We start from the raw sequence: 230,686 nt of genomic DNA, 5'->3' as shown, positions 1-230,686 counted from the left end.
GGCAGCTAAAGCTGCCTCTTTATCTTTTGTCAATACCCCGAAACGCCGTTTCCTGTATTTTGACTCCTAGCAAAAGCTAGGTGGGTTTCCGCATGCAAGCCTCTGTCTTCCACTGCAAACGGTGGCCTGACATAATCTTACAAATTAGGAATCCCTTATAAATGTTGTAGGTTCAAAATAACAGGAGTGTCGCACATCCCAGGAAATATCTTTTATGTCATTATTATAACCCAGACTTTTATTAATTTCAAGGTTCATTTGCGATAATATTACGAAATGTCCAACTCTTCTACATAATTTTCCAGGCTTTGAAAGGTAAAAACAAATTCTGTACCCTTTCCTTTTTCACTTTTTACCATTATTTCACCATCGTGTTTTAAGGAAATCTGTTTTGCAATGGCCAGACCAAGACCTGATCCCTGTTCGTTTTGCTTTAATTTTGAACGATAAAACTTATCAAAAATATAAGGCAGTTCATCCTCTGCAATTCCAACACCTTCATCACGAACCGATATTAATAGTTTATCCGTTTTGACTATATTTATGTGTATCTTAGAATCATTCATTGAAAATTTTACGGCATTGTCCAAGATTATTAAAAACATTTGTTTTAAACGGTCATAATCTCCCATCATAATACACACCGGATATTCTTTGGTGAATATCATTTCTATCTGTCTGTCCTGGCACCGTGGATGAAAACTTCGAATCAGGTCATCAAAAATCTGCACAACATTGACCGGTTCCTTTTCCACTTCAAAATCCGGGTTTTGCATTTTTGATAAAAGAAGCAGGTCGCCAACCAGTCGTTCCATCCCTTTACATTCTGCCAGGATCTTTGCATGATACTGCATAACTTTCTCTTCATCCGTAACAATTCCATCCACTAACATCTCGGTATATGCCCTGACAACGGTAATCGGCGTTCTAAGCTCATGGGAAACATTGGCAAAGAAATCAGTTCTCATCTGATCTCTGTTTTGCCTTTCTTCTTCGTTCTCTTTTAAGCGGTCTGCCAGAATATCAATGGTGGTAGCCAAGTCCCCTATCTCATCTTTACGCTTTAAATCCAATTTGGTTTCATACTTTCCGTCAGCCAGTAACAAAGCTGCGGATCTCATAGAGGTAATAGGCTTTGTGATACCTCTTGCAAATAGTATGGCTATAATAAAGGAAATGGAAAGGGCAATTCCAACACTGAAAAAAATCAGGTGGGTACTGCTGTTGATGATTTCTTCCTGATTCTTAATCTCTGTAGAAATAAGCACGGCTCCGACTACTTCTCCGTTTATAATTACCGGATATCCCTGAATCGCATTTTTTCCTCCAAGTTCTTCATAATAACCGCTTTTATTAGTATGCTTTCCTTGAAAGGCCTTTTCAACTACTGTTACAAAGTCCTTTGGCAGAGTGACATCTTCCAGGGAAAAATTCTCAAATTGTTTATCCATAGGATTTTTGGCACCCGGATTCGATATTGTCCAGATATCTGTTTCATCATCCATCTCCTGGACATTGTTCTGATAGTCCAGATAGCTGACGATTTCCTTATTGGTAATGGCTTTAGAAAGATTCTTCACGACCACAATTGCTTGTTTTAACATTTTCTCCCGGTAATTTTCCATAGTGGCACTTTCATACAGATTCATGAAAATAAGTCCAACCAGTATGGCAAAAAGAGTAAGTACAAGGGCATAATTAATATAGACCTTAAAAAAAAGCCTGTTAAAAGGCTTGCCCTGCAGTTTCTTATCCATTTATACTTTTACTCCTTTCGTATTAAACATTTACGAAAGGGGTATGAAAATATAATTATATAAATTGTATTTTCATTACCCCGTAAAACTTTTCTTAATCATTATTACTCTTCTATTTCGAATTTATAGCCCACTCCCCAAATAGTTTTTATATTCCAGTCGGGATGTTCTATTGCGTCCAATTTTGCCCTAAGACGCTTTATATGGGAATCAACAGTCCGGCTGTCTCCAAAATAATCAAATCCCCACAGACTGTCCAGCAAATTGTCCCTGGTAAAAACTTTGTTAGGGTTTTTTGCCAAGGTCCACATCGTTTCTATTTCTTTTTTCGTAAGTGACATCTTGTTTCCATTTATATGTAGGGTATATTCATCCAGATTAATTGTCATACCGCATACGGTTATGATATTCCCTGCCTTCACTTCCTTCTCCGTTTTGGTCATTCTTCGGAGCACCGCTCTTACTCTTGCCATAACTTCACTCGGACTAAAAGGTTTTACTATATAATCATCGGCACCAATATCAAGTCCCATTATTTTTTCAAAATCTTCGCCTCTGGCCGTTATCAGCAAAACAGGTACATTGGATATTGCCCTTATCTTTCGGCATACTTCATAACCATCTTCTTTCGGCATCATAACATCTAAAAGCACCGCTGAAGGGCTGAATTTTTCGAATAAACGGAAGGCTTCTTCCCCATCATTTGCAATGACCGGTTCCAATCCTTCTTTTTTGGAATACGCTGACAAGACATCCGTTATATCCTGATTATCATCGGCGATTAGTATATACTGCATTTCTTTTCCTCCAATATCCTCTAAGCTTTTGTCTTCGTAATTCGCTCCATATGCATTTTATTATATCTGGGTTCCTTCTTAAAAACAAGTGGAAAAGTCAGTCTATAAAAAAACGTAATGTCCGTAAGAAAAAATTAATATTTTGCCATGATTCTGACAAATTAATAGTTTATTTTATTTTTGTACATAATAAAGTACACTTATATCTTTCTATGTAGTTCTCCGAATTTCATAGATATTTTGAAAACAGGTCGATTTGTTATCAGGTTATAGAAAGCCACCTTTACTTCCTATACCAAGGCCTGTCCTTAGGAGGATATTGCCATGAAAACGAATTTATGGAAGAAGTGCCTTTTGGCATTTGGCATGTTTTTATTTTTAACTGTGCTATTGCCACCCGTATTCGGTAGTAATGCAGTTGCCAGTGCCTCAACCGTTGACGATGACCAAAACAGCATTAAATTAAATGTTAAGAGTAAGTCCCTTGTAAAAGATTCTACTTTCAATTTAAAGCTTTATAATGTTACAGAAAGCCAGAAAGTATCCTACAAATCAGGCGATTCCTCAATTGCCACGGTGGATGATTCCGGTCTTATTACCGCAGCTGGCTTTGGAACAACTATTGTAACTGTAACTGTAAAGGATGGCACAAAAACAGCTGCCTCCCTGGACTGTGAAGTTACCGTTGGCCCTCCTGCATTAAGTGTAAAGCTCACAAAATCTGAAATAACTCTTGTAATAGGAGATAAAACTTCCTTAACAGCTATTTTGAAACCGAACAACACCGTAGAAGAGGCCAGATTTTGGAGTAATGATTCCTCCATCGCATCTGTTAGCGTAGGCGGACGAGTATCGGCAAAAGCCGCAGGTGTAACCTACATCTTTGCTGCTATCGGAAATGGTAAATATGATTACTGTAAAGTTACCGTATTAGAAAAAGCAGAGGTAACCCCTACAGAATCCGCACAGTAATCTTAAAACTTAAAACAATAATGTAATAAATGCACCTTAAGTTTGGAACTAATCCATGATCCTAAGGTGCATTTTTGTATGTCTTCTTCCTAATGTATAACAGCATTAACTGTATTATTCTTATACCTCTTTATAGTCAGCTGTTACCTCTTCACTTTCTTCCTTATTATCCTTTTTTTCTTCCTTGTTTTCTTCTTTTGATAAGCTCTTCTTAATATTATCCATAAAGTTGATACCGGTTACTGCTTCAATGGCTTCCGGCAGTTGTGTAATGATATCCGTCACATATCCGGACACTTTAGCGGCACCTGAACCTTCTCCGTTACTGCCATTATCAATAATTACAATCTTCTCGGTCTTGGTAAGAGGTTCTGCTATGGAAGCTGCTATCTCCGGTAATTTCTCAATAATCATCTGAGTAATAGCAGCATCGTTATACTGCTTATAAGCTCCTGCCTTCTTTACCATTGTTTCTGCTTCTGCAGCACCTTTTGCAAGGATGGCGGCGGCTTCTGCTTCACCTTTGATCTTTATAGCTTCTGCTTCTGCCTCTGCTTTAATCTTGATTGCCATACTGGAGGCTTCTGCTTCCTTTAATTCAGAGTACTTCTTAGCATCTGCTTCCTTGCTGATACGATAATTCTCAGCATCTGCTTCTTTATTTACCGTAGCAAGCAATTCTTTCTCACGTCTGATAGCTTCTTTATCCTGAATTTCAGCTTCTTTTTCCTTCTTCGTTAACTCTACCAACATGGCAGTTTCGGTAACTTCTTTATCTACCTTATTCTTCTGGATTTCATAGGCAGAGTCTGCCTTTGCCTTTACCGTTTCCTGCTCTTGACGGTATCCCTGGATCTTTAATTCTTTTTCCTTATTCGCTTCCGCAACATGAGTTTCGGCAACGATTCTTGCTTCTTCTCCTAATCTCTCTGCTTCTGCTACCTTAATTTTAGTTTCCCTTAGGGCTTCTGCCTCTGCAATAGCTGCATTCTTTTTTACCTCTGCAATGCGGGGTTTACCAAGGGCCTCCAGATAACCATTCTTATCTGAAATATCTCGAATCGTAAATGCTTTTAATTCTAACCCCATGCTGGCAAGGCCCATCGCTGCTACTTCCTGAACCTGCGAAGCAAACTTTTCTCTATCCTTATAAATCTCTTCTACAGTCATCTTGGAAATTATTTCTCTAAGTTTACCTTCCAGTACATCCTTGCCGGTATCTTTTATAATTTCGATTGTCTGCTGTTCTCTGCCGGTATTAAATTGCTCTACTGCATTTAGAATGCTATCCTTATCGCTCTTTACCTTAATGACAGCAACACCGTCTGCCCGGATATCAACACCCTGTTCTGTTCTGGCTCCTTCTGTGCGGATTTCAATCTTCATATTTTCCAATGAAATCTTATCCGCTCTTTCCAATAACGGTATAACAAAACCACCGCCACCGGATATAACTCTTTTTCTAAGACCGGTTACGACAACCGCCTTATCCTGGGGAACTCTCTTCCAGGTTGTTGTAATTACCAGGGTAACCAATACAACCGCAGCGACTATAATTCCCGCAATCATAATACCTTCATACATTCCCTTAATCCTCCTATTAATACGTACTTCCATTGCCATACATCCTGTAGGCCGTGGTTTCCAAATCTATACCAGATATCCAAGAATTATTCTTTGATATCAGATATTCTCTGTTGATGTAACATAATACACATACCCTTCAATCCAGCAGATAGCTACGTTTACTCCTGCCTTTAACTCCTCTCCGTCAATGGTCTTAGCCGGTGAGGTATAACTGTTCCCATTAATAGTGTATCTTATCTCTCCAAACCCATTTTGGGGTATCGTTTCTGATACGGATGCCGGGAGTCCAATCAGATCATGTGCCTCCGGTGTACTTGTGTTTTGCGCCTTTTTAAGAGGTGTAACAATAAAATGCTGCATGAAATAGCAGATAATAAACCCAGTTACCACTGCAATTATAATGTCTATAAACCACATCAGACCCGGAACATACTCAATTAGCACCCAGCCGATTCCGCCAAAAATTGTTGAAAACAGAACTGCTACAATAGGACTTATGGGCAGTGCCAGGGAACTTCCTCCAAAATCCAGATTAAGTCCGTCAATCCCTGCAATATCAAAAACACTTCCCAGCAGAAGGGATAATATTATTAAAGCAATACCTACAAAAAAACACACCTGGAATAGTAAAAGCACCTTAACACCTCCTGTATGAAACTATCATACTACTCTCTTATTAATACCATATTACACAGAAATTAGAATTAGATTAGAAATATTCTCCATATTATTGTACTAAATGTGTTTCTTTTTGTCAATTTTAACCACTTGTAAGTCTTAAGGAACTACAGGTAAATCTGCGGCATATCATATGTAGGTTTTGGCAAGGTTTTAGTTTTTGGGGGTGGACGATGAGAGGCGACTTGTTATGCAGCTATGCGACTCAAGAACCCCTACTCCACTAAAGCGCCAGGAAACATAGCAGACAGTCAATTCAGTGCCAAACTCGCTGCGCTCAGACAATGGCACTGATTTTCCTTGCTATGTTTTCTGCCACTTAAGTGTCATAAGGGTTCTCTCGATGCATAGCTGCATAACAAGCCGCCTCTCATCTGTTTATCCAATATTTAGAATCCGGTTTTGGTTTTACATATTATGGTTTTACAAATTATGGTCTTGTATTTTATATTGGGTTCTTGCTAAGTTTCATTGTTCTTAAACTTATTTCATTTTACAGATGATTATCAAATGAGATAGATTGTAATTTTTATTATACTTTCATTTTGTTGTATAAAATAAGGATAAGATGGTTGAGTTACTTCTCTTTTTTTATAATTTTTCGATATCGATAATCTTTTCTACCCAATCTTGGTAAAAGGCTTCCTCATGAGACACCAGCAGTACTGTGCCCGAAAATTCTGACAGGGCTGTAATGAGTGATTCTTTTGCCTGTACATCCAGATGGTTTGTGGGTTCATCCATTATCAAAAAATTACAGGGTTTAAGCATAAGCAGGCACATCTTGACCTTGGCCTGTTCGCCGCCGCTTAAGGTCCCTATCTGCTGCATTGCGTGTTCGCTTGATATCCCGCAGCGGGCAAGGTGCTTTCTGATGTCTTTTTGTAAAAAGGACGGATTGGCTTCTGCTACAATCTGAATTGGAGTCTGATTCCCATCTTTCCATACAAAATCCTGCTCATAATATCCAGGAACTACTTGTTCGGAAAAAGAGTACTTTCCCTGCAGTGCTTTTATCTGCCCTAATAGGGTTTTAAGAAGCGTTGTTTTGCCGATTCCGTTAAATCCTGTAATAACGACTTTCTCTCCTCCTTTTATGGAAAAGCAAAGGTCTGATAGCAACGGATAGTCATATCCTACTGTCAGATGCTTTACTGACAATTGTTCCGTTATCGGCAGTGGTAAGCTGTCAAAATGAAATACGGGTTTTATTTCTTTTTGGGCAAGTGCATCCATCTTATCCATTCTCTCAAGCTGCTTCCTCCTGCCTTGTGCCATTTTGGATTTGCGTCCTGCAATGTTTCTTCTTATGAATTCTTCTGTCTTTTTTATTTCTCTTTGCTGGGCAGTGTATTGTCTGATATAGTCCTCCCGTAAAAAGGTCTTTTTTTTCAAGAATTCAGAATAGGAACCATAGTACTTTATTAATTTTTCATTATCGATATCACAGATACGATTTGTGATTTTTTCTAAGAAGCCATGGTCGTGAGATACTACCATATAAGCATTTTCCAGCCCTGTGAGATAACCGCAAAGCCATGTTACATGCTCTTTGTCAAGAAAATTAGTCGGCTCATCCAAGAGTAGAACGTCTGGTTTTTCTAATAATAGTTTGGCTAATATAACTTTTGTACGCTGCCCTCCGCTCATTTCTCCAATAGGGCGTTCCAAACCAAGGGAGAGTAACCCCAGACCTTCCGTTACCCGTTCGATGAATACATCAATGGAATAGAACCCTTTTTGTTCTAATTGTTCCTGAAACTTTGCTGCAAGTTCCAGTCCTTGTGTGTCACCGTCTGAAGCTCTTTTGTAAAGGTCATTCATGGCCTCTTCAATGGTATACAACTTATTAAAGGCTGTTTTCAAAAAATCTCCCATGGTCGTACTTTTATCTATACTGGCATATTGATCCAGGTATCCGACAGTGATTTTAGGCTGCCATAGGATACGTCCGCTATCCGGAATAACTTGTTCCGTACAAATTTTTATTAAGGTACTCTTTCCGGTACCATTCTGTCCTACTATCCCTAAATGCTCACCTTTATTTAATACCAGCTCTGCCTCTTTATAGAGCCGGTTATCTCCGTATGAATGGGTTAATTCTGTTATTTCTAATAAACTCATAATTATATTCTTCCTTTCCGTTATCCCTCTGTTGTCATATCATTAGGGTACCTACCGCCTTATTTCTCAAACAAAAAAGCAGAAAGCAAAGATACCTTAATTGTATCCGCCTTCTGCTGATTGCATTTCTTCTTTCTCTGCATAACAAAAGGCTATGGACAAAACAATGTCCATAGCCTTCCCTCAAAAATCCCAGCAGAAAAAAGAGCAAAAAACAGGTATCTGAAAATTCCTGCTCTATTACTCCTTCTTCCGATGATTGGATTCCTTAGGACCTGTCAAGCTCTGCACAATGTTTCATCGGTTTGAATTGTACAGAGCCAAGTCTTCGTGTTAGTTTATCTGTTATATAAAAGCTCATGGCTTATCTCCTCTAAATACATACTATAGGAACAGAAAGCTATTCCTGAAGCAAATGCACGGCGGATAAATCACCGCTTTTATCAGAAAATTGAAAATAAGTTCTGATAAGTTCTATTATGGCTCCCATAATAGCATGAGATTTTAACTTTGTCAATTAATTACTGGTCTTTTCTCCAGTTGAAGCAGCGCTTCTTTCATTGCAAGACCACCGGCATAGCCAACAAGGCGGCCATTTGTACCAATTACCCGGTGGCAAGGCACAACAATATTAATAGGATTTTTATTATTTGCTAATCCTACCGCCCGGCTTCCTCTTGGACTGCCAATGGCTTCTGCTACCTGTTTGTATGTGCAAACTGTTCCATAGGGAATCTGCAAAAGCGCATCCCATACCTTTTTTTGAAACTCTGTACCTTCCAGCTGATACGGGAAATCAAATATCACTCTCCTTCCCTCCAGATACTCACACACCTGTTTATAAGCATTATCAGAAAGTGCAGAGGGTTCATTTTTCGTATCAATCTTGTCTGCTCTTTTTAAATAAACAACCGATTGTTCCTTATAACCGATTTTTAAAATTCCGTATTTAAAATTATAATAAGCATATTTTATCATAATTGGCACTCCTTTCTGAATGCTGCAGGTGATTGTCCTGTTTCTTTCTTAAAGAAGCGGTAAAATGAAGACATTCCGCCGAAGCCAACAGAATATGCAATATCAACTATATCTTCACCGGTACAAGACAAGAGGTCTTTTGCCTTTTCCAAACGCAGCCTGTCAGTATATTCTGACAATGTGATACCATATTCATTCTTAAATATTTCACCGACCCGATGCTTTGATAAACCAATTTCCTTTAATTCCTGACTAGTTTTACTCCTCTTTGTATAGGAATCCTCCAGCAGTAGTCTCACCTTTTCTGCAATTTCCTTCATGGGCTGATAATCAAAAAGGTCACTTCTACAGCGCTTGCAAGGACGAAAGCCCGCCTCTTTTGCTTGCTCCGCCGTATCAAAATAGCAGATGTTCTCCCGTTTTGGTACTTTAGATTTGCAGGAGGGGCGGCAATATATTCCGGTGGATTTGACGGCATAAAAGAAAATTCCATCATAGGATGGGTCGCTTTCATATACCGCCCTCCACATATCATCTTGCTGATATTTATTTGCTTTTTTTACCTCAACATTATCCTTGTCCGCTTGTCTTACTTTTAATTGCTTAACAACTGATGCATTTGACTTTATTTCCTTTGCCTCTATTTCTTTTACCTTTCTCTGCTTTTCGTCACTAATGCTTTCCTTATGTGCTACAATTTTCTTTGCTGCGGGATCTGCCATATCGGGTAAAGCTCCTCCGGCGATTGCCCAAAGATATAAACTTGCTACTGTTCCATAGGGTGAGTAACGTTTGGCATATTTGGCGAATTCCTTACGGTCAATATTTTTCTTATGATATAGCATCCGCATTCCGCGGTGGATTGCCAAGTCCCCAAAACTCACCACATCCGGGCGCTGCATGGAAAATATCATAAGCATTTCAGCCGTCCAAACACCAATGCCCTTTAATTCCGAAAGTTCTTTGATTATTTCACTGTCTGTCAGCTGATTTAGTTCTTCTATTTTAAATTCATTCTTCTTTACTTTTGTTGCAAAATCTTTGATATATCCTGCTTTTTTATAGGTAATGCCAATGCTTTGCAATTCTGCTTCCGAAAGCCCATCAATCGTTTCTGCATCTACCTTGCCCAGTTTTTCACAGAGCCTCATCCAGATTGTCTCCTGCGCACGAGTAGATATCTGCTGTCCAATAATATGATGTATTATAGAAGAGAACAAGTTCCTATCGACTCTCCTCTGTATCGGACCTATCAGATCAATGGCAGCTCCCAGCCTTTTATCCCGGTTCTTCAGATACTTTACTGCATCTTCGCTATATTCAAAATACAAATTGCCATTTTGCATAATTTAATCCTCTTTGTATTATCATCCTTCTTCGCAGGCGGAAGTACACTGCTCTGCTATTTATTAAAGCAATCTATCTGTAGTTACATGATGTTATTATAGCATACCTATTATTTTATTTCTTCCCAATACAGGACATGTAATTATATCAGAAGCCAAAATTTCCTTCTATTATAACAACTTTTATCCTGTCCTTTATCAGCTGACCCGTTATCAACACAAAGTCATTGCATATTCTTTGCTGATGGCTGCAATCAATGCATTTTCCTAACTTTGTACAAGGTGTGTCCTTTCCCAGCCGTTTAGCATCAAGAGGAGCGGCTATCTGCCGGGTACGTACTATGGCTTCCTCCGCATTCTCTGTTATCTTGTTCGTACCCACAACTACAATTACTTGCCTGGGGCCATAAATCATTGGAGCAACACGGCTTCCGTTTCCATCTATATTAAACAGCTCTCCATCCTCGGTTATAGCATTGGTACCGGTTATAAAAGTATCTGCTTCAAAGTTCTTTAAATAGAGTGCACGCTTATCCTCCGAAGTCAAGTTCTGCTGATGCTTATTATAAAATATATAATCTCCGCTTCGAAGATACTCAAATACTCCTGTCTCCTCTAAAGTAACAGAATCTCCGCATCCTACTGTTTCACCTCTTTTAATCAGTTTGGACAAAAGCAGAAGCAGTTCCTCCCGGTTCTTTACATAATATCCTGACATCTTATTTTTTTCTAGATTCGCAATTGTTTTCGTTATTCGTTCCTTCATATCACTTGCCCCCCGCTATCCTAACCAATTACCTGCCAATAAACAGCCGTGTCTTACATACTGCAGCCAGAATTTTAAGCACTATATTCCTTTACCGCTATCTATACCTCTGCCTTTCATCCACATTCTCCTCTTAGCTCGAAAACTTTATACACAACTATTAGCTTTTACGCTCTTTGCATCTTGTACACAGGTTTTCATATACTCATTCGGTTATAATAATATCATAATTCATATACACTGATGAAAGCAAGTCCAATCAGCTTCAGACTAACTACTAATAGATTACTAACCAATAGTAAGGTCAAAAAATGGCAGTGCCAGCAGCAAAGGATACTCTTCTTTGCTGTCAGAACTGCCAAACTGTATCTTCTATTCTTTTAAAAAGTTATAAATATGGCCTGGATTGTTTGAGTTATCAGGTGCCACTTTCTGCACCTCGTAATCTATTACCTAAGATGATGTTTCGTATACCTTAAGAAATACAGGGTATTAATGTTTAAAGTGTCTCATTCCGGTAAATACCATTGCGATTCCATATTCATTGCATTTTTTAATGGAGTCCTCATCACGAACAGAACCTCCGGGCTGAATAATCGCTGTAATACCACCTTCATGAGCAGCTTCTACGCAGTCATCAAAAGGGAAGAAGGCATCAGAAGCAAGAACTGCGCCGCAGGAAGCTTCTTGCCCAATTAACTCTTTGCTGTGTTCAATGCTCTGCTTCGCAGCCCAGATACGATTTACCTGTCCCGGCCCGATTCCTACAGACTGCTTATCCTTTGCCAAGGCAATACCATTGGACTTCACAAACTTAACAACTTTCATAGCAAAAAGCATGTCTTCCAATTCTTTCTCCGTTGGCTTTCTATCCGTTACTACCTTGATGTCTTCTTGATTCAAAAGTTTGCTGTCTATAGTCTGAACGATAAGTCCGCCATTTACTTTCTTTAAGTCATAAGCATTTTCATCCTGAGGCACTTCGATATCTGCTAACTGCAGCACTCTAACATTTTTCTTACCTTTTAATATAGCAAGCGCCGCTTCTTCAAAGTCGGGAGCTACAATAACCTCCAGGAAGATTTTGCTCATCTCTTCTGCCATGTATGCTGTCACCTTGCGATTTACAACTACGATACCCCCAAAGATAGATACCTTATCTGCCAGATAAGCCTTGTCCCAGGCTTCATCAATAGTAGCCGCACTTCCTACTCCGCAGGGATTTCCATGTTTGCAGGCAACAACCGTAGGTTCACTGAATTCTTTTAATAATTCCAAAGCTCCGTTGGTATCATTGATGTTGTTAAAGGATAATTCCTTACCGTTAAGCTGTCTGGCATCTACAATAGAACCCTTTTTCTTTCCGATTTCACGGTAAAAGGCTGCCCTTTGATGTGGATTTTCACCATATCTCATATCCTGCACCTTTTCATAGGTAAGGGTCAAGGTCTCAGGAAGGCTGGTATCTTTTCTTTCTTTCTTAAGGTAATCCGCAATCATCGTGTCATAATTAGAAGTATGCATGAATACTTTCTGCATTAAATAGAACTTGGTATCAAGGCTGACCTTTCCCTCTTGCTTTAATTCGTTAAGCACCTTATTATAGTCAGCAGGGTCTGTTACCACAGCAACGTCCTGATAATTCTTAGCCGCACTGCGAAGCATAGTAGGTCCGCCGATATCAATATTCTCAACTGCTTCTTCTCTGGTAACATCCTCTTTTAAGATTGTTGCTTTAAAAGGATAAAGATTTACAATAACAAAATCTATAGGCTCGATCTGAAGGTCTTTTAGCTGCTTCATGTGTTCTTCTTTCCCTCTCATGGCAAGAAGTCCTGCATGAATCGCCGGGTGCAGTGTCTTTACCCTTCCGTCCAGGCATTCAGGAAATCCTGTTACTTCTGACACTTCCATTGCCGCAACGCCTTCATCCATCAGCTTTTTATAGGTTCCGCCGGTAGATAAAATCTGAATGCCTAATGCCTCCAACTCTTTTGCAAATTCCACAATCCCTGTTTTGTCTGATACGCTGATTAATGCTCTCATCTTCGTTCTCCTTTTCTTAACTCGCTAAATAAATATAAAGCCACTGTCAGACAGCAAAAAACCGCCCTGGTAACCTGATAATATTCCTATTACCAAAGCTGCCCAGGCGGTCGGCATATCGTATTTTTGTACTCCCTATGGGTAAGCTCCCATTTCCGCCAGTCATACAAAATCTATCTTTAGTTTACAATATTTAAAACCCTATGGCAAGCCCCGGTTACTTATAAATATTATGATATCTGCTTATTATTGACTAAGATAAAGTACCTTAAATTCACTTCTGTAATTTCTTTTTCAGTTTCAGACTGTCATTCAAATGCCCCACCTGGTGTCTAGTGATCGGCATTAAGAGAATTCCGGTGATATTCTTCCTTCCCCAGAAATCAAGGAGCCAGATGGAATCCCCCTGTTTGGTTACCCCGCCTTCTTCCAGAATCCTATCGATGCTTTCCTTCCTGACCTTCCTCTTCAAGTCAGGTAATGTAAGATTATCTATGAGCTCTTTCGTTCGGCTTCCTACAGCATCACGGTAATTTTTTAGTTCATCCATTTTTAAATTTTTGCTTAGTTCCAGAATTTCATCGTCAGTCATAGCATTTCCAGTATCTTTCACCTGTACCCCCAGACGTTTAAGCCAAGACTCATCCAGTACCTGTTCTCTCTCGCCTATCAGGATATTTGCCGTAAGATCTTCAATTCGTGTAATATGCCAGATATTCCAGGCAACTGTTACATCCTTTACTGTAGGCATCGTTACAAAGGCTTTATCCGTTAATCCCTCCCAGACTTCATCCATAAGGGTGCTGCCTGACCCCTGGGTTACAGAGGAGTGAAGCATCGAATGCATTTCCAAACATAGATTTTTTGCCTCTTCAAATCTCTCAGGTTTTGCCAGTAATTCTTTTAATTGTGCCTGCTTGGGATTCCAATCAGTTCCCGGTTGAAACATACTATCCACCATACCCTTTCCATGCTATTATTTTGACTCTCGGTCCATCTATTTATGGAGCAAGAAACTATCTTTCCTTTATAAACTCTGTATCTCTACGACACCAGATACTCTCTCCTTTTCATAGCGACCGGACAGCCTTCGATAAAAGTAAGCTTGCTCCACTCACAAATTGCAAGCAAGCTTGCATATGCTCATTACGCTTATTATATCATAAAAGACGGTAGGCTTGTCTATATACTTTGTTGATTTTTCCAGAAAATAGAATAAGCATTATAAACTATTTGCTTAAATTCATGTATAAAGTTATAATATGTACTTAGAATAAGTATTATGGTAATTTCATACTGCCATGGGATTATTAGGAATATTTCGAAAGGATTATGAATATGAAAAAGATAAAAATTACAGATCTTGGTATCGGTCTTTTATTTACCCTATTCTTTATATCAGCAGGGGTTATACTTGCAGTGAATTTCAGACCGCTTTATTATTATGATATAAAACACCTTAATATAGAAAAGACCTCTGGTGTAGAGGCCTCCGTGATCAGGGAAAATTATGATGCTCTGATTGATTATAATTCTCCTTTTTATAAAGGAGAGCTGGTGTTTCCAACCCTTCCCTCATCCGCTCCAGCCCTGGAACATTTTAAGGAAGTGAAACATATCTTTGTTTCCTTTTATTATATCTGTGCTGTAACTGCCCTGCTCCTGATTATAGCTATCCTCTACAAGAGAAAACGAAAAGATTACAGTTATCTTTTCCCCTCGGGCATAACAGTATTGGTGCTGCCGCTATTAATAGCGATTGCCTGTGCTGTTAATTTTGACCGGCTGTTTATTGTTTTTCATAAGATCTTTTTCCGTAATAATTATTGGCTGTTTGACCCGGCTACCGATCCGATTATTAATCTGCTCCCGGATACCTTCTTTATGCACTGCCTCATACTTATAATAGGTATAATCCTTATAGGAAGTCTATGCTTAATTCTTTTTTCCAGACTCGTAAGGAAGGGCAATAACAAATTCCGTTCCCATTCCTAAAGTGCTGTTAACCTGGATGTTACCTCCGTAAAGCTCTACGATATGCTTTACGATCGATAATCCAAGGCCTGTTCCGCCCTGCTTTCTGGAGCGGCCTCTGTCTACACGGTAAAAACGTTCAAAAATTCGGGGCAGATACTCTTTCTCAATGCCAATTCCCGTGTCTTTTACCCCAAGCACCAGATTACCATCCTCTTCTTTTAAACTAATGGTTATAATGCCTTCTTCCGTGTATTTTATAGCATTATCCAATAAATTGATAAAAAGCTGCTTCATCCTGTCGGGATTACAATAAAAAGGCTTAAGATAGGGTTCGGGCTCAAAGACTATTTTAAGATTCTCTTTTAATTTTGGCTCAAGCAGTTCAATTACTGCTTTTACACACTCGTTGATATCATAGGGAAGCTTTTCAAACTCTCTTTTGGATTCAATTTCCTGTAACAATAAGATATCTTGAATAAGTGTAAAGAGTCTCTCAGCCTCAATATCAATAATATCTAAGAAGCGGTTTGCTACTGCTTCTTCTTTTATGGCTCCATTTTTTAAGGTATCAATAAATCCTCTGATTGAGGTTAGTGGTGTCTTTAATTCATGGGTGACATTGGATACGAAATCTCTTCGCATATTCTCCAGTTTCTTTAACTGGGTGATATCCTCAATAATTAAAAGGACACCAAAGGACTTCTCTCCATCCAGCCCCAGGGGGGTACCGGTAACTCTAATATAACGCAAAGATGGACCTGATACGGTTCCCTCTTTCATAACACTTGTTTTCGTTTCTTTTACTTCATCCACCGCATCAAATATTGCAGCATTTCTAAAAATAGAATATAAAGACTGCCCTACTGCTATGGATTTCTTTGCATGATTTATCTTTTCGAAGGATTTATTAAAAAAGAGCACATCACTGCTGTCATCAATGGCAACAACGCCTGCTTCCATACTGCTTAACATAGCCTCCAGCTCTGCATTTCTGTGTGTCAGGCTGGCTATTGTAGTTTTTAAATTTCCTGCCATAGTATTGAAGGAAGCCGCAAGTTTACCTACGACTGATTTGTCTCTTGTATATATCTTAATATTATAGTCACCATTGGATATTCTCTCTGCTGCCTTTGCCACCTCATTTATAGGCTTGGTTAAAAATCCTGTAAATACAGCGGCTGCAACCATAGCTAACAACAGACATAAAAACACCGTAAGCTCAAGTGTTCCCTCTAACTTGTCAGTAAGGCTTTTTATTGATGAAAATGGCAGAGATATTCGGATGACACCACTAAAATCGGCGGTATTTACAGGCACTGCACTATAGGAATATTCCTGCTTCATGGTGTTGGAATATCTAGTTACAGATGCACTCTTACCATTTAAGGCACTTTTCACTTCTTCTCTGGATTTATGATTTTCCAATTTTTCGTCTGTGGTAGAATCTGCAATAACATTACCATCTTTATCTATAATGGTAATTCTGCAATTGTATTTATTTCCGTATTTATCAACGAAAGTTTCATAATCCTGGTCCGATTGAAAGCCAGTCATAGTAAAAATGTCTGCCACCATCTGTGCCTGAACCAGATAACGATCTTCACTATTCTTATATAAATAATCCGAGGTCTCACTCCAGATTAAGACTCCTGCTATTCCAAGCGCCAGAATAATTGTCGCAAGGTAACTAATATAAAGCTTTTTCTGCATATTAACCTCCATATTATGGGCGTACGCATATTGAAATCACACCCTGCTTTAAGCAAACTTGTAACCTATTCCTCTTACTGTTTTGATGTAGATAGGATGACTTTCATCTTTTTCTATCTTCTTTCTTAAATTGCTTACGTGAACATCCACAGTCCTGGTCTCACCGATATAATCATATCCCCAGACCTTTTCTAAGAGGTTATCTCTGGTAAATACAATCCCTCTGTTTTTCGCAAGAAGATATAAGAGCTCAAATTCCTTAAAGGATAATTCTATTGGAATCCCATCAAGGGTTACAGTTCTTCTGGAACGATTAATTTCCATATGGTCAATGACAAGTTTTTCTTCCCTATCATCCTTTTCATCAGTGTTTTTCGTGATTCCTTCTGTCCTTCTAAGTACTGCTTTGATACGAGCAGATAGCTCATGGATTCCAAAAGGTTTCACCAGATAATCATCGGAACCAACCTCAAGACCCACTACCTTACTGATTTCATCCCCTTTTGCAGTCAGAAATATAACAGGAATACTGCGGTAATTCTTATCTGATCGAATTCTACGCAGTACTTCAATTCCGTCTATTCCTGGAAGCATCCAGTCCAACAGTACAATATCAACTTTTTCGGCGGCCAGTATTTCAAGGGCATGTTCACCGGATTCAGCCTTTAGAACTCTATAACCATCTCTTTCCAAATTATAAGCCAGTAATTCCAAGATATGTTCTTCATCGTCTACTGCTAATATTGTTTTCATGAAAATCCCCCCTTACGTGAACTTTAACCAACCGTTAGATTTCCAGTAACAATATAGGTTATCCATTCCGCTATATTGGTAGCATGATCCGCCATTCTCTCCAGATATTTAATCATCATCAAATAGCAGATACACTGGGGTACTAACTCAGGTTTGTTCTGCATGGTAAAGGACAGCTCATCTGTAATTTTTTCAAAATCACCGTCTACTTCATCGTCTGCCTCAATAACAGACTTTGCTTTTTCCACATCTCCTTCAACAAAGCTGTCAATGGTGTTAATAACCATTTTTTTCATTGCTTCAATCATTGACTCCAAGGATTTCGGTGCTTCCATCTGGGGATATTTATTCAGTTTAATTACATACTCTGAAATATCGGCACATTGATCTGCAATACGTTCAATATCCGTTATTATCTTCATAATGGAAGTTATCTTTCTTAAATCAGATGCCAACGGCTGCTGCTTCGCAATGATATTGATGCACTCTTTTTCAATCTGCTGTTCCAGCAAATCAATCTCATCATCACGGTCAATAATCTTCTTTGCCTTTTCAACATCCTTGTCATGAATAACACCAATCATTTCATTCATTGACAGTTCCAATATACTTCCCATCTTTATTACATCATTATTTAGCTCCTCCAACTGTGCAAGAAAAGTCTGCCTCATTCTATTTCAGCTCCTATCCGCCCATAGGGCAATTTAATTATCAATATCATAGCATTTTTGTATATATTTGCAAGTCTTTTAAGAACACTTTACTTAGATTCTATTAATCTTAAGTGATATAAAGGTTTTACTTAAAATTAAAGTCCCGAAAGTCCTATTTAATTCCTGGAAATTATTGCTTTTGTAAATTATCTCATGGAATTATTCCAGTTAATTAAGGCTTCTGTAAATTCCTCTTGATTATACGCTATAATATTTCCTGTAAATTATAGTTTCTGTAAAATTTATTTAAATTATTTCTATCAAAATCCTTAAAATCCATACTTTTGTATTCTCTTCGGACGGCTTCTGTTTGACGATTCATGGAATCAGCCAAATCTTCCTGTTATATAATCTTCTGTCTTTTTATTTACCGGTTTGTTAAATATCTGCTCCGTATCACCGTATTCTATCACCTCTCCTGTCAGGAAAAAGGCTGTTTTATCCGATATACGTCCTGCTTGCTGCATATTATGTGTTACTATAATGATAGTATAGTTCTTCTTTAATTCTGAAGCAAGATCTTCAATCTTAATAGTTGAGATAGGGTCAAGTGCTGAAGTCGGTTCATCCATTAAAATAACTTCCGGTTCAATTGCAAGTGTTCTGGCAATACAGATTCTCTGCTGCTGTCCGCCGGACACTGCCAAAGCACTTTTCTTTAACTTATCTTTCACTTCGTCCCAAATAGCTGCCTGTCTTAAAGACTTCTCTACTATTTCATCCAAAGCGCTCTTTTTCTTAACTCCATGTATTCTCGGACCATAGGCTACATTATCATAAATACTCATTGGGAATGGATTGGGCTGCTGAAATACCATACCAACTCTGGATCTTAACATGATAGCATCAAAATCCTTATAGATATCCACACCATCAAGAGTTACTTCTCCATTAATCTTAACTCCCTCAACCAAGTCATTCATTCTGTTTAATGTTTTTAAAAAGGTAGATTTTCCACAGCCTGACGGTCCTATAAAAGCTGTAATCTTGCCCTGTTCTATGTTCATATTTATGTTCTTAAGGGCCTGAAAGTTTCCATAGAATAAATCCAGGTCTCTGACTGTAAATTTCACTTTTTCGCTCAAAATAACCTCTTTTCTGAATATTCAATCATCAATTGAACACTCTTTTATTTATAGTCAAAATTCTAATTTATTAGGCATTTCCGGTTTTCTTTAAAAATGACTTTGTTATCATCTTTGAAGCGATATTTAAAAGAATGATAAGAATCAGTAATACTACAGCGATTGAACTTGCAGAGCTTAAATCACCTGTTTCCTTAATAAGCCAGTACATCTTGGTGGTTAAGGTTGCAGCCGATGACTTTCCACCGACCAGGCCTTCCGGTATTTGTGCAATCGTACCTGCTGTAAAAATAAGTGCTGCTGATTCTCCGACAATTCTGCCGATACTTAAAATAACTGCAACCAGAATTCCGGGTAATGCACCGGGCAGAATAATTTTTGCGATTGTCTGCAACTTCGTTGCTCCCAGTCCATAGGAACCTTCTCTGTAAGACCTGGGTATTTCTTTTAATGCTTCTTCTGTGGTTGAAATAATCGTTGGAAGAAGTAAAATGCTCAAAGTAAGGGAGCCTGCTAAGATAGAATACTGCATTTTTAAGGTCTGCACAAATAAGAGCATACCAAAAAGTCCATATATAATAGAAGGTATTCCTGCCAGGTTTTGAATCGCAAAACGGATGCTGTTTAATATTCTGCCGGGTTTTGCATATTCATTCAGATAGATTGCCGCACTGATACCAACGGGTCCTGCAATTGCAAGTGATAACAAAATAATATAGATAGTAGAAACAAACATTGGTACTATACCACCGCCGGGCCTAACAACTTTCAATCGCAGCGTTCCGCCACTTTCCTTCAACAGCTTTAAGGCATCTGCGTAGGACATATCTGCTGTGTTATCACTGCCTATTTTACTGATAATGTCTTCCTTTTTCAGCCCATACGCCTCATTTTTTAAATTTGCTGCATTATGAACTGCGGATTTCTTATCAATCTTTGTGATAATCAGATTCTTCTCCCCTTCTTTTACGGTAATACCGAGAGAAGCAATGTAATCCTGGTTGTCTGTTCCGGCTTTTGAAGCATCTGCTTTTACGTTAACAAAAGTAGTTTTATCCTCCCAGTTTCTTGTCAGGAAATTAACATTGATTCCTGGTAAACCCTTATAAAGGACAAAACCGATAATAATAAATAAGATACTTATTGTTACTCCGGTGGACAGATAAATTAAACTTCTTAGCAGACCATCTTTCATTTTTCTATTGTTCCAGTTTTTATTATTCATTTGACCAAACCTCTCCCTGAATATCCAACTAATAATTGGACTCCTTAATCGCTGGTTGAAAACTAAAATTATTTTTCAACCTACCCTTCATACCTTTTAAACACCCCAGTTTACACCGGGGATTACCCAGGCGTAATAAGTACTTATCTTAAAGGGCCTTCATTTCCAAGCCTTTTTGTCAGCCGGATTAATGTAAAATTAATGACCATAATGAAAGTGAAAAGGATTACTCCGGTCGCAAAAAGCATATCCTGATGCCTTCCGGAAGCATAACTCATTTCCATGGCAATGTTTGTGGTCAAAGGTCTTACTTTCGAGAAAATACTGGTAGGCAGACCGCCGATATTATTTCCTGCAATCATCATTACTGCCATGGTTTCTCCGATAGCCCTGCCAATACCAAGGACGGTAGCGGTTAATATTCCGGAACGGGCTGCCGGTACAACCGCCTGAAAGATTGTCTGTATCTTAGAAGCGCCCAGACCATAGGATGCTTCTCTGTATGATTTTGGTACTGCACGAATGCTGCTCTCACTTAAGGATATAATTGTAGGCAGTACCATGATTGTCAGAACACAGATAACAGCCAGTAATGACTGTCCCTGTCCTGTAGGGGATATTTTATTAATTAAGGGTACGATAACACCAAGGCCAAAGGCTCCGTATATAACGGACGGAATGCCGGCTAATAATTCTATTCCCGGCTTAATAACTGAAACTAACTTTTTAGGTGCCAACTCGGCGATAAATACAGCTGTCAATAAACCGATTGGAACCCCGAGCACTATTGCGCCCAGGGTTGCAAACAAGGATCCTACTATCATATAGAGTATTCCGAAGAGATTTTTGTTCGGATCCCATTTTAATCCGGTTATAAACTGGAGAAAGCTGTAAGCATCTTTTCCGAAGAAAGGCTTTAAACCTTTTGCGAATACGAAGACGATAATTGCAACAACGCTCAGAACACTGACTAACGCACTTAGGAGAAAAATCACTCGAAATAGTACTTCTGTATATTCTACTGCTTTGCCCGCCTTGTTTTGATTGCTTACTTTCTTGCTCATCATTTATCTAATTTTATTCCTCCGTGTTTCTCTACAAATGCCTGACCATCATCGCTTAATGCGAATTCTACAAAGGCCTTTGCAGCAGCTGATGCTTTTGCGTCATTGTATACGAATAAGAATGGTCTTGAGAGTACATACTCACCGGATTTCGCATTTTCAGGAGTTCCTTCAACACCATTTACAGTAAGCGCCTTTACCGTGTTATCAATAAAGGAGAAGGATACGTATCCGATAGCATTTTCATTTCCGGCTACTGCCGTCTGAACATTACCATTTCCTTCAGCAACTGTAGCATCCTCGGTTAATCCGCCGGCATCTTCTAATTTTACAAGTTCTTCAAATGCACTTCTGGTTCCGGAAGCACCTTCTCTGGATACGACAACGATCTTAGCATCATTTCCGCCAACATCTTTCCAGTTAGTAATCTGGCCTGAGAATATCTTAGCAAGATTTTCTGTAGAAATGTCTGTTACGGGGTTTGCAGGGTTAACTGCGATTGCAATACCGTCATAAGCAAATATTGTTTCTTTTAAACCAGCTGACTTCTCGTCATCTTTTAAATTTCTGGAAGAAGCACCGATATCATTTGCTCCTGAAATGGAATCTGCAATACCGGCAGAAGAACCGGTTCCTGTATAATTAATAGTTACGTCAGGATTATTTGCTGTAAATTCATCAATCATATCATTTAAAATCTTATCAACTGATGTGGAACCTGTTATGGTTACTGTACCGGATAAATTTTCGGTAGAAGGTGTATCTGTTGCTGCAGGTGTATCGGTTGCTGTATCTGTAGCTTCCTTTGTAGGAGTTGTTGCATTGGAATCTGATGTATTATTTGTCTTAGCGCATCCTCCAAGAATACCTACAAGTGCAATTGTTAAAAGAACTGCCAAAGCCTTATTTTTTAGCTTCATTATTTTTTCCTCCTTGATTGGGAATCCCCCTGTTATGTTTCTTAGTTGTCTTACTTACAGGTTACATTCTACTATGCCTATGTAATCGGTATATTTTTTGAATGTAAAGTTTTTGTAAAGTCATAAAAGCCGCATAAAATGGGCAAAATGTGAACTTCTAGTACTATTTTTACAAATAAATCACTGAAATAACCGGACTCCCCTTCATTTTTTTACCCTTTATTTCGCCATATTTTTTCTTCCTTTACACATTACGTTTCATTGCATGAAACGTAATAATAAGAAGAAGAAGAAAACCATAGCTCTATAATCATCTCTATGCTCTCCTTCATGATATCTTATAAACCAATCCTACAAAATTATATGAATATAAACAGATGGCCAGGGGAGATATTTCTAAGTTTTTCCTCGAGGGGCTCCTTATGACACTTAAGGCTTAGAAAACATAACTAGATAAACCAGTGCCACTGTCTGAGCGGCTATAAACTTCCACAGCCACATCAACACAGCGAGTTTGGCACTGATTTATCTGTCAGTTATATTTTCTAAACCTTTAGTGGAATATGGGTTCCCGAGGGAAAAACTTAAAAATATCTCCCCTGGCCATCGTCCGCCCCCATAGACCTATCTTAGTTAAATACCTACATTTTAATTTTACATTGCCTCCCCCCTATGTTAAAATAACTCTATAACTGATGAGCGTCACAGGAGGATAAGGGAATGAAAAAGCAAGACTATATAACTTGGGATGAATATTTTATGGGCATTGCGATTTTTTCTGCTGAACGAAGCAAAGATCCCAGCACCAGCGTAGGTGCCTGTATTGTAAGTGAAGATAACAAAATACTTTCTGTTGGTTATAACGGTATGCCAATTGGCTGTTCTGACGATGAATTCTCCTGGGAACGGGAAGGAAACCCTCTTGACACTAAATACTTTTATGTGTGCCATGCTGAAATGAATGCAATTCTTAATTACACCGGTCCATATATGAAGGGTGCAAAGCTTTATGTCACCTTATTTCCCTGCAATGAGTGTACAAAAGCAATTATTCAAAAGGGAATTTCAGAGATTATCTACTTATCGGACAAGTATGCCAATACCGATGCTACAAGAGCTGCGAAAAAGATGCTAGATGCGACCGGAACCACTTACCGAAAGTATCAGCCGATCAACCGCGAAATTACCATCTCTCTCTAAAATCTATTGTATTTTCTTGTGAGTAATGAAAATAAAAAATGAAAATGCTATATATACTAAATTAACACTAGAAAGTTAAAGGAATTCTGACTTATGACTGCCAAGGAGAAACGCCGCAGGAAAAGGCATCGGAATAGGCTGCTCCGCATCACTGTAGTTACCAGCCTAGGTATGATAATGACAGCTATTGTTGCTGTAATGCTGATTTCTGTAATCAAACACCAAAGAGGAGATTTCTATGGTTTCGCTTATTACACGATAGATCCTCCACCCATAACAGCAGACCTGCTTACACCAAACGATTATTCAAGATGCCAGGAACCACTGAAAAAGGTACGGGGAATTGTAATTCACTATACTGCTAATCCCGGGACTTCCGCAGAAGCAAACAGGAATTATTTTGAGAATTTAAAGTCTCAGACTAAAATCTCTGCCAGCAGTCATTTCGTAATCGGATTGGAAGGCGAGATTATACAATGTATTCCTTTAGATGAAATATCCTTTGCATCCAATGATAGGAATAATGACACCATTTCCATTGAATGCTGCCACCCGGATGCAACCGGTAAGTTCAACCAGAAGACCTATGATTCCCTGCTGGCGCTTTCAGCCTGGCTCTGCAGTAAATTTAGACTGGATAGAGAAGATATATTAAGACACTATGATATAACCGGAAAACTATGTCCTTTATATTATGTAAAACATGAGGATGCCTGGGAGACCTTGAAAGATAATATTATTGCTTATTTAAAAGAAAAAGAAGCCACAGCCAAATTAGGCTGAGGCTTCTTTTTCTATATTAATCATTATGATTGTTTAACTCCCTTTGTGGTACGCATTAGGGTTTTCACATTATTCTTCTACGCTGTAGTTAGGAGCTTCCTTTGTGATATGAATATCATGAGGATGGCTTTCCTTCAGAGAAGCTGCAGAAATTTTTACAAATCTTCCATTCTGCTTTAAGTCTTCAATTGTCTTAGTTCCGCAATATCCCATACCGGATCTAAGTCCTCCGATTAATTGGAATACAGTATCTTCTACCGTACCCTTGTAAGCCACTCTTCCTTCAACACCTTCCGGTACTAACTTCTTAGCGTTACTCTGGAAATATCTATCCTTGCTTCCGTTTTCCATCGCTGCAATAGAACCCATGCCGCGGTAAACCTTATATTTTCTTCCCTGGAATAATTCGAATTCACCGGGACTTTCATCACAGCCAGCGAAAATACTTCCCATCATACAGAGATTAGCTCCGGCTGCAATTGCCTTCGTGATATCTCCTGAATACTTAATGCCGCCATCTGCAATTACCGGGATGCCATATTTCTTAGCAGCTTCATAGGAATCCATAATAGCGGTTACCTGAGGAACGCCGATACCCGCAACTACTCTTGTAGTACAGATTGAACCAGGTCCGATACCCACTTTAACGGCATTAACACCAGCTTTAATCAGATCCTCTGTAGCTTCTTTGGTTGCAATGTTACCGGCAATAATCTGAAGATCCGGGTAAGTATCTCTAACCATACGTACTACTTTTAATACATTAGCGGAATGACCGTGAGCTGTATCAATAACGATAGCATCTACTTTCGATTTTACCAGTGCCTCTACTCTCTCTAAGATATTTGCAGTAATACCTACTGCCGCAGCGCAGAGAAGTCTTCCCTGAGCATCCTTTGCAGAGTAAGGATATTTTATCTGCTTCTCGATATCTTTAATGGTAATAAGGCCGGATAAATTACCGTCTTTATCAACTATAGGAAGTTTCTCTTTTCTGGCGGAAGCAAGTATTTTCTTTGCTTCATCCAATGTAATTCCTACAGGTGCGGTTATAAGGCCTTCTGAGGTCATACTCTCTTTAATTTTCTTAGAATAATCTGTTTCAAACTTAAGGTCTCGGTTTGTAATAATACCCACCAAACGTTTACCTTCTGTAATAGGAACACCGGAGATACGATACTTTGCCATTAGTTCATTGGCATCCTCCAAAGTATGCTCCGGAGATAAATAAAAGGGATCTGTAATAACACCGTTCTCGGATCTTTTTACCTTGTCCACCTCTTCTGCCTGTTTTTCAATGGACATGTTTTTATGAATTACACCGATTCCGCCCTGTCTGGCCATTGCTATAGCCATTCTGTGTTCTGTTACCGTATCCATTCCTGCACTCATCATAGGAATGTTAAGTTTAATTGTCTTTGTCAGATAAGTTGATACATCTACTTCATTAGGTATCACTTCTGAAAAGGCAGGTACCAGCAAGACGTCATCAAAGGTAATGCCATCACCGATAATAGTTCCCATCTTATTTTCCTCACTTTCTTTTCTGATAATTTATTCGGTTTTTTGTTAATTTTTAAAAGTATAACCAATTAGATACCGCTTGTCAACTAGTAAAATCAGTTTTTGTCCCTCAACAGCATACAGAATTCAAAAGATGTCTTTCCAGAATAAACATACGTCTTTCATTATAATACAATGTTATTTTTTGTATTAAAAAAAGGATTATCTGAAGCGGTCCCGCTTACAGATAATCCCCTTATACTTTATTCTAATCTTTAATATTGAACGAGCTTTCTGGGATGTTTCATCTTTATACAACTTAACATCTTCTCATTTGGCTCAAATAAAATCCTAAGACTTTTTTCACCCTGACGATATATTATTACATAGGGCTTTGCATTTTTATCTCTTGAGGTATAATCCTTTACTGCATATTTTCCATTATTGAAACTATCCAATGCATGAGAACCGACAGGGGCCATTACCTCAACCTGCTCGAAATCTATCTTTAAATCGGTCTTTCTCTTTGCTTTTCCCATTATCTTATCAAAGTCCAACTGTCCGTCACAGAATACATATTCATATTCCAGACTAAGCCTTGGGAAAAAATAAAAAATTGCAACGATTACGATTGCTGCTATGAACAGTAGAATTTGGCTGCGCATAGAAAAGAAAAATAATACAATTGCTGCAAATATTAATAAAAATCTTAAAGCATATGTTCCGGCAGTATCCTTCCGTTTCACTCCTGCCTCTGCATATAACTCATTCATTTTTTTGCCTCCTGACCTGATTTTATGCCAATTTATTTAAGTGTATTATTTTGTCCCGGCAGTTTGATCTGTAAGCTAATACACAACATAAGAATAGCTAACTTTAGACAGCCGTCTGACAATTCTCTGAATTGGCATATTTATAAGAGTATTATACTAAAAAAACCAGGAAAGGAAAAGCCTTATTCCCAAAATAATTCTTATATCTTTATAAAAATCTTATGAAAAAAGGGAATCTGCAAATGCAGACTCCCTTTTAGGAATTAGCTCATTTCAAAATTACATCATGCCCATTCCGCCGGCACCTGCAGGCATAGCAGGTTCATTGGACTTAATATTAGCAACCACTGACTCAGTTGTTAATAATGTGGATGCTACGCTGGTAGCATTCTGAAGAGCACTTCTTGTAACCTTAGCGGGATCTAAGATTCCTGCAGCTACCATGTCTACATACTCTTCTTTTAAAGCATCGAAACCAACTCCGGGATCTTTCTCTTTTACCTTGCTGGTTACTACGGAACCTTCTAATCCTGCATTGGATACGATGCAGTAAAGAGGAGCTTCCAGAGCTTTTAAGATAATGTTAGCACCGGTTTTCTCATCACCTTCTAAAGTAGCTGCTAACTTAGCAACTTCCTTGGATGCGTGGATGTATGCGGAACCGCCGCCTGCTACGATACCTTCTTCTACAGCTGCTCTTGTTGCTGCAAGAGCATCTTCCATACGAAGTTTTTTCTCTTTCATTTCTGTTTCAGTTGCAGCACCTACACGGATAACAGCAACGCCGCCTGCTAACTTCGCAAGTCTTTCCTGTAATTTTTCTCTATCAAAATCAGATGTTGTTTCTTCTATCTGTGCTCTTATTTGTGCGATTCTGGCATCAATATTTCTCTTCTCACCCTCACCGTCAACTATGATTGTATTCTCTTTCTGAACTTTAACAGATTTTGCGCGTCCTAACTGATCCAGTGTAGTTTCTTTTAAGTCAAGACCTAAATCATCAGAAATAACAGTACCGCCTGTTAAAACAGCGATATCCTGAAGCATTTCTTTTCTTCTGTCACCATAGCCGGGAGCCTTAACAGCAACTACGCTGAAAGTTCCTCTTAATTTATTTACGATTAAAGTTGTTAAAGCTTCGCCTTCCACATCCTCAGCAATAATTAAAAGTCTTGCACCGGATTGAACGATCTGCTCTAATACAGGGAGAATATCCTGAATGTTGGATATCTTCTTATCTGTGATTAAGATATATGGATTGTCTAAATTAGCCTCCATTTTGTCCATGTCAGTAGCCATGTAAGCGGAGATGTAACCCCTGTCAAACTGCATACCTTCAACCAGGTCTAACTCTGTCTTCATTGTTTTGGATTCTTCAATTGTGATAACTCCATCATTGGAAACTTTCTCCATAGCGTCAGCTACCATCTCACCAACTGCATCATCACCGGCAGAAATTGCAGCTACTCTTGCAATCTGTGCCTTGCCGTTAAGCTTGGAGCTCATCTTTAAGATAGCATCTACTGCACTGTCAGTTGCCTTTTGCATACCTTTTCTTAAGATGATAGGGTTTGCGCCGGCAGCCAGATTCTTAATACCTTCATTAATCATAGCCTGTGCAAGAACAGTAGCGGTTGTTGTACCATCACCAGCTACATCATTTGTCTTTGTAGCAACTTCTTTTACTAATTGAGCGCCCATATTTTCGAAAGCATCTTCTAATTCAATTTCTTTTGCAATCGTAACACCGTCGTTTGTAATCAAAGGTGCGCCGTAGGATTTATCTAATACAACATTTCTTCCTTTGGGTCCTAAAGTAACTTTTACTGTATTTGCTAATAAATTAACGCCATTTTCCAGAGCTGCTCTGGCTTCTGCACCATGTTTAATTTCTTTTGCCATTTTTATAACCTCCTGATTTAAATTAATGTTCCGTAAACTGCTATGTCTTTTCCTCCCGCGAATCATTGGGTCTAGACTCTCAGACACAGTTATGATCTATACTTCTCGATAATTCAAACTAATCTTCAACAACAGCAACGATATCGTTCTGCTTTACAACAATATATTCTACTTCTTCTAATTTCACTTCAGTACCGGAATATTTGGAGAATATAACCTTATCTCCAACTTTAACCTGCATGGTTACTTCTTTTCCATCTACAACACCGCCAGGACCTACTGCTACAACTTCAGCCTGCTGGGGTTTCTCTTTTGCCTGACCAGGTAATACGATACCTGACTTTGTTGTCTCTTCAGCTACAAGCTGCTTTAAAACCACTTTGTCTCCTAATGGTACTAACTTCATTTTTATTTCCTCCTTATGATATCAATATTTCATTTAAAAAGGCATTTTTTGAATTTTATTAGCACTCACTCGAATTGAGTGCTAACCGATAAAGATATATTAGTAAATTTGCCTTTATTATGCAACCATACTTTTCTTTAAAATACGCTTTATTTTCGATAATATTTAACTTTAGCTCCATTTTATTCTTAATATCTCATTTTTTCTCACTTTTTTATAGTTACAATATAACAAATACTTTAAAACTATATATTTACTCTGCAGAAGTTCACCTTACTTAATATGGGAATATTTACTCTTTGTTATACCTGGGGGAATGAATAATTCATTGTACAATTAACTGGGCCATGCTATACTTATTGCAATAGGAACTATGAATACCAGAAAGGATTATCAGGTATATAAAATGAAAGAAAAATTGTACACCATACCGGTCAATGATGCTTTTGACAGTGACTGCGAATGCCCGATATGTTTTATGAAAAAAACACTTGAAAACAATGCGGTGGAATTCACCATGGGTCCCAGCTACATGGAAGATGATGTAAGAGCTGAAACGGATAAAATCGGATTCTGCAATTATCATCTGGGTAAGCTTTATGAGAATAAGAACCGTCTTGGGCTGGCCCTTATGCTAAAGACCCACATGGATAAGACGATTAAGGACTTAGAGGGCCTTTCCGCTAAGAAAGGTAAAGGGCCTTCTCTTTTTAAAAAGAATACGGAGACTACTCCTGTAAAAGAATATACAGATAATATAGTAAGCTCCTGCTACGTCTGCAATAAGATTGATAACATGTTCAATCTTTACATTACAACCGTATTCTACCTCTTTGAACATGACAGTGCCTTTATTGATAAATTAAAAGCTTCCAAAGGCTTTTGTACCGAGCATTATGGCCTCTTATTCCAGGAAGCGGACAAGCACCTTAGCGGAGAGAAAGCGGAGAGTTTTCGTAAGGATTTAAACAAGATATATTTTGACAATATGAAGCGGGTACGGGATGATCTGGAATGGTTTATTGATAAATTCGATTACCGTTATGTAAATGAACCCTGGAAAAATTCAAAAGATGCTCTTCCAAGAGCTATGACAAAGACTAACAGCGTCTATGAAAAAGGAAATTAATCTTCTATAAATACATTAAGGCAGCCATAAGATTAATATCACCCTTCTTATAGCTGCCTATTATGAATTATTCTTTTCAATTATTCATACTATCAACATGCTCTTTTCCAACGCGCCTCAAGAATGCGCCGAGGATTTCGCAGGCGCATTCTTGTGTATGAATTATGTCCTTTATAATTCATACTATTCCTGTTTTAATAAATCCTTTAACTCTCTAGCCTTTGCTTTAATACGCTCATTGGCATCCCTTGAGATTAATACTCTGGAAATCCATCTGCTGGACTCATCAATCTTGCCACTTCTTCTGGCAAGGTCTGCGATTAAATACATCATAGTATTTTCATCCATACCGCACATAGGGAAGGATTCCTTCGAAAATGCCTCCATAAAGCCTTCACAGGCATTCTTTATGAATTCAAATTCCTCCTCTTGAAGGTTCTTACGTTCTTTTCTGATTTCATCGGTTTCTTCCTGCTCTGCCAAAGCTTCTGCTTTTCCACGAAGGAGCCAGGCTGTCTTAAGGCATGTATAAGCTCTCTCACTTATCTTTCCCTTTTTCACTATAGCATTAACAAGGGCCAGCTTGTGACGGGAAATAGCCTCATCATATGTTAAGACCTCCCCTTCCGGAGCCATTCCTTTAAAGGAAGCTGTGATATTTTCTTTTATTAATTTCGCCTGCTGGGAGGTCATATAGTTAAAAAATCGGTTTAAGGCAGCATATCCGCAGTGAGGGCATGCTATTACATCATATTTTAGTGAATCCATATGCTGGTATTTCGGTCTTAAGTCCGTATCAGCGGATATCAGTTTCACCTTACCGGTCTTTACTGTTTTCGTCTTAAATCCCTTATCACAAACCGGACAGGTATAGGTTTTATCAAAAATAAAATCTGACTCAACTACCTGTGCTTTTTCTTCTGTTCCTGACTGTTCTGTTTTTTTCCCCTTATCATCAGTTGCGTATACATCCATATTGGACATTTTTCCAAGTCCGAATTCTTCAAGTCCTGAAAATATATTGGCCATTTTATCCCTCCATGTGGCGCCGAGCGCCTTCAAATAAAAATCATTCACATAATGTATTAATCAGGCTTATATGAGCTTTTAAGCGAAACTATTCTGTTAAATACCAGATGGTCTTTGGCAGAATCTTTCGAATCCACACAAAAATAGCCGTGTCTTAAAAATTGAAAACTGTCATAGGCTTTTGCATCTTCTACACTATGTTCGATGCGGCAGTCCTTTAGTACTGTGATGGAGTTGGGATTCAGATTAAGACTGCCGTCTTCATTGTATACGCCCTTTTCTTCATCAACAATATTTTCATATAATCTAACTTCTGCCTTAACAGATGTTCTTGCATCTACCCAGTGAATGGTTCCCTTAACCTTTCTTTCGTTAAAACCGGACCCGCTTCTGGTCTTAGGATCATAGGTGGCATGTATCTCTGTTACAACTCCATTTTCATCTGCTATATAATCGGTACAGGTTACAAAATAAGCATTCATAAGTCTTACTTCATTTCCCGGGAATAATCTGAAATATTTCTTGGGAGGCTCGGCCTTAAAATCTTCTCTGTCTATGTATAGTTCTCTGCTAAAAGGTACTACCCTATTACCCATCTCTTCATTTTCCTGATTATTAGGAACTTCCATAAATTCAGTAATATCTTCCGGATAATTGGTAATTACCAGCTTGACCGGATCTAAAACTGCCATAGCACGGGGTCTTTTCAGCTTCAAGTCTTCTCTGATACAATATTCTAACATGGAATAATCCACTGAACTCTGGCTCTTTGACACTCCGCACAATTCCATAAACATCTTAATGGATTCCGGAGTAAAGCCTCTTCTTCTTAAGGCACTAATGGAAACAAGTCTTGGATCATCCCAGCCATCTACAATGCCCTCTTCTACCAGCTTCTTAATATAACGCTTACCGGTTATTACATTGGTCAGGTACATCTTGGCAAATTCTATCTGTTTCGGAGGATTCTCATATTCCAGTTCTGTAACAACCCAGTCATAAAGAGGTCTGTGATCTTCGAATTCCAAGGTACAGATAGAATGTGTAATTCCTTCAATAGCGTCCTCTATTGGATGAGCGAAATCATACATAGGATAAATACACCATTTATCACCGGTATTATGGTGGGTCATCCTTGCTATACGATAGATAATGGGGTCTCTCATATTAATATTGGGTGATGCCATATCTATCTTTGCCCGAAGGACCTTAGAACCGTCTTCGTACTTGCCTTCTTTCATCTCTACGAACAGCTTTAAGTTCTCTTCTATGCTTCGATTTCTGTAAGGACTCTCCTTACCGGGCTCTGTTAAAGTCCCTCTATATTCTCTGATTTCATCAGGACTTAAATCACAGACATAGGCTTTTCCTTTTTTTATTAGCTTTAATGCCCCTTCATACATCTGGTCAAAATAATCGGATGCAAAGAACAGCCTGTCTTCAAACTCTCCGCCAATCCACTTAACATCGGCAATAATGGATTCAACGAATTCTGTCTTTTCCTTGGTAGGATTCGTATCGTCAAATCTAAGATTGAATCTGCCGCCATATTCTCTGGCAAGTCCGTTATTTAACAGAATGGATTTGGCATGTCCTATATGAAGATAACCATTGGGTTCTGGCGGAAAACGTGTTACTACTGTTGTACAACGTCCTTCCTTTATATCTTTCTCTATGATCTGTTCAATAAAATTCTTTGAAATGATCTCATTATCAGCCGGATTATTATCACTGCCATTCTCTGCAGCTATTTTGCCTGTCTCCATATCCATGGCTGGGTCCTCCTTTAATAATCAAATTAATGTATATCATAACACAATTACAAGCAATAGTCAAAATAGAGGTTTATATAGCCTCTGTAATGGCAGCAAGGAAAACTTCCATTTCTCTATCGGTTCCAATGGTTATTCTCAAATAATTATCGATTCTTGGTTTCTTAAAATGGCGGATATATATTTTCTTCGCTCTTAGTTCTTCGTAGATTTTTTCTGCCGGTACTTCCTCATGGGAGACAAAGAGAAAGTTGGCAGAGGAGGGTATAACCTTAAATCCGAGGTTCTTCAGACTTTCTGCCACCCAGGTTCTTGTCTTCATTATTTTTTCAAGGGTTTCTTTATGGTACTTCGTATCCTTTACCGCCTCTGTTCCATAATATAGGGAAGGCTGATTCATGGTATAGGAATTATAAGAATACTTCACATCATTCATCGCTTTGATTAGAGAAGGGGCACCAAAGGCATAGCCTATCCGTATTCCAGCCATAGAGTAGGATTTCGAAAAGGTCTGTACAATCAAAAGATTTTCATAATCCTTTAATAAGGGCAGCGAGCTCTCACCGCCAAAATCCACATAGGCCTCATCAATGATAACAACAGACTCCTTATTATGCTCTAAAATATCCTTTATGGCATCAATTCCTAAACTAAGAGAAGTTGGAGCATTGGGATTTGCTATCACAATACCGCCGTTCTTTCTATAATAATCCTCTCTTTTTATTGTGAAATCTTCCATTAAGGAAGGAGTCACATAAGGAATATGATAAAGCTGTGCCCAGACTTCATAAAAGGAATAGCTGATATCCGGGAAAAGAATCGGCTCTGTCCCATTAAAGAAAGTCAAAAAAGCGGTTGCCAGAACATCATCTGATCCGACCCCTACAAAAATCTGATCTTTGTTTAACCCATAAGTTTCTCCAAGAGCTTCCACTAATATTGTAGAAGAAATATCCGGATATAACCTTAATTTGTCCATGTCAAATTCATCCATAGCCTTTTTCACATTGGGTGAAGGCGGATATGGATTTTCATTGGTATTTAGCTTTATCATCCCAGGCTGGTTCGGCTGCTCTCCGGGGACATATGGAACAACTTTCCTGAAATTCTCTTCCCACTGCTTCATAATAACCTCTTTTCTGTCTTAACAAATAACTCTGATTATTTGGCTTCTGCTTCCTTATATTCTTCGTATAGCTTCTTAAAATGGGGTAATGCCCCTTCTATGGTTTTCTTGCTTACACAATAAGCAATACGGCAGTATCCGGGACAGCCAAAGGCAGAACCTGGCACTATAAGGATATTATGCTTTTTTGCCTTTTCGCAAAAAGCTTTATCGTCTTCTTCCAAAGTCTTTACAAAGAGATAAAAAGCTCCTTCCGGTTTGGCACAGGAATAACCATATTCTTTCAGGCTGCCATAAAGCAGTTCTCTGTTCTCATTATATACTGATACATCTACTTCTGAATCCAGGCATCTTGCGACTACTCTCTGTATAAGGGAAGGTGCATTTACATATCCCAGAATTCTGGTGGCAACACTTGCAGCTGCAAAAATCTCTTCATAATCATCCACTTCCGTAGGTATTACAAGATAACCAATACGTTCACCGGGTAATGAAAGAGATTTACTGTAGGAATAACCGACAATGGTATTTCTATAATATTTTGTGATATAAGGAACGAAGACATCCCCATAAACCAGTTCTCTGTAGGGTTCATCGGAAATCAGGTAGATGTTTGTTCCAAACTCCTGCTGCTTCTTTTCCAGTACTTTTGAAAGTTCTATAATAGTCTCCTCCGAATATACTACACCGGTAGGATTATTAGGTGTATTGACAATAATTGCTTTTGTGGCTTTCGTAAGCTTTTCTTCCAATTCTTTTAAGTTCGGCAGGAAGGTTTCCTTATCAGGACTGATTACTACAAGCTTGGCATCATAATTATCGGCATAATTTTTATACTCACCAAAAAAAGGTGCAAAGGTAACCACTTCATCACCGGGATTGATTAACGTCTTTAGGATTACATTCAGTCCGCCGGCAGCACCCACTGTCATTATAATATTATTGGTATGGAAGGAGGTACCATGTACTTGGTTCAGCTTTGTTGCTATCTTCTCTCTTACATCCTCATATCCTGAATTGTTCATATATCCATGAACAAAAGTAGTGTCTTCATTTGAAATTATATCAATTAGAGCTTCTTTTACGGAAACTGGCGGCTGTACGCTAGGGTTGCCAAGGCTAAAATCATATACATTTTCCTTGCCGTAAATTGCTGCAAGACGTTTACCTTCTTCAAACATAGCCCTGGTTATTGAACTGTTTTTTACCATAACACTCATCTTTTCAGAAATCATACTTAGCACCCTTTGAATCGCAGTCTGACCTGCAATACTGCCACTTATGTGGCGTCCTTTCAAGTATTATATTGTCTTTCAATCCAGCTTTCTTCGTTCCAATGAGGTATTTTTCATTGAAACAATCTCTTTCTCATATCTTAATTTTTATTTTTATCAGTATAGCATAATGCCATCTTTCATTACAAGTCATGCCTACGTACTAATTCATTTTTTTTCATAAAAATTCATGTAAATATAAAAAGAGCAGCCTGCTCCCCTCATACACCAAAATGTATTAGTGTACTCCGGAAAGTCAGTCTGCTCCTTCCATATTATTTTCCAAATCGAATATCCAGATAATCTTTTACAATCCTTACACATTTATCAAAGCCTAAGCGCTTACTATTTAAACATAGATCATAATTTCCGGCATTCTCCCAGTCCCTGCCTGTGTAATACCGATAATAAGCGGCTCTCCTTTTGTCTGTTTCCAGAATCTTCTTTTCCAACTCTTTCGGTGACTGACTGGACATGCCTTCCAGCCTCTTTACACAATCCTCTAAAGATGCGTGAACATATACCTTTACCACATTATCCAGATCTCTTAATATATAATCCGCACATCTTCCAACAATGACACAGGATTCTTCCTCTGCCAGTTTTCTGATTACTTTGGCTTGATAAGTGAATAAATTATCATTGGAAACAAAATCTTCTCTGTCTGGCGGAATCAATTCACCACTATATTCTTTTCTGGCAATGCGATAGAGCAGGCTCTGTTTCAGCTGTTCGTCCGCCTTCCCAAAAAGCTCCTCATTAATACCGCTTTCATCGGATGCCAGCCGCATCAGCTCTCTGTCATAGTAGTGGACTCCCAGTTCCTCCGCTAACATCTGCCCCATGGTCCTGCCACCACTGCCATAGCCCCTGGCTATCGTAATAACAATATTCTCCATATAAATTCCTCCTTCACCTTTTATGTTGCCGGCGCATTTAAAACACGAGCGAACATGCTTCTCAGTGTGTGGGAATATACTTTTCTCCCAGCTTACTCGCCTAAATATGCTTTCTTTACAGAATCATCATTTAAAAGCTCATTTGCCTTTCCTTCCAGCACTATTTTACCTGTCTCTAAAACATATGCTCTGGTAGCAATGGATAATGCTTTTTTTGCATTCTGTTCAACCAAAAGGACTGTTGTGCCGCTCTCACTGATTTCTCTTATAATATCAAATATTTCAGACACAAACAAGGGGGATAACCCCATAGAGGGTTCATCCATTAGAATAATTCTGGGCTGCGACATTAATGCTCTTCCCATAGCCAACATCTGTTGCTCACCACCGCTTAAGGTACCTGCAATCTGATTTCTGCGCTCTTTAAGCCTCGGGAATCTGTTATAAACCTTCTCAAGGGTACTTTCAATTTCCCCTTTGTCTTTTCTGGTATAGGCTCCCATCTTAAGATTCTCATAAACGGTCAATTCCTGGAATACTCTTCTGCCTTCCGGAACATGAGCCATTCCCATTGTTACAATTTTATGAGCCGGAGTTTTCGTAAGTTCCTTACCCTCAAAAAGGATATGTCCAGACTTTGCTCCGATTAACCCTGTAATTGTATGAAGAATTGTTGTCTTGCCGGCACCGTTTGCTCCGATTAAGGCAATTACTTCCCCTTCTTCCACTTCAAAGGATACTCCCTTTAACGCCTGAATAACTCCATAATATACATTCAGGTCTTCTATTTTTAACATTGCCATGGTGCCTCTCCTTTACTCTCCAAGATATGCGGTTATAACTTCCGGATTATTTAAGACCTCATCCGGTGTTCCTGCTGCCAATTCTGTTCCGAAATTCAGCACCAGTATCTTTTCGCAAATTCCTGACACAAGCTTCATATCGTGTTCAATTAATAATATGGTAATTCCATAGCGTTCCCTGACAATCTGTATGGTATCCATAAGCTCTGCTGTTTCATTCGGGTTCATACCGGCTGCCGGTTCATCTAACAGTAAAAGCTTCGGATTGGTGGCAAGACCTCTGGCGATTTCTAACTTACGCTGCTTACCATAGGGAAGATTGCCGGCCATGTAGTCAGCTTCTTTGTCCAAATCGAATACCTTAAGAATTTCAAGTACCTTTTCATCCATACTTTGTTCCTTCTTAAAATAAGAACCCAGATGAAAAAGACTTTCTGCCAGTGTGTAATGGCATTGGTTATGAAGGGCTGTCTTTACATTATCCAAAACCGTCATTTTCTTAAATAAACGTATATTCTGAAAAGTTCTAGCAATACCTGCCTTGCAGATTTCGGAAGGCATCTTACCTACTAAGTCCACACCATCCAGTTTGATGGCTCCATCTGTAGGTCTATATACACCGGTTAGCAGATTAAATATCGTTGTTTTTCCGGCACCGTTTGGTCCTATTAATCCATAGAGCTGCCCCTTTTCAATGGAAAGGTTCACATTGTCTACCGCTCTTAAGCCTCCAAAGGAGATTCCTAAATTCTTTACCTCTAATAAACTCAAAGTTATCCTCTCCTTCCTATTTCACTCTTGCTTTTAACTTCGGTAATCTGGGAAGCTTCCCGGAATCCTCAAGCCTCTGACGAATCTCAGAAGAATTAAACAGCATTATGATGATAAGTGCCAATGCATAAAGGAGCATTCTGTAATTGCTGGCTCCTCTTAAGAACTCGGGTAGCAGAGTAAGTACAATTGCAGCGATAACGGAACCTTTAATGCTTCCCATACCGCCAAGAACTACGATAACTAATATCTCAATAGATTTATTATAATCAAAATTACCAGGCTTTAGTATACTTAAGTTAGACCCGAAAAGAACACCTGCCACTCCGGCGAAGAAAGCTGCTATAACGAAGGCCATTATCTTATAATTACTTACCTTGATACCAATGGACTCCGATGCAATAGCATTATCTCTGATAGAACTGATAACCCTGCCATGACGGGATTTTACAAAATTGGATAAAAGAATGATTGTAATGATGACCAATGCATAAGTCCACTTATAATTGGTGTATCTGGGAATACCATTTAAACCTTTGGCTCCCCCTGTAACCCCTAAGAAATTAATAATGGCACGGACAATTTCGCCAAATGCCAGTGTAACAATAGCCAGATAATCACCTTTTAGACGTAAAACCGGGATTCCGATGACTACGCCGAATACCGCAGCCATAATACCTCCGATTATAATACCTAAGAGGAAAGCAAGTGGTGCCGGAAGTCCTGTGTGGTTCTCGGCAAAGATCGTAAATAATGCTCCGGAATATGCGCCGATAGCCATAAAACCGGCATGTCCCAAGGAGAGTTCACCCAAGAAACCGGTGGTGATATTTAATGAAACCGCTAAAATAATATTAATACCGATGGGTACAAGAAGGGATTTAAAATGTCTGGTGGCAAAATCCCCTTCCATAACCGCCATAATAACAAGATAGATTGCTATAATGACCAATAATTTTATTAAATTACTCAATGTAAAAATGCTTTGCGCTTTTCTACTCATATTTTTTCCCATATAAATAACCATGTCCTTTCCAATGCACCTCATGTTTGCACCGAAGATTTCCAAAGTACAAGCATGTGTGTGAAAATTATTTTCTTAATTTTCCCACTACTTCTTTCCTACACTTTCTCTATACGGTTCTTTCCAAGAAGTCCGGATGGCTTAACCAGGAGAACAATAACCAATACACCGAATACGATGGCATCAGATAGTTCTGTTGAAAGATACGCTTTTGATAAGCTTTCGATGACACCCAGAAGCACTCCTCCAAGCATAGCACCCGGAACGCTTCCGATACCGCCAAGAACTGCTGCAACAAAGGCTTTAATACCCGGTAAAGCTCCAAGGGTAGGTTTTATAGATTGAAACTGACATATGAACATAATTCCCGCTACGGCTGCTAAAGCAGAACCGATAGCAAAGGTAACTGAAATCGTACGATTTACGTTAATACCCATCAACTGAGCTGCTGCTTTATCCTCTGAAACTGCTCTCATAGCACTTCCCATTTTGGTCTTATTAATAAAAAGTGTAAGTGCTATCATACAAACAGACGTTACAACCAGCGTTACAATGGTAATACCAGGAATAGTAATGCCCCCGATATGAACAGCTTCCAGATTGATAATTGATTTAAAGGTTATGGAATTTGCTGTGAAGATTAATTGCGCCACACTCTGCAGTAAATAACTTACACCTATGGCAGTTATTAATACCGCTAAGGGCGGAGCCTTTCTTAAAGGTTTATAAGCAACTTTTTCAATAAAAATACCTAACAGGGCACATATAGCTATAGTAAATATAACCGCTGCTATAACCGGCATTTTAAAATCTGTTATGCTCACATAAAGAACATAAGCACCTACCATGATAATATCTCCATGGGCAAAATTTATCATCTTGGCTATACCATAAACCATTGTATAACCAAGGGCTATTAAAGCATATATACTTCCCGACCGCAGGCCGTTTATAAACTGTTCAATAATACTTTCCATGCTAACTCCTTTCGTGAATATCAAATCATAAATTCGATATTCCCCCAACCAGCCTTTTTCCTTAATATCTTCATAAGCTAATTCGCTTTCTCCGGAATCTTCTCCTTTACTTCCGAAAAAAGCGAATAAGTTCAGTCTGATTTTGTATTTCTTATAGAAAGAATTTGGACCAAAGTCATAAAAATAACCTCAGTCCAAATCTTTCACATTAATATAACCTCATTATAAGTGAAAAATAATACTTTTATTCTACTGTCTTAGAAGTGTACTCACCATTCTTGATTTCTACAAACTTAGCACCTTTATTGGGTTCACCGCTTGCATCAAAGGTAACTGTTCCGGTAAGGCCTTTCACTTCAATCTCTGTCATCGCTTTAATTAAATCCTTACTGTCTGTCTTTCCTGCTTTTTCAAGAGCTGCCTTGATAACATATACGGTATCATAGCCATCTGCTGCGAACTGGTCAGGTGTAGCATCGTATTTTTCTTTGTATTTTGTTACAAAGGACTGTACTGCTGTATCCGGATCGGTTGCAAGGAAAGGACTTAAGAATACAGCGCCTTCCAATACTTTCTTATCAACTACCTTATCAAGTACTCCGTCCCATCCGTCAGAACCGATGAAAGGAAGTGTCATACCAAGCTCTGAAGCCTGTGTTGTAATATAAGCTGCATCCTGATAGTATACAGGAGCAAAGATAATCTGAGCGTCGGTTCCTTTAATGGAAGTAAGCTGTGTGTTAAAATCTACGGCATCTGTTACGAAGGCTTCCTTTGCAACAACTTCACCGCCCAGTTCTTTTACTTTACTTTCGAAAGCTTCAGCAACACCGGTACTGTAATCATCTGAATTGTTATACAGTAAAGCAACTTTTTTAAGTCCTAAGGTTTCTACCGCATATTTTGCCATTGTCTCACCCTGAAGAGGATCTGTAAAGCAAAGACGGAATGCATTGGGGTTCTTGGTCAGGTCTTTTGCAGAACCGGAAGGGGTAATCTGCAGGATTCCATCCGCATTGGTCTGGTCAGCAATTGCAAGTCCTGCACCGCTGGTTACTGTTCCAAGCAGAGCCTGGATACCTTTATCCATTAAGGTATTATAAGCAGCTGAAGCGGTATCGCCGTCTGCTTCATCATCTTCAAACTGAAGTTTTAACTGTAAGGAAGTATCTCCTACCTTAGCGCCTCCGGCAGCATTGATTTCATCAATTGCAACTTCGGCTCCCTGCTTAACGGATATGCCGTAGGATGCAGCTGCTCCGGTTAAGGGTCCTAATCCACCGATTAAGAAAGTTCCGTCCCCTGCACCTGTATTCTTTGTTCCGCATCCTGCTAATGATGCAACCGTCAAGGCTCCTAATAACCCAAGACTGACAACTTTTTTTAATGTTTTTTTCATAAATACCCTCCTTCTAATATATTAGCATCCAATAATTCTTTGCTATAAACCGCTGGCCTGTTAATGTATTAAAGTGCCATAGTAAAAACAGAAGCTTATCGGATAACTATAAGCTAGTGTGTAACGTGCATATATACTACATTTTCTTATAAAAAAATAAGCAAAAAAGCGTCCAAAATACACGTATACCTTGAACGCCTTTGTTCTGCATCTATCTTACTATTGTCAATTCTATTTGTCAACAAAAATTATAGAATACTAATAATTCTCATAACTTCCAAGTTCTCCACCGCATTTATCACAAAAATCCAATCCTACAAGGGTAATCCCCCCGCAATCAGGGCATATCATCTTCTCCGGCAAGATTTCTTTCTCTACAATCTCATACTCCTCCTGCCCGGATAGAGTTTCATTCTCCTTACTTTTAACGGCATCTTTCTTAACCGTTACTTCCCTGTAACTTTTATTTTCCTTGCCGTTATCTTCATTTCCCTTAAAAAGCTTTCTAAAAAACAAAGTAAGACGCCTCCTTATATAATGGAATCTTCATCCCGGTACTTATTCATCAGCTTCTTAAATATCTCACCGTTTGTTGGTGGTGTATAAGTAATCGCATTGGCCCCGGCTTCTATGGTCTTAATAATACTCTCTTCCGTAGGTCCGCCTGTTGCGATAATCGGCAGATAAGGGAATTCTTCTCTGATTTGCTTTACGATTGATATGGTATTCCCGGCACCGGATATATTAAGGATATCCGCCCCGGCCTCCACTCTTGCCTTAATATCGGTCTTTTCTGATACGACGGTAATAACAATCGGGATATCAATTCTTTCTTTTAAGTACTGAATGGTTTCGTTTGGTGTAGGTGCATTGAGAACCACACCAACAGCTCCCTGGAATTCAGCATCTTCTGCAAGATTTAAAACCCTTGCTCCTTTTGTGGTACCGCCGCCTACTCCGCAAAATACCGGTACATCGGAACAACTGATTATAGCATGGGTTATAATAGGCTGGGGCGTGAATGGATAGACAGCAATCACTGCATTGGCATTGCAGTTTCTTATGATAGCTACATCCGTTGTGAAAACCAATGACTTAATCAGCTTCCCAAATATCCGGATGCCGCTTGCCTGTTCAATTGCTTTTGGTACCCGTACCATATGTTTGCGTAAGTTCCCATCAATTTCAGGTTGATATTTTTCCTCCATTTTATCACATCCCCGCCTTCATTTTTTTATATTAATTATTACCTTCTAATAGGAAATTACTGTAGTGGCTGCCTCTCATCTCAATCTGAGGCACACCCTTTTTCTCAATATAATCTCTGGTAATCGTAACTTTACCGATATTAATATCCTTGGGAATCTCATACATAATATCCAGCATAAAGTCTTCAATAATAGCACGAAGAGCTCTGGCTCCGGTCTTTTTCTCCATAGCCTTTTCTGCAATTGCTTCCAGAGCCGCATCATCAAATTCCAGACATACTTCATCTAATGCAAGCAGCTTCTGATATTGCTTTAATATGGCATTTCTCGGCTCTTTTAATATCTTTATGAGCATGTCCCTCGTTAAGCCTTCCAGTGAGAACATAATCGGTAAACGCCCCAGGAATTCCGGAATCATACCAAACTCCCTCAGATCTTCAACCGTAACCTTCAAGAGCAGATTGGGATCACTGTCATACTTGTCCTTTAAATCAGCACTAAAACCGATTGAGGACTGTTTATTCAATCTTGATTTAATTATCGTATCCAGGTCCGGAAAAGCACCACCGCAGATAAATAAGATATTTTTCGTATTCACTGTAGTCAAAGGCACCATGGCATTTTTACTGGTGGCTCCAACCGGCACCTCCACCTCACTGCCTTCCAGGAGCTTAAGGAGTCCCTGCTGAACACTTTCTCCGCTTACATCCCTGTTATTGGTATTCTTTTTCTTGGCTATTTTATCAATCTCATCTATAAAAATAATTCCGTTTTCTGCCTTTTCCACATCATTATCAGCCGCTGCCAGGAGTTTTGATACAACACTCTCCACGTCGTCTCCGATATATCCGGCTTCCGTTAACGAAGTAGCATCTGTTATTGCTAAAGGTACATCCAGAAGCTTCGCAAGGGTTTTTACAAGAAAAGTTTTTCCGCTTCCGGTTGGTCCAATCATAAGAACATTGGATTTTTCTATCTCGATATCATCCATGGTATCCGTTGCAACTCTTTTATAATGGTTATATACAGCAACCGAAAGTATCTTCTTGGCCTGTTCCTGTCCTACAACAAAATCATCTAATTTCCCCTTTATTACATGGGGGGAGGGAATATTCTTGATATCGAAGGTCTTAGGTGCTTCCGCTCTTTCTTCTTCTGTTTTCTTTTTCTTTAATTTTTGATTCTTGGGAACATCTTTTTGAATGTTGTTCAGATTCATCATATTAGGATTTAAACCCATAAGATCCATATAGGGCATACCATTACTGTTTATGGTGTCAAAGGTTTTCTGCATACAGTCAGAGCATATACAGATATTATTGGGTATGCGAAGCATCTTGCCTACCTTGCTCTCCGGTCTTCTGCAGATATAACATACTTCCTCATAACTGTCTTTCTCTTTGTTCTCTTTCTCTGATTTTTCTTTATCTATATCTTCCAGGATATTATCCTTTTCTTTATAATCATCGCTCATATTGTTATCTCCTTCTCCCTAAAGTAACTTTAAGGCCTTTGCTTATTGCAATTAAGTAAGCTGCTAAACTTAATTTTAAGTTTATATCCAATTATATCGTAGGGGGGTATGGGTTACAATAGCATAATATTGAAATTTTTCTAAAATTATTATTACGAAAATGAGTAAAAAAAGCTGCTGCAGATGAGCTAATATCCTATCAGCCCTTCCGCAGCAGCTTTTTTGTTGCATGGTTTATTTATTTGTACCGGGAGTAGTATTAGAGTTTGTATTGGATTCCGGATTTGCTGTCAGTGTAACATTGAAGGTTTTTTCTGTGAATTTGCCATTCTCATTACGTTTTACAGTTACTGTAATCTTTGTTCCTGCACGATAGGAATTCACCTTTTCCCTTAACTGTGTGCTTGCGGTAATCTCTGTGTCATTAATCTTCGTAATGATATCACCTGCTACAATACCTGCTTTATCAGCACTTCCGCCTGTTATTACCTGTTTTACAAAGACACCTACCGGCCAGTTGTACATGGTCGCGATATCTTCCGTTACATCTTCCGGATATACCCCTAAGTATCCTTTCTCTTTTTCGGTCAGAACTTCTCTGCTCATAAGCTCATCAATAATTGGTGTGGCTCTTGAGATCGGAATAGCAAAGCCCATTCCTTCCACTTCATCGGATGCGTATTTTACAGTGTTAATTCCGATTACTTCTCCTTTTAGGTTCAAAAGAGCTCCGCCGCTGTTACCGGGGTTTATAGCTGCATCGGTCTGAAGCAATACCATAGTTTTGTCGTCTACCTTTACTTCACGGTCTTTAGCACTGATATATCCGACTGTTGTAGACTGTCCGTAACCCAAAGCATTACCGATAGCGACTGCCATCTCTCCTACCTTTACGGAATTTGAATCTCCAAGCTTTGCAATAGAGATTTTATTTAGAGTATCGGCTTTAATCTTGGTTATATCAATGGAAACTACGGCAAGGTCTGCTACAGAATCTGTACCTTTTATAATAGCTTCTGCTTCTGTTCCGTCGATAAACTTAACCTTAATGGGATCTGCTCCCTCCACTACATGGTTATTGGTGGCAATCAGCAGCTCTTTATCATTCTTTCCGACAATAATACCGGAACCGCCGCCTTCGCTCTGTTGATTGTATTCCTGACCAAACCAGTCATTGTATGTCTGGTTATAGGTGGTAGTAATCTGAACGATAGAGGGCATCGTTTTATCAATCACATCTGTTAAATCCGTTTTTTGAGTAATATTACCATCTGTAACAGCTGTGGAAGATAAAAGCTTATAGGAACCATCTCCAAGACTGAACTTAACTGGTGCCGCATCCGGATTAATCTTATAATAAGCTTGATTGAATCCGGTAAAAACCAATCCTGCTACCAATCCAAATATAACCGCTGCTCCTACCAGCTTTCCTGCCTTCTTAAAGAATCCGTCCTTTTTCTTTTCCTTTCCGGCAAGTCTTGCTTCTTCTGCTTTCTGATAATAAGAGGCCGCAGATGTATCAACTCCTCTGCTTTCCTTGAATTGATTGTAATCCTCATAAGTTTGTCCCATTCTGGGTCCGGACACCTGTTCTGCCCAAAAGCTATAGGAACTTCCATTTTCTTCGTTTGCAGATGGTTTGCTTAATCGGTAAATACTGTTTTGACCATCTCCATTATTTGCTGTTGCTTCAGAACCGGATGTAAATCCTTGTGTCGAATTTGCCTCTTCCGATTTGTGATTTTCTGTATCTGCTCCGGCAAAGTGTTCATCATCTCTTGGGATACTCTCTTGCCCGCTCAGATTTTCACTTACAGGTGTTCCGCTAATTGCATCCTTCATACGGCTGTCTATATCAGCAGCTTCTTTTTGATCGTTTTCTCTTCCAAAGAATTCATCTGACATTATAAATTCACCTTCCCTTATACGTTCCTCTTTCTATAGTAGTATATCATTTACATCCTAATTTTTCATTACTTCATTATTGTAACAGTATTTTGTGTAGAGTTTGTGAAAATTTACAGAATTAATTTTGAAGGTATCTTAAGAAATTCTGTTAAATATTAAGAAAATTTTGTATTGTGGAAATTCTTTCAATCATGTATTATAGAATTGTCATTTAAGGACAAAATTAATGTAAAGAAATCAGTAAAGATGCCGTTTGGCAATGGGGTTTTCGATGATAAAAGACAATGAAAAGACACTTAACCGTATTCATGTTGTAGCAGATGGAATTCTGCTGGTACTTTCCTATATTCTATCTTATTTTTTACGTTTTTACTCGCCCCTGCGTTATCTTATACACTTCGATCCCAATGCAGGCCGTTATGATCTGATAACTTATTCCGGGATACTCTATCTGTTAGTCCCCGGTTATCTGATAATCTATTATTACTGCGGTCTATACGGGCTGGGTCCGGTACGTTTTAAGAGACTGCTTATATGGAATTTAATAAAGGCCAACCTATTTGGTACTCTTTATTTTACCTTTATACTATACGCAACCAACGAAAGTAATTATTCCCGTTATCTTATTTTTATCTTCTTTATTATAAATGTTATTTTAGAATTGATTTTCCGTCTTATTGTAAGAAGTATTCAAAGAACTGCAAGAAAGAAAGGCTACAACAGAAAACCCGTACTACTGGTAGGTTACAGCCGTACAGCCCAATCCTACATAGACAGACTCCTTGCTAATCCGCACTGGGGCTATGCGATTGCCGGTGTTCTAGATGACAATGTTGACATTGATACTGCCTATAAGGGAATAAAAGTCATTGGCTCTATTGAGGAGCTGCCTGATTACCTGCAGTCCAATGAATTTGAAGAAATAGGTATTACCTTAAGCATCGATGAGTATTCAAAGCTTTCAAGGATAGTGAATTTATGCGAAAAGTCCGGAGTACATACCAAATTCATTCCGGATTATCAAGACCTTCTGCCTACCATTCCCTATACGGAAGATTTGGACGGGCTCCCTGTAATAAATATTCGTAATGTACCTCTTACCAACTTCGTTAACCGTATGGTGAAAAGAGCTGTTGATATCTTTGGCGCTACGGTGGCCCTGATACTTTTTTCCATTCCTATGATTGTTGTTGCTATCATCATTAAAACCACCTCCAAAGGACCTATTATCTTTAAGCAGGTTCGTATCGGGAAGCATAACAAGGAATTTCAGATGTATAAGTTCCGTTCCATGGAAATACAGCAGGAATCAAAAGAAAAGAAAGCCTGGACAACCTTTAATGATCCCAGAGTAACAAAGATAGGTAAATTCATTCGTAAAACCAGTATTGATGAACTTCCTCAGATTTTTAACGTACTGCGAGGAGATATGAGTCTTATTGGTCCCAGACCGGAACGTCCTTTCTTTGTAGAGAAGTTCAAAGAAGAAATACCCCGATATATGATAAAGCATCAGGTACTTCCCGGTATGACAGGCTGGGCACAGGTGAATGGTTATCGAGGCGATACTTCTATCCGAAAAAGAATTGATTATGATTTATATTATATCGAGAACTGGAGCCTTAGTCTGGACTTTAAGATATTGTTTTTAACCTTCTTCAGGGGGTTTGTTAATAAGAACGCATATTAAATTAGATATGGTTAAGTAATAGATTTCTAAATGATAAAGCAGTTTTAAACAATGTTTCACTATAGAAATTGCCGAAGAATCAAAGGCAATTTTCCAACTATGTATTCTTTAAAGGAGTTAAAATGGCTACAAAAAGTAAAAAAAGACGTTTTAAAACAAAGGTTGTACTGATATTTGACTTAATACTTATTATTCTGGCATTGGGCATCGGATATTATTTTGTAATGGCATCCAAAATGCAGGTAGATAAATCTGCTGATTCTTCCATTGTTACAAATGTCCTGGATGATAAGGACATGAAGGGTTACAGAAATATTGGTATCTTTGGAGTAGATTCCAGGGATAATGCTTTAAAGTCGGATACCCATTCCGATACGATTGTAATTGTCAGTATTAACCGAAAGACGAAGGATGTTAAGCTTGCATCGATTTACCGTGATACTTACTCCTTGATTCCAAATGATGATAATGCATTTAATAAAATTAATGCTGCATACTTTAAAGGTGGCTATTCCCTGGCCCTCAGTACAATTAATACGAACTTTGACCTGGATGTGAAAGATTTTGTCACCGTGAATTTTGATGCCGTATGTAAAGTAATAGATTTACTTGGGGGTGTCAGCCTGGACATCACACCGGAAGAATTAAAGTATGTAAATGGCTATACCAAGGAATTAAACAAGATAAACGGAACAAAGGTAGGCAAATTAAAACATGCCGGCACCCAGGTTGTTAATGGAACCCATGCTACTGCTTATGCCAGAATCCGCTATACCAAAGGCGATGATTTTAAGAGAGCGGAAAGACAGCGTATCGTTATTCAGAAAATCTTTGAAAAAGCCAAAAAAGCAGATATTAAAACCCTTAACTCTATCTTAAATGAGATACTTCCTAAGATTTATACCAATATCGATTCGGTAGAAATGCTATCTCTTGCAAAAGATATACTTTCCTATAATATTACGGATCAGACTGGTTTTCCTTATGAGAAAAGAGCTTTTACCTATCACAGGGTATCCTATGTATTTCCGGTGGACCTGACCGCAAATGTTACAAAGCTGCATCAATTCCTATATGGAACAACGGACTACGCTCCGACAGAAAAAGTGAAGGAAATCAGTGCTAAGCTAAAGGAAATAACGGATAATAATTAAACTGATTAGAATTGTATTTACGATCTATAAATTGATAGTAACAAGGAGCCTGGACACTCTTATATACGAGTTATCCAGGCTCCTTGTTTGTTATATATCTAAATGCCTATGCTTGACGTTCTGCAATCTAATTCTGCAATCTAAGTTTTAATCTAAAGATACTCATTAAATTCTTATTCCCTAATTCTCAGCGTGTTCTAATAACTTCAATTATCTTATCTGCCACTGTCCTTGAAGCCTGCCCTTTCTCATATAGAACCAATCCTTCAAAGAATTCCTTTACAGATGCTTCATAGGAGGTTTTGTTAAAATCTTTAATGCCAGCTATTAATTCCTCCATATTGCCTGCCTTATAATACGGTAATGAAGCGTAATCAAAATAAAATCCTCTGTCCGTATCATATTCCTTCCTGTCAGCCGCATATAAGAAAACCGGCTTATAGTGAAAAGAAAATTCAAACATAATATTAGAGTAATCTGTAATCAACACATCACTGACGGACATCAGCTCATAAATATCCCTGTAATGAGTCATATTAATCACTCGCTTGCTAAAACCCATAGCATCGCTTTGTGCTGATACCAGAGGATGTAACCTGACTGCCACTATCCATTCACCGCCGAACTTCTTAGACAATTCCTGTAAAAGCTTCTCATAATCCAAGTTATATACTTGTGTATTCCCCTTTCCCTCCCTGTAGGTGGGAGCATAAAGAGCAATTTTCATATCTTCATTAATACCAAGTGCTTTTCTTACCTGTTCGTTAATTTCTTTTTTAGGCTGTATCAGGATATCATTCCTTGGGCTTCCGCACTCTAAGATCTCACCTTTATACCAGAAACTTTTCTTATACATTCTGGTACAAAAATCACTATTTGAGATATAAAGGTCTGTCATGGCAGAATCCCTTTTCGCATTCTTAACATAAGCTCTGCCAAGGTGTTCCCCGTAATCTTTCTCAATCTTCTTTAAAGCAATTCCGCCATGCCAGGTCTGGATATAATACTGACCTTTTCTTTTTCGTATATAGCTTTCTTTCCTGTTGTTATCCACCCATACTCTGGCAGTAGCAAGGGCATAGACAGCCTTTATGGTGTTGCTTTTATATAGTTTTACACCTTTTACCTCTCCGGCTGCTTCCGGATGATTGGTTATAAATATTATTTCTAATTGTTTTAGATTTCTCCTTGTCAGTTCTTCCGTCACATATTTGGCATTGTCTCCGAAACCCCATACGTTGCATAATACAACTCTAAAGGGTTTAATAGAGGCTATCCGAAATATCTGGAAAAGGAATGTTATTAGGATAAATCTTAACCTTTGGTATAGTTTTAATGCCCAGCTAGGAGCTAAGCGTTTTAACCGTTCTCTCATAATGTAGTCTCGTTTTTAGCTGCATGGCTGATAATGTCATCAAACTGCTTTGCGGTCTTTGCCCAGCTTAGGGTACCCAGATATTCTCTGGCGGTTTCATCCCTCTTCTTAAGTATATCAGGATTCTGAATGGACATTTTCATCTTCCGGTATAAGTCCTCATAATCCAGAGAAGTAAGTATGGCGCTGCCTTCCGGGAAGAAATAAGGAAAGGTTCCGTCTTCAAACTCTATTAATGGCAATCCCGTTGCTAACATCTCATAGGGTACAAGTGAGACATTACTCATAGATGCTACCATTCCAAAATCAGCCTTTCGGTAAAGAGAAAGCAGCTCTTTTTTTGATAACATTCCTAAGTTTTCACCTGCTTCTGTCTGAAAGCTTTTATCTTCTCCGTAATAAAGAATACGAAGCTTAATACCATCCTGCAGGAATCTGGCCTTTAACTGTTTTAACATATATTGTGTAATATTGGGCAGCCTTTTCCCGTAATATTTCAGATAAACTGCCATAATAAACTCTGTTTTAGCACTATAGCTGTCAAAATTCCTCTTATGGTATGGGTATTCCCGGCTCTCATAAGGAAAGTCCACTGCATCCACCGGTGATACCGGCTGACAGTTCTTTTCTATCATTTCTTTGTTCCAGGCACCAAGGCTGACCATATGAAGGCCCTGCTCATATGTCTTTTTTGCCATTAAGAACAATTCACCAAAGCTAAAGAAGTATGGTTCATAATCCTGGATAAAGTACATCTTATACCCAGGTATATTCTTTGCAAAACCAACCGTATCCCAAGAGGAGGCAATTACAATGTCCGCTTTCAGTCCGGGAAGCTGTTTATTGGTGTACATCTTTCCAAGATAGCCGGATAAGTTCGAAGAAGCGCACTCCTCCATATCGGACTGTGTCTGCGGCTTATATACTGTATACCCCACATCATGACCAAGCTTGGCCAGTTCAGTGCCAAGGCGCAAAAGAGACGTCTGCCCGCCGCTGTACTTTGCCATTCTCTCAACAACAAAAAGTATTTTTTTTGTTTTCTCTGGTTTCTCATTCTGAATGACGGACACATCATAATTGGAAATCCGGTAGTTAACTGATTTTTTTTCAGCCTTAGCCTGAATGTTATGAAGAGTTCCTTTCACCTTGACCTTAAGGATACTTTTCCATTTATTAATCATAAGAAGCTGTTACCTTTCTCCTGCTGTTATTTTTTCAATTACTTCTACTACCTTAGCAGAAGCTTTTCCATCATCAGCATGGTTGTATTTCTGGTAAAATGCCTTATACTTTTCTTCATATTCTTTTTCGCTATAGGTCTTTATTGAATCCACCAGCTCTCTGGTGGTACTTACTATAGGTCCTGGGGCTTCCTCGATAAAATCGAAATAAAAGCCTCTCAGATTATCCCTGTAATCCTCTAAATCATAGGTAAAGAAAAACATAGGCCTCTTTAACAGGGAATAGTCAAACATAACGGAGGAGTAATCCGTAATCAGCATATCTGCCACAAGATAAAGGGCAGAGATATCCTCACACATATTGAATTCATAAACAAAGCCGCCGTATGTAGACCAGTCAATGTTGTCTTTCACCAAGTAATGATATTTCACTATACAGATAAAGTCATCGCCAAACTGCTCTTTCAGAAGTGAAAAATCCATAGCTTGATTAAATTTATAAGCCCCTTTGTCATAATACTCGTTATCTCTCCAGGTAGGAGCATATAGAAGTATCTTCTTATCAAGAGGAAGTCCCATTTCTTTTTTCAGCTTATGAATATATTCTGGTGTATTCCCTTTAAACAGTATATCATTTCTGGGATAACCAATCTCAAGCATTGTTTTATCAAAGGCAAAAGCCCTTTTAAAGATTTCGCTGGAATAATTGTTTTGAGAAATCAGGTAATCCCAGGTTCTTGTATTCAAAAAGAAGCTTCTTTTGTATTTCTCAATATTTGTTTCTCCTGCCATGTTGACAGAATCCATATCCAGCGCCAGCTTTTTAAGAGGTGTGCCATGCCAGGTCTGAATATAGTGTACACCTTTACGTTTCTTAATATAGTTTGGCATTCTGGAGTCGCTTACCCAGATACCTGCAATACCCAACAGAAAGAAATAACGTATTCTGGTTCTTCTTATCTTTATCGCGCTGCCCGGTATGGAGGTTGCCACATTATCGAACATAAAATAACAACGGTACTTTTTATCCAATCCCTGTGCTACCATTTCTTCATAAATCGCTTTGGGATTACCGGTATAATTCCTTCCCATGTTACTTTCAAATACGATTACCCGCTTATTAATAGGAACAATCCTTGTCTCTATCCGGTATAAAAGCATGACAATCTTTTTACCGACTTTTTTTATCTTTTTTTTCCATTTACGCAATGATTTTTTTAATTGGGGCATATGTGCAACTCCGTTATTTTATTTTTTTACCCCTAAATTCAGGTCATTCTTAATCTTAGTAGTGGAGATTCCTTCAGTTCTTGGAAGATATACTACTTCGCAGTAATCTTTTAGAAAATCAAACTGGCCTTCCCAGTCATCACCCATAACAAAAACATCTATCTGGTTGTCCACTACATCCTTAATCTTTTGTTCCCAGGTATATTCAGGAATAACCTCATCAACGTAACGTATTGCTTCCAATATTGTTTTTCTGTCTTCATAGCAATGATAAGCAGTCTTATGCTTAATGGTATTAAATTCATCTGAAGACAAAACAACCACCAGATAGTCCCCTTGCTCCTTTGCTCTTCTTAACAGATTGATGTGTCCAACATGCAATAAATCATACGTTCCATAAGTAATTACCTTTTTCACTTTTGCACCACTCACCGCGGATAAGCATTTTATTATTATCAGCGGCATCCTTTCTATGATTAATTTATATTAATTTTTAGTTCTTTCAACTTTACAAACAGTAAAACACGGTATTTTAAAGCTAAAGCATCTTCTTTATTAATGTTTATTAATGCAAGAACAGAGGACACATACAAGCAGAATTTCTGATTGTGCTGTATCCTCTATTTAAACCTAACATATCTTTTTCTATTATAGTATTAAAATTCACTTAAACTTTCTTATGATTTCTTTAACCTGTTCAAGCCGCTGAAGATTGCCCTGATAGAGGCTCTCGTAATATTAGAGCTGATACCAACACCGAATATGGTATTAGCCGTATCTTTATCCAGTAAATGTATATATGCCGCAGCTTGTGCACCGGAACCTTCACCAAGAGCATGCTCACTATAGTCAAGAATCTTAATATTAATACCAAGTTCTCTTTCAAGTCCTCTAAGAACAGCATCAATTGGTCCGTTACCGGTTGCTTCAAAGGATTTTTCATTTCCCTGATCCGTATAAACAACTTTTGCTATCGTATCAAAGGTATTATCCGTATCATTCAAATCTTCAAAACGGCTTCTTCTAAAATGCAAAGGTTCCTTCTGCTCTAAATAATTTTCCTTAAATACCTTCATGATCTGTTCAGGAGCGACTTCACCCTGTTTTTCGGATATCTTCTGGATGATATCGGCAAATTCCTTATGCATACCCTTCGGCAGCTTAAATCCAAAATAGCTTTCCATAATAAAGGCTACGCCACCTTTACCGGATTGACTGTTAATACGTACGATAGGTTCGTATTTTCTTCCGATATCGGCAGGATCTATGGGCAGATATGGAACCTCCCAAATCTCCTTCTTTCTTTCCATCATGGCTCTTACACCCTTATTAATGGCATCCTGATGAGAACCGGAAAATGCAGTAAATACCAGCTTTCCGCCATATGGATGTCGTACATGAACAGGTATCTTACAAAGCCGTTCATATACTTCTATAATTTCATTGATATCTTCAAGCTCTAACTCAGGGTCTATTCCCTGAGAAAACATGTTATAAGCTATGGTAAGAATGTCAACATTTCCTGTTCTCTCACCATTGCCAAATAAAGTTCCCTCCACACGTTCAGCTCCCGCAAGCAAAGCCAGTTCACTGGCAGCTACGCCGCAGCCTCGGTCATTATGGGGATGTATGCTTAAAATGATAGAATCTCTGTTTTTAAAATGGGTATGCATCCACTCAATCTGGTCTGCATAAACATTAGGAGTAGTCATCTCAACAGTACTTGGCAGATTAAAAATAATCTTATTATCCGGGGTCGGTTCCCAGACATCCTGTACTGCTGTACAAATATCCAGTGCAAAATCAAGTTCTGTTCCAGTAAAGCTCTCAGGAGAATATTCCAGTACTATTTTTCCCGGAAAATTCAAGGTATATTCCTTCACCAGCTTGGCACCGGTAACAGCGATTTCTTTGATAGCCTCTTTCTCCATGCCAAAGACCACATCTCTTTGCAGCGTGGAGGTAGAATTGTAGATATGGACGATTGCCTGCTTAACACCTTGTAACGCTTCAAATGTGCGCGCGATTAAGTGTTCCCTGCATTGTACAAGTACCTGAACCACAACATCATCCGGTATCAGCTTACGGTCTACTAACTGTCTCAGGAAATCAAATTCAATCTGAGAGGCAGAAGGAAATCCAACTTCAATTTCCTTAAAGCCTAATTTTATCAGCAGCTGAAAGAATTCAATCTTCTCTTCAACTACCATAGGCTCAATCAAGGCCTGATTGCCATCTCTTAAATCCACACTGCACCAGGCAGGTGCCTTCAAAATCTGCTTTCCCGGCCAGGTTCTATCCTTAAATTCCACAACAGGTGCACTTTTATATCGCTTATAATTTAACATAATCCGTCCTCCTAATATTCACATGTTATTGTCATAATAGCTACTCCACTGCAACCAATCTTGTCACAATGCTTTCTGAATAGTTTTAAACTTTATACCATGCTACGGAGTCGGTAAATCACACTGTATTTTTTTATGATAAATAATTTGGTGTTGTCTACTCTAGTCCCATCCCTATCATTCCTTTTCTCGTTATTTGCCTATAATTTTGTTTTACATTATAGCAAACCTTCCAAAGGATTACAAGTTTAATTTAAAACATTCCGCCGAATATTTATGCAGGCGATATTAGGTCAGATTTCATCTCCAAGGCCGCCTTCCACGGCTTTGATTATGACAGCAAGTGCTTTCTCTTCGTCTTCACCTTCACAAATGATTTCAATTTCATCCCCTGTTTTTATACAGGCACCTAACACACTAAGTACACTCTTTCCGTTAACCCTTGTATTTTCTATGGCAATCGTAATCTTAGAACGGAATTCTATTGCGATCTTACAAAATAATCCCGCCGGTCTCAGATGTAATCCATTTGGATTTTTAACTACTATCTTGCTGCTTACCATTTTCAACCTCTTTTCCGAATATCCACTTTTAGTGAATATTTTATCTGTTCCTTTATGTAGGAATACTTATGTTAACCTCCGGTATGTTTCAGGGTTACCACCACACTGGGGTTAACCAGTGTGACGCCATTCGGTGAATTAAACTCTATAGACATAGTATTCGTACCAACCTTTGCTTTCTTTAAATCAATATAGGGTCTTAAATTATATTTATTCACACTGTTTAATACTTCAGTACTTCCATACAATACTACATTAAAAATATTGGAATTCAAAGTAGCCATTGCACCCTTGGGAACATTCCTAAACTCGATATCACTGGCATCATAACTTAAATCTTTTGTATCGAGTTTTTCTATCTTTACATTAATAACCGCTGTTTGATTATCATCAATTAATATAACATCATTTTTTATAAAGTCCGCTATGTTAACCTGATCTTCGATATCCTCTTTTTGGTTGTCAATATTATATTCACCCATAATATATTGAACCTTGTCAAGTTCGTCCTTTTCTCCTGCAATAACTACCTGTTTGGGTTCATATTCAAAATCTACATATTTATAACCGGAATAGGGTGTTCCGGTAACTTCTATGAAAAGATTCACGGTCTTAGTCTGCAATAAATTAACCGTCACATCCACTGTATCGTAATTAAATGTCAGCTTATCGGAATCCATCAGGCTTCCATTTTTATCATATACTTTTGGAACCGCACTGGTTACAAAGGATTGACGCTGGTTCGTTACCGCAACTTCCACATCAACTTCCTTGATGCGGTTTATAACCGTTTCCGCACCGCTGACCTGTATGATATTAGGACTTGTAGTTTTATCCTTGATATAATAACCGGACGCTACCTCCCCCTGAGTTACAACATTAATGCGAAACTGCTCCGTTTTTTGATTTTCCAGGCTGACCTTCATAGTGGAAGTATCCTGCGTAATCTCCATAATGTCTCTTTCATGTCCGGGTACGCTTACATTAATTTGAACAGCATTTACAAGGGACAGTTCCGATAGGTCTGCTACTGCTTTGATGTCCGTGGTTTTTAATGCTTCTATTACAGAACGTTTCGCCTTTATAGTAACATCTACCGTATCACCGGATACTACCTCATAGACTTTATCTTTCTGAGCGATGACGTTTTCATTTATTTTAGTTACCTGTATATGATAATAGGATTTCTGAATTACAGGATTGGCTATATTCAAGATTATCAACCAGATAAAAATAGCCATAAACAGGGACAGTATCTTAAGTCCAAGATTTCTAGTCAGTTTCTCTCTCATTCTTAGACCTCCCCTTCCATAATTTAATTTTCTTGTTATCAGGTGCCTTACTCTGAAGACTGAGAATCTTATTCTTTAAATAATCCCCGTCTACATTACGTATCAGGCTGCCGCCCATAGCAAGAGATACCTTTCCGGTTTCTTCTGATACGATAACAGTAAGACAATCCGTAATCTCACTGACTCCGATACCTGCTCTGTGTCTTGTACCAAGTTCCTTGCTTAGGTGCATGTTATCTGACAAAGGCAGATAGCAGGTTGCCGCTGCGACTCTATTTCCTTTAATGATAACCGCTCCATCATGAAGAGGAGTATTATGCTCAAAAATATTAATCAGCAGCTGACTGCTTACCAGTGAATCTATAGCAATTCCCGTCTTTTCAAATTCCATTAAAGAAAGTTCTTTTTCTATCACAATCAGTGCCCCTGTTTTTGCCTTGGCAAGCTCAAAAGTGGCTTTTACAATATCTGCGACCGTCTTTTCTGAAAATCGGTCTCCTTTATCTTTGGAGTCATTAAAATTAAACAAAGGTGTAACAAGATGATTTTGCCCCAGCTGTTCCAAAGCTTTTCTGAATTCTGGCTGAAATACTATAATGACTGCGATAATCCCTACATTAAGACATTTATAGAATATCCAGAGTATTACGCTTAAATTCAAAATGGAGGCAAAAAGCCAGAGAATGAGCAACACAATAAGTCCCTTGACCAGTATCCAGGCTCTTGTCTGTTTTACCCATACAATCACGTTGTAGATAACAAAAGTCAGAATCAGAATTTCAATGAAGTCTGTAAGCCTGATCTTAGGAAGTGAATTCCAGCTTATATAGTCTTTAAAAAACCTTATGATTGTCTCCATAAAAGCTCACCCGCTTTACTGTAATTTAGCGTACTTTTAATTATCTTCATCCTCATAGTCTTCCTCATCAGGGAAGGAATCATCCGGAAATTGTTCACCGGGAATCTGTGTCTTTTGTGTATTAAACCTCTTAACATTTACTTGAGGAGTCGTAACATTGATCTTAGGTACTGCTTTTACATAATAGTAATAATCATCATCTTCAAACTGTACATGTTCTGCTGCAGAATAATCTAATGACAGATAAAAGAATTGTATTACAACGACCACAAGACCTGAAATGATAGTTCCGATTATCATCGTACCAATCTTTTCTGATGTATCAAATTTCAGACTTGCTATTAAAAACCCGAATACTGTAGTAAAGCATCCAGCCGCAACAGCAATTTCATGGGCGTAGTCAAACTTCATCTTCCATACCAGCCAGGTAATTAAGATAGTGATTGAAAATACTATCATGGCAGTTAACAGCTGGCTATTGTCTTTAATTCCATTCACCACATAGGTATATATCGTCATAGTATCTTCCAGGTTTAAGTTCACCTGTATCGCTGCTGCCTGCTCTATAATATACACAAGATAGTATACCATTACTCCGAGACAGGTAGGTATAATAGCAACCGGTGTTGAAAACACTCCCAGTAATAAAGGAATGGTATAAGGTATCTTTAAATAAAACAAAATAGGAACCGCAAGAACCACTAAGCCAAGTCTGGGTGTGAACCTAAGAAATAAACAATACATTATAATAAATAGTATTAAAATAATAGCGGATAATATGACTGATACCGAGTAAATATGCAAAAAGGTTACCAAAGCTGAAAGCAGCAGCAAAACAGCGGATGGTGTAAATGCACTTAGCAGTGAAAGAGCAAGAACAATAGGCATTTGCTTTAAGCGGGAATCGTAACCCAAGTTCATATTAATGGTTTCAAATACAATAAGTGCTATAATAAACTTAAATATAGGTTTAAGATATATCTCATGCTTTTGGTATAGGCTCTGCAGCCTGGTTCGAAGTACTAACAAAGTCATCATTTTTATTTCAATGCCTCCCCTTTTTCATCCCCATCGTTTTCCTGATAAACTCTGTTCAGTCTTTTAAGAAGTTTATAGTATCTTGACAGATTCTTTTTGGAATGATCGTATTTTATGGAATACCCTATGAATGCCCCTGTAATATAGATAGCCATTAAGATAATATAAAAGCCAAGCAGATATTGGCCAATCCGTACAAAGTTCAAGGTTACTATCTTGCTGATGATATATTCCGCATGGTACATGCCGAATAAAAGCAGCACCAGTAAATAACCCAGGGTAATGCTTACCGCAGTCTTAATTACCTGGTATCTGACATAATCAGTCTTATAGTACTTGCTGATCTTAATATCTTCCTTGCCCTTTCCATCTTCAAAAGCAGCCAGCTTTGTCATTAATTTTATTTTTTTATTATCTAACATCTTGTTCCTCGCTTTCACTATCAAAACTGATTCTGGTGCAAAAGCTGCTTATAAAAACACCAGATAGTTACTGTTATTATATCATATAGCTTGGATGTTTTCGAGCCTTATTTTACAAGTTTTCTGGTTTTCCCTGTATTTTATTCCATTAACCAAATCAACATCTTTATTTTCAAAATAAAAGAACCAAAGGATTAACCTGGTTCTTTAAATAATGCTCCTATTTATTCAGTTTTATAACTTCTATATCCCATTCCTCCAAAAAGATTAAATACTTTACGCCAAGATCTTTCTGTCTGATTTCAGGTATAGAATTTCTCTCTTTGGTATAGCAAGTACAGGAGGATAAAGAGAGAGCTTGCGATAGATTTCCTTGGGCATCTCCCAACGAACCAATCCGTGCCCATCTTCCAACGAGACCATTAATATCATACTGAATACAGCTTCTGTAATCTGTTCAACTGTATAGCGTGCAAAAACAGCACTATTCTTATCCTCAACCATAAATTCCGGAAGGATTTGATTTGCCCTTATACCAAGAAAACAAGAATCTTCAAATTTCTCCCGGAACTTAAATTTTAATCCCAGGTCAGGAACAAAGACCGCTGATTTCTCATGTATAATCGGGAAAATATTTTTACACCCCGTCAACAGCGCATCCACATAAGTCTGCGGATTCTGGTAAAGCATTTGTTTTGTACAGACAGGCTCATTACTCCCATGTTCAATTACCACTACCTTGTCACTGATGCGATATACTTCATCTCTGTCATGGGATACAAACAGCACCGTCTTCCCAAATTCACGAATAACCGACATAATTTCACGCTCCAGCTGCCATCTTAGATAGCTGTCTAACGCTGAAAAGGGTTCATCAAGCATAATTATCTGCGGTTCAGACACGATGATTCTGGCAAGGGCACATCTTTGCTTTTGTCCGCCTGACAGCTGAGCGGGATAGAGATGCTCCAGTCCAGCCAGATGAAACCTCTCTATCACACCGTCGACCATCTCCTTTTTTTCCTTTGGCATTACGACCATAATATTCTTCTTAACAGTCATATTGGGTATCAGTGCAAAATCCTGAAAAAGATACCCTGCCCTGCGTTTCTGCGGAGCCAGGTCGATGCCCCTTTCAGAATCATACACCGTCTGGCCGTTTAGGATGATCCGTCCGCTATCCGGTTTCTCAATTCCCGCGATGCAGCGCAGGGTCATACTTTTTCCACAGCCGGAAGCTCCCATAAGTGCTACGGTTTCATTTTCAGCTTGAAAATCAATATTCAGGTTGAACTTTCCCATCTTCTTTTTTATTCTGCAGCAAATAGACATCTCTATTTCCCCTTTCCAAAGGAAATTCGTTTTTCAAAAATGTTAACACAGAGCATTACCGTAAAAGAAATTGCCAGATTAATTATGACCCACTGCATGGCCTTTTCGTCCTGATTGGTCTGCCAGAAATAAGCTACTGTTGTTGATATGGTAGCCGTACGGCCCGAAATATAGCCGGCCACCATACTTGTCGCACCGTATTCCCCAAGTCCTCTGGCAAAGGCCAACACCACGCCGGCAAGAATTCCCTCTTTACAATTGGGAAGCAGTACTTTCCAGAAAATATAAGCATTGGATAAGCAAAGGGTCTTGCTGGCTGCAATGATATTCTGATCAAAGGCCTCAAAGGAACTTCTTGCTGTCCGGTACATTAACGGAAAGGTAACCACCACCACGGCAACAATCGCAGCCTGCCATTTCATGGTAAGGGTCGCATTAAAATATTCTTTCACCAGTATTCCGAGATTGCTTCTTGGAGAAATCGCCTTTAATATCAAAAAGCCTACTACTGTCGGAGGCAGCACCATCGGAATTGTAAGAACAGCATCCAGTACCCCTTTTAGGAAGCTAGGGAGTTTTGCCACATAATTCGCAATGAAAATTCCAAGAAAAAATGTGATTACCGATGCAATAAGGGAAATTCTCAGTGAATTCCATAGAGGGAACAATTCCACCTGACCACCTCCTTTTTCATGATTTTAAGCTATGATCTTACTTCCCCGGAACAATCAATACAACCTTGTTTTCCAAAAGGTCAATCTTTGTATCGTCCGCGATATAGCCTTCTCCGCTGAGTGCCGTCATCTGTTTTGCTGCCGCTGAGAAAAAGATATCTGCCTCGGCTCCGGATTCAATCTGGGTCTGAAGCGTACCGCTTGAATCAAAATTAAACACCAGTTTGATAGCAGGATATTTTGCTTCAAAGGCTGTCTGTATCGCAGAAAGCGATTCCGTTAGACTTGCAGCCGCAAATACATTCAAGGTACATGCTTTCCCCGTATATTCTGTTTCTGCTGCCGGAGTGGCAATCGCCACACTAAAACCAACTTTTTTAAACTCTGAAAGCGCAGTATCCGCCGCGATATAATTCAGAAATACCTTCCCGGCATCCGGATTTTTCGATCCGGAAAGCATTGCCACCGGATATACCACAGGTGTTTTTAAAGAACCTTCCGGTGCTTCACAAATAACCTTAACTCCTGTAGCAGTTGCCGCATCTGTTGCGTATACAACACCGCAGTCCACAGAAGCTTCTTCTACTTGTGACAATACCTCCTTTACATTGGTGCCAAAGGAAATCTTGCTCTGGATATTCTCCCAAAAGCCAAGGCTTTCAAAAATCTCCTGGGAATACTGCCCCACCGGTACATCCGAATTCCCCAGGGCTATCAACTTCACTTTATCGGTACCAATATCTTCAAAGCTTGTAATTCCCTCTTCTGCTTTTGTATCCCCCGCCGTATCTGTCACAGTTGCTTCCGGGGTTGGGGTCACAGTTTCTGTCACACTGTTTGTAGCAGTTACTTCAGCGTCCGGATTTTCTGTCTGCCGAGAGTCTGACTTACTACACGCTACAGTAAATAACATCATTCCCACAAGAATTATTGCCAGTGCTCGTTTCATAACATTTTTTTTCATATTTAGCTCCCTTCTGCATGCTTAGTCCTTTGAGTTCTTAGTAGCACCTTGGTGCTTATTAGTACCTAAAGGTGCTGCTGTACGCGTACCAGGGGAGAGTAAAAGATTTATCTTTCACTCTTATCCTCCTTTTCAAATCCAAAACAACATGGCTTATTTTATCTTTATAGTTTTTATGTTTACTGGTTTCTAATATTTTGTTTCTTATGTACTGTTTTATTTATTATCATACTGTTTTATTTATTATTGTTTTATGTTGTAACCAACTGTTGTTTTGTATTATGATTCATAGGATATATAATTAATTGACTATTGTCAATATTATTCTTTATTTTCAGCATTATCAACATTATAGATTATATTTTAATACTTTTTTATACGATTTCGTTCAGTAATAATTATGTTTTGTTTCTTTTTATTTTGTATTAATATGTTTAGTTATTTTTTATTTAGTTTTGTCTCCACATGATATAGACTTATCCTTTTGTTTCTGTTATAATTTATGTAATAATTTGAGCGTCAAAAGAAAACAGGTGATGAAAATGAATGAAAAACTTTATACACCGCTGGAAGCGGCAGAGATTTTAAAAATAAAAAAGAATACCGTTTACGAAATGATTAAACGCGGTACTCTAAAGGCCACAAAGATGGGTAAACAGCTTCGTATTACAGAAAGTGATCTGAATCAGCTTATCACCTCCGGCAATAACCAAACAGAGGAGAATGATTATATCATATCCTCCGGCTATCCACTGGACCGCCCTGAGGATATTATTGTCTGCGGCCAGGATATCGTCCTGGATATGCTATGCTCTTCAGCACATTCCCTCTGTAAATCTTCCCGTTATATCCGTTCCTATGAAGGAAGCTATAATGGGCTGCTCTCCTTATACAAGGACGAGGTATCTGTTGCATCGGCACATATTTGGGACTATAAGACGGGTTCCTACAACCTTCCCTATATCAGTTATCTGATTCCCGGAGAAAAGGTCCAAGTCTACCATGTACTGAACAGACCCATTGGATTTTATGTTGCCAAAGGCAACCCAAAAAACATTCATTCCATTGAAGACTTTGCCCGGGATGACATTCATATCGCAAACCGCGAAAAAGGAAGCGGCATCCGGATTTTAACAGATTCCCTCCTAGTGTCCCAGGGTATCTCTCCCTCCTCTGTAAAGGGTTATGACAAGGCAGTAAGCTCTCATCTGGCTGCGGCGGCAATTGTTGCAAAAGGCGGCGCTGACTGTGCCCTCGGCAACAAGAGCACCGCACTTCAGATGCCCAGTATTGATTTTCTGTATCTGCGTGATGAGCAGTATGATCTTGTTATCAAGGAAGCCGATATCGGCCGTCCTGAAATCAACGCTTTGATTAAAGTACTCCGTTCCAGAGAATTTGCCGATGAAATCAACGCCATCGGTCTTTATAATATAACCGATATGGGAAAGCGGCTGCTTTAAGAGCAGCTTTTTGCTTCTATTTCATCGTTGTGTTCCGCTCCCCGCAAAGAAAACAGGACCCACAGTCTGAAGGAGTGCAGCCCATCTGTCCGGAATCTGCCTTTCCCACAACAAATCTGGTTCCTTGAATAGGATAGGTAGCTTCCTGTTCTGAAATTAGCGTCACTGTATCCTGCTCCCAGTCGAAACTGATTTTCATCGCCTCAGAGGTCATTACGTCGTCATGTAAAGGATGGGGCTTTAATACCGGTTTCCATATCTCTGTTGAGTAGAATTTGTCTTGACTTCCCTTATCCGATTGAATTATTATCCGGTTTTCCTCTGTTTTAATGGATAAGAGCTTTCCTTCCGCACTGAATTTTAATGAATTTTCATCTGCATGAACTCCAAGGGCATTGGAATCATATGCTGACAAGTATCCGATTGGTGTTGCTATCCTTACGGGAGCTGCCGGTTCCACCGACTCCAATTCCCCCGATTCATACAAAGAAAAACCGATAGCAGTTTCCATCTCCCCAGCCGGAGTGTTAATCAATACCCTTTCTCCGGGGTACAGAGTAATACTCCGAACAGCACCGCTTTGGTAAAAATTAATGGCAGAAAGATATGCCGTAAAAGATGTAAAATCAAATTCAAAGGTCAATGGAATATTATGATTTTTTTCTTCTTCCTCGGTCCAGAAGCCGCTTATTTTTCCGTCTGTAATAAACACACGGTGTACCTCTCCGCTCGGATAAAAGGTTATCTTCTCAGCCGGAATCTCTCCAATCGGTGTCACTACCTCCGACTGCTCCTCCAGCATAACGGCTTTCATCATTCCATTCTTATAAAATTCAACGGAAGGGGTATTCTTTCTCCTTGGCGTCTCTGTATATGCCGGAATAAGCTCCCCCGCATGGGTTACGACCATGTTTTTTCCTTCCAGCTTAAGGCTCTCAAGTTCTCCTGACGGATAAGTCTGAAAGGAAGTTACCTCCCCGAATATCCCGTTTGCAATCTGAATATGACTGTCATCCACTACCATATAGTTTACCATGTAATCAACCTCCTTCACACTGCCTGTGGGTAATCACCGCTATTTGACCTGCTGCCGTCTTTTCTGTTCTGACAAGGAACCTTTTATCCTTCTCCAGCCAGGGTGGTATATGTGTACAAATGACCTTAAGTTCCACAAAGGGTGTGGACTCAAAGAAAGGAAACAGTGCCTTTTTGGAGCTCAATTCCGGATTTTTTTTCTGTGCCCTGATTAAGTCAAAATGGTAGACTCCATCTACACCGGTTTCTTCCGGAACCGCCTTTACCTGTGAAGCCTTGTTTTGCTCCTCCTGAAACTGTCTCAATTCTTCCAATAATCCTTCTATGCTCTCTCTGTTATTATCCGCCAGCAAAAAAATACAAAAGCCCGCCATATCAAAGACAGAATAGGGAATCCCGGAAATACTGCCAAAGGCTGCCGTTTTACAATCTCCAAGTCCCTCAATCAGCTCCTTTACCTTTGCTCGAACAACCGCCGGTGAGGAGGGTTCTATTGGCTTAAAAACAATCTCTTCTGTTATTATTAATTTTTCCTGTTCCTTTTCATAAATCGTGTACCCACAGCACTGATAGAAATCAGCCATTTTCTTTTCCTGATTGTAGAAAACTACAGCTTTATCCATTTATGCAACCACACCCTTTCCAAAGCGCGCATTTTTCACACTACCTCCACAACATTCCCATGAATCAATTTTGCCAGAAATTCAGCCACCTCATACTCTGCCTCTTCATCCTCCATACCGTACTTTTCAGCCACAGCCTCCAGCAGCCAGTTGACATCTGCCCCTTTCTCAATTTGACTCCAGAGAAAGACACATGCCTCATTCACTGAGGGCAGCCCCAGTAAAGAGCCATTGTCACTGTCTTCTGCATGGAAGATACAGAATTCCCCGCCCAGTTCTCTTAATATAAAGCCTTCCTTCAGCTTGACATAACGAATATTCATTTATGCTCTCCTATATGAAATTTTCAAAGTTAGGCTTTAGCATACTTTTCAGCTGCTCCATACAAACCAGAATCTTCTTTTTATCTATACCGGTCTGAAACCCGGATTCGCAAGCATGCACAAAGTGATACATATTGCAGTTCCCGGCACGTTCACCGATTCCATATAAGGTACAATCTATGAAATCCGCTCCCCTATTTGCCATTTCCAAAGAATTAGCAACTGCCATACCAAAATCATTATGTTCATGTGCTTCAATTGCCATCCCGCAATGTGACCTTATCTCAGTTACAAGATTACCGGCCCTGACCGGTGTAAAAATCCCAACCGTATCCGCCAGGCGAATGGTTTTTACCCCAAGTTTCTCTGCCAATGCAGCAAGTTTTAACATAAATCCAATGTCCGCTCTGGAAGCATCTTCAAACCCCAGTGTTACATCTACATGAAAGTTGTTGGCAATCTCCATGCATTCTGAAAGCTGCTTTTCGACCCAGGCTTTGTTCTTATTCAGTTTGGAATAAATCTGCACATAGCTGACCGGCGCTGCAATATGGATAATATCCGGTTTCTGATGGCAGGCTTCCATGACATCCTTGGGATTTAGCCTGGACCAGATTGATATTTTGGCCTGGGTTTTCTTAGCCATAATCTGAGACAGATACTCCCGTCCTTCAGTCCTTCGGTCGTAAATTCCTACCTCAATCTCATATACGCCAATCTGGTCGAGCAGCAGGGCAAGTTTAATTTTTTCCTCCGGAAGAAAGATGACCCCAGAACATTGTTCCCCATCCCGTAATGTGGTGTCTACGATTTTAAGAGTGTTTTTCATTCCGTTCATACCTCTCAATCATTTTTATGAAATCATCTTCTGAAACGGCTTCTCCGGTTATTCTGCTAAGCCCCTTCACTTCTTCCAGAAGTTCATCAATCTGTTCCAGGGCAGGACTTCCCGGTCGTAGCTCTTCGATCTTATAACGGATGGAATTTCTTCCGGAGTGCTTTCCAAGGGTTACTTCTCTTTGAAGGCCTACCAATTCTGGTTCATAGGGCTCATAATTCGTAGGTTTTTTTAATATCCCATCCACATGCACACCGGATTCTACATAGAAAATTCGTCTTCCCAATACCGGTGTTATGGGCGATACGGTCCCTCCCAGCACATTTTCCATCCATCCCCGTAAATCCAGGAAACTCCGAAAGCTCCTGCTGACCATGTATCTGTCCATTACATGCAAGGACAATAATAGTTGTTCTGTTGCCGCATATTCTCCTACCCCCATCATACTTGAGACTACCGCATAACCCTTATATTGCAGGAACAAAGAAGCGATAGCGGTTGCACAATGATAGGTATTCTCCGGACAAAGTATCAACCGTTCAAGGCAGAATTTCTTCTTTAACACCTCCATTCCCACTGTGCAGCCGCCTAGGATAAGGTTATCAAGACCGGTCACCTTCATCAGCTTACTCTTATCCGGCAAATCATATCCGGTATTATCCTCCAGGCTATTGACCTGATAAGAAGGGACTTCCTTATCATTCTTATATTGTTTTGGAGTAAAATACAGTTTGATTTTGTCATCCTTCTCCGGATAAAAACCCTTCATGTAGGCAGCTGTATCCACCTCGAGATAATAATGAAAACCCTCCGGAAGCTCTCCCTCCATTGTATAGTAAACATTGACGGAAAGCTGGATATCCTTGATACCGATTTCTCCCATGAGTTCAATGAAACAGTATATCTCATCCCGGGTCAAATTATAGTCATCCAGCCGGCTTAGTGTCCCATCTATAATTCTTATCATAGACATACCTCCCTGTTCTTCTCATGACTCTTACGACCAGACCATCAGATCTTCCTGAAGCTTACAATCAGATCATCAGATCTTTCACCGGCTTCCCACCTTCAAAATGCTCATCAAATATCCGCTCTACATCTTCCTTCTTAACATTTTTATACCAGACTCCTTCCGGGTAAACCACCACCACCGGACCTTTTTCGCAGATACCAAAGCACCCGGTATTATTCAGGACAACCTCACCAGAGAGCTCCCGTTCTTCAATCTCCTGCATGAATGCCTGAACAAGATCAACACTGCCCTGTTGAAAGCAGTACCCTTTTTGCTGTCCGTTAATCCTACAGCTTGTGCAGATAAATACATGATATTTGGGCTGAACCATAATCCTTCCTCCTTCTATACTTGCTTTGCAGCATTTATAATTGCACTCTCAATTCTATCAAAAGCAGACCAGGAAAGTATCCCCTTATCCTCCATCCTGCGTTTGGGAGAGTCGCCGATTCTCATAGCAATGACACCGTTACAGTCACTGAGTGTACCAAGTATCTTTGCAAATTTATCCTCCTGTTCACCACAATAGGCATTACCGGAACAATACTTCTCTACATCACGTTTCTCAAGGTAACGAATGTCACCGTCCGAATATTCATATATATAAAATTCCTTTGCATGCCCAAAGTGCAGATCCACATTAATTCCGCTTTTAGAGGCCACCGCAAACAGCAGATATTTTTTTATCTTCTTCTTTTCCTTTTCCCTTTTCTCTTCCACGGTAAATCCAGCCAGGTCAAGGGAGAGGTCATTATCAAGGGTCCCGATGGCATCCGCCCGGCACTGCCTGCAATGGAGCATCTGCTTCATGATGGTTCCGCACTCTGTTCTTAACTTCCCGATCTCCAGGTTACTCACCAAGGGAAGATTTTCAAAAGCGCTTCCTTTAACCGGAACCATTTGCATAATGTTTGTGATATACACACCCATTTCCTTGCAGGTCCGTACCACCTCCGGAATATGCTGTTCATTAATTCCCTTCAGTGTTACAATATTCACCTTGCAAATTATTCCTTCCGCCAGCAGCAGACGTAATCCAGACAGCTGATTCGATACCATAATAGCCCCGGCAGCATCCCCTTCATAAATTCCGCCCATATACTTAACATACTGATATATCTTTCCGCTGATTTTCGGGTCAACCGCGCTCATTGTCACAGTAATATGGGTGACTCCAAGGCTGACCAGCTCCTTTGCATAGAAGGGAAGCATCAGCCCGTTGGTGGATAAGCAAAAGGTCACGTCCTTATCGTATTCCCGAATTAATTCAAGGGTCCGCTTCACCTGAGGATAATTATCCGCCAGGGAATCTCCCGGTCCTGCAATTCCCACCACCGTAAGATTCGGCAGCTTCGCTTTTACTATTTTATACCTCTCCAATGCCTCCTCCGGAGTCAAGATAGAGCTGGTAACCCCCGGACGACTCTCATTGGGACAGTCAAACTTTCTCACACAGTAATTGCACTGAACATTACAGGCAGGCGCCACCGGCAGATGTATTCTTGCATTTTTATGGCCCGCACAATTGTAGCAGGGATGCTCCATTGTCTTTTTCAGCATATCCTCCGATATACCCATATCCTCCGGTATATTATTTTCCTCTACCACTGTCTTCTTTTTATCAAGACTGCTGTCTTTATAATATTCATCATAAACCACTTCACGAAAGGTAGTCTCTGTAACCTTCAGCAGAGCATTGGTGATATCATCCAGAAAGGTCAGACTTCCTTCAAACCCAAGCATGCGAAGTCTCTGTCCGCCTACCCGGTCATGAATCGGAAATGCCCTGCGGACCAGGGGAATCCCAAGGCTTTCCTCCATCCTGCGTCCATCCGAATTACCTATCATAAGATTGGCCCCATATTTTAGTGCTGCTTCCTCTATTTCCTTAAAATCCGCATCCTCCATAATGGCATAACCATCTACAAAATATCGTGACCCAAGCTCTTTTACAGCTGCTTCCACATAATCCTTTAAGGAAGGGAAAGCACTTCCGGTTGCTACGACCACCGGCATTATTCCATTCTCCGTACATATTCGAACCGCAGAGATAACAAATTCCGGTTCTCCAAATATCACCGCTCTTCCCCCACTGTTGTACTTGTGGGAATCAATCATGCCATCCAGATAACGTCCCCTCTCCTCTTTCAGATATCCCGGTACCTCAAGGCCTGATACTTCTGAAAGCAGCTTATAAAACAAATCCGTAGCCTTTAGACCCACGGGGGATGGTATCTGCCGGCAAGGCACCCCGTATTTCTCAAAAAGTGTCTTCCCAGGGGATTGGGTGGTGGTATCATCACTAATCTCTATGGTCAGCTTCGCTCCCGCCATTCTTCTTAAATCGCCAATGGGGGTGCCTTTCTCAGGAAGCCTTGTATAATCCGGTTCATATCCTCTATCAAGATTTCCGGAGATATCCGGCAGAAATATTGCATCTATTCCAAATTGTAAGAATGCACTCTTTATAAAACGGATATCCGCTGGGCTATGAGGGGGTAGTATTACATTGACCTTATTATTTTTCTCTGCATTCATCTCAAGCTTCTCTGCAATTGCATTGAGTGCCGCCATATAGCCCTCATACTGGGTTCCGCCATATCCGGGTGAAGCAACCGGAATGATTGTCAGTTCTTTATAGGCTGGGTTTTCCTCCCGAAACGTCTCAATAATACCCGCAACATCCTCACCAATCGTTTCGGCAAGACAGGTCGTCATAACTCCGATTACCTCTGGGTTATACAGGCTGATCAAGTTGGCAAGGCCGGTTTTTAGGTTTTTCTCCCCCCCATAAACTGTCCCCTGCTCTGTGAGAGAGGAGGAAGCGATATCCACCGGCTCATTATAATGTGTAGCCATATGTCTTCTGATATAAGTAGCGCATCCTTGAGAACCATGAAGGATAGTCATACATTTACTGATTCCGTAAAAGGCCGTAGCGGCTCCCATAGGCATACACATCTTGCAGGGGTTTACATTCAGATTAACCAGAGGATTTATTTTTGTTTTCATAGGCCGCACTCCTTCATAATATCCCATACCGGGCTGTTGATACTCTCATTAATCTCCCTGGTAAAATTGATAATTCCCTCAAACCCCGCCAGTGCATGCTTTCTCTCATGATTGTGGTCGCAAAAAGCAATTCCTAATTTATACGCCAGCGGACGTTCCTTCACACCTCCTACCAGAATATCCGCTCCTTTTTCTTTCATAAAGGACTCCAGCTCCGCAGGATTTGCATCATCCAGAATGACGGTATCCTCCTCTACCAGACTCTCGATTATTTCATAATCCTCTCTTTTCCCGGTCTGGGTTCCTACGACAACGGTTTTCATTCCAAGAAAAGCAAACTGGCGGATCAACGAAATTGCTTTAAAGCCTCCACCCACATAGATAGCTGCCTTTTTTCCCTCGAGATTCCTTTTGTACCTGCTAAGGAAGCCTTGCATTTTCTCTGTCTCTTCTTCGCAGAACCGGATAGCCTTCTCTCTTGCGTCCTCATTTCCCAGTGCTTCCGCAATTCTTATAAGGGAAGCCGTCGTATCCTCAATCCCAAAAAAGCTTACTTTGATAGAAGGAATACCAAACTCCGCTTCCATCCGGTTGGCAAGATAAGTACTCGAACCGGCGCACTGAACCACATTCAGAGAAGCAGACGGAGCCTTTATCATCTCATCATAGCATGCATCTCCGGTAAAGGAAGCCACCACAGGAATACCGATTCTGGCCATATAATTCTTAATAATCCACATTTCTCCCGCCAAATTGTAATCACCTAGTATATTGATTCCCTCTCTTCGCTTTTCTGCCTTATGAGGACCTATAACCTGCATGATTGCATCACAGGCCATCCGGTAACCGGTGGATTTATTTCCCGAAAACCCGGGTGATTTCACAGGTATCACCGGGATGGAGTATTTTTCAGACATATTCTTGCAGACAGCATCCACATCATCGCCGATAACCCCTACAATACAAGTGGAGTAAATAAAGATTAACTTGGGATGGTTTTTCGATATCAATTCTTCTATGGCAGCCTCAAGCTTTACAGCTCCGCCGAAGATAATATCCGTTTCTCTCAGATCCGTACAGAAACTGTTTCGATAGATATCTTCCCCGCTGGTAAGACTTCCGCGGATATCCCAGGTATAGCTTGAACATCCAATGGGTCCGTGGATGATATGATAGGCATCTGTAATAGGATTTAACACAACTCTTGCACCACAGTACACACAGGCTCTCTGGCTTACCGAACCCGATACGGAATCCGTATCACATTTCATCCCCGTACCGGAACAGACTCCCGCCTGTTTGGTCAGAATGGATTTTTCCCTTTCTCCTAAGACATTTCTTTGCTGTATTTCAGCCATAAGAATCACTCCTTTCGTCAATCATCACTTCCTGCACGGAGTATATCAAAATGTAGCTCTAAGAGGTATGACCTGCCCCATGCACGGTTGACCCTTATCCCTAAAGGACTTGTTTGTCTAACCCTGCATGCTCACAGGTCATACCCCTTAAAATTTACCTTTCATACCAGACTCAATGATAGCAAGTTTTACATTACTACATCAAAATCCTCATCTTTTGCCTCTGCATCCACTTTATCCATCAATGCATTTACGATTTTCTCTACATAACGTATAGCCCCTGCATATCCAACCGACGCCTGGATCGTATTACCATAGCGGTCAAGTACTGGAAATCCCATTCTGACAATCGGTATATCCTCTGCTTTTGCAATCTGTTTTCCATAAGAACTGCCAATTAAAACATCAACAGGTTCGTTCTTTATCAGCTGATGAAGATAGAACAAATCTGTGTCTGCTTTGATAATACATTTGCCCGGGTCCATGCCGTAATCCTGAAAGAGCTGCTTTACCTGTCTTGTGAATTCTTCCTTTGGCGTCCCTGTTATCACATATTTTGGAACCATCCCCATTTCGAGGCAAAGAGCAGTAAAACTATAGACAATATCAGGGTCTCCATAGATGGCGGCTGTTTTATTAAAAGTATAAGCATGGGAATCCAGCATCAGATCCACCAGCCTTCCCCTTTCGTCCTCCAGTTCCTGAGGCACCTCCTGACGGGAGATTTCCCGGAGTGCCATTAGATATTTATCCGTAAGCTTTACACCGATAGGCATTGGAATCAGGGTAAAGGGAACCTTGAATTGTTTGTCAAGAAATTCAGCGGGTTCAAGGCTTGTAAACATACCCATGGCAATAAGTTTTTTGGCTGCCCCAAGTGCTTTGATATCTGCCGAAGGGGTACCCACTCCTTTGGGAAAATACTTGTATTTACCCGTCATGGGTGTTTCCAGAATTCCCTCATGATCCGGAAAGTAGATATAATCCACTCCCATCACCTTTGCAATCCGCTTAAGCTCCCTGTCATCCCCGGGATTGACCCAACCGGGAAAGATAGCGGCACGGTCACTTTTCACTGTGGCCTTTTGTGTCATATACTTCATAAAACCTATCATCATATTGGAAAAGCCTTGAATATGAGAGCCTTCATAGGAGGGTGTGCTTGCATAAAGAACTGTCTTATCCTCCGGGACCTCCAGATCCATAATATAATTTCCCACATCATCACCGATGGTCTCTGAAAGACAGGTAGTATGAACTGCTATAATTTCAGGATCATAAATGTCAAATATATTCTTAACCGCTGTTGTTAGATTGCTTCTGCCTCCGAATACGGAAGCTCCTTCCGTAAAGGAACTGGAGGTAGCCATTGCAGGCTCTTTAAAATGCCTGGATAATACAGTCCTGTGATAAGAGCAGCATCCCTGGGAACCATGGCTGTGAGGCATGCAATTCTCTACCCCAAGAGCACAAAACATTGCTCCTACCGGTTCGCAAGTCTTACAGGGATTAATGGTGATATGTCTGTTCTCCATAATTTCTTTCGGTGTCAATTCAAGCATTCATTTCACCTCCGATTCTTCCTCCGAGTAATGCGGCTGTCTTCCAGGGAGGAGTGGTAAGCACCCAGGCTTTGGTATAAATACTCATTGTAACATCGCGGCCAAATATGACAGCACCGTTAAAGCCTGCATAAGGTCCGGAATAATCATAGGAATGAAGCTGTCTGGATACTACACCCTGCTTCTGGATAGAGTATTTATCCTTAATTCCGGAGAAGAAGATATCAGGCTTCATGGAATGTATCAGCTCATCCGTTTCAAACATATTGTAGTCATCCACTACCATATAGCCCTTTTTCATATCCGGGAACATTCCGTCATAGGTATCAATCTCGATTCCCTTTTCCTTCAGTTCTTCCAATTCTTTTTCACTATAACGCTCTTTATAGAAAGCTTCATCCGGGGAAACGGTAATCTCTTCGATGTTCTTGCTGTCGGCATCGGGCTTTATCTCTGCAATAATATCCCGCCCTTCATAGTCATCCCTATGGGCAAATTCATATCCGGCAATGATAGTTTCCACTCCCAAGTCTCTGAGCAGGCTCTGATAGTGATGGGAACGGGAACCTCCCGTAAAGATGCCAGCAGTCTTGCCTTTTAACATAGAGCGGTAATATTCCATATCATCGGAAACAGCCTCCAGCTCCTCTGCAATTACCTCTTCCGTTCTGGCAAGGAGTTCCGGATCTTTAAAATATTCTGCAATCATCCGAAGAGTCTTACAAGTCGAGCCAATACCGATGAAATTAACCTTCAGCCAGTCTATGCCGTATTTCGTTTTCATCATCTCTGCCACATAATTAATGGAGCGATGGCACATGACCAGATTCAAATCTGCAAGATGGGCATTCTTCATGGTTTCATAGCTTCCATCTCCGGTGAATACGGATACAATTTCATATCCGATTTTTTTCAGTATTCTCTCTTCTTCCCAGCCGTCACCGCCGATATTGTATTCCCCCAATATGTTCAGTGAATATTTACCCATGGGCTTTTTGTCACCGGTACCAATAATCTGCCTCATCAGCCCGTTATTGGCTATATGATGTCCTGAGGACTGTGAAACCCCCTTGTATCCCTCACAGGAGAAGCCGACTGCCTTGATCCCGTATTTTTTCTCCACTCTTCTTGCAACAGCCTGAACATCGTCTCCGATTAATCCGATAGGGCAGGTGGAACAGATAAAGATACACTTCGGATTAAAAAGTGTCATAATCTCATCAATTCCCTCTTCCAGCTTCTTCTCTCCTCCAAATACGATATCTGTCGGTCTCATATCCGTACAGAAGGAATAAGGAACAAAGTTCTGTCCGCCTTCTTCCGTCCTTGCCTTGTTTCTTCTGGTTCCCCAGCTGTAAAAGGCACAGCCTATAGGTCCGTGGGTAATGGTGACGGCATCCTTCATAGGTCCCACAACAACACCCTTACACCCTGCATAACAGCAGCCTCTTGCCGTTGCAATACCGGGAATTGCTCTGGTATTCGCTGTGATGGTATCTGCCTCGTCACTCATTTCAAGCTGGGAGATATGACTTTTTCTATTTTTAAAGACTCGGGAGGAGTACTTTTCCAGCAGCAAATCTCTTTCATTCATCTATACACACCTCCTAATATGCATCGGTAGTTGCGGCACCGTCTCTGACCCTGTAGGAATCCAGGACGGGAACAACAAAGATCTTTCCGTCTCCGGGATGCCCTGTCTGATTCGTCTTAATAAATACCTCCACCGCATCCTTTACCTTATCATCATCCACAACTACAATAAAAAGCCGTTTCGGAATCAACCTTACCGCTTCCGTAAGGGTCTCGCCCTGGGAATCCATCGGCAGCTCACCGGTAGCCATTACCAGCTTTAAAAGTTCAGGATCAATCATTTTCTTGCCTCTGCCCATACATTTACGGCAGCTGTAAGCCGGAAACCCGCTTTCTGCCAGCGCCTGCTTGGTTGCATTTACTTTATTGGGGCGAATAAAAGCCATAATTTCTTTCATCTTAGTACCGCCTTTCGTCTAAAGTCCCGGTTTCCCGGTACTAACCGTATATGCTTCCTCCACCGCTGATACGAAGATACGCCCGTCTCCGTAATTACCGTTACCGGTTCTTGCTGTCCGCAGAATAATCTTAACAATAGTATCCTTGTCTTCCTCTGTACAGACAATCAGCAGCATCTCTTTCGGAATCTCATCATAGCAGTATTCATCCACCATGATTCCCTTTTGCTTCCCTCTTCCAAAGACATCCATCTTCGTAACCGCGGCAAATCCTGCCTCTGCTAACTCTGCCATTACCTGCCCTGCCTTTTCCGGCCTTACAATTGCACGAACCATCAACATATGAATTCTCCTCCTTAATCCATTATTCCGTATTCCATCAGGATTTCTTCCAGGTCATCAATCGACATGGGCTTTGGAACAACAAACATATCATTTCCTTCGATTTTTCTTGCAAGCTCCCGGTACTCATCTGCCTGAGGTTCCTCGGGGCTGAAATCAATTACTGTTTTTTTATGGATTTCGGCTCTTTGCACCGCATTATCACGAGGGACAAAATGAATCATCTGTGTGCCAAGTTTTTTTGCCACCGCCTGAACCAGCTCCGCCTCTCTGTCAACCTTACGGGAATTACAGATCAGGCCGCCAAGACGAACCGTTCCGGTTTTGCCGTATTTGGCGATACCTTTTGAGATATTGTTGGCTGCGTAAAGTGCCATCATTTCCCCAGAACATACAATATAGATTTCCTGGGCCTTACCTTCACGGATGGGCATTGCAAAGCCGCCGCATACAACATCCCCCAGTACATCGTAGAATACGTAATCCAGGTCCTCCGTATAGGCACCAAGCTGTTCCAGAAGGTTAATGGATGTAATGATACCACGGCCTGCACAGCCGACACCGGGTTCCGGACCGCCGGACTCAACACCCTTAATTCCCTTGAATCCCATCTTCATAACGGCATCCAGTTCGATATCATCCCCCTCGTCCCTCAGGGTATCAAGGACCGTCTTCTGTGCAAGACCTCCCAGCACCAGTCTCGTGGAGTCTGCTTTCGGGTCACAGCCCACTATCATAATTTTCTTTCCAAGGTCAGCCAGACCTGCCGTCAGATTCTGTGTTGTAGTTGATTTTCCGATTCCGCCTTTTCCGTAAATAGCAACCTGCCTCATATTAATCCCTCCGTTTCTTTGAACGAAAAATGGCTTTTTAATCCGCTTAATAGCGCCGATTAAAAAGCCACCTCTTTGTGAATATGCCACTTGAACTTCTGCAACATCATTGTAAAATGTTAGGATTATATTAATAGAAAAAACCTTTTGATACAATACGTAGAATTGTATAATTAATCTTTGTTTTTTATTCATCTTTTGTGATAATTATTGTATGTGGGTAATTTATTACTGAAATATAGTTATGATTATTCGTATATCCGTGTTATTTTGCATCAATATAATAAAACAAGAGGAATGTATGGCAGCAAATACACCGTAGTCCATAGAACATGATGAAGATGTGCCTTAAATGTGTCTTCCCCCTCTTTACGTGAAGTTCTATGAAAATCAATACACAATTGTCTGTATGCATCCAAGTAAAGTTACCATAAGTATTTTAATCATAAAAATAGTTCATTTATGAAGCAAACCGCTCCCAAGTTAACCATAACTTTGAAGCGGTTTATAATGTAATAATATTTAGTTAAATCCAACTAGCTTTTGTGATATCTTATATGCTGCCACCGATAACTTCCGTCCGGTTCTTCCCGGCAGATTCATTGTCATTCCCAGTATTCCTTTACGCAGTCTGTAATATAGTCTTTTATCTCTGTCCTTGATATATTGCCACAATTCCTGTTTCTTCTGAAGGTTATCCTCTGTTCCTGAGCGTATTAACAAAATGGAGGATATTGTTGTGATGATTTCCAGGTAATTAAACATATAGTTGCGTCTATTCAGATTCGTTACTTTTTCCAGATTCACCAGTTCCAGCATTAGTTTATTCACTTTTATCTGCTGGTCAATCCGGCTGATCATCACCTTCTCGTTGACGGACTGATCCGCACGGCCTATGTAATACCGGTAAAAATTCACATCCAGATAATACATTGTATTAACATAGGGAAGCGGGATATAGACAAATAAATTGTCAACATAAAAGGTATGCTCCGGTAATTCCATTCTGCACTCATGAAGCAGTTCCGTCCTGTAAATGACGGAGTGCATCAGGATATACTGACCTTTATGAAAATGTCCAATATCATTCCATGTTAAAATATGTCCCTCGGGAAATACATTTTCATAATGCATCACCGACATCCGGTGTGACCCTTCTTTTTCATAGACAAAATTACTTATCAGCATATCAATCGGAGTATTCTCCACTTTCAGCATTCCCAGTGTATCTAAGATTCTTAAGTATGCACTCCGATCGACCCAGTCATCACTGTCCACAACTTTAAAATATATCCCCGTGGCATTACGTAATCCTGTGTTAACTGCTTCCCCATGCCCTCCGTTCTTCTGATGGATTGCTTTTACTATCGTGGGATATGCTGTTGCATACTCCTCTGCAATCTCAGCTGTTTTATCCATTGAACCATCATTAATAATTAGTATCTCGACCTTTTCCCCTCCGGGCAACAGAGACTCTATGCAATGCCGCATATATTCCTGCGAATTAAAACATGGAATTGCAATAGATAATAGTTTCATATCAACTTTCCTTTACTTTTCCTGTTGATTCATTTTTGAATATCAGTTTAAAAATGGGGAAGAACACCCAGAATGAAATTGCACAGTTAATCAACATAGTAATTACATCTGCCAGAGTCTCACCTGCCGAACCCATACCCCATGTATTCATGAACAGATGATAGATAGGCGCCTTATAGAGTCCCTGAAGTGCAGCTGCACCAATTGATATCAAAATATAGGCAGCTACATACCAGAAAGCCGCTTTCCATATATTACTGTTGGACTTAAATGTTATATTTCTCTGTGCAAAGAAATTAATAATCTGTGCAATTCCAAGTGTAATCTGCACTGCCAGGAAATAGGCAAGTCCTCCGCCCCCGCCGGATACAATGGAGCCCGCTGCATAATTGAATACATAATAACTGCTTCCGTCCAAGTTGTGTCCAAACTGGAGAATCTGAAAATTCGTATTCACCAGAGACGTATGATCAAACGCCTCCTTCAGTAAAGGCATCAACAGCATCTGTAGAACTGTTATCCCATTACTCAGAATAAAGAATACCAGAAACTGCGATATATTCGGATGTGTATCCTTAAACCGCATCCAGAAGCTGCCGATTTTACCGAACCTCTGATTAGCTTTACTCATTATTTCACTCCTTCATCCCATAATCTTATACTTGTTTCTTTGCATACTTTATCATTTTAATCTCTTTCCTGAATATCCAATCTCTGATTGGATATTGTTAATCGGTAGTTGAAAAAACTGCCTTTTGTTTTTTCAATCTAATCCCTTTCGTGAGTATCAAATCTTCGATTTGATACTCCTGAATCCGTAGTTGAAAAAACTGCCTTTTGTTTTTTCAATCTAATCCTTTTCGTGAGTATCAAATCTTCGATTTGATACTCCTGAATCCGTAGTTGAAAAAACTGCCTTTTGTTTTTTCAACCTATTTTTTTCCCTTAGCAAATGGCGTACTCCCTTAAAGAATTGACCATTTACAATAAGCAGGATTCCATCCAGCATCGGCATATTCACTACACCACCCGTCATTCTTGCTATTCCCCGGAAGGGCATATGATAAATGGACATGGGGATGATGTTAGCAGTACTTCGTTTCCCTATTTTTCTAAGGAACCAGTATGCAAAATTAATTGCATGGAAAGCAAATCTGGCAACCCATCCTTTTGCATACTGACACTGGGAAATCGTATCATTATAATCCAGCGGCTTGCTTCTATCCCATTTGGAACCTGGAATATCATGGCCCAGAAGATTCGTGAATTCCAGGTCAGTTACCCTTGACACTTTCCCGGTATAATAAGAGGGAAGGCTGTTCCTATCATAGGGAAGCGGTGCCTTTGAACCCTTTAGATCGATGGAGCCTGTCAGTCTGATATCCGCACTTGATGCGCCAATCATAATGTCGTATTCTGCTTCTTCTATTTCCCATTGATTTGTCTTTACATTAAAATACCGGAATGTCTTATCATCAAAAGGGATTGTAATTGTTTTTGTTTCATTTGGAGTCAGCGTTACTTTAGCAAAACCCTTCAGTTCCTTTTTCGGTCGGAATATCGCATCTGACTTGCATCCGACATAGAGCTGGGTTACCTCTGCTCCCGGCATGTTCCCGGTATTACGGACCTTAAATGTAACATTGTCAGCAGTAACCTGAATATCGGAGTATGCAAAGGTGGTATAGCTCAGGCCATATCCGAAGGGAAACAGTACACTAATATCCGCTGTATCATAATAACGATACCCGATAAAAATGCTCTCCCTGTATTCCACGCTGACTTCCTTACCGGGAAAATGATGGTAGGAGGGTGTGCCTTCATAATCAATTGAATATGTTTCCGCCAGTTTACCCGAAGGATTTACCCTGCCGGTTAAGACGGATACCATAGCTCCTGCTCCCGCCTGACCACCCAGATAACCATGCAGCACTGCTTTTGCCTTATTAATCCATGGCATCTCTATAGCCGAACCGCATGAGAGTATAACCACAATATTGGGACTTACATCATACAAGGCATTTAATAAATCAGTCTGGTTTTTCGGCAGCTTCATATTCTGTCTGTCAAGTCCTTCCGCTTCTGTAACTTCATCCAGTCCCAGATACAGGAGGATAACATCGGCTTTCTCAGCCAGGCTGCATGCCTTTAGTATTTGGGCTCTGTTGGTTTTTCCGTATCGGTCATAACCAGGCTCAAATCCGATATTTTCAATTCCTGAGGCCTCCAGGCAGTCAAGTGCATTTTCCAGGATTGTAGGATTTACAATCGAGGAACCTGCTCCCTGATACCTGGCTTTTCGCGCAAAATCACCAATCACTGCAACTTTATCGCACTGTTCCAGAGGAAGTATATTGTTCTCGTTTTTAAGGAGAACTATGGACTCCTCTGCTGCCTTCCGGGCTATCATGTGATGTTCCTCCTCATCCAGTACACTTTTATGAGGCCTCCGATATACTTCACCGGTAACAAAGATCAGATCAAGCAGACGATCCACGCATTCATCCAGCTCCTCTTCCTTTATCCTGCCGGCTTTCACAGCTTGAATAATTTCCTGGTTCGTCTCTCCTGCTGTGGTTGGCATTTCCAGTTCATTACCGGCACATAAACCTGCTACTCGGTCGTTACTGCCACCCCAGTCGGTGATGACACACCCGTCAAAGCCCCATTCATCCCGTAGAATATCCCTCATGAGATGAATATTCTCATTGGTATAATAACCGTTTAATTTATTATAGGAAGACATGACAGATCTGGTCTTTCCTTCCTTAACGGCAATCTCAAAGGCAGTCAGATAGATTTCTCTCAGAGTCCTCTCATCAACAATCGTATCGATCGACATACGCCTTTCTTCCTGATTATTTGCACAGAAATGCTTTACACATGCTGCTACTCCCTGGGACTGGATCCCTCTGATATAGGCAGCTCCAAGCTTTCCGGCCAGATATGGATCTTCGCTGAAATATTCAAAGTTTCTTCCACACAACGGGTTTCTCTTCATATTAACGCCAGGTCCCAGTAGTACATTGACTTTCTGTGCTACAGCCTCTTCTCCAAGAGTTTTTCCGATTAATTCTCCCAATTCTTCATTCCAGGAATTGGCAACTGTTGCAGCAGTCGGAAAACAGGTAGCAGGGATACTGGGATTGAGTCCAAGGTGATCCGCTGCTGCTGCCTGTTTTCTTAACCCAGTCGGTCCATCTGCAAGAAACATACTATCTATGCCAAGACGGTCAATGTTCTGAGTCTGCCAGAAATCTTTACCTGACATAAGGGATGCTTTTTCATCCAGTGTCATTTTACTAATAATATCTTTATATTTCATCTGATCTTCCTTTTAATTTTTATACACAGAAGGATATTATGAAAAACACATTCGTGCTGTATGATTATTCCTTATCAACTATAATCACCGTTTTGCTCTTTCTTCTTTTTAGAAGAAGAGCGATCATCAATGCTTCAATTGCTACAAAGATAATGCCGGCGCCTATATTAATATTTCTGAATAACTTATCCATCTTGTTTTCTGTAGGAATTGGGCTGCCTTCCGAATAATATCCGCTGTTTACAATCGTGTAAAGAATGTTCTTACAAGCCCGCCTCATTGCAATTACAACAGTTGCACTCTCGGAATTCAGTTTATTGGAATCAAAACTGCCATAACCAAGCATTAAATCCCCACCATTGCGTATTGCATTATCTGTAATCATGTATCCATAGGAGCCATCATAGTCAGTCTCAACCATACCCTGGAATCCCCACTCATCACGAAGTACTGAGTTTAAGAGATTACTGTTTGCGTAACAAGGCTTATCACCAATCCATACATAGGAGGACATTACTGCCAGGTTTTTTCCCTGGTATTCCTTTACCACCTTCTCAAAAGGTTTCAGATAAATCTCACGGATGGCCTGCTCAGATGCATACTCCAGAAGAATTGCACATCTGTTTGTCTCTTGATCGTTCAGTGCGAAATGCTTGATATAGGGGTATACACCAAACTGTGCAGCTCCCTGTGTTTCACCTGCAGCTATATATGCGGAAAGCAAAGGATCCTCGGAATAATATTCGAAGTTTCTTCCTGCAAATGCAGAACGATGAATATTCATAGCCGGTCCATACCAGCCATAATTTTTGGCTGCTGCGAACTCTGAACCCATGGAGGTACCAATTTCAACTGCAATATCCTTACTCCAGGTCTGGGCCATCAGAACTTCTGAAGGATAAGTAGTTCCATTAGCACCTGTAATATAATTAGATAGGCCGGCAGGGCCATCACAGTCACTGGTTGCTATCTTACCGATGGAATCTACCGCTGCTGTCTGCCATCCACCTACATTGATCAGATCATTCATCTCCTTTATTGACATTTCATCCAGAAGTTTATCCCAATTCTTATCCTCATAGGAGGCCCCTGCCATGTCAGAAAGCTTAAGTCCATTATCTGCATTCGTAACCGGCATTTTATCCGAGTCCTTGTCATATGCAGAACTATCGTAATCACTTACAGTAATCGCCTTGACTGCAGCCTTTGTATCATCCTTCATTTCATATGCGGAATCCTTAGGTGCTGCAATTGCTTCATTATAGTTTGCAAATCCATCTGCACGGGAAAGCTGTGTGAAATCACCTCTGGAGTAATCCTGGAAATGATTTGTTGCAGGCACCTTATCCGTAGACTTTGAAGTCTCGTTGTAGGAAATATCATTTTTTACAGTGAATTTCTTCTCATCAATACTTGTATGAGAATCACTTCGGATGGAGATTGCATATTCACCGGCTTCCAGAATATACCCACCACCTTTCACCTTGATTCCATCAGAATCGTAGGATGCAAGATCTTCATTATTGATGGTAAATTCAACTTCTTCTGATGCTCCCGGCTCCAACATTTTTGTTTTACCAAAATCAATCAGGTTAACAGAAGCCTTTTCAATGCCGCCATTTGTATATGGCGGAGTGAAGTAAACTTCCACAGCATCCTTACCAGCTACTTTACCTGTATTCGTTACTTTCACCTTAAAAGATACGGAGTCCTTGCTGGCTTTAAAATCTTCTATAGATTGATCAAAAGTTGTATAGGAGAGTCCGTAGCCGAAAGGATACTGTACTGCGTCCTCATAATTAATCAAACCTTCCTCTGCGGCTGTCTCATAGAAACGATAACCCACGTAGATGCCTTCTACGTAATGAAGGAATGCCATCGTTCCCTGATATGCTCCGTCATCTTTAGCCAGTGACTTCGTCATCATATTGACATTTTTATAGTTGAAGTTGCCGATATTGTTAATATAAGGTGTCTTCAAAAGATCCTTTGCAAATGTATCCGCTGTTCTTCCGGAAGGATTCACAGTACCTTTTAGTATCTCACCAAGAGCTTTAAAGCCATTAGCCCCGGGAGCCGGCGCAAGGAGGACGGCACTGATCTGTTTATATTTATCAACCCAGTTAAGTTCCATTGTGTTAGTACTATTAATTACAACAATTACCTTTTTAAAGTTGGAGCAGACGAGATCTACAAGCTTTTCCTCTGTATTGGAAAGCTGCAAATAATGATCGCCTTTATCAAAATCATCGTAATCACCATTGTTGGTATAAGAGGCATTTAAGTAATTGTAATTATCAGGTGCACTGGAAACATCCTTTGCAACATTGTAGGTACCGTGAATTACAGAGTACATATCGGTCGGAAGATCATAGTTTTCTCCACCGGGACGTCCGATAACGATAACTGCTGTATCTGAAAAGTTCTTAGCATTATTAATAATGTCATCTGTATAATAATCCATAGTAGGTTCCGGTAGTGTCAGATCCTGCTTTTGCATGTCAAGTACAGGACGATCCTTACGATAGTTTTTATACATCTGTGTAAGATCATTATTCGTTTCGTAGCCGGCATCCTTTAAGGAGGTCAGAATATCCGTAGCGGCGGCTGCGTTAGAAGAGCTTGAACCTGTTCCACCAAGCAGCGGATTAACGGAATCCCAGCCAAAGACATTCAATTTGGCTTTATCTGACCCAAGAGGCAGCGTACCATCATTTTTTAAAAGTACCATACCCTCTTCTGCAATTTTCTTAACCGTATCCAAACTCTGTGATACTGTATCATCCGCCAGCACGACCTTGGAAGCATTCAGAAAACCTGAAACGTTATTGTATAAAGGACCATAGCAGATGGCGTTGACAGAAACGACAATAACAAGTAAAAAAGCAAGAACAGCCTGAATGCGTACAAAGGCTTTCCAACCTTTTTTGATAAAGTGAGCTGTAATAAGAACAGCAATCATCACAACAAGGGCGATTACAATCAAGTAAATGTATCCTTTGACTGCGGTCAAGTAACTGTGAAGATCTGCTGAACTGACACCCATCGGTTTAAGAAAAGGTGCTAATATTTTTTCCAGTAGAGATATCATTCTTTTTTCCTCCGTCCCTTTACTAATTCAAATACTATAAAATTGATTCTTACTCTAATTAAAGATTATCAGAAATAAACCGTCGAATTTATCCATCGCACCAACTGTGCTATTTTGTACCCCAACTGTTTACTACCCTTTCATAAATCCAATTTAAGCTGCTATACATATGCTAACGGCTTCTTAAGAAAAACTACGCCACAGTATATGGCACCATGGCGTAGTAAATATTTAAAAATGTACTATTCGCCTTTCTTACTTCGCATAAGAGAAGGAAATTGTTTCAGGTGTTGTCAGAGGTGCTGCGTTATACTTCGTCGTACGATCATCAGAAATAACTCCGGACCAGTTCATACCAAATGTAAAATCATATTTGTTTCCTTCGGAATCTACATAGCATTCAGTATCACGCGGTACATCTTCTTTCTGTGCTTCTACAGCCTTCATGCTTGCAGGCTGCTGCATCGTAAGGAGACCTGTAGGTTCAACCTGGCCTGTCAGTACCTTTGTTACTGCCTCTTCTTGCTGAGCCAATTCTGTCATACTTCCTGAGTAATATATAACAATTGCATCTGCAAGAGGCTCAACCTCGGACCATACCATATCAGCACTACTGCTAATCTTCATAGCAACTACTACTTTGCAATTTTTAGGAACTGTTTTGGATACATACTGAAGAGTTTCCAAATCAGCATAATTTGTAGCCTTCGCTGCCGTATTACCCTTATAAGAACGATTCTCCTCTACCGTTTCCGTCTTGGCTCCATAATATCCATCTTTTACTTCCTTTGTAATTTTTCCATTTGCAAGTGCAGTTTCTTTTGCTGTATCAGCAGTATAAGCTGCATATTGAAGTGAATTCGGAAGGTAATTTCCATCTTTATCGGTTGTACTATTTGTATACGGATTGTTCATCTTAACAATTGCATAATCACATTTTGCTAATTGTTTCGCACTTGCTCTAATAACATCCTTCTCGGTATAAGCGCCTTTCTTGCCGCTAGGATCGCCCAAGGTGTCCGTTACTATGTTGTAATACTTGCTATATTCATCAACATTAACCGCAGGTTCCCATTTATAATCATGTTTTCCGTCTAACTGAGAGAAGAAATCAGCTTTATCCTTAAAGACAAGAGGGATATATGCCGTGGGTTTTTTCTGTGAAGCATCTGATTTATGAATGGCATTATCTTTATTCTTAATCATTACAATACCTTTTTCCTGAGTTTCCGCACCATATGCTTTTGTTTTATCAGTCCATGCTGCATTTACGGCTTCATCAGTTGTAAGATATGAATTCTCGAAAAGCCCTGTTTCCATCTGTGTTACAAAGAATGATGCTGCTGCGTCGCGAAGTCTTGCAATAGCCTTATCTTCTCCCCAGTCTTCTACGAGAAGATCATATCCTTCTTGTGCTGCTTTCAAGTCAGAAGTACCGCCAACCTGGTCTACACCATTTTCGTAAAGTTTACAGAAACGCTCGCCAACTTTCAGATCTTCTACACCATAATCACGAGCATCATCATCTGTAACCTGCCAATCTGTCAGAATAAATCCATCATAACCGTTGTCTTTCAGAAGTTTCACCTTATATTCTGAATATGCACCACCAACTTCATCACCAAGAGATCCATCCTCTGAATAGGAAACTGCATAATTTGGCATTAAACCGCCTGCTGCGCCTGTTTTTCCTTCCAGCTTAAAAGCTCCATCAAAGAATGGAATCAGGTGTGCTGCAAAGTTGTTTCCAGGGAATACTGTGTATTCACCCGTTTTAAAGTGATCGTTTCTTCCACCTTCGGAAGCACCGGCACCGGCATAGTGTTTAACGATAGCCACTACGCTGTCTTTTCCCCATCCCAGATCATTACCATTTTCGTCATATGTAGATTGAAGTCCGTCAATATATGCCTTAGCCATATCTCTGTTTAAGGCAGGATCTTCACTATATGTACCACTGGCACGGCACCACTGAGGATTGCTTGCAATGTCGACCTGCGGTCCAAGAAGCATGGTAATGCCAACCGCTCTATATTCTTTTGCTGCTTCTTTTGCATCATTCTTAGCAAGGTCAGTATCCATGGAAGCTCCCAATCCATTCTGATCAAGCAGACCCGATATATTACTGGGATCTACACTTACTGTTGCAGGTATTCCCCATTTACCTGTACTCTCACAGGTCTTCTGCAGCATATTGGACCACTTTACAGCCAACTTTGTATTACCCTCTGTAGCTGCAGAACGTGTAACACCGGCACGTGCGCCACCATCAATATATGCCTTATCATCATCTCCAAGCTTTTCGTCAAAGGATGTCCATCCACCATGTGTAAACAGAGGTGTCATCTCCTCAGCAGTCATCTGTGCCGCCAGATCCTTTGCACGCTTCTCGTTATCAAGCCTCCAGTCTTCATAACCATCCAGCTTACCATCTCTGTCAAGATCCTTGAACGCATATCCATCAACCTGTATCAGAGAAATACCGGAATCCTTCGTATAACCAAGTGTAGCGCCGCCATCATTCGTAACCTTCATCCAACTATCAGCGGTCTCTTCTTCTGACCACTTTTTATTACCAGAGCCAAGTTCCTCAGGTGTGATAGGTGATACAATATCCGAAACTGTAGCTTCTGGTGTTCCTGTTGCTGACGTTTCTGCTGTTGGCGTTACTCCTCCTGCTGCCTTTTCTGCAGTGTTGGGTGCTACAGCATTCTTTGATGAAGAACTGCTGCAGCCAGTCATCATTCCTGCTGTCATCATCACTGCGATTGCTAATGAAATAGCCTGATTCATAAACTTTCTTTTAAACATTTTTTCCTTCCTCCATTTAAATTATAGAATAGTTGTTATCAGAAAGACGTTTATATCGTAGCATAGAAATTTATTATATAAATCCATATGCCCCAACTGTTGTTTTTTCTGCCCCAACTGTTGTCTTTTCTGTACCAACTGTTGTCTTTTTCTGCACCCGCTGCAGGAATCATATAATATGCTTTATCCCTCTAATTCTGCTTGGGAAACAGCATTCTAACCTCAAACCAGTTACCCTTCAATTCAATTGTGTATGTCCCACTATATTTTTCCACTGATCGCTTAATACTTTTAAGACCAAATCCATGATTTGCCTTGTCAGGCTTAGTTGTTCCAGGGAACTTGTTATCCGAGATGTCAATTTTCGCCTCACAGTAATTTGAAATGCCTACATAGATAAACTGCTTCTGAGAAGAAACCGACACATGTATCATTCTTTTTTCTGGATCCTGCAGGAAAATAACGCTTTCTAATGCATTATCAAGTGCATTACCGAATATGGAGCAAATATCTGTAACATGCATGAAATTTAACAACTTGCCGTCAGCAACACAGGTTATACGAATGTCATTTCTTTTTGCCTGATGAATCTTTACTCCAAGAATTACATCCAGTGTTTCATTTCCTGTACGTGAAGCAAGTGCGTTAGAATCCAGTTCCCGTTCTATTGTATCCAACCATTCTTTTCTCTTTTCTGCATCTGTTTCTGCACGCAGGCCTGCTATCTGGTGCTTCAGATCATGATACTGGATATGAATCATTTCCATACTGTCCTGATAGTGCCTGTATTGTTCATACTGTCTCTGCAGCATGGTATGTATAGCCGCATTTTCTTTTTCAATAACGAACTCATTAATTCTGCTTTGATATGCATATAGAATAAAAATTCCTGCCGAATCAACTAATGTACGGATCAAATAAATATCCGGAAGATACCCACTGCTGAACCTTGAAGCTTTTAGTAAGAAACTTAAATTGCTGATAGCAAAAGTAAGCACCACCATTATTCCTGCTGTCATGATCTCTTTGGATGTAAGCTGTTGTAACGGTTGTCGTATTATCACTTTTCTTTCAGCATAATAAGCCAATACAAAGATAACGCCATAGAAAATTATCATAAAAATATATATAAATATATTGTCATGTCCCATCATTGCCGGTGCCGCATATGTTTGAACCAGCCATTCCAGTGATGCAGTAAATTCAGCTAATAAAAATGCCTTTTCCCAGCAATAAACGTTAATTACGACTCTCTCTTTTGAACTTAAAACGATATATACAAGCATTATTAAAGATGCACAAATCATATAGAAGATCCATAAAGCACCTTTTGCATTGCCTGTACTTATAAGAAAGACAATCGACGCGACCACAACTATGATTGAAATTAATGCATTGTAAATAATCCCTTTTCTCTTCTGCAGCATGCATAGATAAACCATACATGCTCCGCATTCTGCAATAGCAGTAAACAGTCTGGGGATATTAGGAAAATCTGTATTCATTTAATCACCCTACCCATATAATTGACCAATGCTTCCATAAAAGGCTTCTGTTTCGAACGGCTTATTACTAGCTGCTCCCGCCCAATAATGCAGCAGCCATTTTTTATGCCTTCTACATACTTTAGATTCACAAGATACCCTTTGTTACTTCGATAGAAAAAATATGGTGCCAACATTTTCTCAAGTTCAGTCATTGTTCCATGAGAGTTTATGCAATTTCCTTTATAGTGATAAATCAAGACATGGCGCTGACTTTCCACATAAGTTATATTCTCAATTCCCATTTTTTGCATTCCATCTTCTACCGGTACGGCCATATAATGAAGATTTCTATTATTTAACCTTCCTATTGCCTTATTGAGTTTTTGTGAGAATGAAAAATATTCTATGGGTTTAACCATATAGTCCAGTGCATCCACTTGATAGCCACGGATTGCAAAATGTGCCATATTAGTAGTGAACATAATAATCACTTCGCTGTCCAATTTACGGATTACTTCGGCAGCTGACATTCCATCCATGAATTTCATTTGTATGTCCATGAGAATAATTTCATAATTGCCATTATAGCCATTTACTATCTGATCGCCGTCACGAAAAGTTGCAATGCCAAATTCCTCTCCCGCCTCTTTTTCATATCTTTCTATATATCCTGTCAACTGATCAATATAGTTCTGCTCGTCTTCTACAATTGCAATGCGAATCATAATCCTTGCCTCCTTTATCCCTCGCAATTTCTCATATACATCGTTGTAATGGTTCCACTCCCTATCCATCTTAACCAGCTTTATTAAATAACATCGTCCGCATTTCTAAATCCGTTATTCCTCCAAAGTAAGTTCTAAGATATTGTCTATAATAAATGTATACAAAAAACCATTCAATACCGACTGGATATTCGTCAAAATGCAGAGTAATACATCTTATATATTTAGATGAATTACATAATAAAACAACAAACTGCCATTCGTCCAAGGACAAACAGCAGCTATATTTGTATATAAAAAAACTCACCTGTTTTACAGGTGAGTCAGTATATGAATCCATTAATAAACCTTGCAGCCTTGTTAATAAAAACAGCTTTGCTTATAGTAGTTTTTATGATACCCTTAGTTTCCAAGCATTGAAATAAATTTGCTTTTCACCTCTCCCATCTTACTACGACCAATTGGAAGAGTAATGCCATCCTGCAGTATCAGATGATTCGTTTGGATCCGCTGGATATATAGATAGTTGACCAGATATCCTTTGTGAATCCTTATAAAACCATGTGGCTCCGTAAGATATTCTAATTTTTCCATAGTCATTTTAATCTCCATAGGCTCCTGCTGTCCGGTCAGAAAAATCTTCTGATAGTTTCTGCTCCCTTCAATATAACGGATCTGATTACTTTTTAATGTTAAAATACTGTTACGGGTGGAAAACTTGATATATTCAACATTCTGGTCTTGCATACAGTTTTTGATGTATAACTGTACTACAGCGGCAATATCGTTGAGGAAATTGCTCTTTCTTACAAAGCCTAAGGGCTGGACTGCAAAAGATTCAAAAACACGGTTCTCACATTCCGAGACATAAATAATACAGGTGTTATTATTACCCTCTCTGATTCGCTTACCCACTTCAATTCCATCTAATCCAGGCATATCAATGTCCAGTAGTACGATCTGAAAGTGCGTATGTTCCATGGCTTTAAGTAGCTCTTCTCCATTCAGAAAACATTGTAATTCCGTGTGGATTCTCTGTGCACGAAAAGTGGATTCTGCCGCTCCGGCAATAATCGGCAGCGCTTTTTTATCATCATCACATAAGGCTATTTTTATCACAAATTTCCCTCCTCGTTCATCAGATCCAGCAGAACTTTCGCTATAAATTGTCCATCTTTCAAGCTATACTCTGCACAACCATTGTATTTTTCAGCAAGCCTGACCACAATTCTGGTGCCAAAGCCATGGAGCAGCTCATCCTTTTTCGTTGTCCTTAAACCGCTTCGCCAGTGATTCAGTTGTTTCCTGCTTGTGGTATTGCGGCACATGATGTATAGATAACTCTTTTGCGGGTAAATCTCTATTCGTATTCCGGTGTTTTCATTTCCCTCCAAACGCAAACGCCGACACTCTTCAATGGCATTATCCATCAGATTGGTAATAATCGCACACAAATCATCCTCACTGAATGGCAGCACCGGTGGCACCAACAGCTGATGCTCCACAGGTATCAGCTCTTTATTTGCTTTTACTAACTCTATATTCAGGATGGTGTTAATGATTTGATTACCACAGTCGATGTAACTTAGTTGAAACGGCAGGTTTTCTGCAACCTGCTGAAAATAATGCTGCAACTCCTCATACCGCGTTTCTTTTAATAGTATCTGCATATAAGCATATTGATTTTTCAAGTCATGGCGAATACAGCGCAGATCCTCCAGATTTGATTCCGTCATAATTGCCAGCTCCCGTTCACTTAAAAGTCGTTGCTTTTCTGCCTGAAGTGCAATTGTATCCGCCTTTTCTTTACACATTGCATACATAGCATAAATCGCCACGACGACTATAATGAAAATGCAGAAGTAGGAAGCAAGAAGACATATTTCAATTCGATAATCTATACCAAACCATATGGTTTCTACGGAGGATAAAACCAGGATACTAAAATCACTCAAAAGGATCAGTGCCAGACCGCTGTTGGGCATGTCCTCATACTCATCAAAATTGAATGCCCTTAGATAAAAGGCTACGGGTATTATAAAAAGGTAAATAATACAGCGAATAACTCCCTCTGCCAAACCTTTCGATAGGAATTCTCCTGTTAAAAAACTGATTTGCCCGGCAATGGCACTCAGACATATTATACTGGCGTACATAGAACACCACATTACGATTTTGGCCTTGCTATTAAACTTGGAACAAATACGTAAATAGATAGCTGATACGATTCCATGGACAACATTCCAAATAATAATGAAAGCATGTCTGGGCATAAAAAATCCCACATTACACCCCATCAGCACAGCCAACAGAATCAGAAACTCCAGACAAACTCTGAACCTGATCTCTTTTTTCCACACGCCGCCATTGCAAAGGAATACCCAGGACAGTGCTAGCACTACAAGCTGTATAACCCAAGCCGCATCAAAAAATTTGTTATAAAAATATTGTAACGACTCTTCCACAACTCCACTACCTTCCCGTAAAATACACCTGTAACAACTAAACTCTATCTTGTATAGCTTTAATGGATTTAAAAGCTACTATTTTCATTCCGTCATTTTAAATTTCTAGTGCAATTATAATATATTTTAGCTTTAATAGCTAGTTTATTAGTGAGTATGTATAAAATTCATATATTTATTTGAATGTTGCCTGGAAAAAGATTTTCTTTCAAATAAAACGATTCCAATCCTATAGAGCTTTCAATTGATAGATGTTCACTTATTTACCTTAATCTTAATCCTCTAAATTCAGATGGAGATATCATTTCATATTTTTTAAAAATTGAGCAAAAATAACTGCAGTCATTATATCCAACACGATGAGCGATATCATTGATAGATAAATCACTATCTGATAATAATATTTTAGCGTGCTGTATTCTTTTTACTGCTATATATTGAAAGGGGCGTACATTCAAATATCTTTTGAAAATTCTACATAAATATTGAGGCGTTGCATGTATCTGGTCTGAAAGCTCTTCCAATGTTATAGTCTCATTGTAATGAAGATCAATATAATCTTTCATTATGGTAATAGCTCTGTTTCCTTCTGAATTTTCATATTCCATTGTTTTATGTAGGAAAGTATAAAATTCCACCAACATTGTATACAAAATACCAGAAGAAATAACTCTTCCTTGATTATCACTGGCTTTTAGAGAGATCATAATTTTTTTATAATAAGACTCCATTTTATCAATGCTGCTAAGCTTAATAACTTTCGTGCAGTCTAGATTTAATTCTTTTAGTATCGGACCCAGATTATTTCCGTTAAAGGTAATCCATTCAACTTCCCATCTATCCGTGATTCCGTAATATTCATGAGGTATATTCGGGGCTAAATAGAACATAGTTCCTTTTTCTATCTTATATTCTATTTCGTTAACCTTTAAAATTCCCGTCCCGCTTATGCAAAGAAATATATGAGGTAATGGAAACCCTTCTTTTCTCATGACATGGGGTTGATTATCCTCGTAACCTATTCCTGAAACATAAACCGGTAAATCACAGTTGGGAGGCTTTATTGGATAAATCGAATAACTCATATTGCTTTCCTCCTGTTTCATATATTTATATCTAATAATATCATATGATTGACTATGGCTCAATTCCAAATTTATAATAGTCATGTCCGAAGTTAATATATTTATAAGAGACATTTGTAAACTTCGTGCATTAATGATTATTCTCATATTTTTAATAATTAAAGGAGGTCAAGAATTGAAACAACATATTTTATTTCATGAAAATCCCCAAAAATTACATATTAACACTGAGCCTAACCGAAATTATTTTATACCATTTTCACCAAATGCAGATCCCTTCAAAGCTAGAGAAGAATCGGATCGTTTTCAACTTTTAAATGGCACTTGGAATTTTCGGTACTATAATAGTTTTTTTGAGATAGAAGATGATTTTCTGGATACAAGCTTTTCAGATTCTATCCTAGTTCCATCAAACTGGCAGCTACATGGTTATGATAAACCAATGTATCTGAATATTAAGTATCCGATACCTTATAATCCCCCTTATGTTCCGGATGAAAATCCTGTTGGGCTTTATAACAGAAAATTTAATGTGGATTTGTCAGGTGGCTTTGAGCATTTTTTAAATTTTGAAGGAGTAGACAGTTGTTTTTATTTATATATTAATCACAAATTTGTAGGCTATAGTCAAGTTTCTCATATGACAAGTGAATTTAATGTAACGGATTATCTTGTTGATGGTGAAAATGTGATTACTGTTATGGTGCTAAAGTGGTGTGACGGTACTTATCTAGAATGTCAGGATAAATGGAGATTATCCGGGATTTTCAGGGATGTTTACCTTTTAGCAAGACCTACGATAAGAATCAGTAATTATAGGGTAGTTACTAACTATGATACTGAAAGTGATAAAGTAAACATCGAACTTTCAATAAAAGCTAACACCGCTGTTATTGCGAAACTATATGATGCAAAAGAAAACCTGTTATCGGAAACCTTGGTGAAGGCAGATAAAGCAAGCTTTCTATTAGAATCACCTCAGCTTTGGAATGCAGAGACTCCCTATTTATATAAGCTTATTCTGCTTACTGAGCAGGAGACTATCGGTGAGAAAATCGGAGTACGGCAAATTAAAGTAGAGAATGGATGTATCTTAATCAACGGAGTAGCTGTTAAATTCAAAGGAGTAAATCGACATGACAGTAATCCTGTAACCGGGGCATATGTTTCGAAAGAAAATATGTTGAAGGATTTGTACTTAATGAAGCAGCATAATATTAATGCCATCCGAAACTCCCATTATCCAAATGCTCCGGTATTTCTCCAGCTATGCGATGAGCTTGGCTTTTATTTAATTGATGAGGCTGATTTTGAGGCACATGGCAGTGTTGAAGCTTCTCATACCCCGGACAACAATGGTGATTATTCGGGTATTGCATTAATTGCAAACTTAAAAGAATTTGAGAAGGCAATCCTTGACCGGGCAGACTTAATGGTTTCAAGAGATATCAATCGTCCTTCTGTAATATTATGGTCTTTGGGTAATGAAGCCGGGTATAGTAAAGCATTGGAAAGAGTTGCAAGATATATTAAGTCAGTTGATTCTACCAGACTTGTTCATTATCAAAGTATGCATGAATTAGAAGGCGCTGAAAAAGCGATAAACAATGAAGAAACGTTGGATGTGGTCTCCATGATGTATCCCGGTACTGATTGGATTACAAAGAATTTTTTGACAAACCAAAACGAAAAAAGGCCATTAGTTCTTTGTGAATACTGTCATTCTATGGGCAACGGACCAGGGGATTTAGAAGATTATTGGAAATCCCTGTATACCAGTAACAGATTATCCGGAGCCTTTGTTTGGGAATGGTGCGATCATAGTGTGGTGATGAGTAAAGCAGAGAATGGTAAAACCATGTACGCATATGGCGGAGACCATAACGAGCCAATACATGATTCAAATTTTTGCATTGATGGACTGGTTTATCCAGACCGTACTCCTCACACTGGTTTAAAGGAGGTTAAAAATGTATATCGTCCCATACGAATTAATCCAATCGCGATTGACAAAGGTGTATATGAGTTTGTAAATACTTATGGTTTTATGGAACTGTCAGAAGCTCTTAATTGCCGATATGAGGTAACGGAATGCGGTAATTTAATACTATCTGAGGATATTGAGATCTATTTACCTGCTAATTCAAAAAAGATAATAACAATACCAGCATTAGCAGGGATATCCGGTAAAAGCTTATATGTCAGATTTATATTTACCCAAAAGTACGATAGTAAATGGGCTGAAGGCGGATTTGAAATAGGCTTCGAACAATTTACTATAAGCGAAACCATCAGGGAATTAATCCCCATTGAGTCTAAAAGCCAGATTGATTTTAGTGAAAGCAAGCATCTGATAGAAATAAAGGGTAAGGATTTTACTTATCATCTTGATAAGCATACGGGATTATTTCGTAAGTTGGAATTCAATCAGAAAGACCTGATTGAAAAGCCTATGGAGTTTAATGCATTTAGAGCACCCACGGACAACGATTGTGCTGTCAAAGGTGATTGGTATAAGTTCCATCTAAATGAATTGATTACAAAAGTATATTCTATAAATGCAACAAAAAATGAGGATTGCATCACAATAACCAGCCATATGGCTTTGGGTTGGTATGCTTACCATAATACCTTTGAATTAAAAAGTACTATCCAGGTATACAGCAGCGGCCAGATTCGGTTACAAAGTAATATAAAGGTAGTGGATAAGCGTCCATATCTCCCTCGTTTTGGACTTAGGCTATTTATGAACAATGAATTTTCTGATGTAGAATATTATGGATATGGTAGTTATGAAAGCTATAGTGATAAACACAGAGCTTCCTATAAGGGAATTTTTACACAAAAAATATGGGAAATGCATGAAGACTATATTAAACCTCAGGAAAATTCCTCCCATTTCGGCTGTGAATATGTAAAAATCGGAACGAAGGATCTGTGTATTAAAATTGAATCTGAAAAGGATTTTTCATTCAATGCATCCGAATATTCTCAAGAAGAACTGTCAAATAAAGCACATAACTATGAATTAGAGAAATCCGGATACTCTATTCTATGTGTTGATTATAAACAATCGGGCATCGGTTCTGCCAGCTGTGGGCCGTATTTATTAGAGGAGTATCAATTCAATGAAAAAGAGTTTGACTTAAGTTTTTTCATCACACCGGAAGTTAGCAAGTTTTAGGGTTATTTATTGAGTGTCGTACAATCACTTGATGCTTTTAATAAAAGGATAAGAGACTCCCATCAGACATAAGTTATAAGTTACAACATCACGGGCTCAGTATGCTGAAAACGAACAAAAATAGTTGTCTTCAGCATACTGAGCCCCTCTGCTGTCATTACGAGGAGGAATAAGAAAGCCGTTTTGTTTTCCATGCTCTTTTTCTATGATGATAATAAACCTGATTTCTTTTAAAAGCTACAAAAATGGTACAACTCGAATAAACGGATACATGCGATACAAAATCCAGTTAAACTTTATTCTTTATTCTTACTCAATAAAGCTTACAATTGCATTAGTAACTACATCCGGACATTCTTGCTGGGGGAAATGTCCTGCCCCCTTTACGATTTGCAATTTTGCATCAGGAAAGGCTTCATTTAAACCTTTTAAAGAGTCTATAGGTTGAAGCGGGTCACTCTCAGCCTGCAATAATAGAACCGGCATTGTCATCTTCGCAAAATTTTCCTTTTTATTTTGGATAATTTCATCAATATTCTCTTCACTGATATCAAGCCCAATATAGTACTGTTGAACTGCTCCAGCAGTTCCTTTCCTGCTGAATTCACCAATGGCATGATCAATAGCTTCCTTGGGTACTTCCTGTACTGTTAGCTTGCTATATGCTTTTTGAACTAAAAGCCGTGCTTTACTTAATAATTTCACCCCTTCCTTCGGATCTCTAAGTTTAACCAATTGCTTGGTTCTACCTAAATCCACTTCTAATCCGGCACCCTCAATGCGAACATATTTTAGCACTTTCTCTGTGTTTGTGGCTGCAATTACATCGGTTATTGCAGTTCCCCAATCATGACCGACTAGGTAATATGATTTAATACCAATCACGTCAAACAGTTTTGCTGTTTGTTGTGCTATCTCTGCTTCTGTATTCATTCCATCTATTTTTTTATCTGATTGTCCAAACCCTTTCATATCTATTGCTATAACATGATAATCATCCGCCAGAGCCAAAATTTGATTTAGCCAACCATACCATGAATCGGGTACGCCATGAACAAAGACAATCGTTTCTTTTGTAGAATCACCCGCTTCTATATAATGCCATTTTAATCCTGCTGCCTCGGCAAAATGATGAGTTATAGTAATATCATTTATTTTTTCTGTTTCTCCTTCAACATTTTCCTTATTCGGCTTACCTTTTGCCCACATGCTAAACCCAATATAACTTAAACTGCCTACAAGGGCGATAGAAATAACTAGAATTATCAATATTCTCTTCAACCTTTCCTCCCCCTTATTAATTATTAATTTTTTGATAGGAACTCCCTAAATCATCATTAATTACAAAGGCCTTACCATTCGCCTTCAAAATCGAATCCTCTTTTAAAATTCTGGCGCTATACTTCCACCCTTCAGGTAATTTAAGCCTTGATCCAAGAGTTTCAAGATCATCAATTGTTAGTGTTGGATCTATCTGCTGTGAATAAGACTGCATTCTATATACAGATCCATCCGGAGCTGTTAGCTCATAGACCATGTTGCCTTTCCAGTATTCATATGTTGTCGATCGGTTTACAACATTTTCTTTATATGTCTTACCACCGACTGTACCGCTGAATATATTCGAATGCAGAACAGCACGTTGAGTCATCTCGATTCCTCCGAAATCAGCCACTTTCCCTTCAGCAGTTTGACCCGCACCAACGATTTCATTTAACACCCAATATCTCGGACCATTTAATATTACTTTCTTTGCACCATATGTTTTTGCCATTTCATCAGCATCCAGCTTATCCCACAGTTCCTGAGGCAACTCATTAGAGCCCATGGTATTATAGACTTCTACATACAGCTTTGCACCTTTACAAAAAACCGGAATTATTTCTCCATAGCGTAAATCTCTTTTGTCTTTAACATCATCCATATATTGGGATTTCTTTACTTCCGGAATGCGATTTGCGAACTCATTCATATTGCCGCCAAACAGATATAGTAGCACGCCTGCAGCAATTAAAACTATAATAACTAAACCAATTAAAACTTTCTTCGTTAAGATATTTTTCATAATAACCTCTTTCCTGAATATCCAATTTTCGATTGGATATTCATTAATCTGTAGTTGAAAAAACATCTCATTATTTTTTCAACCTATCATCCTTTTTAGTTAAATGATACATTGTATCATTTGTACATGTATTATATAATGGACTTAATGATTAATCAATCCGATATCATTAACTGATACGAACGCGAGGAATATGCATCATGAAAAGAATAAAACAAATAAACGAATCAAAGGAACTGATCTTTGAGGCGTATATGCAATTATTAAAAGAAAAGAAAGAGGAAGATATTACTTTAACTGAGATAGCTGAAACTGCCGGAGTTGGCCGAATGACAATCTACCGGCACTTTAAAGAAAAAGAAGATATCCTTCTCTACAAAGTTCAGCAGTATTATGAAGTTGCAAGACTCCAACTTCAAGATAAAAAGCTCTCTCTGCTTGCGCTCATGGAATTCAGATATGAGCTAATTTATAAATCACCAAATATCGAACACTTTTATAAAACAAATAAGTTACAAGCATTGTTTGATGCTTTTCGAACTATTTATTCTTCCGATATAATGACCGTGCTTCCTTCATCAATTGATGCCTATACAGCTGCCTTTATCATCTCAGGCATGGATGCCATTACCAATTTATGGATTCAAAACGGCAGAGTGGAACCTCCAAAGCAAATGGCACAGCTAACAGCTCAAAATATTGAAAAGCATCTGTCAAAATAGATATGGTATTAAATACAATATACCAGTTTATGTACAACTAATTCTTTGATTAACAATACAACTTACCCATATCAGGGATGAATTTTCTTGCCATTCCCTCATACTCTCCCGGAATACGAAACTGCTCTAAGTATGCTTCAAAAATATCTGTATTAACCAGCACCTTATTTCCCATCTTATAGGTAGCTCCTGCTGACTTTGCATGTTCCATTACTCTTGTAATTCCCATGCTGTAAAGTTCTGCTGCTTCCTTATAGGTAATAAATCTCTTTTTTACTGCCGGATCTGCCAAGTTCACTTTCTTTTCAGCCATAGTATTTTTCTCCCTTCTACAGATTAGAAAACCTACCGGTTCTTTTATAATGTATTTGGGTTGAAAAAATTCTGATTGCTAAATTCAAATTATAAAAATTATATATGCACCCTAAAAAGAAATTATAATTCTAAATATGTAGATCTAATAAATAGCCTTTATTATTGTCATCATTTTATTAAATGTTGTTTCACAACTTTTTGGACAATGCTCTAATGATGCAGAAAAAAGTTTTATGATTCTCACGTATTTATTCATCAATATTAAGCGAGATTCTAATTTCTCCCTCTGTATTATTGCCTGTAACATATACAAACAAAACATATAACAAATCACATAATTTTTCATAAATTCCTTTAGATGTGATTTCCAATTTCAAGAAAGAATATATCTTCGTATTGTTATCAGACATCCTCTCAAGATACTTATATAGTTCCTGCATTTTCGGATTATTTAATGATAGGTACTTGTCTGTTATCATTGAATCATTCAAATTACGCAATCTCATAATTCCAAGAATGAATTCCAAACAATACTTTACGTTTTCCATATCTTCCTTTAATACTCTCTCTCCTCTTGAACGATACAATGCACCACCTATGCAATCGACAGCTTTAGGGAAGTAGTTATTTAACAATAAATCCAAATCAACATTATAAACAAACTGCTCGTTATCTCGTTCTGGGGAACGTGATTTAAACAGCTGCCTCCGCAAGTAGTTACTATAGCCGTTGATCCATCGGCTAATGAAGTAGCGTTTCCGAAAGTACCGAAGTCCGTACCGCTACTGCACACCTTCTTTGCTGATCACATCAGTCTGATAAACGTACTGATGTTCTGGTATTAATATACCATCATAAAAAGATTTTTGCAATAGAAACCGAACATATGTACGCATTTCTAATTCCAACTTTCTGTTTATAGTAAATGTCACTTTAAAAATGACAGGATAAAAGTAAAAGCCAGAACAAATCAAAGTTAAATACTAAATTACTTAACTTTAATTTGCCCTGGCTAAGTGGTGGCTTAAATGCCCCTGTGCTCAAGTAGCATCAATATTAACTTGCAAACTTCTTTGCAGAAGCTTTGTATGCAGTCTTGTTGTCAAAATCCCATAAGACTATTCTTTTGCAAACACTGCAACCACTAGACTGCATTCCCGTAGTTCCATAAATGTATGCTTTCCCCTTTCCACAATACGGACATTCAATAATGCCTGTGGATTCGAGATCGTTTAAATTAACGCTAAAATCTGTCTGCATTTCATAGCCTCCTTATAACACTCCTATAGCCTAACTTGTATAGAGAATTGAGCTTGTCTCTTAAAAAATTCCAACGTCCTAATCCACGCAATATGAAAAACAATTTTCAAAGCATGCGCTCCTTTTATGCCCTCTTGTTCAAGACAACTCTTGTAAAGGCGCTGAAGATTATGTTTACGATCATCTGTCATCGAGAGATTAAGATCTGTTCTAAGGGCTGTATCATAACGCATATCTAACATTTTTTTCATAAGTGCACGGTACTCCGTTACCAATACAATTTGAGCAACTTCTCCCACCTCAAGCAGGTATCTTCGCTTCATTTCTTCTGCATTTTCATCGAATTTCTTTTCAAATTCGCTTTTGATTTCATCTCTGTTCAATTCATCGGCGATAGCATCTTTAATTTTAAATGAAGGATATAATACATCAAAACCCAGATTATTCCAACATAATTCTTCAATTGCCTTCTGGAGCGTATTCCATCTCATTTTGCTATATGCCATTGGTATCATATAAGGAATGCTATTAAGATATTGCTGATATACATTTCCTGCAACATTATTGCTCTGGATAATATCCATAAAATCAACATCATCGTAAAGACAATTACTCACACCAATATTCAATCTTTCGTTTATGACTTGTTCCAAAACAGCTGGACAAGCATACTCTTTTGCAAATTCATACTCTTCTGCAAGCTTATTTGTCTTATCACATATAATATAATTTTTACCGATAATAGAATTCAATGTAACACTATCTGACTCGACATATATCTGTCTTGTTTCATCAATAAAATCACTGAAAGACTCTTCTGTTACATCTCCCTTCTCTATATAATTATCAGAAAGATATGTGGCAAGAACTTCATCCAACCTACCTGCAACAATATATGTAGAGTGACCATAACCTTGTGCGTTAAGCTTTTTAACAACATCGAGCATATAGTCATCCTTGTTATTGAGTTTTGTATGATACATAATAATATCAGGTTTTCTAGTTTGAACTGATCCTTGAACTCTGTTAAACACAACTTCATTAATTCTTGCTGCATCTTTTTGTCCTTGGTTAATACCTACACTGTCTGAAAGAATAATTTCCCTGTCATATGCCATTTTGGTAGTCTTTAAGTAAAACTCTGCATTCTTTACAAGCGGTTCAATCATGTAAAAGTCACCTTTTCTCTGTTTACTCTTATTTCCGAAAACATGACTTAGATACAAAAGCGTTTCTTCTCTTTCCGATTGTCCGCAATAACTAATATACTCTCCAACAACCGAATTTTGAGAATACTGCTCGTTATATTTATGCAAATCCAACATTAGTTCATTATATATCTTTTGAACAATCTCAGCATTATCATAATTACTAATCATTGAATTTATCTCATCACTGCTGATATCAAACTGTTCATCACCATAATCACGAATAAGCTGCTTTATTATAAAATCACTATCATCCCTTGACATCTTATCAATCGATTTGCTACTTCCATAAAAGTCCATCAAAGCATTTTTTGTCAAGGTCTCAATAGCGGCAGCTAATTCATTGTTAATTATTCTCGTTCCCAACCCAAAGGTTTTATCATAGTTCATTTCCAATCTCTTTTCTACAGCATTTCTGCATTTCGAACATAGCTCCTTTAGGTCTACTATTTCTTTACAGTTTTCCTTGATTGTAACAATATACTCTTCAACAGCCTCCACGATTAGTGCTTTTATGCTGTAAATTACTTCTTCTTCATCTTTAAGCTTTGTTACAACCTTAAAATCACATCCATCATCTATTTCTACCGATAATGAATTAAAATGATAGACAATTGAACAAGCTGTAGTTTCCCTTAGACTTGTCAAAGCAGGAACAAAATTCTTTAATGCCTGCTTAGAGAGCACTGCACACAAGATAAATCTGGTTTTTCCCGAACCAGTACAACCAACATTAAGAATTTCCAGAGGATTTTCTTCAATCTTGATTTGGTTAAATTCCTCACTGTTAATAAACTTATTGTACTCATCCGGAAACAACATTTTAACAACTATCTCAATTGATGTATTCTGATACTTTAAAACCGAGCCATGATAGCCGCATCGTTCTGCATCAGTATTTATGGCATACATCTTTTCAAGATTTGCGATACTCATATCAGAATTTAGTAAGTCTTCTACCTCTGTGCAAATCTTTCTAGCTGCCATAACGGTAGTATTTTTCTCATTACCAATTGTAACCTTATTCTGCTTCCCATCCTTGGTATATGAGATTTTATATGACCCTCCATCAAGAATCATATTCAGTTTATATTCCGTCACTCTTCAATCCTCCGCTTCTTTTTTTAATATTCAAGAATTTTTCTGATGTTTTATTCTTATATTAGTTTATCATACGCAAATGTTCCCGTCAAGTGTTCAAGAATTATTTATTCTTTTTATTCCTGTTTTTTTCTATCTCATTGTAACGTCACGTCTAATTAGGAATTATTTTAAATAAGCATTCTTTCTCGTCGCCACATTATGCTTTGTTTGGCAACCACCTCTTCTTTTCATAACATTAAAAATGCACCCACAAAAACTGTAAGTGCATTCCCGTACTTCCATATTTCAATATCCACTACTCCGTCTTCAAATACATCTGAATACCACCATACACAACCGCCAAGTTAATATTCTCCACTTCCTCCGGTGTTACATAAACAGTAAAGGATGTTTCGATTTCTTTTGGCTCTCCAACTTTCTTTCCAGCATTATCATATACTTCTGCCACATACACATTCTCTGCCATAAGTGTCAGTAATTCTGTTGCAGGATCAAGGGCATAAACATTTACTATATCGCCACGTCTTAAGCTGCCATTTACACCACCATCAAAGGACTCTGCTGCAAAGGAAGTCACTTCATAACCACCCTTATACTTATCCATAACTTCATCCTGCTTTGCAATGTCATCCTTTAATACCATCTGGGATTTTCCCATAGTATTTTCCACATAGAATCCTTCCTTTGGAAGATCTTTAAGAGAGCGATAAGCTGATTCAGGAACAGCAGTTAATTAAGTACCCCTTCCGCTGCTTTCTTTGTATGTTCCTTTGCAGTAGTAACACCTTTCCCATTTTCTTTGAGGTACTTACAAACATCATCTCTTGGCATGCTACCACTAGCCAAATAGAAATAGATCATCCAATACGTGCTCAGACTGTCGAAGATTTTCACATCCATTTTTTCATCTCCCTTCTGATTGAATCTTCTACATTGTATTTGGGTTGAAATAATACTGATTGCTAAAAACAAGCAAAAAAAAGACTCCGAAGCACCTAACCTGCTTCAAAGCCTTTATTTATGCGCCTTCCGACCAATCCGTCCATACAGACGGAATATCCGACCAGCCTTTTATTCACTTTACAATTTATCTACCTATTAACATTATTCAGAAACATATAATCCGACTATTGAAAATCCAGTAAAATCAATACCTGCAGCACATCCGTCCTAAAGCCGACCAATCCGATACCTAGAGATAAAAAAGGATAACGGGATACGCCTAAAGTTGCATAAACTTTACTCCAGAATTCCGTACTCCTATGTCGTCCGCGTTAGGGATACCCTAACGATTTATCTACTTTCTAAAAACTCTTTTGATATAGCATCAATCTTATTAATTATTTCTTTTGCTCCTTCTAGACTGTCATATGCATGATTTTCTCGTATATAACTCATAAAATCGGCAGTTTCATTATATTCATATTTTCTTAATCGTTGCTCTAAATTAGGTCCATAAAAACTTTTATAAAAAGATATAAATGTACTCGGTTGCTTCACCATTTTAATTAACATAACGATTGTATCCATTTCCTTTAGTGAATAATTAGCTTCCACTAATAACTTTTGACTTTCATATTCTCCTAATCCACCACCGATATAATGATATTTTTCATCGCATATCTTAACAAAATTTTCATTTTGCATATCAAAACAAAATTTAGTTAATACATCCCCATACATATAGCATTTAGCAATATTATCTTCATTTACAAATGATAAAAATTTTTCATCATCCTCTGCTATTGTAACCTCACCTGCAATATATTGAATATACACAGGCTCTGCACTTCTACCACTTTGAGATTGACTAAACTTCCAATATGTATGTTCATTCTTCGCTAATTCCCCTAATGTTGTTGCAATCGTCTCATGCTTTTCTTCATTTCTTTGTTCTTCACCTTTAAAAGTTCTAGTGCTTGTGCTTGTTTTCCTTTTTATCCAATCAAATAGTCTCATCATTGCCTCTTTCATCTTAATATGCATTTTACCAGTTTTACTTTCATGTTAGTCTGTTAGATATATAATATTACATTTCAAAAAATAATTCAAAAAGTTGCTTCTGGTCCAGTGGACCAAAAGTCAATCTTCTCTATATGTTGACAGCATGAACCCACAGCTATGCTGATAGACATAAAGAAAGGCTCTGATTCCCACCTAAATAGAGACCAGAGCCTTCCGCTCTTGGGATAGCTTAGCACAGCTGTCCCTACTGTAAACATATTAATCAAAGCCACTGAGTGTAATTTCTACACCCAATGGCTTTATCTATTGATATTACTAAATTTACCGTCATTCTTTTTTACCATAGTAAATGGTAGATAGTAAGTATTACGACTAAATCAGCCACAAAGTTTCTCCTAGCTCAATCTATTATTGTTTCAATTTGAAGTTCAATTAAAACAAGCTCATTTGGCCATTCATTATTTTATAGTATATATGTTCAATACGCTCATTTCCTTCATGAGTCATAATCGCATGATTAGAAAGATTCTGATCTTTAATTACCAACTTAATCACATTATTATAGCAATAATAACATCGCTCTTATTGATATCCGATAAACATATAAGCTGTACGTTAAAATGCTTTGTAAAAATTATTAATATCGCCTCTCATGATGATATTCACATTGAAACATCATAAAACCAATAATCCTGTCAACCAGTCATAAATACTTTTAACATATTGGTACTCTGTTGCTGGTACACTATATTTGTTAAAACTCAATTTATTCTGTATTGTGTTGATTTTTGAAATCCATGCAGTTTTTGCTTCTTTACCTCCTATAATGCTCTGCTCTTCTGGTCTTACAAAAATAAATTCAAAGATTGTAGACCAAAGTTTACCACTTATAATTATTTGCTTACAATCATCCAATGTAACGAAACTCCATGGTGAGATCTCATCCCCCTCTTCATTATTGGTTATGCTCTCATAGATTTTTTCATCAGCAATTGTTTTTGCCTTGGTATATACTGACTTAGGCAGACCTTTTACTAACCAATTTGTTCCATAAAAATCCTCAAGTTTTTCTGAAATTAAAACTTTTGTTCTTCTCTCTATCTCAAAAATCATTTCCTTTGTATCATCATTATATATTTGCGTTTCATTTATCCAAAATTCTTCAAGACCTTCAGGCGTAAAACCGGGACGCGCATCTGCAATAGCTTTTTGATATGCTCTCCAAAATCTAGTATCTGCACCACCTCCGAAATATCCTCGTAAATCCTTCCTTTGTTCTGAAGTAAGATTATTAATGTATTCTGTCAATGGTGATAAGTAGTATCTGATAATATCAAACATTTCTTCTACGGATTGTGTCTTAGGATTGATTTCTCTTTTAGAAACAAGCATACTAACCACATCATTTATAACTCTAATTATTGCTTGAATTCCTCGATTCATAGTGAGCATCCCACTATCTCTGTCACCTTTTTCCCATTCCTCCGTACAAGCATCTCTGATATAAAGAAGACAATATTCTATAAATGGATAAAACAAATCACATGTTTCTTGATTACTTCCATAATCAAATGTACCCTCTTTCACAATCTCATTTTTCTTTCCAAACATAGTGAAGAAGCTACTTTTTTTTAAAGCCACTTGAATTGCTTCCACAGTTATGCACTTAGTTGGAGAAGATTCATTTTCACCAATTACAATTCTCGAATATAGCGGTGAAGTAGGCTCATCTCCTAGCATCTGGGCTATTTTAGATCTCAACGCCTGCCTTTGCTCATTATAGTCAGGTGATTCCCATAGCATATCAGCATTAAGTGTTACACGTAATGTTTTCGGAACAGCTTTCTGGTTCTCATTGATATCCATGAACATTTTGATTTGTTCACTTCTCTCAAGATCCACAAAAGCTACAACAGGTATAGAGTTTGTATTTGCATATTTAGAATTAGAATATCCATATAATCTGTGTTGCCCATCAATTATATAAGCGGATCTATACTTTTTAGGAATATGTAGAATACCAATCTTAGATATAGAATTATCCAATTTAGGTTGAGCCGAATCAAATTGCAGTACTTTACCCCCTGTATCAATACTAATAATAATAGAATTTGGAAAATAACCGCCTTCATTTATATATTCACGAACCTCTTGCAATCTTTTCTTTTTAATCAGGCGTTGATACGTCGGCATCATACTTTGATTGGCTTCATTTCTATGAAGTACATAACCGATTTTTAATAGTTTCTCTGGTTCAATTGAAAATGAATAATATATATACCCACCCATTCTACCTTGAATTGCCGGAATTCTATTATCCATGTTTTTTATCTCTTGATTAGCAAACAAACTTCCGAGCAACTGATATCGCGCTGATGTTCCAATATGTTTTATTAGTTCTACATAGTAATCAACAGTCGAATTATTAAAAAAGATAATTCCAGCTTTTTCTAATGCCATTAAATCTTTTCTATTCATTATATAATTATATGAAGCCCATATAAACTTAACTTTTCTTCCTGGATACTGTTTTACTGCTTCCCTTCGCAGACCTTCTAGTTTATTACTTAACTCCTGTATTTGTTCATCAAAGTTTGCTTCCTGTAACTCTTCAGATGCTTTACATTCTACCAATAAAATCGTCTCATCATCTACGGCAAATACATCAATATGTCGCATCTTATTGGGATCATGAAAGTCGTACGACATTTCAAACTCCCTACTCCCATTCATTTCAAGAAAACCCATATTTGCAAGCATTACCCATATACGATCTTCAAATTGCTCTTCTATATTCTTATTTTTCTTTAACCCTACATACTTATTGTTCTCATATTCTCTAACCTTTTCCCAGCCCTCATCAACCAATAGAGGTAATAACTCTGACTTTTCCTTTTTTAATACAAAAGTCTTATTTCTAAGATTTCTTTTCTTAATCAGTTCTTGTCCTATTATTATATCTTCCCATTTAGTATTTGCCATAATTCAATCCTCTACTTAATGTTTGTAAAAATATATTCCTGAACTTTTCCTCTTGCAGCACTTTTCCCACCGATCAAACTATTGCGTTCCACCGGAATAAGCGTTGCCCCTTCTTTGAAAATCTCCTTTATAGTTTCATGTGCAGCATTTGTTAAAATATAATGAGCCCCTTTTTTGTTAATGTAATCAATGGTTTTTTTTAATCGAATCTGATCATCTAGCGAAAACAGTTGTTGATTATATTTTATGAATCCGTTTTGATTATGCGAAACTGTATATGGTGGATCCAAAAACACCAAATCACCTTTCTTTATTGTATACTTTCGATCAGCAAAATCACCTTGAAATATTTTAACTTTCTTTAATGCTTTACTTGCCTCTTGTATACGCTCATAATCATATTCACAAGTCCTATAACCATATGGTACATTGTACTTTCCATTATTGTTCACTCTATATAAACCATTGTATGAAGTGTGATTTAGATATATAAATCTGGCAGCTTGCTCTACTTTTGTATTGAGTTCTAATGCTCGTATTCGATAATAGTCATCTTCTGTATTATTATATGTACTCATTATCTCTATGACATCATCCGGAACATCTCTGACTTGTATATACGCGTTCACTAATTCATCATTTAAATCCGATAAATACACATGCTTCGGAAGTTCCAGGGCAAAGAAAATAGCGGCGCCACCCAAAAATGGTTCATAATAATTATTTATTTCAATTCCTTCGATCATATTCTTAACATACTCTGTGAGCCAAGATTTTCCTCCTGCCCACCTTAAAAAAGGTGTAAATTGTGGCACTATTCTGTCCTCCAAACAAATTCTAATAAATAATACTTTGCTCTCGTATATGCAATATAATTCACATTGTCATTTGTTGTCTCATCATGAATATAAATAATCATATCAGCCTCTAAACCTTTAAATTCTTCTACTGAAACAACCCTGATACAACCATCCATATATTCTGTACTTCTATTAAACTTCCATTTTGCAATGCCATCCGTATACGAATTCATAAAGTCATTAGTATTATCAGAAATAATCACTATTGATTCAAATTTCAATTCTTCATCATCGAAATACTCCTTAAAGAGCGTTTCAAGTCGATGTGTAAGAGCATTCTTGTCTCGTATGTACTCTGTTATAGGAGTAGGTCCTTCTACAGGATTTGCAATCACATCGGTACCTAAATTGGTATGAGATGATGCCCATGAATATATATTGGCTGTGTTGCGTATATTCTCTCTCAAAAGATATGGTTCTGCTTCGATTCCAAACCCCTCTCCAAAGCTATATTCTCGAAGAATTTGAATATCGTCATAAAATACCCCCAACCGCCCCTCGTCTTGGTTCTTTAGCAGTTTTCGAATAATTTTAGCCCACTCCTCCGTAAAATCTTGTGCTTCATCAACAAATATTGCGTCATATCTACTAAATGATGTCTTAAGATTTCTTATTACTCCTTCATAAAGAGGTGCTTCAAATATTTCAAAGTCTTCTATTATACTCGAAAACATTGTTTCTATATCCAATACATCAACTACATCCCCAATTTGTTTTTTTACCATTGAAGAAAGATATTTCGATGCGCAAATGTACAAAACACTTTTTATGCCTACAGCAGCTTCATATTTTGCCATCTTCATAGAAATCCACGTTTTTCCAGTGCCTGCTCCTCCACACATATAAAACTGTTTTATATTCTTGATAAAATAGATGTAATTATCTTGAACTCTGTTAATTACATCTAATTGTTGCTCTTTATACTTAATCAATGCACCAGCAGCTGCAGAAATTGCAATTCTTTTTCTCAATAGTTCTAAAAAAGCTTTGTGTTGGCTTTCTCTATACACTTTAAAACCATATGATGCGCCACCCCAGATTTTAAACATTCTTTTTATAAAAGAATATATATTATTTATGTCATTGCTGTCTATAGTACATTCTTTGTTTCGATTGCTAAATGTCTCTTTTTCTTCAACAGTGTAAAAAGGGAAAATCACTCCGGCTCCAAATATTCCTTGATAATTGCTATGGTATGTATTGGAAAAGAAATCTTTAAAGTAATACATGCTCTTTTCTGCTTGTTCGTAAGGCGTACAATTCAAACGTCTTTCACCATGTTTATTGTCTTTTACATACCAAACATTGTTTTCAATTCGAATTCCATTTCCGCCTTTTACTTCAAGACATAGATATCCATATTCTGGGCTAGTAATAATAAAATCGGATTCTGATTTAACTAACTTCCCATTTTTATATGTAGACCATTCCACTGAGTAGAATACAGAAAAAGAATCAGGTAATTGATTTTTTAATTCTTGATATACAATCCTTTCCGATTCGGTTGGCATATATTCAGCTATACTTTTTGGATACATAATGGCCATTCTTATATCTCCCAAAATCCAACAGAACTGAAATTTTCATTCTCAATATTGTATAAATATTTTCTTCCCAGTTCTGAGTTAAAATGATTACAAGAAACTTCAGGTAATATTAAGCAAGCCAGACAAGCTGTATCTTTTTCAGTACAAATCGGATCAAAAATACAATTCCTTGAATCGTCATAGACTTTCTTTAAAAACTTTGCATAACTTGTTTCTACTAAACCTGAAAGTGCACCCAAAGGAATCCCTTGACTTGTTTGCGCATATATAAAAATACTTGCTGATTCTACAATTATTATTTCAGTTAAGGATGTCTCAGACAATCCACTCATTTCACCTGCTGTTTTTATAAACGCATGTGCCATAGAATGTAACAATGCAAAGACATTCTTTGTTATTAGCTCTCCTTGATCAACTTCTCCAAAAATGGAAATCATATCGCTGTGCACATACTCTGCAAACCACTGTTTCACTGCAAATTCATCTTCAAGATCTGGTAACTGTTCTTCTCTGATGACTTTATTACTGAACAGCCACTCTATTATTTTTCTCTGACTAATTTCAAACAAGATTCCCTCTGTATTAAGCTTTGCTCCATAAACCAGATTGGCATTACTATTTTTTGCTTTATCAAATGCACAGAGTTTCAGCCTACAGTTTTTATTCTGATTATTTTTAGGGTCAGAAACCCTTCTTGTATATCCATAAGTGCAATTAATAATTTGGATATCACAAGACACCTGCATATTAATAATTCCAAGTTTTTTGTTAATCTCAAAAACTTCTTCGGGCAAATCAATAAACTCCATTTCTATTTGCCTTTTTATTGAGTCTTCTAATGTGATGATCCTCTTTGCATATTTTATTGTATTATACTGCATAAGTTTAAATGAATAATGTCTGATCCATTCTTCATACTTATAAACGTCTTTATTTTTTTTCTTTGAGAAAATGGAATCACAAGTTGAAACATAATTTTCAACCGACACCTTGTTTGCATCATTAGACAGCATACTATTTACTGCAGTTTCAAAGTCTTCTTCTTTAACCAAACCTATTTCAATTAATGCCCTAACATATTCTTCTTTTTCTTTACGCTGAGCATCATTTCGCATACTTTGACTGAAAACAAGCTCAACATTATCTAAAATATATTCATAGTTTTCTTGTGTCAATTTACCAAACCATTTCACTACAATAATCTTTTGAGCCTCTATACCTTTCTCAAAAAAAGTCCCACTCTTATCATCCACTAAATTAATAATACGAAGTGTAAAAGGTTTATAGTTTTTCCCAGAAATTGCATTATCCGGGACAAGCCTTGTACTACATGTTGGACAAATCTGTACAAACTCAGCTGGTTTTGTCATGTTTCCACTTTTATAAAACATTTTGTAAGCTGTTTCATTAGGTCTATAGTAAAAATCGCTAATACCTTTTACATACGGAATTTTTATTGGCTGTGCATACCCACATGCACAGGTATATGCCATTTGAAGTTGTTTGACAGTCATCTTTCCACATTTTTTACATTTCCAAGTATACTTATCAACTTGGTTAGCATTAAGTAATTCAAAACTACTTTGGCAGGAACTACAATAAAATACCAATGGAGATAGTTGTCCCACAATATCTGGAAATCCCTCATTGCACACTGGCTCTACTATACAAAAAGATTGAATATTGTCGTCAAGGCAATATAAACTTGTATCTCCGCCACGATATGCAAATAACCGGATTTGACGCTTTATTTCACTCTCAACAAAACTTTCATAAACACCTTCCATCTTTTGATAATTCCAGTTTGTAATTTTCGCAGTTACCGTACGGCCACCATCAGATTCAGATTTTTCAGATACCCACATTTCCGGAAGGAATTTATATACTGCTTGATTTTTACTTCTTTTCATATAATCCCCCTAAATTTTAATTTCTATCTGTTCTTCAGTATCTCTTAAGCTAGTCATAGGCTTTTTTCGCCCATGCGAATATTTAGCTATTGAATCGGCTATCCTATCAGTTTTCATGAAGTTACCATTTTTAATACCTGCAAGTATATTTGAAACTTCCTCGTAAATAATTTCTGCATATGCGATTGACATTTTTTCATGATTATTACATCCATATGCTTGAACTATCTTCTCTGTTGCATCATATACTTCAATTTTGTTATTAAGAAGTAGCTTTTTGACATTTATCGTATGATAGAGGTTTTCTTCATTAGTGATTAACGTGTAATACTGATAAATAAGCGCTGCCAATATTCCTGGAAGAGTACTATAAATAGCATTTTTTGCCCACCGGTTTATAGGAACGGATTCAACTAACTCATCTTTGTTCTGATGAAATACTACAAAATTTTTGAGATATGATCTATCTCTAACTCTCATAAGTCTAATAATGTCTATAACGATTCCTGTATACTTTCTTCCGGTTCTTGAGTATGCCTGAATATATTCTGCATTATTATTTGGCATTCCAAAGAAATACATTACATTGAACGAATCCTCATCTACGCCATGAGAGATTGTACTTGTAGCTAATATAGTATTAGTACTTTCTACATTCTTTCTATTTGCTTGAATATCAAATAACGTCTTTCGAACAGTTTGAAAATCGACATCACTTGTCATTTGCTCAATTACAAACTTCGGGATTTGTTGTGCTTCTGCTTTGTTATTCCCCTGGTTTTGGAGAGCATTTTCTAACTCAAGTGCATCTTGCTTTCGATTGTTATAAACCAGCTCAATCCAATAGTCAAAAAGCATGTTCTCATATTCTTCTTTACTTGCCGTGAATCCAATTTTACATAATACTTTATAATGTAAATCTGAATCGTGCATCATTGAAAATACCACCTGTCTCATAACATAAATCGATTCCCACATTCCGTCTGTCAATGATCGGCCATATGGAGCATATCCACAAATAATTCTAGTAATATCTGTTTCATCCGTATAGGAATAAAAATCTTCCCCAATCTTTGATGATGGATATTCGCAAGGAAAGCGTCTTGCTTCCATATGATATAGATGGTTAATATGCTCTTTATACTGAGATATAGTAGCAGTTGCACCGATGAATCTGATCTGCTTTTTTTGCTCGTCTGGCACAAGTTTTTTTGCATAGTAATCGATAAAAGATTCATAATGAGCATCAAACGTACCAAGACTTTCTTTAACCAAGTGTAATTCGTCTTGTATAAAAAGCGTCGGGATAGGATCTTTTAGCAATGGAATTGTTTTAACCGTACCAATGCACTTATCGCACATGCATTTAGACTTATTTGAAAAACCATGAATATTACATTGTGATTTTACTTGACCAAATAACATCTTAAATTCATTGCTTATTCCTACCATAGCCATTTTATCGATGGTACATACAATAATTGAGGGTAAATATCGATATATTTCGCTATCAACTATCAGTATTGGCAACACATTCATTGAGCATTTTAAGTTATCACATACATGTTCTAACATCCAACGCTCTGTATTAAACTTAACGTTTACATGTTTCTCACCACAAACCGGACATGTATCAATAAAGCGATAGTATTCATTTAATGTATTAGTATCACTATCCAATATCAACCCACTATTCTTTACCCTAGAGCCTCTATCGCTTAAGTGCTCTTGTACATCTATCTTATTTGGTGTATTGGTGCTACCTACATAAAAACCAGTTTCAAAGTCTTTTAAACTTTTTAACTCATCGCTATTATGCAATACTATGTTAGCCTTCACAGTTATCGTCAAAATTCTATCCAACTGTTGAACTGCCAATAGTCTCAAAGGGTATTTCAGTACAGCAGTAACACCTTCCGTTTTTCCTCGTAATCTATCGAAGAACATAGAGAAAACTGTAACCCCTAGAAACGCCTCTGTCTTACCTCCACCTGTTGGAAAATATAACAGATTAGCTGCCTCAATATCCGCTTTACGTATTGTCATATCGTCTTTGTACTCGCTTCTAATAACCTCGCATATCATTGAAACAATGAATACTATCTGAAATAATCTCCACCCCTTTATATTTCGTTGTTCATTTAATGGAACTCTGAATGTCTCATTCATGTAAGAGAATGCTCTCTTAACCAGATCCTTGTACTTAATTTGTTCAATTCCTGTGGCAAATCTGTCAATTTCTCTACGGTAATCGTCTAACGAGTCTTTGAATTTGATTCTTGCGATTTCAGATAGCTCAAATGATTGCTCATACTCCTGCTGACAAGCAATATAATCATCTTCCATTTTGCTTAAAATAATTGAAAGGTTACTTATAGGGTTCTCGATTAATTTATCAAATGTAACGTATTCCGTTAAGTCATCCTTTGTTTTTAATCTCTTTTGAAAATATAGAGGAACATTTTCTGTTTTTATCTCGTTTAATTTTGAGTTATAATCAACTGAAATATTTTCCGCAACAGCATATACCGGTTTATGCTCCTTATAGTTATTCAGAAATGATTTCATTTTTATATCTATAAATTTGGTTTCATTATTTCCTACAACCTTCATTCCTGCATTGAATATAACAGGCATATAACCTACATTTTTTCTATCTGTGGTCATTGTTTTGTTTACCATTTGCATAATAAACCTAATATTATTGTTTTCAATGAAGGTTTTACATAAAATATCAATATCCCAACGAGGGCATGCTTTTTCTTCTTTAATAGTCACAGCAATTTTGAAACGCTCTTCATTTACTAAATCACCAAAGCATACATAAGTATCATTTATTATACAGATTTCATCCATTATCTGATCTGATAAAACTGACAATTTTTCAGTAATCTGGTGCTCTAAATGAAACCTTTTCTCAATCTTGCTAATGTCTATATCTATTCCGTTACCCATTACAGATTCGAGATTAATTTTTTTGTATGTCATTGGAACTGGAATTCGTTCAGTTGGATATAACGCGCATAATTCGCTAATACTTGTATAAATGGTCCTATCCTTTTCTGAATATTTTCGTAAAATATAATCTACACATGCGCTATACACGGGCCTAATTGTATAGAAAAACATACCAGTAGGGATAACGTTAATCACACAGTTATCTCTTTTTTCAATGACAAATGATATGCTGATTGAAGGTACACTTTCAAATCGTGTTGAATTATTTTCAACATATCCCCCATCAAAAGTTGTACTCACGCGGTTTTCTGCAAGCATCCCTACCATTACACGCCTATCTGGAGCTTCATCACTTGTAAAAGATTCGAATATATCATTTCCCGATATTCTATCTACATACTGTGATACAATGTGCTTAGCCATAATGTTATATTCATTCGCCATTGTCAACTCTCCTCTATACTTTTAATATTTCTTCTAATGGAGTCTCTGTTTCTAAATCACTAATAACATACAAAATATCTCTTGCCCTTGAGCATGCCGTATATACCTTTCGCATGTGTATTTGAACTTTTTCTTGCTGATCTGGGCTTAATTTGCTAATAGTATTCCAGGAGCTAATTTTCTTTTTAGTTAGTTTGTCATCGAAAACATAATTATATGGATAAAGCCCTGCCACAATAACCGCCTTAAAATCCAACCCCAACGATGAATCTATTGTGGATAATACAACACCGTTTGTATCACTATATTTCTTTTTTGTAACTATACCATCGTTGATTATCATGGAATAGGGTATTCCTTTATCATCAAGTGCTTGTTGTACCCAATATAAAAAATAGTATTTTAACAATTTGTATTGTCTATAAGGGAATAGAATTGCTATATCTGAATAGCTAATTTTATGTTTTTGCGTTATTTCTACTATAGCTTCAACAACTTTATTTGTTATTACAAATCTATCTACTCCTGTTTCAATTTTTAGCGCGAGAGTCTGTTTGTCTCCCACCGTAAAAGTATCATAATCATATTCTTTGAGAACAATCATATCCAACATATCCATACGCTTATTCATATGGCACAACATTCTATTAAGGTATTCACCAATTCGTTTACTATTTCTATAGTTTTTCTTTATGTATCTAACTCTTCCTGTAAAGTCCAAACTAACTGTATTTATTTTTTTCCATGGGGCGTCTCCACGTCTACTCTGTGATCGAACTGTCTGGTTCAAATCACCTGCCATTAAGAATACACCATCTTCAGACTTATTTAAAAGTAAATAACACAATTCTAAATAAAGAGGATCAAAGATCTGAACTTCGTCTATAAAAATCGCTTTAAAACTTAGTTTTATAACTCCTTGCCTTATACACTCGATGCAATATCTTATTTCTTCCTCCGTTGCTATATGAGATTCACAGCGAGAATGTAAACATTCTTCATATATCTTTTTTACCAGCTTATGGAATGTCATTATATGCAAGTTATTGTTAAATCCAAAATCCGCACAACTTCTTTTGAAAATATAAGAATCAGATAGATTATCATTGAAGCATGTCAGTAAAACATTAGCGTCTTTATATAAACTGGCATACTTAAATGCCTTTGAGAGAAGTAAAACACTCTTTCCCGAACCTGGATTTGCAAGTAATACTCTATGTCCTTTTCCCATATCGTTGACAAGAGCAACTTGAAATTCATCTAAAAAGAAAGTCTTATATTCCATTTCTTTTCCGGTGATTTTTAAATCATCCTCAGATATTTGAGCCTTAGTCTCTTTAATTGTCACCTTCTCTATTTCGTTCATAACCACAGTATATTCAGGAGCAAGTCTTTCAAATATTGCCCGTTCTTCCATATCTGTAAGCTCATTAAAACTGCAGTCGAAATCCTTTTCTATACCTTTAAATATGTTAAGGTCTGAAATGTATTTCACTTTTCCGTATGATGTTAGTGGGGTAAAAAATTTTCCCGTTACTTTTGTTCCTATTATATCAATTTGCTCTTCTGTAAGCTTAATTGAACTCAATTCTTGGTCATAGAACATGAATATATGCTTATAAGGGAATTTTAAAATTTTATAGTTACTATTTTTTACAATCAAAGACTTAGAATCTAATAGTCTTTGATATATGCGAGTCTCAACTATACTTACCCCAGCGGCATAAGCATCAACGTTTTTTGTTTCAATAGAACCATTGAGAATAGTAAATGTCACTAATCCTTCTTTAGGTGAAATATACATTCCCATCCGTGCAGAGTCACTACTCATACCTACTGGATCTATTCCGACTACTATATGTCCTTCATTAAAATTTTTAGCTGCGTTACGTAACAAAGCTTTCTCTTCTTTTGAAATATGTTCTTTTTTTTCATAATCGGAAGGCCATAATCTGATAGGCATAGTTATCCTCCTATATTAGTATACATTCTTATGCATTAGCCGACATAGTTATCTCATATATCGTATTCTGGTATTTTTCTATGATATAAGCAAAATCCTCATACTGTTTTTCAGCCATATCATCACCTACACTTCTAATATTAGACCCGTTATATCAGCTAAATGTTTATTTTTATTATATCTTTATTCATGATTATCATAATAGGTATAACAATAAGTTACTTTTGTGTTTTCCATCCATATTTCCCGAAGAACTCCGGTACGGAATGTATCACTTAATACTTATTTATTTCTCTATTTTTTGAAAGCAAGCCAATGTAGATCCACATATTAAAAAAATCGCTTATAAATTACTTTGAGTTGTTACTCCTAATTTTGTAATGTTATCAATAATAAGACATTGTGAATTTAGCAGGAATTTTAAACTTCTATTTATTTATATCGCCTGAACTTCCTCATAATTTATTATGTTTAAATTTGTGTAATAATATAGAGCCTGACAGATATATTTTACCATATTTCGTCAGTATAACAAGTTATATTTGGAATTAATACGGCTTTCATAACTTTTACTATTGCGATTTCTTACATTGAAAAATATTTAAGCTCACAAATCAATTTGACTGTTACTCAACCTCTCCTGATAAAATACATTAACTGTAACTCTTTATATCTATATGGGTAAAAGGAACAGGGACTACCATTACAGTAACCCCATTCATAATTCTCTCTTTATCTGCTTTTCTCATTATATTTCATTCTGTAAGATTCATTTCGTTCTGCAACAATACTATCTGGCAATCTTATGAGAAAGCATAATAGTATTTTTGAAACATAAAAAAGCCCCCAATGAAGAGGGCGATTGTCGTATGTTGATCTTAAGTATTGTAATAAAGTTTCTGCAAGTTTTGATTTTACTGGTTTTTTAATTCAAACTCTTCGTTGTCAGTACGGCTTCAGGTAGCTTGGTTGTATTATTACATTATGCTTTACTTCACATAAGCATATTGTTCTCTGTGCCAAAAGAATGCCCATCTGATTACTTCCAAAATTTGCGTCGTTTCAATTTTTTGCTTTGAATTATTTATCTGTCATTGAATCATAATCCACGCAATGGACACCTGCAGCTGTACTGACCGTCATCTTATGAATATTAACGACATCTTTTTATCGTCGGTCTTAATTTTTAACTCGATGAATTTTCTTTTCATATCATAGTACACCTTATAATCGATTTGCTCTCACTCTGAACTTCAAAAACAACTATTTTATATGCTTATTAAATACCCCTTTCATGATTGTCAAAAATAAGACCATAGAATAACTCTATGGTCTTAAAGTCAGTCAAATTTCTGAATTTTTTTACTTGGGCGTACATATAAGCAATCCCAATTTTATTGCCCTCTTCTTACTCCCTACTCTTCATCGTCGGGAACAACAACACATCCCTAATAGCCGCAGAATCCGTAAGTAGCATTACAAGTCGGTCAATGCCGATACCAATACCACCAGTCGGCGGCATACCGTATTCCAGTGCATTTAAGAAATCTTCGTCCATAGAGTTTGCTTCTTCGTCTCCGGCAGCTTTTAACGCTTCCTGAGCCTCAAAACGTCCTCTCTGATCAATAGGATCATTTAACTCGGAGAAAGCATTTGCCATCTCTCTCTTTGTAATAAACAACTCAAATCTCTCCGTAAAATCAGGTGCCTCCGGCTTTCTCTTAGCAAGAGGAGATATCTCAACCGGATGATCCATAATAAAGGTAGGCTGCACCAGGTTCTCTTCCACGAATTCTTCAAAGAAAAGATTGATGATATCACCTTTCTTATGTCTGTCTTCAAAGGCAATATGATGTTCCTTAGCAATTGCCTTGGCTTCTTCTTCCGTATTAATCTGTGTAAAATCGACGCCGGAATATTTTTTAACAGCCTCTAACATGGTGAGTCTTTCGAAAGGCTTGCTTAAATCTATTTCAACACCGTCATAGGATATGGTTGTGGTTCCCAGTACATTTTGTGCTACTGTACGGAAAAGCTCTTCTGCCAGATCCATCATGCCGTAATAATCGGTATAAGCCTGGTAGAGTTCCAGTAATGTAAACTCAGGATTATGTCTGACAGAAAGACCTTCGTTACGGAATACACGTCCGATTTCATAAACTCTCTCTAAACCGCCAACAATCAGTCTCTTTAAATAAAGCTCCAGTGAAATTCTCAGATGAAGATCCTCATCCAGTGCATTGTGATGGGTATTAAAGGGCTTTGCTGCAGCACCGCCGGCATTGGGAACAAGAACAGGTGTCTCAACCTCAATGAAATTCTTGCCGTCCAGATATTTACGTATCTCTCTTATGATAAGGGAGCGTTTTACAAAAGTATCCTTTACCTCAGGGTTTACGATAAGGTCCACATATCTCTGGCGATATCTTACATCAGTGTCCTTAAGTCCGTGGTATTTCTCGGGCAGTATCTGAAGGCTCTTTGATAAAAGAACAATGCTCGTAACTTTAATAGAGATTTCTTCTGTATGAGTCTTAAATACTTCACCGGTCAATCCTACCAGATCACCGATATCGTATTTTTTAAACTCTGCATAAAGCTCATCTCCTATGGCATCTCTCTTCACATAAGCCTGTATATCACCTTTAATATCGCGAAGATTCATAAAGGAAGCTTTACCCATAACACGTTTGGACATAATACGTCCTGCAACGGATATTTCTTTTCCCTCCAGAGCTTCAAAGCTCTCTTCTACTTCCTTCGAGTGATGTGTAACCTGATATTTCATAACCTGAAAAGGATCTTTACCATTCTCTTTCAGCTCAGCTAACTTAGTTCTTCTTACTTTTAATAGTTCGTTAAGCTCCTGCTCTGTCTGTACCTTTTCCTGCGCCTGCATCTTTTCCTCAGCCACTTTTCTTCATCCTTTCTTACGAAATCAATTGGACTTTTGTATTTCCAGTATTTTGTACTGTAATACACCGGAATGAGTCTCAACATTAACAATATCCCCAACTCTTGCACCAATCAATGCTTTTCCGACCGGTGATTCATTGGAGATCTTTCCTTTAAGACTATTTGCTTCCGTAGATCCTACGATTTTATATTCCATCTCTTCTTCGAATTCAATGTCAAGTATTCTTACTCTGCAGCCGATGTTAATGACGTCAACTTCAACTTCATCTTCTACAACTACTTCTGCATTTTTTAGGATTTTATCTATTTCTTCGATTCTAGCCTCGATTTCTCTTTGTTCATCTTTGGCTGCATCGTATTCTGCATTTTCAGATAAATCTCCTTGCTCTCTGGCTTCCTTTATCTTCTGTGCTACATCCTTACGTCTATTGACTTTCAAATCCTGTAATTCTTCTTCCAGAATTCTCAGTCCCTCATAGGTCAAAATGTTTTTCTTATCTGCCATATTTAAACACCCTTCCTCCGTTTCAAATCGTATTAACGATACATTCAAAGTATTATAACTTATCGCCCGTTTGTTGTCAATAATTTTGCCGTGGCCGCTGAAGCTACTTTATATTTCATCAATATATTATCAAGATTCCCTCAAAAATATTCCGTCTGTTTCAGAAACTTTTCGGGACGATTTATTTCATATTTTTATGCTTTTGCCTAATTTTCTTTGTTACAAATACTTACAAACACTGCTTAATTTTATATATTATCCCCTGTTTTTAAGAGTAGATTCAGCCTTCTGCTGCCAGCTATTACTTGTTTCTTACAGGTTAAAATCATTTATTAATTTTTTGAATAAGTGCTAATTAACTCTTTACACTTCTGTCGAATAGTGTTATTCTCTACTATAGGTATTTTGTTATGCTTTCTAATAATAAATATTATTAGAAACTGTCATTTACCAAATACAGCTAGTTACATAATTAACAATGTTCAGTAATTGAGGCGCACGGTGAGGTGACTCATTCTTTTTGTGTTCATTTCTTTTTCTCGATTGCTGACTATCAAGGAGGATATTATAACATGGCTAGAAAAATGAAAACCATGGATGGAAATAATGCTGCGGCACATGTCTCCTATGCATTTACCGATGTTGCGGCCATCTATCCAATCACACCATCTTCAGTTATGGCTGAAGTTACTGACGCATGGTCTGCGCAGGGAAGAAAGAACATATTCGGACATGAAGTACAGGTTACCGAAATGCAATCCGAAGCAGGCGCTGCTGGTACCGTTCACGGTTCCTTACAGGCAGGTGCTTTAACAACTACTTATACCGCTTCACAGGGCTTACTTTTAATGATTCCTAACATGTACAAAATCGCAGGTGAATTACTTCCCTGTGTTATTGACGTTTCTGCCCGTGCTTTAGCAAGCCACGCACTGTCAATCTTCGGTGACCATTCCGACGTATATGCTTGCCGTCAGACAGGCTTTGCAATGCTTTGCTCCGGTAATGTACAGGAAGTTATGGACTTAGGCGCTGTTGCTCATCTTTCCACAATTAAGGGACGTGTTCCTTTCCTTCACTTCTTCGACGGTTTCAGAACTTCTCACGAAATTCAGAAAATCGAAACATGGGATTATGAAGACTTAAAAGAAATGACTGATATGGATGCTGTAGCTGCTTTCCGTAAACGTGCTTTAAATCCTGAGCACCCTGTAACCCGCGGTACTGCACAGAACCCTGATATCTTCTTCCAGGCTAGAGAAGCTTGTAATCCTTACTACGATGCTATTCCTGGTATTGTAGAAGATTATATGAATAAAGTTAACGAAAAGATCGGAACAGATTATAAGCTGTTCAACTACTATGGTGCTGCTGATGCAACTCATGTAATCATTGCTATGGGTTCCGTATGCGATACCATTGAAGAGACAATTGATTACTTAACAGCTAAGGGTGAAAAGATTGGTTTAATCAAGGTTAGACTTTTCAGACCTTTCTCTGTAAAGCATTTATTAGATGTTATTCCTGATTCTGTTACTCAGATCAGCGTACTTGATAGAACAAAAGAGCCCGGCGCTCTTGGCGAGCCTTTATGGTTAGACGTTGTTGCTGCCTTAAAGGAAACGAAATTCAAAGATATCCCTGTATTCTCCGGCCGTTATGGTTTAGGTTCCAAGGATACAACACCTGCTCAGATTGCTACTGTTTACAAAAACGCTGAGAAGAAGAAATTCACAATCGGTATTGTAGATGATGTAACACACCTTTCCCTCGATGTGAAAGAAAAAATCAACACAACTCCTGAAGCAACTATCAGCTGCAAATTCTGGGGACTTGGTGCTGATGGTACCGTAGGTGCTAACAAGAACTCCATCAAGATTATCGGTGACCATACAGACATGTATGCTCAGGCATATTTTGATTATGACTCCAAGAAATCCGGTGGTATCACTACTTCCCACTTACGTTTCGGTAAAGCTCCTATTAAGTCTACATACCTTGTAAGCCAGGCTAACTTCGTTGCCTGCCACAATCCATCCTATGTTAGAAAGTACAACATGGTTCAGGATTTAAAGGATGGCGGATCATTCTTACTTAACTGCGGATGGACCATGGAAGAAATCGAAGCTCATTTACCCGGACAGGTTAAGCGTTATATCGCTGAACATAACATTAAGTTCTATACCATCGACGGTATCAGCATCGGTAAAGAAATCGGTCTTGGCGGACGTATCAACACCGTATTACAGGCAGCTTTCTTTAAATTAGCTAACATCATTCCTGTAGATGATGCTGTTAAATACATGAAAGCAGCTGCTACCGCTTCTTACAGCAAGAAGGGTGAAGCTGTTGTTAAGATGAACCATGATGCTATCGATCGTGGTATCACTGATGTAAAAGAAGTACAGGTTCCTGCTTCCTGGGCTAACGCAGAAGATGAAAGTATCGTAAGCGTTGCTACAGGTTCCAGAAAAGAAATCGTAGATTATGTAAATAACATTCAGAACGTAGTAAACTCCCAGAATGGTTACAGCCTTCCCGTTTCAACTTTCGTTGAAGCAGCTGATGGTACCTTCCCTCTTGGCTCTGCTGCATTTGAAAAACGTGGTATTGCTGTAGATGTTCCTAGCTGGCATCCGGAAAACTGTATCCAGTGTAACTTCTGCTCTTATGTTTGCCCTCATGCTTCCATTCGTCCTGTTGCTATGACAGAAGAGCAGGCTGCTAATGCTCCTGAAGGTTCTGTTAATGTTGATTTAACAGGTATGCCCGGATTCAAATTCGCTATCTCCGTATCTGCACTGGATTGCCAGGGCTGCGGTTCTTGCGTAAATGTATGTCCTGGTAAGAAGGGTGAAAAAGCTCTTACAATGGAAAGCTTAGACAGCCAGTTAGAATCACAGAAATTATTTGATTATGGTGTTGAAATTGGATATCCTGACGAAGTTGTTACTAAGTTTAAGGAAACAACCGTTAAGGGAAGCCAGTTCAAGAAACCTTTACTTGAGTTCTCCGGCGCTTGCGCAGGCTGTGGTGAAACACCTTATGCAAAACTTGCTACTCAGTTATTCGGAGACAGAATGTACATCTCCAATGCTACCGGATGCTCTTCAATCTGGGGCGGCAGTGCACCTTCCACTCCTTATACCGTAAATAAAGAAGGCAAAGGACCCGCTTGGGCTAACTCCTTATTCGAAGACAATGCAGAGTACGGCTATGGTATGGCTCTTGCACAGAAAGCTCTCAGAAAACGTCTTATCTCTTCTGTAGAAGCACTTTCTGCTGTTGTTGAAAAAGAAGATATCAAAGCTGCTTGCGAGCAGTACCTTGCTACAAAAGATACCGGAGCTTTAAACGGAGCTGCTTCCACAGAATTAATCGCTGCTCTTGAGAGCTGCAGCTGTGATAACGAAGACAGAGCTAATATCTTAGCAAACAAAGATTTCTTATCCAAGAAATCCCAGTGGATCTTCGGTGGTGACGGATGGGCTTATGATATCGGCTTCGGCGGATTAGACCATGTAATTGCCAGCGGTGAAGATGTTAACATCTTAGTATTCGATACAGAAGTTTACTCCAATACAGGCGGACAGTCCTCCAAGTCTACACCTACCGGCGCTATCGCTCAGTTCGCTGCTGCTGGTAAAGAAGTTAAGAAGAAGGACTTAGCTGCTATCGCAATGAGCTATGGTTATGTATACGTAGCACAGATCGCTCAGGGTGCTGATTACAACCAGTGTGTAAAAGCATTCGTAGAAGCTGAAAGCTATAACGGACCTTCCATTATTATCGCTTATGCTCCTTGTATCAACCATGGTATCAAAGGTGGTATGAAGGGCGCTCAGACAGAAGAGAAACGTGCAGTTGCTTGCGGATACTGGCACTTATTCCGTTTCGATCCTCGTCTTGAAGCTCAGGGCAAGAATCCATTCCAGTTAGACTCCAAAGAGCCTACTGCTGATTATCAGGAATTCCTTGCAAGCGAAGTAAGATACAGCTCTCTTGCACGTTCCAATCCGGATAGAGCAAAAGAATTGTTTGAAAGATCTGAAGCCAGTGCAAAAGCTAAGTACAAGAAACTTGTACGTCTTGCTTCCTGGGAAGATTAATTCTTAATTAATATAAAACGGCCGATATAAAGCATGCAAATAGGCTGTACACTATCGATTAGCGATGGTGTACAGCCTATTATTATTAAGTAGTTTTATTATGGAATGCTTTTCTTTTGAACGGTTTTCTTATGAATGCTTTTCTATTATGAAATTAATAACCTTTTAATTTTTTATAAAACTCTATTTAATATTGGTATCCTTCTGAATATATAATTGGTACAGAGGAAACTTACAGGAACCCCAAGAATACAAGCCATCAGAAATTTGATTACCGGATCTGCTGGTAGAGCTGTTAGAGCAAACGTAATCGGTATAATAATTAACGGATGAAACATATAAACTGCAAAAGAGTTATCCGAGAGTGTTTTTACCAATCTTGATTGTCTATTGTACTTTTCCCGAAATACAGCAAGAAGCCCAATTGACATTGCCACTGCCGTGAAGGATTCCCATAATGCATACACCGCACTCTGCCAGTACCAGCCTCCATTCAATAAATCTTGTTTCCCATCTAAAGCTCCACCAGCAATCATCATGATACCCCAGCATACAATTCCAGGAACTAATGCTGCAAAAAGCCATTTACGTCCGTCACGATATGTAAGTTTTGAAAACCATCTATATTTCCCTGCTGTTATTCCTGCAATGAATAATATAATATATTGAGCAAAATAGCATAGCTGCATATTTAGAATACTAGTGCCCACCGGTTGTATCAACCTTATTAGAAATGTACAGACTGCAATCAAAAAAATAACTTGAACAGCCGCGTTTCTGCCCGGCAGCTCCTTCTCTCTTTTTTCCTGTAACTTTATTCCTTTACGCAGACAGGCATAAACAGTATTAAAAATAAATAATGCAAAAGCAAACCAAAGCGGCCCGCTTGAACCGATAAACTGAAAGCCTGTTATATAATGAATATAGGCTTTTAGAATGCCCTCTCCTTCCCCCCGATAACCTAAATAAACAATCATTATAAATGGATTGATAAGAAGCATATAGATCAGAGTGGGTATTCCCAACCGTACAAATCGTTCATAAATAAACTGCCCAAAGCCTTTCTTATCATAAGAGTTCTTAACAAAATAACCAGATATTAAAAATAAGAATCCCATAAAATAAGCTTGAGTAAAGGATTGATAAAGTCCAAAAAATGCAGTCTGGAATGCGCCCAGCTCTTTTGATTCTATCACGTACCAACCGCCCATTCCGCTATAAGTAACCGCCAAATGCATTATTACGACAAAAACAATCATTAATAATCTTAGATTATCGATGTATACATATCTCTCTTTCTTGGTGCCTTCTTCCATAATTCTTTTACCCCACGAATTTCTATTTATTCAATTATGGATTATAACATAGTATACATTTGTTGAACAGTTGAAAACCGCACCTATAAAGAAAAATAAAAAAACAGAGTAGAAAAATTCTACTCTGCAAAAATTTAAATTATCGGAATGACACAAATCTTCGAATGGATTCTTAATCAGTACATCTGCTAATTTATTTTATTCAATCAGATCTTATGCTACTCTAACATTAGAAGCTTTGATCTTGTTGTTTTTAGGGTCTTTTTCAATATCAAAGGTTACTCTCTGACCTTCATCAAGACTTTTAAAACCATTGGATTCAATTGCTGAAAAGTGTACGAATACATCATCTCCGCCATTATCGTTTGTTATAAAGCCATAACCTTTTTGTGAATTAAACCATTTTACTATACCATTGTTCATGATTAGTACCTCCATTTTCTTATTCGTATCAATATAAAAAAAATTGACTTGTCTCCAAATCATTTAAATAATGACTTGTAATACAGGTCAACATAATAATTTATTTGATTACTTTACAACTATAGCACGATAAGCGGTAAGTGTCAACCTAATTTTTACAAATCCTAAAAAACTATTTTAATATGAAACCTGCAATCAACATTATGATAGGAATTGTAACAATCGCTGCCAGGGTACTCACTGAATAGAGCTCAGAGGCGTATAGATGGTTCTTATTATAGCGAAGGGCAAACAGTGTGCCTGTGGCAGCTACAGGGCAGCCTGAGGCTAATACGGCCGTTGTAATAACCTTATGGTCAAAAGGCAGTCTAAAATACATCAAAAGTAAAACCAAGGGTATAGCAAACTGTTTGATAAAAATAATCAGATATATCCTTCCTTTTCGGAATATTTTCTTAATTTCAGACTGTGCCAGAGTTACTCCTGCAATTAACATAGCAAGAGGCGTATTCATTGATGCGACATAATCCATAGAGTGAAATAGTATTCCCGGAGTCCTGATGGTAAGAAGGAAAAAAATCAGCCCTGCAATACTGGCAATAAACGTCGGCGAAATCAATGTCTTAACCAAAGCTTTCAGATTCCTGTGCCCGGTCATAAGAATGACGCCATGAGTCCAAACCAAAAGATTAAATACAGTCATATAGGCTGTCAGATAAAAAACACCTTCACTTCCATACAGACTGTTAACTAAAGGAATTCCCATGAAACCACAGTTGGAATAAATACAAGAAAACCGCTCCAAGGGAATATCTTGTTTATTCTTTCCTCTCACTAACAGCCATGCTCCACCAATAGCAACTATATGGCTGATAATTGCCAATGCAAAGGATATGGCTAATCCATTAAGCAATTCTTTATTAAAATCTCTTTGATAGGAATTAAAGATTAAAAGAGGATTTACAATCAGAAGCAGAAAGTCAGAAAGCTTTTTATTGGTCTCTTGATTTATTATCTTTATCTTATAGCAAAAGAAACCCAAAACCATAATTAGAAACATAATTAATATTTGATTCAATGCAATTACTGCTAGTGACATAAGTAACCTCTTCAGTGGAGTTTATGTAAATTATATGCTCATACCTGGATATCATAGCAAAATAACTGTACTCTGTCAATTCATTCACTTGGGATATAAGTGGCATAGGTAACAGTTAAGGTTTACTTTAAATTTATTTATTGGGGACGGACGAGGATTTCTGATTCCATTCAGGCATTTTCTGGCTCAGGGTTGCGAATTCCACTAAAATGCCAGCAGTTATTCCTGGAAGGTCAAATTACACCAAACTCGCTTCTGACTTATTGAATATGTAACTCTGAGTGCTCAGACACTGGTGTAATTTTACCTAGTCATAACTGCTGCCATTTAAGTGTCATACGCAGCCCTTCTATATAAAATGCCTGAATGGAATCAGTAATCCCCTGTACTTGGCTATAAATATTATTGGCAAAATTAAAGTAAACTGGAATCGGCAAGAACCTGAAGCCATCTATTGCCTAATTTTTATCTATATAGCTCTATTAAAAATGCAGAAGCTAATTATCAAGAAACCCTTCTATTACAGTTTCTATCAACCTCTTCTGCATCCGTTATTTCTTCAATTACACTTATACTGCCGATATTCGCTGGCAAAACTTTTGTATCTAAATTCTTTTCTTGCTTCCCTCAACGTGGCTCAAATATATTGCAAAGGGTTTCGCTGGCAGGAACTTGTTAATAAAGCTTCATTTTGTGCCCTAATTATATCTAAGGGTTTCGCTGGTAAAAACTTATATATAAAGTTTCTTTCCATGTTCCCCAACGCGCCTCCAATTTGTAACGAGTTTTTCCACTGCCAAGAAATCATATATAGTATTTCTTTCCTCGCCCCCCCAACGCATAGGAAAAATGCCTCTCAATTTTTCCTACTAGGCGCTAGCTCTTTCTTTTACATTTTCCTTGCTTATCAGCAATTCCTTGGAGTTATCACAGGATTTTTTGCAGTAGACAATTACTGGTGTGACTTTCTGAACCATATATCCTGGTATTCTTTCATATAGACTGCTATCTGCAACTGCTGCAATTTTCTTAACGGCAGCGGTTTCTGCCTTGAAGGCACCTGCTCCTGCTAACAGGAATATAAACAAGGGGAGAGTCTGGAGCCACATAAGTGTAATGTCTGTGAGACCATGAACAAGGGCTGCTCCCATTACTCCCAGTATAAGGGAAGTAATCTTTGTATTTCTTTGGTAGTAGCATCTCTTTAATATACTCATAAGGTATTTTCCTACGGCTGCGGCTAAAACAGCGCTTCCAAGGAATCCGTAATTCAACAGAGATTCTAGTACAATACTGTGGGAATGCGCAACAATCTTTCCTGTCTGAAGGGTACTGTACGCATAGGTTAAAACTCCTTTGCCGAATAAAGGTGCTTCTTTGATGTACGCAATAGCGTTCTGCCATATCTGAAAACGCATGCTGAGTGTCAGATTGGCCTGAGATACTCTTGGTATAATGTCCGGATTCACAAACAAAATAGCCGCAATACCAAGAACTGCAACACCTACAAAGGATGCCAGCAAACGGTAATAACGAAGCACCAGCAGCATTACTGAAACACCTGCTAATACTTCCACCCATCCAAACATACTCTGGCTCAAATAGATGTTAATCAGATTCATCACGATTGCAATATAAAATATATATGGATTTCCTTGTTTTGTAAGTAATTTATAAGCACAGATTAATACAATGGTAGCTGATATCGTTGCAAAATAATTCGGATAAAAGAATAAGCTGCATACTCGTTCATAATGAAGCTCATGATTATTTATCAATACCTGTTCAACCAATGCATAGACTGTTGAAAAGCAGCTGAATACACACATGATGTTTAAACACTTCTCATAGAGTTTTGCAGTCATAACATGGTACTGAAAGATTCCAAGTATCGCTGCCAGTGTAAAGGCAAAGCCCCCTAAAACACCCATCCAGTTACCATAAATCAGAGATATCACCTGAAAGAATAACTGAAAGCCTAAGACAGCTCTAAATTCTTTATGCTCCAGGCATACTTCTCGTGTCTGTTTATTTATGGCTATATAAATAGCTATTGAAACCAATATGATTCCGGATATCATATAAGGCAGAAATATAGATGCTGCCGCAGCCATAATTAAATTACTGTCTGTTAAAACAGCTTCAATTGATTTCGTTTTAATATTAAATTGTATATGTTCTACATTTCTGATAATTGCTTTATCCTTTATGACAACCCGCCTCTTTTCCTTTTAGGTGAGAAGACTGAAGAAAAGTCTCATTTCTGTCTATCACAAAGAGGGATTTTATCATATATAAAGTTAATTATCAATTCGCTATATCCTTAAACTTCTTTATAATTTTCTTAACATTTTCCTAATAATTATGAAGACGTCTTAAGAATTAATCAATTACCGGAAATACTAATTAATATTCAATCCCTTTTCTGGCAATTATATTTTTATCATAAGGATGCTTTATTTTGCGAATTTCTGATACATAATCCGCATATTCCACGAATAATGGAGCCGGGTCCCGTCCTGTCAATACCAGCTCAAGGGCTTCTTTTTTATTTTGAATTAAGTTTTCCACTAAAGCCCTGTCTAACAGGTTATGGTTATAAGCGGCACAGGCTTCGTCTAAAACAAGCAGATCACATTGTCCTTTATCTACCAAAGCAAGAGCCTGCTTTAGATTATTGTTATGAAGCTCTGTTATAGCCTCCTTCTCTTCCTCTGTCATCCGGTTAAAGAATCCGTAATCTTCTTCATTTCGAATTACAGTCATATTATCTATATTTCTTAAGATTTCAATTTCACCGGATTCCATTGCCTTTAAAAACTGCAAAAATACAACTTTCATACCACATCCGGCTGCCCGTATACTAAGACCTGCTGCTGCTGTTGTTTTCCCTTTTCCTTCACCACAATATAAATGAATTAGTCCCTTTTTCATCCTAACCACCAAGCCTTTCCTAACAAATGAAATATCTGTTATTATTTTTTGATAATATATTAATGCCCTTTCCAACACACATCATGTTCAGGCCGAAGATCTCACAGGCAAATTTAAGCCTACACGATTGTAAGGAGATGCACCCCATATCCGAAAGAAACTATGTGGTGCCTTTACACTTATCTCCATCAAAGGTGCAGGCTTAATATGCATATTATTATGTTTTATTATGATTCATTATGAAAATCTGTCAAGGTAAATCTTGATATTCCGTCTAATTTTATGCCGAATATCTGGTATTTCTCTCCGTTCTCAACACATAATTCTTAGCATCTTCTATTCTGCTAAGCGTTAAGTGATATCCCCCTTCCAGGATTCCTCTGGTCGTAAAATAGACTTTCATTCGCTCACTTAAGTCTTTTACCAGCTCATTAACGGAATTATACTCAGAAAGGCTTATTTCTTCCAGTAGACTGAGTGTCTGTTTGATACCCTCAAGCTGCTTTTCATAAATTGTCAGGTTTCCATGGTAGGTAAAATTCTTAATTACTCTCTCGCTATGTTCCTTGTGAGAGATATCAATATGTTCATTGATTTCGTTTATTAGGTCATTCAATTCTATTCGCAAAATATCTACATATTTATTTAATTTTCGTACCATATTTTGACTCCTTTCATAGGATGGAATACCATTAAATATATACTGGTAAGGTTAGTGTATATCACTTTAATCTTAGCATAATTAAACAGCTGTTACAATGTTTATATCATTAGTTTATAATTATTTAACAAATTTTAGCACAGCAATACATAATTTGTTTTAAATTATTTATAAATAATTCTTGGAATCTTTATGATATAAGTAAATATATCCAAACTTTTAAATTACAAAAATCCCCATGAGCTTTCTGTTAATACTACCAGTAAACTCATGGGGTTAAAAGTAAGTTGCTTTTCTGTTATATCTTTATATCTGGCTTAAGAAATCATAGTCATTTTTAATGCTGTCCCAAATAGGTTTGTCATATTCCTCATGTTCCAGTACAAAGTGAGTTGCATATTCTGCTGTGTCTTTGATTGCTTTCATATCAATGCAGCCTTCAGACATATCAACATTTTCTTTTGCTTCGTTAATCTGCTTCATATGAATCAGCTCGATTTTCTTGCCTAACCTTTTAATGTAAGTAAGGGGATCTACTCCTGCATAGGCGGCCCAGAATACATCCAGTTCCAATATAACATCATCGTTAGTGTACTCTGCTAATAGATCTAAAGCATACTTTCCATCAAGTACTTCAAACTCATGGGCATGATTATGGTAGCCTACCTTAATGCCGCTGCCTGCTGCCTGCTTTGCCGCATTATTTAATACTTCTGCCAATTCCTTGACCTCTTCAACACTCTTTAAAGGGGCATAAGGGCATATAATGTATTTTGAACCAATGGTCTTGTGATATTCCAGTTCCTCTAAGAAGCTGTCTCGAATCCTTTCAGCACCAACATGTGCTCCCACGGAATAGAGATTATTCTCTTTTAAGAAAGCTGCCATCTCATCAGCTGACAATCCGCCATAACCTGCAAATTCCACGCCCTGAAAACCAACCTCTGCCACTTTAGCTACTGCTGTTTTATAGTCCTTTTCTGTCTCTGTATGAACAGAATAAAGCTGTATTGCAATATCCATAGATACACTCCATCCTTTCTGTAAATTATATTAGTAAATCCTAGCTTATAGCTGTTTTCTTTCCGGTAGCTTGTGATCCATAAGCTGCTTCCATCATCTTTGTAAGAGTAATGGATGACTCGATACCGAAATCCTCCATACCCTCTGTCTGGCCTTTTGCCCACATAACTAACGGAGAAGGAAGTGTTTCAGGTAATTGCTCGGGAGTAACCCATTTGCCTTCTGTCTCTGTTGTGGCATAACGGATATTTTCTCCAATGATAAGAGTTCCTTTTGTACCACTGATTTCTAAGATAGCAGGAGTGTAACGGGATACAAAACCTGTCTCTGAGACACCAATAGCCCCATCTGCGAATTCTATTAAGGAAACTGCATTATCCTCCACACCATGTCCTGTCAGTTCCGTAAAGAGTGACTGAACGCTTACCGGGGTTCCAAGAATCCATGCTAATAGATACATAGGATGAGCACCTAAATCAATCATGGCACCTCCGCCGCACTGTTCCCTGTTATAAAAATGCTCCGGCAGCCAATCGCCAATGCTTCCGTCATGAACATTTCTCATTCTGGCATAGGTAATACGTCCAAGGCTTCCCTTTTCAACCAGTTCTTTGGCAAATCGGAAGCTGCTATCACACTTTTTAACTAAAGAAAGTGTGATGTCACTGCCCTGACTGTCAAGTGCTTCTTTTATTTCCAAACAGTCTGCGGTGGTAAGAGCAAGAACTTTCTCACTGAATACTTTCTTTCCCGCTTTTACAGCTTTTATGATAAGTTCTTTATGCATGGAGGTTGGAGCGGTAATTACTACACCGTCAATCTCTTTATTTGCCAGAAGCTCATCATAGTTCTTATAGAAAGCTGCCTGGAACTTTTCGGCATAGCTCTTTCCTCTTTCCTCTTCTTCATCCCAGACAGCTACAACCTTACTGTCAGTCTTTTCAATTATTTCTTTGGTATAGCCTTCTGCATGAACGTGCCAGTAACTAATTATTGCTATATTCATTTTAACAACCTCTCTCCTCATATCGGATTTAGTAACAGAACCTTCTATATATAATATAAGAAGGTTCTGATCACAGTATCTTATTCATCCCGCTAGCAGTATACGCTACACTTCAATTAATCCTTAATCAAAGTATACCGGCTGACCAGTCTTAGCGGAGGTATAGATAGCTTCCAGAATTTCAGAAACTACACAAGCCTGCTCGGGTTTTACAACTACTTCTGTATCATTCTTAACAGCATCAATCCAACGTCTTGCTTCTACTTCAGCAGGATTATCGGAGATACCTTCATAGAAAGCTACGCCACCGCTGGATAAATCCGGCTTAATCTCAACTAATCTGTTAAACTCACCTTTATTAATGGTAACGCCGCCTTTAATCTGTGCTCCTGCATCTGTACCGCAAAGAACGGTACTACCTTCCGGAATAGGCTCAATGGTATTCAATGCCCAGCTGGATTCCAGGATGATAGTTGCTCCGTTTTTCATTACGATAAAGCCGAAAGCGGAATCTTCCATGGTGTTTTCTCCTTCTTTCCAGCCGCCCCAAGGATTGCCGCATTCCGGATTGTTTACTTTCTTATACTTTGTTCCTACAACCATTTTAGGCTCATAGTTATTCATAAGATATAAAGTTACATCCAGGGAGTGGGTTCCGATATCAATTAAAGGTCCGCCGCCCTGCTCATATTCATTTAAGAATACACCCCAATTAGGTGTTCCTCTTCTTCTTACGGCATAGGCTTTCGCAAGATAAATCTCTCCTAAATCTCCTCTTTCGATAACACTCTTTAAGTAGATTGATTCCGGTTTATGTCTGTGCTGATATCCAATGGTTAATTTCTTGCCTGTTTCTTTTGCTGCTGCAACCATTTTTCTTGCATCTTCTGCAGTTTTTGCCATAGGCTTCTCGCACATTACATGCTTACCTGCATGAAGGGAATCGATAGATATCGGTGCATGGGAACGGTTAGGGGTGCAAACATGAACTACTTCGATTTCCGTATCCTTTAACAGTTCCTGATAATCCGTATAAACCTTAGCGTCAGGTGTGCCGTATTTCTCCTTTGCCTTAATTGCTTTTTCCTCTACAAGGTCACAAAAAGCAACCATTTCTACATCGGCCAATTTGCTTAAGGAAGGCATATGTTTTCCATTTGCGATGCCGCCGCAGCCAATAATTCCAACTTTAACTTTTCTCTCCATCTTAGTTCTCCTTTATTTAAATTATATTTGTTGATTTTACTTAAATATAGCATAACTTCATTATCCATGATATAATAAATACACAAAAAAATATCAAAAATTTGTCCTAATTAATTTAACCATAAAAAAAGGAGTGCAGTTTTGGAACAAGCTTATTATATAGAAAAACGTAATCCCAATGCCGAGCTTCCTCTGCAGTTCAGCGTACATACCCAGGAAAAAATCGGCTCCGGTGTGATGGTCAATGCCCATATACATAATTATATCGAAATACTTTATGCACAAGCCGGCCAGTTTCATATTCTTTTAAACAGCAGGGATTATCCTTTTGCTGCCGGTGATATGGTGCTTATCAACTCCAATGAGATACACAATGTCTTTGCCTTGGATGAAGGGTTGAATCAATATATCTGTATTAAATTTGAACCTGAGATGCTCTATACTTCTCAATCTCTGCTGGAGATAAAGTATCTGATGCCATTTATACTAAACGAGTCCACCCACCAGAAGATCTTTACGGAAGAAGAAATCAAAGCAACTATCCTCCCTTCCATTCTACACAATATCAATACGGAATATACAGAAGCCCGTTACGGCTTCGAGCTTGCCATAAGGGCAGATATCCTGAACTTATTCCTATATATTTTAAGAAACTGGCATGCTCATAATATCGACCTTAATATTGATGTGCCCATTAACAAGGAGATGGAAAAGCAGTTAAAAAAGGTCTTTGATTATATGGAAGAAAATTATCAGGAAGATATTACAGCAAGAGAAATGGCTAAGTACTGCAATATGAGCTATAGTTATTTTTCCAGAATGTTTAAGAAGATTATGAAGAAAAGCTTTAAGGAATATCTGACCTATGTACGTATCTCCAAGGCTGAAAAGTTACTAATCAGCACCAATAGCTCCATTACCGAGATTGCTTTAGAGACCGGCTTTACAACTTCCAGTTATTTCATCAGCCAGTTTAAGAATTTAAAGAGTATCAGTCCGAAGCAATACCGGATGAACTATAAGAAAGATTAGAAAGGGACTCTTGCAAAATAGCTAATTTACTCTTTTGAAAGGACTGGGTGTATACTAATACATTTGGCTGCATTTCCCTCGCTCGTTCAAAACGCTCCGCTTCACAAGAAGAGCTCGGCCAGTCTACGCGAAATGTATTAGTATACACCCAGTCCTGTTATAAAGTTTATTATGGCTATTTTGCACAGCCCTTTACTCTTAATCTTTAGTACTCCACATGTTTCTCCAGCAGCCGAAATACCTGTTCTGTGGTATCTCTCAGGTTCTCTGTCGCATTAACAGGATCCATAGCTTCTTCCAGAGTAGTAACGCCTCTTACAACAGGGAAAAATGCATCGATTCCCAAGAAATTGCATATTGCTGCTTCTTTGGTAACACTACCGGCGAAGGCGATAACCTTCTTATGATACTTCTTTGCTAAGGCGGCCACTCCCACTGGAGCCTTTCCCATGCCAGACTGTCCGTCAAGGCGTCCTTCACCGGTTATTACATAGTCTGCTTCTTTTATTTCCTCTTCCAGATTCACCGCTTTCATAACCATCTCTATTCCAGGCATCAGCTGTCCTTTTAAATAAGCCAGGAAACAGAAGCCTAACCCTCCGGCTGCCCCCGCTCCCGGATGCTCTGAATAATCCTTACCCGTATATTCCTTTGTAAGAGCCGCATAATTTCTCATTCCTGCCTCCAGCTCCTTTAAGTTATCCTCGGTGGCTCCCTTTTGAGGACCATAGATATAAGTTGCACCAAGAGGGCCGCATAAAGGATTATTTACATCACAGGCTATATGAAAATGACATTCTGCTATTTGAGGTAGTACCTTCTCACCGGATATTCTGGCGATCTTTATTAAACTGCCTCCGCCTTCTCCTGCCAATTCGCCATTTTCTTGAAAGAATTCATACCCTAAGGCCTTTAACAGTCCGATACCGCCATCATTGGTAGCACTGCCGCCAATTCCTATCAAAAACTCTACGCATCCCTTTTTCATGGCATCTATAATCATTTCTCCAACACCAAAGGTCGAAGCTGCCAGTGGGTTCTTATCCTTGCACAAAGTAATGCCTGCAGCCTGTGCCATCTCCATAACCGCTGTTTTACCATCCGGAAGAATTCCGTACATTGCTTCTATGGGATTTCCCATGGGACCGGTTACTTTTACACGAATTTGTTTTCCCTTTAATTCATTGATCAGCGCCTCTGCTGTTCCTTCACCGCCGTCCCCCAGGGGTTTTACAACCACATCGGCATTCTCACGGACTTTTCTTATTCCTTCCCGTACCGCCTCTCCGGCTTGCAGGGAAGTCAGACTTCCTTTAAAGGAATCCATTGCAACTACAACCTTCATACTCTATCTCCTGTTTAATACTTTTATAAAAACAAATCTTAGTATTCCTGAATCCATAGTTAAAATACTTTCTGTTTCCAACCCGTGCATGTTACTTTATTTTATAGAATATCGTCCCTGCCAGACATGAGGGGTATTCAATCCCATACTTAAGAACATTATAACAGCTTTTTTATCACATGCAAATTCTCTCCACATTTCTGCCTGAATTCTTCTCCTATTAGTGGCCTGAATCTTTGCAGCTATGGTTTTCTCCCACAGCCCTCCTTAAGAACTACCCTTTTCTCTATAAGACATACACTTTTAGCAGCTAATCAAAAAAAGGCCTCCCGATATGGGAGGTCAATTCTGAAATTTCTATTCTAACAAATCCTTGGAAGTCCTTCTCCATACAACACATCAATCACACGATTTCCTCCAAAGGGTGTTGCCATTATAACCTTGGTGCCGTTCTCTATCTTACCGATGATAGCAGCATTTTCACCATACTTAGAAGCTTTCATTACTTGCAGGGCTTTATCGGCATCCGCCTTTGGAACCACGGCAATCAACTTTCCTTCATTTGCCATATAAAGAGGGTCAAGACCAAGTATATCACAAAAGCCTTCTACCTGAGGGCTGACAGGAAGTGCCTTCTCCTCTATTACTACTTTACAAGCAGAAGAAGAGGAAACTTCATTTAAAACAGTAGCAAGACCTCCTCTGGTTACATCCCTCATGCAGTGAATGTCGATTCCAGCTGCTATCAAGTTCAAAACAATTTCTTTTAAGGGTGCGCAGTCACTCTTAATGTCGTTCTCTATTTCCATACGGTGTGACATAATAGCCGCATGATGTTCTCCCAGATTACCGGATAGAAGAATAACATCCCCTTCCTTGCAGGAGGAAATACTGATGCCTTCTTTTTCTATTTCACCAATGCCCGAGGTATTAATGTAGATACCTCCTTTTCCTTCAATCACCTTGGTATCTCCCGCTACGATCTGCACGCCTGCTTCCTTAGCTGTCATGGCCATAGAAGCAGCTATCCGCTCCAACTCATTAAGGTCCGCCCCTTCTTCTATAATAAAGCCGGTTGTTAAGTATTTAGGATTGGCTCCCATCATTAAAAGATCGTTAACCGTCCCGCAGACTGCAACCTTTCCGATATCTCCGCCTTTAAAAAACATCGGGGTTACTACAAAGGAATCCGTGGTAAAGGCAATCTTTTCTTTTACCGTAAGGACTGCGCTATCCTCCATCTTTTCCAAAGTCGGATTGGAAAAATGCTTTACGAAAACTTCATTTATGAGACTAGTGGTCTGTTTGCCACCGCTTCCATAGGACATATCAATATGCATTTTAACCCCTTTCAAAGCCGTAGTTGAAAAACAGCTTTTTCTTCTCTATATGAATTAACGGTTTTTATACCAAATACCGCAGGCTCCTTCTGAAGATACCATACAAGGACCCAAGGCATCCATCGGTGTACATCTCTTACCAAAAGCCGGGCATTCTATCGGCTGGATTCTTCCCAATATAACATCTGTACAACTGCAGCCCTTCGGTAAAGTTTCTTCTACAAAAGCTTCTTCACTTCCTGCGTCGTACTTCTGGAACTCTTCCTTGAGCCTAAGCCCGGAACCCGGTATTGTACCAATTCCTCTCCAATAAGCATCACAGGGTTCAAAATATTTCATTACAGCACCAAAAGCTTTTTCATTTCCTTCTTCCTTTACAGCACTGGTGTATAGGTTCTTCATTTTGAAATCCCCGGTAGTTATCTGAGTCATGATCTCATAAACAGAAGCCAGGATATGCTCTCCCTCAAAGCCGGTTACAACAAAAGGTTTCCCATATTTTTCTGCCAGAGGTTCATACACCTTACTGCCAATAATAACACTCACATGCCCAGGGCATAGAAAGCCATCAATTTCCTCCTGCTCACAAAGATAGGAAAGAGCAGGAATTATTGTTTTGACTGCGATAAGAAGCTTTAAATTCTGTATATTTTCTTTTTCCATTTCCTCTAGGAGGATGGTGTAAAGAGGTGCCGTTGTCTCGAATCCGACTGCCGCAAAAATATAATTTATCTGTGGGTTTTCTTTTGCCAGGGCAAGAGACTGCAGAGGGGAGTAGAGATAATTTATCTTCCCGCCTAACGCTTTTGCCTGTGTAAGAGAGTATTTACTCCCACGTACCTTCATCATATCCCCAAAGGTAAGCACCTGATAATTTTCTTTTAAAGAGTAGTCTACCAGCTTATCAATATAAGCCGAGGGAGTTACGCATACAGGGCAGCCAGGACCGGATATCAGCCTGATTTCCTCCGGCAGTATGGAACGGATTCCCGCTTTGAAAATACTTGCGGTATGAGTTCCGCATACCTCCATTATCTTGATTGTTCTTCCTTTATAACCTTTAAGTTCTTTCGTTACCTGTTCCAGCGTCATCTCTCATAACCTCTTCTAATTCTGCAAAGATATCTATCATTTCCTGTGCTGCTTCTGTCTGAACCACTTCAATGGCAAAGCCTGCATGGATAAGAATATAATCGCCTAATTTGGCATCCACAAGACTGATATTTGCCTCAAATACATTACCCATAATATCTGCTTTGGCAGTATCACCATGTATCTCAATTATTTTTCCCGGTATTGCTACGCACATAATTACCTCCGATTCTGCGCTTATTGCCGTATATAAACACTTATAGGTGCACAATATCTACAAGCCTGTTTGCTATATATTAAGTTTCTGCTGCTGGTTAAACAGGTACAACCTCTGCGTTAAGTTATGAAAGCTGACCCTTGGCAGCCCTTTCTAACCCTATAAAGGTCTGTCCCAGGCTGATACAGCCGTCTCCAGGCGGAACAGCCTCGTTGCGATAGACACTAAAACCCTCTTCTTCCAATAGCATCGTAACCTTTTCTAAGAGAAGCGTATTTCCAAATACCCCTCCGCTTAATGCTATGTCATTTATATTTTCTTTTCTCTTTACTTCTTTACATAGAGTAAGAATCGCTTCTGCAACGGCATAATGAAAGCCCAGAGCCAGTGCTTCTTTCTTTTCATACTCCTTTAGCCGCACCAGTTCTTTGAGAACAGGTGCCGGATCCAGCAGGTACATTTCTTCATCCTTCGTTACTGCAAATTGCAGGCAGGCAGGCTCAATCCCATTGATAAGAGCCTTTCTTGCTTCCTGTTCCAGCATTATAGCGGCTTCAGCCTCATACCGGTTCTCCTTGCAGATTCCAAGAAGCGCTGATACTCCATCAAACAATCTTCCCATACTGGATGTGAGATAGGTATTCGTTCCTGACTTTAGCGCTGCTCTTATAACCGCTGTTCGCTCATCGGGCAGAGAAGTCTCAAGACCTTCCTGTAACAGATAGCACAGGGCAAGCTTCTTAGCATCCTTTAAGGAGGCATCCCCTCCTATCAGAGAAGTATAGCGCAGATGTCCTATCCTTGTAAAGTCTCCGCCTTCACAAACCAGAAACTCACCGCCCCATACATTTCCATCCGGACCATAGCCGGTGCCGTCAAAAGCAATTCCTAATACTTTACCCTTTAAGCGGTGTTCAGCCATAACCGATGCTATATGAGCATGATGGTGCTGCACCTGTAACAGGGGAAGCTTTAACCTCCTGGCAAATTCAGAAGAGAAATAACCCGGGTGCAGATCACAAACCGCCAGCATTGGAGCTATACCAAGAAGTTCTTTTAAATCCACGAAGGAGTTCTCATATTCCTTCAGAATATCATACTCTTCTAAATCCCCGAAGTACTGTGAAACCACCGCTCTGCCTTCTTTGTAAAAACAAAAAGCTGCTTTTAAATCACCACCAGCGCAAAAAATATCAGGCCCCTGTCCTTCCATCAAAATAGGAAAAGGCACGTATCCCCTGCTCCTTCTAATTATCTGAGGTTTTCCCATAGTTACTTTTACTACAGAATCATCCACAGAGCGAAGTATCTTCCTGTCATGATATAAAATACCGTCCAAATATTCACTTCCAACTTCAAATATCTCTTTCTCCTCTTTTATGATAGGTTTGCCGGAATCATTGGCACTGGTCATTATAAGGGGTCCAAGCATTCTAGTTAAAAGCAGTTGAATAGGGGTATAGGGAAGAAAAGTCCCCAGGTAAATACTTTCACCGCTGACCTCGTCCGCTATTTTACGCTTCTTTTCATAAAGGAGTACAATAGGTTTTGCTTTACTAAGTAGGAGTCGCTCTTCTTCTTGGGTAACTTCTGCATATTCTTTCACCATATTTATATCCGGAAAGCACAGGGCAAAAGGTTTCTTTTCCCTGCCTTTTAGCAGTCTGAGTCTTTTTACTGTCTCAGGTAAGAAGGGTGAGCAGACATAATGGTATCCGCCGATTCCTTTTACTGCAACAATACCGCCGTCTCTCAACACAGCCACTGCATTCTGAAAAGCATTTTCCTCTTTCCCACTCTCTATGCTGCCGCACAAGTTCTTGCTCTTTGCAGCTTTCCAGAAGAGCTGAGGGCCACAGGCCTTACAGGAAATAGTTTCAGCATGAAAACGTCTTTCCCCCGGTGAAGTATATTCTTCCCCACATTCTTCACACATGGGAAATTCCTGCATTACCGTAGTCTGCCTGTCATAAGGTGTTTGTTTCAATATGGTATATCTGGGTCCGCAAGCTGCGCAGCTAATGAAGGGATGCCGATATCTTCTGTTCTTCTCATCCAGCACTTCTTTCGCACACTTATCGCAAAGTCCGATATCCGGTGTCAGAGAAAAGGTATGAAGGCTACTGGCACTTGCTTTAATAACAAATCCCTCATTCAGATTCTCTTTCGAAAGCTCCTCTTCTTTGAGCTCCTCTTCTTCCACTCCATGAATTTCATAATCTTTATCCTTATCATTTTTAAGTTCTAACAGGAATCGACTAAGAACCTCTTCCGGTGCTTTCGCAATAATCTCAACAATTCCACCTAGATTGCAGACATTTCCTTCCACTCCCAGCCGAACTGCCAATGAATGTACAAAAGGGCGGAATCCCACCCCTTGTACCAGACCATATACTAAAAAACGCTTTATAAGTTTTCCTTCTTTTCCTTTATCCACTTCACAACTTCCTCATAACCTTCTCCGGTCTTTGCAGATACCTTAACAACAGGAGCGGTCTTATTCTGGGCACGAACGCCTTTTAAGAAGAATTCTTCATCAAAATCCACATAAGGTATTAAATCACACTTATTTAACAGGATAATATCTGCTTTTTCAAAAGCCAGAGGATATTTATAGGGCTTATCACTGCCTTCTGTCACAGTGGAAATTAACAGTTTGACATGCTCTCCAATCTGGAATTCCGCAGGGCACACAAGATTACCAATATTCTCGATAAATAATACTCCGGATTCCAAAGGTAATTCCCCGGCTGCCTTCTCAATAAGGGGAGAATCCAGATGGCAGGCTCCTCCGGTATTGATCTGAATTGCTTCCACACCAAGAGACTGCAGAAGTTTTGTGTCAAAATCAGCTTCAATATCTCCTTCGATTACATAAGAAGTAATTCCGGACAGGCCCTTTATAATCTGAACCAGTGAAGAAGTCTTACCAACACCCGGTGCTCCCATCACATTCACCGCAAAGATACCTTTCTTCGTGAAGTTTTCCTTGGTCTGAGCAGCTACTTCATCGTTTTTATCATAAACTGCTTCCATAATTTCAATTTCTTTTGTTTCTACCATCACAACCTCCAAACTGCTAAGTAAGAAAAATGCTTTCTATTTTTCTTATTAATCTCCATGCTCATGTAAACACAATCGGTGCTGCAGGTATTCTGCCTGCCGGGAATACCCCAACAGACAGTAAGCCCGCCGCACCTCCTTGATTGCTTTTCAATTTAGAATAATTAAGTATTTCACTTAGTTAACTACTTAACTTATCTCTATGGATTTTAAGTAGAATTCCTTTCCTATCTCCGTAGGTTCTCCTTCACCCTTGCAATTGGGACATTCAAAAGAAAAAGGCTTTCTCTCAAAATATTCCCCACAGGAAGCGCACTTTAATTTCGGTTTTACTCTTTCGATATTAAGTACTGCCTTCTCACAAAGGGTGCCTTCTGCAATAATCTCAAAGTACAGGTTAATGGAATCCCCTACATAACCGGAATAATCACCTACTACCAGATTAATGACCTCAACCTGGCTTGCACCATGTTCTTTTGCATATTTTTCAGCCATTTCAATAATGTGCTGTGTAATGGGATACTCATGCATTGCTGAACTTATCCTTTGATTCGCCATAGGACGGCACTGTGTAATTATTATTCATATCCAGGCATTTCTTAGGGCATACCTCTGTGCAATAGCCGCATTGTATACACTTTAACCTGTCAATCCCCCAGGCGGTCGAAGCTTTATCAACCTGGATAGCTCCTGTTGGGCAGCGTCTTTGGCACATACCGCAATAAATACACTGCGGCATATCAATATCTATCTTTCCCCTGGTGCGCTCAAACTTCTCTTTTGTCTTTATTGGATATAAAGTCGTATAAGGACCATGGAACAAGCTCTTAAACAGGGTTTTTGACATATTAAGTATGGCCATATAATTCACTCCATTCTGTTTTGATTCCTAATCATTCGTTCACTTGCATAAAGCACAATCTGTCTGTGAATTATGTCTTTCAATAAGTCACTCTAATAACTATGCACTTTTCAATACACCGCAAGTTTGTGCCGAGGATTTCCCAGGCACATACTTGCCTGTGAAAATTGTACTTTAATTTTCACATTATCTCTCTGTACAGCTTATGCAAGGATCTATTGTAAGGACAAGGATAGGCACATCTGCAAGAGCACATCCTTTTAAGGTTTCCAAAAGTGCCGGTACATTTGCAAAAGTCGGTGTTCTGACCCTTACTCTGTCAAGGAATTTTGTACCGTTTGCTTTTGCATAATAAATTACCTCTCCTCTTGGTTGTTCTATTCTTGTAAAGTACTCTCCATTGGGATTTCCTACTACTTTTGTCTTAACATCCCCGTCCGGTATCAGGCTGATTGCCTGTCTTATCAAATCGATAGACTGGAATACCTCCTTGATACGCACTGTGGTTCTTCCATAGGAATCACCATCTGTATCAATAATAGGCTGAAAATTCAAATACTTATAAGCTGCGTAGCCCTGAGTTCTCATATCGATAGAAACACCGCTGGCTTTTGCCATAGGTCCTACCGCTCCAAGGTCGTAAGCTAACTGCTTGGAAAGCACGCCTACACCCTTTGTACGATATTGTACGGAAGAATCCTTAAAGAATACTGTCACCAGTTCTGTAAGTTCCTTCTCGATTATATACATGGTTTCATTTATCTTCTTTAATGTCTCATTACTGATGTCTTTTCTGACACCGCCGATATCACATACGGAAAAAATAACTCTTCCGCCGGTGGTTTCTTCAAATATATCAAGCACACGTTCCCTCAAGCGCCAGGAATGCATGAAAAGACTCTCAAAGCCAAAAGCATCTGCTAACAGTCCGAGCCATAAAAGATGACTGTGCATTCTGGAAAGTTCTGCCCAGATAGTTCTTAAATATTCTGCTCTGTCAGGAATCTTAACGTCCATTATACTCTCGATAGACATGCAATATCCCATTCCATGCATAAAAGAACAGATACCGCAGATTCTTTCAGCAACATAGGTGTATTGCTGAAAATCCTTCTTCTCTACCAGTTTCTCAAGACCTCTATGGATATATCCGATCTGCGGAATTGCTTCTACAACAGTCTCATCCTCCAACACCAGATCCAGGTGAATCGGCTCCGGTAATACCGGATGCTGAGGCCCAAAGGGGATTATCGTACGTTCACTCATGCCTTCTCCTCCTTCTTCGCAAATGGTGTTTCAACCGCTATCCTATAAAACTGATTGTTAAAATCAATGGACATATTTCTGAACTTTACACCAAATAATTCTTTAATTTCATTTTCATAGATAAAAGCATAGGAATATAGAGAGCCGATACTATCCATTTCAGTTTCGTTATTAATCTCTAATCTGAGATTAATAAAATCATATTCTTTATCAAAGGAATAGGTAAGTTCTATGCCTTCTGCTTTTACGGTAGAAGAAATCGCAACCAGGCGGTATCCTTCATGCTTTAACTGTACAGCATGGGAGAGGAGATCTCCGGTCTGTATCGCTTTTATATTCTGTTCCATTTTTTACCTCATTTCTTTGCTGTAACCTTTTTCTCATTCAGAGCTTTCTGCTTCTCTTCCAAAACTGCCAGGGCTTTTACTACTCCGTCAATAATGGATTCAGGACGAGCTGCGCAACCAGGTACATATACATCAACAGGCAATACCTTGTTTACACCGCCAACAATATTATAACAGTCAGCAAAAATCCCTCCGGAGGTAGCACAGATACCAACTGCTACTACAACCTTAGGCTCAGGCATCTGCTCATAAAGCTGCTTAACAATAGGTATATTCTGCTCATTAACACTTCCTGTTATTAAGAGTATATCTGCATGTTTGGGATTACCGGTATTTATAATACCGAATCTCTCCACATCATACAGAGGGGTAAGACAGGCAAGCACTTCAATATCACAGCCGTTACAGCTGGAGCCGTCATAATGTAATATCCACGGTGATTTCTTAACAAAATTCATAAGAACCTCTCTTTTCATTCGTGCAGCGTTTTATACGTTTCAAGATAAATGAAATGCTGCACTAACAATATTCTATCTGTTATTTAAAATAAGACAGTATGATTAAATTCAGGGAACCTAAAATGGCAGTAACCAGCCATGCTGATTTTAATGCAATGTTCCATTTTACTCTGGCAAATCCGTTGTCGATTAAAATCTCCAGGAAGTATATCAGTAAGCAGGCAACGATGCCGACTACAATACTGATAGGATTTTTGGTAGCAAAGAACAAGTATACAAATGCAAGGGCTACGATTTCTTCATACCAGTGTGTTACTTCAATCACAGCCAGGTCCCTGCCGGAATATTCCGTTGTAATACCCTGTACAATCTCCTGGTGCCCGTGATGAGACATACTAAAATCAAAAGGAGATTTTCTTAATTTGAAGGTCAGAATAAATACAAAACCAATAAACATACCGGGCAGATATAAAATTGCCGGATTATCACTCTTTACAATGTCAGATACAAAGAAACTTTTATCTGCAAGATAAAAACCAATACCAGTTAAAAGCACCATAGGTTCGTATGCCATTACCTGTAACAGTTCTCTTTCAGAACCCACCAGACTGTAAGGTGAGTTAGATGCATAACCGCCAAGGATAAAAAGAACGGACCCAAGCGTTAATGCAAATACTGCAAGCAGGATATCTCCTCCTACCAAGAGAATAACAGTAGTCAATATGACAAATATCAATGACAGGTATACATAGAATCTATGCATAAGATTAACTTCAATCGCTTCCTTCTGTAAAAGCTTTAATACATCATAGAAGGGTTGAAGAACCGGCGGGCCTTGTCTGCCTTGCATTCTTGCAGTTATTACCCGGTCAATACCGGTGAGCAATCCACCTACAAGAGGTGCTAATATTATTATGGCTAAAATTTTAATTATTAACATTATTTTGCAAACCCTCCGATTAGAAGTATTAAACCAAATACAAGGACAAGAACAGCTATGATATTTCCATAAAACAGCATCTTCTTACTGTCAAAATACTCGGTAAGATACCAGTTGCGCAATTCAACCTTACGATTTTGTCCCAGACTGCCATGGAAGGTTTCATTGTCTCCGGTATTTTCGCCTGCCATATAGATAGGTACGATACGCCTCTTATCTTTTTTATAGAGGGGAATGAAACTAATCGGTATGATAATTAACATAGCAAGCATTATCATCATGAGGTTTATGTCGCTGGTACCAATGGGTATCGTTGCATTTTTCCCAAAGAGGTCTGTAAGATAAGGAACTAATGCATAATCTGATATAAATGGAAATGCAAAACAGGATACTACTACTAATAATGCATGAATTGTTATCGGAAGTTCCTCATGCAAGGAAATCTTATGATCTTTCTGATGCTTCTTATTGGATCCGGAAACCAGTTTTCCCATCCACTTTGTCCAGTAGAATAAGGTAACAGCACTTCCGTAAGCAATTACTACAACGGATAATATATGTTTGGAATCGATAAATGCTTTCATAGCAACCCATTTGGAGATTAACATACCAAAAGGAGCTAAGAACATACCGGCTATTCCTACAAACATAAACAAATTTAATTTTCTGGATACTTCTGCCAAAGTGCCCATATCTTCTACATTACGGCTTCCTATCTGATGTTCGATGGAGCCAACACAGAGGAACATAAGGGACTTTGAGGATGCATGGAATATGATAAGCAGAATAGCTGCCCATAAAGCTTCCTGGCTGCCGATACTGGCACAGATAACAATAAGTCCTAAGTTTGCTACTGTTGAGTAAGCAAGTATCTTCTTACCGTCGCTCTGGGTTACGGCTGCTAAGGAACTAAGCAGGAATGTTACACATCCAATGCCTGTAACAGCTATTCCAACGGGTGAATCTCCAAGTAAAGGAGCTAATCGGATAATCAGATAAACACCGGCCTTAACCATGGTTGCTGAGTGAAGCAAAGCAGAGGAAGGGGTTGGCGCTACCATGGCTCCAAGAAGCCAGGAGGAAAAAGGAAATTGTGCGGACTTTGTAAGAGCTGCCAGCGCAAGTAAAAATACCGGTATCATAACCGCAGCTTCCGGCTGCATGGATGTTAATACGGATAATTCTGTTGTCTGATAGTGAATTCCTACAAATACAATTGCGATAGCAAAAGCAACTCCACCGCCTAAGTTTATGGTAAGTGCACGGTATGAATTGTTTTTTGCTTCTTCTGTTCTCGTATATCCGATCAGCAAGAAGGAGCAAAGAGATGTAATCTCCCAGCAAAAATACAGCCAGGTCATGTTATTGCTTATTACTAGGCCAAACATAGCTCCTAAAAATAAGAATAACACGGATAAAAAGAAAGATTTTCTTTCCTTAAATTCCGTATGATGATGGTGGTAATCCTTCATGTAGCCAACTGCATAGATACAAATAAGACTACCAATGATTCCTACAATAAGCACCATGATTCCGGTCAGCTTATCGTAAACCATATCGTTTGCAACCTCTATTGCATGTCCTTTGGTAAGCTCGAACCACAAAGTAAGAGGTGTCTGGATAATAGAGAATACCGTTACAAGGTATTTCTTATCTCTGATACTTATTGTGATAACATATACCGCTATCAGAACTTCTAAAAGCATTATGAGGTATGAAATTGCCTCTTCTCCCTTATAAGAGAAGGTAATTCCGTTCTGGAAATATTTTACCGTAACCAGTACGGATAACAGGGCGACACAGACTGCCCCGAGTGTAACAATAGCACCTCTTACTTTTTCGTTTCTAATAAGAAAGGTTAAAACAGCTATTGCTAATGGAAATAAAATGAGTGTGGTAATTAAGTTCATATTTGTCACCTTGTCGTCATTTTTTGGGCCTGTCATAATAAACAGAGTTATAACGCACCTCTTACTATAACTTCCCTTTTTGCATCACTTTATACGTGATTATGTCTAATTATACACCTATTCACTTTACAATGCAAAGATATTGTTTACTTTTTGCATAAAATTTTAAGATTTTATATGAAATTTTTAGTCTAATTGTTTAATTTTTAACAAATTAAAATGAATTATTGTGTATACACTTTTTATCTTTTTGCAGATTAATTATTATTTTATATCGGAGCAGTATTAATACCACCTCAATTGAAGCTGCTCCTATCTTCTCCAATATAAATATAAAATAAAATATTAACAATATTATTTCCAATCAGCTAAGTGAAAAAACTCCGAATTGAACATTTTACATCTCAATTCGGAGCTTTTATATTTATTTCTGATTGATATCTGCTTCATATATTAAATACTTTCTTTCGCTGCTGCAACTTCTTTCATACTTATATCTGAAGTAGAACTACTGCTATCCTCTTCCTCAAAAATCCTTGGATAATCTTCCCCTACTGATTTATCCATTTCTTCCAGTACCTTATCCTGCTTGGTTATCGCATAAAGGCAGCGCATCTGGTTGTAAATCTCTTTTGCCTCTTCATAATGTTCCTTTTTATAAAGTAATTTAAATTTCATAAAATACAATCCTGGTAAAAATCGAAGACTATTTTCCCGTATGGAAAAATTAATACCTTTTTCAATCAATTGTTCCGCTTTTTCAAATTTTTCTTCATTAAAAAGCTGATAGCTTATGTTGTAAAGCGTGTTCTGATACACCTTCTTTGAAAACTGTGAGGCCTGATACATAGGATACGGTGATGCCAGAACATAGTTTTCCACCACATACAACAAATCAAATAATATCTTGCTTCCAATATCTTCTCTGCCCAGCGAAATATAATCCAATCCCATACAGTTCAAAATGGCTAATCCAACATTAGAATAGGTACTCTTAGTTATGGTATCCAATGAAAACACAGGGTCCTCTACCATAATTCCCTTCAGGCAATGATTTAATGAAGTAGTATAATCCTGTTCATAAGCAGCCTCAAGAGATTTTGCATAACAGATACGCTGAAAATTTTCACCTGAACTAAAATCCTTATGCTTTTCATACTTTTCAATAAGTCGTTTTAATAGATTAATATCCATTGCTTCTATTGCTTTGTTAAATTCTTCTCTACCCTCAAACCCAATAATTGTTTTTACTGAAAAATACGTTTTAAAATATTCATTAAGATCCATATTAAACTTTATTGATAATTGGTTCAACAAATAAAGAGACGGCTCAAAATCCCCTTTCTCAATCCGGTAAATCTGCTTCGGAGTACAAATATCCTTCGCCAGCTGTTCTCTCGTCAAACCTCTGGATTCTCTTAATTCTCTTAAAAATACACCAAAATGTTCATAACTCATACGTCTCACCTCAAGAAATGAGGACATAAATGTCCATTTATTTCTACACTACAAAGTGTTATAATTTCACTAAGTTAAAGATACTTCTTATAAATTTCCATTTTAAATAAGTATCACTTATAATATATTTATAATAAGGCATAAAATCGTACTATTTTTATAACCCCTCTATAAATATAATTCCATTTTATGCCTTATTACTAATATATACTACTGTAATAGTAATGTCATGTCAAGTAAAATCCAGCATTTACCATCTGAAAGCTTTATTCATCTTTTTGAGAAGAATGGATTTAGGAACAGGCATTTCGTACGATTGCTGGTTGGATGAAAGAAGTTACCCGACAGTACCAATATCAATCAATTATCTCGTATACATTTCAGTAATTCTGATTTTATGGAAAAGCTGATTCATCTTTCGTAAAAGTATCTAGTACCTCCTACGTACATAGAACTTGAAATTACAGAGCCCGCATTCTTTGACTACAAGGAAGATTTACAGACTAAACTGTATGCCTTGAAGAATAAAGGTTTCAATCTTTCCATTAATAAAATATTTAAGAGACCGGAAACCATCTAAAAATAAAGGTTTTCGGTCTCTTAATTTTTCTTACTGTTCTATGCCTATGGTATATAGAAGCGCCTGTACCTCCGCTGCAGAGTCTGCATAACTCTTAATATTTTTGCCAAGAAGTTTCGAAGCATCTTCTTTGGTTATCTTGTTTATTACCATATTTTCCTGTTTATTATCTACTACCGTGTATTTCCAACTTACTTCACTTAGATTATCAATTAAGGCCAGCATGCACATGGCATATTTTTTCATAGTATCATCAAAGTCAGCCTGATGTTCTTTCTTGATAGCATCCTCAAATAGTAATGTGTAGCCATAGGGTTCAGACTTTGTTTGTAATTCATTCTTAAAGTTTCCCAGAACCCATGCTACTCTAAGATCTATTAAGATCTTTCCATCAGAAGAGATATCCCCTACATAGGGATTCTTATGTTTAAATAGCGTATTCGCTAATAAACCGGGTTCTGTATTTCCCCATGGCTGATAGGTCTTTACCCAGGTCTCCGCCTCTGTATTTGCAGCAGTCAGTTCTTTATTGCTGCTCCAGATTAAGGTCTTTTTAGCCTGCCCATCATCATACCCGGTAAGTCCTTCATACAGATATATATTCTTAATGCCGCTCATCTTGGTATCGAATTCCCATCGACTGTAATTGTTCGTACTTTCTGTAAAGTCACCTTCCACCGTTTTCTGCTTAAGCTGCAGCTTGTTTGTTTTCAGGGTGATGTAGATGTTACCCTTATACTCAAACCAGTCTACTCCCTTTGCATTAATTTCCTCGGAGACTTTCAAGGTAAAATATACATTAGAGTTTGACAACTGGCTTAGGTTCCCAACTGTTATCTCCTCGTATTTCACTGCTCTGGTGGTAAAAGAATAACAAAGCACAGCTATTCCCAATATACCAATCATCGCCATAATGAATATTCCTGAGAATAAAGCTTTGGTCTTTGATTTTTTCCAGCGGGAAGATATCTTTTTTATTACTTCTTCTTCCTGTCTTTCCACTGCTGATATCTCTCGCTGATAATCCTCCAGTTCCCTCTTACAGTCCTCGCAGGTCTTAATATGCTCCTCCACCGCTTTTTTACTATCCTCACTGCATACGCCATCTATATAAAGAGGCAGCAGGTCTTTTATAATCTCACAGGTCTTTTCCATCTTCAGGCTCCTCCAATAATGTTCTAATCATCTTTTTGCTGCGATAAAAAGTGACTCTGGCCCAGCTCTCTGTCTTATCGAATAAATTTGCTATCTGTAAAAAAGATAATTCACCAAATACCCTTAAGGTAAAAACTTCCTTATATGGTTCTTCCATTCCATGAAGATGTTTATGAATTGCAAATACCATCTCCTTGTCTTCCAGCTTAATAATGAAGTCTTTACTATCCGGGATCTGTTCCAAGTCCTCAAAGGGTTCAAATCTTTCTTTTTTACAGTAAGTAAAGTAACTGTTCTTAGCAATCTGGCATAACCAGGTACTGATTCTGGATTCTCCCCGAAACCGGTCTATATTTTTTAATGCCTTATAAAAGGTCTCCTGGGTTATTTCTTCCGAAATAGACTGGCTGCCGCACATACCAAGAATATAGGCATATACGGTCTTAAAATACTCCTTATAGATCCGGTCGAAATCCAAATTCTCCACTTTTTATCACCTCTTTTCTTCCTGTTACATAGATTAGACCATTAAAGCCCCCATTCGTTACAAACTTTTTTAATTTTTTTACAGATAAAAAAGCTCCACATGGATAACTACCACATTGGGGAGCTTTTCTACAGCTAATCTCTACGATTTTGGTGCTAATCACCGGCTCTTTGATTTTCTCCCATCCAAAAACTCATTAAAGTCTGCGATTACTTGCTTATCATTTGGATAAACCATTATCTTACCAAGATATTCAAAAATAGACAGGCTGTTCTCAATTACATAATCATTTTGAATTCCTTTTCCCATGTTCGCTTCTCCTTCAGCCGGCAGGACATAATTTTCCAGCAAGTATATATATAATTTATTTAGTACTCCATATAAGTCTTCATTCTCCTTATAAGAGGTTATAAAGAACACCTCCATGGCATCTTTTAGATTGTATAACATTTGATAGAAGCCTTGTATTTTTTGTTCTCTGCTTACATTACTGCAATTAAGATTTATTCCTTCCATGGTATCTGAAATAGCTTTAAAATAGATAATATCCGCTTTTTTCTGTTGGCTTTTACTTTCTGATTTAACTTCCAGTAATTGAATATTGGTAATTACGAGCAGTAGTATTAAGACCGGTACCCCTAATTTCTTAACTATCCTCTTATTCATTCTCCCCATTTTCCCTCCTTTTTCCACCCTATTCTCCTTTTTCTTTCTTTTCTCCTTTTTTCCTTCCTTTTCTTCTCTTTTTTTGCTTTTCTCCTCTTTCTTTTGCTTCTCCTCTTTCTTTTGCTTCTTTCCTCTTTCTTTTGCTCCTCCTCTTTCTTTTACTTCTCTCCTCTTTCTCTTGCTTCTCCTCTTTCTCTTCCTTACATTATATAATTTCTTTTTTATCCGTTGATGAACTTGCTAACCTTTTTGGGATTCGCATTCGGATTTAGTTTATTGATCCATTGAGATATTTTATTATAGGCATCCTCAGGCTTTATTACCAATGCTGCATTTATCACTTCTTCTCCAAAGAAATCTTCCGTCAGACAAAAAACTGTGGAAGACCAGCCATACTCTTCCCCGGCTCTTGATACTTTTCTGGCTCTTCCGCACATAGTAATATAGAACTTCATCTGAAGCTCCGTCATAGCCGCGTCAAACTTTCCCTTATCCTCTCCTCCAAAACCTCCATACTGTTTTATCAAATGAAGAGGCAGTTCTTTATACTCTCCAAGCAGACAATATATCTTTTTGGCATAGAGACTGATATTTCCTGCTTCATACTCTTCTGTCAGCTGTCTGTCTCCTCTCCTGATAGCATAAAAATAGGGATACCACTCCTTCGTAATATATCCACTCTTCTTAAAAAAGAACTTACCATAGGCTATATCACTCTCTTCGTTCAATACCCGCATTCTCCATTCCCAAGGGTCTGTCTCTTTCTTCTCTGTGTGCCATATGATGGTGTCCCCATAGTAATCACAAAGGGAAAATACACCTTCATTATTTGCTCCACCTACACTCATTCCAGCTATAGCAAGATTTGTTACAAAATCTTTATAATTATTAATTGTTGTTATCATAGTCTTTCCTCCCCTTTCTCCTATAAATAAAGTCTTTCAGTCAGATGTACTTATTTTAAGCCCAAAAACAGGAAATTACAAGCAATAAGGCCCAAAGCACATTTTCATGCCTTGAGCCTTTCAACTTTTTTGGTAAGGTATCGATTATTCCAGCAGCATCTCTGCCAGTACCTTTGGTATAGCTTGCAGCGCTGTCTGCCTTTCTACTGCTCCAAGGTCATAGGCAACCTTGGGCATTCCATAAACAACAGAAGTCCTTTCGTCCTGCCCGATAGTCCTGGCACCTTTTCTTCTCATAGATAAGAGACCTCTGGCCCCATCATACCCCATGCCGGTTAAGATAATTCCCACTGCTTTTCTATCCGCTTCTCTAGCCACAGAATCAAAAAGTACATCTACGGAAGGGCAATGACCATTCACCTTTTCAGCTTCAAATACTTCAGTAATATAGTCTTTTCCTGATTTTCGAATTCTCATATGACGGTCACCCGGTGCCAGCAGAACACTGCCTTTTCTGATAACATCGCCGGAAGCTGCCTCCTTCACCTCAAGACCAGTCTGTGCATTCAAACGCTTTGCAAACATGGCAGAAAATACGGGCGGTATATGCTGTGTGATAACAATTCCAGGTATACCGGCCGGTAACAGCTTTAGAATCTGATAAATGGCTTCTGTTCCTCCGGTCGATGCTCCCATCGCTATTATCCTGCCTTCCGGGAATATCATATCCGGGGGAAGTTCTGCTCCCGTTAATTCCTTTTGTTCGACCACTTTTGCTCCTACGGTCATTTTTATCTTCAGAAGCAATTCCTCAATGAAATGTTTCATGGCAAGGGCAGTCTTCTCCTCAGGTTTCGGAATAAAATCCACTGCACCTGCATCCAATGCTTCAAAGACAGCATTGCTTCTGCCACTCACTACAATTACCGGCAGCGGATACTGAGGCAGCAGCCGCCTGATGAACTCAATCCCATTCATCCTCGGCATTTCCACATCACAGATCATGACATCCGGTTCATACTTAAGAATTTTATCTCTGGCTATAAAGGGGTCTTCTGCTCCGGCTACTACTTCTATCTGTCTGTCCTGACTAATTCCTCGCATAATTGCTTCTCGGAACACGATACTGTCGTCTACAACCAATACTTTAATTCTACTTCCCACCATAAACCCTCTATTCTGTTTTCCGGTATACCGAAGGCATAACATATCGGAAACCACTTTTATCTTTATTAATTGCCTCAGAATGCCCAAGGAATAAATAACCGCCATTTGCCAAATTACTATAAATCTTCTGCAGCAGTCTGTTTTTATCCTCCTGATCAAAGTATATCATTACATTTCTGCAGAAGATGGCATGAAATTTCTTCTTAAAGGGATATACCTCCTCCATGAGGTTGAATCTGCGAAAAATGATTTCTTTTTTTATGATATCCTTTGCTTCCCACAACTCGTCTTCCCTTAATTGAAAATAATCCTGTTTCCATTTCGCCGGCAAAGGGGTTATCCTCTCTGTTGTATATACACCTGCTTTGGCTGCCTCCAAGGAGCTTAGGGAAATATCCGTGGCCAGTATCTTGGTGTCCCACCACAATTTCTCTTTCCCCATAAATTCACTATTAAGAATTGCAAGAGTATAAGCTTCCTCACCGGTGGAACAGGCGGCGCACCAGATTCGAAGATCTCTGTCTTTTATTGAACTCTTCAGTTCCGGAAGTACTTGAGTTTGGTAAAACCGAAAATGATCAGCTTCTCTCATAAAAAAGGTATGGTTTGTTGTGAGCTTGTCTATCATTTCAATTATACTGTTATCTGTGTTGTTGTTTTGAGTCAGGTATGTAAAATATTCTGTAAAGCTTTGCATATTCAACTTACACAGAATATTCTGCAGCCTGCCATTTACCAAGGTCATCTTTTCCTGCTTTAGATTAATTCCATAGTTGCTATGGATATATTTTGCAAGCTGTATAAATTCCTTCTCTGTTATTTCGACCATAAGAAATCACTCTCAGTACTTTCCGAATTCTTCATCGCTTAGCATAATCTTTTTTATCTTATTTGGATTACGGGTTCCATCTGCTTTTCTCGAACTATTCAGGTTATTGGATTTACTATCATAAGCAAACACTTCTTTCTGAACTCCATGTTCTTTCTGGTCCTTTAGCTTGAACCGTTGTACCTGATCTTCTAATAATATTGCCTGACTGGCTAGTTCCTCACTGGCTGCCGCACTTTCCTCAGAAGTAGCGGAGTTTGTTTGTATAACGGCTGATACCTGCACTATTCCTTGATTAATCTGTTCGATTCCAATGGATTGTTCATTGGAAGCTATGGATATATTGTTTATCAGGGTTGATGCATTTTCAACTTCTCCTACAATTTTCTTTAGAGCAGCTGCTGTGTCATTGGCAATTCTGGTACCGCTCTCTGCCTTTTTAATGGCCCCTTCAATCATTGCAGTAGTCTCCTTGGCTGCATCAGCTGACCTGGCTGCCAGATTACGAACTTCCTCCGCAACGACTGCAAAGCCCTTCCCGTGCTGTCCGGCCCTTGCTGCTTCCACCGCTGCATTTAAGGCAAGAATATTGGTCTGAAAGGCTATATCATCAATTACTTTAATAATCTTTGAGATATTCATGGAAGCATTGTTGATATCCTCCATTGCCCGAAGCATTTCCTGCATTTGGGTATCTCCTTCTGCTGCACTGACCTTTGTCTGATTCGTGATGGAATTTGCTTTATCTGCATTTTCTGCATTTGTTTTAATCTGAGCTGAAATTTCCTCCACCGAAGCTGATAATTCTTCAATGGTACTAGCCTGCTCAGTCGCTCCCTGAGAAAGTACGATACTTGAATCAGAAAGCTGGGAAGAACCAACAGATACCTGCTGGGCAGCAGTACGGATGCTTGTCATGACTTCATTCAAGGTACCAATCATTTTACGCAGAGCCTGAGAAAGTACCCCGATCTCATCTTTGCCTTGATACTCTACTTCAACATCCAGATCTCCTTCTGCAACTCTTTCAGCAACCCTTACCATTCTGATAACAGGCTTGCTGATGATACGGGACAGCAAGATTCCCAGAAGAACCGCAATGATAACACCTACTACCACAATACCAACTACTATCATTATCGTATTCTGTGATTCCTTGCTATATTGCTTCGCCAGTTCGTTACCACCATCATTCTTAAGCGTGAAAAGCTCATTAATATTTTCCATAATATCGGCAACAAGCTTAGCGGAAGTATCTGCTCTTGTTAAACTGAGAGCCTCTGTACTCTTACCCGCCAGCGCAAGTTGAGTAATCTCTTCCTGGAGGGGCTTGTAATTATTTAAATCTGCCTTCAGATCTGCAAACACTTCCTTCCCCTGTTCTGTCTGCAGTGAATTTTCAAATATGGAAAGAGATTTATCCATTTCTTCCTGAAGGGTATTTATTTTTTTTACATATTCCTGCTGTTTTGTATGATCCACTTCCAGTAATATATCACGGAGATTAACACGAATCTGCTGGTAAGCCACAGAGACATCCGCAATATCACCTAAAGGAGTTCCATAATTATCATATAGCTCTTTATATTGATGATTCGTCTTATAAAGGTTATATACTCCGATTCCCCCTACAACGCCTGCTATTACTGCTACTAATATAAATCCCAGAATTAGTTTTGTTCCTATTTTAAAATTTTTAAATTTCATCCCTTACGTACCAATACCCTTAAGACGGTGCCTTAAGTATCGCCACAAAATATAGTTCGGAAGATGTACCGTGGCATCCTTTCCCTCTTCATTTCATCCGGACTGTGCTTTCTTATAGATTCGTTAAATCATCCTGCTCCTGTTCACTTAGTAAATGTTCGCAATCCAATATCAGCTTAATCTCATTCCCAGCCTTACCGATACCCTTCATATACCGGTTTCCCCCATTTTTCACCTCAGGCGGAGCTACAATATCCCCTTCGGGAATTGCTAATACTTCTGCCACTCCATCTACAATCAGACCTATGGACAAGCTATTCATTTCTACTACGATTACGCAGGTTCTGTCATTATATTCTTTGGGCTCCTTCTTAAACCGCAGCCTGATATCCATCACAGGAATGATTTTTCCTCTTAAATTAATTATTCCTTTTATGTAGTCAGGAAGCTCCGGGATTTCTGTGATTGGTTGTATTCCGATTATTTCTGTTACGTATTTTATTTCGATTCCATATACTTCATTGCCAATCAAAAATGTCAAATACCTATCCTTTTGCGTATCTTCCTCTTCTTCCAAAAATCTGTCCATATCCTCCATATAAGCCTCTCCTTCCTGTTTATGACACAGAGGTAAATCCGAATTCCTCTAATACCTTCGCCATTTTATGGATGTCAAGAGGCTTAGCCGCATAGGCATCACAACCGGTATTCATTGCGTTCTGAACGATACCAGCATCAGCAAGAGCTGTTGTCATAATAATTTTTGCTCTTTTTTCCGGCTCCAGTTTTTTTTGTGCCTCCAATTCTCTGATTGATTTCAAGGTCTTGACACCATCTAATTTTGGCATCATGATATCCAGACAAATCAGATCATAGGGCCTGTCTTCTCTCACCGCCATTAAAAACGCTTCCACTGCCTCCAAACCATCCACTACCAAATCGCAATCCCCATATCTGCCCATAAACTTATATAAGAACTTTCTACTTACCAAATCATCCTCTGCAATTAATATTCTCATATTAACCTCTTTCCTGAATATCCAATCTAAGATTGGATATTCGTTAATCAGTAGTTGAAAAAACTCTTTTGTTTTTTCAACCTAACCTCCATATGATGCGCTTCAGCGCATACTCAAATAAAAAGTGAAAATTTTAATTTTCACACTGACCTCTTTCCTGAATATCCAATCTTTGATTGGATATTCGTTAATCAGTAGTTGAAAAAACTCTTTTGTTTTTCAACCTAACCTCCATGTGATGCGCTTCAGCGCATACTCAAATAAAAAGTGAAAATTTTAATTTTCACACGAACCTTTGTTTTATATAATAGTATTCCTCCTTCATTTCCAAAAAGTATTTCTTGACTGTATCCATCTCTTCCTTCCTGGCAGACAGTTCAAGTTTAAAACAGAAATCTTTTAAGTTTATAAAATCAGCTTCGATAGCCTGCTCTTTTATTTGATGTGCTATTCTCTCTATCCTATTAAAATTCCGTTCTTCCATTGCATGATCAAGCTCAATTATCATTAAGGGTATCTTTTTTAGCAGTTCTTCCGTTTTATGGGATACCTCATTCCTATCACTATAGGTACAATACCTTACTTCTCCGTTGCTATCCAAACGGGCACCTCTCGGATAACAGCTTTTTTCTATCGCCTCATAAAGCCCTCTCATGTTAATGGGTTTTGACAGATATCCATCCATCCCTGCTTGCAGGAAATTTTCTTCATCCCCCTTCAAAGCATAGGCTGTTAGTGCTATTATTGGAATATGACTTCCGGATTGTTCCTTTGTCCTGATGTTTTTAACCGCTTCTACTCCATTCATTTCCGGCATCTGGATATCCATCAGGATGATATCGTATTTTTTCATCTGAAACAAATCGACTGCTTCTTTTCCATTGTATGCAAATTCAACCCTGTGTCCCCGCTCCTTTAGCATTTTACTGATTACTTTACGGTTAACCTCATCATCTTCTACCAGTAATATCATGAGTGGATTATCTGTCTTCTTCGTTTCAAGTGCCTTTCTTTCCGTAGAAACCGCCAAATTTCCTTCTTTAAATTTTAGAAAGAAGTAGAAAGAGCTGCCATTTCCCTTGCTGCTCTCTACCCCTATACTGCCTCCCATTATCTCCACCAGTCTCTTTGCAATAGCAAGACCAAGGCCTGTACCTCCGTATTTCTTGGTGAAGCTGCTCTCGACCTGGTGAAAACTCGTAAATAAAGATGAAATATTATCCTCTGAGATACCAATCCCGGTATCCGATATTCGAAACAATAATTCAACTATTCCGTCGGCTTCACTGGTCTTACTTATTTCAAAATTGATGAAGCCTTGATTCGTAAACTTAACGGCATTTCCCATCAGATTATCGATAATCTGACGTAAACGCCCCGGATCCCCCACAAGATACCTGGGTATATTATCCGGAACCGTGTACTTTAAGAACAGTCCTTTTTCTTTCACACGCAGGGTATAAGGTTTTAGCAATTCTTCCGTCAGCTCTTTCAGATCAAAGTTTTTTTCATCAATAGATAGCTTACCGGCTTCCATTTTAGAGAAATCTAAAACATCGTTAATAATATTAAGCAGAGAGTCTGCACATGCTTTTGCTGTAATCAGATTCTCTCTCTGCTCTTTGGTAAGATCAGTCAACAGCGTTAGGTCTATCATACCGGTCATTCCGTTAATAGGAGTCCTGATTTCATGGCTCATACTTGCTAAGAATTGGCTCTTTGCACGATTGGCGGCCTCTGCTCGTTCTCTGCTTACATGCAATTCTTCCTCGGCCCGCTTTCGCTCTGTAATATCTCTTATAATACTAAACAGTATCTGCTTCTCTCCAATATTAATTAACTGCGTACTGACTTCACTCACAAAGATGCTCCCATTCTTACGTCTATGAACTGCTTCCAAAAAAATCTGCTTTTGTACGCTCTTTTTAATCTGTTCTCTTATAGCAGTGCTGTTTAGCCAAATCTTGTTTATATCCATACCTATCAACTCATCTTTTAAATACCCATAAGTCTCAATTGCGGATTTATTTGCCTCCAGAATTCTCCCGTTTAAATCCATCATTATAACAATATCCCTTGCATTGTCAAAAATCATCCGGTAACGTTCCCGATTCTCCTCGGCTTCCTTTTGCTCCTGTATATTAAGGATGGAAGCCAGATAACCTTCAAATTCTCCATTAAGATTATAGTACGGTGCATGTGCTACAATGCACCAGTAATATGCCCCGTCTTTTCCTCGAATACGGATTTCCGGCTGAAAGTATTCCTGGTTTTTCATTGCTTTGTCTCGTAGTTCGTTGTATCGAGGCAGATCATCCGGATGTATGGATTCATACCAGCCGAACTCCAATGCCTCCTCCAGACTTTTCCCATAAAAATCAAGCCAGGTCTTATTGGCATAGGTACACGCAAATTTAGTATCTGTCCTCCAAATGAGGGAGGGAAGCTGATCCAGAATATTCTTACAGGTATCCCTTGCAACTGTTATTTCTTTTTCCTTGTTCTTATTCTCAGTAATATCAATCATAGTAACAAGACAGTATTTTGAGGAGTTGATTCGTAACGGTGCTGTGCTGATGCGAAACCAGTGTTCCTCATTTAATCCGTTCCAAACCACGGCTTTTCTCTGTTCGATACTGCCGGTTTCTATCCCCTCCTCAATGGCTCTTCGAACTGCTCTGCGGAATTCACAGTATTCACACTGAGTTTCTTTACCGCACTGATAATTATTTATGCCGCTGACACAGGGAAACTTTCTGCCGAAAAAACTTCCTACAATTTTCTCCCTGCTCTGCTCCAAGTACGCAAGAGCTGTATCATTTATCTGTGTTATAATGTAATCCCGGTCTAAAACCACCATACCAACAGCCGCATAATCAAAGATTTCCTTGAGGTTATTCTTTTCATTCAGATTCTCAATTTCTAAATTTTTCAGTCTGGTAATATCTCTGATTGTGACAACTGCCCCTTTTACAAGTGATTTCTGATCCACTATAGGGGAAAAGGTTGCCGATATGTATTTCTCATGACTATTATCTGTTCTTATTACAGTATTATTTTTAAGCCCTTTTATTTTTTCACCATTCAGTACATCCTTTAAAGGACTTTCTATCTTTATATTACTCTGTGCATTCCACAGTCTGACAATTTGGTCAAAATCCTTCCCCGTAGCCTGATTCGCATCTATTTCCAAAATACTCTCTGCTGCTTCATTCATATAGATAATCTTTTGATCCATATTTGTTGAAACAACGCCCTCCCCGATGGAGGATAAGGTAGATTGGGCAAGAGCAAGAGCTTCATCGTACATCATATTTCTATATATGATAATCACCTCAATTTAATTGATTCTTCGTATTCTGCCAGCCCTGCTATATCAAGTATGAGGCTAATGCTTCCGTCTCCAAGTAAGGTACAACCCGCCAAACCCTTTACCTTTTTTATTTTCTGTATATAAGCTGGCAGGGATTTTACTACTACCTGCTGCTGCCCCATCAGTGCATCTGCAAAGATGCAAAAATTACGGTTATCCTGCTTTACAATTACGATGATACCTTTTGTAAATTCTGTTATACCATTTTCAACAGAATAGTAATTGTGCAGCCTCAAGATAGGATAACATTGCCCTCTTATCAACAGCATTTCTCTGCCTTCGGGGTCAATCACGATATCTTTGCTCTGAGGTCTTAAGGATTCTATAATCGAAATGGTTGGTATCGTATAATAGGAATTCCCGACTCTAAGATTCATGCCGTCAATAATAGCCAATGTTAAAGGTATGCTTAAAGTAATGGTTGTTCCTGCTCCCGGCTTACCGTCTATGCTGACTGTTCCGCCTACACCACGGATGTTCTGCATTACCACATCCATCCCAACTCCTCGGCCTGAATACTCGGAAATGGAGTCTTTTGTTGAAAACCCCGGCAGGAAAAGCAGATTGAATATTTCCTTTTCCTCCATATCTGCTGGATTTTTAAACAATAGATTCTGATTCTGTGCTTTTTTTAAGATATCTTCCGTACTTAAGCCTTTTCCGTCATCTTTAATAATAATATGAACATTACCACCGGCATTTTTAGCTTCCAGAGTGATTACACCGGTTGAATCCTTACTCTTTAAAATCCGCTCCTCCGGGTCTTCTATTCCATGGTCCGCAGCATTTCTTACAAGATGCATCAGGGGATCTGAAATATGCTCAATAATGTTCTTATCAACCTCGGTATCTTCACCGATTATTCTAAGAGTTATTTTTTTATTTAATTGTCTGCTCATATCCCTGACAATTCTCTGCATTTTCAGGAAAACCGGACCTAACGGGACCATACGAATGGACATAACCGTATCCTGGAGTTCATCTGTTATCTTTTTTAGCTGACGGGCTGCTTTTTGAAAGTTTCCAAGCTCCAGTCCCCTCAAATCCGTATTCTGGGTCACCATAGCCTCTGCTATTACCATTTCACCGACTAAATCCATTAATTTATCCAGCTTAGTAACATTTACGCTGATCATTCCCGGGCCTGCTGTCATACGGCTTTCCTTCAAAGGAGTTTTCGCGGCTTCAGAAACAGCCTCTGTTATCTTCGCCAATTCTTTACCGTAGGAGATTTCCTTCTCTTCCAATTCGGTCAGTTCCAGTTTTTTCAGAAAAAGGGTACTTTCTAAAAGTTCCTTTATCTGCTCATAGGATTCATTAGACTGAAAAAACACCTGAAAACCATCCTTTTGTATCTTATCAATACATTCTTTGGAATCTTCCAAATTATCCGGTTCATGATATATTTCACCTGCTGCTTCCTTTAGTTCATGGAGCACAGTAAAGGCTCGGATATTTTCCAGCTCACAGTCATCTTCAAAAAAAATCACTGCCTTATAGGCATACTGATACATTAAAGTGTTTGTTCTATCCTGACTTATGTAATATTTCTTAGGTTGTTCCTCTCTTGGTGTAGTTTCCTGAAGTGTCTTCTGCCCTCCATTGGCAGCTTTTAACTCCGATAGAATGGATTTTATGGTTTCTACAATCTCATTGGAATTTCCATCCGCTCCGTCACCGTTTTTTATCTTCTCTATTTCTACCTTTATGAAGTCTATACTCTGGAAAATCGAATCACAAATCAAAGAGCTATCCGTATTTAGCGGCTTTTCTTCTCTCAAAAAGTAAAATAAGTCTTCTGCTGTATGTGCGAGAACCGATATATTCTGAAACATCATCATAGCAGAAGACCCTTTTATTGTGTGCATTATTCGAAAGATTTCATTTATACTGGAGAAGGAAAAACCTCTCTCTTTTTCACATTCCAGTATTATTTGCTCAAGCTGCCCAAGGAACTGTGATGTCTCATAAATATACACATCAAGCATAGGTTCATTTGTAAATCTCTCCTGCATTCCTTCTCCTCCAAATGGCACTTATAATGCCAGCAGCTTTTTTATTGTTTTTGTAATCTGCTCCTCCTTAAAGGGTTTTATAATAAAGGTTTTTGCGCCTGCTATAATAGCTTCCCGCACCATGGTTTCCTGTCCCATAGCAGATATCATCATAACCACAGCATTCTTATCATAATCAATTATCTGTTTTAAAGCTTCAATGCCTGTCATGTCCGGCATTGTAATATCCATAGTAACCAGATCCGGTCTGTGTTTGATATATTCCTGAACGGCTTCTCTGCCGTTAGCCGCTTCGAAGAACTCGAATTCTTCGTCTTTCAGAATGTTCTTAATGGATAACCTCATAAAAACCGCATCATCAACTATCAATATCTTCTTCATTTGTTCCCTCCATCTATTAATGCATTTATGTTCATATACATACGGCAGTTATCACTTTTTTCAGTTCTGTCAAGCTCTGTATGTATAGGAATTTCTTACTATTTTCCTAACTATTATTATAGTAGTTTTGGCTAGTTTGTCAATTATTTATTGAAGAATTATGTCTATTTTTAATAATTGCTGTCACATATTGTCAGTTGTATTAATCAACTGAATAATTTTTACTCAATTTTCTTTTATTTTCTGCACAAAAAAGGAGTTGCTCTAAAACGAAAATACAACTTCGTTTAAAACAGCTCCTTCTTTGTGTATATTATTTCACAATCTTTCTGTGTGTTTTAAGGAATCATCCTTAAGAATCTCTGATTTCCGGCAAAATGATCAATTGTGATAACCACATCATTGGATGCAGTTTCAATCATTCCCGGTGCATAGGCGGCACTTCCGTTTGTCCAGATCGTAGTTAATCCTCCCCAGGATTCAAAGGTTGTTAAGGTTCTGATGTATTTGATGTGAGTCCTTCTCTTTGTCACATCCAGATTGGACATATCGGGAGTCCCTCCAAAGTCTTCATCAGTACAGAATATAACACCTACCGGCCCTCCCCCTATACGGATTGCTACAGGGCAGTAAGCATTATATCTTCTGCCGCTGGCTGAATCTATAAAAGATTGGTATACAATTTTCCTTCCGGAGTAATCCCATGTATTTCCGCCGTCAAAGGACTGAATTGCCCTTACTACATTTGAGTATACGCCGCCGCTTGCACTGTCCTCAATTCCTTCCGTAACCAGCATAATCCTGTTGTTTCCCAAGTCAACGACAGATGCCATACCGTCACGGACAAATTTACCGGCATTATTATCTCTGGATGCTGCTTTTACTCCGTATTTATTCCAGTCACCGGCTAGTCCGCTTCTGCCCTGCATAGCAATCCACTGGGAACCGGAACTTCCATTCTGTGAAGCTAAAGGCTCTGAGTCATAATAGCACTGCATATCCCCGTTATTTGCCAGAAAGAGCCACGGAGCCCCTACAAAGCTTGTCTGTCCGGATATAACCATACTGTCATAGGTCCAATCTTTACCGCTGTTGGTACTTTTACAGATTACAATAGAATACTGCTTAGCCTGATTATATTCCCGAAAAGCACAATAAACCGTATTGGTACCAGGAACACTAAGAAACATTACATCACCAAAATCAATGGCTGAATTATTCGCTACAGTTCCTCTTCCGGCCCAGGTCTTTCCTTTATCGGTACTGCCCAATACTTCAATCTCATGGCCGGAACTTCTGCCTCCTACAAGGCTTCCATCCAGGCATTTTGCGATGCTTCTGATGGCTCCGGCGCCATAAGAGAGCTCGGTGAGACTGAATGCCCTGGCACTGTCAGAACTTGAAAATATTGTTACAATGGCAAGTAATACTGCCAATAGACCTTTAAATTTCTTCCCCATATATACAATCTCCTTTACTTTTATGTTTACCCCATAAATATCATTTTTTATTATATTCTTACTTTACGAATCCTCTTTTTATCAATATACCTCCCGTGGGATAATTTGTACTTGTGGCTGCAATCAGATAATCATCATAGCTTAACAAGCTGTTCCAGTTACTGCAATAGCCGTCCGGGGTATCAAAAGGTATAGAACAAGGAAGAAATTCTGATCCTGCCACATCTGTAGATATCATAACTTTCATCCTGGAATAATCGTCGCCGGTCTGCGCAGCATCCTCATCAGTCTGAAAAGACACTGCCAGCCTTCCGTCTTTTAGCTTAACAATATAGGGTGCACCGGCTTTTTTCTCAAATTTTCCGGGGACATAGATATTTTTAAGGTCGCTGCTCCAGTCATAGCCATCGGGAGAAATCTTCATTTGAATAATAAATGGATAAGTGGGAGATAGCGCAGTTGATTCAATTACCATTGCATAAGAACCGTCTTCCAATTGACACCAAACCGGCATACCATCTCTTGAAAAGGTCTTTGTACCATCAGATGCAATTCTTTTATTGCCCCAGCCATCTTCTTTCCAAAGCTTAAATTCAATGTTTTGCTGTCTGTTATTTCTGACAACATTCAGACTGTCATTGGCATAGAATACAGCAATCGAATTACCTATGTAACCAAACTGGGGTTCATACAGGCCCCCTTCCCCCTGTTCTTTTGCAACGGTGGAATGGCGTTCCCAGGTCTTTCCGCCATCCTTACTCACACTTACCCGTATGGAAGAATAATAAATATCCTCCTTCATTATATTTGCACGATAAGCTGCCCAGATATCTCCATTCTCCAGCTCAATAAAATTGGCATTGGCGCAGTCGTACTCCGGATAATCTGTTACCTGAACTGCCGTTCTACTCCAAGTCAGCCCTCCGTCATCACTGGTGATAAGTTTAATGACAGACCTGTTCCCATCTTCATTGGTGTCAAAGCCGCATAAAATCCTATTATTTTTTAACCGGTATATTCTAGGGTACCAGACCCCGCCTTCTTTCGGCTTGTAGGCTAAAATATCTTTTTCTGCCCATTCTATTCCACTGTTCATCGCTGTCTCACTTTCTTCATTTGTTATGTTCTCTTTAGAAGATATCCCTGTAGAAGGGGTACTTTGCGGCTGCTTTTCCTGCTGCAATTCCTGCTGTTTAGAATCCTCCGGTTCTTTTACTACCTGTCCCGTTTCTTTCCTATTATCATTTATCTTACAGCCAGTCAGGAGAAGGGTTATTACGCAAAGCATTGAAATACCAATCTTAATCTTCTGTTTTATCATATTCACCGCCTCTTTCTATTGCTCAACCTATTAAGAATAGGTCACTTCATATTTCTAACCAAATTGGAACAATCAATTGCCCATCATTTTTCTCATTCGCATTGCCCTCATAATGATAAAAATATGGAGTCTCACTTTTGGTATGGTCATGTAAGCAACGATAACAAATAGAAAGACTCCATATCTTATGTGTTCTAAAAATCCGGCGTAACTTACCGTAAATCTGGACGATTACTTTATTCCGGAATGTGCCATGGTATTCATGACCTTACTCTGAAGCAGGATAAATAATAAAATGTTTGGCAGGAACATGATAAGGGCACCTGCTGCCGCTATTCCCTGACCGACTACCGTGTTATTGGTATTTACCAGGGTACTCATATAAAAGGCCAGAGTTTTCATATTTTCTTTCGTTGTAAACATGTTAGAGGTCTCAAGGTTACCCCACACCTGTTGAAAAGAAAGAATGCAGACAGTTGCCACCGCCGGTTTAATTAAGGGCAGTATCACTTTCCTGTATACACGGAAGGTACTTGCTCCGTCAACATAGGCAGCCTCCAGAAGTTCATCCGGTACCTGATCTATAAACTGTTTCAGTAAAAACAACCCAACAGGCATAGCAAGCAGCGGCAGGATATGAGCAAAATAGGTATCCATAATCCCCATCTTATCAATAATTAAATATCTTGGTATTAATACCGCTGCCGGTACAAACATCATCGAAAGCGTATTGGCTTCAAATATCATATTCTTGCCTTTAAAAGACAGCTTTGACAAGGCAAAACCTGCCATAGAGCCAATAATTACCGCAAGAAATACCACTAAAAGCGTGACTAACAGGGTATTAAACAGATATCTGCTTAATGCTACGGATGAAGTTTGTGCCGTTTGAGATAATTTCGTAAAATTATCCAGGGTAGGATGAACTGCAAAGAATTTCGGCGGGAAAGCAAACAATTCTCCTAAGGGTTTAAACGCATGATTTATGATATAAACAATGGGAAGTGCCATAAATAATGCTAAGGGCACTAAAACAATATAGAATTTCAACTGATCCTTACTAAAACCTTTTGGATTAATTGTTATACTCTTCATAAAAATAACCATGTCCTTTCCAACGCTCTCATGTTTGGGCCGAGAATTTCCCGGGTCAATCTTGCTTGAAAATAATCTGCTTCCCCTGCTACCTCGGTTTAGCTTGTATTACCTTACTGCGGAAGGTTGGCCAGCCATTCATCCTTGATCTCATTTGCTTTCTTGGTCAAGGTATCAGCCATTTCAGCAGGTGTTACTTCTCTGTTATCAAGCTGAGTCCATATTCCGTTATCATTAGCCCAGGTATCGAACTGAGTCCAGCCGGGGGCAACAGAACCAACTGTAGGAACAACATTGGTAAGTCTCTTATATACTTCTTTGATATCTTCTCTGTCTGTAAAGTTCGTTACAGCATCCCATACCTTCTCATTCTGTATAACCGGCATACGGCTTACAACACTTACTCCTGCCTGCTTATAGCCTTCCAGACGGTTTAAGCAAGCCTCTTCACCCCAGGAAGTCCATTTCTGAAGTTCCCATGCTTCTCTCGGATGCTGAGTAGTAGCAGAGATTACACCATAGTCAACAACTGCCATCTGTTTTCCGGAAGGTCCGGCAGGCTGAGGATAGTATAAGAAATCACAGCCGGATTGCTGTTTAACCGCATCTTCAAAGTATGCAATTGTCCAGGTCCAATCAAAATGCATTGCACTTCTGCCAAAGCCGGGAGGCCATGCTCCTTCATCTCCAAGCCATTTCTTCTTATCTTCTGCAGAGGCCCACTCACAGATGCCCTTGTCGATAAAGTCATACTTTAAGTTCATACCATCAATCCAAGCCTGGTCAAAATGATAACTGCTGCCATCCCAGCCTCTCATAGATTCATTCTCTGTGTACTGAGCAGGGAAGTAATCTGCATAATTGGGATTGGAGGTTCCAAAGTTGAAGTCTTCCGGATGTGATATTCTGGTTGCGATATCTTTAAAATCATCCATGGTCCAGTCATAGGAAGGCAGGGGCTCATTGTATTTCTCAAATAAAGTCTTATTCAAGAACACCAGATAAGGGAACATAACAATAGGCATACTGTAGAGTTTGCCGTTAATCTTCGCATTGTTTATCATAGCCGGATAGATTTCTTTTGTATCAGGGTCTTTTTCATAATAGTCTGTTACATCAAGTGCCCATTGATTAGCAATTACATCTGTAACAGAGAATGTCCAGAATACATCGGGAAGCGTTCCTGTTGCGGCTAGTGTAGTAAGACCATCATTCCAGGCAGCCTGGTCAATTGTTACGAATTCTACCTTGATGTTCGGATATGCTTTCATAAATGCTTCAATCTGCTTATCCTTTGCCTCTGTTTCACCTTTTTCGCCAAGACCCCAGCTGGCATATGTAAGTGTGATTTCATCGGTTGTCATAGGTCCAAGCAGGGAATCTGCCTGTGCTTCTGCATCTGCGGATGCACCATCTGTTGCAGCTGCATCGTTGGTGTTGCTGTCTTCATTCGCAGTTGTTGCTGCCGGTGCATTGTTGCTGCCAGTGGTTTTATTTCCCGAGCAGGCAGTGAGACTTGACAGTACTAATACAATAATCATTAATACTGACACTAGTTTTTTTGCTTTCATTCAAAATCCTCCTCTTAAATAAATAATTTCTTTCCTATTTAAGCTTAAGCGGCAAACTTGCCACTTAAGTAAATGGCATATTAAAAGATTTATCCTTCCCTCTCTATTCCCCGGTAATACCGGTTCTGTCAATTCCTTCTACGAAATATTTCTGCAATACAAAATACATTAATAGAAGGGGGGATATGGTAATAACTGTAGCAGCCATCTTAATAGCCTCATTGGCAACCGAATCTCCCATAACGGAAGCACCCCATCCGGCTACCGTCTGTACATGCTGTTTATAACTAATGTCAAAGTTCTGCAATTCTAAAAGCATTGTTCTTACCACTTTGGTATCTGTCGCACTGGTCAAACCCATATACAGTGCCGTAAAATAGGTATCGTTCCAATACCACACGAAAGAGAACAAAAAGCATATGATAAAGGCCGGAACCGCTAAAGGTACGGCAATCCCAAAGAATATACGAAACTCTGAGGCTCCGTCCACTCTGGCCGCTTCATCTAAAGAAATAGGTGTCTGTCTGAAAAACTGCATAAATATCAGAACAAATATGGCACTCTTGGTTCCCTGCCCTAAAAGAGCGGGATAGATCAAAGTCTTTAAAGTGCCAATCATATGATAGTCTGAAAACATGGTGTACTTTGGTACCATTAGAACATAAGGCGGTAAGATAAAGGTAAGGAGTATCAGCCCTACAATCAACTTCTTTAAAGGCACTTCATACCTGGCAAGTCCATAGCCCGTTAATGCACATACTGCTGTCTGGGCAAGGGCCGGAACCAATGCGCTTATAACGGTATTCATAACCGTCTTATCTACCTTCATTACCTCAAAGGCTTCTTTATAATTACTTAAAGTAACCGAAGTCGGTATCCACTTAACAGATGCATCCAATAAGTCCCCTAAGGACATAAAGCTTTTCACTATCATTTCAAGGATAGGGTAAAGGTATACAAAACCCATAGCAACCAATATGACGTAAACCCCGGCCATATAGAGAACTCCCCGCTTACCCGTTCGCCCTATGAGCCTGGACTTGGCCTTTAAAAACAGGGTGTAGTTTTTATTATTCATTCTCAATCTCCTATTGTCGACATGCTACAAATTTGAGCATTTGCTGAAAATTCCAACTATTTTCTTCGGATGATTTCCGTCCGTACTATCTTGTTTTTCGGTTCCCGCCCGAACAGCAGATAGCAGATCAGGAGCAAAAGGGTAATTCCCAAAGAATATATCCAGGCTGCCGCGGAAGCTACTCCGAACCCTCGCTTAGAGGCATCTAACATACTATCTCTGATCCATATGATTACGGAATTAATCTCTGAGGTTGCCAGGAATACAATGATATAGATAGCATTAATCAATATCATTCCCCTGATGGAAGGCAGTACAATCTTCCAGAAGGATACCCAGGAAGAAGCTCCGTCTATGGAGGAGGCTTCATATAGTGCATGGTCAATCTTTTGCAGTCCCGACACAAATATAAGAATGGGAACGCCGGAGTACCAGAGTATCAGAATCAACTGGCTGAACAGTGTTGTTACCGGATCCCTTAGAAAATACGGTAACTTATTATTAATAAAATCATAAATGCCATATTGCTCAATTAAAGGTATAGTTGAAGCTCCCTGATTTAAGAGCATGTTCATGACCGGCCCGCTTACTACTACAATTGGCAGAAAGAACAAGGTTCGAAACATTCCTTTTAGTTTAATTTTCTCATTCAGCAGCAGTGCAAGGACCAGTGAAAACACAAGGATGAGCGGCAGCTGCATAATGATACTCTTAAAGAATTCTGCCAGACTCTGTAAAAAGTAAGGATCCTTGGAAATAAAGTATTTGAAGTTCTGCATTCCTACGAATTTGACTGACCTTCCCTTTGCCGTAAAAGACACTTTGCTGAAACTAAATATAACGGATTGGATAAGCGGATACAGGAAAAAGACTAAAAACCCTATTATCCAAGGAGTCACAAACAATAGCCCCGTCATTTTCTGCCTGAATGCAGTGGTAAATATCCTTTTTCGCTTTTTCATATTCTGGTTACCTCTTTCCTGCGTTAGAACCTATAACCTGATAGGACATCGCACCTACCATAATCTCTCCGTTCTTGAAATCAGAATCAGAGTAGTTAATGATTATGTTCACTCCATTGTCATAAAGGACGGATACTACCTTGTCATTTAAATAGGTATGAGACTTAATCCCGCTGCCCTCTACCTGTCTTAATACGGAGCCAATGCTATTGTAGTAGTTCTCAATAGTTGGCTTTAACACCTCATATTCAGAAGTATATATATAGGAAGAATTCGTATTTCTTAGCTTGTTTGGCGATTCCTTTGTCAGAAGGAAATTCGGATATGCACCGTATTCCAGCATCTTCAGGAAATACTCTGTTTCATTTGCCACAAAGTTACTATACCCGGCCCAGTAAGGCAGGTAACCCCTTAGTACGATTGGAAGAAAGGGCACTTCTTTACTGATATAGCTGTAATTTGAAGTAGAAAGCGGCATATCGTAAAACTTACCGGTATATTTCCATAAGTACTCATTGGGATTCTCCAGGGAAACATTATAATCCTGCAGTCCTTTTAAAGCTTCTTCATACATTCCCGCTGTATCACCTCTGGTATAGATCTTCCCTCCTGAGTAATAAGAGAAAAGAGTATCCGGCAGGGATGAGAGGGCTATGTTACTGATTGCGGTATCATCATATCTGTCTTTCCATTTATTCACCAGACTCAAGGTCTTTGAAGGAGTCATATAATACATAGTGGGAAATACATAGGCATTGGTCGGCTTTTCTACCAGCACCTGATTAATTCCCTTAACTATATCCTTTGCCGTATTGTAGAACCGCTTCGGGTTGGCAAGAAGAAAATCCTGCTTTAACACAAGGCTGATATCCTTTTGCTTTAATTCCTTTGCAAGGTCATAAAGCTCACTCTGACTGCCTAGCTTTCGTTCTACCTTGAATTTCCCGCTGCCATAGTTTAAAGAGGCTCCTTTTTGCTGCCAGCCCGTATAAACAGGCATAAGGTCTTTTACACCGCTTTGCACCATATTATCTATGATATCTTTCATATCCTTAACCGTAGTCATAGGGACTACCTGATTAAAGATAAACCACTTCTTAGTATCTGCACCGAAAAAATCCACCTTAATCTGGAACTTATCTTCCTGCTTTTGCAAATCGCCTTTCTGTAACAGATACTGCTGATATACCTTAGCTAATCCGGTATAATCTGCCTGATCTCCATTTACCATTTTATAGCTTATAGAGATATCCCTCATATAAGGCTTCTTTTCAAAGGTCGGTACACCGGAAGCTGCCGCCGTCTGCATGGTATAGATTTCACGGTAGTTAAATCTGGCAGTAACCCAGTTATAATCCGTCATAACACCATTGGGATAGGCCAATATTTCCCCATTGTACTGTCCATCTTCAGCAATCCCTAAAAATCCCTGCTTACTCTTCGTATATACCATTCCAAATACCGGTGCCGTAATTTTCTCCGGCTCTACTACCGCAGGCTCATCGTAATGACTTTCTCCAAAGGCTTCTATTCCCGCATTGGAACCATATATTTTTTTCGCATAAGGTGTTTTATATTTTCCCTGATTATCCGTCAGATTGATAAGGGCTCCCGCTCCTTCCGGAATCAGTATATATCCTTCTTTTTCAGCACCTTTGGTGGCACCGAACAGGGGATAAAGATACACTGCCGACAATTTGTAATCTTCTCCTTCTGTAATACTGTCCTGCTTAACAGAAGCAGAAAAACCGTCTTCCTTTAGGCGTACTTCCAGACCTATCTGAAAATCATAGGACGGAAATTCTATGGCTGCATCAAAGCCATCCTTATAATAGGTAAAGGTTTTCTTTGCATTCCCTTTTATCAGATCTACACGTTCCGGCATGGCTGCCTTACTGGTGCACAACTCTACAGAGATTCCGGAGCTTAAGAACCCTTTCCAGGATTGATTGGAGTTCTTATCATCTACAACGGATTCATATACATAACCGGTTTTCTTGTCCTTTAGAGAGATTCCCAAGGTAGCTTCATCCAGATTCATAATATAATTGTCATTCTCAAAGGTATTTGTTTTACTTATACTGCCGCTTAGGGCAGTTACCTTATCGGAAGTATGAAGGAGAGGAATGTTATTATCCGCTGCTGTTATGGTTATGCCTTCCATCGCCAGAACTGCACTCAACAATAAGCACAGTAATCCTTTTTTACCTGCCACGATAATAGCCCTCCTTTACGAGTGATACTACAAAATCAATAACCTGATTAATCAATGCCATTAAGATAAACCCTGCCGCCAGTACAAGAAGCATTGTAAAGACAGTCAGTAAAATGCATTTAAAGGTCTTTTTATAGCTATAAGCCTGTATCTCCTTAATCATAACGGTGATTAATATCGCCATACCGGCAAAGATAAAGAAATTCAAAAACTTAATAATAAAACCTTCGTTAAAGGTAAGCATGTGACTCAGAATAATACATACCGGCTTTAAGAAGATATAGGGAGCCAGGCAATAGGCATAGGCATTGTATATATTCTGAAAGGAACCCTCTCCGTCCTGTATGGAACAGATCATATTGCAGCAAACCATACTTAAGAGAAAGAAGCCAAATACGGTAAGAAAGTCCGTGCCAAGTTCATAATAACCATCTATAACGTTCTTGAATAAAAATCCGCTGTAATACTTGTTTATCACATAAATCACAAAGAATAATATGTATATAATCGTAGAGGACCAGATACTGACTTTTCTCTCGAATTTTATTCCATAAAAGGCGTCTGCCGGGTTCTTCGGGATATATTTTAGGTAAGCCATCTGTTTTAAAAATTTTCTGTTTTTAAGATTTTCAATACCTTCTGAAAACTTCTGAAGGAATAGAACTTTATTCTTTGTCTTTTTATAGAGCTTACGAAGCACATAAAGCACCAGAAGAATTTCCAATATCATAACAACATTGTTGCGAATCCAGTTATTGCGCAGCTCCCAGAAAGCATCGGAATATCCGTTATAATCCCCGCCAAGTCTTGCAGCACTAAGGGCCTTTCCGTAATCTTCCAAGCGGTAATAAGCTTTTCCGATTCCTTTCTGTGCATAGTCAAAAAGACTGTTTTTACTTAAGACCTTTTCCCAAGGCTGCTGACTTTCGGTATAATACCCTTCCTGATAAAGATTAAGAGCCTCATGTACGGTCTTAGCGTACTCTGTCTGCATAAATACTGTAATATTCGCCTGTTCAGAATCCAGTACATATAGTCTTCCCTGGCTGTCAGTATCTATGGCAGAAGGAGCGGTAAATAAACCGGTCCGGTTATTTCCGTCATCCTTGCCGCCAAATAAGAATAATAAAGCCTGGTCTCTGGTATATTCCGCTATATATCCGTCCTTGGATACCGTATACATATTTTCAATGTTCCCAACGGCAATGTCTGTAACCAGCTGGTCAAAATAACCGCCGTTTAACATGTTCTTACCGGCCATATTGAACTTCTTGATACCATCCTTATCTGTTCCCTGGGTTACCGTATATAATAAGCCGTTGTTATCAATCTCAATATTGCTGGCCGCTGCGGGCACATTCTGCTGGAGGCTCTTCTTCATCTCCTCCGTAAAGGCAAAGCGTTTCAGTATCTGTGTAAAGCTGGTATAGGTATAGTTGGCGCCAAAATATCCATAGAAGTCTCCTTCCGCACTAAAGGAAAGGATTCCGTTTCCGTTTCCCTCGGACAGTGCATAGATACCTCCCGCTGCATTTACTGCCAATTTTACAGGTGCATACCGGTTGTCTTTTCCAAAGAGTGGACTAACCGGCTTTTCATAGGCTTTTACAAATTCCCCTGCCTTATCGTATACCATAACCTTTTGTAATTTCGGATCCGCTACATACAGGTTCTCCTTCTGGTCTACAAAAAGCCCTGTAGGAGACTTAAGCTCCCCTTTGACAGTACTAATAAGATTTCCTGCCATATCACAGATTAAGACTCTGGCATTGCCGGTGTCTGCAATATATAATTTACTGTCATTCCAGATATATAAATCCGAAGGATTCTTTAACTGTTCCTCACCGAATTTGTCATATACCACAGAAGGCACATAGCCGTCCTGTGTATTGATAAACCAGCCATTTTTATCAATTGTCAGGGTTGTATATGGGCTTTCCCCTTTTACTGTCAGCGGATGCAGAAGGAGAAGAATAACTGCCAGCATACAAGGTAAACATTTTCTTAAATTTATTAGACGTCTCACAAGTTTCTCCTTTTCGTCAGTCATCCTGAAAGATTCTGCGGGCAAATCTGGATATGCTGTAAATTACTAAGAGCAATACCAGTGATACGCAGGAAGCATAGCCCATCTCATAACGGATAAAGCCGTAATCCTCAATATGGTTTACAATTAACTGTCCCGAATACAGAGGAGTAGGGTTGGCCCCGCTTAACTGTACGCCGATGGCTCCTACCGAGAAGGTATTTACCACCGCCATAACCGCTGCAAAAAGCATCTGAGGCTTCATCATAGGTATGGTGATGTAAAACATTTCTTGAAAACGGTTGCGGAGTCCGTCAATGGAAGCCGCCTCGTAAACTTGTGTATCAATGTTTAAGATACCGGCGAGAATTGCTAAAAATCCAACCCCCATACTGCTCCATAAGGATACAATAATCATAATGGTCAGCAGGTATTTTGCATCGGTAAGAAAGAGAATCGGTTCATTGGTAATTCCCCAATCCATTAGCAGGTAATTAATGTACCCCATCTGGTCTCCGGCAAAGATAATCTTCCATACCACCGCCATGGCAATACCTGAGGTCATGGAAGGAGAATAAATCAACAGTGCCAGTATAGTTCTTGGTACTTTACTGACCTGGGCTAACATCCAGGCTAATAAAAAGGAAAGTGCATAACCTACAGGACCTACGATAAAGGCAAAAATACAAGTGTTTGGCAAAACCTTCTGCATAAAGATATCATCCTGGGTCAGAAGGTTAATGTAATTTAACAAGCCTACAAAGTTCGGTCTTTCCACTGCATTATAATTGGTGAAACTTAAAACAATGGCTGCTATAATGGGTACAATGATAAAAATTACAAACAGCAGTAAATAGGGAAGTAAAAAGTAATATGCGATATTTATTCTGGATTTTTTCTTCATTTTAACCATTCCTCTACCATTTGGACGTCAGGGACAATAAGGTCTTTGATTTTATTCCCATTCTTATCCACATAGCCAAACTCCTCCAATTTTCTCGCAAGCTCCCGATTTATCTTCTTCTGTGCGCTGTCCACAGCGCTTCGAAGATTTGCATTCTGTGTTACTACCTGCACTAAGACATTTCCTAACTCTCTTTCGATAATATAACCTCCCGGTACTCTTGGCGCCTCATAGGTCCAGGATATCTGATTTACAATGGTATCTTTGAATTTAGAATTCCAGGGTGACGCTTTAATAGCCTCCAAATTAGCGGAATTCCAAAGATATTCATTACCAAGAGTGGATTGCAGGGTAAAGGCAAATTCCGTCTGTACTTCTGTAGAAGTCCACCAATCAATGAACTTCCAGGCTGCCTCATTGCTGTCATTTTTCTTAAAAACCACACAGCTTTCCGCTGCTCCTGAAGTATAGCGCAGTACATTGCCGTCTTCATCCTTCACTCCCGGATAAGGTGCTATGTCCCAGGAATCAGAAAGCTCCGGAGCTGCATTGGTAAGCAGGTTAAAGGTTGCGTAATCAGAGGTACCAATGGGCATTCTGCCATCACGAAATGCCTGGTAGAAGCTTAATACTTCGTATTTCATATCATAAATAGTAAAATTCTCTGTTAATTCCTTCAGGCCTTTCAGTACCCCTGGAGTCTCCAGGTCAATCTGAGTACTGCCGGACTCCATCAGCTTTCCGCCGTTCTGAAAGATAAAAGGTGTCGTTGTGTTATAACCCTTTACCAGGTTATTCGCCACATGGGTGTTAAATCCAAGCCCCATGCGTTCCAGCTGGGGAAGCATCTTTCTTACTTCCTCCATGGTATCCGGCACTTTAAGTCCTAAGGAATCCATAATATCTGTCCGGTAGAACAATACATAGAAGTTAAAGGTCTCCGGAACCGCATAGACTCCATTATCACATACTCCCGGTATCAGCATACCAGGTGCAAATCTTTTGCCCACTTCCTTAAAATTGTCATACTGGCGCATATTCTCCAAGGCTCCTCTTAATGCCAGGTCGTAGACATAACCGGAGCTGATTCCTACGGCAGCATCCGGTGCTTTACCGGAAGCGTTAGCCAGTATTAATTTCTGCTGGTCCGGAACGATGGAAAGATTTACATTAATTCCGTACTTCTTTGTAAACTCCGTATCCGCCATTCTTTGCATGATTTCAAGGTACTGTCTCGGCCTAGCTACCCAGATATTTAAGGTGTCATTCTCCTTCTTATAAGATGGTGCATAATCCTGGGTGGTGAAGGAAGCAAAAAGTCTTCTGACAGTAAGGGATAGCTTTTGAAAAATACCAGGCTTTTTAGGGAACTTCGCATCCTCCTGGTATAAGAAAATCTTATCCAGTCCTAATTGCCCCACACTTAATTTTTCAATAACATTATTTACATTCTGCCTTGTAGAACTGTTACCATAAGAAAACAGGTTCAATTTTTTGGGAAGGTCATTGGGCTTTTTGGCCAGCTTCCTTAAGTTAGAGGAAGCCACCGTTAACTGAGATATCTCAGCAATGTTGTTTTCTTCTGGGTTTAGGGCTGAAAGTTTCTCATGGACCTTATCCAAGGTGTCTGCCCAGTTGAGTAACTTGTTTTTTATATCAAAACCATAGGGCTCTAAGTCAAAATCCCTGTATTTATCAGAGTTTCCACCTGTTATTTTGTTAATCTCAAGAGCCAGATTATTCATTTCCTTGGCAACGATATTTAATATCTTGATTGCATATCTTACCTTATCAAGGGATACTAAAAGGGTAATGGTATGTTTGCCCTTGTTTAGAAAAACAGCATTTCCCTCTGTATTACCGGTCAGAAGCCTTGTAAACTTCTTAGAATAAGGAAAGGCAGCATTTTCATAGGAAGCAGAGGGAATCTTTCCATCTATGTATATATTGCGATAGGAGCTAAAACCCGACTTCGTACTTTGACGATAGTCAAAAGCCAGGTTATAATAACCGTCTTTCTTCACTTCTACTTCATATGTGATACTGGTTCCGCCGGTCTTAAAAGACTCTTCCGCTACTTGATTTAGTACTTTCAGTTTTGGGTTATACGGTGTCACATCCGTATTAAACTCTGCAGTACTTCTGATATTCGGAGAGTTCTTACTGGTCATATCCTCTGCTTCTTTGGTTAAGAGTTCCTCTCCATCGGCTTTTTTTCCGGAATCCTCTGGGATCTTTTCTTTTTCTTCCAGATAGAGATTGCCAAGTTCTATAGACCCTTCGTTTGCCTTAAAGGTCAGGTTGTTCTCTCCTGCTTTCAGGTATAAAAGCATGGGTTCACTGTAAAGATAAGCAGTGTCATGTATATAGGCTTTTTTCCATTCCTTTATCTTTGTGGGCATAGGAAGACATTCGTTTCCATATCTGTCGTACTCTATGGTACCGGGTATCCAGGTATCTCCGAGAAATATACGTTTTAGCTCGTCATAAGGATACTCACCATTGACCTCCAGTGAGATATTAGTAGATAACAGGTTATCTCCCAATGTCTGATAATCAAAACTAAGGACATAAAGGGCAGTCTGCTTAACATTAACCTTAACCTGTACTTCACTGCTTTCACCTACTATCTTGTTATCCATTTGCATATCATCGGCGGTATAGGTAATATCTTCTCCCTGATAAAGCTCACCCTGGTATTTATCTAGATACCTTTCATAATCCGTATCAGCTATATCCCCCATGGACAGATAAGTCTCCCGCAGACCTTTACCCTCCTCTTTTCCATCCGCCTTTGTTGCCTTTACAGTCTGTACCGAGCTTGTGCCGGTACCGGTGAATATAATTGCAACTATTAATAGAATAGCTATTATATGTTTTCTTTTTCCCATATGTTTTCTCCTTTTATAAGGATAAATCCCTGCGGATTCTATATTCTTCAAAGGCAAACCCTTCTCCTGTGGCTTCCAGGCCGGCTTTTCCGTACAGATAACCGGCTGTGTCGGTAAAGGTTAAGATTACTCTATCCTCTAATACAATAGCAAGGGTTGTTCCTTCTGCTCTGACTGAGAGTGCCAGAGTTCCGGGGCTTTTGCAAGGTAGCCTGTAAAAGCCAAGCTGTTCCTCTCCATAACAGCAGCGGTACAGGTATATCCCTTCCTGTTTCACACTTATCCGATAGCCAAAGAGGGAGGAGGTTACCTGGTCCGGGAACCAGGATTCCTTAGAAGCTCTTATATAGATGGAGGCATCTCCTGTAGGTGCATTATTTCTATAAATTACAGTGCTTATGGTATAATCATTAAAACCTTCTTCTCCCACAAAGGCTCTCCCAAAATTCTCAGCGCAGGTGAAACCGGAATATTTGGTAATCATACTCTTTAACTGCTTATGACCGAATATCTTAATATCCTCTGTTACCAGCTGACCTTTTTTAACCACATCTATGTCCATGACCTCTGCTGCCTTCCTAAACAGAAAATAGTCAATGAGCATTTCTTCCTCGCTTGAGACAGCAATATCCTTTATTCCTCTGGTAAGCCACAAAACACCGGCCTTTATCTTCTCAAAGCCATTCTCATCCGATATGCCGGTAAGGTGAAAACGTAATGGCTCTGCCATATTCTCACTGGATATTACCAGGCAGTGGTCTTTCTTCCCGGCAGAGGCTCTTACTATTACCTGGTAGTAACCGTCTTCTTTTATATTCACGTGATACAGAACCTTTTTACCTTTTTCAAAAGCTGCTGCCTTTACGAGAAATCCGCTTTCCTTCAGTGGATACCCCAAAAAGCCTCCTGTCCCGTGTATTGCATCCATTCTGCCTGGAATCGCTTTGGCAGCAATCTTATCTCCATTTCCGTCTATGGTGCGGGATATTCCAAAGAACCCTACTTCCCCTTTAGCTTCCGCGGCAATGCCTAGTTTCCCCTCTCCTGTAACCGTTACGAAACTGGCAAGGAGCATATTATTTAGATAAATTTCCAGCAAGCTATCAGAGGTTCTGGCAAGTCTGACCGTCATATAGTTTAAGAAACTGACTGTATTATTTATCCGCCCCTCACTCACAGTCAGGTCACCTTCAATAATCTTATAACTTCGATCACAGCAAAGCTCTATCTCCCCCCAGGTATTCTCCCCATAACCGTATAATAGTGTTAGATTTCCGCCTTTTGTATTCACACTGAGCTCTGCCGTATAAGCCTTTGAGGTAGCTGCTTTGGATATCAGATATTTCTTATCTTTTATATCCGCCTGTTGAAAATTACCCTCTCCCCAGCCATAGCAGTCCGGCATGGCCGGCACTTCCTGCTCCCACCAGATGGGATTACAGTACATCCTGGCCCCATTAAAGAAAAGTCTGTCAATGTTCATGCTTCTTTTTCTGGGTTTCATATTCAGATCAATATTGTGATACGCTATGCAATAACTATCCAGATCCGGTGCCAGAAAGCTGGAACTATGACCAAGAGCATGAAATTCCTCTCCTGTCTCCAGTAGAAGTGTATTGTCACTCAGGTTTACATATCCGCTGTCCGGGCCTTTCTCCGAGATGCTATAGGCCACCCGGTAGCCTTTACTTAAGAGATGGTTTCCGGTATAGGTCAGATAATAAAGACCTTTTCTTTTTATTATCATGGGTCCTTCCGTCCAGTAATTCAAATAGCTTTCCGGTATTATTTTTCCATTCACCTCGATGGTATCTGCCTGAGGCATATCATGAATTACAATTCCCTTATGTCCGGCCCTTAACAGATACCGCTTACCGTCATCATCGGTAAAGAAACTTCCGTCAATCATCAAGCCATAATTTTTACTGATCAGATGAAAAGGCCCTTCCGGTCTGTCACCCTCCAGCAGATAATGTCCGCTTCCTACCGGTGATGTTACCATATAAAACTTGCCATTACAGTAAGAGACCTCCGGCGCATAGGCTCCGTCAATTTCCGGTGCGTCACAGACGCTCCCCAGATAATCAAAATCAACCAGATTCTCTGATTTCCATGCCTTTATATGGTTTCCGGCACTGGAACAATACAGGTAATAATATCCGTTAAATCTCATTATAAAAGGGTCCCCGCATTCATTTTCGGACCATTGGTGTTCCAACAGAAATGGATTTTTATAGGTTCTCATATTCAGCTCCCAGCTTCGTGTGTTTGAAATTATCTTCGATTTATTTCACTGATCTTTTCTATATTCACTTTCGGTTCACGCTTCATCGTATAAAGCCCGTTAATTTCCTGCTGCACGTCAGTTAACTGGGTGTAACAGAAACCGCAGATATAGTCCAGGGATTTGATAGCGGATGTAATTCCATCGAATCTGGAAAGCAGCGCGTCTTCGGACTTCACTTGTTCGCCGTATCCCCAGCCCTTTTCGTTGGTCAGAGCAATACCACCATACTCACTGATGATAACCGGCTGACCTTTGTAGCTATAGCCTTTTGCAAAAGCATATCGAACTAGATTAAAAGGTATCTCATTTCCAAGAATCTTATCCTTGTCACGATATCTTGAAAGGAACTCTTCTCCCCCCTCCACATAGTCATGAAGCGTAATAATGTCAGATACCGTATGCTCCCATCCGTCATTTACAATAACCGGCCTCATTCCGTCAAGGGATTTGGTAAGGTGGTAAATGCTTTCGGTAAACTGCTGCTGGGCTGTGTCAACCGCTATGTATTCTATACCCCAGCTTTCATTAAAAGGTGTCCAGGTAATAATGGAAGGATGGTTATAATTTTGTTCTACAATCTCCATCCATTCCTTCGTAAAGAGCTGTATACTGCTGTCATTGAAGATATACTGGGAAGCCATTTCAGACCAAACCAACAGTCCCTTCCGATCACACCAGTAAAGGAAACGTGCATCCTCTACTTTCTGATGCTTTCTCAATCCGTTGTATCCGGCTTTTAATATTAATTCGATATCTTCTATCATTGCTTCTTCCGAAGGCGGTGTCAGGTGAGATTCTTCCCAATAGCCCTGGTCCAGAATCAACCTTTGATAAAGGGGCAGGTTATTCAGCAGTATCTTATCTCCTTCTATGGATATCTTTCTCATTCCGAAATAAGAGTCTACCTCATCTGTTATTTCTTCGCCTGCCAACAGGCTAAATTTAACATCATAGAGTTTTGGTGATTCAGGAGACCAAAGAGCAAGGGTCCAAGGCTCCTCTTCTCCAATGAGATTAACCGGAATATGAAGGTGACCGTTTAAAACCTGTGCCTGTTTTTTGCAGATTTTCTTTCCTTCCAGGGATATTTCCACCTGAAGCCAGGTGTTTTCTTCTCTCTTAGTGCCGGAGAACTTAGCTGTTATATCTATGATTCCTTTATCAATATCCGGAGTCATCTTCACTTTCTCCAAATAGAACTCCGGTACTTCCTCTAACCATACTGTTTTCCAGATTCCTGTGGTCTGTATGTACCAGCAGCCGAAGTTATCCTGTTTCCAGCGCTGTTTTCCTCTTGGCTGTTCGCAGCTCAAACTATCTTCCACGCGAAGGGCAATATTATTATCACCTTCCTTTAACATCCTTGTAACATCAATCTGAAAGGCAGCATATCCGCCTTTATGGCTTCCGGCAAAGATACCATTTACCCACACCTTCGTTTCAAAGTCCACTCCTTCAAAATGCAAGAGCATTCGTTTCTTATCTTTCATGTCTGCTGTAAAGGTATTTTGATACCAGAGTACCTTGTGATGGCTCTGGTCATTAATCCCGCTAAGTGCAGTCTCATAGGAATAAGGAACAAGAATCTTCTGACTATCCGGAAAGGACTTATACCATTCTTCCTCTTCTCCCTTGTTATCATCGTCAAACAGGAAGTTCCATTCTCCGTTTAGATTCGTCCAATTCTGTCTTTGAAATTGGGGCCTTGGGTATTGTGTCAACATAATCATAACTCCTCATTCTTGATTTATTTTCTTATTTATACATTTTGTATGTAGTAATATCAATTGTTATTTATATATTTTTTATGTACTTATTTATTCTTTTTCCCAATTGATTTAAACAAATCATACTACTATATCAATTTTATGTCAATATATTTGTTTATATTTCTTGTATAAATAATTTTAACAACATTTTCTATGTACAAAAGATTTTTAGAATTTTAATCTTTGTACATATATAATGTATAAATATGTTGCATTTTTTTCCTTTTCATGGTAGGATAAAATTATCGCAGATATGTTACTTCTGTAATTTAGAAAGATGAGGGTAAATTCTATCTATGAAAGAAAGTTTGAAGCTAAATCTTGAAAAGAAGGAGGAACTTGTGAATATCGGAAAGGCTTTTTCCTCCTCTACACGTATTGATATTCTCGAGTTCCTTTCGAATAAGCCAGCCATTATTACCGATGTGGCCTCCCATTTTAATATTCCCCTCTCCAGCGCAGCACTTCATATTAAAACATTGGAAAGTGCCGGACTGATTTCTGTTCAACCCATTCCCGGCTCAAAAGGAGCTCAAAAGCTCTGCGGTGCACTGGTATCCAATGTTAATGTGGATGTATGTCTTGATCTGGGCTTAAATTCTAAGTACCTGTTCCGGGAGGATATGCCTATCGGCTGCTATTTCGATTATAATGTATCTCCGCCCTGTGGTATCGTATCAGAAGTTTCCGATCTTGGTGCAGAAGACAGCATCAGCGGTTTCTTTAGTACAGAGCGCTATAAAGCCCAGTTAATCTGGCTGACTTACGGACATTTGGAATACCGTTTTTCCAATACCATCTTAAAATCCAATTCCGCTAATAAGATTCAGTTCACTTTTGAAATCTGTTCAGAAGCCTTAGGATACAATCCTAACTGGCGCTCCGATGTCAGCATCTGGATGAACAATACCGAGATAGGCATCCTGGAATGCCCCGGAGACTATGGCGGAAGAAGAGGTAAGTTAAATCCCTACTGGTGGAACGATGCTTCTACCCAATACGGAGATTTGAGAAAGATCTGGATTACGGAAAAGGGCTGTTTTATCGATGAGCAGAAGGTTTCAAACCATACCATTTCCTCTCTTGGTTTGAATAAGAACAGCTTTATTTCCTTTAAGATCGGCGTGAAGCCCAATGCGAAATACGTCGGCGGAATGAATTTATTCGGAGAAAAGTTCGGAGATTACCCCCAGAACATTGTAATGGAGGTATTTCATGAAGAGAATTAAGACCCGTAACGCTATGCTAATATGCTTACTTGCAGTCATTACTCTATGCACCCTTGTTATCGGCTGCAGCAAGGAATCAGCACCGAAAGCATCGCCAAATGACGGGCCGAATTCCATAAAAGACGGCGGAATCTATAAAATTATAAATAAAGCTACCAAAAGGCCTCTGAATATGCAGCTAAGCGGCATGGTTGACGGGGCACAGGTATGGCAGTATGGAGATACGGGCGGCTTTGATGAGCTCTGGCGAGTGAAAAAACAAGGGGATTATTACACTCTCCAATCCCTTCTTACCCCCAGAAACATATCTATCCGTAAAGATTCCAAAGACACCGGCGCAATAATAGAGGTCCGGAAACCGGACGAGAAGCAGAGTTCTTCTCAGCTTTGGACTTTGAAAGAGTATAACGGCTCTATACAAATCATATCCTCCCTCTCAGACTATACTCTTGGATTGACAGAGAACTCTAAGAAATCCTCCATCCTTCCCCAGATGTTAACCTTCACGAAGGACGAATGGCAGTTATGGGATTTCAAGGAAGTATCCTTAACGAAGGATTTGCCTTATCTGCTGCCGGTAGAAGGAAGCCTCTTCCACTCCTCCTGCCCCCAAATCATAAAATATGGTGACACCTATTACATGTTTATCATGGCCCCTCATATCAGTATCAAGACCTCAAAAGACCTGATAAATTGGACAATTGCAGGAACAGTGTTTGGCGACAAAGACCCTTCCTGGATGAACAGCGAGGTTCCGGGCTATGGTATATGGGCACCAAGTGTCTATAAGATAAAAGAGAAATACTACCTGTATTACTGCATTTCGACTTCAGGCAGTCAGAATTCTGCCATCGGTATGGCTGTGAATAGTACCTTGGATATGAATTCTCCTGATTATCACTGGGAGGATAAAGGAGTGGTGATCCGCTCCCATACAGGGGATGATTATAATTGCATTGATCCGAATATCTCCATAGATGAGAACGGAGGTGTATTCTTAACTTTTGGTTCCTATTGGAACGGTATCTACCAGCGCAGTATTGACCCGGATACAGGTCTGCTGCTAAAAGATAATTCCAGACTTTATCACATTGCCAGACGTTATGCCAATAATGGTGCCATTGAGGCTCCTTATATCATCAAGCGCGGGGAATATTATTATCTTTTTACTGCCTTTAATCCTATGAACAATACTTATCACAACCGTGTTGGACGTTCCAAAAGCATTCATGGCCCTTATCTCGACAGAGAAGGGAAGTCCATGCTAGAAGGCGGCGGAACTCCTGCGACTCAGGGGCTCTCAGAGCTTCTTATGCCGGGACATGCTTCTGTTTTCCAGGATAAAGACGGAAAGTATTATTTTGTAAGTGAGTATTTTAGAAAAGCCAGCGCAAGTATTCTCCTAATCGGTACAATTCACTGGGATAAGGAAGGCTGGCCTGTTACCGCATTGACTCCTGACGCTGTAAAACTATTGGCAAAGTAAATTATTATGATAATACTAAATAGTGAAGATTCTATAGTTTGAATACCTACAATCAAAATGAAACCGGTTGGCATTAACAAAGGGGTTACTCCTTTCGTCAATGCCAGCCGGTTTCATTTATATATTTCATATAATAATCCGCTTACTTACACCTTTATTTTAGTCCATTTAATTCCTGGTATAGATTTTTTGCATAAGAATCTGTCATTCCGCTTATATAATCTGTAACCAGCAGGAATCTTAAATACAAATTTTCAGCCTCGTTTTCCGTTCTTGCACATTTGTAATCTTCCTTATAATTCGCCGAAATTATGCTTATTAACTTTTTATCTGCTTTTGAAAGACTGTATTCATCCGCCTCCAGGGAACTATCAGCATCCCAGTGCAACACCGCATAAATAAAATCGTCCATTAATGCGCTGATAATCTTCTTCGCGGATAATTCCAACTTTATTATTTCAATATTGTCGTATACGAACTCCTTCATTGCACCTTTTAATATCTTTATGGATTCCTGATGATTGGTTTCATAGAACATATCCTCTTTAAAGGTTCCGTTCATAATCTCCGTATAACTTTTTGAAAATCGGTAGGATACGATATACATCAGCCATTTTCTTACGTGCTCCATCCATTTCTGAAATGCAATCAGGTCTCCTTCGATGCTTCTGTCATTTTCATTTATACGTTTTCGCAAATCTGCTATTAATTCCTGGGTATATTTCTTGTAGGAGGAATTGGAGATATCATTTACCTTTCTGTCAAAATACTCTATGAACTGATTCAGTGAAAACAAACCTTTTTTCAGGGCATCTTCCAAATCTGCAGTAGCATAAGCTATATCATCCGCGGCTTCCATCAAATATACAAGAGGATGTCTTATATATTCCTTTTCCTTCTTGGTTCCGGTAATCGTGCAGATATATTCCATGGTATTTCTTTCCGCATAGAAGTAACCAAGCTTATGTTTTTTGATATCTTCACTCTCACCATCAAAATCCAAGGAATTCGTAGGATATTTTATAAGTGTATTTAAAACACCATAGGTTAAGTTTACATCATAACCCTGCTGGTTGTTTTTTACTTTGGAAAGAATTCTTAAAGCCTGTGCATTACCTTCAAAATTCTCCAGATCCTTTTTCATTTGCTCCTGCAGCACTTTCGCTACCGGTTTCCCTTTGTATCTGAAGTTTGGATTCTTAAATTCCTTTTTGAACCATTCTCCGATAACTACCTCTCCAAAATGACCAAAGGGAGGATTTCCAATATCATGGAGGAGTCCGGCACAGGATAGTACAACCGGGATTTCTTCCGCAAATTTACTGTTATTTTTAAAGTCTTCCTGCAAATATTGGGTTGTATTTCTGGTAATCATGATACCTAACTGCCTGGCTATTGTAGAAACCTCAATGGAATGTGTTAACCTGGTTCTTACAAAATCACTCTTATCCAAAGGAAATACCTGTGTCTTGTCTTGCAATCTTCGAAAGGCCGCACTTGATATTATGGATTTATAATCTTTCTCCAAATCACTGATCGGATATTTTTCAAAATCCCTTGGTTCTTCTTCTCTTTCCACCTGCATATTAAATGCTAATAGCTTATCCCATTCCATCATAATAACCATGCCTTTCTTACTGCAAACTTACGTCACAGGTATTATCCTGTGTGTGAAATTTATCTCTATTCTTTTAAAGTCTCTCTGTCTTCCAGGAAACACTTTCTCTGCCTGTTTCCACATTTACCGAATGCTTCGTCTTTATATCTATTATATCTCCGGCACATCGTTATATCAACAATTATCCAAAGAATAGCATGTTTTCCTCAAATTAACCGTTTCCGTATCAAATCCCGCCAGACTACTGCCAGAAGCAGCAGCATAAGTCCTCCTGTCAAAAGGTAATACTTTTCGGTAAAACTTCCATACTGCATGGAAAATAAAAAGAAATTCCCCATGTACTTTTTCCCTGACCCAAAGTTGAGTAAAAAGTATAATATGGATGCCATATACCCTAAAACCGGCTGATTGGATAAGGAAAAGACAAATGCCCCTATTCCCCCCAGAAAAATGCTGTTTGCCAGAAAGCAGAAAAACATTTTGAAAAAAGAAAACTGACAAGCACCGATTTTCATCCAGGAAAGAAATAGAATTCCTACTGCTGCAAGGACAAAAGCGGCACACAGAATACGAAGAGTGTGAATTACAGTCATTGGTTCTTTTTTTGAAGCAATCATATCTCTAATATCTCTGTCTATATCCGGAGAGAACACTGTCATTAGGAGTATAAGTCCTGTAAGGCTTAAGAATACCTCGACTACCTTTGCAGTCTGCAATGAATCAAGATTCTCAAGTCCCATGGCTAAAGGTGAAAACAGGCATAGAGCCACTACAAGAAGAACAGGCAGCAGCAGATTATGCTTTAGATTTACGCAGATAAACTTTTGATACTTTTCCATTTTTCTGTAAAATTCCTTTCCTCTTAGTGTCATACAAATAAATTAGCGCTGCCAGAAGCACCAACGCTACCACGGTGTAAACTGAACGATTAATAATCAGCTGCCCTAAGCTTTTATGAAAATTACCATATTCCCCAAGGGTATTAAACCTTGGAATAAGATTCAGTCCAAAGCCGCCTTCCATCCGGCTCATCCCAGCTAAAAGAGAAATAAACCACCAGATCACCTGTATAAGAATGGAGAAAACTCCTTCTGTCAGTTCACTTATGAAATACCCCAATACCGCCACCACCAGAATACTCGGCAGAAGCCAACCGGTGCAGTACTTTAGAAATGCAAAATAATCTGCGGTAACACCTGCATTCTTAGCAGCATAAGCCGCTTGGGATAAAGGCAGAAGGGATACCAGCAATACCGGCAGAAACAGCATACAGCAGATAGATGCCAGACGGGCGGTTACAATAACCGACGAGGAGGCACTCTTTCCATATAATACTTCATTTGCATGGGCATGCTTATCCTTAAGTACCCTGGAGGTCACAAAAAATACTGGTATTATACCTAATAGGATACCAAAATAGTCGCAATAAAGTCTGGCATAAGCCCCGGAAAAACGGTCCTTTTCTTTTATCTGGTTATAATCCTGCAGCGCTTCTTCATAGGTAAGAGGTACTCTTGCGTTACTGCTTAGATATGCCTTGCTGTACATACTTCCTTTACCGATTATTTGATCTGCCTGCTTCATTATGCTAAGAAATTCGTTGTAGGGGATATTCTCCAGAACTTTTAGCTTCATGGGCGGTGCTTCCGTCACTACCATATTCCCATCCTCTGCTTGCTTAAGCATCCCATCCTTAAACTCTTGTATCGCCTTTTTGAATTCATCAGAATCCACACCGATAAGCTTTAATAACAGAGCTTCTATTTTTTTTGTTTTTACCTCATCCAGATGGACTGCCTTATAGAAGCCAATGGGATAGGTAATATAGGTACCGTAGCTATATTCACGGAGGAGACTATCGGTAGCTGACTTCATAATCACCTGCTCATTTGTACTGTAGTGATAACCATAGCTTTTTTGTCCGGGTTTTGGCTCCCCAGGTATATCTTCTCCCCCCATCTGAGTCAGGTAGAAGAATAGGATAACTGCCAGGTACCCGAAAAATAAAATACTCTTACACCACATCTTACATTCTTTTCGAAATAGTGTCAGCCACATTTTACCTGCCTCCCTTCCTTCCCATAAGATAAAGATAAGCATCCTCTGCATTCGGTTCTATCAGCATTGCTTTTTCAAAAGGCGTGCCTGTCTCTGAGAGAAAACGCACTTCTGCCATGCTTCCCTTTGATAGAATAGCAGTAACAATATGGGTTGCTTTTAGCTCCTCCAGTTCCATCCTGGAGATTTCTGCGGTATAAACCTTTCCTTCCGCCATCTCAATCAGCTCTCTTACCGTTCCTCGAAAAATGAGCTTTCCGCTGTCAAGTACTGCAATATCCTCACAGGTAGCTTCAATATCTCCGACAATATGGGTGGAAAGTATAACAATTCTATCCTGTGCTATCTCACATAACAGATTTCGAAATCGTACCCTCTCCTCCGGGTCAAGCCCTGCTGTAGGCTCATCTACAATGAGAACCTGGGGATTATGAAGTATTGCCTGAGCGATGCCAAGCCTTCTACGCATTCCACCGGACATTGCCTTAACCTTGGTTCTGTGGTTAGCTGACAGATTCACCTTTTCCAAAAGTTCCGGTATACGCTCTTTTCTCTCCTCCTTCTTCATACCGGAGAGAGTTCCCAGATAATCCATGGCCTCATATGCTGTCATGCTCCCATACATAGAAAAATCCTGAGGCAGATAGCCTGTCATACTTCGTATTTTCCTGGTTTCTTTGATATCAATTCCATTCACTGTAACTTCTCCTGCCGTAGGATTATGTAAGGTGGCAAGAATTTTCATCAGCGTTGTTTTTCCTGCTCCGTTTCTTCCCAAAAGCCCAAACATACCCTCACTGATATTCAGACTGACTCCATCAACAGCCTTCTTATTTCCATAGGCTTTGCTTACGTTCTTTAGAATAATTTCCCGGCTCATACTTTTCTCTCCATTTCTTCCGATAATCACTAGGCTCTGTTATCCATATATATCTCCAATATAAATAAATCACCCCTTATCGGGATGATTTTATTCTAAAATGGAATTATCTATCTTTTCACTACATCACGAAAAAACTTGCACAAACAATACCGCCTCCATGAATTCCGTTGGTTATCTCAAGCATTCCTCCATGTTTTTCACATAAGAGCCTGCAGATTGTAAGCCCCAGTCCATAATGCCCCTTTTCTGTCGTAAAGTAGGGAGTTTTTGCATTTGACAGGGCTTTCTTATCAAAACCTTTACCATCATCCTTGACATAGAGATACAACTTTCCGTTTTCCAGTTGAAGCTGTATCTGAATCTTTTCCTTTGCATAGCGAAGGGCATTTCCCATTAGATTCTCCGCCACCTCCAGGACCACCCTGCTATCAAGAACCATTTCCGACTCTTCATGGTCTGCTTCCATAATAAAATCCACCTTGGGTATAGCCCCAGCCATTACAGAAAGAAGTTCTTTTATCTCAGATATCAGTTTGCCACCTGTTGTCTGCCTTCTTACTAGCTCCAGTTCTTCAAATGTATTGATTTCTTTCATGGTGTTAGCAAACTGCTCCAGCCTGTCCACCTGATTCTCGATAAGAGTAAGGGTTTCCATAAGTTTTTCTTCCGATATCTGTCCACCCGACTGGAATTTACGTAGAATCTGCGTATATCCTTTCATAACCGTCAAAGGAGTTCTGATATCATGAGCAAAAGCAGCATTTAACTCTCTTTGGTCATTTACCAGTTTCCAGGTATTTCTGCGGTTATCTATTAATTGAAGCCTCATTTGATTAAAAGCCTCACAGATATCTCCCATTTCGTCTCCGCTTAAATAACGGCAGTCCATACTAAGATCGTCCCTGCTTACCGCTTCCATTTCTTTTTTCAGGATATCCAGTGGTTCCTTTAGTTTATTTTTATAATACATATGACTGACCATAACAATAGCAATGCTTGCATAGAAAAATACGGAAAATGCTTCTGCCTGGTCAAGAAGTCTTAGTATGTCGTTAATTTTCTTTGGCAGCTCCTCTGTATTCACCGTATAACCTTGAGTATCTTTATAGATTACGGTATAATTCTTTACCCCTTCTCCAGACATAATAACATTTTTCCAGCCTTCACAAAAAAGGTAAGTGGCAAAGTAACTTGCTCCGCAGAGAAGAATCGCAATTATAATATATAATCCCAATGCTTTTTTCAAACTGGAATTATTCAAAAAAACCTTTAAGCGATTAATCTGATATTCTAAATTATCCATCGGTAACCAACTCCCCAAACTGTTTCGATCACATCCCTCTGATAATATCCGCCAATCTTAGTCCGGATCCTTCGGATATGCTCGGTTATGATATTACTGCTGCCCTCCTTATCATACCCCCAGAGCTTCTCATAAATTGCTTCCTTATCAAAAATCTGGCCCTTATGAAGGCTTAGAATCTCTACAATATCAAATTCTGTTCTGGTCAGGCTAATCTCTTCCTCGCCCCAATACACTTTTCTGGCATCATATTCAATTAGAAGATCTCCTGCTATCCTTATCTTTTTGGTTCCTTTTTGCCTCTCCTCCCGGCGCAGATGTGCTGTCACTCTGGCATGTAATTCCTCGAAGCTAAAGGGTTTTGTGATATAATCATCACCTCCAAGCATGAGCCCATTGATTCTATCCTGCTCCTCCACCTTAGCTGTCAGAAATACGATGGGGACATTTACATGATTACGTATCTTTTTACATACGGAAAGCCCGTCCATATCCGGCATATTAATGTCAAGGAGTATGATATCCGGGTTAACGGATATTTTCTCGATAGCAGACATTCCGCTGTCTGCGGTATATACAGCATAACCGGATAGCTCGAAATAATCTTTTAGCATTCTTAATATATCTTCTTCATCATCAACGATAAGTATTTTATAGGCCATGATAACTTCCTTTACTTTCTTTATGAAAAACTAAAATAGCTCCTAGTCTACAGATTACTTCTTAAATATCTACAAATTATCTATTCTGAGCTGGTAATTTAGTATAAGTATTCCTTAAGTATAATAACAGCTTATTACTTTTCCTGCTTCTTCCTCTAATTGTAACACTAACGGTCCAGTGAATTCCGTACATTTTTCATCATCTTGGAATACAATCTCAGCAAAATGGGTACATAACAGTAACTTACCATATTTAATCATATTCATAGGATCATACCCTGTAATGATTCCCTTTCTGTTTATTTTCTTTCTTCTTGACTTAAAGAAGCTACATAGCTGATGCTTACAATTTTGTAATTTTTCCTGCAAATAACTTTCGATTTCCATACTAGGTTCAATATCCAGTTCTTTTATCTCGTCTAACTCTTTTATTTCTTTTATTTCCAAATAATCCGCCCCAAGTTCCCATACTGTTTTTTTCTCTACTCCAATAATATGAAAAATATCAATCCCAGCATTAATAAATAACAGCATTATAACCGCACCTGTTACATAGGATATTCTTCTAATATCAATTTGCATGGAATTTGCTTTTATTAGCAGGTTTTTATAATCCTCTATCCTCTTCTCATAAAACTGAAGGTTGAACATCTTTAGTGCTATCAGTGCAGCATATTCTGCCATTCCTTCTAAAACTTCAGTTCTATATTCTTCCCAAATAAACTCCCTCACTAATAATTCTCTTCTCTTGCGATATGAATTGACATATCTTAATAATTTCAACACCTCTATTCTATCCTGTTCTACTATCGCCCTTGCAAGTATTTGATTCTCTTTATACTTTAAGGACAAATTTTTATTATCATTTGGATAGCAAAGTAGTTTAAAGTCATCTGGAAATCTTTCTTCACCCATTTCCTGCTGAAATGCATGAAACATTTCATGAACGATTTCCGCTGCTAATACTTCCACATTATATTTCTCCTCGTCTTCAACCCGCCAAATAGCCATATAACTACCATCCCATAAAATACTGGTATTTCCTCGAAAACTAGTATTATAAGGAATCTCTTTATTTGATAGGAATACCAATTTTTTGTTGTAAAGAGCAAAGGGATATGGATGAAATCCCCTCCATATTCTGTCATAATCCAATTGATAAATTAATGTATATATTTTATTGTATAATGTTCTCATAGATAATCTCCTATGGTATTTTCCATTAGTTTAAAATAACTTAATGGAGTTTTCCATTGGAAAAATCATTGGTTTTTCATATTGAATTCTGGGTTAACTTCTGCTTCCTGAAAGTATTTAGTAATTTAGTTATATCTATTACGTCTTCGGGTAATCCAGTAACAACAAATTTAGCAATTTTAGTCTTCTTATTAAAATTATAGTAAAATTGCATTCCTCGATAATTATTCGCATTAATTTTTTCCAGAAGTTCGTCACACAATTTCTGGGAATTATCATTATTTATTTTCAACTTATATACAGAACAAAGAGAGTCGTCTATTTCTTTCCAATCACTTAGAAAATGTTCCACAAGGATAGCTGCTTTGCCCTCAAGTCCTTGTTTTACAAACTTTTCATCAAAGAAAGCTTCTAAACTCGCTTTTGAAAAACGCCATACACCTTTTATAAGATTGCCTTGTAGGAGACCTCTCTTTATATAATTTCTGATTGTACGATCTGTAAGTCCTGTCATTTGAGATATGTTTAAGATTGTTACTGTTCCCTCTATTTTCCACGCCCTAATCATTGGTGTCCTGTTCTCTCCCAGATATCCCAGAACTTCAACCTTCTCAAACCCGGCTTCTTCCATCGTTTTTATTTCATGTTCCAGAGTAAGCGGTATGTCAAAATGAACAAAAATATTATCCGGAATCCCATCCCGTTTTCTTCTGCGCTTACATTCCGAAAGCAAGAGTTCTTCCTCTTCAATAGAACCTGCTATGTAATCACACTCTATATAACAGCCGCCCGGCTTTATGCTTTTGTAGAGCTTTTGAAATACCTCTCTCTTTTTATCTGCCGTAAAATGGTGAAGGGTTTCAAAGGAGATTGCTGCATCGTAACATTCCTCTCCAAAGTTGGCAGTAAAATAATCTTCGCATATGAGATGCAGATTTCTATTCTCATGCTTTTCATTTAACTGCCTTAACATGACCTCAGATAAATCAATCGCAGTCACCTGCATTTTAGGAAACCTTCCGAATACAGCGTCTAACTCAAGCCCTGTACCGCAGCCAATATCAAGTATTTCCTTTGCATTCTCCGGAAGCTCTTTTGCCATCCATGAATAATATTTCTTCCAGGGAGCCATATGCTCTTCGTATTCCTCTACTCTTGCGCCAAAAAATTCACTCATTTCTTCTAACTTTACATCTTTTGTTTCTTCCAGCCAATCCTTTAACTCCTGAGGCACCATTTCCTGCTTCTTATCCAAACGAATCACCATACCTTTCACCGGAACTACTCCATTTAAACCAAGGCTTACACTATCCCTTAACGGCACATTTTGTCCATTTCCTCAATCTCACGCATGAGACAATATGGGAAAGCGCAGACCTTTCTGCTTAAATTCCTCCCAACCTTCTCCAAGAACAAAGAGAGTGGTATCCTCTTCTTTTAAAATACTTTTCTCAAAACTGCCGGGATTTTGAGGAACAAACCCCAATACAACCTTTTTAATACCAGCACCGAAGGCTTTTATCACTTTATCAAGTTCCACTTCCTCTTCTGAAATAACCTGGTGCAGGAAGAGGATTCCTTCCCTTTCCTCCGCTATTGCATAGGTATTCAAAGACCTGATGTAATAAAGGGAGTTCTTCATAAAATAAGTAAGGTAAAACAGAATAAGTCCGCTATTCTCCATCTCAAAAAGACTGCTTTTTACCGCTTTTTTTATAATTATCTCTATTTTTTCATAGTCTTCCTTCTTCCCCAAAGGGTATATCATTGCTTCTCTGCTGCCGGTATTCTTTAATTCCTTACTGTATTGATACTCCACAGCCTTTTGAAATCCAAACTTTGGATAATAGTCCAGCACACGATCATTGGCCAAAAGATAAATTCCATCACAGGTACTTTTATATTCCTTCAATATTATTTCTATCAGCTGCCGATTCAGACCTTGCCCACGGTAATCAACGTCCGTCATAACAGTCCCCAGCTGTATAAAGAACTTCCTCTGCCCGCACAAAGTAAATGGCATTTTATTAACCGAAACATTGGAGATGATGCTACTGCCATCCATGAAAGAATAAGGCCGAAAGGCATCCCCCCAATATCCACGCTGATACCATTCTTCAAAATCTATTCCAAAAGTTCTTTTGGCCAATGCCTCAAAGCTGGTTCTAAGTTCCTTATTCTCTTTATAATCTGAAATAAATGTATACTGTTTCATCGCTTCTTCCTCCTATTGATTATTTTATCGAATAGGAAGCATAAAGGCTACCTCAAAATTAATTAAAAACTTTATTTATACTTTAACTGCCCTTTAAGCAACTGGTTAAAATGGAGAACATGACTGATTACAGATTCCATTTATTCAAATTTTGATAGACATTTATCTGAATCCTTAGTAAGATAAACTAGTGTATTTACATAATATGATTCATAGAATCGGAGGCTTACATGAAATTTGGTTTAAAAGATAAAAAGAGAATATTGTATGTATTATTAGCGGTTTTTATGATGGGGTTCTCCCTATCCTTTCTAATACGGGTAAATTTCGGAACAGACCCCTGTTCAGCCATGAATCTGGGTATAGCAAGACATTTGCACTTATCCTTTGGTAATTGGCAGGTGCTACTCAACTTAATCTTATTTCTTATCGTTATTGCCTTTGACCGTTCACAGATTGGTTGGGGAACTCTTGCAAATATGATATTAATTGGATATACGGTTGACTTTTTTAGATGGCTGTTCGATTTATTTTTACCGGATAATGCTTTTAGTTCTCTCTCCGTGCGAATTCTGGTTTTAATTCCTGCCCTTTTTCTATTCATTGTGGCAGCTGCGGTCTATATGGCTGTGGAACTTGGAACTGCTCCTTATGATGCCATTGTATTTATCATTTCCAACAAGTTTAAAAAAATCCCTTTTCGTCTTATAAGAATCACCTGGGATATGACTGCCTGCCTTATCGGTTTTTTACTCGGAAGTACCATCGGTGTTGTCACTCTAATGATGGCCTTCTTACTGGGTCCGGTGATTGCCTGGGTGAAAGAAAAAATAAACATTTTGTTGATTTAAAAATTATTTTGGTAATTATTGACATATCTAATAAAAAAGAGTAAGATTTGAATACAGGGGCTTGCCTTATTTTTACATTTTGTAAAATACAGGTTTACATCTAAAACTAATTATGAAAGGGGTTTTCATATGGTTTCCAGAATGTATAAGTTTAGAAAAGTACTATGTTTCGCATTTATAGCCGTTCTAATGCTTCAAGTTTTAACTCTTACTGCTTTTGCAGATGACAGAACAAAAACCGTAACAGTTGACCAGTCCTACACCTATATTATCACACCAGCTCAATTTCCAAGCTACATGGGTTCACCTTCCTCTTATGTACCAGCTACCTATAACTATAATGACGGTACCTATAAAGGTACCTTAAGCTTATCCTATGCAGCCTGCTCCGCTCCTATCTCTGTGGGAAGTAATCTGCAGGTTACAATATATACAAAATATACCGGTACAGTTACTGCACCTGCCGAGAGCAAGACAATTACTTATAGCACCTCTTACAGCTTTACTATCACTCCTGCACAATTTCCGAACTACATGTCTTCTCCGGCTTCCTATGTTCCTTCCACCTATAATTACAACGACGGTTCCTATCATGGCACACTGAATCTCACACGGGCAGCCTGCTCTGCACCCACTGCTGTGGGTAATTATTTACAGGTTACAATCTTTACCGACTATTCCGGCACTGTTTATTACAAATAAATTGCTTTAATTCCTATAGTAGTAAATCTGTAAGGTACCGTTCCTGTACATAGAATATCAAAAAGCCTCCCTGTGAAAGTCTGATTAACAGATCACAGGAAGGCTTTATTATTCTTCTTATATTGTGGATTATCCCTTACAGGCTTCAAAGAGAAATGCCATTTCCCAAGCCACCTTTTTTTCATTCAGCCTATACTTTTCCGGTAATACAGGGCCGCAGCTGTTGGAGCCGACGCCGCTTTGCCTGTAATCCAGGCACAGTGTCACATAATCTGCTTCCTCCAATTCAAAATTGTGTCGCTTAGCTTTTAATTCCTCTATCGTATAAAGGGAAGCTGAGAAGCTTAACGGTACGTTCCCATATACGGATATTCTGCTGCTTCCATCGGATAGCTGTACATCCTTACAATAATAATGGCTTCCGTTTTCCTGGGGCTTTATATAATCTTCGTGGAGCTCCTTCACCGTTGTCTCAAAACGATCAATATAGCTGCTCCTGTGCTTGTCAGGGTAGCTCTCATTAGGACCGTAACCGAAGTAGCTGACCTTCTGGTAAGCCTTGGGAAGCTTCAGAAGTAATCCAAGCCTTGGAAGATAAGGAAAGCTTCTATCAAACTCTCCTTCGAATCCAAATTTAATATATCCGTTTCCGGCGATTGTCCATTTTACTTCAAAGGTCATAAAGTTCTGAAGGTATATTGACCCCATTGCCATCCTGCAGGTTATGATACAACTATCCTTTTCACGGGTGTATTCGCATTGGTAGACTCTTGTTACCATCCTGTCATAACCAGCATTTTTCCATTCAAGAACAATATTCTTATCATTATCCGTGGGAGCACGAAATACATTGTATTCCATGGGGGCTTTTAACATCTCCTCCAGCCCTCTTCTTAGACTTATAAAGGTTCCCTTTACCTTAGAGAATTCATATACAAATCCTTCACCGGTGATAGTGTATTTCCGCCCTTCTTCCTCTATACGAAGCAGGCTATCTTCCAGGTGAAGGCCCGTGGAACACTCCTTTTCTGTACCGGAGAGTTCAAACCTTTCTGACAGACAGATTTGATCAAAACCGCACAATCTTCCGGTCTGGGTTAGCGAGTCATCTTTCCTTTGGATATATTCCAGCTTCAGATAACAGTTTCCCTCCCCCTCCCGGTATTTTTCCTTCAGAATCTCCAGATAAAAGCATTTGCTTTCATGGGGTAATATATCTGCCTCTTCTAATATTCCTTCCGCCAAGAGTTTACCATTCCTCTTTATCTCATAACGAATTGTAATGTAATCCCTTAGATTTATAAAGTCCAGTTTATTCTCAATACGGATAATCCCCTCTTCCAGCCTGACTTCTCCAACCCTTGCCGGACGGATTACATTCTTGTATTCAGCCAGCCCTGTATGGATTCTCCTGTCAGGGTATACCAGACCGTCCATACAGAAGTTACTGTCATTGGGAAATTCACCGAAGTCTCCTCCGTAATAGAATTTATCCCTGCCGTCTTCCGCCTTACCCATGTAAACACCATGGTCACACCATTCCCAGACAAAACCGCCGCAGTAATTATCGTACCGGTAAATCTGTTCAAAATACTCTTCCAGGTCTCCCGGTCCGTTTCCCATGGCATGGCAGAACTCACACTGAATAAACGGCTTTTTGTTATCCTTATTTTCGCAGTATTCCTGTATCCATTCCGTCGGTGCGTACATGCGGCTGACCATATCAAGCATGGACATATCCTGCTTTTGCCACTCCTGCCAGGTGCAGCCTTCATAGTGAAGAAGTCTGGTAGGATCATATTCCTTTACCCAGCAGCCGGCTTCAATGAAGTTCTCACCATAACCGCTCTCATTGCCAAGAGACCAGATAAGGATACAAGTCCGGTTCTTATCCCGTATAACATTTCTTTGTATCCGGTCCAGAATTGCTTCCTTAAAACGCTTATCCTTTGCTATCTGCGATACATAATCCAGGTCTTCCGTTGCATATACTTCTCCGCAGCCATGGGATTCCATATCGGCTTCCCCGATAACATAAAAACCAAATTCATCACACATCTGGGTAAACCAGGGAGAATTGGGATAGTGGCTCGTTCTGATTGCATTAATATTATGTTCCTTCATAAGCCTTAAGTCTGCAAGTGCATGCTCCCGGCTTACGGCAGCTCCCGTATAAGGACTGCTGTCATGACGGTTGACTCCTTTGAACTTAACTGCCTGCCCATTTACCAGTACAACACTGTCTTTCACCATAATACTTCTGATTCCGAATTTTTCCCCGATGATTTCTTCTTCCGTTATTAATTCCATCCGGTATAAGGATGGTTCTTCCGCATTCCAGAGAACCGGATTATCAATCTGAAAGCTGGTATGGGAAGCTTTTACTGCCTCATGACAGATAATAGTATCCTCGGTATCCTTTATGACCCATTGGAGCTTTGGATTCCCGATAACTTCCACATCCAGGGTAATCAAAGCCCTGTCCATTGTTTCATTTAAAAGGGTGCGTATTGTATAATCCCTGATAAATTCTTTGGGTCTCATCAGGATATAAACATCTCTGAATATACCCGACTGCCGGAACTTATCCTGGTCTTCCAGATAGCTTCCGTCACACCACTTGAGCACCAGGACATGGATAAGGTTCTCTCCTTCTTTAACCAGTTCTGTAATGTCAAATTCACTGGTTGAATGGGATACCTGGCTATATCCGGCAAAGGTTTTATTGATCCAGAGATAGAAGCAGGAATCCACTCCCTCAAAATTCAGATACAGCTTTCTTTGCAGTTCCTCTGCCGTAAAGGTTACGGCCTTGGTGTAAAGCCCGCAGGGATTGTCTGCCGGAACATAAGGCGGATCATAGGGAAATGGATAGTAAATATTCACATACTGATTTTTATCATATCCTAACAGCTGCCAGCTGGATGGCACCTCTATTTCTTTCATCGTATCCGGTACCGATTCTTCCCTTAAAAAATCCCTCACTTCGTCTGGATTCGAGTAGAATTCCAATTGCCATTTACCATTTAACATTACTCTCATTTCCCTGCCTTCTGTGTCATAAGGAATATAAAAGCTTCTGTTTTTCTGGGTTCCGACATGCAATATCGCAGGATTTTCATAATAATTGTCAAGTTTCACAAAAGTTTCCTTCCTTCTTTACAGTTTGCAAGGGTTTTATCTTAATTAAAAAAGTGGTATAGAGCAGGCAGAATAGCAGGATACTGGCAGGAAGGATATAAAAGGCTTCCCGTAGTCCGACCATGTCGGTAAGCTTTCCAAATGCTGCGTTAAATCCAATATCACAGACTGTCGCCAGGCTTATGATAGCCCCGGTTGCAGTTGCTATCCCTTCCTCTTTAAAATAGTTTCTTATCATAAGTACCAGTGTTGGATAAACAATAGAGATACTAAGCCCGGATATACTAAGAAGGGCAATCCACTGTCCTCCTGAGAGGATACCTGCAATATAAAAGAAAGCTCCTATACCTCCAAAAATACCGATACTTTTGGAAACTCCAAGCCTATGGACAGCAGGGGCAAGAATAAGTCGTCCCAGGGTAATCCCCCCAAAAAACACAGACAAATATCCAGCCGATGCTTTTGTTGACCTTTGAAGCTCCTTGGTACCATATATCAGAAACCAGTTTAGTATCCCATGCTCCGCAATGAAGTAAAAGCCAAACAGCAGTACAAAAAACACAAAAGCCGGAGTTCTCATAATATCCTTATAGGATACCGCTTTCTTTTTCTCCCCTTTCACATCCGGAATGTCCTGAAAAAGGAGAAACAAAAGACCTGCTAATGCAAGGACTACAAGTCCCATATTGACATACTTCCAGGTGGAAAAGCTGGCAGGAAGCCTTCCTATTCCATTCTGGCTTGAACTGGTACCGATTCCCTGAACAAAATAAAGGATATTTACGATTAATCCGGGTGATGCGGTAAATATTACCGGTACCAGAATATTAATCGTAGTATTAATCAGCGTGGAGGCCCCAACACACAGGAACATCCCTGCTAACAGCACCAAATAATTATCCGTTAGGATAAATAAGGCTATGCCGCTCATCCATATAAGCAGCATACTGATAAATACCTGCTTTTTCCGAAAACGGTCAATAAGAGCTCCTCCCAGAAATAAAAACACCAGATTCCCAAGGTAACTTACTGTAATAATTGTGGATATTTGAGTGGTGTTTAAGCTGAAATGCTCTTTAAATACGATGGAAAAAATACCACGAAGACTGTCATTTGCCCCCATGGCTATCATTATGAGCATAAAGCTGATAAATAGGAGGGCATTCCTGCTGCTTCCCTTTCTTCTTAGATTCATCTGCCGCATCCTTTATACGATTTTATTTTAATGATTGTATTATAACAATTTAATCTTCAAACTGCTCAATGGTAACCAGATTATCCATGAATCGGTAACGGAAACGAACCACGGTGTTATCCTTTTCCACCTTAAAATAACCTTTATTGCTGGAGCCGCTTCTGGGGTATGTATCATAACAATAGGTGGCTGAAAGTGTTCCATAGGTGGACACAGCATAGTCATATTCACCTGCAAAGGGAATAACCACAGATAAGGTGTAGGTATTGTCCCCGATATAATACATTCTGGTAACTTCACTGTTGGAATCGTTCTTTACCGCTCCCACATAAGGCTGGAAGCTTCCGTACAACACAATTTTTTCCGGCAGCTTCATCCCGGTTGCTTCATCGTAGGTGTTTTTAGCACCATAGTCTAAAAGTCCGGGAGGGTTTCCTGCTTTTTCCCTAAGAGAATCTCCCATATCCCAAAGATGCTTCACGGTATCCTCTTGGCTAAATCCCATGGGGCAGGCAGGGCTTTTTTTATTAATCTGATAATAGTCCTGATAATCCATCTCACCATTATCAGCCCTTTTCATAGATACCGCAGCTTCTCCAAGGGTTCTTCGAAAGGGTATCTCAAAGTATGCATTCACATTGTTAATAGCCGTCCATTTATAGGTATATTCTAAAAACTGTTTCTGACCTTCCTCATCCTGATTGGCAAACCATCCGATCTGATCATATCCCCACCAGTCGAACCAGGCTCTTTCTTCATAGGAGTACTGTTCAAAGTCCTCCACTACCTTGCCTCCCCAGTTATCATATTCCATCAGATAGGGCATAGTCTCTGCACTCCAGCCGTTAGGATTTTCTCCTCCCTCACTAAAGCCCTCTCTTACAAGTACCAGTTTTTCTCCCTTTCTGTCCAATACCGGATATCTGGTAAAGGGCATGGCATGGTAATCAAGAAGTAATTTTCCCCTGATGCTGATACCATGGCTGTGGGCATCTAAGAGAACCTTATGCCGTCTGGCATGTACTTTGGCATAATCTCTTATCATTTGTACCAGCTCAGACATTTTTTCCATTCCTCGGTCATTAGCGGTATAAAGATGGATCTGGCCCATATGAAGTGCTTCATAACCGGCATCGATATATCTGGTAGCACGGTAATAAAACCACAATCTGGTCTCTAATTCATTGATGTCTGGGAGTGCTCCATCCTCTCCCCAGATAAACCCCTGGGGCTTTTGAGGAAAGCGCATCTTCTCAAACCGGAAGCCTCTCTCCTCTACCGGAAGACCGAAGGCTTCCAATACATAAGCCGGTACTTTAAAGTTCTCTATATGCCGGTATACTGCTTCGAAAATACATGCCTGTAAAATAATATCCTCGTCTACCTCATGGACTCTGTCTGCCAGGTATTTTGATTTTCTGAAATGCTCTTTGTCATCCAAATCCGGTTCCCATATTCCGGAAGCCCTTCCGATAAACTTCACTCCAAGATTTTTAATAGCCCTCAGGTCATCTTCCAGAGTTTTCGTATGAATGAAAAAAGCTGCGGTTACCGATCTTTTTAAATAATTTTCCAATACTTCCTTTTCAATTGTGGTATCAAAATAATAATTCTTCATGCTTATTCTAAGCCTTTCTAATTGTTGTATAGCTGCATCACAAACAGGGCAAATAAGGAATTAGCCCAAGCAAACCATTCTCTGGTGAATTTGGAGGGATCGTCGCAATGAAAGCCTTCATGCATTAACTGGCAGCCTGCATCTGAACGAAGTATTACCTGAAGAAGCTCTTCCTGCTCTTTTCTGGTTTCAGCGGTAAGCCCCTGCATAGTAAGGGCAATATGCCAGATATACTGCTGTGGTGTATGAGGACTGCCAATGCCTTTCGCACAGCTTCCCTCATAATAATAAGGATTCATTTTACTTAAAATAAATCTTCTGGTATTCTGATATATTCTGTCACTTTTCTCGCTGTAGCCCAACCAGGGAATAGACATAAGACTCGGTACATTGGCATCGTCCATCAGGTTGTAATTACCGAGCCCATCGGTTTCATATGCATAGATTTCTCCGAATCCTTCCTGGCTTACAATACCGAATTTCTTTATTCCGTCCTCTATTTCACCTCTTAATTTGTCAATCCCTTCTGAAAGGGCACTATCTTTATAGAATGTCTCTGTTATTTCTTTCATAAAGCCCAATATGGTAACCGCGAACATGTTGGAAGGAACCAGATAGCCATATTGGCAGGCATCATCGCTAGGCCGGAAGCCCGACCAGGTCATTCCCGTATACCCGCAGGGTTCTCCCTGTCCATCCCGTGTTAAAGTATCTGAAGGCGGGCAGTTTAAGCGGACAAAGGAATAATCGGAGTCACTGCTATGGTTCTGTTCCTTTTTCCACTGGTCAATAATCTTTATGAACACTTCCTTCACTGCTTCGGTAAATACCGAGGTATCTCCGGTTACTTCCCAATACTCGTGTAGGAGCCATATAGGATAGCAGAGGGAATCTACCTCATATTTGCGTTCCCAGTCCCAGGGATTTGAAGCTGTCAGATCCACCTCCCAGCATCTGCCGTTCGCTTCTTCATTAAAAGCATTTGCATAAGAATCGATTGCTATATATCTCATCTGCCGTTTTATCAAGCCTTTGATAAATTCACCTATTATAGGATATTTCTTAGCAAAAGGAAGATAATGCACTACCTGGGCGGAAGAATCCCTTAACCACATAGCCTCGATATCACCGGTAAATACGAAAACCTCACCGTCCTCTAAAAATCTGGAGGTTGTTTTCGCTGTACTTGCATAACAGTTTAAAAAGGTCTTGTAGAGCTTTTCATCCTGTGAGAAATTTTTTCCGATTTCTTCTGCAATTTCCGTTACTGCCCTGTTCAATTCCAGTTGCTTTTCATCTGGTTTCATATATACACCCATAGCATTACAGGCTAGCCTGCGATACTGCCACAAATAAAAGGAGTGAAAGAATCTGTTTGTGGCATCCTTTCAAATCATATTTTCTTTCACTCTTTGTTCCTATACCTGCTGTATTAAAAAGGCTGCCACCGAAGCCGCCAGAACACCGGAGGCCCCTTTTACCTGCTTCCTGTCAGCACTTCTGTTTACGGAGGTTCCGACGATATCCAGATGAATCCAAGCTGTGCCCTCTTCTATAAATTCTTCCAGAAAGCAAGCCGCAACACTTGCTCCTCCATCACCTTCCGGCGCATAATTGATAAGGTCTGCTGTTTGGGTACGGTATAAAAGGCGGTGATAGCTCTGGTCTAGAGGAAGCCTCCATACTTTTTCACCCTGGTGTTTGGCCTCAGCCAAAAAAGCCTCGCCTGTCGTTTCGTCGTTGTAAAAGATACCGGAGATTTCATCCCCCAATGCCTTCCGGCAGGAATTGGTCAAGGTCGCCAGGTCAAGAACTCTCCCGGCTCCTCTTTTTTGCGCATAGGTCAGCGCATCACACAGAATCAGTCTGCCTTCTGCATCCGTATTATATACCTCCACAGTCTTGCCGGACATGGTAGTAATAACATCTCCCATTCGAAGAGCATCCGGTCCGATTAAATTCTCAACGGCTGGGATAAGTAACAAAAGATTTATTTTACTCTTTTGCCGGAGGACAATTTCAAAGGCTGCCGCCAGATTTGCAGCTCCGCACATATCATATTTCATTCCCTCCATGGAAGAAAGGGATTTTAAATGATACCCGCCGCTGTCAAACATAACTCCTTTTCCCACAAGAGCAGTTATCGGAGCACCTTTTTCGCCCTCATAGTAAAGAGAAATCAATACAGCCTCCTCTTTGCTGCCGCTGTTTACTCCAAGGATTCCTCCGCAGTGCAGTGTACTTAATTCTTTCTTCCCTAATGCCTCAAATTCAATACCGTAATCCTTCGCCAGCTCTTTAAGATATCCGGTAAACTCACTGGTATGAAGGTAGTTTGAAGGAATATCTCCTAACATCCTGGCATAATTGATGCATTCGCCATAGTCCGCTGCCTTTTTTATACTGCTCTTTAAGTCAGCGCCAGAAATAAGTGTAACCCTGCAGGATTCCTTTTCATCCTTTAATTCCTCCCTTAGCGAATATACCCCTTTTACGGTGATTTCCTGTAATCTTTCCTTCCGAAAGGAATAAGCACCATAATACATTGCTCTTACAAGAATCTCTGTAATAGTCTCCAGGGGAAGCTCTCTTAAAGAAAATCCCTCCAGCAGAATACCGCAGTTACCGGTCAGCTCTCGGCCCAGGCTGCGAAAGGTATCATTTAAACACTCCTGCCAGGAGTTTCTTCCCTTTCTTAGTTTCAGAAAGCGCACCGGAACAATCCCGTTTGTCCCATTCTGCACTCCTATCAACTGCTCTGTACCGCCTGCTGCCCCTGACTGCATATTCTGAAAGCAGAAGTTAAGCTTCTTCCAGAACTCTACATCCGCTGCTGCCTGAAACTCTGTATATTTCTCATGAATCTTCTCCGACTGAATTTCCTTAGCCTTAACTTCCGACAGGTTTTTCAATCTTTGGATGAGCTCCTCCTCTGTTACATAGGGAATTACAAGAAGCTCGTTTGAACCTGTAGATTGATACCGGTTATTTATTATAAATATCATATATGTTTAGCTATCACCTGTAACTGCGATACCTCTCTTCCTCCCTTTCCTTTTATGTTCTATGACTTTTAAAATATGCCTGTTTCGCTCTATCGTCTAATAACATTCAAATTATACTACAAATTGCTGGGTAAATCTTCTATTTTTGTTCTTATATTAGAATCTAAACAGCAGGGTCTTTATTTCATAAGGCTTTACTTCAACGCGTACAGGGCCGGTCTGATACTCGCCCTCTGCCTCTTCCATCAAATTACTTTCACACCATGCCTTTACCGGAACACTGCAGTCCACGGTTATTGTTTTTCTGGCACCGGTAAATTCATGGAAGCGAATAACCATCTCCTTTGTATCCTCCGCCTGCTTCATACAATCAACGGAGATATTCTCTTCACTAAAACGTAAGAAACTATCAATACTAAAGACAGCTCTTCCGGGAATTGCAGTTATAGGGTTATTCAAATCAAAGGCTTCTTTTTCCAAATCACTCTCATACCACTCATTCCTGTGAGGATAGATGGCATATGTAAATTCATGAAAGCCCTGATCTGCACTGTAATCGGGGTCAATGGCAGATTTAATCAATGTTAGGCGAAGCATATCCTCCGTAATATCATGACCGTACTTACAGTCATTTAACAGTGCCACGCCATATCCCGTTTCGCTGATATCCGCCCACTTATGTGCAACCACCTCGAACTTTGCCGCTTCCCAGCTTGTGTTTCTGGTAATCGGCCTTCGGATATTTCCAAATTGAATATCAAATCTTGCATCAACTGCTCTGATATTTACAGGGAAAGCTGCTTTTAGAAGTTTTTGCTGTTCGTGCCAATCTACTTCTGTCTGAAAGTCAAGCCTTGCTTTTTCATGGTACAGACACATACGTTGGGTTATTGCTGACTTATTATATGTCCAATGGAAGGTCACAAAGATACCAAGTGAAGTTTCTTCCACCGTTACCTTTCTTAAATCCTCCACATTTTCCTGCTTATCGTGATGAGTTGCTTCCAGCTCCCAGGCATCAAAGCATCTGGGTTTATCTTCAAACACCTGGAGAACATTTCCCCATTCTCCTGCTTTTAAGATTTCTCTGCCGGCACACTTGTCATAGATACTGGTAAGCCACCCCTTTGAATTCCAGGACACTCTGTAAAAAGCATTGGAGACTTCATTTATATCTCCTTCTGTCCTGACATTCCTTAAGGCGGAGGTCTTTTCTGGCTTCTGTTTTAATATGGTAAAGGAAAAAGGCTCCATATTCTTAACGAAAACAAGAACTCCCTCAGCTACCGGCATACTCTCCAGCTCTTCACCCTTCTCATTGACAAATACTGCTTCCCTTTCCCCTTCTGTTACCAGGACATAGGAGTCTCGCCGCCAGTTGGAATTATTAAATACCGTATAAGTACCCTCTTCTGGAATAAACAGGCTCTTATTTACTTTCTCTCTGACGTCCTCTAGAAGTTTTTCCGCCTTCTCGTAATTCACTTTACTGTCTTCATAGACCTCTCGTATGGAGGAACCGGGCAGAATATCATGAAACTGATGACAGAGCACAATTTTCCATGCCTCTTTAAGCTCACTATAAGGATACGAAAGTTGTGTCAGCTCAGCCGCCAGGACTGATAACATCTCGGTACTGCGAAGGGAATATTCCATTTTCCGGTTCATCCTCTTATTATAAGCCTGAGAGGTGTAGGTACCCCGGTGGAATTCCAGATACAGCTCACCATCCCATACCGGAAGATAGCCTTCCATTTCATTATTCCTAAGGTTCTCCTGGAGCCTGTGAAAATAATCTGTTGCACTTTCCGTCTTGATATGAGGTATTCCGGGAAGCTTATTCAGATGCTTTATTGTCTCCAGCATATCCCGGTTTGGTCCTCCTCCGCCGTCACCGTAACCATAAGCTATCAAAAGGTCCTTATTTATATCCTTATTGCTGTAATTATCCCATATTCCCTTAACTGCATATGGTCTGGTATCTCCGTTATAGGTATAGGAAGTAGAATCGGTATCCGGTGTTGTTATAAAATGAGACAGGATTTCCGTGCCGTCCATTCCCTTCCAGAGAAATGTATCATAAGGAAGCTTATTGCTGTCATTCCAGCTTATCTTTGTTGTCATAAAGGTATGAATTCCGGATTTTTTCAGTATTTGAGGGAGGGCCCAGGAATATCCGAATACGTCCGGCAGCCATAGAAAATCATTCTGATAACCGAACTCTTTTTCAAAAAAACGCTTTCCAAGCAGTATCTGCCTTACTAAGGATTCTCCGCTTACCAGATTGCAGTCGCATTCCACCCACATGGAGCCGGAGGGTTCCCATTTTCCCTCTTTTACCCTTGTCTTGATATTCTGATAGATATCCGGGTAATTCTCTCTGATAAAATCATAAAGCTGTGCCTGGGTCTGCAGGAATTGGTAGTAAGGATATCGTTCCATCATACGGTTTACAGTAGAAAAGGAACGGGCGGCTTTCTCTCTTGTATGTTTAAGCTGCCAGAGCCAGGCAACATCTATATGAGTATGTCCCAGGAGACTAACATTGATATCCGGTTTTCCTCTTCCGTCCAGCTTCTCGTCAAGATACAGTAATGCCTTTTCTATACTTTCATAAAACTCATCATGGCCCTTCTTTGCATAATCCACTATTTGAAAGGCTTTTACCAGTATATTGAGAAGCCATTCCTTATACTCATTGTTTTTATCCAGAAGGTCGTAGGTTTCCAATGCATTTTTTGCAAGGTAATAGAATTCATCCGCCTTTTTATCCAATACTCCAAATTGCGCTCGTTCGATTTCCATGGGCATCTCCTTTGGAACTCCGCCGCCGCTAAGTCCGGACCATACCCGGAATTTTAAGTCCAGTACCAGTCCGTTTTCTGCTACATCAAAGAATACTTCCTTGTGATTTCCATCAACTCCCTGATGAGGAACACCGTTTAAGTACAGAAGGCTTTCGAAATGGCTGTTATTTCCGGTGCCTTCCGGTACTCCAAAATCAAAAAGTCCTACTACCTCTTCCTCTTTCAGAACTTCCGGAACCACAATCTGAGTACATAGCCAGTTATATTGGTCCCAGCCTTTCCAGCGAAAACCGATTCCTACTTCCTCTGCCTCTCCCATTGGTATTCTGTTCCCATTACTGCCGTCATCCCGGTACCAGTGAAAGCTCTTAATCTCCGTAAGTTTCTTATATCGCTGTTCTTTTAACTCTGTTATAAGATTCTCTATTCTGTCTCTATTGTGAAAGTCAAAAGGCATCTTTTTCTCCTTTCAGACTAAAATATGCCATAGGCATCGTCATAGCGTTCTACTAATGTTTTGGCAAGGGAATAGGAATTAATAAGGGGATGTAATGTTAAAGCCTGGATGGCAGTCTCTTTGGACTTATGCATAATTGCTTCCACCGTAAGCTTTTCGTACATTTTAATCAGCCTCATCAGAAGATAAGCATGCTCCGGTACCTCACCGATAGGTACCGGGCAGATTCCCTTTTTGGACACCTTACAGGTAACCTCAATCACATCCTCGTCTAGTAAGCCCTGAATACAACCCTGATTTTCTACGGATAATACCAGGCTGTAACCTTCCTCGCTTTGGAGTCCTTCTATACAGTCCAGCATGACACCAGCATAGCCCATTCCATCCGGGACTTCCAGCTTTCCTCTTTTAATTTCTTCCCTTTTACCGCTTCCGGTTTCGATACTCATATAGGAGCTTTCTCTCAATGCCATATAATAGAGGAATATCTGCAGTGCACCTTCCGGGTCCGCGTCCATATCCATGGCTTTTAATTCCTCCATCATATGGAGATTAACAGCTTCTATAGTCTTTCCTCTGGTCTCTCCGGATTTTTGGATATTCTTAAGGGCCTTTTCCCTGTGGTAATAATAATAAAGGTATTCATTGGGTAAATAACCGATAGAGCGTAAAAGCTCCGGGTCAAACATAGAAAATTCCTGGACACTGTTTAAGAAATCATCATCTGCCAGTAAGTCACCCAATATCTCCTTCCCGTTCTTCTTAACACTTCTGATCCAGGACAAATGGTTAAGGCCAAAGAATTCTACATATAAGTCTTTTTCCTCTACTCCAAGCCTATTAGCCATACGGAATTTGGTACTGCTGGGTGCATCGCAGATTCCGATAATCTTGTCATAACCAGCGCTTCTTAGTGCCTGAGTTACCAGCCCGGAGGGATTTGTAAAGTTAAATATCCATGCATTCGGTGCATGTTCTTGTATCAGTTTGCAATATTCAAGAAGTACCGGTATGGTGCGGACAGCCATAGAGAAGCCGCCTACTCCTGTGGTTTCCTGGCCGATTACTCCTTCTGTAAGAGCAATTGTTTCATCCACCACTCTGGAGTGATCCCCGCCGACTCTTAAAGTCGTTACAATATAGTCGGCCCCTGTAATCGCTTCAATGGGACTTTTTGCAATTCCCACCTTTAATTCTTCCTTCTTTCTCTTTATTACATGGGCACAGAGCTTACCGATTATCTCCTGCTTCTCACTGTCAATATCATACAATACCACTTCATCTATGTTTAACTTCTTATACCGTGCCAATAAGCCATTAATAAATATTACTGTTCTGACACCTGCTCCTCCGATTACTGCTATCTTCATATTTATAACCTCTCTTTCTGTTCTTTCATAAATTCATACAGTCTGTCTTCGTCCGGAAATGCCGTATTTCCACCGCAGGCTGTCACCGATAAGGCGCCGCAGGCATTTCCGATGGCCAGACATTCCTCAAGGCCTTTCCCTTTTAAGTACCCATAAATAAAGCCTGCATTAAAGGAATCACCTGCCCCGGTAGTATCCACGGCTTTTACCTGGTAGGATGCTGCCTGATGGAATTCGCTGCCTGAGTAAGCGATAGAACCTTTTTTTCCAAGCTTTGCAACTGCAATTTTCGTATATGCTGCAAAATCTTTCATTGCCTCCCTGGCATCTGTCTTTCTGCCATAGTGAATTGCTTCAGTTTCATTCATAAATAGAACATCAATAAAAGGAAACAGCTCATAAATACCTTCATACCATTCGCCAGAGGAATCCCAGCCTACATCAAAGCTGACACTGACATTATCCAGTTGTTTTATATCTGTCAGAAGTTTTTGATACTCCCTGTGATTCTTCTGTCCCTCATAACCGGTTATATGTATGTGCCTTGCCTGCCCAACCTTGTCAAGGTCAACCTCTCCTATGTTAATCTCCGAATTGGTCCCCCGATATGTCAGAAAGGAGCGGTCCTTTTCATTGGTGAAGCTTAAGGAAATGCCGGTTTTATTCTGATTACTGTAAGTTAGCAGGGAAAGGTCCACATTACTCTTCTGAAATTCTTCCAGAATAAATTTTCCATAACAATCATTTCCCACAGAGCCTTGGAACACCGGCCTTAATCCCAGCTTGCCAAGTCCCAATGTAAAAAGAGCAGCTCCGCCTCCTACAAAAGTATCCATAACATCGGTTATATCCTCTTGACCTGGTTCCGGAAATTTCTCAATTCCCGGAATAACAATATCTATGTTCACATCGCCGTATATGAATACGTCCCATTTTTTATGATTCATTTTAACTCCTTTCGTGAGTATCAATTCTTCGATTTGATACTCCTGAATAAGTAATTGAAAAACTGCTTTTTGTTTTTTCAACTTATTCTTCTATCTATGTGATATATCTATAAAAAAAATTCTTTACCCCCGCACTCTCCATCATTCATTCCGTACCTTCCGATTACTCGGAATGGGTATTTACCTGATAATATGATTTACACGTTGGTAAAGAATCCTGTGTTCTATTCTATCATTTTATTCTTTTACCGCACCTATCATAGCTCCCTTGGCGAAATACTTCTGAATAAAGGGGTATACACAAAGGATAGGTACTGTTGTCACAACAACGGCAGCCATTTTCAGGGAATCCGAGGTAACGGTATTGGAATTCTGAGCTATCGCCTGGGAAACTGTCGTAACTTCCCTGGCCGCCATCGCCTTGGATAGCATCTGCTGCAATACAGTCTGAACCGGCCATAAAGCACTGGAGCGCATGTAAAATGCTCCGGAGAACCAGTCATTCCAATGGTTTACCGCCGTATATAGGCCAACAACCGCCATAACGGGTTTGCTTAGGGGAATTATAATCGTGGAGAATATCTTAAAATATCCGCAGCCATCCAATTTCGCTGATTCTTCCAGGCTATCCGGAATTGTTTCAAAAAAGGTTCTCATCATTAATAGGTATGTAACACTGACGAGACTGGGAACTACATATACCCAGAAACTGTTGAGAAGGCCCAGTTTATTGTACTGGATGTAGGTTGGAATCATACCGCCGCTAAAAAGCATTGTAAAGGTAATTAAAATCGTAATAAGCTTTCTTCCCGGCAACTCTTTTTCCTTCAAAGAATATGCCGCAAAAGAGGTAACTATAAGGCTTCCCAAGGTCCCGATAACCGTACGGGATATGGTAATAAAGTATGCCTTTGTTATTGAACCATCCTGAAATACCTCTTTGTAATTGGCCAAAGTGAACTTTCTGGTCCAGAAATATATCCCGCCTCTGGCAGCGTCTTTACCGTCATTAAAGGATAAAGCAACGATATTAATACAGGGAAGGATAATCATAAGACAAATTCCTATTAGGATACAATAGATGACCACCTGTAATACCTGTTCGGATAAACTGGCTTTAATCCTGTTATTTTTCATATAAGCTGCACCTTATCCTTTCATTTTCAGCACTTGCGTAATGCTTTTATCTTTTTAGGCATACCGCAGCTAACTTGCCGCCTCTGGGCTACATTGCCTGGCAAGTTGTCTGCAATCTGGCAAGTTGTCTGCAACCTGGCAGGTTGTCTGCAACCTGCTAGACTGCCTGCACTCGGCAAGCAGTCCTGCGGTATGCAATAGAATTATTTTGTATAGAAATCGATAGTATTCTTATCTTCCTGATATAATTTACTGATGTATTCGATGAAGGTGTCATCTCCGGCCTGCTTTAATTGCTGACGGAAGGATTCTACTATCTGTTTTACTTCATCATCGGAATTCGCATAGATTGCCTGAACCAGCATATCTTTATAGTTTAACAGGGACATCTGTGCTTTTACATCTGCAAGTGAATCTGCTGAAAGATAAGCAGTTGCATCAAGACCGGGAACAAGTTTTAAAGTTCTTGGATAGTCCTTTGCAATTTGAATAGATCTTTTGAAGGTTGAACTGGAAGCAGCACCAGGACGGCTTTCTCCAAAGTTGCCTAAATTATCGATATTAGTTAACATATAAGAGAAAAATACACAGCCATTGTTTCCGAAGCCGGCACCAATCTTATCTACCAGGTAATCCTTATCTCCATCATTAAGCTTCTGTAATGCCTCATCCGTTAAAACAGGCTTACCGTCAACCATATTATAAGACTGGCCTTCCACACCATATTGGCATAAAAGCTGTCCTTCCGGAGTTGAAAGATAATCAAAGAATTTCAGGATTTCTTCCGGATTCTTAGCACCGGCTGAAATTGCCCAGGCTCCATAATTACTCTTGCCATGTACAATGGTAGAATTACTTCCGGTGAAATCATTTAAAGGTCCTAATGGTAACCATTCATCTTTTGTATAAACAATATCCTGATAATTGTGAACATCTGCAATAATTGCGGAGTTATGGGATCTTGATACTTCTTCTGCACGGGTGGAATCCATCGTAAAGAACTCAGGATTCATTAAGCCCTCTGCTAAAAGTTTTCTTACATAGTTAATCTTTTTATAAACATAATCAGTATCTGCTTCATGCTTAATGGTGCCATCATCTGTAATATTATAACCGTCACTTACACCCCAGTCATATCCGGCTACAATGTACTTAAGTGAATCAGGAGATCCACCCCAATATTTCGGTCCTAAAGGATATACTGCATTTCCGTTATCGTCTTTGAAGTTGCCCTCTTTGATTTTTACTAATAAATCATAGAATTGATCCTGGGTTTTGATTGTTTTCGGATCAATGCCAAGAGCATCGACGATGGATTTCTGGATGTACATACCGCCTACATAAGCATTTTCAGGATTATACTCCATAGATCTGTCTTCTGAATCAACTGCAAGCGGAAGGATATAAGCAGCACCCTTGAATTCGTCACGGAAAGTTATATTCTTTTGTGCATCATTGGGAAGATAATCTTTCTCCAGATAGCGATTGTAAACCTTCATATCCTTTAAGTAACCGGAGACATCGGCAAACATCTCCTCACGAGCTGCCTTTAAAAGTATAGGAAACTCAGGTCTGGTAGAGTTATCCAAATAGGATACTATTACATCCGGAATCGTACCGGAAGCCAGCTGGGCTGCCATTACACTGGAATCACTGTCGCCAGGGGTATATTGGATATCCAGCTTTATACCTGTGCGCTTTGTAATCTCCTTCATAACTGCAGTATCATTTAAATTCTTTGGCAGGCTGTTTCCGATATCATCAACATAAGCCTGCACGGTAATAGTTCTGTCTGCAATCCAGGTGTCCGGCTTGTTCGCATTATCCTCACCGGATGTTTCGGTTGAATTGTTATTTGATGCTTTTTCCCCAGATTTTGAACAGGCGGTTGTTCCTGTAACCACCATTGCAGCAACGAGACCTACTGCAAAGAAACGTTTCAAAATACTTCTTCTCATAAATTACCTCCATTCCTGCGCATAGTATGCGCCTCTTTCGCCTATTCCAAAAGCAAAATACTTCCGGAATAAAACATTTTATATGCTTAAATATTTAGAACCAGTTGCCATAATCCCATTCTAAATAGTGCATTATATTGTTACCAAAGACCGACTTCCGTAAGTTTCTTTGAAAGCTTATTGCATCCAACTACTAAAATCAAACCAACGACTCCCTGTACAAGTCCTACTGCTGTGGCATAACCAAACTGTCCATTCATAAGACCAATACGTACCACGAAGGTATCCAGGGTATCTGCTACCGACATATTTCCAGGGGTTCTTAACAGGAATATCTGTTCAAAACCGGAAGAAAGCAAGCCGCCGACACCTATAATGAACAAGAGTCCGATAGTACCTCTGATTCCTGGCAGTGTAATGTGCCACATTTTCTTGAGCTTGGAACATCCATCAATACTTGCAGCTTCATAAAGAGCCAGATCAACACCGCTGATAGCAGCCAGGTATATAATGGAATCCCATCCGATATTTCTCCATAAATCCATGGAAAACAACAGCTGGAAAAAGTATTTGGATTCCATTAAGAAGAAAGTACTGGAATCTCCGCCAAGCTTTCCAATCAACTGGTTTAATACACCGGTATTAGGAGCCAGGATTCTCTGCATAATGGTTACAATAATTACTGTCGACAGAAAGTGGGGCAGGTAAGTAATCGTCTGACTTATCTTTTTAAACTTCATACTGCGGACTTCATTTAACAGCAGCGCCAGGATAATGGCAAAAGGAAATTCAAGAATACATTTGATTAATCCCACTGTTAAAGTATTACGAAGTAAGCGTACAAAATCAAAACTGCTAAAGAAAGTTCTAAAATACCGAAAGCCTACCCAGGGACTTCCCCAAATCCCCTTTCGAAAGGAATAGTCCTTGAATGCCAGAACAATACCTCCCATCGGAATATAACAAATCAGTATGTAATAAATGATACAGGGTAGCAGCATTAAATATAAGGGCCAAAATTTTATCAGCCTTTTTATAATGGGCTTCTTGGCATATATTTGCTCTGCTTTTTTAACTGTTCCGGCTGCCATGCCATTCCTCCTCGCTTTTGTTTCTGTCTTTATTATAAAAAAACTGCTTTCATCCCACAATGGACGAAACTTTTGATTTCAGTGTAAATTTCTACACTGCCGGTTGGTGCGAATAATTAAGAAGCATCCTTCACCCATGTGCCTGGGAGTCCCAGTCGCCAATCTATAGGTATAACGGAATGGAGATATCTATTAGCGGCTTAAAAAAACAGTGGATTTGACCATGCCTTTTTACCGTTTATGTCTGTAATTTCAATTCTTACATATTGTGTACCGGATGGAACTGCGAATTCTGCTTCTCTTACATCCATCCCGCTCCTGTCATAAACATTCCTTCCGTGCTCCGGCCAGGTTATAAAGGCTATGGACTTTACAGGGCTTGTACAAACCCGCAGTGTGTTATCTTCTAACTCAATACTAAGAAACTCAGGTCCGTTTGAAGCATAAAAATCTCCGGTTTTTAAACTGCTTACAATATCTTTTTGAGCTAATCCTGCTGCTGAAACACAGATCCAGCCGCCAAAGAATTCTTTTACATTACAATGAAGATCTTTTGCATGGGCATCATCAGAAGCAAAACCATAGACCTTCTTCCCTTTTCTCAGTAAATAATCCCAGTAATCCGTAGCATAGCCGGTAAGACTTTCTCTGTCACAGTTATGGTTATAAACTTCTATGCCTAAATATCCCTCCGGTTCCAATAACTCTTCATATTCGAATTTTGTCCATCTGGGATGGTTAATAATACAGATATTCCCTTTATTCCTGTACTCATTGATTGTTTCTTGGGGAGATTGGTCTGTAACCGGCCAAATGCTCTCAGCCTCATATCTTTCCTTTACATTCACATTATAGTCAGCGATAGCATGAATATGGTAACAGCTGTCTCCCACTTCCCCTTCCATACCATCCAATATGATAAACTCTTCATTATCCTTTATGCTGCTGATATAATATCTACGGTGATCGGAAATACACAGGAATTGATAACCTTTTTCTTTATAAGCCTTTATAACTGTTTCCAAATCATAGGCTCCATCTGAACGTGTCGTATGGGAATGCAGATTACCTTTGTAGGTATTTTCAAATCTTGGGAAAATTCTTTTTTTCATTTTTCATTGTCCTTTCTGTTTCTTTCTCTTTTTATTATTCTTTTATCTATATTAATCTTATGGAACTTAACTGCCGTCTTCAATGGATAAATCTCTGCAGAACAGTGGATATTTCTATATTTTTACTTTACTGTCTTGCATAGGATATTTTATCGTAGTATATTGAAGCTGACAGCTTAAATTACCTAAGCATTAATAACTATAACACGTCACCCGGTGACGGATTGGAGGTTGATATGAAAACCATCTACACAGCAGGAGGTATCTTAAATAAAGGTTTTGTCGGTCAGATATCCTATACCGTCTGCCTGGACAGGGAATATTCTGAAATGGATATTTTCTTTACCTTTGACAAACAGCATTATACAGAAATAACAAAAGAAATTAGGGAGGATTTTATTGCTGCCTGCAAAGGGAAGTATGACTCTGAAATCGAAACAGAGGAACAGATACTAAATGCCATTCAGGGGATGAAAACTGAAATTCACACGATAGCCACTATGGATGATACCTTCATTGGCGGCATACATAAGCAGCTGACTAAAAGGCATATGCACTACTCCCCCGATTATACCAGCGAAGGCTGCCTTCCTCAGGAAAGTCTTCATGGTGTTATCCGCCTTACCTTGGTAGTATTTAATGTCATACAAGATGATACCCACTATGAAATAACCTTATCGGTAAATGAAGATAGGGAAGGAGGTTCTAATGTATAAGCGTTTGGAATTACATAACCATACCACCGAATCAGACGGAAGCCTTACCCCTGCCGAACTGATTGATTTCCTGCAAAAAGACAAGGTAGATGCTTTTGCTATTACAGACCATAACACAATTTCAGGTCATAGTAAGATCAAAGAACTTCTTGCCGGAAATACTGAAATCTCCTGCATCTATGGCATGGAGTACACCACTTACTACGGCCATATTCTCTGTTTTCAGCTATCCGAATATGTCCCTTGGGAAAATATTAATCTTCATAAACCGGAGCTTTTGTTTACCGCTGCCAGAGAAAAAGGCGCTCTTGTAGGTATAGCCCATCCTTTCTCCTACGGCAATCCCTTTGCCAGAGGCTGCCGCTTCGATATGGAAATTCACGACTTTCACTCCTTTGACTTTATAGAAATTTTTAACAACCTGGAGCCCCTTCATGAGGTAAATGAGCGTGGATTACTCTGGTGGGAAGAGCTGGTATTAAAGGGATATCCTCTGGCTTTTACCTGTGGCATGGACCTTCACGGCAGTTGGAATATGAGCAATCATTACGCAACCTATATCGAAGGCACGGAAGAAGGAGATGTCGAGGCAGAACTGAGGTCAGCCATAAAACATCAGAAGACCTGGATATCCAGAGGCCCTCTTCTTATAGCAAAAACAGACCGTGAGCAGGAGCTTATTACTTTTAGCATTACAGAGACCGGCAAACCAGGTTATATTCACCAAGACTCTGACCCTTATTATCTTACAATAAAAACAAAAAAAGGAATTCTCACAAAAGAAATCTCTGTAAGAACTCCTACGGCTGTTACTTTTCAAGAATTAGAGCAGGAATCTGCTCTGTTGCCGAAATTATACCATAAAGATACTTGTATCGAGAATCTAATTTGCGTAGCGCCCACTATCCTCTTGTAATCTATCACTGTTTTCTGTGAGTCCTACGATATTCAAGCGGTGTCAGACCGGTTGCTTTTTTAAAGACACGAAAGAAGTACTGACTGTCTTCATAGCCGACTTCTTTGGAAATATCTGCAATGCTCTTATCTGAGTTTACCAGGTATTCACATGCCTTCTTAATTCGAAGTTCTTTGATAAAGTTCACTGTAGTCTGACCCGTTTCTTTTTTAAATATAGTCGAGAAATAATTGGGACTGATAGCAAATTTCTCAGCCAGCTCATTTATTGCAATATCCCTGTTGTAATTGTCTTTAATATATTTTATCCCCAGCTTTATCTTATTTCTTGCATTCACATCAATATCTGCACTTACTTGTATGCAGTCTAAAACTAGCATATACAGAAAATTACGCAGTTCATCCATCGTCTGAAAGGTATCAAAGATTTCAAAGTTTAAAACCAGTTTCTCCATATTCTTGGCTTCACTTGTAAACAGTGGATTAGCTACATTTAACAAGATATTCATAATTCGTGCCCAGAGTATTCGAATATATGCGGCATTATATTTCTTAATATTCTCATCGGAAAAGATATCATTGATTAGAAATTCAATATTTCCTGCATCCCGGCGCTCAATATATTGGTGCAGCATATGAAGCTCAGAGGAAGGGAACTGCTCCGCTGTAAGTATCTTAATATCCTCATAAAAATACAAATTATTCTTTCCATGGATAAGACGCTGGAGAAGAGCTTCCTGGGCTTCTTTCTGACATTTAGAAGTAATTTGCCTGAGTGTAGAACTAAAGCCAAAGGTAAGGGATATCTTGAGCTTTCTTCTCATCTGATTAGATAGACTGGTAAAGAGTTTTTCAGCTTCCCCCCGAAGTTTGGCCTGATTACTATGAGCAATCAGTGCAAAAAGCTGGTTCATATTCGCCAGATTACTTACGATAATCTTATCACATTGGGATTCCAGTTCATTAAATACATTCTTAATTGAGAATTTAACCAGTTCAATATCTTTGTATGCAAAGCTGCCCTGCTCATAGCTCTCCACATCAATATTAAGTATCACCAGCATAATCCATTTATCTTTGAGGGGAAATTCCTGATATACCGCATTGGAATATTCATCATCCCAAAGGTCGGCATCCGCTCTTAATAGATTATTGACACTCCTGTCAAAGAGCAGCCGCTTCTTTTCTTCAATGGAACGATTGCCTTCACTGACTGTCCTTCTGTAACTTTCCAGTTCCTCCAGCTTAAAGACTGCCTCTTCTACTGCTTTTTTCAAAGAATCATTGGATATCGGTTTTAATAGATATGCCTTAACCCCCAGTTGAATTGCCTGCTCCGCATACTCGAATTCGGCATATCCACTGAGAATAATAAATTGGATATCAGGGTACAGGGGCTTTACCTGCTTTATAAATTCAATGCCGTTCATTTCAGCCATCCGGATATCCGTTATTACAATATCCACTTCATGCTCCTTTAGGATATCCATTGCTTTTTCCGCATTTTCCGCCTCATATAATTCCCTTGGCAATAGCTCCAGATACTCTAATCTGGCTTTGATACCTTCCCGAATCAGTTGCTCATCGTCTGCAATTAAAATGCTCCGTTCCATACGATGCTCCTCCCTACTGTATTAATGGCAATGTTATCGTAAAACAGCTGCCTATATTTTCAGAACTATCAATTGTTATACCATATTCATTTCCGCATGCCAGCTTTATTCTCTGATTCACATTACGGATACCAATACTATGCCTTTTCTTATCCTCAATATTACCGTCATTGATGTATTTGCTGATCTCCTCTACCCTTTCAGCGCTCATACCTACTCCGTCATCTTCAATCTTTATTACCAGCTGTTCCTCTTTTCTGCTGATGGAAATCTCAAGGGTTCCTTGTCCGACTATCTTGCTTAATCCGTGAACAATTGCATTCTCTACAATTGGCTGCAAGATAAAGCGCAGAATACGATAATTTTCAGCTTCCTTATCCACATTATAAAATACTTCGAACTTATTGCCAAACCTGGTCTGCTGGATATATACATAGTTCTTAGTATGTGACAGTTCCTGCATTACCGTTACAAATTCTCCGTAATTCTTGCCCAGACTGTACCTGAAATTTTCACCCAGCTTTTCACATAGGTCACAGATGATAAATACCTTATTTACCGCTGCAATCGAACTGATTGTCTCAAGAGTATTATAAAGAAAATGCGGGTTAATCTGTAACTGCAAATTTCGGAATTCACTCTCTTTCTTCTCCAACTGCTGAACATAATTTTTCTTGATAAGCCTGTCCAGCTTAATCAGCATATGGCTGAACTGTCTGTCCAGTATGGTTATCTCGTCATTTCCCTCAATTTCTTCTGTAAGTGTCAGATCTCCTGTTTCAGCAAGCTTAAATTTATCAATTAACCTTGCCACTCTTGTTGAAAAACCTCTTGTAAAGATAAAGGCTGTAATGATAATTACTACCAGAACTATAACAAAGATAGGCAAGGTGCTTCTTTCTATTTCAGACTTTTTATTAGCCAGCTGCTTATTATTGAACAGAAATATCAACTTCAGCCCGTAATTATTCTCATACCCCGTACAAACCATAGCATCTTCATAGTAATTGATACGATTTTTGCTTAATTCCTTATAAGATATCTTTTTCGTGATTGCTGTGTATTTCGGATTGGAGGAGTATACTGTCCGATTACTGCTATCTAATACAATTACATCATAGGAATAATTCTCTTCTTTTTTGTTTACAGTAGGCGAGAATAACTTATCCATATATAGATCAAGCTTAATAAATCCTATATATTTTGACTTGTAATTTGTAACATCCAGATAAATAATCTTCTGTATCAGCGAAAGAATTGTCTTCTTACCTACGGAAGAATAGATAAAGTAGTCCTGCGTCAATGCTTTATGATTAATGTACCAAATTTCCTTACTTGCGCCTTCCATCATAGTCACTCTGTTACCATAGATTTTATTGTCAGCTATATCCGAATATACCATACAATTACGAAGCTCTGCACTGTCCAGATGAAGTGATTTGTTAATCTCGATACTAACGTTTGTTCCCATAGCATAAGGATTTTTGTAATCTGTCTTACCAAGAAGCGTATCCATAACAATTGTATTGTTTGCAATTTGCTTTAAACTGTCCTTATATTGATAGAAGCTATTTTCAAGATTAGATGTATATTGTGCAGCCAACTGATAATGAGAGCTCACAAGCTCCTCTGTAACCATTCTGCTGATTTTTCCAAACAATACTACTCCTACAAATATTATTGGAATAAAGCTGATGATAACCGTAAATAGTACCAGCTGAGTAAATATTGTGCCGGAATGCAGTATGCTCCTGTGAATTTTTCTTGCTCTTTTCATCTTCCTGTCCCTCTCCAAGTGTATAGCCAAATCTATTTCATAATTTATGGCATGTATTTACATATTATTCAGACTATGGTACTTACATGGTTTATCTATGATAGCATTGTACTATGAACTCTTAGAAGATTCTACTTAAAAATAATTTAGTTTTAGAGATACTTTTTCAAATAACAAAATGGGATTGTTGCAAAATAGCCAGTAAATTAGCTATTTTGAACAGCCCCATTGGATTAAACAGATAATGTTTTCCGATTTCCTACATTACCTTATCGTATTTAGAGCGGTAGTAAATTGCATATCCCTGTACAAATAGATATGCAAAAACCAAGAGTAATACTTCTCTCATTTCCACACCCATTATTGCAAAGGAAATCATCAATGCGCCAAACACAAAGGTCATCATATCATATGCTTTCGCCTTTGCACAATTTGCTATTGCCACATTACGCTCATCCTTTACATTTATTTCTAACTGCCTTTTTATTTCCGGACTATTGTTTAGCACTTTATTCGAAATAATATTTCCCATCCCATGGCCAAAAATACCACAGCCTATTCCAATAAATACATATGGTAATGCGAATAGAGCACCCTGAGGCTCTATACTGGATTTCGTTAAGTATAGCCCCACTCCTAATAAAATAACACCAATAACGGAAATAACATAACCTTTTTTTGTTTCTTTCATAGTTTTCTCCATTCCGCCGCCAAGCGGCGGCACAAACAAGATATTAAAAGTTGCAAACCACCACTCTATGATTTAAAATTCTTTATGAAACAGCAATACACTACAGAGCACGGTTGGAGGTGTGGTGAATTTATTTCAACCCCGTATAGTTATATGTGCCGTCATCCTTTCAAGCACAAACAAGTGGGACATTGAGCCCGGACTCTTATCATTGGTAATAAACCATGTTTATTTAGCCGCAGGATGGCAGTCAATGTTGCTGTTTCTTTAATTCTTATAGGTGGTGATACTTATGATGAGGCTTGTTTACCCCATCTGTTGTGGGCTTGATGTCCACAAAAATGTTATCGTTGCAACCATCGTTACTACTGATAAAAATGGAATATCTGAGTACAATCAGAAATCCTTCTCAACCATCAATTCTGATATTCAGAAATTTCATGATTGGTTAATTAAAAATGACTGTTTTTATGTCTGTATGGAATCCACGGGGAAGTACTGGATTCCTATTTTTAATTACCTTGAAAATGACATCAATGTATGCCTTACTCATCCCAAATATGTCAAAGCTATCAAAGGTAAAAAAACAGACAAAAAAGATTCCAGATGGATTGCAGATCTTTATAAATTCGATCTGGTCAGATGTTCTTTTATCCCTCCGAAGAATTTCCGGCAGCTTCGAGAGCTTGCACGCTACCGTTTCAAGCTGGTTTGTATGAAGTCCTCAGAGAAAAACCGTATACAGAACTGTATGACCGTTTCCAACATCGGCATTGCCAGTATTCTGTCTGATCCATTTGGTAAAACGGCAACTGAAATCATGACCTATCTGCTTTCTAATACTACGGATACCATTAATGACAAAGCTGTTCGCAAACTCATCAAAAAAAATGCTAAGGTTAAGTCTGATGATATTATTGAAGCAATCAAAGGTTATAACATCGAAACCGACCAGGCAAAAAAACTGGAGCTTGCCAGAGGGCATCTTGATTATCTGGATGATATGATTACGCAAACTGAGGTTGAGCTTTATATAAGAATCAAACCTTATTATGAATTTGTGGAATACATATCCTCACTTCCTGGTATAACGGAAATCAGTGCAACCATTATCCTTGCCGAGATTGGTATCGATATGAGCATCTTTGATGACGCCAAACATCTTTGCTCCTGGTGCGGACTTTCTCCATCCAACAATGAATCCGCAGGAAAAAAGAAATCTGTTCGTATTGCGAAAGCTGGCGCTTATCTAAAACCAATGATGGTTCAGTGTGCACTTGCTGCGATCAAGAGTAAAAAACAACCTTATTTTGCAATTAAATATGGTCGAATCAAGAAACGACGTGGTCATAAAAAAGCAATTATTGCAATAGCCAGAATGATGATGGTTTGTATCTATCACATGATATCTGAAAAACAGCCTTTCAACCCGACTGATTATGAGGAATTGATGGATCCTCATTACTCAACTTCTATGGTTACTCTAAATGATGAAAATGTATTTGCTTACCTTGAAGCGAAGGGTTATGATCTTTCCTTATTAGTAAAATGCAACGATAACTAATAATAATCTTTAATACATAAAACGCTGGGGTTTCTGAGAACCCTTAGTTAAGGTCGCCTTAAAATACACATTATTTTTCACTCTTAAACCTCCTCATAAATAAAAATCTCTTCAATCGACATTTCAAAATAACGGGCTATTTTAAAAGCTAATAAAATGGATGGGTTATATCTCCCATTTTCCAAGGACCCAATTGTCTGTCTTGATACTTCTAACGCATTTGCCAGATCTTCCTGCTTTATTCCCCGCTGCTTTCGTATTTCTTCCAAACGATTTTTCATTACTACCCCCTTTAATGTAAAGTGTGCTTTCCATGAGATTATATTACCACCAAGCATATATAATGTCAAGTATACTTTCCATAAATAAAATCATATCTGCAAATAGGATTTATTCTATATTATTCCGCAAAAAAAAATCCTCTGAAAATCAGAGGATTTAAGCTGGGCTACAAGGATTCGAACCTTGAGATGCTGGAGTCAGAGTCCAGTGCCTTACCGTTTGGCGATAGCCCAATATTCTTTATTTTTGTGTTATCTGACAAGCTCTTTGTCAGCCACGAATGATATTATAACTCAATTAATTTTAAAATGCAAGCATTTTTTTAATATTTTTTGCATTCTTTTTACCCAAATTTTCATTTTATAACTTCTTAACTTTACAGAATTAAAAAAAGGTACGAAAAGCCCCAAACCTAGCTTTCCATACCTTTTAACGTCCTTCTCCCCAAAAGAACGTTACTTTATCCTTGTATACTCTCCCTCATCGCTGTACACAATGTCAATAAAAACACATAAAAAAAGCTTCCTTCGGTAACTGGCTGCCAACTAAATCATCTTTTAGTAAGGCCCTCTAGCTTTGCGTCCCTGCCTTTGGACAGGTTTGCCTTTATCGGTGAAACCACCGTAATTACATCTGTTTACTTTTTTTATCCACTGTCTATTTTATCATATCTGTATATAGATGTAAACAAAAAAATAATTTCCATTTCTTAAGAAACAAAGTAAGGGCAGAGTCTCCTCTGCCACTTTTAATCCGGTTCTCCTCTTAAACTGATAAAGGTATTATAGATATCAATAATTCCATATCCCCACTCAGTATTCGGATATGTATTGTTAGGATCCCTTCTGGCCCCCCTAATAAGCAGGTTCTTTATTTCTACACTGTCAAGCTGTGAGTAATAACCTGATTGTATCCCCCATTGCAGCAGCATAGCAGTAATCCCTGCCGTATGGGCAGCTGCCAGACTTGTTCCTGTACGCTTTCCGTATGTTCCTCCCGGCTCAGGGCCGGTCAGATTGACTCCCGGTGCTGCAAGACTTGGTGTTATGGCACCTACTCTTGAAAAACCTCTTCCTGCCTGTAAATACAGACTATTATTTGTATAATCATAAGCGGTAACAACAATCGGAATAATAGAATTACCTGGAGATGTTACCGTAACATTTGGTGTTGGCTGAACAAAAGCTGTATCTGGCCCAATGAAATCTGTAATTGGTAGCCATATATGAAATTCGGAATTCAAATCTCCGCTGGAATAGACTTTAAATCTCCATATTCCTTCCGTTGGGTTATCAAAATTAATCAAAATTAACTGATCTCCCGTCTGGGTTTCAAGGAGAAAATAATCTACACGTATTACTGTTTCCTCAAAAATAAATCTTATTTCTCTGGATTCACCAATTCGTGCAGGTATTCTTGGAATATATTCTCCTGTTGGAGAGAGAATATCAATAGAGAAGGTTCCCGGTGCATTTCCCCAAAGCTGCATGGAAAAGCCTATTACATTCGGCCCAACCTTAAGTTCAACCATGTTGGACTGTTCACCTCCCCTGCTGATAAGGCCTTGAAAATGATGACCTGCATTCCCCTCATTTCCAGCAGCAACAGAGATAGCAATTCCTGGCTGGTCAGCAAGAATTGACATAAAATTCGTCAATGGCCCTCTGCCATCATGAGATCCTTGAGAAGAACCCAATCCAAAGCATATTGCTATTGGCCTTGATAATCTTCTAGCAGTATCAACAAGATATCGCACTCCAAACATAATATCATTTTCCTGATAAGCAACTGCATTGGCTGGTACCCGAAAAACTCTTCTGATATTTTGTTTTGCCTGCTTTAGTTTGACGACAACAATATTTGAATTTGGAACAATTCCTGAGAAGCTATTTTGAACATTTGGAGTTCCAGCTGCAATTCCTGCCAAAAATGTACCATGTCCTAATTCGTCTGTGGTTGGAACGACTGAATGAGGGTCCTGGCTTCTTAGTGCTTCATTTATCTGATCTCTGCTGTACTCTGTCCCATAGTAGTAAGTAGCCGGGTAAGGTCCTGTATGAATCGTCTGATCCCATATAGCCTCTATTCTGGTAGTCCCATCTGCATTTCGAAATGCCTCATGGGTATAATCGATACCGGTATCCACTATACCGATTAAAACACCTTCCCCTAATAATGCAAGATTTGGAACATTTCTTACCCGGGTTACGCCAGAGGCTTCCAGACTTCCAACATCCATTAAACCATATAAGTTGGGAAAGATTCCGTATCCATAGGTATGCAGTACGTCTTCCACGGAAACATTCGCCGTGGGGGTATATACTACCGCATAGTTATCATCTACCGTATTATAACAGATATTAGGGGCAGCATTTAAAGCAGTAAGATCTTTTCTATATTCAACAATAAAATCGCTGTAATCTTCTCCAATTATCCAATCCCTGCAAATTTGGTCCAATGTCTTAATCCTTCTAACTAAACTTATTTAAATATATGTTTTGCAGCGGTGTTTATTCTTTTTTAAGCAAAACCATATAGAATAACCCCTTGATAAAGCAGTTATAAATATATGTAAAATTATTTTATGCAGGATTGTCGGTAATGCTTCTGAATGTTATAATAGTTTCATTCGATATGTTCAAGCTTTAGGAGGCAAACTATGCTGATATACTTAATAATAATTCTGCTATTACTCACTCTGCTGTATTTTGCTGCAATTATGCCCCGGGTATTTAACAGAAAAGATTTTTCAAAATTTAATGGTAGATATTATGCTCATAGGGGACTGCACAGCAATCCGGATAAAATACCGGAAAACTCTATGGCAGCCTTTAAGCTTGCTGTAGAGAATAACTATGGCATTGAGATGGATATACAGCTTTCAAAAGATAAGGTGCCGGTTATCTTTCATGATTTTACATTAAAAAGAGTGTGCAGGTTAAATAAAAAAGTTCGCGAACTAACCTACGATGAGCTGCAAAAATTGTGCTTAAACCAGTCCAAAGAGAAAATACCTACCCTTAAGGAAGTATTGGAACTAGTAGGAGGAAAAGTACCACTAATTCTAGAATTTAAGGTAGAATACACGGACACTTCTGTATGTGATATAACCGCCCCCATGCTTGAGAATTACAAAGGTACTTATTGTATAGAATCCTTTAACCCCCTCGTCTTACTCTGGTATAGAAGAAAACGTCCTCATATTATTCGGGGACAATTGGCAAGTAATCTGGTAAAGGATAAAGAAGTAGGAAGCCGTACTTTATTCTTCGTGCTCCAGAATCTTCTGCTTAATTTCTTAACAAAGCCTGATTTTATATCTTTTAATTATAAATATCAGAAGATGCTCTCCTTCTCTCTTTGCAAACACTTTTTTCACACACCATCTTTTGCCTGGACTATTAAGAACCAGGAAAGTCTTAATGAGAGTATGAAAAACTTTGATTACTTTATATTTGACCATTTTATTCCCGAGAAAATTCTTACTAAGAATAATGTCCTCCGGTAATCAGACCAGAATACAAATATACCTTACCATTTACACAGTTTTAGCAGTTTCCTGCTCAACGAATAAATGAAATAAGCAAACAGGCCCTAAGAGCTGTATCTTAGAGCCTGTTTGCTTATTGTCTGATAAAAGATTCTATTCTAATTCTCTCATTTTCCAGTTGATTCAATATTTCCAGACACTTAAAATTTAAGTTTTATCCAGGGTCAGAAAATGAATTCTAAACGCTTAAAGTACATTTCCTGTTTCTTTCTGTATTCATTCCTATTAATTTAAACTGATTTTGAGTAAGTGATCAATAGGTTCTTTCCAGACTTAGTTGATTTAATAAAAATATTAATTTAATGTCCTTTGCTTTTAGTGTTTCCTCTGATTTTAAAACAACTTAAAGGCCGGAATACTTGCAGCTATTATATTTCCTGTTATACTATTTGCCGCCTTTGCCAAAAAGCCGAACAACTGAATTTATGTTTTTATGGAGTAAGCGATGCTAATACGTCTTCGGCTCTTGTTTGAGTATTAATATAGTGCATAATGTGATCTGGTCGTAGTAGCTCCCTTAGATGTTTTATTTTACAATATCCCCATATTTATCAATTAATTCCAAATAATGAACAACTACATATTTATTATTTAAATCTAATTCATCTAATCCACGTAATATACAAATTATATCTGCTAATTTTTGACTACCAGTTACAGAAATAAGATCTGTTCCAACCTCAAAATCTACTTTAATTAATGTTTCCTTTTTCCCTAACAAAGTATTAGCTAAAATAGGTAATTGAGCTTTTAGGCTTTTAATTTCTTGAATCTGAAGTTCGTATAACTCTCTACCCGGGCCAATATTTTCTATAGTTAATGATACTTTATCTAAATCAGTGGTGTGATTCTCAATAATTGTATATTTAGTTTTAATATATTCCATTATTTCATAAATAGTTTTTTTATTTGGCTTTAACAAATGAATTTTTTCCTCATATAATAAACTTATTTTTTTTGTTACTTCATCTTCATCAACATAACAATTGCTAAGGGTATTTATATAACCTATTGATTTTATTTCTTTATTCATTAAATTTAATTCTCCTTATTGTATTATGGCACCTAATTTAAACTTATTTTTTCTAAATAATTTGAATATAAAAAATAAAACAATTATATATGTAAATAATACAGAATATATATATAATATATTAAAATTTTTAGGGGCATAATTATTGAGTACAGGTGTTACATTTGCATATGAAAATATACCTGGTTTATAACACCATGTTCCTTTAATCCAAAAAGGGAATTGTTTAATTATTAATTCTCTTGAAATAGTTGTCGGCATATAAGACAAAATTGTTAATAGTCCATTTTGGGGTAAAACGTATAATTCTGATAGTTGCAAGCTACATATTAAGAATATTGATATAAACTTTTTTCCAATAATTGAATTAATTAGAAATCCAAATATAGTCCAAAAAGTTATATAAATAAAAAAAGCAATATGCATTTTAAATGATTCGAAAATAATATTAAAGCTAATTACCGAAGTATTAATTTTATTAAATAGCAAGAAGCAAATGAAAGTAATGATAGAACTATTTACAATACAATCGCCAGAATATGAAGTACACTGCCTTTACTACAAAACCTTGAATTCAAAAACATTCAGTAAACCAGCGGGAGATTAAGGATTTGCCTATACAGGACAAATAAGTGATTCTACTGATTAACACATGAAAGATGTTCTGCACAAATCCTTTTGCCGAATCACTTGGTAAAAGAACAAAACGGCCGGTATCCGAA

The 230,686-nt window shown here is 39.0% G+C and carries 182 protein-coding genes, 1 tRNA gene, 1 other RNA gene, 1 pseudogene and 2 riboswitches; of the genes and pseudogenes, 20 read left to right on the top strand and 165 right to left on the bottom strand.

Annotated elements, in window-relative coordinates; translation table 11 throughout:
- Nucleotides 1–30 precede the first annotated feature (30 nt).
- The 3 genes from ssrS to bsdcttw_RS03725 form a co-directional block, all read right to left on the bottom strand.
- Nucleotides 31–208: non-coding RNA, 6S RNA (gene ssrS / locus bsdcttw_RS03735), on the bottom strand.
- A gap of 61 nt (nt 209–269) precedes the next feature.
- On the bottom strand, nt 270–1,757 hold the full coding sequence (locus tag bsdcttw_RS03730; protein WP_185258074.1) for a sensor histidine kinase: 1,488 nt from the start codon (nt 1,755–1,757) through the stop codon (nt 270–272).
- 104 nt (nt 1,758–1,861) lie between these two features.
- Complete coding sequence (locus bsdcttw_RS03725; RefSeq protein WP_185258073.1) at nt 1,862–2,554, bottom strand: response regulator transcription factor; 693 nt, start codon at nt 2,552–2,554, stop codon at nt 1,862–1,864.
- A 324-nt stretch (nt 2,555–2,878) separates the two neighbouring features.
- On the opposite strand from bsdcttw_RS03725, the gene bsdcttw_RS03720 reads away from it, so the two are divergent.
- Nucleotides 2,879–3,526: an Ig-like domain-containing protein gene (locus bsdcttw_RS03720; protein ID WP_185258072.1), complete on the top strand. Its 648-nt coding sequence runs from the start codon at nt 2,879–2,881 to the stop codon at nt 3,524–3,526.
- Nucleotides 3,527–3,646: 120 nt separating this feature from the next.
- Here bsdcttw_RS03720 and bsdcttw_RS03715 read toward each other — a convergent pair whose 3' ends face one another.
- The 9 genes from bsdcttw_RS03715 to bsdcttw_RS03670 all read right to left on the bottom strand — a co-directional run bounded on the left by bsdcttw_RS03715 (nt 3,647) and on the right by bsdcttw_RS03670 (nt 14,000).
- The gene (locus tag bsdcttw_RS03715) at nt 3,647–5,110 is read right to left on the bottom strand and encodes a flotillin family protein (RefSeq protein ID WP_185258071.1); all 1,464 of its coding nucleotides are present in this window, start codon (nt 5,108–5,110) and stop codon (nt 3,647–3,649) included.
- Between the two features lie 99 nt (nt 5,111–5,209).
- Entirely contained in the window at nt 5,210–5,749 is a 540-nt protein-coding gene (locus bsdcttw_RS03710) for a hypothetical protein (protein ID WP_185258070.1), read from the bottom strand.
- 633 nt (nt 5,750–6,382) lie between these two features.
- On the bottom strand, nt 6,383–7,915 hold the full coding sequence (locus tag bsdcttw_RS03705) for an ABC-F family ATP-binding cassette domain-containing protein (RefSeq protein WP_185258069.1): 1,533 nt from the start codon (nt 7,913–7,915) through the stop codon (nt 6,383–6,385).
- 513 nt (nt 7,916–8,428) lie between these two features.
- Nucleotides 8,429–8,893, bottom strand: a complete 465-nt coding sequence (locus tag bsdcttw_RS03700; protein ID WP_185258068.1) for a methylated-DNA--[protein]-cysteine S-methyltransferase — start codon at nt 8,891–8,893, stop codon at nt 8,429–8,431.
- On the bottom strand, nt 8,890–10,239 hold the full coding sequence (locus bsdcttw_RS25290) for an Ada metal-binding domain-containing protein (RefSeq protein ID WP_330602362.1): 1,350 nt from the start codon (nt 10,237–10,239) through the stop codon (nt 8,890–8,892). The genes bsdcttw_RS03700 and bsdcttw_RS25290 overlap by 4 nt, the downstream gene beginning before the upstream one ends.
- A 148-nt stretch (nt 10,240–10,387) precedes the next feature.
- Nucleotides 10,388–11,005, bottom strand: coding sequence for a lactate utilization protein (locus tag bsdcttw_RS03685; RefSeq protein WP_185258067.1), 618 nt, complete (start codon nt 11,003–11,005; stop codon nt 10,388–10,390).
- A 224-nt stretch (nt 11,006–11,229) separates the two neighbouring features.
- On the bottom strand, nt 11,230–11,367 hold the full coding sequence (locus bsdcttw_RS03680; protein WP_185258066.1) for a hypothetical protein: 138 nt from the start codon (nt 11,365–11,367) through the stop codon (nt 11,230–11,232).
- A gap of 130 nt (nt 11,368–11,497) precedes the next feature.
- Complete coding sequence (gene purH, locus bsdcttw_RS03675; RefSeq protein WP_185258065.1) at nt 11,498–13,051, bottom strand: bifunctional phosphoribosylaminoimidazolecarboxamide formyltransferase/IMP cyclohydrolase; 1,554 nt, start codon at nt 13,049–13,051, stop codon at nt 11,498–11,500.
- A gap of 93 nt (nt 13,052–13,144) precedes the next feature.
- Nucleotides 13,145–13,227: riboswitch (ZMP/ZTP riboswitch) on the bottom strand.
- 98 nt (nt 13,228–13,325) lie between these two features.
- Nucleotides 13,326–14,000, bottom strand: coding sequence for a DinB family protein (locus bsdcttw_RS03670; RefSeq protein WP_185258064.1), 675 nt, complete (start codon nt 13,998–14,000; stop codon nt 13,326–13,328).
- 389 nt (nt 14,001–14,389) lie between these two features.
- On the opposite strand from bsdcttw_RS03670, the gene bsdcttw_RS03665 reads away from it, so the two are divergent.
- Nucleotides 14,390–15,046, top strand: coding sequence for a TIGR01906 family membrane protein (locus bsdcttw_RS03665; RefSeq protein ID WP_185258063.1), 657 nt, complete (start codon nt 14,390–14,392; stop codon nt 15,044–15,046).
- Here the strand turns inward: bsdcttw_RS03665 and bsdcttw_RS03660 are convergent.
- From bsdcttw_RS03660 to bsdcttw_RS03630, 7 genes are all read right to left on the bottom strand, one after another.
- Nucleotides 14,987–16,738: an ATP-binding protein gene (locus bsdcttw_RS03660; protein WP_185258062.1), complete on the bottom strand. Its 1,752-nt coding sequence runs from the start codon at nt 16,736–16,738 to the stop codon at nt 14,987–14,989. The genes bsdcttw_RS03665 and bsdcttw_RS03660 overlap by 60 nt on opposite strands.
- Nucleotides 16,739–16,786: 48 nt before the next feature.
- Nucleotides 16,787–17,491: a response regulator transcription factor gene (locus bsdcttw_RS03655; protein WP_185258061.1), complete on the bottom strand. Its 705-nt coding sequence runs from the start codon at nt 17,489–17,491 to the stop codon at nt 16,787–16,789.
- 23 nt (nt 17,492–17,514) lie between these two features.
- A complete protein-coding gene (gene phoU / locus bsdcttw_RS03650) occupies nt 17,515–18,162 on the bottom strand; it encodes a phosphate signaling complex protein PhoU (protein ID WP_185258060.1) in 648 nt (215 codons plus the stop codon).
- A gap of 368 nt (nt 18,163–18,530) precedes the next feature.
- Nucleotides 18,531–19,289, bottom strand: a complete 759-nt coding sequence (gene pstB, locus bsdcttw_RS03645) for a phosphate ABC transporter ATP-binding protein PstB (RefSeq protein ID WP_197979822.1) — start codon at nt 19,287–19,289, stop codon at nt 18,531–18,533.
- A 70-nt stretch (nt 19,290–19,359) separates the two neighbouring features.
- Complete coding sequence (pstA, locus tag bsdcttw_RS03640) at nt 19,360–20,514, bottom strand: phosphate ABC transporter permease PstA (RefSeq protein ID WP_225903782.1); 1,155 nt, start codon at nt 20,512–20,514, stop codon at nt 19,360–19,362.
- 143 nt (nt 20,515–20,657) lie between these two features.
- Nucleotides 20,658–21,581 (bottom strand): phosphate ABC transporter permease subunit PstC, encoded by a 924-nt coding sequence (gene pstC / locus bsdcttw_RS03635; RefSeq protein WP_185258059.1) that lies wholly within the window; start codon nt 21,579–21,581, stop codon nt 20,658–20,660.
- A complete protein-coding gene (locus bsdcttw_RS03630) occupies nt 21,578–22,498 on the bottom strand; it encodes a phosphate ABC transporter substrate-binding protein (protein WP_185258058.1) in 921 nt (306 codons plus the stop codon). The genes pstC and bsdcttw_RS03630 overlap by 4 nt, the downstream gene beginning before the upstream one ends.
- Before the next feature lie 720 nt (nt 22,499–23,218).
- Between bsdcttw_RS03630 and bsdcttw_RS03625 the strand changes: the two genes are divergently transcribed.
- A complete protein-coding gene (locus bsdcttw_RS03625; protein WP_185258057.1) occupies nt 23,219–23,698 on the top strand; it encodes a deoxycytidylate deaminase in 480 nt (159 codons plus the stop codon).
- A 93-nt stretch (nt 23,699–23,791) separates the two neighbouring features.
- Nucleotides 23,792–24,481, top strand: coding sequence for a peptidoglycan recognition protein family protein (locus tag bsdcttw_RS03620; RefSeq protein WP_185258056.1), 690 nt, complete (start codon nt 23,792–23,794; stop codon nt 24,479–24,481).
- A 69-nt stretch (nt 24,482–24,550) separates the two neighbouring features.
- On the opposite strand, the gene guaB is transcribed toward bsdcttw_RS03620, so the two are convergent.
- From guaB to bsdcttw_RS03600, 4 genes are all read right to left on the bottom strand, one after another.
- The gene (gene guaB / locus bsdcttw_RS03615) at nt 24,551–26,005 is read right to left on the bottom strand and encodes an IMP dehydrogenase (RefSeq protein WP_185258055.1); all 1,455 of its coding nucleotides are present in this window, start codon (nt 26,003–26,005) and stop codon (nt 24,551–24,553) included.
- 254 nt (nt 26,006–26,259) lie between these two features.
- Nucleotides 26,260–26,757, bottom strand: coding sequence for a DUF6106 family protein (locus bsdcttw_RS03610; protein WP_185258054.1), 498 nt, complete (start codon nt 26,755–26,757; stop codon nt 26,260–26,262).
- Nucleotides 26,758–27,036: 279 nt separating this feature from the next.
- Entirely contained in the window at nt 27,037–28,659 is a 1,623-nt protein-coding gene (gene groL, locus bsdcttw_RS03605; protein ID WP_185258053.1) for a chaperonin GroEL, read from the bottom strand.
- A 118-nt stretch (nt 28,660–28,777) separates the two neighbouring features.
- Nucleotides 28,778–29,065, bottom strand: a complete 288-nt coding sequence (locus bsdcttw_RS03600; protein ID WP_185258052.1) for a co-chaperone GroES — start codon at nt 29,063–29,065, stop codon at nt 28,778–28,780.
- Between the two features lie 406 nt (nt 29,066–29,471).
- Between bsdcttw_RS03600 and bsdcttw_RS03595 the strand changes: the two genes are divergently transcribed.
- On the top strand, nt 29,472–30,194 hold the full coding sequence (locus bsdcttw_RS03595) for a DUF6062 family protein (RefSeq protein ID WP_185258051.1): 723 nt from the start codon (nt 29,472–29,474) through the stop codon (nt 30,192–30,194).
- 183 nt (nt 30,195–30,377) lie between these two features.
- Here bsdcttw_RS03595 and bsdcttw_RS03590 read toward each other — a convergent pair whose 3' ends face one another.
- The 14 genes from bsdcttw_RS03590 to bsdcttw_RS03525 form a co-directional block, all read right to left on the bottom strand.
- Complete coding sequence (locus tag bsdcttw_RS03590; protein ID WP_185258050.1) at nt 30,378–31,223, bottom strand: DUF2225 domain-containing protein; 846 nt, start codon at nt 31,221–31,223, stop codon at nt 30,378–30,380.
- 56 nt (nt 31,224–31,279) lie between these two features.
- Complete coding sequence (locus bsdcttw_RS03585) at nt 31,280–32,989, bottom strand: glutamine--tRNA ligase/YqeY domain fusion protein (RefSeq protein ID WP_185259683.1); 1,710 nt, start codon at nt 32,987–32,989, stop codon at nt 31,280–31,282.
- A gap of 79 nt (nt 32,990–33,068) precedes the next feature.
- Entirely contained in the window at nt 33,069–34,121 is a 1,053-nt protein-coding gene (gene hisC / locus bsdcttw_RS03580; protein WP_185258049.1) for a histidinol-phosphate transaminase, read from the bottom strand.
- A gap of 35 nt (nt 34,122–34,156) precedes the next feature.
- Nucleotides 34,157–35,356, bottom strand: a complete 1,200-nt coding sequence (locus bsdcttw_RS03575) for a pyridoxal phosphate-dependent aminotransferase (protein ID WP_185259682.1) — start codon at nt 35,354–35,356, stop codon at nt 34,157–34,159.
- Nucleotides 35,357–35,670: 314 nt separating this feature from the next.
- Complete coding sequence (locus tag bsdcttw_RS03570) at nt 35,671–36,294, bottom strand: cytidylate kinase-like family protein (protein WP_185258048.1); 624 nt, start codon at nt 36,292–36,294, stop codon at nt 35,671–35,673.
- A gap of 92 nt (nt 36,295–36,386) precedes the next feature.
- On the bottom strand, nt 36,387–37,097 hold the full coding sequence (locus tag bsdcttw_RS03565; protein ID WP_185258047.1) for an ABC transporter ATP-binding protein: 711 nt from the start codon (nt 37,095–37,097) through the stop codon (nt 36,387–36,389).
- 12 nt (nt 37,098–37,109) lie between these two features.
- The gene (locus bsdcttw_RS03560; RefSeq protein ID WP_185258046.1) at nt 37,110–37,868 is read right to left on the bottom strand and encodes an ABC transporter ATP-binding protein; all 759 of its coding nucleotides are present in this window, start codon (nt 37,866–37,868) and stop codon (nt 37,110–37,112) included.
- Between the two features lie 16 nt (nt 37,869–37,884).
- The gene (locus bsdcttw_RS03555) at nt 37,885–38,871 is read right to left on the bottom strand and encodes a branched-chain amino acid ABC transporter permease (protein ID WP_185258045.1); all 987 of its coding nucleotides are present in this window, start codon (nt 38,869–38,871) and stop codon (nt 37,885–37,887) included.
- 119 nt (nt 38,872–38,990) lie between these two features.
- Nucleotides 38,991–39,869: a branched-chain amino acid ABC transporter permease gene (locus bsdcttw_RS03550; RefSeq protein ID WP_185258044.1), complete on the bottom strand. Its 879-nt coding sequence runs from the start codon at nt 39,867–39,869 to the stop codon at nt 38,991–38,993.
- Nucleotides 39,870–40,113: 244 nt separating this feature from the next.
- Nucleotides 40,114–41,268 carry an ABC transporter substrate-binding protein gene (locus bsdcttw_RS03545; RefSeq protein WP_185258043.1) on the bottom strand — a complete coding sequence of 385 codons (1,155 nt, stop codon included), beginning with the start codon at nt 41,266–41,268 and terminating at the stop codon, nt 40,114–40,116.
- A 258-nt stretch (nt 41,269–41,526) separates the two neighbouring features.
- Entirely contained in the window at nt 41,527–41,784 is a 258-nt protein-coding gene (locus tag bsdcttw_RS03540) for a hypothetical protein (protein ID WP_185258042.1), read from the bottom strand.
- A gap of 14 nt (nt 41,785–41,798) precedes the next feature.
- Nucleotides 41,799–42,476, bottom strand: coding sequence for a beta/alpha barrel domain-containing protein (locus tag bsdcttw_RS03535; RefSeq protein ID WP_185258041.1), 678 nt, complete (start codon nt 42,474–42,476; stop codon nt 41,799–41,801).
- 31 nt (nt 42,477–42,507) lie between these two features.
- A complete protein-coding gene (gene clpX, locus bsdcttw_RS03530) occupies nt 42,508–43,950 on the bottom strand; it encodes an ATP-dependent Clp protease ATP-binding subunit ClpX (RefSeq protein ID WP_185258040.1) in 1,443 nt (480 codons plus the stop codon).
- A gap of 234 nt (nt 43,951–44,184) precedes the next feature.
- Nucleotides 44,185–45,855 (bottom strand): S1C family serine protease, encoded by a 1,671-nt coding sequence (locus bsdcttw_RS03525; protein WP_185258039.1) that lies wholly within the window; start codon nt 45,853–45,855, stop codon nt 44,185–44,187.
- A gap of 274 nt (nt 45,856–46,129) precedes the next feature.
- Here bsdcttw_RS03525 and bsdcttw_RS03520 point away from each other — a divergent pair, with 274 nt between their 5' ends.
- Both bsdcttw_RS03520 and bsdcttw_RS03515 read left to right on the top strand, forming a co-directional pair.
- Nucleotides 46,130–47,548 carry an undecaprenyl-phosphate glucose phosphotransferase gene (locus tag bsdcttw_RS03520; RefSeq protein WP_185258038.1) on the top strand — a complete coding sequence of 473 codons (1,419 nt, stop codon included), beginning with the start codon at nt 46,130–46,132 and terminating at the stop codon, nt 47,546–47,548.
- Nucleotides 47,549–47,670: 122 nt separating this feature from the next.
- Nucleotides 47,671–48,702, top strand: a complete 1,032-nt coding sequence (locus tag bsdcttw_RS03515) for an LCP family protein (RefSeq protein ID WP_185258037.1) — start codon at nt 47,671–47,673, stop codon at nt 48,700–48,702.
- A 187-nt stretch (nt 48,703–48,889) separates the two neighbouring features.
- Here bsdcttw_RS03515 and bsdcttw_RS03510 read toward each other — a convergent pair whose 3' ends face one another.
- From bsdcttw_RS03510 to modA, 13 genes are all read right to left on the bottom strand, one after another.
- Nucleotides 48,890–50,077 (bottom strand): CDP-glycerol glycerophosphotransferase family protein, encoded by a 1,188-nt coding sequence (locus tag bsdcttw_RS03510; RefSeq protein ID WP_185258036.1) that lies wholly within the window; start codon nt 50,075–50,077, stop codon nt 48,890–48,892.
- Complete coding sequence (locus tag bsdcttw_RS03505; protein WP_185258035.1) at nt 50,074–51,261, bottom strand: glycosyltransferase family protein; 1,188 nt, start codon at nt 51,259–51,261, stop codon at nt 50,074–50,076. The genes bsdcttw_RS03510 and bsdcttw_RS03505 overlap by 4 nt, the downstream gene beginning before the upstream one ends.
- Before the next feature lie 9 nt (nt 51,262–51,270).
- A complete protein-coding gene (locus tag bsdcttw_RS03500; RefSeq protein WP_185258034.1) occupies nt 51,271–52,491 on the bottom strand; it encodes a CDP-glycerol glycerophosphotransferase family protein in 1,221 nt (406 codons plus the stop codon).
- Between the two features lie 18 nt (nt 52,492–52,509).
- A complete protein-coding gene (gene tagD, locus bsdcttw_RS03495) occupies nt 52,510–52,908 on the bottom strand; it encodes a glycerol-3-phosphate cytidylyltransferase (RefSeq protein WP_185259681.1) in 399 nt (132 codons plus the stop codon).
- A gap of 260 nt (nt 52,909–53,168) precedes the next feature.
- Nucleotides 53,169–54,839, bottom strand: coding sequence for a 2-isopropylmalate synthase (leuA, locus tag bsdcttw_RS03490; protein WP_185258033.1), 1,671 nt, complete (start codon nt 54,837–54,839; stop codon nt 53,169–53,171).
- A gap of 293 nt (nt 54,840–55,132) precedes the next feature.
- Nucleotides 55,133–55,402 (bottom strand): HPr family phosphocarrier protein, encoded by a 270-nt coding sequence (locus tag bsdcttw_RS03485; protein ID WP_185258032.1) that lies wholly within the window; start codon nt 55,400–55,402, stop codon nt 55,133–55,135.
- Between the two features lie 71 nt (nt 55,403–55,473).
- Nucleotides 55,474–56,694: a CdaR family protein gene (locus tag bsdcttw_RS03480; protein WP_185258031.1), complete on the bottom strand. Its 1,221-nt coding sequence runs from the start codon at nt 56,692–56,694 to the stop codon at nt 55,474–55,476.
- Nucleotides 56,675–57,553: a diadenylate cyclase CdaA gene (gene cdaA, locus bsdcttw_RS03475; protein ID WP_185258030.1), complete on the bottom strand. Its 879-nt coding sequence runs from the start codon at nt 57,551–57,553 to the stop codon at nt 56,675–56,677. Before cdaA ends, bsdcttw_RS03480 begins: the two co-directional genes overlap by 20 nt.
- Nucleotides 57,554–57,589: 36 nt before the next feature.
- Entirely contained in the window at nt 57,590–58,591 is a 1,002-nt protein-coding gene (locus tag bsdcttw_RS03470; RefSeq protein ID WP_185258029.1) for a hypothetical protein, read from the bottom strand.
- A gap of 2 nt (nt 58,592–58,593) precedes the next feature.
- Entirely contained in the window at nt 58,594–59,013 is a 420-nt protein-coding gene (locus tag bsdcttw_RS03465) for a hypothetical protein (RefSeq protein ID WP_185258028.1), read from the bottom strand.
- 276 nt (nt 59,014–59,289) lie between these two features.
- Entirely contained in the window at nt 59,290–60,345 is a 1,056-nt protein-coding gene (locus bsdcttw_RS03460; RefSeq protein WP_207726488.1) for a sulfate/molybdate ABC transporter ATP-binding protein, read from the bottom strand.
- A gap of 2 nt (nt 60,346–60,347) precedes the next feature.
- Nucleotides 60,348–61,019 (bottom strand): molybdate ABC transporter permease subunit, encoded by a 672-nt coding sequence (gene modB, locus bsdcttw_RS03455; protein ID WP_185258026.1) that lies wholly within the window; start codon nt 61,017–61,019, stop codon nt 60,348–60,350.
- 37 nt (nt 61,020–61,056) lie between these two features.
- Complete coding sequence (modA, locus tag bsdcttw_RS03450) at nt 61,057–61,983, bottom strand: molybdate ABC transporter substrate-binding protein (RefSeq protein ID WP_225903781.1); 927 nt, start codon at nt 61,981–61,983, stop codon at nt 61,057–61,059.
- 542 nt (nt 61,984–62,525) lie between these two features.
- Here modA and bsdcttw_RS03445 point away from each other — a divergent pair.
- Nucleotides 62,526–63,446, top strand: coding sequence for a substrate-binding domain-containing protein (locus bsdcttw_RS03445; protein ID WP_185258025.1), 921 nt, complete (start codon nt 62,526–62,528; stop codon nt 63,444–63,446).
- A 16-nt stretch (nt 63,447–63,462) separates the two neighbouring features.
- On the opposite strand, the gene bsdcttw_RS03440 is transcribed toward bsdcttw_RS03445, so the two are convergent.
- The 23 genes from bsdcttw_RS03440 to bsdcttw_RS03330 all read right to left on the bottom strand — a co-directional run bounded on the left by bsdcttw_RS03440 (nt 63,463) and on the right by bsdcttw_RS03330 (nt 92,903).
- Entirely contained in the window at nt 63,463–64,482 is a 1,020-nt protein-coding gene (locus bsdcttw_RS03440) for a hypothetical protein (RefSeq protein WP_185258024.1), read from the bottom strand.
- A gap of 4 nt (nt 64,483–64,486) precedes the next feature.
- Complete coding sequence (locus bsdcttw_RS03435; protein ID WP_185258023.1) at nt 64,487–65,104, bottom strand: Fe-only nitrogenase accessory AnfO family protein; 618 nt, start codon at nt 65,102–65,104, stop codon at nt 64,487–64,489.
- 35 nt (nt 65,105–65,139) lie between these two features.
- Nucleotides 65,140–65,427 carry a PqqD family protein gene (locus tag bsdcttw_RS03430; RefSeq protein WP_185258022.1) on the bottom strand — a complete coding sequence of 96 codons (288 nt, stop codon included), beginning with the start codon at nt 65,425–65,427 and terminating at the stop codon, nt 65,140–65,142.
- Between the two features lie 10 nt (nt 65,428–65,437).
- Nucleotides 65,438–66,256: a beta/alpha barrel domain-containing protein gene (locus bsdcttw_RS03425; protein WP_185258021.1), complete on the bottom strand. Its 819-nt coding sequence runs from the start codon at nt 66,254–66,256 to the stop codon at nt 65,438–65,440.
- The gene (locus bsdcttw_RS03420) at nt 66,240–67,232 is read right to left on the bottom strand and encodes a homocitrate synthase/isopropylmalate synthase family protein (protein WP_185258020.1); all 993 of its coding nucleotides are present in this window, start codon (nt 67,230–67,232) and stop codon (nt 66,240–66,242) included. The genes bsdcttw_RS03425 and bsdcttw_RS03420 overlap by 17 nt, the downstream gene beginning before the upstream one ends.
- A 67-nt stretch (nt 67,233–67,299) precedes the next feature.
- A complete protein-coding gene (locus bsdcttw_RS03415; protein ID WP_185258019.1) occupies nt 67,300–67,608 on the bottom strand; it encodes a 2Fe-2S ferredoxin in 309 nt (102 codons plus the stop codon).
- A 14-nt stretch (nt 67,609–67,622) separates the two neighbouring features.
- Nucleotides 67,623–70,289 (bottom strand): nitrogenase component 1, encoded by a 2,667-nt coding sequence (locus tag bsdcttw_RS03410; protein WP_185258018.1) that lies wholly within the window; start codon nt 70,287–70,289, stop codon nt 67,623–67,625.
- Nucleotides 70,286–71,647 carry a nitrogenase iron-molybdenum cofactor biosynthesis protein NifE gene (gene nifE / locus bsdcttw_RS03405; RefSeq protein ID WP_185258017.1) on the bottom strand — a complete coding sequence of 454 codons (1,362 nt, stop codon included), beginning with the start codon at nt 71,645–71,647 and terminating at the stop codon, nt 70,286–70,288. Before nifE ends, bsdcttw_RS03410 begins: the two co-directional genes overlap by 4 nt.
- Nucleotides 71,648–71,835: 188 nt before the next feature.
- Nucleotides 71,836–73,209, bottom strand: a complete 1,374-nt coding sequence (locus bsdcttw_RS03400; RefSeq protein ID WP_185258016.1) for a nitrogenase component 1 — start codon at nt 73,207–73,209, stop codon at nt 71,836–71,838.
- Nucleotides 73,202–74,803 carry a nitrogenase component I subunit alpha gene (locus tag bsdcttw_RS03395; protein ID WP_185258015.1) on the bottom strand — a complete coding sequence of 534 codons (1,602 nt, stop codon included), beginning with the start codon at nt 74,801–74,803 and terminating at the stop codon, nt 73,202–73,204. The genes bsdcttw_RS03400 and bsdcttw_RS03395 overlap by 8 nt, the downstream gene beginning before the upstream one ends.
- Before the next feature lie 13 nt (nt 74,804–74,816).
- Nucleotides 74,817–75,200, bottom strand: a complete 384-nt coding sequence (locus bsdcttw_RS03390) for a P-II family nitrogen regulator (RefSeq protein ID WP_185258014.1) — start codon at nt 75,198–75,200, stop codon at nt 74,817–74,819.
- An 18-nt stretch (nt 75,201–75,218) separates the two neighbouring features.
- Entirely contained in the window at nt 75,219–75,542 is a 324-nt protein-coding gene (locus bsdcttw_RS03385) for a P-II family nitrogen regulator (protein WP_185258013.1), read from the bottom strand.
- A gap of 14 nt (nt 75,543–75,556) precedes the next feature.
- Nucleotides 75,557–76,375: a nitrogenase iron protein gene (gene nifH, locus bsdcttw_RS03380; RefSeq protein WP_185259680.1), complete on the bottom strand. Its 819-nt coding sequence runs from the start codon at nt 76,373–76,375 to the stop codon at nt 75,557–75,559.
- 522 nt (nt 76,376–76,897) lie between these two features.
- Entirely contained in the window at nt 76,898–77,914 is a 1,017-nt protein-coding gene (locus bsdcttw_RS03375; RefSeq protein ID WP_185258012.1) for a glycosyltransferase family 2 protein, read from the bottom strand.
- A 1-nt stretch (nt 77,915) separates the two neighbouring features.
- Nucleotides 77,916–78,545, bottom strand: coding sequence for a hypothetical protein (locus tag bsdcttw_RS03370; protein ID WP_185258011.1), 630 nt, complete (start codon nt 78,543–78,545; stop codon nt 77,916–77,918).
- Nucleotides 78,546–78,764: 219 nt separating this feature from the next.
- Complete coding sequence (locus bsdcttw_RS03365; protein WP_185258010.1) at nt 78,765–81,239, bottom strand: glycoside hydrolase family 3 C-terminal domain-containing protein; 2,475 nt, start codon at nt 81,237–81,239, stop codon at nt 78,765–78,767.
- Nucleotides 81,240–81,303: 64 nt separating this feature from the next.
- Nucleotides 81,304–84,330: a beta-glucosidase gene (locus bsdcttw_RS03360; RefSeq protein WP_185258009.1), complete on the bottom strand. Its 3,027-nt coding sequence runs from the start codon at nt 84,328–84,330 to the stop codon at nt 81,304–81,306.
- Between the two features lie 255 nt (nt 84,331–84,585).
- Nucleotides 84,586–87,141 carry a glycoside hydrolase family 3 N-terminal domain-containing protein gene (locus bsdcttw_RS03355; protein WP_185258008.1) on the bottom strand — a complete coding sequence of 852 codons (2,556 nt, stop codon included), beginning with the start codon at nt 87,139–87,141 and terminating at the stop codon, nt 84,586–84,588.
- 191 nt (nt 87,142–87,332) lie between these two features.
- Nucleotides 87,333–88,646: a sensor histidine kinase gene (locus bsdcttw_RS03350; protein WP_185258007.1), complete on the bottom strand. Its 1,314-nt coding sequence runs from the start codon at nt 88,644–88,646 to the stop codon at nt 87,333–87,335.
- Entirely contained in the window at nt 88,643–89,353 is a 711-nt protein-coding gene (locus bsdcttw_RS03345; RefSeq protein ID WP_185258006.1) for a LytR/AlgR family response regulator transcription factor, read from the bottom strand. Before bsdcttw_RS03345 ends, bsdcttw_RS03350 begins: the two co-directional genes overlap by 4 nt.
- A 402-nt stretch (nt 89,354–89,755) precedes the next feature.
- Nucleotides 89,756–90,472 carry a LytR/AlgR family response regulator transcription factor gene (locus bsdcttw_RS03340; protein WP_185258005.1) on the bottom strand — a complete coding sequence of 239 codons (717 nt, stop codon included), beginning with the start codon at nt 90,470–90,472 and terminating at the stop codon, nt 89,756–89,758.
- The gene (locus bsdcttw_RS03335; RefSeq protein WP_185258004.1) at nt 90,469–91,818 is read right to left on the bottom strand and encodes a GHKL domain-containing protein; all 1,350 of its coding nucleotides are present in this window, start codon (nt 91,816–91,818) and stop codon (nt 90,469–90,471) included. Before bsdcttw_RS03335 ends, bsdcttw_RS03340 begins: the two co-directional genes overlap by 4 nt.
- 263 nt (nt 91,819–92,081) lie before the next feature.
- Nucleotides 92,082–92,903, bottom strand: a complete 822-nt coding sequence (locus bsdcttw_RS03330) for an AraC family transcriptional regulator (RefSeq protein WP_207726487.1) — start codon at nt 92,901–92,903, stop codon at nt 92,082–92,084.
- Between the two features lie 175 nt (nt 92,904–93,078).
- Between bsdcttw_RS03330 and bsdcttw_RS03325 the strand changes: the two genes are divergently transcribed.
- Nucleotides 93,079–96,087: a glycoside hydrolase family 2 TIM barrel-domain containing protein gene (locus bsdcttw_RS03325; RefSeq protein ID WP_185258002.1), complete on the top strand. Its 3,009-nt coding sequence runs from the start codon at nt 93,079–93,081 to the stop codon at nt 96,085–96,087.
- A 309-nt stretch (nt 96,088–96,396) separates the two neighbouring features.
- Here bsdcttw_RS03325 and bsdcttw_RS03320 read toward each other — a convergent pair whose 3' ends face one another.
- Both bsdcttw_RS03320 and bsdcttw_RS03315 read right to left on the bottom strand, forming a co-directional pair.
- Nucleotides 96,397–97,368, bottom strand: coding sequence for an alpha/beta fold hydrolase (locus bsdcttw_RS03320; protein ID WP_185258001.1), 972 nt, complete (start codon nt 97,366–97,368; stop codon nt 96,397–96,399).
- Nucleotides 97,369–97,384: 16 nt separating this feature from the next.
- Nucleotides 97,385–98,152 (bottom strand): hypothetical protein, encoded by a 768-nt coding sequence (locus bsdcttw_RS03315; RefSeq protein ID WP_185258000.1) that lies wholly within the window; start codon nt 98,150–98,152, stop codon nt 97,385–97,387.
- A 200-nt stretch (nt 98,153–98,352) separates the two neighbouring features.
- Between bsdcttw_RS03315 and bsdcttw_RS03310 the strand changes: the two genes are divergently transcribed.
- Nucleotides 98,353–98,874 carry a TetR/AcrR family transcriptional regulator gene (locus bsdcttw_RS03310; protein WP_185257999.1) on the top strand — a complete coding sequence of 174 codons (522 nt, stop codon included), beginning with the start codon at nt 98,353–98,355 and terminating at the stop codon, nt 98,872–98,874.
- Between the two features lie 49 nt (nt 98,875–98,923).
- Here the strand turns inward: bsdcttw_RS03310 and bsdcttw_RS03305 are convergent, their stop codons facing one another.
- The 15 genes and pseudogenes from bsdcttw_RS03305 to greA all read right to left on the bottom strand — a co-directional run bounded on the left by bsdcttw_RS03305 (nt 98,924) and on the right by greA (nt 120,811).
- Nucleotides 98,924–99,187: an excisionase gene (locus bsdcttw_RS03305; protein ID WP_185257998.1), complete on the bottom strand. Its 264-nt coding sequence runs from the start codon at nt 99,185–99,187 to the stop codon at nt 98,924–98,926.
- A 250-nt stretch (nt 99,188–99,437) separates the two neighbouring features.
- Nucleotides 99,438–99,776: a hypothetical protein gene (locus bsdcttw_RS03300; protein WP_225903780.1), complete on the bottom strand. Its 339-nt coding sequence runs from the start codon at nt 99,774–99,776 to the stop codon at nt 99,438–99,440.
- Between the two features lie 469 nt (nt 99,777–100,245).
- Nucleotides 100,246–100,449: a hypothetical protein gene (locus bsdcttw_RS03295; protein ID WP_185257997.1), complete on the bottom strand. Its 204-nt coding sequence runs from the start codon at nt 100,447–100,449 to the stop codon at nt 100,246–100,248.
- A gap of 23 nt (nt 100,450–100,472) precedes the next feature.
- Nucleotides 100,473–102,758: a hypothetical protein gene (locus tag bsdcttw_RS03290; RefSeq protein ID WP_185257996.1), complete on the bottom strand. Its 2,286-nt coding sequence runs from the start codon at nt 102,756–102,758 to the stop codon at nt 100,473–100,475.
- A gap of 298 nt (nt 102,759–103,056) precedes the next feature.
- Nucleotides 103,057–103,431, bottom strand: coding sequence for a hypothetical protein (locus tag bsdcttw_RS03285; RefSeq protein WP_185257995.1), 375 nt, complete (start codon nt 103,429–103,431; stop codon nt 103,057–103,059).
- A 59-nt stretch (nt 103,432–103,490) separates the two neighbouring features.
- Nucleotides 103,491–103,661 carry a hypothetical protein gene (locus bsdcttw_RS03280; RefSeq protein WP_185257994.1) on the bottom strand — a complete coding sequence of 57 codons (171 nt, stop codon included), beginning with the start codon at nt 103,659–103,661 and terminating at the stop codon, nt 103,491–103,493.
- A gap of 393 nt (nt 103,662–104,054) precedes the next feature.
- On the bottom strand, nt 104,055–104,720 hold the full coding sequence (locus bsdcttw_RS03275; protein WP_207726486.1) for a hypothetical protein: 666 nt from the start codon (nt 104,718–104,720) through the stop codon (nt 104,055–104,057).
- 681 nt (nt 104,721–105,401) lie between these two features.
- Nucleotides 105,402–107,708 carry a DGQHR domain-containing protein gene (locus bsdcttw_RS03270; RefSeq protein WP_185257992.1) on the bottom strand — a complete coding sequence of 769 codons (2,307 nt, stop codon included), beginning with the start codon at nt 107,706–107,708 and terminating at the stop codon, nt 105,402–105,404.
- 11 nt (nt 107,709–107,719) lie between these two features.
- The gene (locus bsdcttw_RS03265; RefSeq protein WP_225903779.1) at nt 107,720–108,523 is read right to left on the bottom strand and encodes a DNA adenine methylase; all 804 of its coding nucleotides are present in this window, start codon (nt 108,521–108,523) and stop codon (nt 107,720–107,722) included.
- Nucleotides 108,523–110,115, bottom strand: coding sequence for an NERD domain-containing protein (locus bsdcttw_RS03260; RefSeq protein WP_185257990.1), 1,593 nt, complete (start codon nt 110,113–110,115; stop codon nt 108,523–108,525). Before bsdcttw_RS03260 ends, bsdcttw_RS03265 begins: the two co-directional genes overlap by 1 nt.
- A gap of 2 nt (nt 110,116–110,117) precedes the next feature.
- A complete protein-coding gene (locus bsdcttw_RS03255) occupies nt 110,118–112,025 on the bottom strand; it encodes a hypothetical protein (protein ID WP_185257989.1) in 1,908 nt (635 codons plus the stop codon).
- 9 nt (nt 112,026–112,034) lie between these two features.
- Entirely contained in the window at nt 112,035–115,427 is a 3,393-nt protein-coding gene (locus tag bsdcttw_RS03250) for a DEAD/DEAH box helicase family protein (RefSeq protein WP_185257988.1), read from the bottom strand.
- A 13-nt stretch (nt 115,428–115,440) separates the two neighbouring features.
- The gene (locus tag bsdcttw_RS03245) at nt 115,441–117,390 is read right to left on the bottom strand and encodes an AAA family ATPase (protein WP_185257987.1); all 1,950 of its coding nucleotides are present in this window, start codon (nt 117,388–117,390) and stop codon (nt 115,441–115,443) included.
- A 1,417-nt stretch (nt 117,391–118,807) separates the two neighbouring features.
- Nucleotides 118,808–120,289: pseudogene (gene lysS / locus bsdcttw_RS03240) on the bottom strand (lysine--tRNA ligase); the annotation flags it as partial.
- A 39-nt stretch (nt 120,290–120,328) separates the two neighbouring features.
- Nucleotides 120,329–120,811, bottom strand: a complete 483-nt coding sequence (gene greA / locus bsdcttw_RS03235; protein ID WP_185257986.1) for a transcription elongation factor GreA — start codon at nt 120,809–120,811, stop codon at nt 120,329–120,331.
- A gap of 572 nt (nt 120,812–121,383) precedes the next feature.
- On the opposite strand from greA, the gene nifJ reads away from it, so the two are divergent.
- Nucleotides 121,384–124,920: a pyruvate:ferredoxin (flavodoxin) oxidoreductase gene (gene nifJ / locus bsdcttw_RS03230; protein WP_185257985.1), complete on the top strand. Its 3,537-nt coding sequence runs from the start codon at nt 121,384–121,386 to the stop codon at nt 124,918–124,920.
- A 173-nt stretch (nt 124,921–125,093) separates the two neighbouring features.
- Here nifJ and bsdcttw_RS03225 read toward each other — a convergent pair whose 3' ends face one another.
- The 9 genes from bsdcttw_RS03225 to bsdcttw_RS03185 form a co-directional block, all read right to left on the bottom strand.
- Nucleotides 125,094–126,236: an acyltransferase gene (locus bsdcttw_RS03225; RefSeq protein ID WP_185257984.1), complete on the bottom strand. Its 1,143-nt coding sequence runs from the start codon at nt 126,234–126,236 to the stop codon at nt 125,094–125,096.
- A 213-nt stretch (nt 126,237–126,449) separates the two neighbouring features.
- Nucleotides 126,450–126,659, bottom strand: a complete 210-nt coding sequence (locus bsdcttw_RS03220) for a cold-shock protein (RefSeq protein WP_185257983.1) — start codon at nt 126,657–126,659, stop codon at nt 126,450–126,452.
- Between the two features lie 172 nt (nt 126,660–126,831).
- Entirely contained in the window at nt 126,832–127,758 is a 927-nt protein-coding gene (locus bsdcttw_RS03215; protein WP_185257982.1) for an AEC family transporter, read from the bottom strand.
- A gap of 869 nt (nt 127,759–128,627) precedes the next feature.
- The gene (locus bsdcttw_RS03210; protein ID WP_185257981.1) at nt 128,628–129,872 is read right to left on the bottom strand and encodes an O-antigen ligase family protein; all 1,245 of its coding nucleotides are present in this window, start codon (nt 129,870–129,872) and stop codon (nt 128,628–128,630) included.
- A 292-nt stretch (nt 129,873–130,164) separates the two neighbouring features.
- Nucleotides 130,165–130,692 carry a cob(I)yrinic acid a,c-diamide adenosyltransferase gene (locus bsdcttw_RS03205; RefSeq protein ID WP_185257980.1) on the bottom strand — a complete coding sequence of 176 codons (528 nt, stop codon included), beginning with the start codon at nt 130,690–130,692 and terminating at the stop codon, nt 130,165–130,167.
- Nucleotides 130,693–130,972: 280 nt separating this feature from the next.
- A complete protein-coding gene (locus bsdcttw_RS03200; protein WP_185257979.1) occupies nt 130,973–131,353 on the bottom strand; it encodes a hypothetical protein in 381 nt (126 codons plus the stop codon).
- A 306-nt stretch (nt 131,354–131,659) separates the two neighbouring features.
- Nucleotides 131,660–132,376 carry a sugar phosphate isomerase/epimerase family protein gene (locus bsdcttw_RS03195; protein WP_185257978.1) on the bottom strand — a complete coding sequence of 239 codons (717 nt, stop codon included), beginning with the start codon at nt 132,374–132,376 and terminating at the stop codon, nt 131,660–131,662.
- Nucleotides 132,377–132,416: 40 nt separating this feature from the next.
- On the bottom strand, nt 132,417–133,382 hold the full coding sequence (locus bsdcttw_RS03190) for a Gfo/Idh/MocA family protein (protein WP_185257977.1): 966 nt from the start codon (nt 133,380–133,382) through the stop codon (nt 132,417–132,419).
- 123 nt (nt 133,383–133,505) lie between these two features.
- Entirely contained in the window at nt 133,506–134,588 is a 1,083-nt protein-coding gene (locus bsdcttw_RS03185) for a Gfo/Idh/MocA family protein (protein ID WP_185257976.1), read from the bottom strand.
- Between the two features lie 141 nt (nt 134,589–134,729).
- Between bsdcttw_RS03185 and bsdcttw_RS03180 the strand changes: the two genes are divergently transcribed.
- Nucleotides 134,730–135,620: a helix-turn-helix transcriptional regulator gene (locus bsdcttw_RS03180; RefSeq protein WP_185257975.1), complete on the top strand. Its 891-nt coding sequence runs from the start codon at nt 134,730–134,732 to the stop codon at nt 135,618–135,620.
- A 205-nt stretch (nt 135,621–135,825) separates the two neighbouring features.
- Here bsdcttw_RS03180 and bsdcttw_RS03175 read toward each other — a convergent pair whose 3' ends face one another.
- The 38 genes from bsdcttw_RS03175 to bsdcttw_RS02990 all read right to left on the bottom strand — a co-directional run bounded on the left by bsdcttw_RS03175 (nt 135,826) and on the right by bsdcttw_RS02990 (nt 183,736).
- Nucleotides 135,826–136,965, bottom strand: a complete 1,140-nt coding sequence (locus bsdcttw_RS03175; protein ID WP_185257974.1) for a glycerate kinase family protein — start codon at nt 136,963–136,965, stop codon at nt 135,826–135,828.
- Nucleotides 136,966–137,327: 362 nt separating this feature from the next.
- Complete coding sequence (gene hypE / locus bsdcttw_RS03170; protein ID WP_185257973.1) at nt 137,328–138,305, bottom strand: hydrogenase expression/formation protein HypE; 978 nt, start codon at nt 138,303–138,305, stop codon at nt 137,328–137,330.
- 54 nt (nt 138,306–138,359) lie between these two features.
- Nucleotides 138,360–139,397, bottom strand: coding sequence for a hydrogenase formation protein HypD (gene hypD / locus bsdcttw_RS03165; protein ID WP_185257972.1), 1,038 nt, complete (start codon nt 139,395–139,397; stop codon nt 138,360–138,362).
- A complete protein-coding gene (locus bsdcttw_RS03160) occupies nt 139,366–139,614 on the bottom strand; it encodes a HypC/HybG/HupF family hydrogenase formation chaperone (RefSeq protein WP_185257971.1) in 249 nt (82 codons plus the stop codon). Before bsdcttw_RS03160 ends, hypD begins: the two co-directional genes overlap by 32 nt.
- A gap of 124 nt (nt 139,615–139,738) precedes the next feature.
- On the bottom strand, nt 139,739–142,051 hold the full coding sequence (hypF, locus tag bsdcttw_RS03155) for a carbamoyltransferase HypF (RefSeq protein ID WP_185257970.1): 2,313 nt from the start codon (nt 142,049–142,051) through the stop codon (nt 139,739–139,741).
- Nucleotides 142,021–142,677 (bottom strand): hydrogenase nickel incorporation protein HypB, encoded by a 657-nt coding sequence (hypB, locus tag bsdcttw_RS03150; RefSeq protein ID WP_185257969.1) that lies wholly within the window; start codon nt 142,675–142,677, stop codon nt 142,021–142,023. The genes hypF and hypB overlap by 31 nt, the downstream gene beginning before the upstream one ends.
- Nucleotides 142,678–142,866: 189 nt before the next feature.
- Nucleotides 142,867–143,208 carry a hydrogenase maturation nickel metallochaperone HypA gene (hypA, locus tag bsdcttw_RS03145; RefSeq protein WP_185259678.1) on the bottom strand — a complete coding sequence of 114 codons (342 nt, stop codon included), beginning with the start codon at nt 143,206–143,208 and terminating at the stop codon, nt 142,867–142,869.
- On the bottom strand, nt 143,201–143,539 hold the full coding sequence (locus tag bsdcttw_RS03140; protein WP_185257968.1) for a 4Fe-4S dicluster domain-containing protein: 339 nt from the start codon (nt 143,537–143,539) through the stop codon (nt 143,201–143,203). The genes hypA and bsdcttw_RS03140 overlap by 8 nt, the downstream gene beginning before the upstream one ends.
- Nucleotides 143,540–143,725: 186 nt before the next feature.
- Complete coding sequence (locus bsdcttw_RS03135; RefSeq protein WP_185257967.1) at nt 143,726–144,805, bottom strand: hydrogenase large subunit; 1,080 nt, start codon at nt 144,803–144,805, stop codon at nt 143,726–143,728.
- Entirely contained in the window at nt 144,802–145,152 is a 351-nt protein-coding gene (locus tag bsdcttw_RS03130) for an NADH-quinone oxidoreductase subunit C (protein WP_185257966.1), read from the bottom strand. Before bsdcttw_RS03130 ends, bsdcttw_RS03135 begins: the two co-directional genes overlap by 4 nt.
- Before the next feature lie 8 nt (nt 145,153–145,160).
- Nucleotides 145,161–145,610: an NADH-quinone oxidoreductase subunit B family protein gene (locus bsdcttw_RS03125; RefSeq protein ID WP_185257965.1), complete on the bottom strand. Its 450-nt coding sequence runs from the start codon at nt 145,608–145,610 to the stop codon at nt 145,161–145,163.
- Between the two features lie 79 nt (nt 145,611–145,689).
- Nucleotides 145,690–146,550, bottom strand: a complete 861-nt coding sequence (locus bsdcttw_RS03120) for a respiratory chain complex I subunit 1 family protein (RefSeq protein WP_185257964.1) — start codon at nt 146,548–146,550, stop codon at nt 145,690–145,692.
- Nucleotides 146,550–148,460, bottom strand: a complete 1,911-nt coding sequence (locus bsdcttw_RS03115; RefSeq protein ID WP_185259677.1) for an NADH-quinone oxidoreductase subunit 5 family protein — start codon at nt 148,458–148,460, stop codon at nt 146,550–146,552. Before bsdcttw_RS03115 ends, bsdcttw_RS03120 begins: the two co-directional genes overlap by 1 nt.
- Nucleotides 148,461–148,913: 453 nt before the next feature.
- The gene (locus bsdcttw_RS03110; RefSeq protein ID WP_185257963.1) at nt 148,914–149,918 is read right to left on the bottom strand and encodes a helix-turn-helix transcriptional regulator; all 1,005 of its coding nucleotides are present in this window, start codon (nt 149,916–149,918) and stop codon (nt 148,914–148,916) included.
- A gap of 610 nt (nt 149,919–150,528) precedes the next feature.
- Complete coding sequence (locus bsdcttw_RS03105) at nt 150,529–151,653, bottom strand: DUF4825 domain-containing protein (protein WP_185257962.1); 1,125 nt, start codon at nt 151,651–151,653, stop codon at nt 150,529–150,531.
- Nucleotides 151,637–152,140 carry an RNA polymerase sigma factor gene (locus bsdcttw_RS03100; protein WP_185257961.1) on the bottom strand — a complete coding sequence of 168 codons (504 nt, stop codon included), beginning with the start codon at nt 152,138–152,140 and terminating at the stop codon, nt 151,637–151,639. The genes bsdcttw_RS03105 and bsdcttw_RS03100 overlap by 17 nt, the downstream gene beginning before the upstream one ends.
- Before the next feature lie 159 nt (nt 152,141–152,299).
- The gene (locus bsdcttw_RS03095; RefSeq protein ID WP_207726485.1) at nt 152,300–152,815 is read right to left on the bottom strand and encodes a hypothetical protein; all 516 of its coding nucleotides are present in this window, start codon (nt 152,813–152,815) and stop codon (nt 152,300–152,302) included.
- Between the two features lie 212 nt (nt 152,816–153,027).
- Entirely contained in the window at nt 153,028–153,711 is a 684-nt protein-coding gene (locus tag bsdcttw_RS03090; protein ID WP_185257959.1) for an AlkZ-related protein, read from the bottom strand.
- A 144-nt stretch (nt 153,712–153,855) separates the two neighbouring features.
- Nucleotides 153,856–154,878 (bottom strand): protein-glutamate methylesterase/protein-glutamine glutaminase, encoded by a 1,023-nt coding sequence (locus bsdcttw_RS03085; RefSeq protein ID WP_185257958.1) that lies wholly within the window; start codon nt 154,876–154,878, stop codon nt 153,856–153,858.
- Nucleotides 154,879–154,885: 7 nt separating this feature from the next.
- Nucleotides 154,886–155,707, bottom strand: a complete 822-nt coding sequence (locus bsdcttw_RS03080) for a CheR family methyltransferase (RefSeq protein WP_185257957.1) — start codon at nt 155,705–155,707, stop codon at nt 154,886–154,888.
- A gap of 12 nt (nt 155,708–155,719) precedes the next feature.
- Nucleotides 155,720–157,414 (bottom strand): methyl-accepting chemotaxis protein, encoded by a 1,695-nt coding sequence (locus bsdcttw_RS03075; protein WP_185257956.1) that lies wholly within the window; start codon nt 157,412–157,414, stop codon nt 155,720–155,722.
- Between the two features lie 112 nt (nt 157,415–157,526).
- Complete coding sequence (locus bsdcttw_RS03070) at nt 157,527–158,012, bottom strand: chemotaxis protein CheW (RefSeq protein ID WP_185257955.1); 486 nt, start codon at nt 158,010–158,012, stop codon at nt 157,527–157,529.
- Nucleotides 158,013–158,031: 19 nt separating this feature from the next.
- Nucleotides 158,032–158,433 carry a response regulator gene (locus tag bsdcttw_RS03065; protein WP_185257954.1) on the bottom strand — a complete coding sequence of 134 codons (402 nt, stop codon included), beginning with the start codon at nt 158,431–158,433 and terminating at the stop codon, nt 158,032–158,034.
- 283 nt (nt 158,434–158,716) lie between these two features.
- Nucleotides 158,717–161,743 carry a PAS domain-containing hybrid sensor histidine kinase/response regulator gene (locus tag bsdcttw_RS03060; RefSeq protein WP_207726484.1) on the bottom strand — a complete coding sequence of 1,009 codons (3,027 nt, stop codon included), beginning with the start codon at nt 161,741–161,743 and terminating at the stop codon, nt 158,717–158,719.
- Between the two features lie 20 nt (nt 161,744–161,763).
- Nucleotides 161,764–163,821 carry a chemotaxis protein CheA gene (locus tag bsdcttw_RS03055; protein WP_185257952.1) on the bottom strand — a complete coding sequence of 686 codons (2,058 nt, stop codon included), beginning with the start codon at nt 163,819–163,821 and terminating at the stop codon, nt 161,764–161,766.
- 21 nt (nt 163,822–163,842) lie between these two features.
- Nucleotides 163,843–164,202, bottom strand: a complete 360-nt coding sequence (locus bsdcttw_RS03050; RefSeq protein ID WP_185257951.1) for a response regulator — start codon at nt 164,200–164,202, stop codon at nt 163,843–163,845.
- Between the two features lie 338 nt (nt 164,203–164,540).
- The gene (locus bsdcttw_RS03045) at nt 164,541–165,662 is read right to left on the bottom strand and encodes a sialidase family protein (protein ID WP_185257950.1); all 1,122 of its coding nucleotides are present in this window, start codon (nt 165,660–165,662) and stop codon (nt 164,541–164,543) included.
- A 58-nt stretch (nt 165,663–165,720) separates the two neighbouring features.
- Nucleotides 165,721–166,983 carry a sialidase family protein gene (locus tag bsdcttw_RS03040; RefSeq protein WP_185257949.1) on the bottom strand — a complete coding sequence of 421 codons (1,263 nt, stop codon included), beginning with the start codon at nt 166,981–166,983 and terminating at the stop codon, nt 165,721–165,723.
- A gap of 231 nt (nt 166,984–167,214) precedes the next feature.
- Entirely contained in the window at nt 167,215–168,078 is an 864-nt protein-coding gene (locus bsdcttw_RS03035) for a carbohydrate ABC transporter permease (RefSeq protein WP_225903778.1), read from the bottom strand.
- A gap of 113 nt (nt 168,079–168,191) precedes the next feature.
- Nucleotides 168,192–169,649 carry an extracellular solute-binding protein gene (locus bsdcttw_RS03030; protein WP_185257947.1) on the bottom strand — a complete coding sequence of 486 codons (1,458 nt, stop codon included), beginning with the start codon at nt 169,647–169,649 and terminating at the stop codon, nt 168,192–168,194.
- Nucleotides 169,650–169,752: 103 nt separating this feature from the next.
- Nucleotides 169,753–170,727: a carbohydrate ABC transporter permease gene (locus tag bsdcttw_RS03025; RefSeq protein ID WP_185257946.1), complete on the bottom strand. Its 975-nt coding sequence runs from the start codon at nt 170,725–170,727 to the stop codon at nt 169,753–169,755.
- Between the two features lie 56 nt (nt 170,728–170,783).
- The gene (locus tag bsdcttw_RS03020; protein WP_185257945.1) at nt 170,784–171,689 is read right to left on the bottom strand and encodes a carbohydrate ABC transporter permease; all 906 of its coding nucleotides are present in this window, start codon (nt 171,687–171,689) and stop codon (nt 170,784–170,786) included.
- Nucleotides 171,690–171,696: 7 nt separating this feature from the next.
- Nucleotides 171,697–173,904 carry a DUF5696 domain-containing protein gene (locus tag bsdcttw_RS03015; RefSeq protein ID WP_185257944.1) on the bottom strand — a complete coding sequence of 736 codons (2,208 nt, stop codon included), beginning with the start codon at nt 173,902–173,904 and terminating at the stop codon, nt 171,697–171,699.
- Nucleotides 173,894–175,930: a YIP1 family protein gene (locus bsdcttw_RS03010; RefSeq protein WP_185257943.1), complete on the bottom strand. Its 2,037-nt coding sequence runs from the start codon at nt 175,928–175,930 to the stop codon at nt 173,894–173,896. Before bsdcttw_RS03010 ends, bsdcttw_RS03015 begins: the two co-directional genes overlap by 11 nt.
- Before the next feature lie 16 nt (nt 175,931–175,946).
- On the bottom strand, nt 175,947–176,834 hold the full coding sequence (locus bsdcttw_RS03005; protein ID WP_225903777.1) for a carbohydrate ABC transporter permease: 888 nt from the start codon (nt 176,832–176,834) through the stop codon (nt 175,947–175,949).
- Nucleotides 176,831–179,725, bottom strand: coding sequence for an extracellular solute-binding protein (locus tag bsdcttw_RS03000; RefSeq protein ID WP_185257941.1), 2,895 nt, complete (start codon nt 179,723–179,725; stop codon nt 176,831–176,833). Before bsdcttw_RS03000 ends, bsdcttw_RS03005 begins: the two co-directional genes overlap by 4 nt.
- 13 nt (nt 179,726–179,738) lie before the next feature.
- The gene (locus bsdcttw_RS02995; protein ID WP_185257940.1) at nt 179,739–181,970 is read right to left on the bottom strand and encodes a family 43 glycosylhydrolase; all 2,232 of its coding nucleotides are present in this window, start codon (nt 181,968–181,970) and stop codon (nt 179,739–179,741) included.
- 29 nt (nt 181,971–181,999) lie between these two features.
- Entirely contained in the window at nt 182,000–183,736 is a 1,737-nt protein-coding gene (locus bsdcttw_RS02990; RefSeq protein ID WP_185257939.1) for a glycoside hydrolase family 2 protein, read from the bottom strand.
- A 341-nt stretch (nt 183,737–184,077) separates the two neighbouring features.
- Between bsdcttw_RS02990 and bsdcttw_RS02985 the strand changes: the two genes are divergently transcribed.
- Entirely contained in the window at nt 184,078–185,010 is a 933-nt protein-coding gene (locus bsdcttw_RS02985) for an ArsR/SmtB family transcription factor (RefSeq protein ID WP_185257938.1), read from the top strand.
- Nucleotides 184,997–186,496, top strand: a complete 1,500-nt coding sequence (locus bsdcttw_RS02980) for a family 43 glycosylhydrolase (RefSeq protein WP_185257937.1) — start codon at nt 184,997–184,999, stop codon at nt 186,494–186,496. Before bsdcttw_RS02985 ends, bsdcttw_RS02980 begins: the two co-directional genes overlap by 14 nt.
- A 154-nt stretch (nt 186,497–186,650) precedes the next feature.
- On the opposite strand, the gene bsdcttw_RS02975 is transcribed toward bsdcttw_RS02980, so the two are convergent.
- From bsdcttw_RS02975 to bsdcttw_RS02935, 9 genes are all read right to left on the bottom strand, one after another.
- Nucleotides 186,651–188,114 carry a deoxyguanosinetriphosphate triphosphohydrolase gene (locus tag bsdcttw_RS02975; protein ID WP_225903776.1) on the bottom strand — a complete coding sequence of 488 codons (1,464 nt, stop codon included), beginning with the start codon at nt 188,112–188,114 and terminating at the stop codon, nt 186,651–186,653.
- Nucleotides 188,115–188,320: 206 nt separating this feature from the next.
- Nucleotides 188,321–188,953 carry a hypothetical protein gene (locus bsdcttw_RS02970; protein ID WP_185257936.1) on the bottom strand — a complete coding sequence of 211 codons (633 nt, stop codon included), beginning with the start codon at nt 188,951–188,953 and terminating at the stop codon, nt 188,321–188,323.
- Nucleotides 188,910–190,172 carry an ABC transporter permease gene (locus bsdcttw_RS02965; protein ID WP_185257935.1) on the bottom strand — a complete coding sequence of 421 codons (1,263 nt, stop codon included), beginning with the start codon at nt 190,170–190,172 and terminating at the stop codon, nt 188,910–188,912. The genes bsdcttw_RS02970 and bsdcttw_RS02965 overlap by 44 nt, the downstream gene beginning before the upstream one ends.
- A gap of 1 nt (nt 190,173) precedes the next feature.
- Nucleotides 190,174–191,052, bottom strand: coding sequence for an ABC transporter ATP-binding protein (locus tag bsdcttw_RS02960; protein WP_185257934.1), 879 nt, complete (start codon nt 191,050–191,052; stop codon nt 190,174–190,176).
- Between the two features lie 121 nt (nt 191,053–191,173).
- Complete coding sequence (locus bsdcttw_RS02955) at nt 191,174–192,358, bottom strand: HAMP domain-containing sensor histidine kinase (RefSeq protein ID WP_185257933.1); 1,185 nt, start codon at nt 192,356–192,358, stop codon at nt 191,174–191,176.
- Nucleotides 192,346–193,020 (bottom strand): response regulator transcription factor, encoded by a 675-nt coding sequence (locus bsdcttw_RS02950; RefSeq protein ID WP_185257932.1) that lies wholly within the window; start codon nt 193,018–193,020, stop codon nt 192,346–192,348. Before bsdcttw_RS02950 ends, bsdcttw_RS02955 begins: the two co-directional genes overlap by 13 nt.
- A gap of 114 nt (nt 193,021–193,134) precedes the next feature.
- The gene (locus bsdcttw_RS02945) at nt 193,135–194,217 is read right to left on the bottom strand and encodes a hypothetical protein (protein WP_185257931.1); all 1,083 of its coding nucleotides are present in this window, start codon (nt 194,215–194,217) and stop codon (nt 193,135–193,137) included.
- 76 nt (nt 194,218–194,293) lie between these two features.
- Nucleotides 194,294–195,541, bottom strand: coding sequence for a methyltransferase domain-containing protein (locus tag bsdcttw_RS02940; RefSeq protein ID WP_225903775.1), 1,248 nt, complete (start codon nt 195,539–195,541; stop codon nt 194,294–194,296).
- A gap of 21 nt (nt 195,542–195,562) precedes the next feature.
- Complete coding sequence (locus bsdcttw_RS02935) at nt 195,563–196,432, bottom strand: GNAT family N-acetyltransferase (protein WP_185257930.1); 870 nt, start codon at nt 196,430–196,432, stop codon at nt 195,563–195,565.
- Nucleotides 196,433–196,662: 230 nt separating this feature from the next.
- Here bsdcttw_RS02935 and bsdcttw_RS02930 point away from each other — a divergent pair, with 230 nt between their 5' ends.
- Entirely contained in the window at nt 196,663–197,283 is a 621-nt protein-coding gene (locus bsdcttw_RS02930) for a YczE/YyaS/YitT family protein (RefSeq protein WP_185257929.1), read from the top strand.
- 129 nt (nt 197,284–197,412) lie between these two features.
- On the top strand, nt 197,413–197,985 hold the full coding sequence (locus bsdcttw_RS02925; RefSeq protein WP_185257928.1) for a hypothetical protein: 573 nt from the start codon (nt 197,413–197,415) through the stop codon (nt 197,983–197,985).
- Between the two features lie 129 nt (nt 197,986–198,114).
- Here bsdcttw_RS02925 and bsdcttw_RS02920 read toward each other — a convergent pair whose 3' ends face one another.
- From bsdcttw_RS02920 to bsdcttw_RS02865, 12 genes are all read right to left on the bottom strand, one after another.
- Nucleotides 198,115–201,126: a glycoside hydrolase family 2 TIM barrel-domain containing protein gene (locus bsdcttw_RS02920; RefSeq protein WP_185257927.1), complete on the bottom strand. Its 3,012-nt coding sequence runs from the start codon at nt 201,124–201,126 to the stop codon at nt 198,115–198,117.
- On the bottom strand, nt 201,116–202,321 hold the full coding sequence (locus tag bsdcttw_RS02915) for an MFS transporter (RefSeq protein ID WP_185257926.1): 1,206 nt from the start codon (nt 202,319–202,321) through the stop codon (nt 201,116–201,118). The genes bsdcttw_RS02920 and bsdcttw_RS02915 overlap by 11 nt, the downstream gene beginning before the upstream one ends.
- A gap of 49 nt (nt 202,322–202,370) precedes the next feature.
- Nucleotides 202,371–203,939, bottom strand: a complete 1,569-nt coding sequence (locus tag bsdcttw_RS02910) for a hypothetical protein (protein WP_185257925.1) — start codon at nt 203,937–203,939, stop codon at nt 202,371–202,373.
- A gap of 17 nt (nt 203,940–203,956) precedes the next feature.
- Entirely contained in the window at nt 203,957–205,246 is a 1,290-nt protein-coding gene (locus bsdcttw_RS02905) for a glycoside hydrolase family 125 protein (RefSeq protein WP_185257924.1), read from the bottom strand.
- 111 nt (nt 205,247–205,357) lie between these two features.
- Complete coding sequence (locus bsdcttw_RS02900; protein ID WP_185257923.1) at nt 205,358–206,944, bottom strand: leucyl aminopeptidase family protein; 1,587 nt, start codon at nt 206,942–206,944, stop codon at nt 205,358–205,360.
- Between the two features lie 156 nt (nt 206,945–207,100).
- Complete coding sequence (locus tag bsdcttw_RS02895; protein ID WP_185257922.1) at nt 207,101–210,208, bottom strand: alpha-mannosidase; 3,108 nt, start codon at nt 210,206–210,208, stop codon at nt 207,101–207,103.
- Between the two features lie 17 nt (nt 210,209–210,225).
- Nucleotides 210,226–211,578: a family 4 glycosyl hydrolase gene (locus bsdcttw_RS02890; protein ID WP_185257921.1), complete on the bottom strand. Its 1,353-nt coding sequence runs from the start codon at nt 211,576–211,578 to the stop codon at nt 210,226–210,228.
- A 2-nt stretch (nt 211,579–211,580) separates the two neighbouring features.
- Nucleotides 211,581–212,525, bottom strand: coding sequence for a carbohydrate kinase family protein (locus bsdcttw_RS02885; RefSeq protein ID WP_185257920.1), 945 nt, complete (start codon nt 212,523–212,525; stop codon nt 211,581–211,583).
- A gap of 237 nt (nt 212,526–212,762) precedes the next feature.
- On the bottom strand, nt 212,763–213,662 hold the full coding sequence (locus bsdcttw_RS02880) for a carbohydrate ABC transporter permease (protein ID WP_185257919.1): 900 nt from the start codon (nt 213,660–213,662) through the stop codon (nt 212,763–212,765).
- A gap of 203 nt (nt 213,663–213,865) precedes the next feature.
- Nucleotides 213,866–215,620: an extracellular solute-binding protein gene (locus tag bsdcttw_RS02875; protein ID WP_225903774.1), complete on the bottom strand. Its 1,755-nt coding sequence runs from the start codon at nt 215,618–215,620 to the stop codon at nt 213,866–213,868.
- A 140-nt stretch (nt 215,621–215,760) separates the two neighbouring features.
- Complete coding sequence (locus tag bsdcttw_RS02870; protein ID WP_185257918.1) at nt 215,761–216,711, bottom strand: ABC transporter permease; 951 nt, start codon at nt 216,709–216,711, stop codon at nt 215,761–215,763.
- Between the two features lie 200 nt (nt 216,712–216,911).
- A complete protein-coding gene (locus tag bsdcttw_RS02865) occupies nt 216,912–217,823 on the bottom strand; it encodes a PHP domain-containing protein (RefSeq protein ID WP_185257917.1) in 912 nt (303 codons plus the stop codon).
- A 236-nt stretch (nt 217,824–218,059) separates the two neighbouring features.
- On the opposite strand from bsdcttw_RS02865, the gene bsdcttw_RS02860 reads away from it, so the two are divergent.
- The gene (locus tag bsdcttw_RS02860) at nt 218,060–218,539 is read left to right on the top strand and encodes a DUF6669 family protein (RefSeq protein ID WP_185257916.1); all 480 of its coding nucleotides are present in this window, start codon (nt 218,060–218,062) and stop codon (nt 218,537–218,539) included.
- Nucleotides 218,532–219,455, top strand: a complete 924-nt coding sequence (locus bsdcttw_RS02855) for a CehA/McbA family metallohydrolase (RefSeq protein WP_185257915.1) — start codon at nt 218,532–218,534, stop codon at nt 219,453–219,455. The genes bsdcttw_RS02860 and bsdcttw_RS02855 overlap by 8 nt, the downstream gene beginning before the upstream one ends.
- A gap of 4 nt (nt 219,456–219,459) precedes the next feature.
- Here bsdcttw_RS02855 and bsdcttw_RS02850 read toward each other — a convergent pair whose 3' ends face one another.
- From bsdcttw_RS02850 to bsdcttw_RS02840, 3 genes are all read right to left on the bottom strand, one after another.
- Entirely contained in the window at nt 219,460–221,067 is a 1,608-nt protein-coding gene (locus tag bsdcttw_RS02850; protein ID WP_185257914.1) for a response regulator transcription factor, read from the bottom strand.
- A gap of 13 nt (nt 221,068–221,080) precedes the next feature.
- Nucleotides 221,081–222,844 (bottom strand): sensor histidine kinase, encoded by a 1,764-nt coding sequence (locus bsdcttw_RS02845; protein ID WP_185257913.1) that lies wholly within the window; start codon nt 222,842–222,844, stop codon nt 221,081–221,083.
- Nucleotides 222,845–223,103: 259 nt separating this feature from the next.
- Nucleotides 223,104–223,535 (bottom strand): DUF6442 family protein, encoded by a 432-nt coding sequence (locus bsdcttw_RS02840; protein ID WP_185257912.1) that lies wholly within the window; start codon nt 223,533–223,535, stop codon nt 223,104–223,106.
- 292 nt (nt 223,536–223,827) lie between these two features.
- Between bsdcttw_RS02840 and bsdcttw_RS02835 the strand changes: the two genes are divergently transcribed.
- A complete protein-coding gene (locus bsdcttw_RS02835; protein WP_185255234.1) occupies nt 223,828–225,099 on the top strand; it encodes an IS110 family RNA-guided transposase in 1,272 nt (423 codons plus the stop codon).
- Between the two features lie 83 nt (nt 225,100–225,182).
- On the opposite strand, the gene bsdcttw_RS02830 is transcribed toward bsdcttw_RS02835, so the two are convergent.
- From bsdcttw_RS02830 to bsdcttw_RS02820, 3 genes are all read right to left on the bottom strand, one after another.
- Nucleotides 225,183–225,380, bottom strand: coding sequence for a helix-turn-helix transcriptional regulator (locus tag bsdcttw_RS02830; protein ID WP_185257911.1), 198 nt, complete (start codon nt 225,378–225,380; stop codon nt 225,183–225,185).
- Nucleotides 225,381–225,542: 162 nt separating this feature from the next.
- Nucleotides 225,543–225,614, bottom strand: a tRNA-Gln gene (locus bsdcttw_RS02825).
- Between the two features lie 293 nt (nt 225,615–225,907).
- Nucleotides 225,908–225,996: riboswitch (cyclic di-GMP riboswitch) on the bottom strand.
- Nucleotides 225,997–226,129: 133 nt separating this feature from the next.
- A complete protein-coding gene (locus bsdcttw_RS02820) occupies nt 226,130–227,839 on the bottom strand; it encodes a S8 family peptidase (RefSeq protein ID WP_185257910.1) in 1,710 nt (569 codons plus the stop codon).
- Between the two features lie 201 nt (nt 227,840–228,040).
- Between bsdcttw_RS02820 and bsdcttw_RS02815 the strand changes: the two genes are divergently transcribed.
- Complete coding sequence (locus bsdcttw_RS02815; RefSeq protein WP_185257909.1) at nt 228,041–228,889, top strand: glycerophosphodiester phosphodiesterase family protein; 849 nt, start codon at nt 228,041–228,043, stop codon at nt 228,887–228,889.
- Between the two features lie 568 nt (nt 228,890–229,457).
- Here bsdcttw_RS02815 and bsdcttw_RS02810 read toward each other — a convergent pair.
- A complete protein-coding gene (locus bsdcttw_RS02810) occupies nt 229,458–229,964 on the bottom strand; it encodes a hypothetical protein (protein ID WP_185257908.1) in 507 nt (168 codons plus the stop codon).
- Between the last annotated feature and the right edge of the window lie 722 nt (nt 229,965–230,686).

Source organism: Anaerocolumna chitinilytica, from assembly GCF_014218355.1.
Classification (GTDB): domain Bacteria; phylum Bacillota; class Clostridia; order Lachnospirales; family Lachnospiraceae; genus Anaerocolumna; species Anaerocolumna chitinilytica.
This window is presented reverse-complemented; position numbering and strand designations above follow the sequence as displayed.

Coding starts and splice junctions, on each gene's coding strand:
- bsdcttw_RS03595 (WP_185258051.1), top strand. CDS start 29,472: ATGAAAGAAAAATTGTACACCATACCGGTCAATGATGCTTTTGACAGT.
- bsdcttw_RS03115 (WP_185259677.1), bottom strand. CDS start 148,460: ATGAACTTAATTACCACACTCATTTTATTTCCATTAGCAATAGCTGTT.
- bsdcttw_RS02880 (WP_185257919.1), bottom strand. CDS start 213,662: ATGAAAAATAACAGGATTAAAGCCAGTTTATCCGAACAGGTATTACAG.
- bsdcttw_RS03430 (WP_185258022.1), bottom strand. CDS start 65,427: ATGAATATTCGTTATGTCAAGCTGAAGGAAGGCTTTATATTAAGAGAA.
- bsdcttw_RS02810 (WP_185257908.1), bottom strand. CDS start 229,964: ATGAATAAAGAAATAAAATCAATAGGTTATATAAATACCCTTAGCAAT.
- bsdcttw_RS03420 (WP_185258020.1), bottom strand. CDS start 67,232: ATGATAAGAATTATAGATGGGACACTAAGCCGGCTGGATGACTATAAT.
- bsdcttw_RS03295 (WP_185257997.1), bottom strand. CDS start 100,449: ATGCAGACAGATTTTAGCGTTAATTTAAACGATCTCGAATCCACAGGC.
- leuA (WP_185258033.1), bottom strand. CDS start 54,839: ATGTTAAATTATAAGCGATATAAAAGTGCACCTGTTGTGGAATTTAAG.
- bsdcttw_RS03415 (WP_185258019.1), bottom strand. CDS start 67,608: ATGGTTCAGCCCAAATATCATGTATTTATCTGCACAAGCTGTAGGATT.
- bsdcttw_RS03700 (WP_185258068.1), bottom strand. CDS start 8,893: ATGATAAAATATGCTTATTATAATTTTAAATACGGAATTTTAAAAATC.
- bsdcttw_RS02915 (WP_185257926.1), bottom strand. CDS start 202,321: ATGAATCTAAGAAGAAAGGGAAGCAGCAGGAATGCCCTCCTATTTATC.
- bsdcttw_RS03185 (WP_185257976.1), bottom strand. CDS start 134,588: ATGGAGAGAAAAGTTAAAGTTGGAATTATTGGCTGCGGCGGCATCGCA.
- bsdcttw_RS03620 (WP_185258056.1), top strand. CDS start 23,792: ATGACTGCCAAGGAGAAACGCCGCAGGAAAAGGCATCGGAATAGGCTG.
- cdaA (WP_185258030.1), bottom strand. CDS start 57,553: ATGGAGACAATCATAAGGTTTTTTAAAGACTATATAAGCTGGAATTCA.
- bsdcttw_RS03080 (WP_185257957.1), bottom strand. CDS start 155,707: ATGGTCGAAATAACAGAGAAGGAATTTATACAGCTTGCAAAATATATC.
- bsdcttw_RS03360 (WP_185258009.1), bottom strand. CDS start 84,330: ATGATATCTCTACTGGAAAAAATATTAGCACCTTTTCTTAAACCGATG.
- nifH (WP_185259680.1), bottom strand. CDS start 76,375: ATGAGGCAGGTTGCTATTTACGGAAAAGGCGGAATCGGAAAATCAACT.
- bsdcttw_RS02875 (WP_225903774.1), bottom strand. CDS start 215,620: ATGAGAAGAAGTATTTTGAAACGTTTCTTTGCAGTAGGTCTCGTTGCT.
- bsdcttw_RS03515 (WP_185258037.1), top strand. CDS start 47,671: ATGGCTACAAAAAGTAAAAAAAGACGTTTTAAAACAAAGGTTGTACTG.
- bsdcttw_RS03095 (WP_207726485.1), bottom strand. CDS start 152,815: ATGGGGAGAATGAATAAGAGGATAGTTAAGAAATTAGGGGTACCGGTC.
- bsdcttw_RS03310 (WP_185257999.1), top strand. CDS start 98,353: ATGAAAAGAATAAAACAAATAAACGAATCAAAGGAACTGATCTTTGAG.
- bsdcttw_RS03535 (WP_185258041.1), bottom strand. CDS start 42,476: ATGGAGGAAAAATATCAACCTGAAATTGATGGGAACTTACGCAAACAT.
- bsdcttw_RS02995 (WP_185257940.1), bottom strand. CDS start 181,970: ATGAGAACCTATAAAAATCCATTTCTGTTGGAACACCAATGGTCCGAA.
- bsdcttw_RS03220 (WP_185257983.1), bottom strand. CDS start 126,659: ATGAACAATGGTATAGTAAAATGGTTTAATTCACAAAAAGGTTATGGC.
- bsdcttw_RS03440 (WP_185258024.1), bottom strand. CDS start 64,482: ATGGTAAACTATATGGTAGTGGATGACAGTCATATTCAGATTGCAAAC.
- bsdcttw_RS02970 (WP_185257936.1), bottom strand. CDS start 188,953: ATGGAAAAGTATCAAAAGTTTATCTGCGTAAATCTAAAGCATAATCTG.
- bsdcttw_RS03120 (WP_185257964.1), bottom strand. CDS start 146,550: ATGTTAATAATTAAAATTTTAGCCATAATAATATTAGCACCTCTTGTA.
- bsdcttw_RS03465 (WP_185258028.1), bottom strand. CDS start 59,013: ATGTTAGATAATAAAAAAATAAAATTAATGACAAAGCTGGCTGCTTTT.
- nifE (WP_185258017.1), bottom strand. CDS start 71,647: ATGGCTGAAATACAGCAAAGAAATGTCTTAGGAGAAAGGGAAAAATCC.
- phoU (WP_185258060.1), bottom strand. CDS start 18,162: ATGAGGCAGACTTTTCTTGCACAGTTGGAGGAGCTAAATAATGATGTA.
- bsdcttw_RS03585 (WP_185259683.1), bottom strand. CDS start 32,989: ATGGAGACAGGCAAAATAGCTGCAGAGAATGGCAGTGATAATAATCCG.
- bsdcttw_RS03520 (WP_185258038.1), top strand. CDS start 46,130: ATGATAAAAGACAATGAAAAGACACTTAACCGTATTCATGTTGTAGCA.
- bsdcttw_RS02935 (WP_185257930.1), bottom strand. CDS start 196,432: ATGAAACAGTATACATTTATTTCAGATTATAAAGAGAATAAGGAACTT.
- groL (WP_185258053.1), bottom strand. CDS start 28,659: ATGGCAAAAGAAATTAAACATGGTGCAGAAGCCAGAGCAGCTCTGGAA.
- bsdcttw_RS03135 (WP_185257967.1), bottom strand. CDS start 144,805: ATGAGTGAACGTACGATAATCCCCTTTGGGCCTCAGCATCCGGTATTA.
- bsdcttw_RS03385 (WP_185258013.1), bottom strand. CDS start 75,542: ATGTTGATGGTTCGTGCAATTGTAAGGCCGGAAAAGGCAGGGCAGGTA.
- bsdcttw_RS03125 (WP_185257965.1), bottom strand. CDS start 145,610: ATGAATTTTGTTAAGAAATCACCGTGGATATTACATTATGACGGCTCC.
- bsdcttw_RS03195 (WP_185257978.1), bottom strand. CDS start 132,376: ATGGATATTGCAATACAGCTTTATTCTGTTCATACAGAGACAGAAAAG.
- hypD (WP_185257972.1), bottom strand. CDS start 139,397: ATGACGCTGGAACAGGTAACGAAAGAACTTAAAGGTTATAAAGGAAGA.
- bsdcttw_RS03160 (WP_185257971.1), bottom strand. CDS start 139,614: ATGTGCGTAGCAATACCGGGAAAAATAATTGAGATACATGGTGATACT.
- bsdcttw_RS03545 (WP_185258043.1), bottom strand. CDS start 41,268: ATGAAAAAAACATTAAAAAAAGTTGTCAGTCTTGGGTTATTAGGAGCC.
- bsdcttw_RS03275 (WP_207726486.1), bottom strand. CDS start 104,720: ATGAGACTATTTGATTGGATAAAAAGGAAAACAAGCACAAGCACTAGA.
- bsdcttw_RS03350 (WP_185258007.1), bottom strand. CDS start 88,646: ATGAATACAGATTTTCCTAATATCCCCAGACTGTTTACTGCTATTGCA.
- bsdcttw_RS03020 (WP_185257945.1), bottom strand. CDS start 171,689: ATGAAAAAGCGAAAAAGGATATTTACCACTGCATTCAGGCAGAAAATG.
- bsdcttw_RS03130 (WP_185257966.1), bottom strand. CDS start 145,152: ATGGAACAGAATATAAAAGCGATACAGACCGGAGATCTCCTCTCCCAT.
- bsdcttw_RS03660 (WP_185258062.1), bottom strand. CDS start 16,738: ATGCAGAAAAAGCTTTATATTAGTTACCTTGCGACAATTATTCTGGCG.
- bsdcttw_RS03600 (WP_185258052.1), bottom strand. CDS start 29,065: ATGAAGTTAGTACCATTAGGAGACAAAGTGGTTTTAAAGCAGCTTGTA.
- hypE (WP_185257973.1), bottom strand. CDS start 138,305: ATGCATATTGATATGTCCTATGGAAGCGGTGGCAAACAGACCACTAGT.
- bsdcttw_RS03190 (WP_185257977.1), bottom strand. CDS start 133,382: ATGAATATAGCAATAATTAGTTACTGGCACGTTCATGCAGAAGGCTAT.
- bsdcttw_RS03590 (WP_185258050.1), bottom strand. CDS start 31,223: ATGGCCAATATATTTTCAGGACTTGAAGAATTCGGACTTGGAAAAATG.
- bsdcttw_RS03480 (WP_185258031.1), bottom strand. CDS start 56,694: ATGAGAGAGAAACTGACTAGAAATCTTGGACTTAAGATACTGTCCCTG.
- bsdcttw_RS02870 (WP_185257918.1), bottom strand. CDS start 216,711: ATGGCAGCCGGAACAGTTAAAAAAGCAGAGCAAATATATGCCAAGAAG.
- bsdcttw_RS03030 (WP_185257947.1), bottom strand. CDS start 169,649: ATGAAAGCAAAAAAACTAGTGTCAGTATTAATGATTATTGTATTAGTA.
- bsdcttw_RS03060 (WP_207726484.1), bottom strand. CDS start 161,743: ATGTACGATGAAGCTCTTGCTCTTGCCCAATCTACCTTATCCTCCATC.
- bsdcttw_RS03435 (WP_185258023.1), bottom strand. CDS start 65,104: ATGGATAAAGCTGTAGTTTTCTACAATCAGGAAAAGAAAATGGCTGAT.
- bsdcttw_RS03175 (WP_185257974.1), bottom strand. CDS start 136,965: ATGAAGGTTGTAGTTGCAATGGATTCCTTTAAAGGAAGTCTGACTTCC.
- bsdcttw_RS02860 (WP_185257916.1), top strand. CDS start 218,060: ATGAAAACCATCTACACAGCAGGAGGTATCTTAAATAAAGGTTTTGTC.
- bsdcttw_RS03400 (WP_185258016.1), bottom strand. CDS start 73,209: ATGCTTGAATTGACACCGAAAGAAATTATGGAGAACAGACATATCACC.
- purH (WP_185258065.1), bottom strand. CDS start 13,051: ATGAGAGCATTAATCAGCGTATCAGACAAAACAGGGATTGTGGAATTT.
- bsdcttw_RS02960 (WP_185257934.1), bottom strand. CDS start 191,052: ATGAGCCGGGAAATTATTCTAAAGAACGTAAGCAAAGCCTATGGAAAT.
- bsdcttw_RS03685 (WP_185258067.1), bottom strand. CDS start 11,005: ATGAAGGAACGAATAACGAAAACAATTGCGAATCTAGAAAAAAATAAG.
- bsdcttw_RS03280 (WP_185257994.1), bottom strand. CDS start 103,661: ATGGATGTGAAAATCTTCGACAGTCTGAGCACGTATTGGATGATCTAT.
- bsdcttw_RS03255 (WP_185257989.1), bottom strand. CDS start 112,025: ATGAAAAGAAGTAAAAATCAAGCAGTATATAAATTCCTTCCGGAAATG.
- bsdcttw_RS03225 (WP_185257984.1), bottom strand. CDS start 126,236: ATGGAAGAAGGCACCAAGAAAGAGAGATATGTATACATCGATAATCTA.
- bsdcttw_RS25290 (WP_330602362.1), bottom strand. CDS start 10,239: ATGCAAAATGGCAATTTGTATTTTGAATATAGCGAAGATGCAGTAAAG.
- bsdcttw_RS03565 (WP_185258047.1), bottom strand. CDS start 37,097: ATGGCAATGTTAAAAATAGAAGACCTGAATGTATATTATGGAGTTATT.
- bsdcttw_RS03215 (WP_185257982.1), bottom strand. CDS start 127,758: ATGTCACTAGCAGTAATTGCATTGAATCAAATATTAATTATGTTTCTA.
- bsdcttw_RS03270 (WP_185257992.1), bottom strand. CDS start 107,708: ATGGCAAATACTAAATGGGAAGATATAATAATAGGACAAGAACTGATT.
- bsdcttw_RS03510 (WP_185258036.1), bottom strand. CDS start 50,077: ATGAGAGAACGGTTAAAACGCTTAGCTCCTAGCTGGGCATTAAAACTA.
- bsdcttw_RS03550 (WP_185258044.1), bottom strand. CDS start 39,869: ATGGAAAGTATTATTGAACAGTTTATAAACGGCCTGCGGTCGGGAAGT.
- bsdcttw_RS03205 (WP_185257980.1), bottom strand. CDS start 130,692: ATGAAAAAGGGACTAATTCATTTATATTGTGGTGAAGGAAAAGGGAAA.
- hypA (WP_185259678.1), bottom strand. CDS start 143,208: ATGCATGAGTATCCCATTACACAGCACATTATTGAAATGGCTGAAAAA.
- bsdcttw_RS03705 (WP_185258069.1), bottom strand. CDS start 7,915: ATGAGTTTATTAGAAATAACAGAATTAACCCATTCATACGGAGATAAC.
- bsdcttw_RS02990 (WP_185257939.1), bottom strand. CDS start 183,736: ATGTTGACACAATACCCAAGGCCCCAATTTCAAAGACAGAATTGGACG.
- bsdcttw_RS03035 (WP_225903778.1), bottom strand. CDS start 168,078: ATGAAGAGTATAACAATTAATCCAAAAGGTTTTAGTAAGGATCAGTTG.
- bsdcttw_RS02850 (WP_185257914.1), bottom strand. CDS start 221,067: ATGGAACGGAGCATTTTAATTGCAGACGATGAGCAACTGATTCGGGAA.
- bsdcttw_RS03505 (WP_185258035.1), bottom strand. CDS start 51,261: ATGATTAATAAATGGAAAAGTATCCTTAAGGTCAAGGTGAAAGGAACT.
- bsdcttw_RS03040 (WP_185257949.1), bottom strand. CDS start 166,983: ATGATAAAACAGAAGATTAAGATTGGTATTTCAATGCTTTGCGTAATA.
- bsdcttw_RS03460 (WP_207726488.1), bottom strand. CDS start 60,345: ATGTCTATTTGCTGCAGAATAAAAAAGAAGATGGGAAAGTTCAACCTG.
- bsdcttw_RS03365 (WP_185258010.1), bottom strand. CDS start 81,239: ATGAAATATAAAGATATTATTAGTAAAATGACACTGGATGAAAAAGCA.
- bsdcttw_RS02830 (WP_185257911.1), bottom strand. CDS start 225,380: ATGAAAAATCGTTTGGAAGAAATACGAAAGCAGCGGGGAATAAAGCAG.
- bsdcttw_RS03250 (WP_185257988.1), bottom strand. CDS start 115,427: ATGGCGAATGAATATAACATTATGGCTAAGCACATTGTATCACAGTAT.
- bsdcttw_RS02975 (WP_225903776.1), bottom strand. CDS start 188,114: ATGATGGAATGGGATAAGCTATTAGCATTTAATATGCAGGTGGAAAGA.
- bsdcttw_RS03055 (WP_185257952.1), bottom strand. CDS start 163,821: ATGCAGGAGAGATTTACAAATGAACCTATGCTTGATGTGTATATTTAT.
- bsdcttw_RS03425 (WP_185258021.1), bottom strand. CDS start 66,256: ATGAAAAACACTCTTAAAATCGTAGACACCACATTACGGGATGGGGAA.
- bsdcttw_RS02945 (WP_185257931.1), bottom strand. CDS start 194,217: ATGAGAACATTATACAATAAAATATATACATTAATTTATCAATTGGAT.
- bsdcttw_RS03005 (WP_225903777.1), bottom strand. CDS start 176,834: ATGAAGAAAAAATCCAGAATAAATATCGCATATTACTTTTTACTTCCC.
- bsdcttw_RS02900 (WP_185257923.1), bottom strand. CDS start 206,944: ATGATATTTATAATAAATAACCGGTATCAATCTACAGGTTCAAACGAG.
- bsdcttw_RS03665 (WP_185258063.1), top strand. CDS start 14,390: ATGAAAAAGATAAAAATTACAGATCTTGGTATCGGTCTTTTATTTACC.
- hypB (WP_185257969.1), bottom strand. CDS start 142,677: ATGGTAGAAACAAAAGAAATTGAAATTATGGAAGCAGTTTATGATAAA.
- bsdcttw_RS03625 (WP_185258057.1), top strand. CDS start 23,219: ATGAAAAAGCAAGACTATATAACTTGGGATGAATATTTTATGGGCATT.
- pstC (WP_185258059.1), bottom strand. CDS start 21,581: ATGATGAGCAAGAAAGTAAGCAATCAAAACAAGGCGGGCAAAGCAGTA.
- bsdcttw_RS02855 (WP_185257915.1), top strand. CDS start 218,532: ATGTATAAGCGTTTGGAATTACATAACCATACCACCGAATCAGACGGA.
- bsdcttw_RS03655 (WP_185258061.1), bottom strand. CDS start 17,491: ATGAAAACAATATTAGCAGTAGACGATGAAGAACATATCTTGGAATTA.
- bsdcttw_RS02815 (WP_185257909.1), top strand. CDS start 228,041: ATGCTGATATACTTAATAATAATTCTGCTATTACTCACTCTGCTGTAT.
- bsdcttw_RS03670 (WP_185258064.1), bottom strand. CDS start 14,000: ATGTTTCAACCGGGAACTGATTGGAATCCCAAGCAGGCACAATTAAAA.
- bsdcttw_RS02835 (WP_185255234.1), top strand. CDS start 223,828: ATGATGAGGCTTGTTTACCCCATCTGTTGTGGGCTTGATGTCCACAAA.
- bsdcttw_RS03555 (WP_185258045.1), bottom strand. CDS start 38,871: ATGAGTAGAAAAGCGCAAAGCATTTTTACATTGAGTAATTTAATAAAA.
- bsdcttw_RS02885 (WP_185257920.1), bottom strand. CDS start 212,525: ATGAATCATAAAAAATGGGACGTATTCATATACGGCGATGTGAACATA.
- bsdcttw_RS02930 (WP_185257929.1), top strand. CDS start 196,663: ATGAAATTTGGTTTAAAAGATAAAAAGAGAATATTGTATGTATTATTA.
- bsdcttw_RS03200 (WP_185257979.1), bottom strand. CDS start 131,353: ATGGTACGAAAATTAAATAAATATGTAGATATTTTGCGAATAGAATTG.
- bsdcttw_RS03525 (WP_185258039.1), bottom strand. CDS start 45,855: ATGTCAGATGAATTCTTTGGAAGAGAAAACGATCAAAAAGAAGCTGCT.
- bsdcttw_RS03345 (WP_185258006.1), bottom strand. CDS start 89,353: ATGATTCGCATTGCAATTGTAGAAGACGAGCAGAACTATATTGATCAG.
- pstA (WP_225903782.1), bottom strand. CDS start 20,514: ATGAATAATAAAAACTGGAACAATAGAAAAATGAAAGATGGTCTGCTA.
- bsdcttw_RS03315 (WP_185258000.1), bottom strand. CDS start 98,152: ATGAAAAATATCTTAACGAAGAAAGTTTTAATTGGTTTAGTTATTATA.
- hisC (WP_185258049.1), bottom strand. CDS start 34,121: ATGAAGCAGTGGGAAGAGAATTTCAGGAAAGTTGTTCCATATGTCCCC.
- bsdcttw_RS03370 (WP_185258011.1), bottom strand. CDS start 78,545: ATGAGTAAAGCTAATCAGAGGTTCGGTAAAATCGGCAGCTTCTGGATG.
- bsdcttw_RS03070 (WP_185257955.1), bottom strand. CDS start 158,012: ATGGAGGATATGGACAGATTTTTGGAAGAAGAGGAAGATACGCAAAAG.
- bsdcttw_RS03210 (WP_185257981.1), bottom strand. CDS start 129,872: ATGGCTGCGGCAGCATCTATATTTCTGCCTTATATGATATCCGGAATC.
- clpX (WP_185258040.1), bottom strand. CDS start 43,950: ATGAGCGATGATTATAAAGAAAAGGATAATATCCTGGAAGATATAGAT.
- bsdcttw_RS03050 (WP_185257951.1), bottom strand. CDS start 164,202: ATGAAGAAGATATTGATAGTTGATGATGCGGTTTTTATGAGGTTATCC.
- bsdcttw_RS03725 (WP_185258073.1), bottom strand. CDS start 2,554: ATGCAGTATATACTAATCGCCGATGATAATCAGGATATAACGGATGTC.
- bsdcttw_RS03410 (WP_185258018.1), bottom strand. CDS start 70,289: ATGAAAACAAAAATAAATCCTCTGGTTAATCTGAATGTAAACCCCTGC.
- guaB (WP_185258055.1), bottom strand. CDS start 26,005: ATGGGAACTATTATCGGTGATGGCATTACCTTTGATGACGTCTTGCTG.
- bsdcttw_RS02865 (WP_185257917.1), bottom strand. CDS start 217,823: ATGAAAAAAAGAATTTTCCCAAGATTTGAAAATACCTACAAAGGTAAT.
- bsdcttw_RS02965 (WP_185257935.1), bottom strand. CDS start 190,172: ATGTGGCTGACACTATTTCGAAAAGAATGTAAGATGTGGTGTAAGAGT.
- bsdcttw_RS02840 (WP_185257912.1), bottom strand. CDS start 223,535: ATGAAAGAAACAAAAAAAGGTTATGTTATTTCCGTTATTGGTGTTATT.
- bsdcttw_RS02905 (WP_185257924.1), bottom strand. CDS start 205,246: ATGAAACCAGATGAAAAGCAACTGGAATTGAACAGGGCAGTAACGGAA.
- bsdcttw_RS03720 (WP_185258072.1), top strand. CDS start 2,879: ATGAAAACGAATTTATGGAAGAAGTGCCTTTTGGCATTTGGCATGTTT.
- bsdcttw_RS03470 (WP_185258029.1), bottom strand. CDS start 58,591: ATGATGACTTTGTTAGTACTTCGAACCAGGCTGCAGAGCCTATACCAA.
- bsdcttw_RS03090 (WP_185257959.1), bottom strand. CDS start 153,711: ATGATAACAACAATTAATAATTATAAAGATTTTGTAACAAATCTTGCT.
- bsdcttw_RS03105 (WP_185257962.1), bottom strand. CDS start 151,653: ATGGAAAAGACCTGTGAGATTATAAAAGACCTGCTGCCTCTTTATATA.
- bsdcttw_RS02895 (WP_185257922.1), bottom strand. CDS start 210,208: ATGCCTTTTGACTTTCACAATAGAGACAGAATAGAGAATCTTATAACA.
- bsdcttw_RS03390 (WP_185258014.1), bottom strand. CDS start 75,200: ATGAAAGAAATTATGGCTTTTATTCGCCCCAATAAAGTAAATGCAACC.
- bsdcttw_RS03260 (WP_185257990.1), bottom strand. CDS start 110,115: ATGGCCATTATGTATCCAAAAAGTATAGCTGAATATATGCCAACCGAA.
- greA (WP_185257986.1), bottom strand. CDS start 120,811: ATGGCAGATAAGAAAAACATTTTGACCTATGAGGGACTGAGAATTCTG.
- bsdcttw_RS02925 (WP_185257928.1), top strand. CDS start 197,413: ATGGTTTCCAGAATGTATAAGTTTAGAAAAGTACTATGTTTCGCATTT.
- bsdcttw_RS03375 (WP_185258012.1), bottom strand. CDS start 77,914: ATGAAACTATTATCTATTGCAATTCCATGTTTTAATTCGCAGGAATAT.
- bsdcttw_RS03075 (WP_185257956.1), bottom strand. CDS start 157,414: ATGAAATTTAAAAATTTTAAAATAGGAACAAAACTAATTCTGGGATTT.
- bsdcttw_RS03730 (WP_185258074.1), bottom strand. CDS start 1,757: ATGGATAAGAAACTGCAGGGCAAGCCTTTTAACAGGCTTTTTTTTAAG.
- bsdcttw_RS03245 (WP_185257987.1), bottom strand. CDS start 117,390: ATGCCTATCAGATTATGGCCTTCCGATTATGAAAAAAAAGAACATATT.
- modA (WP_225903781.1), bottom strand. CDS start 61,983: ATGAAAAAAAATGTTATGAAACGAGCACTGGCAATAATTCTTGTGGGA.
- bsdcttw_RS03715 (WP_185258071.1), bottom strand. CDS start 5,110: ATGTATGAAGGTATTATGATTGCGGGAATTATAGTCGCTGCGGTTGTA.
- bsdcttw_RS03045 (WP_185257950.1), bottom strand. CDS start 165,662: ATGGGGAAGAAATTTAAAGGTCTATTGGCAGTATTACTTGCCATTGTA.
- bsdcttw_RS02910 (WP_185257925.1), bottom strand. CDS start 203,939: ATGAAGAATTATTATTTTGATACCACAATTGAAAAGGAAGTATTGGAA.
- bsdcttw_RS03500 (WP_185258034.1), bottom strand. CDS start 52,491: ATGCCCCAATTAAAAAAATCATTGCGTAAATGGAAAAAAAAGATAAAA.
- bsdcttw_RS02845 (WP_185257913.1), bottom strand. CDS start 222,844: ATGAAAAGAGCAAGAAAAATTCACAGGAGCATACTGCATTCCGGCACA.
- bsdcttw_RS03445 (WP_185258025.1), top strand. CDS start 62,526: ATGAATGAAAAACTTTATACACCGCTGGAAGCGGCAGAGATTTTAAAA.
- bsdcttw_RS03575 (WP_185259682.1), bottom strand. CDS start 35,356: ATGATTTCTGAAAAGATGAGTGTTATGGTAAAAAACAGTTCAATAACC.
- bsdcttw_RS03085 (WP_185257958.1), bottom strand. CDS start 154,878: ATGGTGGGAAGTAGAATTAAAGTATTGGTTGTAGACGACAGTATCGTG.
- bsdcttw_RS02890 (WP_185257921.1), bottom strand. CDS start 211,578: ATGAAGATAGCAGTAATCGGAGGAGCAGGTGTCAGAACAGTAATATTT.
- bsdcttw_RS03610 (WP_185258054.1), bottom strand. CDS start 26,757: ATGAATGAGTTATATGCAGAGGCAGGAGTGAAACGGAAGGATACTGCC.
- nifJ (WP_185257985.1), top strand. CDS start 121,384: ATGGCTAGAAAAATGAAAACCATGGATGGAAATAATGCTGCGGCACAT.
- bsdcttw_RS02985 (WP_185257938.1), top strand. CDS start 184,078: ATGAAAGAAAGTTTGAAGCTAAATCTTGAAAAGAAGGAGGAACTTGTG.
- bsdcttw_RS03630 (WP_185258058.1), bottom strand. CDS start 22,498: ATGAAGCTAAAAAATAAGGCTTTGGCAGTTCTTTTAACAATTGCACTT.
- bsdcttw_RS02980 (WP_185257937.1), top strand. CDS start 184,997: ATGAAGAGAATTAAGACCCGTAACGCTATGCTAATATGCTTACTTGCA.
- bsdcttw_RS03065 (WP_185257954.1), bottom strand. CDS start 158,433: ATGAGAATATTAATTGCAGAGGATGATTTGGTAAGTAGAAAGTTCTTA.
- bsdcttw_RS03000 (WP_185257941.1), bottom strand. CDS start 179,725: ATGGGAAAAAGAAAACATATAATAGCTATTCTATTAATAGTTGCAATT.
- bsdcttw_RS02955 (WP_185257933.1), bottom strand. CDS start 192,358: ATGGATAATTTAGAATATCAGATTAATCGCTTAAAGGTTTTTTTGAAT.
- bsdcttw_RS03025 (WP_185257946.1), bottom strand. CDS start 170,727: ATGAATAATAAAAACTACACCCTGTTTTTAAAGGCCAAGTCCAGGCTC.
- bsdcttw_RS03395 (WP_185258015.1), bottom strand. CDS start 74,803: ATGAATGAAAGAGATTTGCTGCTGGAAAAGTACTCCTCCCGAGTCTTT.
- bsdcttw_RS03110 (WP_185257963.1), bottom strand. CDS start 149,918: ATGAGTTATGAACATTTTGGTGTATTTTTAAGAGAATTAAGAGAATCC.
- bsdcttw_RS03330 (WP_207726487.1), bottom strand. CDS start 92,903: ATGAGTTATTCGATTTATCCAATAAAGCCTCCCAACTGTGATTTACCG.
- bsdcttw_RS03355 (WP_185258008.1), bottom strand. CDS start 87,141: ATGTTTAAAAGAAAGTTTATGAATCAGGCTATTTCATTAGCAATCGCA.
- bsdcttw_RS03570 (WP_185258048.1), bottom strand. CDS start 36,294: ATGGAGAATATTGTTATTACGATAGCCAGGGGCTATGGCAGTGGTGGC.
- bsdcttw_RS03485 (WP_185258032.1), bottom strand. CDS start 55,402: ATGGTAAGCAGCAAGATAGTAGTTAAAAATCCAAATGGATTACATCTG.
- bsdcttw_RS03140 (WP_185257968.1), bottom strand. CDS start 143,539: ATGGCCATACTTAATATGTCAAAAACCCTGTTTAAGAGCTTGTTCCAT.
- bsdcttw_RS03305 (WP_185257998.1), bottom strand. CDS start 99,187: ATGGCTGAAAAGAAAGTGAACTTGGCAGATCCGGCAGTAAAAAAGAGA.
- bsdcttw_RS02950 (WP_185257932.1), bottom strand. CDS start 193,020: ATGGCCTATAAAATACTTATCGTTGATGATGAAGAAGATATATTAAGA.